The following is a 230,686-nucleotide window of genomic DNA, read 5'->3' as shown; positions in this document are numbered from 1 at the left end:
GGTCTCGGAACAGGCGTACTCGCGATGATCGGCGGAAGTGTCGCGATCATGGGCTTCCTGACTCTGTTCGCAGGCGCCACCGTCGCGGTCCAGGGTTTCACCTCACTCGGCAACATCGGCGTCGAAGCACTCACCGGGTTCATGTCCGCGTACGTCAACGTTCGCGTGGTCGCGCCGGTGGTCGCCGGAGTGGGTTTGGCCGCGACCATCGGCGCCGGCACCACCGCGCAGCTCGGTGCGATGCGGATCAGCGAGGAGATCGACGCCCTGGAGGTCATGGCGATCCGCTCGATTCCGTATCTCGTGGGCACGCGCATTCTCGCGGGCCTCATCGCGGTCGTCCCCCTCTACGCGCTGTCGGTCCTCGCGTCGTTCCTGTCGAGCCGCATCGCGACGGTGGTCGTGCTCGGCCAGTCACCTGGCGTCTACGACCACTATTTCGCCACCTTCTTGCGCCCCGCCGACGTGCTGTGGTCGTTCTTCCAGGCCATCACGATGGCTGTCGTGGTGATGACGGTGCACAGCTACTACGGGTACACCGCCACCGGCGGCCCATCCGGCGTCGGCGTCGCAACGGGACGCGCCGTGCGGATGTCACTGATCGGCGTGGTCACCGTGACCCTGCTGATCTCCCTGGCCCTCTACGGCAGCAGCCGGCAGCTGCACCTGGCGGGGTGATCCGATGCCCGCCGGTCAGGCCCCTACCTGGGTACCGAAAGTCGTCGCGGCCGCACTGGTCGTAATGATCGCCGTGGTCCTGCTTCTCGTCTACCACAGCTTCCGAGGCTCGTTCACACCTGGGATCACCGTCACCGTCGAAACCGACAGAGCCGGTTTGATGCTCGAACGCGGATCGATGGTCAAGGCGCACGGAGTGCAGGTCGGCACCGTCACTTCCGTCGTGCACACCCCCTCCGGAGCAGTCGTCGAACTCAGCCTGGACCCCGACGATGCCGCACGGATCCCGGCCGGGGTCGGAGCCGACATTCGTGCCACCACCGTGTTCGGCGCCAAGTACATCACCCTCACCGACCCACCGGTACCGGGACCGACAGGACTGTCCGACGGCACTGTACTGCTCGCCTCGAGTGTCACAGTGGAGACGAACACCGTGTTCGAGTCGTTGTCGGGTGTGCTGCAGGCCGTCGACCCTGCGAAGCTCAACAGCACTCTCGGTGCGGTGTCCTCCGCGCTTCGCGGACGCGGCGACGCCCTCGGTGCCGCGATCGACGATGCCGACGCCATCCTGTCGCAGATCGAACCGCGGCTCGACGTCATCGACCGCGACCTCGCCGCCGCCGAAGCCTCCGCCGACATATATGCCGGTGCCACAGACGATCTGGTGGATGCCCTCGACAACGTCGCCGTCATCGGCGGCACGATCGTCGACCGCGCCGACGACCTCGACCAGGTTCTCCTCGCCACCACCGGCATGAGCGACGCAGGGCTGCGCGTGGTCGGCCCACACACCGGGGAAATCGTCGAGATCCTCGACCTGCTGCGTCCCACCGCATCGCTCCTCGACGAATACTCCCCGGTGCTGCCCTGCTTCTTCCAGGGTGCCGACCGCGCCCGTCAACTCGCCGAACCGGCATCCGGAGGCAACGGAGCGACCATGATGCTCAATTCCACGTTCCTGCTGGGTGTGGACCCGTACGAGTACCCACGGAACCTGCCGGTCGTCGAGGCCACCGGTGGACCTCGCTGCGGGCTGCTGCCGGTCGTCACACCCGACCGGACACCTGCCCCGTACCTTGTCGCGCGGACCGGTGCGAATCCGTTCGAGCGGGGCAACACGTCGCCGGTGTTCGTGCCGGACTCGCTGTCCGAACTGCTCTCCGGAGCACCGTCATGACACGGACGGCAGTCGCGGCGGGGATCTACGCGACGGTGATGCTACTGATCCTCTGCGGGCTCTTCGTCGTGTTCGGCCAGGTCAGATTCGGCGAATCCACCGAATTTCGAGCGATCTTCGACGACGTGTCGGGACTCGAACACGGCCAGTTCGTGCGGGTATCCGGTGTCGAGGTGGGGAAGGTCTCGTCCGTCGACTACACCGACGGCAACCGCATCGAGGTCACGTTCGACGTCGAATCGTCGTACACACCCACCCGCGCGACAGTCGCCACCGTCCGCTATCTGAACCTGGTGGGCGACCGATACGTGGAACTGTCCGACGGCCCGGGCGACGCCACCCCGATGGAACCGGGCGAGACCATCGGCGCCGACCGCACCGAACCCGCACTCGATCTCGACGTGCTCATCGGAAGTTTCAAGCCGCTGTTCCGGGCGCTCGAACCCGACCAGGTCAACCAGTTGTCCGCCGACCTCATCACCGTACTGCAGGGCCAGGGTGGATCCGTGGAATCGATTCTCGTGCACGCGGCGTCGCTCACATCCAGCATCGCCGATCGAGACGCTCTCGTCGGACAGGTCGTCGCGAACCTCGAATCGGTTCTGGCAAACCTTGCGGCACACCGCGACACATTCGATACTGCTCTCGACCGTGCGCATCTGCTCGCGTCCGAACTCGCCCAGGACAGCACGCTGCTCGCCGACTCCGTCGCCCACATCGATACGGCCGGCGCAGAAGTCGCGGCGCTGCTCGCCGAGGCACGCGCGCCACTGACGGGGACGATCCGTGAAACGGGCCATTTGGCAACACTGCTCGACTCTCGCAGCGACACCATCGAGCAACTGGCCACCGAACTTCCCGAGGCGTATGCCTCACTCACCCGGCTCGGCGCCTACGGCGGCTTCTTCAACTACTACCTGTGCGGGATGCTCATCAAGGTCAGCGATCCGTCCGGCAACACCATGACCTCGCCCCTGTTCGGGCAGACCACGGGCAGGTGCGCACCGCAATGACACAGTTCCGCGAAATGAATCAGGTTCGTGTCGGTGTCGTCGGCACCGCCGCAATCATCGTAGTGGTGTTGTGCACCTTGAATCTCCAGTCACTTCCCTTCGTCGACGCCGGAAACACCTACCGCGCGCGGTTCGTCGACGCCGGCGGACTGAACACCGGCGACGTCGTGCAGGTATCCGGTAAGGGCGCCGGGCGGGTCACCGACATCGAAATCGACCACGACGCCGTCGCCGTCACGTTCACCGTCACCGACGACGTCACTCTCGGCATCGACACCACCGTCGAGATCGCCACGGCCACCGCGCTCGGCGCGCGACACCTGCGTGTGCGCCCCGCTGGTGCGGGCCTCCTCGATCCGGACACAACGATCGACGTCGATCGCACCACCGCTCCGTATCAGCTCACCGATGCCCTAGGCGATCTCACGGAGACCGCAGCGGAACTCGATGCCGAACAGCTGCGGACCTCCCTGAACGTGCTGTCGGATACCCTGCGCGACACCCCCGATGACGTTTCTGCCGCGCTCGACGGAGTCATGCGGCTGTCCGACACCGTCGCCTCCCGCGACGAATCCCTGCGCGACCTGCTCCGGCATGCAGAGGAAGTCACGACAGTGCTTGCCGAGCGCAGCACCGCAATCGATTCGCTGATCCTCGACGCGGACCGCATTCTCGCCGAGCTCGACCGTCGTCGCAGTTCCCTCGACACACTCTTCGCGAACGTGCAGGCGCTGTCGGTCGAGGTCGGGAATCTCATTGTCGACAACGCAGCACAGCTGGAACCGACACTCCAGAAGGTCAACTCGGTGCTCGAGATCCTCACCCGCAACCGCGACGACATCGCCTTGGCGATCCAGCGGCTCGGCCCGTACGCGACCGAACTCGGTGAAGCGGTGGCGTCAGGCCCGTTCTTCAACTCGTACATCCAGAATCTGCTGCCGGCGCAGGTCATCGAACCCGCGCTCACTGCGGCACTCGAAGGAGCGGGCATCGCCCCGGCAGGGGGTGGTCGATGACCCGCCTCCGTCCCGTTCTCACCTGGCTGATCCCCCTGGTCGTGCTGGCAATCGTCGCGGTGCTGTCGTTCACGGTCTCACCGTGGCGTTCGTCGGTCGAGTACGCCGCCGAGTTCGATACGAGCCGCGGCCTGTACGTCGGCGACGATGTGCGGGTGATGGGCGTCGAGGTCGGGCGGGTCACCGATATCGAACCGCGCGGCGACCACGTTCTCGTGACCTTCACCTCCGAGCGGCCCGTACCAGCAGACGCGCAGGCCGCGATCATCGCCCCGACACTGGTCTCGGCACGGTTCGTACAGCTCACCCCCGCGTACACAGGCGGGCCGGAACTCTCCCCCGGGGCCGCTGTTCCTCTCGACCGGACGGCCGTGCCCGTCGAATGGGACGAGATCACCGAACAACTCACCCGACTGACGGCCGAACTCGGACCCACCATCGACGACCCGCAGGGCCCACTCGGAGAAGTCCTCGACACCGCCGCCGCCAACGTCGAGGGGAACGGCCCGGCAATGCGCGAGTCCCTCGAGCAACTGTCCGCTGCCCTGCGCACCATCTCGGACGGACGTAAGGACCTGTTCGGCACCATCGGGAATCTCCAGGTCTTCGTGGAGGCACTGTCGCTCAGCAGCGACCGGATCGTCTCTCTTCACAACCATCTCGCGTCCGTGACGCAGACACTCGACGACAACCGCGACGACATGGGTGCCGCACTCGCCACCCTCGACACCGTGCTCGTCGACGTCGAACGTTTCGTGCGCGACAACCGCGAGAACATCGACACCACCGTCGACCGCGCAGCCGAGCTCACCGACACCCTTGCAACGCAACGGGACGGCATCGCTCAGGTCCTGCACGTCGCACCGACCGCATTGTCGAATCTGCAGAGCATCTACCAGCCCGCCCACAACACCGTGGTGTCTGCGCTGGCACTGTCGAACTTCGCGAATCCTGCCCAGTTCGTCTGCTCGGCGTTGGCCGCAGCGGAGCAGGTGGATGCGCACACAGGATCCGAATTGTGCGTGCAGTACCTCGGGCCGATCCTGCCGCTGCTCACGATGGAGTATCCGCCCGTGCGCATCAATCCCACTCGCGGTGTCGGGGCGCTGCCCGATCAGCTGGTGTACACCGAACCGGACCTCGTGCCCCAGCGGATGTCTTCCCCACCGGCGCCGGTGGTCCCTCCGCTCGACCTCACCGAACTCCTGCTCCCGGGGGCACCGTGACCTCACGACTGCCGAAGATCGCTCTTGCACTGATGTGCACCGTGCTGGTGGCGGGGTGCGAATGGCGCGGACTGAATTCCCTCGAGTTGCCAGGCACCCACGGCCGGGGAGACGACGCGTACGAGATCGGTATCGAGATGCCCGATGTCACGACACTCGAACGTAATTCGCGCGTACGCACCGGCGACGTCACGATCGGGCGGGTCGCCGACCTCCAACTCGGCGACGGGCACGCGGTGGTGACGGTGATGCTCGACGCCGGTACCGCACTACCCGCCAACGCAACCGCGAAGATCGGACAGACCAGCCTGCTCGGCTCCGCCCACGTCGAGCTCGACGCACCGACCACCGAAGCGCCACAGGGTCGTCTGGAGGACGGCGACGTCATTCCACTCGACCGGGCGGGATTGTTCCCCACGACCGAGCAGACTCTGTCGTCGCTGTCGCTGGTGCTCAGCGGCGGGGGTCTCGCGCAGGCGCAGGAGATCAGCCGTGAACTGAACACCGCACTCGACGGACGTCAGGAGTCGGCGCGCGCATTGATCACCCGGCTCGACACCGTGCTCGCCGGGCTCGACGACCAGAAGGAGCGGATAATCGGGGCGATCGAATCCGTCGATGCGCTCGCCGCGGAAGTCGCCGAACACAACCAGCGGCTCGCGGCCGCCACCGATCAACTCGCTCCCACCCTCGAGGTGCTGAACGAGCAGCGAGAGGATCTGACGCGGGCCGTCGACTCGCTGGGGCAGTTCGGTCGCGTCGCCACAGAGGTGGTCGAGGCCGGCGGCGACAATGCCGTCGCGAATCTGCGCGACCTCGAGCCCGTCCTGGCGGCACTCGCCGGCACGGGTGATTCGCTGACCGAGTCGCTGCGTTACCTGCTGACCTTCCCGTTCCCGATCGACACCTACAAGAACGCGGTCCGCGGTGACTATGCGAACGGCACCGTCATCCTCGATCTCACGCTCCCGACACTCGAGAACGCACTGCTGCTCGGGACGCCGTTCGAGGGCGCTCTGACCGGGGCGGGCCGGCCGATTCCCGACCTCGTGTCGCTGCTGGTTCCACCCACCGAGGAGGCGACCCGATGAGTCCCACCGCAGCTCTGCGCACCCGGCTGATCGTGTTCTTCACGATCGGAATCGCTGCGGTACTGGCGGTGGCGGTGTGGGTCGTGAACCTGCCGCAGCTGCTCGGGGTCGGACGGTACGAGGTGCGCGTCGAACTCGTCGATGCCGCGGGTCTGTATCCCTCGGCCAATGTCACCTACCGGGGAATCGAGATAGGTCGAGTGACCGATGTCGAGATGACCACCTCCGGGGCCGAGGCGGTACTCTCGCTCGATAGCGAGGTTGCTGTACCGATGGACGCACCGGCGCAGATTCGCAGCATGTCGGCGGTGGGAGAGCAGTACCTCGAGTTCCTGCCCGGGAACGAGGAGGGGCCGTATTTGAGCGACGGTGCCGTCGTTGCGGCTGAGCAGGTCACGCTTCCCGAACCGATCGCCGAGGCGCTGGACCAACTCGACGAGACCCTCCAGTCCGTCGGCAACGACCGGCTCGCGACCCTGCTGAACGAGACCTACACGGCGGTAGGTGAATCGGATGAGGCTCTGCGGACCCTGATCGACGCGGCTGCGGCCGTCAGCGCCGACGGTGCCGACAGCGCCTCCGCCATCGCGGCGCTGCTCGATCAGGCGGGTCCCCTGCTCGAAACGAACATCACGGCATCGGAGTCGATCACGCAATGGGCGAGCGCGCTCGCGGGGACCACCGGACGACTCCGTGAGTCCGATGCCGATATTCGCGCTCTGCTCGACGTCGCCGCACCCGCCGCTGCGCAGGTGCAGGCGATGTTCGAGGAAATGGAGCCGACGATGCCGCTCTTGCTCGCGAACCTGATCACCGTCGAACAGGTTGCGGCCGTGTACCGCCCCTCACTCGAGCAGATGCTGGTGTTGTTCCCGTCGATCATGGCGTCGACGCAATCCGCGGGGTTGCCGAACGTCGACAATCCTTCGCAGAACACGTTCTTCGTCAACTCGTACAACGATCCGCCGCCGTACATCGACGGCTTCCTTCCTCCCGAGCAACGGCGCTCCCCTACCGAGCTCGATGTGCCCGAGACGCCGCCCGATCTGTATTGCACGCTGCCCGCGGATTCGCCGATTGCGGTGCGAGGGGCCAGGAACATGCCGTGCATCGAGTACCCGGGCCGACGAGCCGCGACCGTCCAGTTATGTCGTGATGGCGGAGGTTCGGCGACGAATCTCGAAGAACTGATGACGCCGACGGGCTGACCGCCGGTGCGTAGTTTCGGTAGTTCCCGCTACCAGACCCACGCACCGGCGGAGCTCTATGCGTTTGCGGCCTCGTTCAACCGCTCGAGGGTGCCTGTCGCGTCGAGGTACTCCTGGACCCAACGTTCGATGACCGCGGAGGTCTTCTCCACCTTCGTGAACTGACCGACGACCTGACCCACCGGATTGAACGCGACGTCGACGGATTCGTCCGGATACTTGTGCGTAGCGGCAACGGCCATGCCGGAAACCATGTACTGCAAGGGCATCCCGAGCGGCTTCGGGTTCTCTTCCTGCTCCCATGCCTCGGTCCAGTCGTTGCGCAACATGCGGCAGGGTTTGCCGGTGAACGAGCGGCTGCGTACGGTGTCGCGGCTGCCGGCGTTGATGTAGGCATCCTGCTGGACCGCCGTGTTCTCGGCTTCCTCGACCATGAGCCACTGTGAACCCGACCAGACGCCCTGCGTTCCCAGCGCCAGCGCGGCAGCGATCTGCTCACCGCTGCCGATTCCGCCGGCAGCCAGCACCGGAACGGGAGCAACTTCCTTGACGACCTGCGGCCACAACACGATCGAGCCGACCTCGCCGCAGTGGCCACCACCCTCGCCGCCCTGGGCGATGATGATGTCGACTCCGGCATCGGCATGCTTACGGGCCTGGTACGGGGAACCGCACAGTGCCGCCACCTTACGGCCGGAGTCGTGGATGTGCGCGATCATGTCGGCCGGCGGGGTGCCGAGCGCGTTGGCGATGAGCGTGACCTTCGGATGCTGCAGCGCGACCTCGACCTGTGGAGTGGCGGTGGCCTCGGTCCAGCCCAGGAGTTGCAACGCGTTATCGTCCCCGTCCTTGGGCACGGGGACGCCGTGGTCGCTGAGGATTCCACGGGCGAACTCGAGGGTTTCCTGCGGCACCATCGACTGCAGCATCTTCGTCAGCTCGTCGGCGGACAGGTTGGCATCCATGCCCTCGTACTTGCCCGGGATCACGATGTCGACGCCGTAGGGCCGGTCGCCGATGTGCTCATCGATCCAGTTCAGCTCGATTTCGAGCTCCTCGGGCGTGAAGCCCACGGCGCCGAGGACGCCGAAGCCACCCGCCTTGGCAACAGCGACGACGACGTCACGGCAATGGGTGAATGCGAAAATCGGGAACTCGATGCCGAGTTGGTCGCATAGGGGTGTGTGCATCGGCACTCCTCGAGAAGAGACGGCGGACAACTGAAACAAGTTCCACCATAGGGCCAGCGTGCCCGAATGAACATGTCGAGTGTGCAGTTTTTCTGAAACCGCCCGGCGTGTCGCGACAACAACTGCACACTCGAACTGGCCGACCCGCAACGAACGGAGCGAAATGACGTCAGTACAGGACGACACCGGAATATTGGCCGGCGACGATCGCATGCTGATCGACGGCGAACTACAACACACCAGCAGCGGCGCAACATTCGACGTGATCCATCCCGGCAGTGAAGAAGTCGTCGGCCTCGCCACCGACGGCACCGTATCCGACATGGAACGCGCCATCGGCGCCGCCCGCCGGGCATTCGACACGACCGAATGGTCACGCGACGTCGAATTCCGCTACCACTGCCTGGGCCAGCTCCACGAAGCGCTGACCCGGAACATGGAGCGCCTACGCCGCATCGTGGTCACCGAGGTCGGGTGCCCGATCGGCGTGACCAGAAGTCAGATCGAAGAGCCGATCGACGAGGTGAGGCACTGGGCCGAATACGGCCGCGGCTTCGACTACTTGCAGGACACAGGAATGCATCCCACCGTGATGGGCCCGGCGCGCAGGCTCCTGCACTTCGACCCCGTCGGGGTCGTCGGCGCGCTCACACCCTGGAACGTGCCGTTCTACCTCAACGTCGCCGAGACGATGCCGGCGCTGATGGCCGGCAACACCGTCGTACTCAAGCCTGCACAGCTCACCCCGTGGTCCGGCAGCGAACTGGGACGGATCGTCGCCGAGGAGACCGATATCCCGCCCGGCGTCTTCAACGTCGTGCTGTCGAACGCCAACGAGGTGGGCGCGGCACTGTCGTCGGATCCACGGGTCGACATGATCACGTTCACCGGGTCTACCGCGACCGGACGAGCCATCCTGGCCGCTGCCGCACCCACGGTCAAGAAGACGATGCTCGAACTCGGCGGAAAATCCGCCCACATCGTGCTCGACGACGCCGACGTCAGCGCCTCCCTCCCGATGGCAGCCGTGATGGCATGCGTCATGTCGGGCCAGAGCTGCATCCTGCCCAGCCGGATCCTGTTACCACGCAGCCGCTACGACGAAGGCATCGCGGTCCTGAAGGCCACCATGGAATCGTTCCCCGTGGGCGACCCGTGGGTGGCCGGCAACATGCAGGGTCCGCAGATCAGCGAAACCCAGCGTCAGAAGGTACTCGGCCTGATCACCGACGGTGTCGAATCCGGCGCGACCCTCATCACCGGCGGTGGCATTCCAGAGAACCTGCCCACGGGCTACTACACTCAGCCGACGCTGCTGGGAAACGTCGATCCCGACTCCCGCGTCGCGCAGGAGGAAATCTTCGGCCCGGTCCTGACCGTGACCGCCTACGACACCGACGACGAAGCCATTGCCATCGCCAACAACTCGATCTACGGACTGTCCGGGGAGGTGAGTAGCGCCGACAATGATCGAGCACTGGCCGTCGCCAGGCGCATGCGCACCGGCAGTGTCACCGTCAACGGAAAATCCTTCTTCGGAATCACCAGCCCGTTCGGTGGGACCAAACAGAGTGGCCTCGGCCGACGCAACGGCACGCAGGGTTTCGAAGAGTACCTCGAAATCAAGACGATCGGCCTGCCGGGCTGAACGAGGAGCCCAATCTACTCGGACGACACCGCTGCTAGATGACACCTCGCTCACGCAGATCGGCCCGCTCGCCGTCGGTCACGCCCAGCAGGTCGCCGTAGACGGCAGCGTTGTCGTAGCCGGCGATCGGCGGACCGGCGCGACGCACCGATCCCGGAGTGCCCGTCAGGCGCGGCACCACACCGGGCCCGAGAACATCGTCGCCGGTGCGTTCGTCGCGGTGAGGCACCAGCATGTCGCGCGCCTGGAACTGCTCGTCGGCGACCACCTCGGCGACGGTGTTGACGGGCCCCGCAACGACACCGGCAGCCGAAAGATGTTCGAGCAGTTCCGCGAGGGGCCACTTCGCCGCCCATGCGCCGATGATCTCGTCGAGTTCGTCCTGATTGACGCCGCGCGCCAGGTGGTCGGCGAACTGTGCGTCGTCGGCCAGTTCGGGACGGTCCATCGCCGCGCACAGACGCCGGAAGACGGTGTCTTGGTTGGCGGCGATGACGATCCACATGTCGTCGGAGGTGCGATACAGATTCGACGGCGCGATGCCCTCGAGCCGCGTACCGGACGGACCGCGCACCACGCCGGCAGCGTCGTAATCGGGAATGACCGACTCCTGGACTGCCAGGCACGCTTCGGTCAGCGCCACATCGACGATCTGACCGCGGCCCGTCCGTTCGCGACTCAGCAGCGCTGCGAGCACACCCTGGACGGCGAACATGCCGCCGAGGGTGTCGCCGAGAGACAACGCGAGTCGCGGCGGAGCCTGCCCCGGATAGCCGTTCAGATGCCGCAGACCGCTTTCCGCCTCCGCGACCGAGGCGTATCCGGCCTGCGTTGCCTTGGGGCCGGTCTGCCCGTACCCCGAGACACGTGCGAGGACGATCCCCGGATTGACTTCGGAGAGCACGTCGTAGCCGAGGCCCCACTTCTCGAGGGTGCCGGGACGGAAGTTCTCGACGATGACGTCGGATTCGGCGACCAGCCGACGGAAGAGGTCCTGCCCGTCGGGCGACCGCAGGTCGAGGGTGATACACCGCTTGTTGCGGGCATGCACGGTCCAGAAGAACCGATGACCGTCCCGCTCCCCCTGCCCCCACGTGCGCAGCGGGTCGGGGCGCTTCGGGTCCTCGACCTTGATGACGTCGGCTCCCATGTCGCCGAGCAGTCGACCGGCGAAAGGCCCGGCGATCAGAGTGCCCAGTTCGAGCACCCTGATCTCCCCGAGCGCTCCCCTGCCGGTGGTCTGCTCTGCGGTGGTCTGGTCTGCAAACTCACTCCGTGTATCCGCGTCCGTCACTCGGTGTTGTCCATTTCTGTCCGGTCAGTAACCGAGGTGAACCGTCTTCTCCTCGGTGAATGCCTCGAGGCCGCGGCGTCCGAGCTCACGCCCGATACCGCTCGCGTCGCGACCACCCCAGGGTAGTGCCGGATCCGGCACACCCCAACCATTGACCCACACCGTGCCGACACGCAGCCGAGGAATCACGCTGTGCACGGTCGAGAGGTTCTGACTGAAGATGAAGGCATTGAGACCGTATTGCGTCGCGTTCGCGAGCCGGACCGCTTCCTCCGTGGCCTTGAACGTGATGACGGTGGCGACGGGTCCGAAGATCTCCTCGCGTGCGATCGTCAGGTCGTTGGTGCCGCGGAAGACAGTGGGCTGGACGAAGAAGCCCTTCTCCCCTACGCGTGCGCCGCCGGTGAGCAGTTCGGCGCCCTCGTTGCGGCCCTTCTCGATGTACCCGAGGATGCGGTCGAGCTGCTTGCGGTTGACGATCGTGCCCTGGGTAGTGCCGGCGTCGAACGGGTCGCCGATCACGGCGGCGCGGGCGAATTCGACGAGTCCCTCGATGACCCGGTCGGCGATGGATTCGTGCACGATCACGCGCGTGCCCGCGGCGCACACCTGTCCCTGGTGGTAGAAGTTGCCCATCGCGATCCACGGCAGCGAGGCTTCGAGGTCTGCGTCGGGGAAGATCAGCTGCGGGGCTTTGCCGCCCAGCTCCAGCGTGACCTTGCGGAACTTCTCACCTGCAAGCGACGTGATGGTCTTGCCGACGGCGGGGCTGCCGGTGAAGGTGATCTTGTCGATGCCCCGGTGTGAGGCAAGCGCGGCTCCGGCCTCCGGTCCCAGACCGGGGACGACGTTGAACGCGCCACCGGGCACGCCGGCCTCCGCAAGCAGATCGGCGAGTTTCAGCACCGCGAGCGACGCATCCTCGGCGGGCTTGACGACGACGGAACACCCCGCTGCGAGCGCCGGCGCGATCTTCCACGCCGCAACCACGGTCGGGTTGTTCCACGGCGTGATTGCACCGACCACACCGAGCGGCTGACGGAGAGTGAAGCCGAAGCGATGCTGCGGCCCGACATCCGGAAGGATCATCGCCTCGCCGGCGATCTTGTCGGCCCAGCCCGCGTAGTGCCGGAACGATGCGGCCGCGGCAGGAATGTCGCCCGCGACGGTATCGGCGTACAGCTTGCCCATCTCCGCGGTCTCGAGTGCCGACAGTTCGGGAGCGTGCTGTTCGATCAGATCGGCAGCGTGCGAGAGGATCCGGCCTCGTTCTGCACCGGCAATCCGCGACCACGCACCCGAGTCGAACGTGTCGCGGGCGGCGTCGACAGCGGCGTCGATGTCGGCGGCTCCGCCGCGCGCGATCTCGGCGACGATTTCTTCGGTTGCCGGGTTGATCGACGAGAACTTCTCGCCGGACCGCGCGGGAACCGCCCGGCCACCGATGCGCAGAAGTGTGTCCGGCACAACGACCGTCGCGGGAGTAACGGGAGCTGCGGTGTCGGTCATGAAGGGCTCCTACTTCGAGGGTGGGGTGAAGCGGCGTTCCAGTCCGGACCATGACGAGTCGTAGTCGCGCTGGCGATGGGATGCGTTGAAGGCGGTCTCGGTGACGGCGAGGGCGAGGCGGGTTTCGAACATGAACGACATCGTGTTCTCGAGCTTCACCGGCGAAAGTTCGGCGGCGGACGCGAGATCGAAGATCTCCCGATCGGGTCCGTGTGCACCCCACTGGTTGTGCAGCGACGCCCCACCGGGCACGAACCCTTCGGCTTTCGAATCGTGTCGCCCACGGATCAGGCCCATGAACTCGGTCATCACATTGCGGTGGAAATGTGGTGGCCGGAAGGTGTGTTCACCGACCACCCACCGATCGGGAAAAACACAGAAGTCGACGTTGGCCTGCCCCGCGACAGGAGTCGGCGAGGTGAGGACGGTGAAGATCGACGGGTCCGGATGATCCCAACCCGCTGTCGTCATCGCGTTGAATCGGGCGAGATCGTACTTGTAGGCGCCGTGCGTTCCGTGCCATGCGACGACGTCGAGGGGCGAGTGGTCGAGGTCGGTCGTCCACAGGTGGCCGCCGAACTTCTGCACCAACTCGACCGGCCCGACGCGTTCCTCGTACCACGCTGTGGGATAGAGGAAGTCGCGCGCGTGCGCGAGTCCGTTGGCGCCGATCGGTCCGAGTTCCGGGAGCCGGTAGGCCGCCCCGTAGTTCTCGCACACGTACCCGACTGCCGTGTCGTCGAGGAGCTCGATCCGGAACCGCACGCCCCGTCCGACGACCGCGATCTCCCCCTGCGAGACCGCGATCCTGCCGAATTCGGTGCACAGCAGCAGCCCACCGTGCTGCGGGACGAACAGCAACTCGCCGTCGGCGTCGACGAAGTACCGGTCGGTCATCGACGCCGACAACGAATACAGGTGTATGGCTATACCCGTCCGGGCATGCACGTCGCCGTTGACGGCGTAGGTCGTGATGCCGTCGACGAAGTCCACCCCGGCCGCCGGCGCGGGTTGCGGGTCCCACCGCAACCTGTTCGGTGTCAGCACCGTCGCGGCCGATGGCGCAGACACCCATCCGCGATCGTCGGCCCGCTCGAACGGCCGGTGTGCGGCCGACGGCATGATCCGGTAGGTCCAACTCCTCGTGTTGATCTCGCGCGGCTCGGTGAACGCGGTCGCGGAATGCTGCTCGGCGTACAATCCGTGCGGGGCCCGCTGCGGCGAGTTCTGCCCCCACGGCAATGCACCGTCGACCGCCTCGCTGTGGTGTTCGTTGCCGAACCCGTGCAGGTACTCGAGGTCGACCGTCATGTCAGGGCGACCATCTCGTGCAACGTCGAGCCCGAACGGTCGTATTGTTCTCCGTCGATGGTCACGGTCATGGTGAAGTCGGAGCGGAACCGGAAGTAGCCCGGTCGGCCGACGAGCCAGTTCACGATCGGCTTGACGAGCTTGCTCGATGCGACGGGGATATCCTCGAGGAGATTGTGGGCATGGACGATTTCGCGGACCGTCAGAGTCAGATCGAATGCGTCGGCGACCTTGATCCGCAGCCATGACGGGTACGTGCGGTCGGCGACCGGGTCGTAGACCGCGGGGCCCTCCGTCATTTCGACCTCGCCGTTGCTGAGCACCACCTCACGTCCCTGCGCGATCATCACCGGCTGCGACCAGTGCTCCCCGTACTTCTTCTGCGTCTGCACCATCGCATAGACAAGTGAGAAATCGTCGGTGTAGAGGCGGCCCCAGTACCACTTGGAGATGATCCGCTTCATGTCGCCCACGCCCCAGTTGTGGTCGTGGTAACCGCGGCCGGTCACCTCCGTGGTGGCCCCGTCGACCGTCACCGTTCCCGCGACACGTGCGCGCGGTGCGCCGACGACCCACGCGAAGAACTCGCGATCGTTGTAGCTGGTCTGTCCGCGGCCCGGCATCCACGGCGGCACCTCGGCGGTGAAGGTGAGGTCGAAGGCGAGGTCGTCCTCGGCCACCGCCACGTGGTAGACGGGCAGTCCGTCTTCCTCACCGGTCAGCTTCGCGAAGCTGCGGCCGACCTCGACGTCGCACCGCTCCGCCGACACGGTGAGGTCTGCGTCGGAATACTGCTTGATGGCTTCGCGGCGCTGACCGTCGGCGCTGTAGACGTGGATCTCGACGCCGGGCTTGCGGTGCACCAACTCCCTGGTCTGCAGCATCGCGACGACGATGCGGCCGTCGTCGAGATGCGCATCGAAGTACCAGTGTTCGAATGCGTGTTTGTCGGTCGATGGGTGAGCACCGTTGTCGCTCGGTACGACCTCGGTGATCTCGCCGTCGCGTCGACCGGGACCGTTCCAGGCCTCGACGATCTGTAGTGCCGCCATGGTTCCTCCGATATGTGGGTGTTCAGCGCCGCAGTGCGCCACATGCGTCGAATTGCGCTTCTCGCCCGCTCATTTGGGCTCGGTACCAGTTCTCGCGATGAGCGACCATGATCTTCTCGTGCACTCCGGCGATCCCCGGAAGGCGCCGCATGAGTTCCATCGCGGTGATGAGCGGGAATCGCACGATCGGGATGACTAGCCACGGAATGACCTTCGGCATCGAGTATTTGCGACGTGTACCCGGACCCATGAAGATCGCCGAGTAGACGGAGTTGATCCGGAAGTTGTATGCCGCGCGGAGCCGCTCGAATCCTCGTTGGCCGTCGCGGGGTGCGAACGCATTCGGGTACGACTCGATCAGTTCCTTGCCGTGTTCGCCCGAGTCGTAGGACCGGGACACGACGGTGGTGAGCAGCGTACGGATGCTGTCGCCGATCGTCTCCGGATACCAGTCGATACGCACACCGAGCAGGTATCCCATGTACTTCTGGAAGTGGATGAGCGCGAGTATTTCTCGCGGTGTGGTCTGGTAGCCCAGGGTCCACAAAGCGAGCCCCGGGGTGAGGCTGCCTGCGATGAGGGTGAGCAACATGTAGGTCTGGCTGATCGGCAGCCCCCACTTCTCCTCGTCCCACTCGGCGTGTTTCGCGACCCGCTCGCGTACCGACACGTGCATCACACGAACCTTGAGCGCGGTCGCGCGCCCCACCGACCCCGGGGTGAGCAGCGCGCCGGGCTCGGAGACGTCGCACCAGAATCGGCAGGTTTCGAGATAGCGACGCAGCGCGTTGTCGCCCGCGTACCCACCGGCAAGCGACAACGGTGTCGCGACAGCGGATTCCGTGTAGATCTCGAGGGTCTCGGCGCCTGCGAAGCTGAACAGCATGGTGCCCCAGCGTCGCCAGATCTTCGCGCCTTCTTCGACGAGTTCGGGCCGCACCCAGCCGGGGACGGTCTCGAACTCGTCGAACAGTGCCTTCATCGCCTCCGGTGCATCCGGCACGGCGTCGATTCCGTCGGTCAACGCGGTGTCGAGCAGCTCCCGGGCCTTCTTCGGACCGAGGTCACCGTGATAGACCTCGCTGACGAACCGTTCCGCAGTGGGATCGCCGCTGAAGAGATCGTTGCACAGGGCGCGCGCTGTAGCGTCGTCGTGCAGCATGTCGAAACCCGTGATCGCGCGGATGAGGTTCCGGACGCGGACCACCCCCGGCCTTTCGACTGCCTGCCAGTAGGGGAATCGACTCGGGCATCGGTCCCGTGCCGGAGCAGTCTTCGTGTCGGGTGCCTCGGTCATGCCTGTGCCTCCTCGAGGACGGTGCAGCGGATCCAACCGGCGATGCGGCCGACGACGTCGTCGAGACCACCCGGCTGGTCCACCAGGTAATGATTGAGTCCGCGCATTTCGATCAACTCGGTGTCGCCGCCCAGCGCCCGGTGCATCAGCCTCGAATCCTCCGCGAACGCGGCCTGATCGCCGAGCAAACTCATCACCATCGCGGGCGCGTCGACGTGCTCGAGATCTGCGAGGGCGTCGGCGTGGGTGCGATCGGAACTCCACGTGCTGAGCCAACTGCGTACCGTCACGAACCGGGCGAGCCCACCTGCCGCGGTGTTCGCGGCAGCGGGGTCGCCGTACATGCTGCCCAGCTCGCGGTCGCTGGGGTCGAGGGTGGGGTCCACGAAGCGCGGATCGGCCACCGTGCGGTGCACGACGAAACCCCGGTCGGATGCGCCGGTGCGATTCATCTCGTCGAGCTGGTCGAGCGCCCACGCATCGATGCGGCGCATCCGCGCGAGCTGAGCCTCGCGGTAGCGGGCAACCCAGTCGCGGTCGAGCGGCGCGGTGCGACCTGGTGCATACAGATCGAGTTCGGGATCGACACTGTACGGGTCGGTTTCGTCGTGGACTGCGCCGTCGATCCAGTGCCGCAGCACTCTCGCGCGTCCGGGGTGTGCGCCGACGAGCATCACCGCATCGGCGGGCCGGAGCTTCGCGTCGAGGAACGAGGCCGGGTCGCCGGCGGGCGTCTCGGTGACGGTGGGGTTCTCGGCCTGCGACTGATAGAAGGACGCGAGCGAGCCGCCGCCGCTGAAACCCAGCAGCACCACCTTCTCGAAGCCGAGCTCCTCGGCCATCCACCGGACACCGGTGCCGAGGTCGAACGCCGCGCGTTCCATGATCAGAGCCGGCTCGTTCGACGCATACCGAGTGTTGAGCCCCATTGCCGGGATGCCCGCCTTCGCGATCGCGCGGAGCAGGAAATGACTCAGGAAGTTCGATGCGGGGTGACACATGATCACCCCTACCTTCCGTGAGTATCCTGGCGCGGCGACGAGATTTCCGTGAAGCGTCGGATAGTGCCGGCTCAGGCCGGAGTGCATCTCGACGCGGCCGTCGGATGCAGGTTCGTAGGGAATGCGCTGGAAGTGGTCGATCGGCCCATCTACTACCGATTCGTAAGTCATTGCACCGTCCGATATTCGAGCATCATGTCGTGATCTTCGTGGTCGAGGATGTGGCAGTGCCACACGTAGCCTTGGAGTTCGCTGCCCTGCGTGTCGTGGTCAGTGTGGTGCGACCTCGCGTGCGCATGATCGCCGGATGCGTGTTCGTCGAACGTGTCCACGGTGGCCGGGAATGTCGCGTCGGGGTCGAAGCCGAGCTCGTCGGCAGTCGGAAAGTACACCACGATGCGCGTGACCGAGTTCGGGTCGCAGATCACCGTGTCCTTGAAGCCGGTCTCCCACGGCTCGGGACCCCGAAGCGATTCGACGACGAACGGGTCGGCGTCGGGGGTCCATTTGATGCCGAGGGGCCCCTGCGGCTGCCGCGCACACATCGCGAGAGTGTCGATCGCCTGACGCCCGATAACTCGGAAGTGCACGAGGTGCAGGTGGACCGGGTGCGGATCAGGGGTCGCGTTGACGATGTTCCACTGCTCGATCGTGCCCTGCCTGGGCATCTCGATGTCGTCGCTGTCGAACGTGAGGTTGTTGAGCGACATGATCGACGGGGGCAGCCGTACTTCCGATGGCTGGCTCAGCGACACATTGCGCACCGTCTGCGGCACCGGAATCGGGCCCACCACCGGGGGTTGTCCGGTTCCGCCTCGCAACGTCTCCGGGACGGGGCCGGTGAAGCCGAGTTCGTTCCCGACGCGGAAGCGCATGAACACCGGCATCAGGACGGCGCCGATCTGCGCGGCCTGCGGCGCGGCGGGCTCGGTGTTGCGCAGTTCGACAGTCGAATCGGGTTCGAGGGCGCTGAAGTCGACAAGGATGTCGACGCGCTCACCCGGCGAAAGCCGCACATGGTCGGTACGGAAGGGGGCATCCATCAGGCCGCCTTCCATCCCGATCACCCAGAACTGCATGCCGTCGGAGAAGTGCAGGTCCCAGATACTGAACGAGGCCGCGTTGAGCAGTCTCATCCGGTAGAGGCCACGGTCGACTCGGGCTTCGGGCCAGATCTTGCCGTTGACGACGCCCACGTCGCCGACGGCTCCTCCTTCCCATCGCCCCTGCGGAACGATGGGAGTTGAGCGGATACTCTGCGCCCCATCGCTGTTCACGATCTTCTCCTGCAGGACGAGGTCGAGTTCGTGTGCGCCCGTGGGCAGGCCGAGTGGGTTGCCGGACTCGCCGGTGTCGTATTCGTCGCGCAGCAGATACAGCCCCGCGAGACCCGCGTAGACGTTGAGCCGAGTGACGGCCATCGCGTGGTCGTGGTACCACATCGTCGTGGCGTCCTGCTGGTTCGGAAACCGGTAGGTGTAGCCCTGGCCGGGACGTGAGATCTGTTGCGGGTGGCCGTCGAACGCCGGCGGTGTGACACCGCCGTGCAGGTGCATCGATGTGGGGACCGCGGTGCGGTCGTGTTCACCGAGTCCGTGCAGCGAGGTGTCGAAGTCGGCCGCAAACGGATGGGACGTGACCCGGTTGCGGTATTCGATCGTAGTTTCACGTCCGCGCCTCGCGACGACGACAGGCCCGAGGTAGCCGAGGCCGCCGTAGGCGAGGGCGGGCCCCGGGGCGAGGTCGCGGTGAAAGCTGTGCGTCGTGGTCGTTGCGTCGATCGACACCGTTGCGCTGTCTATGCGCGGCAGAATGGGCAGTTCGTCGACGAACGGCTCGAGTCGCGGAGAGTGGAACAGCGGCGGAGCCGAGATGTCCGGCCCGTCGGCGAGAGCACGCGCCCCACCGAGCAATGAGACCCCCGCACCGGCCCCCAAGGCCATACCCGCGAGAAGTGCTCTGCGACTGATTCTTTGCATCATGCGTTTCCGTGTCGACTTTCGCCCGATTGACAAGCACACGACGTATCGTGACGAGCCTCACAGTACCATACGGTATGGTTTGGACAAGACCTCGTCGCGTCGGCCACCTCGGCTCCCGACGTGTAATCTCGCAGCAGCGCACAACAAGGAGAAGTGGTCGTGACTCGGCAATCGGAGAAGAAGAAACCCGCCTCCACCCGCCGGCCGCGGCTCTCGCTCGACGACTGGACCGACGCAGGTCTGCAACTGCTTGTCACCGAGGGTCGGGGCGCGGTGAAGATCGCGCGGTTGTGCAACGAACTCGGCGTCACCAAGGGCAGCTTCTACTGGCACTTCGCCGACATCGAAGAGTTGATGCATGCCATCGCCGCCCGCTACTGCTCGCACGACAACGACACGTTGCGCGGACTGACGAGCATCGAAGAGATGCCCGTCCGCGACCGGCTCGCACACATGGGCGCGACGCTCGTCGAGGACCGGGCCTGGGCCACCGAGGTGGCGATACGCGATTGGGCGCGCACCGACCCGCAGGTCGCGGAATCCGTGCGCGCCCTCGACCAACGCATCATGTCGGTGGTCGAGAACGCATTCCGAGAACTGGGATTCGACGACCGCGAAGCGCGCATCCGCGCGGGCACTCTGGTGTATGCGGGCATCGGCTTCGTCTACGGGCGCGACAACATCGCGACACCGACGGTGGACGAGATCCAGGACCTCGTCGCGATCCTCACGCGGATGTAGCCACCGGAAGTCGCGTCAGGCGCACTCGCCACGCATCAGACCCTCGCACTTCGTAGTCGACGCCGAGCGGCGCTACCCGACCGTCGTCTGCCAGGCCCACCTCGGCATCGTCGAAGGCACGCTCGACGAGGTCGGTGCACCGACCGGCCCGGGACTCGATCTCCTGCCCTTCGCCGAACCCGGTGCGTGCAGGCTCTTCCTCCCTGATCCCACAATCCCCGCGGTGTGCTGCGGTCCGCGGAGCGAAACGTGAACGAGCGTGGCAGCCGGCATCTTCGCGCCGGCGTGTGGAGTTCCGCGAGCCGCGGACGCTATCCGCTCGTGTCGCACTCGATGGTCGACGCCGAGCGCGGTGCACACGGTGTCGTCGAGGTACAGGGATGACGGGTCGTTCGTCCTATCTCGCCTGGTTCAGCTTCTCGACCGCCTTGTCGTAGCCGTCGACGAGTTCGGCCATGACCTCCGCGACGGGCCGGATCTCGTTCATCCGCCCGACGATCTGTCCGACCGGCATCGCCACGACCTCGGGATCGTTCCCCGCCGAGATACGCTGGTGCGCTTCACTGACGAGGATGTTCTGCAACGGCATGGGCAATGGCGACGGCGCGTCGGGCTTCGACCACGCCTCGGTCCACTTCGTCTTGAGCAGCCGGGCCGGTTTGCCGGAGTAGATGCGCGAGCGGACGGTGTCGGACGAACTAGCACCGAGCAGCGCCCGCTGGATCGACGACGGCCCGTTGGCCGCCGAGCCGAGCTTGTACTCGGAGGTCGTCAGCCAGTACGAACCCATCCACACGCCGGAGGCACCGAGTGCGAGTGCTGCGGCGACCTGCCGACCCGACCCGACACCGCCCGCAGCGAGAACCGCGGCGGAATCACCTATGGCATCGACGATCTCCGGCCACAGCACCATCGACGCGACCTCACCGGTGTGGCCACCCGCCTCGTAGCCTTGCGCGATGACGATGTCGACGCCGTTCTCCACGTGTCGTTTCGCATGTTCGACGGCGCCGGCCAGAGCGGCGACCGGCACACCCTTCTCGTGCGCCAGATCGATGACGTCCTTCGGTGGCGATCCGAGGGCGTTGGCGATGAGCGCGGGGCGATGCGCGAGCGCCACATCGACGTGGGAACGCGCGACCGAATGCAGCCAGCCCAGCACTCCGGTGGCGTGTTCCGCGTCGTCACCGAGCGGCGGAACTCCCAGCTCCGTGAGGGTGCGGTCGACGAACGCGGGGTGCTCCGCCGGGATGAGGCTGTCGAGGTCGACGGCGGTGCCCTCGGTGGGCACCTTGGCGGGCATCACGATGTCGACGCCGTACGGCTTCCCGTCGGTGTTCTCGTCCATCCATGTGAGGACCGCGTCGAGTTCTTCCGGATCGTTGAACCGGACACAGCCCAGCACTCCGAGGCCACCGGCCCTGCTGATCGCCGCCGCGACGTGCTCGGACGGTGTGAACCCGAAGATCGGGTACTCGATGCCGAACTTCTTGCTGAGATCGGTCTGCATGTGGGTTCCTACTATCCTGTCGCGGCGGTGGCGGCAGTGCCGTTGCTGTAGATATCGTCGGCCGGCCGGGTTTCGGTTTGCTCCTTGGCCCAGCGGTAGTCGGGCTTACCCGCCGGTGAACGCTTGACCTCGTCGACGAACCAGATGCTCCGCGGCACCTTGTATCCGGCAATCGAGGCGCGGGCGTTCTCGACGAGTTCGGCCAGGGTGGGACGACTGCCCGGTCGCGCGGCGACTACCGCAGCGACCCGCTGACCGAATCGCTCGTCGGGGACGCCGACGACGAGAACGTCGAACACGTCGGGGTGCCCCTTGAGTGCGGCCTCGACTTCCTCGGGGTAGATCTTCTCGCCACCGCTGTTGATCGACGCCGAACCGCGGCCGAGCATGGTCACAGTGCCATCGGCTTCGATCTGCGCATAGTCACCGGGAATGGAGTACCGCACGCCGTTGAATTCGCGGAACGTCGCCTTCGTCTTGGCTTCGTCGTTGTAGTACCCGATCGGGATATGCCCCTTGCGGGCGAGCAACCCCACTTTGCCGTCACCCGGCTGCAGTGGGGTGCCGTCCTCGTCGATCACGTCGGTCGACGCGTCGATCTTCACGGTGGGGGCACCGACGTGCGCCTGCCCCTTCTCGACGACTCCGATTCCGGAGAACCCGGTCTCCGATGAGCCGATGGAGTCGGTGATCATGCAATTCGGGAGCAGCTCGAGGAACCGTTCCTTGAGCGCCGGGGAGAAGAGCGCTGCGCTGGATCCCATGAAATACATCGACGAGAGGTCATAGGGCTTGCCGGTTTTCGGGTTTCCCTGTTCTAGGGCATCGATCATGGGACGGCCCATCGCATCGCCGGTGATGAAGATGACGTTGACTTTGTGTTCCTCGATTACACGCAGTGTGTCGTGGCCGTCGAACTCGGGGTGCATGATCAGTTTGCCGCCGCCGAACAGCGCCTGCAACAGCGCCCACTGCGCACCACCGTGGATCATCGGCGGGATCGGGAAACGCACCATCACCGGATTCGCGGCGCCGGTCCGGGCGAGTTCCCATTCGTCGGCCACGTACTCGCCGGTGAGGAAGTTGATGCCGCCGCCGAGGACGCGCCACACGTCTTCCTGCCGCCACATCACGCCCTTCGGCTTTCCGGTGGTGCCGCCCGTGTAGAGCATGTACAGGTCGTCGGGGCTGCGTTCCTCGAAGTCACGCTCCGGTGAGCTCTGTGCGAGCGCCTGCTCGTAGTCGACTCCGCGGTAGCCGGAGTAGTCGAGCCCACTCTCGTCGTCGACGACGAGCGAAGTCTTCACCAACGGTGTCGTCGGCAGCACGTTCGCGACCTTGTCGGCGTACCTGCGCTCGTGAACGAGCGCCACCATGTCCGAGTCCTCGAAGATGTGCTGCAACTCGTTCTCGACGTACCGGAAGTTGATGTTGACCACTACCGCACGGATCTTGAACACCGCGATCATCGCCTCGACGGCCTCGATCGTGTTACGCGAGTAGATGCCCACCTTGTCGCCGGGTTCCACACCCTGTTTCTGCAGGTAGTGACCGAGACGGTTGGTCCGGTCCTCCAGCTGCGCATAGGTGAGTTCGCGACCGTCCGACGCGAGTGCGACGCGGTCGGGTACGAGGTCGATGGCGTGCTCTACGAGGTCTGCGATATTTAGGGCCACGCCATCAAAATAGAACGTGTTATCGTTTCTGACAAGACCCGGATTGAGATCCAGTTCACAACACTTCAGGAGTTCTCAGTGTCCACTACCGCCTCCACCGGCGCTGCCGAAACTTCGGACATTTCGGAGCGCGCTCCGCACTGCCTCGTCGAGCAACGCGGTCACACCCTGATCGTCACGATGAATCGTCCGGAAGCACGAAACGCTTTGTCGGGCGAGATGATGGCGATCATGACCGAGGCGTGGGACCGCGTCGACAACGATCCCGAGATCCGCGTCGCGATCCTCACCGGCGCGGGCGGGGCATTCTGCGCGGGCGCCGACCTCAAGGACATGAACAAGTCTGCACCCGGCGACAAGTTCGAGCAGGGCGAGCGAAGCGACGGGAAGGGTGGCGGCGAGCGAAGCGACGGGAAGGGTGGCGGCGAGCGAAGCGACGGGAAGGGTGGCGGCGAGCGAAGCGACGGGGAGGGTGGCGGCGAGCGAAGCGACGGGGAGGGTGGCGGCGGAGGCTGGGACCTGTCGAAGCTGCCGGCACTACTCAAGGGCCGCCGGCTGAAGAAGCCCCTCATCGCAGCAGTCGAGGGCCCCGCCATCGCGGGCGGCACCGAGATCCTCCAGGCCACCGACATCCGCGTCGCCGGAGAGAACGCGAAATTTGGTGTGTCCGAAGCGAAGTGGGGACTGTTCCCACTCGGCGGCTCGGCGGTGCGGCTCGTGCGTCAGATCCCGTACACGATCGCCGCCGACATCCTGCTCACCGGTCGCCACCTGAAGGCGCCCGAGGCCAAGGAGATCGGGCTCATCGGACACGTCGTCGAAGACGGCCGAGCCCTCGACAAGGCCCTCGAGATCGCCGAGACGATTTCCGCCAATGGACCGGTCGCGGTGCAGGCGGTCCTCGAGACCATCCGCCGGTCCGAGGGGCTCCACGAAGAAGAAGCCTTCCGCATCGACGCGGAACTCGGTGCTGCGGTATTCAAGAGCGCCGACGCGAAAGAGGGCCCCCGCGCCTTCGTCGAGAAGAGGGCGCCGAAGTTCACCGGCCAGTAATCACAGACCCGCGCATCACCTACGCGCGGTGCGCGGGCAGAAACATCCGGCCGACGGAGTGTGTCTGCCCGCGCACCGCGCGTATGCATCGTTGACCGACTATCCCAGCACGACGTCGGCCAGCAACTCCACATGCTCGGCGTCGCGGCACGACACCAGGAGCATTGTCACTCCCGCGTCTTCCCACCGCTTCACTCCCTCGCGCACCTCGTCGTGGTCGCCGACGATCATCGTCTCGGTGACCATCTCGTCCGGGATCGCTGCAGCCGCCTCGTCCTTGCGTCCTGCGCGGAACAGTTCGGTCACCTCGTCGACCACATCTCCGTAGCCCATTCGGCGGTAGACCTGCGCGTGGAAGTTCAACTCGGGCGCACCCATTCCGCCGACGTAGAGCGCAGTGACAGGCTTCATTCCAGCGATCGTTGCGGCACGGTCGTCGGTCACCACCACCTGGCAGGTCGCCGCAACCTCGAAATCTTCACGAGTGCGACGCGCCCCCGGACGGGCGAATCCCTCGTCGAGCCATTCGTTGTACATCGGGGCAAGGCGTGGTGAGTAATAGATCGCGAGCCAGCCGTCCGCGATCTCCGCGGTGAGCGCGACGTTCTTCGGACCCTCGGCGCCGAGCCAGATCGGGATGTCGGGCCGGAGCGGATGTGTGATGGACTTGAGCGGCTTACCGAGTCCGGTCGAACCCTCCCCGGAGTACGGCAGCGGATAGTGCGGGCCCGCGCTGGTGACGGGTTCTTTGCGCGAAAGGACGTTGCGGATGATCGACACGTATTCGCGGGTCCGGGCCAGAGGTTTCGCGAACGGCTGGCCGTACCAGCCTTCGACGACCTGCGGTCCGGACACACCCAGGCCGAGAATGTGCCTGCCACCGGAGAGATGGTCGAGAGTGAGCGCGTGCATAGCACAACTCGTCGGGGTTCGTCCGGAGATCTGCACGACGGAGGTGCCGAGCCGCACTCGCTCGGTTGCCGAGCCCCACCATGACAGTGGCGTGAAGGCATCCGATCCCCACGATTCGGCGGCGAAGACCGCATCGAAGCCCGCAGCTTCGGCTGCAGTAACAAGTTCTGGCCCGTTGACGGGCGGCTGCGCACCCCAATACCCCAGTTGCAGTCCCAGTTTCATTGCGCACCTTTCAGGTCGGTCAACGGGCCATGCCGCGCTGTTCACACGCTACTCTTGCCAGCGACATTAGAACCTGTTCTACTCGAAGATGTGAGCCTGGGAAAGAGCGCGGTCGTCGAGCCGCCACTGAGAGCCCCGTTGAATCTCCAGTTCGACTACACCCGATCCACCGGGCCGACCGTCGGCGCATTCGTCACCGGTTTGCGCGACGGGCGGATCGTCGGCGCACGTAGTTCGGACGGCCGAGTCCTCGTCCCTCCCCCGGAATACGACGCGATCACGCATGATTCGCTCGTCGACTTCGTCGAGGTCGGACAGACCGGCACCGTGGTGAGCTGGACGTGGAATCCCGAGCCGTTGCCCGGACAACCGTTCGACCGCCCCTTTGCGTGGGCCCTGATCCGGCTCGACGGCGCAGACTCGTCGCTGCTGCACGCCGTCGACGTTTCCTCCCCCGACGCCATCACTACCGGCATGCGGGTGCGGGTCCGGTGGGCCGACGAGCGAGTCGGCGACATCCACGACATCGTCGCTTTCGAGCCCGGCGAGGCCGCGGAATCACTCGCTTCGAGCACCGACACCGACCCGGTCTCCATGATCACCACCCCCCTCGATCTGCAGTACACGCACACGGCGTCCCCCGAGGAGTCGTGGTACCTGCGCGGATTGAAGGAAGGCAAGCTTGTCGGCGGGCGGACCGGGCCCGACGGCAAGGTGTACGTCCCGCCACGTGGCGCGAGCCCCACCGACGGCGTTCCGACGAAGGAACACGTCGAGTTGTCCGACAAGGGCGTCGTCACCACATTCTGCATCGTCAACGTGCCTTTCATGGGCCAACAGATCAAGCCCCCATACGTTGCGGCATACGTGTTGCTCGACGGCGCCGACATCCCGTTCCTGCACCTGATTCTCGAGTGCGATGCCGCGGACGTCCGCATGGGCATGCGCGTCGAAGCGAAGTGGCGACCGCAGGAGGACTGGGACTACACCCTCAAGAACATCGAGTACTTCCGTCCCACAGGCGAACCCGACGCCGACTTCGACACCTTCAAACACCATCTCTAGGAGCCGCGGAATCATGACAGACATTGCAGTCGTCGGCTTCGCGCACGCTCCACACGTCCGCGAAACGCACGGCACCACGAACGGTGTCGAAATGCTCGTACCCTGCTTCCAGGCGCTCTACGAGAAGCTCGGAATCACCAAGTCCGACATCGGTTTCTGGTGCTCCGGATCGTCCGATTACCTCGCCGGCCGCGCGTTCTCGTTCATCTCGGCCATCGACGCGATCGGTGCAGTTCCTCCGATCAACGAGTCGCACGTCGAGATGGACGCAGCGTGGGCCCTCTACGAAGCGTGGGTCAAGCTCATCACCGGCGAGGTCGACACCGCACTCGTGTACGGGTTCGGAAAATCGTCGGCAGGCACGCTGCGGCGCACCCTGTCGCTGCAGCTCGATCCGTATCTCGTCGCACCGCTCGGTCTCGACTCCGTGTCGCTCGCCGGCCTTCAGGCGCGGATCGGGCTCGACTCCGGCAAGTGGACCGCGGAGCAGATGGCCGAGGTCGCCGTGCAGGCCCGCGCCGCCGCGAAGAACCGCCCCGACGCCCAGATCAGTGGCGATGTCACCATCGAAGAACTGCTCGCGCAGCCGTACATCGCCGACCCGCTACGCACCCACGACTGCGCGCCGGTCACCGACGGCGCAGCTGCGATCGTCCTCGCGTCCGGCGACCGCGCACGAGAGCTGTGCGAGAACCCCGCGTGGCTCACCGGGATCGAGCATCGCATCGACTCCCCGAACTTCGGCGCCGCCGACCTGACGTCCGCACCGTCCGCGCGTGCCGCCGCTCATGCTGTCACCGGTGGCGACACCTCCTTCGACATCGCCGAGCTGCACGCGCCTTTCACCCACCAGGAGTTGATCCTGCGTGAGGAGATCGGATTGAACGGCAACACTTCGATCAATCCGTCGGGTGGCCCGCTGACCGGCAATCCGATGTTCTCCGGTGGGCTGGAACGAATCGGCTTCGCCGCCCAGGCAATCATGGACGGGAAGGCCGGCCGGGCACTCGCCCACGCGACGGGTGGCGCTGTGCTGCAACAGAATCTGGTAGCCGTTCTGGAGGGACGAAACTGATGGCGAAGCAACCTGCGGCGGTCCTCGGAACGGGACAGACCCACTACGTCGCGAAGCGGCACGACGTCTCGATGTCGGGACTCGTCCGTGAAGCAATCGACCGGGCCATGGCCGACGCGCATGTCGGCTGGAACGACATCGACGCCGTCGTGATCGGCAAGGCCCCCGACCTGTTCGAAGGCGCGATGATGCCGGAATTGGCGATGGCCGATGCTATCGGCGCCACCGGCAGACCCCTGCTTCGCGTGCACACCGCCGGATCCGTCGGCGGTTCGACCGCCAACGTTGCCACGAGCCTCGTCCAGGCCGGTGTCCACCGTCGTGTGCTCGCAGTCGCGTGGGAGAAACAATCCGAATCCAACGCGATGTGGGCGCTGTCCACACCGGTGCCGTTCACGATGCCGGTCGGTGCGGGAGCGGGTGGCTACTTCGCGCCGCACGTCCGCTCGTACATCCGCCGCTCCGGAGCACCGGAGCACATCGGTTCGATGGTCGCCGTCAAAGACCGCCTCAACGGCGCGAAGAACCCGTACGCCCACCTCAAGCAGCCCGACATCACGTTCGAGAAGGTGCAGGCCTCGCAGATGCTGTGGGATCCCATCCGCTACGACGAAACGTGCCCGTCCTCCGACGGGGCGTGCGCCGTGGTGCTCGGCGACGCCGACAGCGCTGCCGCGGCCGAGGCGGACGGGCGCACCGTCGCGTGGATCCACGCGACCGCGATGCGCACCGAACCGACCACCTATGCCGGCCGCGACCAGGTGAACCCCGAAGCAGGTAGGATCGCTGCCGCAGCGCTGTGGAAGCAGGCCGGGATCACCGATCCACTCACCGAAATAGACTGCGCAGAGATCTACGTCCCGTTCTCCTGGTTCGAGCCGATGTGGCTCGAGAACCTCGGATTCGCCCCGGAGGGCGGTGGGTGGAAGCTCACGGAGGCAGGGGAAACCGCGATCGGCGGGCAACTCCCCGTCAACATGTCCGGCGGCGTGCTGTCGTCGAACCCGATCGGCGCGTCGGGCATGATCCGCTTCGCGGAAGCCGCAATCCAGGTCATGGGCAAGGCCGGCGACCACCAGGTCGAGGGCGCACGCAAGGCATTCGGTCACGCGTACGGCGGTGGCTCGCAGTATTTCTCGATGTGGGTAGTCGGATCGGACAAGCCTTCCAACTAGGAGAATCGTCGTGGTGAAATTCACCGTCGGTGTCGCGATGACGCCACTCGATCAGCTCGCAGGGATCGCGAAGGCCGCCGAGGAGTGCGGATTCTCGTCGATCGCGCTGCCCGATTCGCTGTTCTACATGGAGGAGCAGACCGTCGACTACCCGTACACCCCTGACGGGTCACGGATGTGGACGCCTGACACGCCCTGGGTGGACCCGCTCATCGCCGCAGCTGCGATGGGGGCAGCTACGTCGACGATCGAGTTCTACACCCAGGTGCTCAAACTCGGTTCCCGTAACCCGGTGTTGCTCGCGCGCCAGGTGGGTTCGGTCGCGAACCTCACGAACAACCGGTTCGGGCTCGGCGTCGGGATCGGCTGGGCACCAGAAGAATTCGAGTGGTGCGGCGTTCCCTACGCACGGCGCGGCAAGCGGGTCGACGAGATGATCGACGTGCTGAAACTCATCCTCGGGGGCGGGATGGTCGAGCACCACGGTGAGTTCTACGATTTCGACCGTCTGCAGATGAGCCCCGCGCCCAGCAAACCGGTGCCGTTCTACGTCGGTGGCCACACCGACGTGGCGTTGCGCCGGGCCGCGCGGGTCGGTGACGGCTGGACCTCGGCAATGATCAAGTTCGACGATCTCGTCCCGGTGATCGACCGCCTGCGCTCTCTGCGCGACGAGTACGGTCGCAGCGACACTGCCTTCGAGATCCAGACGGTGTGCATAGACAAGTTCGGCTCGTCCGGTTACAGCGAACTCGCGGATGCGGGGGTCACCGACATCATCGTCGTGCCCTGGATATTCGACGGTCACGGATTCGATTCCCCCCTCGAAGCCAAGCAGGAATCGTTACGAAAGTTCGCCGACAAGTTCATCCACGGGAAGGACACAGCATGAGCGAGGAACACCCCGCACGTATCGCAGCACGCGCGTCACAGACCGCTGCGAGCGCAAAGCGCAAGGACGACTGGCTCGCATTGTTCGCCGAGGACGGATGTGTGGAGGACCCGGTGGGCCCGTCGGGGTTCGACCCTGAAGGCAAGGGACATCACGGGCGCGAGGCGATCGCGGCGTTCTACGACATGACGATAGCGAACACCGAGAAGCTCGAGTTCCTCGTCGACGATGTCCTGGTGTGCGGCGACGAGTGCGTCAACATCGGCACCATTCGCACCACGCTGGCAGGCAACATCATCGACGCCGAGGGCGTGTTCGTCTACCGGGTGAACGAGGAAGGCAAGATCGCGTCGCTGCGCGCCTTCTGGGAAGTCGATCGAGCAATGAAGACGGTGCGCCCGGCCCAGTAGAGTCGGCGCATGACTGTCACCGGGATCGTCCTTGCTGCAGGGGACGGCTCACGGTTGGGTGGACGGGCGAAAGCCCTGCTCCCCCACCGGGGCCGTCCCCTGCTGCATTCCGTCGTCGATGCTCTCGAACAAGGTGGATGCGACAGGACGATCGTGGTGGTCGGCGCGTACGCCGACGAGGTGGCCGCGGTGTGCCCGCCCGGCACAACCCTCGTGCACAATCCCCGGTGGGAGGATGGCATGTCGACGTCGCTGCAGCGCGGGGTCGATGCCGCGGCCGGCTCGGACGTGATCGCACTGACGGTCGTGGACTTCCCCGGCATCAACGCCGACCTCGTGCGCGCAGTCCTGACAGCACACGAGTCCGGAACCGTGACGCTGCCGAGTTTCGGCGACCGCCCCGGCCATCCCGTCGTCTTCGACCTCGTCGACGCCGTTGCGGCGGCGCAGCAGGCCACGGGAGACGAGGGCGCCCGGTCATTCGTCTCCCGCAATCGCGACCGAGTCCGGCGGCTGGACTGCGCGGGTCTCGCAGACCCCGGCGACATCGACACCGTCGACGACCTGCACCGGCTGAACTGAGTTCGCCCACTCCTGCGGCACACAGAAATAATTGATTGACTTACTAGTCAATCAATTATTATTCTGTCCTCATGGCCCGCACCGTAGACCCCGAACTCCAAGCACAACGCCGCAACGCCATCACCGACGCTGCCGCCACGCTCTTCGCCGAACACGGCTACGACGCAACACCGGTGACCGCGATCGCGAAGGCCGCGGGGGTCAGCTCGGGTACGGTGTTCCACTACTTCGGCGACAAACGCGGGGTCTTCCGGGCCATCTTCGAGCGCGATCTCCCGGAATCCCAGGCGATGATCGAGCGCTATCGCGACGCCGTGGACCCCCTTGCGGCGATACTCGACATCGTCGCCGAGCTGGTCGAACCCGCTTCCGACCCGCTCGCCTCGGGCCTCGTGGTCGAGGTGATTCGACAGGTCACTCACGACCCACAACTCGCCGTGATCCTCGAAGAAACGGACGCCGTTGTGAACCGAGGGCTCAGCGACCTCCTCCGCCGCGCGCACGGCCGGATCGACCCCTCGCTCGACCCGGACGCGACCGCCACCTGGATCCGCGCGATCACGGATTCCGCATTTCTCTACGCAGACAACCCGACCGCCGTGGCACCCGTAGACACCATGCGCACGGTCATCCACCGCTATCTCACCGGACACCCAGGAGAAAGATCATGACGAAAATGCGTGACGATGCAACGAAGATCTCGATCTCCTGGACGATCCCTGCCGTCGTGGCGGTGGCCTGCATCCTCGCGGGCATCGGGCTCGGCTTCGCAGCTCCCCCGGTCTGCCGCTGGGCCGTCGACACACTGCCCACGGTCCCCGGACCGGTCGAAATCCTCTCCGAATCGACCACCGCATGGTCGCTGCCGATCCTGACCATCATCGGGATCATCGGAGGCGTCATTCTCGCCATGATGTCCATCGGCGAATCACTCACCGTCACCGTCGATTCCGACGGCATACTTCTCGAGCAGGACGACGACGCACTCTACGTTCCGCGAAACAAGATCGTCGGCGCCCACCTCGACGAGAAAGACCTGGTCCTGACTGACGTCACGCGGCGCGAACTCGCCCGTCGCAGTATCGGCGACCTCGACAAGGTCGCCGTCGCCCACGCATTCACCGAGCACGGATACCCCTGGACCGACACGTCACATCACGATGGCGAATTCACCCGGTGGATCGACGGTGACCCGACCCTCGACGGCAAGATCCACGCGCTGCTCCGCGAACGACGCACCGCACTCTCCCGCAAGGATTTCCATGTAGCCGGGCAGCTCCACGAAACACTGCAGGAGCGCGGCATCGTCGTCCGCGATCGCAAGGAACGCCAGGAGTACCGCCGGGTCAGTGCTTGACCGGGCACCCGCCCTGCGTCTTGTAGTCGACCTGGAATTCCTTGATCCCGTTGAGCCATCCCGAGCGCAGCCGATGCGGATCGGAGATCTTGGTGATATCCGGAATGTGGTCTGCGATCGCGTTGAAGATCAGGTCGATCTCCATGCGAGCGAGGTTCGCGCCGAGGCAGTAGTGCGCGCCGGTTCCACCGAATGCGAGATGCGGGTTGGGATCCCGGAGAATGTCGAACTCGCGCGGATTGTCGAAGACCTCTTCGTCGTTGTTGGCCGACGCGTACAGCATCACGACGCGGTCGCCCTTCTTGATCGACTGTCCACCGAGTTCGGTGTCCTCGAGCGCGGTGCGCTGGAACGAGATGACCGGGGTGGCCCAGCGGATGATCTCGTCGGCAGCGGTCTTCGGGCGATCGCGTTTGAAGATCTCCCACTGCTCGGGATTGTCGAGGAACGCCGCCATGCCGTGCGAAATGGCGTTGCGGGTGGTCTCGTTACCTGCGACCGCGAGCACGATGAAGAAGAAACCGAATTCCTCGGGCGCGAGTTCGTCGCCGTCGATGTCGGCCTCGATGAGGGTGGTGACGATGTCGTCTGCCGGGTTCGCCTTGCGCTCGGCGGCCATCTGGTACGCGTACCCGAGGACCTCCATCGACGCTGCTGCCGGATCGGCGGTGTTGTCAGGATCGTCGTACCCGGTCATCTGGTTGGACCACTCGAAGATCTTCGCGCGATCGTCCTGCGGGACGCCGATGAGATCGGCGATGGCCTGCAGCGGCAGCTCGGCGGCGATCTGGGTGACGAAATCACCCTCGCCTTCCTTGCATGCCTCGGCGACGATCTTCTCTGCACGCGAATTCAATTCGTCGCGCAGACCGTTGATCGCGCGGGGTGTGAAACCACGCGCGACCAGCTTGCGCAGCTTGGTGTGCTCGGGCGCGTCCTTGTTGAGCAGGACGTGGCGCTGAAGCTCGATGGCTTCGCGCGGCATGTCGTCGTTGAACCGCGGGATGGCGGTGTTCTCCCAGTTGGAGAACACATCGCTCCGGCGGGAGACTTCGCGGACCTCCTCGTGGCGGGACACGACCCAGAAGCCCTCGTCGTGGAAGCCGCTGACATCCGGCGACTTCTTGTTCCACCAGACCGGTGCCGTCTTACGCAGTTCGGCGAATTCTTCGAACGGCATACGCTCCGCAAAAAGATCGGGATCTGTGAAGTCGATGCCTTCGGGGATGCTGGGCTGTGCCACCACTGAACCTCTCCTGCCCTTGCGCGGGACCCGCGCTGTAATGTGGAACACGTTCTAGAATCATTGAAGCACAGCACACGCGACTCGCCAAGGAAACCGTGCTTCCAAACATCGAGACCACCTCTTGCACCACTCGATAACCTGTTCTATTTTCCGAGGTAGGAACGTTGCCCCGAGAGGGCACACAGAAAGGAGCCCGCAGTGGGCACACCCGTCATCGTCGAGGCCGCACGCACCCCGATCGGTAAGCGAGGTGGATGGCTCTCCGGTCTCCACGCCGCCGAGATCCTCGGTGCGGCGCAGAGCGGACTGATCGAACGGGCCGGGATCGACCCGGCACTCGTCGAACAGGTCATCGGTGGCTGCGTCACTCAGGCCGGCGCCCAGTCCAACAACATCACCCGCACGGCCTGGCTGCACGCCGGGCTCCCGTGGCAGGTCGGCGCCACCACGATCGACTGCCAGTGCGGCTCCGCGCAGCAGGCAAATCATCTGATCGCGGGCCTCATCGCGACCGGCACCATCGACGCCGGGATCGCATGCGGTGTCGAAGCGATGACGCAGGTTCCGCTCGGCGCCAACGTCGGCGACCAGGCCGGACCCCGCCGGCCCGAATCGTGGAACATCGACATGCCGAACCAGTTCGAGGCCGCCGAACGCATCGCCCGCCGCCGCGGCATCACCCGCGACGACGTCGATGCCCTCGGCGTTCGCTCCCAGCAGCTCGCGAAGCAGGCGTGGGACGAAGCCCGCTTCGAACGTGAGGTCCTGCAGGTCGTCGCCCCCGTGGTCGACAAGGAAGGTAATCACACCGGCGAGAAGCAGACCGTCACCCGCGACCAGGGTCTGCGCGACACCTCGCCCGAATCCCTCCGCAAGCTGAAGCCCGTGCTCGACGGCGGCATCCACACCGCGGGCACCTCGTCGCAGATCTCCGACGGCGCAGCCGCCGTGCTCCTGATGGACGAGGACAAGGCGAAGGCACTGGGCCTGAAGCCGCGCGCTCGCATCGTCTCGCAGGCACTCGTCGGCGCCGAGCCCGAGTTCCATCTCGACGGCCCCGTGCAGGCGACGGCGAAGGTGCTCGAGAAATCCGGTATGAGCATCGGCGACCTCGATCTGTTCGAGGTCAACGAGGCCTTCGCGTCGGTGCTGCTGTCGTGGGCTCAGGTCCACGGACCCGACATGGACAAGGTCAACGTCAACGGCGGTGCGATCGCGCTGGGGCACCCGGTCGGGTCGACCGGGTCGCGGCTGATCACGACGGCGCTGCACGAACTCGAGCGGCGCGACGCATCGACGGCACTGATCACCATGTGTGCAGGTGGCGCGCTCGCCACGGGCACCATCATCGAACGCGTCTGATCATGGGCGCTGAAACCGGAAACACTGGGGCGGCCCCCAAGGGTCTCGATTCGAAGGCGACGAGCTCGATCATCAAGTGGATGTCGCGTGTGAACGTGGTCCTGTATCGGGCCACCGGTGGCCGCCTCGGTGGAAAGTGGCGGGTGGGCAGCGCATTTCCGTGGGGAATCCCGGTGTGCCTGCTCACCACCACCGGCCGGAAGACCGGGCAACCACGCACCGCTCCCCTGTTGTTCCTCGAGGCCGACGGCAAGGTGCTCCTCGTCGCGTCCCAGGGCGGGCTGCCGAAGCACCCGCTGTGGTTCCGCAACATCCAGGCGAATCCCGAGGTGACCGTCCAGATCCGGTCGGATATCCGTAAGCTGACGGCGCGCGTCGCCACGGATACGGAACGCGCACGGTACTGGCCGGAACTCACCGCGATGTATCCGGATTTCGACAACTACCAGTCGTGGACCGATCGTGTCATTCCCGTCGTCGTCTGCGAGTGATGTCGGCTGACGCACCGCGCCTCGAAGCGCAATACTGGTAAGCGCATTGTTCATGCTCTCGAGAGGGGATGTCACGCGATGGCAACCACGAATCACGACCAGGTCCTCGATCGCCGCGAAGTCGCGGCCGCGCTGTTGCGCGCGCTCGAACGCCGGCACGAGGTACTCGACGCGATCGTCGAGAGCAACGATCGAGCCGCCGCCATCGCCGCTATCGGGTCGCTGCTCGACACCACCGATTTCTGTGCGGAGGCCGTCCTCGCCCTTCCGCTGGGCCGTCTGACGAAGGCAGAACGCAAGAAGATCCGCGCCGAGCTGGACGATCTCGACGCGGTTGTGAAGTGGACTACGGATTCGCGCCCGTACGCGACCGGCGAGCACTTCCGGTTGCGCCCGATCAGCGAGGATCCCGCCGACATCGAGCTGCTGAAGGCGCGCTGCGCCGAACAGCTCGGCGACGGGAGCGACGAGGCGGTCGCGGCGGAGCGCCGCAAAGGCGCTGTACTGATGGACGACGAATCGGGCATGTGGCTCGTCGCGGAGGATCTGTCCGGTGACGAGCCGAAGAAGATCGGTTTCGCGTTCGGTGAGCTGAGCGGCAACGAGGTCGAAGTGCGGATCTGGGTTCGCCCCGAGGCACGCAAGCAGGGCTACGGCACCGCCACGCTCAAGCAGGCCCGTACCGAGCTCGCGGCCTACTTCCCGGGCTCGACGCTGATCATCCGCACACCCGCATAGCTGCAGCCACTCGGCCCGTACACGGGTGACGGCCACAGCCGATCAGAGGTGGTGAACCCGCTCCCGGCCCGGTGTTCTCCGGCACGGACCGGGAGCGGGAGCTTTTCAGGCGCCGTAGACGGGGGTCGGCGGCTCGGTCGAGGCGATGAGCTTCTCGACCACCGGTCCGAGCTCCTTCGGATCCCAGCGGTCGCCCTTGTCGACGGCCTCGCCGTGTCGCCAGCCGTCGGCCAGCGACACCTTGCCGCCTTCGGCCTCGAACACGCGGCCGGTGACATCCTTCGATTCGCTGCTGCCCAGCCACACGACGAGCGGCGAGACGTTCTCGGGTGCCATCGCGTCGAATCCTTCTTCGGGCGCAGCCATCATCTCGGCCATAGCGCCGCCCGCACCGACGGTCATCCGGGTGCGTGCGGAGGGTGCGATCGCGTTGACGGTGACGCCGTAGCGACCGAACTCGGCGGCGGCCTGGATCGTCAGCGTCGCGATGCCCGCCTTGGCGGCGGCGTAGTTGCCCTGGCCGATGCTGCCCATCAAGCCGGCACCGGAACTCGTGTTGATGATGCGGGCGTCGACCGGGTTGCCGGCCTTCGACTCCGCGCGCCAGTACGTCATCGCGTGCCGCATCGGCGCAAAATGGCCCTTGAGGTGCACGCGGGTCACCGCGTCCCACTCTTGTTCGCTCATGTTCGCGAGCATGCGGTCGCGCAGGAAGCCGGCGTTGTTGACGAGCACGTCGAGGCGACCGAAGTTGTCGAGCGCTGTCTTGATGAGGTTCTCGGCGCCGGCCCAGTCCGCGACGTCGTCGCCGTTGACGACAGCCTCGCCCCCGGCCGCCCGGATCTCCTCGACGACCTGTCCCGCCGGGCTCTCTCCCGTTTCGGAACCATCGGCGCCTGCGCCGATGTCGTTGACAACGACCTTGGCGCCCTCTGCGGCGAAGGCCAGCGCGTGGGCACGTCCGAGCCCACGCCCGGCACCCGTCACGATGACGACGCGTCCGTCCAGCAGTCCACTCACTTTGTCTCCTTCGTTTGTGCCGCTGCCATGTAGGCAGGGCGTTCGCCGCCGCCATGGACGGTCAATGTCGATCCGCTGACGTATCCCGACAGCGGCGAGGCCAGAAATGCCGCGCAGTTCCCGATGTCGTCGGGGTTGGCCAGACGTCCCAGGGGCACGGTCGCGCCGACCGCGGCGATACCGGCGTCGTCGCCGTAGAACAGGTGCGACTGCTCGGTGTTCACCATGCCCACCACCACGGAGTTGACGCGCACCTTCGGCGCCCACTCGACCGCGAGAGAAGCTCCGAGACTGTCGATTCCGGCCTTCGCCGCGCCGTACGCGGCGGTGCCGGGCGACGGGCGCGACCCGCTGACGCTCGAGATGTTGACGATCGAGCCTCCGCCGTCCTGGGTCTGCATGACCGCGTTCGCGGCCTGCGCGACGAGCAGCGGCGCGAGCAGGTTGAGCTCGACGATCTTCGCGTGGAACTTCGGGCTCGCATCGGCCGCGAGTGCGTACGGGGAGCCGCCGGCATTGTTGACGAGCGCATCGAGGTGTCCGTGCCGCTCGACGATGGTCGCCACCATGGCGTGGACCTGGTCGGCGTCGCGGACATCGCACGCGAGGAACTCCGCGGTGCGGCCGTCGACCTCGTTCGGGTTCTCCGGCTCGTTACGCGCGCACGTCACCACGGTCGCGCCCGCGCGGAGGAACACCCTGGTGATGCCCGCGCCGACTCCTCGCACACCGCCTGTGACGAGCACTACTGCGCCGTCGAGTCCGAGATCCATCCTGCCTCCGCATCAATTCCCACGGCTCCGGACGTGAGCCGTACCCAGAACTTACCAAGCAATCGCTTGGTTTGGTACTGCGGGCCGGTCTTGCCCGTATCGGCCCTACTCGGCGTGGCAGAGAGGCCATGGCGCAACCGTGAGCGACACTGATCCCCGTGGATCGGATTCGAGAGGCCCTGCTCCCTTTTCGCCTGTCGCTCGTGGCCGGCACCCTCACTGCCGCCGTCGTCGGTGCGGTGGCCATGCCCGCGCATGCCGGAGCAGAGGCAGTTCCCGCCGGTTGCGTGCCATTCGGCACCGCGCAGATCCCTCCCGGAGTTCCCTCCGGCGGAGGCCACCTGGGATTGAACCTGCTACCCACCTTCCAAGGGGCCAACGCCCCGACCTCGGTCGAACTGCGGACGCCGACAACCCAGTTCAACCGATTCTGGGATTATTCGCTCGTCGGCCACGACCTGCTGACACGTCCACGCGGCTCCACAGACCCCTGGCGGTTCGTACCGATGCCGGAGTGCCTGCGAGGGCAACTCGTCGGGATCTCCGTCGACGACGACGAACTGATCGCGATCGACGGCTCCGGCTGGATCTACACGATGGACAATGCGTCCCAGGATCCGTTGACCTGGAACTGGACGTCCGCATGGGGCGCGCCGCTGTGGAGCGGGCCGGGCCGCACCATGCCCGACACCCGGCCGAACGGATGGGCGCTGAGCGTGTCGTCCCCGTGGGACAACCAGACCTACGCCGACGCGGCCGGACGCATCCACCGGGTCGGACTCGCAAAGATGACGATGGCACCTGCCCTGACCGGCGACGGAAGCCGCATCACGTACGCCGACCCGTGGCTCCCGAATGACGACAGCTATGAGATCGGTAGCCCTCTCGGTGGCCGGTTCCAATCGGTGTCGCTGTCGTCGGCGGGTTCGACGACGTTCGTGATCAACAAGTTCGGTGACATGTACACGCGCAACTTCGACTTCGACTCATCCGGGTCGGATTCGATCTTCTTCAGCTACTCCTGGGATCACGACCCGAATCGTCCGGTCGGGCCGGACGGCACCACCACCGTGATCCAGTTACCGGCCCCCGACTGGGTTCGGCAGCCGAAGATCCCCGGCGAGATCACGTCGGCTATCAGTGTGCATTCCACCGGCCCGGGCCCCGGTCGCCGGGAGCTGCGTGTCGAGGGCCATCGAGACGGCGCCACCGGTTTCTGGCACAAGCCCGTCGAAGGTGGCGCGTGGGCGTTCACTCCGGCAGAGGGGCCGAAACTCGGGTCGCCGGTGGCGAACTCGTCGCAGGATCGGTCGTCGGAGACCCTCGCCCCGCCGGCGCCGTGGAACTTGAGCGCCGACCTACCTTCTCGTGAGGCGCTGATCGACGGTCAGCTCCTCATCGACGTCGGCCTTCCGTACTCGGTGGTCGACCCGCGGATGCTGGACTCCATCAGTGCCCATGCCGGGCCGTCGGGGTACCGACTCGAGGTCGGCGCATTCGATCCGGCGGTCAGCACCCGGGACGCGTCGGTGGTCGCACCCGACGGCACCCGGATCCCGGTGTTGCTCCACACCGCCGACGGCCTGCGGTTCGCGCCGCGGGCTCCGGGACTCGACGGCGAGCCGAGGCACCTTGTCGGCGCAATCGAGCTGTCCGCCGGCTCGGCCGGTCCCGCGGTGGACGCGTTCGTGCGTGACTGGATGCGGGACAGCGCGATCGCACCGATCACACTCAGCGCCACCGAACACGACTTGGTGGTGCGCTGACGACTCCGGCGTGGGAAGCCGTGAAATGCAGATCCGACGCTGATCTACGGAGCGGCCGAGAAGCTCTTCTGCCTGACGGATGCGGTACCGCACCGTGTTGGGGTGGACGTTGAGCAGCTCGCCTGTGACATGAGCGTTCTTTGCGTGGGAAAGGTAGAGGCGCTGCGCGCCGAACTGGACGGGCAACGACCCGCAGACGTCGGTCGCCGATCCGTCCGGAGAACTCCACGACACTCCCGCACCGCGACGAACATCCTCGCGGCAGATCGCTCCTGAGACCGTTGCCTTCACCGCAGCGGCGGGCATCCGGAATGCACCCCGAATGAGCGCTCAGCTCGAGCGAGGGCTCAGTTCGACGAGCAGCAGATCGCAGCTGCGCCGGATGTCCGCCTCCGCCTCGGCGGTGGTCGACCTGTCGTTGAGGAACGCGGTGATCACCCCGAACCAGAGCATCGACAGCAACCGCAGCAGGTCCTTGTCCCCCTCGGTCGGATCGGCGATACCGGCGGTCGCCAGCAGAATCTCCTGGAACTTCACCTCGATCCTGACAGTGTCGGGCACAACCGAGGGCACCGCCGTGCTGTTGGACTGCAGCATCGCCAACGCGAGCGACGGGTACGCGACCATCTCCCGGGTCATGCCGATCAACGCGTCACAGATCGCGTCCTGCACCGGCACATCGGGGTCGCTGACAGGTGTGTATCCGCTGAACCGCTCGAGCCGATCGAGCATCACCCCCACGAACAGGTGGGTCTTCGACGGGAAATAACGGTACAGCGTGCCGATCGCGACACCGGCCCGTTTCGCGACCTCGGTCATCTGTACCCGAGGCAGGTCGAACTCTGTCGCGAGGTGAGCCGCCGCGTCGAGAATGCGTTCGTGCCGGTCGCGTTGTTCGGCCGATGTGGGTTCGGCACCATCTCGCGCCACCCCGATTCTGGGCATCGACAACTCTCCTTTCCTGACGATCGGCCCTTTCGTGATCATCGACAACGGACGATCGACAACGATTGTCCCATCGAGCGGTCCCTCACTTCATCGTGCCCACTACTCCCGCCCATCGAGACGAAGCATCGGATGCGCCGTCGACGCGACGAAAACCGCCGAGAAGTCCGCTCAGCGAGAATCCACGATGGTCGGTTGCCGGGTCGTCCATACATTCATGGCACGCGAACGTCGCCGCATCGAGGCGACCCGAGATGAATCGGAGTTGAGGCGCATGTACACCCAGACGCGGACGCAGGTCCTCGCAGCAGAACCCGAACTCCCCGGTCCGCTCGACATGCGCAATGCGATGGGCCGCTTCGCCACCGGCGTCACCGTCGTCACGGGCCTCGACGAGGACGGGCCGATCGGCTTTGCCTGCCAGTCGTTCGCGTCGGTATCGCTCGAGCCGCCGTTGATCCTGTTCTGCGCCGACCACCGGGGTCGCGCCTGGCCGCGGATCCGCCCGACGGGACGCTTCGCCATCAACGTCTTGGGCGAGGAACAATCCGACCTGTGCGGGCGCTTCGGATCGTCACGCGGCACGAAGTTCGACGGCCTCGACTGGGAGCTGTCGCGGTGGGACACCCCGTCGCTTCCGGGTGTACTCATGCGCGCGCACTGCGAGATCCACGACGTGCACACCGCCGGCGACCACGATGTCGTCATCGGCCGGGTCCTGGAACTCGAATGCTTCGAGGACGAACGCCCCATGGTCTTCTACCGGGGTGCGTTCGGCCTCGGCCACTGACCGGCCTCGGCCACTGACTACGGTGCGGGCCGCCCCTCCGGCGGCCCGCACCTACGGCGACGAGGACTACGAGGTGGCGGCGTGGATGCCGGCGCGACGCCCGAAGAAACTGCCGTCCCCGAGCGAGATCCCGCTGCAGTACCCGAAGGCGGAGAGCCCCGAGGTGCACCGCCCGGCCGCGTACAGCCCCGGGATCGGAGTGCCGTCGACGTGGAGGACTTCGGAGTCGATCGACGTCCGCAGCCCGCCGAGCGTGAAGCCTCCCGTGTTTCCGCGGAGGTCGATCGCCGCGACCGGTGAGCCGATCGGCGCGACCCACTCGGGCTTCTTGCCCAGTACCGGATCCGAACCCTCGGCGGCGTGCCGGTTGTACATCTCCACCGTCGACGTGAGAGAACCGGCAGGAAGGCCCATTTCGGCTTCGAGTTCGTCGACCGTCTCGCACACCCACGTCGGCTGACGCCTGAGCTGAGGACTCGAGCTGGGCGCCTCCATCCCTTCCTCGTACGACTTCTGGTCGATGACGAGGAACGCCTGATTGTCGTTCTCGAACAGCGTGAGCTGCCCGATCCGGCCCGGATAGGTGTCCTCCTGGACGTACCGCTGGCCGCGACCGTTGACGAGGATTCCGCGGGCCATCAACTGCGGGTCGCAGAAGAACGCGACCTCGCACGCATCCATGTGGGCGAGACCGGCGCCGAGTGCCTGTGCAACGAGGATTCCGCGTCCGTCGTGCTCCTCGACCGTCGCGGCAGGGCGCTTGTACAGCCGCGGAGCGTACGCCTGCATCATCTCGTCGTTGTACGCGAACGATCCGGTCGCGAGGACCACGCCGTTGCGGGCACGGACGGCGATCTGCTTGCCGAACCGGGTTGTCACAAGCCCGACGACCCTGCCGTCGGCGTCGGTGACGAGGCGTTGCATCCGCACATCGGTTTCGACGCGGACGCCGAGCGCCCCGGCCTTCGCGATGAGCGTCGTCATCAGGACGTGGCCCGCGCCCTGCTCACCTGTGCGGGGCATCGGCACCTGCGCGAGGTGCCCGCGCGGTGCCGGCGGGGCGAGCGTCGAGAACGGAGCCGCGTTCTCCCCACCGCTGTACATCAGCGAATCGTCGTTCGGGATCTCCCAGCCCGGCTGGTTCCAGAACCCGTCCTTGTACGGCACGCCACATGCTTCGAGCCACTCGAAATGCGCGACACTTCCGTCGCAGTAGACGTCGAGTTTCTTCTCGTCGACCCCCGGTCCGAGGGCCGCGGCGAGGAACGTCTTCATGTTCTCGGGGGTGTCGTCGATGCCGCACGCCTGCTGCAGACGGGTGCCGCCGCCGAGGTAGACGATGCCGCCGGACAGTGCCGCCGCGCCTCCCCCGCCGCCGGTGCGTTCGAGGACGAGGACGTCGGCCCCGCTCTCGGCCGCCCCGATCGCCGCGGCGACACCGGCGATGCCGAATCCGGCGATGACGACGTCGGCTTCGTGATCCCAGGATTCGATACTGTCGGCCGAGACCGGCCGGACATCCGGATTACTCAAGGGGACACTCTCTTTCGTTCGACTGTGGTTCGGTGAGGTCAGAGCAGGTTGTCTTCGACCGGAAGTCCGAACGCGGCCCGACCGTACTGCGCCAGTGCGCGTTCCGGTTCGTTGGCGACGTGCACGCTTCCGGCATGTGCGTCCCGCCAGGCACGTTCGACGATGTTTCCCAGAAACAGCGACGAGCCGCCGGCCGTCTTGAACAACAGGTCGATCGCCTCGACGGCGCGCTCGGTCGCCCGTACCTGGTCGCGGCGGGCACGCGCACGCAACATCATCGGGATCTCCCGGCCGTCGACCGCATGCTCCCACAGTTCGCGCAGGTTGCGGGTGGTCTGCAGGATCGCGGCATCGATCTCCGACGCGGCGCGTCCCACCGAGGTCTGCGCGAACGGGTCGTCGACGAATCGTCCACCGCCCAAGCTCAATCGGACGCGTTCGCGCATCGAAGCGAGATAGTGCTCGTAACAGCCCTCGACCACTCCGACGACGGGCATACTCACCGTTGTACCGAACAATGCGCCGAACGGAAGCCGGTACAGCGGGCCGGTGTTGACCTTCTGACCGGGACCGCGCAGGTTCGCGGTCTCGAAGTTGCTCTTGACTCGGTGATCGGGCACGAATGCCCGGTCGACGGTGATCTCGTTGCTGCAGGTACCGCGCATCCCGACCACGTTCCACACGTCGCGGATTCCGTAATCGCTGCGCGGCACGAGCACCGTCATGAAGTCGACGGGCCGCCCCTCCGGTCCGGTGACGACGGCACCGAGCAGTACCCACGAGGCGTATTCGCAGCCTGAGGAGAACATCCAGGTGCCGGAGAGTTCGTACCCACCGTCCACCCGGGTCAGCTGCCCGACCGGTGCGTACGCCGAACTCACGAGCGTCGACGGGTCGTCACCCCAAACGTCGTGCTGGGCACGGTCGTCGAACAACGCGAGGTGCCACGGGTGGACGCCGAGCACCGAGGTGATCCACCCCGTCGAACCGCACGCCGCGGATACTTCCCGCACCACGTCGTAGAACCGGACCGGTTCGGTCTCGGCGCCGCCGTAGCGGCGCGGCTGCAGCATCCGGAACACTCCGGTCGACGCAAGTGCGTCGACCACGGTGTCCGGGACCCGCCTGGTCTCGTCGATCGTGGCGGCCCGCTCGGCGATGTCCGGGAGCAACGCGCGCACGGCCGTCGCTACGTCGTTGCTCATCTCGAACTCCTGTCGGTGAAAGTGGACGATGCCACGCCGCGCAGCGGTCGTGGCATCGTCGGGTGCAGCGTCGGTGCTTGCTGGATCAGTCCTTCTTCGGTGGCGCGAACGCCGCGAGCGGCTCCGACTCGGACCAGTCGTGGCCCCAGTAGCTGTCGGCCGTGATCTCCTCTGCGGTGTAGAAGGTCTCGTCGACGAGCATGCCCTCGGTGCCGAACTCGAGGTCCCAGCCTCCCGGAGCACGCACGTAGAACGAGACCATCTTGTCGTTCGTGTGCCGGCCCAGGGTCGACGAGATCGAGAAACCCAGCTTCCGAACGCGATCGAGGGCCTGCCCGACGGCATCGAGGGTGTCGACCTCGAGCATCAGGTGCACGAGCCCCGGTTCGCCGCCGGGAGGTGCCGGGCACAGCGCCAGGCTGTGGTGGCGTCGGTTGACGCCGAGGAAACGCACCCGTCGCACCGGAGGCGGCGCCGACAGCCCACCGAGCCGGACGGCGCCACGGGGAAGGAATCCGAGCACCTCGGTGTAGAACGCGTACTCCGCGTCGAAGTTCGCGATGGGCAGCACGACGTGCCCGAGGCCTTCCTCACCGGTGTGGAAGCGACCCCCGAACGGGGTCACGATCGGACTGTGGTCGAGGACCGGACCGAAGAACACCTCGACGCGGGTTCCACCCGGGTCGTCGAACGCGATGACCTGTTCCGCGTCCCGGTAGGTCGCCTCCTCCTCCGAGAGCAGTTGCACCTCGATGCCGGCCTTCTCGACGACCTCGCGCACGCGCTGCAACGCGAACTGGTCCCGCACCTCCCAGCCGACGGCGAGTGCTTTGTCTGTGTCGCCGGGCAGAACGATCAAGCGTGCTCGGCGCTCGTCGATCCGCAGGTAGAGTCCGTCGTCCTCCGGTCCGTTACCGACCGCCATGCCGAGCCCGTCGACGACGAGCTCGCGCCACCGGGCGATGTCTGTGGTCTGGATCCTGAGATAGCCCAGGCCCCGGATATCCGTCATGTCCGCAATTCCTTCGCAGTTGTGGGTTCGGGAGGCTCTAGATCATTCCGCGCATAGCACCCTCGGGCTCGCCGCCGAGCTGAGTGAGGGTTGCCGCGTGGAAGATCGACCCGGGCACGTGGATGGCGTGGCTGAGACCTGCGTGCGCGTCGCGCCAGAAACGCTGCAACGGGTTCGACAGCTGGAGGGCTCCGCCACCTGCGCGGGAGAAGATCTCGTCGACTGCCCGCACCGCGCGCCAGGCGGCGGCCGTCTGGGTCCGGCGGCCGATCGCCCGCTGCTCGAACGTGACTTCCTGACCCTTCTCGGTCATGTCCCAGAAACGATCCACGGTCTCGAGCAGTGCCGCGCGCGATGCCGCGATCTCTGCCGCCGCGTCACCGAGCGCGGAAAGCACGTAGGGGTCCTGCTTGATCGCTGTGCCGGAGACGGTGACACGTTCACGCTGGGTCTCGATGTAGCAATCGAGCGCACCCTGGGCGATACCCACCAGCGACGATGTGATGCCGAGAGGGAAGATGCACGAGAACGGGAACTTGTAGAGCGTCTCGTCGCGCCCGGCGTCCTTCCATGCGACACCACCCATGACGCGCGCAGCCGACAGGGTGCGGTACTCGGGCAGGAAGGCGTCCTTGACGATCAGGTCCTTCGAACCCGTACCGCGCAGACCGACGACGTTCCAGCTGTCCTGGTCGATCTCGTAGTCCGACCGCGGAAGCAGGACGTGCAGGGCCTGCGGCGGGTTCAGGCGGTTGCCGTCCTTGTCGCCGATTGCCGCGCCGATCATGACCCACTGGCAGTGGTCGGTACCCGACGAGAACGACCAGCGGCCGTTGAGGATGTATCCGCCGTCGACGGGTGTGGCAACACCCATCGGGGCGTAGGGAGATGCGATCCAGGTGTCGGGATCCTCGCCCCAGACCTCCTGCTGCGCCTTGGGGTCGAAGAACGCCATCTCCCACGGGTGCACGCCGACGATGCCGCTGACCCAGCCGGTCGCACCGTCCATCGCGCCGAGCGCCATGGCGGTTTCGGCGAATTCACGCGGGTGCGCTTCGAGGCCGCCGAACTCCTCGGGTTGCAGCATCCGGATGACACCGGCGTCCTTCAGACGCTTGGCACTGCGATCGGTCAGGCGCATGAGCTGGTCGCCTTCTGCACCGTCGGCACGGATCTCGTCGGCGAACGGCGAGATGGAGTCGAGAACCTGTCCCATTTTCTCTCCAGCTTTCTGATGTGACGCCCGGAGGCTGACCGGGCGAGGTGGCGTCAGGCCGCTTGCCGTCTCGACCTGGTGACGGGCGAGCGGAGCGACGGAAATGATGATCCCTACGGTGGAGGATCAGCGACGACTGTGTGCGAATTTTCCGCTCAGCGGGAATTCGGTGAGCCGCTGAGAGTTCGGCGGATCAGGCGTCGTCCCGCTTCAGGAACGCGAGGACGGTTGCCAGCCACGCCTCGCGGGCTTCGATCATGGTCCAGTGCCCGCAGTTCGGGAACACATGCAGTTCACCGCGCGGCAGTTCCCGCATCGGCAGCATTGCCATGTCGACGGGGCTGACGCGGTCGTCGCGACCCCAGGTGAGCAGTGTGGGGATCTTGATCTTTCCGAGCTGCGCCCAGTACGGCGTGTCGTTCGACGCTGCGGCGGCACGCGCGCCCGCCGCGAACGCCTCGGTGCTGTACATGCGACGGGCGATCTCGAGCGTCTTCGGCTCGGTGGCCAGCGCCCAGCGCTCCTCGATGAGTTCCTCGGTGACGATCGCCGGGTCGAAGACCATCGAGCGCAGCCAGCGAACCAGCTTCTCGCGTGTGGGGTCGTCGGTGAATTCCATGAGCAACCGGATGCCCTCGCCCGGCGAGGGCGCGAACACCGAACGACCTGCACCGCCGATCGTGACGAGCTTGTTCACCCGCTCGGGTTCGGCGATGGCGAATTGGGTTGCGACGATGCCGCCCATCGAGTTGCCCACGATCGCGACGTCGGACAGACCGAGTCCGTCGAGGAAATCCTTGACCGCGAACTTGGCCATCGCCATGGGGTGGCCGTCGCACGGGTCGCTGACGCCGAAGCCGGGGAACTCGAGGACGAGGCAGCGGTAGTGTTCCGCGAAGTCCGCGAGGACGCCGCGGTAGTTCCGCCATCCCGTCACACCCGGGCCCGAGCCGTGCAGCAACAGGAGCGGCGGGCCGTCGCCGGCCTCGTGGTAGCGGAGAACTCCACGATCGGTCGCGAGTTCGCGTGCGGTGCCTTCTTGCGTCAGTTCCGTCGTCATACCCTCGACATTCCCAGTGATGCCGTTCACAATGTGCCGAGGCTCCCGTTCATTGAGACGATTTCATTTACATCCACTGCCCGGGCCGGGCCTACATCCACTGCCCGGATTGGGTTGCGACCAAGCGTTCCATCGCCTGCGGCGACCACGACTGTGTGGGCTCGGCCGTGGCACGGCGGGCGCGTCGCGGGGTACCGAGTTCGGGATGCAGGATTCGGGAGATGTCGCGGGCGGCGTCGGCGACCAGCGGCGCGACACGCTCGAGGTGGCCGGGGCGTGCAGGCCCGCACAGGGAGATTCCCGCGACCGGGCCGACCGGGCTACGCACCGCTGCACCGACGCATGCCATGCCGTTCTGAGCCTCGCCGGTTTCGAAGGCCAGGCCGTGGCGCTGCCGGATACGGCCGAGTTCCTGGTGGAGGGTGGCGAGGTCGGGGATGGTTCGTTCGGTGCGTCGCACGAGGTGGGTGCCGTAGAACGCGTCGACGTGCTCGGGCTCGAGGCCGGCGAGGATCGCCTTGCCGCACGCGGTGATGTACGCGGGGACGCGGCCGCCGACACGGGAGGTGAGGGTGGCGGCGAGCTGGCCACCGATCTTGTCGAGGTAGATGCAATCGCCGCGATCGAGGATGGCGAGGTGCGCGACCATGCCGGTCTGCAGGTGGAGTTCGTGGAGGAGCGGGGCCGCGGCCTCACGGATGCGGCTGTGACCGTTGTCGCTTGCGCCGAGCGACTTCGCGCGGCGTCCGAGGCAGTAGCCGAAGGAGGCGTGGTCGACCCATTCGAGACGAACCATCTGGTCGAGGATGCGATGGACGGTCGAGCGGGGCAGACCTGTGCGGCACGCCACCTCTTCGAGTGTCAGACGCGAACCGGCACCGTCGAATGCGTCGAGGATCAGCGTCATGCGCTCGACCATCGACGCCGGAAGCTCACGCTTGGACTCCGAGGTGTTCTGCACGGTCGCGCTCTGCACTGCAACGGCCTGCATCTCTGCGGACTGCACCATCGTTTCTTCCTCTCCGAAACTTGCCTCTACCTGGGCGAACAAGAGAAACTGAAATTCATTCTTGTGCCGACGTGACTAGTATCACCCAGCGGGCACCGATAACACAAGTACCGCCACCGTGCACTGCGTCGCCCACTCACCGAATCCACCACCACACGACGACGCTGCCACGACGACCCGACGCGTCCCACTGAGCAGGAGATCGCGTGGCCCGCCCCGGCTCGCCGGGTAGAAAAGTCGAATAGGACGAGCACGCGTCCACCCCGCGCTGCCGCGCCCAAGTCGGTTCGAGGTGATCGATCGGATGTACATAGGGATCACGTCACCTGTGGTGACAGGCCACCCGGCCACACTCGCCGAGTGGGAACGCGATGCCGGCATCGTCGAACTCGCACGTGTTGCGGAGACAGCCGACAGCCTCGGATTCCACCACCTCACCTGCAGCGAACACGTCGCCGTACCGACAGACGTCGCGGCCGAACGCGGCGGCGTCTACTGGGATCCCCTGGCGACGTTCGGCTACCTCGCCGCGCGCACCTCACGGATCCGGTTCAACACCCGCGTTCTCGTCCTCGGCTATCACCACCCACTCGAGATCGCGAAGCGGTACGGCACCCTCGACACCGTCAGCGGCGGCCGGCTCGTCCTCGGGTTGGGAGTCGGAAGCCTCGAGGAAGAATTCGACCTCCTCGGCGCGCCCTTCGCCGACCGCGGCGCACGCGCCGACGAAGCCCTCACCGCTCTGCGCGCCTGCATGTCGACACCGACACCCGAGTTTCACGGCGTCTACTACGATTTCGACGACGTCTACGTCAGGCCGCATGCGATCCAGCCGCGTGTTCCGTTCTGGATCGGCGGGCGCACAGCAAGGTCCTTGCGACGCGCGACAACGCTCGGCGACGGCTGGTTGCCGTTCGGCCTCACGTTGGAACAGACCGAGACGATGCTGCAGAGAGCAGAGCTCCCCCAAGGGTTCGAGGTCGTGCTCTCCCCCAGCAGATCCCTCGACCCGCTCGGCTCACGCGACCTGACCCTGCGCGCGCTCGACCGCCGCAGGCAGGCCGGAGCGACGATCGTGAGCACGGCCGTCTCCGCCACCGGCGTCGAGCACTACTGCGATCAGTTGCATGCGCTGCGCGATCTCGCACCCGAGATCGGCGCCGCGTTCGACGCCCAGCCCCTGTCCGATATCGACGAAAGCGCCACTCGCACATGACTCGAACGCTGTCCCCTCTCTTCCGTCCCCTGTCGGTCCGATCGCTGGAACTGCCCAACCGCATCGTGATGTCGCCGATGACGCGTTCGCACTCCCCCGGCGGCGTACCCGGAGCCGACGTCGCCGAGTACTACCGGCGACGCGCCGCCGGCGGCACCGGACTGATCATCACCGAGGGCACCGCGATCGAGCACCCGACGGCCATGGACAACTCGCGCGTCCCCCGCATGTACGGCGACGATGCACTCGAGGGCTGGCAGCGCGTGGTGGACGCAGTCCACTCCGAGGGCGGCCGGATCGTCCCGCAGTTGTGGCACGTCGGACCGCTCTGGGGTGCAATGGCCGGCAACGTCGATCCCGCTCTCACCCCGATGCGCCCCTCCGGTCTGTGGGGTGAGCCGGGTGTGACCTCCTATTCCGACGAGTACGTCACGCGGGCTTCCGAGCCGTGTCGCGCCATGACCGAGGACCACATCGCCGACGTCATTGCCGCCTACACCCAGGCGGCGAGCAATGCCCGGGAGGTCGGGTTCGACGGCATCGCCCTGCACGGCGGTCACGGCTACCTGCTCGATTCGTTCCTGTGGGCTTCCACCAACCAGCGCGACGACCAGTGGGGCGGCGATCTCGAACGACGTGCCCGTTTCCCCGCCGCTGTGGTGTCGTCCATCCGGTCCGCGATCGGCGACGACGCTCCCATCTTCTTCCGCTTCTCCCAGCACAAGCAGCAGGATTACCACGCGCGGATCGCCCAGTCCCCCGACGAGCTGAGGACGCTCCTCACCGCACTGGTCGACGCCGGCGTCGACGTGTTCGACGCGAGCATCCGTCGCTTCGACGCAGCGGTCTTCGAGGGCAGCGACCTGTCGCTGGCCGGGTGGGCCAAGAAGCTGACCGGCGTGACGGCCATGGCGGTCGGCAGCGTGGGCATCGGCGCCAGCCTTCGGGAGAGCCGTCTCGCCGGCGTCGCTCCCACCGACGACAACATTCCCGAGCTCGAACGCCGGCTTGCCGACGACGAGTTCGACCTCATCGCCATCGGCCGCCTCCACCTCGCCGATCCCGCGCTGGCGACCAAACTCCGCGACGGAGCTGCACTCCCGGAGTTCGACCGATCGGCGCACGAGGGCACCCTCACCTGAGCGCACCGGATCGCGTTCACTCGACTTCGGCTCTCCTGCTTGGTGTCCCAGCCATCGGGAGAGCCGTTCGTCGTTGTCGGTGTTCCCATTACCGTGATCCGTACACCTTTTCCCGCATTGAAGGAAGCCACGATGACATCCGTTCAGACGGCAGTGAGCACGCGCGCGGTGGCGGTTACCGTGGCCGCTGTCGTACAGGAAACCGCCGACGCGTGTTCGCTGGTATTCGACATCCCCGCGGACGCGAAGGACAGGTTCTCGTACAAGCCGGGCCAGTTCCTGACGCTCCGCATCCCGAGCGATCGGACGGGCTCGGTGGCACGGTGCTACTCACTTGCGAGCTCACCGCACAGCGACGAGCAGCTCAAGGTCACGGTCAAGCGCACCGCCGACGGGTACGGATCGAACTGGCTGTGCGACAACGTCTCTGCAGGCGACGAGCTCGTGGTACTGCCACCGGCCGGCGTATTCACGCCGCGCAGCCTGGATGACAAGCTGCTGCTGTGCGCGGCGGGCAGCGGAATCACGCCGGTGATGTCGATCCTCAAGTCGGCGCTCGCCGCGGGCAACCGCAACATCGTCGTGTTCTACGCCAACCGCGACGAGAAATCCGTCATCTTCGCGCAGGAACTGCGCGAACTGGCGATCCGGTACCCAGGCGCCTTCACCGTGCTGCACTGGCTCGAGACCGTGCAGGGTCTGCCCGTCACGGGTCAGCTCACGGCGCTGCTCTCGCCGTACACCGAGCATCACGCGTACATGTGCGGTCCGCAGCCGTTCATGGATGCGGTGCGAGAGGGGCTCGGTGCGGCCGGGATGCCGTCGGACCGGATCCAGGCCGAGGTGTTCACCTCGCTGTCGGGCGATCCGTTCGCCGAGATCACCCCGGTGGAGGTGTCCGACGACGAGGACACCTCGTCCGTGCAGGTGAGTCTCGACGGCGACGACCACGAACTGACCTGGCCGCGGTCCGCGACCCTCGTCGACGTCATGCTGTCCAAGGGCCTCGACGTGCCGTACTCGTGCCGAGAAGGCGAATGCGGTTCGTGTGCGTGCACTGTCGTGTCCGGCAAGGTCGACATGCCCGACTCCGCGATCCTGGACGACGAGGACATCGCGAGCGGATACGTGCTCGCGTGCCAGGCGCGTCCGATCAGCGAGCGCATCGAGATCGAGTTCTGATCGGGATCGTCCACCGGCCCTGTCCGGATCTCGTACCCTGGGGCGTCAGCGGCCGAACCGGTCGAGTTCGGCCACAGCGTCTTCGGGGAGAGCAAGGGCTGCGCCGTCGATGTTCTCGTGTAGGTGTGCCCTCGCTGATGTGCCGGGGATGAGCAGGATGTTCGGGGAGCGCTGCAGTAACCACGCGAGTGCCACCGACTTCGGTGTCGACCCGAGCCGCTCGGCGACCCCGGACAGCGTCTCGGACTGCAGCGGTGTGAATCCGCCCAGCGGGAAGAACGGGACGTAGGCGATGCCGTGCGCAGCGAGTCGGTCGATGAGGTTGTCGTCGTAGCGGTGCGCGAGGTTGTACATGTTCTGCACGCACACGATCGGGGCGATGCCCTGCGCTTCGTCGACCTGCTCGGGACTGACGTTGCTGACCCCCAAGTGCCGGATCAGGCCCTCCTGCTGAAGTTCGACGAGAGTTCCGAACGCTTCGGCGAGAGAACCGGGGCGGAGACCGTTGGCATCGCCCATGCGCAAGTTGACGAGATCGAGGACCTCGACGCCGAGTGATCGGAGGTTTCCCCGGACCTGATTGCGGAGGTCCTCGGGCCGCCGGGCGGTGGGCCAGCCGCCCTGTGCGTCGCGGTTCGCCCCGACCTTGGTGGCGATGACCAACGAATCGGGATACGGGTGCAGGGCTTCGCGGATCAGCTCGTTGGTGAATCGGGGGCCGTACGCATCGCTGGTGTCGATATGGGTGATGCCGGCGTCGACGGCCTCGCGGAGCACGGCCGACGCAGCGTCGCGGTCGGCGGGTGGCCCCATTGCCCATGGGCCTGCGAGCTGCATCGCACCGTAGCCGAACCTGGTGACGGGAGAGTCGACGAAAGTCCAAGTGCCACCGGGAAGTGCAGTGCTGAGTGGTTCCATCGCGTTCGCCTTGTCCTTGGTCGCGGGTGGCGCTTGTCGCTACCCACGATCATCATCGGGGAGTAACTCCCCCTCGGGAAGTAGGCACCTGAAAGTGCGTAGCCAACCCGAGGGAGAGAGGCCGAGGACGAGGAGTGCACTGGAGCGCGACGGCATGTTCACCCGCACCGCAGTGTCCAGCGGTTCAGCAGTGTCTAGCGGTTCAGCAGTGCCCGCATCGCCTTCGCGGCACCCTGCACCATCTTGTCTCGCGGGAAGCCGCTGCGCTTGATCGCCGCATCGTAATTGCCGCCGGCAACCCACACCGGGCCGTCCGCCAGATGCTCGAGGCCCTCGCGGGCCACGTCCTCCGGCTCCGACACCAACATGCCCGGCACATCGAAGTTCAGGCCTGCACGCTCCATCGCGGGTGTGCGGGTGACGCCGAGGATCAGCTCGACCACGTGCACGTTGTACGGCTCGAGTTCGATCCACAGGCTTTCCGCGAATACCCGGCTGAATGCCTTCGACGCGGCGTAGATGCTCTGGTGTTCCGAACCCATGTAGCCGGCAAGCGACCCGAGCAGCATGATGCCGCCGCGACCCATCTCCTTCATCCGCGACCCGAACAGGTGCGACAGTTCGATCTGACGGTGCACGTTCAGTTCGATCACGCCGCGGAAGCCGTCGAGGTCGCCGGTGACGAATTCGTGGCCGTAGCTGTTGGCTCCGGCGTTGAAGATGAACAGGCCCACCTCGAGGTCGGCGGTCGCCGACCGGATCGTCTCGACGGCGTCGGCCGTGAGCAGATCCAGGGAGAGCGTGCGCACTTCACCGCCGTGCACACGCACTCTTGCCGCGGTCGCTTCGAGGGGTTCCGGCTTTCGGGCGATGAGTAGCAGGTCGAATCCGGCGCGGGCGAGTTCGTCGGCGAAGGCGGCGCCGACGCCCTCGGAACCACCGGCGATCACCGCCCACTGTCCGTACTGAGCGCGGTCGATCGAAAGGGTGTCGGTCATCAATATCCTTCGAAAGGTTTGTGGCGCCGGCTATCCGGCCACAGAGACTATTGGACGATCGGGGCCGGAACCGGTGCATCGTCGACGACATCGATCAGCCCCTCGGCTGCGGCGCGAGTGATGGTGGCGACCATCGACGGGCACGTCGGCCGCGGCGCGCCCGGGCGCCGGGACGTATCCGCCCCGGCCCCGAAGTCTCCCCGAGGCCGGTGACACTGCTGACGCGACTGCTGGTCCCACTGAATCTCGGTGTGTTCCCAGCTGTTCTTCTTCACTCGCACCTGCGCCATGCAGTCGCTACACCTGAGGGGCTGCATTTTCCTGCTCCGCGCCCGCGGCTGTCCTTGCAGCGAGGTTGGCCTCGACTTCCTTCATCCAGGCTGCGACCGGCCGGGTGGTGTCCATCTCGAACTCGAAGCGGTCGGTCATCTCCGGCTTGACGTCCTCGACGTCGACGTAGAACTGCTCGTACCAGCGACGCAGTTGGTAGACCGGGCCGTCCTCCTCGCACAGCAACGGGTTCTCGATCCGGGTCTTGTTCTTCCAGATCTCGACGTCCTGCTCGAAGCCACGTGCGATGAAGGTGCCGAACTGCTGCGCCGTCTTCAAGGCCGCATCGCCTTCGAGGCGGTCGGACTTCTTGACGATCATCCCGTACATCAGCACGAACTTGTCGGCCGAGACCGGGTAGTGGCAGTTGAGAAGCACCGATTCGATGTCGTAGTCCTCGTACTCGTACTTCAGGTCATCGATCATGAACGACGGACCGAAGTACGACGCCTCCGAGTGACTGCCGAGCATCTTCGGCTGCCCCTCGGTGTTCGGGCGCATGTCCGGGCGCGCCTGACCTTTCATGATCTGCGTCGCCACGTGGCCCTCGAAGATGTTCTCGAAGTACACCGGGAACGAGTAGTGCACGTAGAAGAAGTGCGCCATGTCGACGATGTTGTCGATGATCTCGCGGCAGTTGGTGTCGACCTCGGTGGTGTACCAGATCCAGTCGGTCCACTCGTCGCTGGTCGCGCCCTCGATCCGGGGGATCGTGACGTCTGCAGGCGGCTTGTTGCCCTCGGGGTCGTGCCAGACGAAGAACAGGCCGTCCTGCTCGAGCGTGTGCCACGAGCGGGTCTTGGCGATCGGGGGTACGCGACGGGCGTACGGAATGTCCTTGCAACGACCGTTGCCGCCCCACCGCCAGTCGTGGAAGGGGCACGCGATGTTGTCACCCTTGACGGTGCCCTGGGTCAGATCGCCACCCATGTGGCGGCAGTACCCGTCGAGGACCTTCAACTCTCCGTTGCTGTCCGCCCAGGCGACGAGCTTCGTGCCGAACGCTTCGATGGAATGCGGCTTGCCGTCCTTGAAGGACTCCGCCAGACCGAGGCAATGCCACCCGCGGGCAAAGCGGGTAGGAGCGGAACCGACGACGATTTCGCGGATTTCGGTGTCACCAGAAGTATCCAGGCTCACGGTCGTCCGTCCTTTCGGAAGTAGTGATCGAGTGAGCGGAACGGCGTGTTCCGTTCGCGGCGCGGACTCGTCGCGGGCTGCGAGACAAGTCCCGGTAGGGCTGTATGAACGTCACGGTAGGTGAGCGATGTCACGGCCGAGCTGCAGGTCCCGCTCGGTGAGACCACCCCGCCGCGACTAGGCAGAGGTGAGCGGAGCCGGCAGCAACGCGGCCCGACCCTGCTCGGTGAAGTCGCGTTCGATCTGCGCACGCGCCTCGTCGTCGAGCCGAACGTATTCGGGGGTACGGCCCACCCGGACGTATACCGGATCGGCGGTGCTCCACGCGGCAGCGCGCAGCGGCGCCTTGTCGATCTTGTTGCTGCCTGTGAGCGGGATGTGATCGGTCACGCGCACGAAACGCGGCCACCACTTATCGCCCATATCCGGCTGCTCGGCGAGCGTCCGCCCGAATACCTGCGGATCGAAGGCCGCGCCGGCGTCGAGCTCGACTGCGCACATCACCTGGTCGCCCGTCGCCGGGTCCGGGACCGCGAACACCGGTGCCGACAAGATCCCGGGGATCCGCACCAGGATGCGCTCGACGGGTGCGGCCGAGAAGTTCTCGCTGTCCACGCGCAGCCAATCCGATGCGCGGCCGGCGAAGTAGAAGAAACCGTCGGCATCGCGGTAGGCGAGGTCGCCGGACCAGAAGTCGCCGTGCCTGACGCGTTCGGCGGCCGCTCCCGGGTTCTTGTAGTAGCCCTCGAACGACGCGGCGCCGCCGATCGCGACGATCTGTCCGACCGCCTCGGAGTTGAGCAGGCGCCCGGTGTCGTCGAACTGCGCGCGGGGGCATTCCTCGCCGGTGTTCTCGTCGAGGACCCGCACGTCGGCGCCCCCCGGCGCCACACCCAGCGACCCGACCGGGGTGTCCGGAGTGCGGTTGATCCGGAAGACGCCCTCGCTCGAGCCGTAGCCCTCGATGACCGCGCACCCGAATCGCTCCGAGAATCGGGCGACATCGACCTCGGATGCTTCGGTGCCGAAAGCTATTTCGAGCGTGCCGGTGCGGTCACGCGGATCTTCGGGCTTGTTGAGCACGTACGACAGCGCACGCCCGACGTAGTTGACGAAAGTTGCGCCGTAACGGTGGATATCGTCGGCGAATCGGCTGGCCGAGAACTTCCGGATCAGGCCGACGGTCGCGCCGACACGCATGGCGGTGCCGAGGTTGAGCATGACGGCGTTGCCGTGGAAGAGCGGCATGCACAGGTACGCCACCGAGTCGCGTCGCATCTGCGTGCGCTCGACGAGGACGTCGAGGAGTTTCCCGAGCCTGCCCTGCGTGACGATGACCGCCTTCGGCCGGCCTGTCGACCCGGAGCTGAACAGCAGCAGGGCGATGTCGTCGGGCGAGGGGACGGTGTCGGGCAGGTCTGCGCCGCGATGCGGTTCGAGGAAGCGCAGGTACTCGGGCGAGTCGATGTCGAGGATCCGGTCGGCGGGCAGGCCGTGGTCTGTGCCGTCGACGAGGGGCGCGAGGCGCGATTCGGTGACGACGAAGTCCACGTCGGCCTGACGGATGTCGTCGGCGATCTCCGGTCCGCTGCGGCTCGCGTTGATGCCCACCACCACCGCACCGGCGAGCGCGCCGGCTCCGATCCAGAACACGAAGTCCGGGACGTTCTCGAGCAGCACGCCGATGTGTCGACGACGATCGGCGGGTTCCCCGACGGCGACGGTGAGCGCGGCCGCGCGGTCGGCACTCTCCTGGATCACCTGGTCCCAGGTCCATTGCCGGTCCTCGAACCGCAGTCCGATCTTGTCGTCGCCCTTGCGAGAACGCACTACTTCGGCGAACGTGTCCAACTTTTTCCTCCAGAAAGTTCCGGCCCTGTGCAAGGGCGGTCAGGCGAACGTCGCACGCGCACCCGACACCACAGCGTTGTCGCCGGTGCGGACGTCGAATTGCAGGTCGGTGCCCTCACCCCAGATGCGGAGCTCGTGGTCGTCGCCGGGGAACGCGGGGGCAGCGAAGCGTCCGGACAGCGACGTCAGGTCTGCCGGATGCGCACCGACAACGCGGGCCAGCGGGATCGTCGCAGCGGCGAGCGTGCACAGTCCGTGCATGATCGGGCGGGGCTGCCCGATGTGTGCCGCCGCCTCGGGGTCGATGTGGATGTGGTGCCGGTCGCCGGTCAATCGGTACAACGCAGCCTGGTCTTCACGGGTGCTCAGGGTGGTCGTCCGGTCCGGTTCGCCTTCGGGCGCCGCCGCTGCCGATGGTCCGCGTTCCCCACCGAAGCCGCCCGCACCCGGCGCGAACAGCGACCACGTGGCGACGAAGAACTCCGATTCGACCAGCACTTCGAACACCGCGGCGCGGCCCTTGTCCCACACCTCGCCGACCTTCGCCGACAACGTGAGCTCACCCGCGCGCGGCAGCGGTGCGAGAACCTCGAGGCTTTGCGACCCGTGCACGGCGGTGCGGGTGTCGAACCCGCCGCGGGCACCGAGCTCATCGGGTGCCCACTGCGCGAGCGTCAGCGCGAAGGTCGGGAGCACTCTGAGCCGCTCTTCGAACACGAGATCGAGGTCGGTGGCGGGCGCACCGACGGCGAGGGCATACAGAATCGCGTCGCTCTCGTCGTAACAGACGGTGCGCGTACCCAGTTCGACGCCGCGCCAGCGAGCGGCCGACGATTCTTCGGTGGTGGTCATCGTGTGGGTCCTTTCTCCACTGTGAGCAGGCTAAGTGGACGGGCGACCGGTCCCCTCGGGGATCTCACTCACCGGTACATTCGAAGGTCGTGGTCCGGGGCATGAGAGCCTTTCGCGACACACAAGCGCCGACGGAGGAGGGGAGAGCACTTTTGACTACTCCCCGCCTCGAAAGACGGGGATTCTCGGACTCACGTCCGGGAATTCCTGTTTCACCGGCGAATGCGGACGGGAAAACCCGTGCCGTCTGACATCGCCTCCACAGGCGTTTCGTGTCTCCGCCAGCCCGGCGGCGACAAGGATGTTCTGCGCGGCATTGACGTCCCGATCATGCCGGGTACCACACTCGGAACACGACCAGTGCCGCGTCCCGAGGGACAGCACGGCGAGCAGATACCCGCACACGCTGCACATCTTGGAACTGGGACACCAGCGGTCGATCACCACCAACCGGCGACCGGCCCGCTCCGCCTTGTACTCGAGCATCGACCGGAACTCACCCCACCCGCATTCACTGATCGACTTCGCCAACCGGCGGTTGCGGACCATATTGCGCGGGGCCAGGTCTTCGACGGCAATCGCGCCGAACCGCGCCACGAGACCCGTGCTGGTCTTGTGGAGGAAGTCACGTCGGGCATCGCGGACACGGGAGTGCGTGCGTGCCACCCTCGAACGTTGCTTGGCGCGGTTGTTCGAGCCCTTCTGCATCCGCGCCAGGCGCCTCTGGTGCCGTCGCAGGCCACGTTCGCGCCGGGCCATGCGCCTCGGATTCCCGATCTTCTCCCCGGTCGAGAGGACCGCGAAGTCCTTGATCCCGAGGTCCACACCGACCGACTCGCCAGTAACCGGCAACAAAGCGGGATCGGTCGTGTCGACGGCGAACGTCACGAACCACCGCCCGTCCGCCTCGCGGGAGACAACCACCATCGTCGGGTCGAGCCTGGCAAGGTCGATGCCGGGCCAGGACCACGCCACCTTCATCGACGCGGTCGTCTTCGCCAGCCACAGCCCGTCCGTTTTGATGCGGAACGCCGAGCGAGTGTAATGCGCGGACTGGCGAGAATGCCGGTTCTTGAACCGTGGGTACTCGGCGGTGCCCTTGAAGAACGACTGGAACGCGGTGTGCTGGTGGCGCAGCGTCTGCTGCAGCGGCACCGAGGACACCTCGCCGAGGAACGCAAGCTCCTCGGTTTTCTTCCACTCGGACAGTGCGGCGTCGGTGTCCTTGTACGAGGTCGATTTCTGTTCGGTGGTGTACCGGCGTTGCCGGTCGGCGAGGGTCTCGTTCCACACCACGCGCACGCAGCCGAACGTGCGGCGCAGCAGCGTCGACTGTTCGGGGTCCGGGTAGGCCCGGACCTTGTACGCGGTCCTCATCTGCCCATGGCAACAGAAGGGTCCGACATGTCGAACACCATTCCTGCCCGCCGTGAACGACGGGGCATCCAGGCGAGGTCCCGGTGACCGTCCCGTCGGATCCGCGGCCGTTCCTGGACCAGCTGATTTCTCGTCTCACCGGCCGAGGCGGGGCCTTCGAGATCGTCATGGACGAGGTGCTGGGCACCGAGATGCCGGTGATGAAGAACCGTGGCCGGGCCGTCGCCGACCTGCTGTCTCAGTCGCTCGTGTGGGGGGACCGCGAATATCTCGTCACGTCGGAGCGCAGGATCACGTTCGCCCAGCACGCGCGCGACGCCTACGCGCTCGCCGCGGCGCTACGCGAACGCTATGGGGTTTCGGTCGGTGACCGGGTCGCGATCCTGTCGGCGAATCGGCCCGAATGGGTCACCGCGTTCTGGGCGACGCAGGCGCTGGGTGCGATCACCGTAGGGATCAACGCGTGGTGGGTGCGGCCGGAGATCGAGTTCGGGATCCGGTATTCGCGTCCGCGGGTGGTGTTCGTGGACGAACAACGTGCCGAAACCGTTGCCGCGATGGGCGCGAGCGACGCGATCGTCCTCACCATCGATGATGATATGCCGCGGTTGATCGGGGAGTTCGCCGGCGCGCAGCCTCCCCCACCGAGCGTCGAAGAGGACGATCCGGCGGTGCTTCTGTTCACCTCCGGCACGAGCGGTGAGCCCAAAGGTGCGTTGCATTCGCAGCGGAATCTGCTGGCGGTCGCCGACTATCACCGCTACTCCGACGCCATCACCGCCGCCTGGACCGGAGAGCAGTACGCACACGGTGTCCCGTCGGACACCCGCCACCTGCTCACCTCCTCCCTGTGCCACATCACAAGCCTGCACAACACCGTGGTGCCCCGGCTCGCGACCGGCAGCACCGTCGTCATGAACCAGGGCTGGCTCGGAATCCGTCCCGTGCTGGAACTGATCGAAAGCGAAGAGATCACCCACTGGAACGCGGTGCCGTCGATGGCGGCGCGGATGCTCGAGATCGACGATCTCGACCAGTACGACCTCACCTCACTGATCGGTTTCACGTTGTCCTCCGAACCGTCGACCCCCGAGTTCAAAAAGCGGATCCGCGAGAAACTGCCCTTCGGCAGTCATGCCGTGGTCGACAGTTACACGATCACCGAATGCAGCACGTCGATCACCGCCGCAACTGCTGCGTCACTCGACCGGTATCCGGGCACCGTCGGCGAGCCGGTGATCACGGTGAGCCTCGAGATCCGCGACCAACATGGAGGATGGCTCCCCGACGGCCAACCCGGCGAGGTCTGTGTGCGAAGCCCGTTCGTGATGCTCGGGTACTGGGACGACGACGAGGCCACCGCGGAGACGATCACCGCCGACCGATGGCTGCGAACAGGCGACTACGGCGTCGTCGAGGGCGGTCGGCTACGACTCCTGGGGCGGCGGGCCGACCTCATCGAACAGAACGGGGAGTCGATCTACCCCTCCGAGGTCGAACGAGTCCTCGGAGGCCACCCTGCGGTACGTGAGTGCCTGGTCAGCGGCGTGTCGCACCCCGAATGGGGGCAGGAGGTGTGCGCGGTCGTCGTCCTGAATCCCGGGACGTGTGCCACCCGGGAAGAACTGACCGCCTACGTTGCCGATCATCTCGCCTACTTCAAGATACCCACCCGCTGGCGGCTCACGCGGGATCTGCTGCCTCGCAATACCACCGGAAAGATCGTCCGACGCCGCTTTCCCGGCGACGACCTGCCCGGGTACTGACGCGCAATCAGATGTCACTGTGCCCCTGAACAGGCATGTGCTAACTTACCAAGCAATCGCTTGGTTCGGTACCGACGTTAGGAAAATGCCATGGGCATCACCTCCACCTCCGACGGCGCAGGGATCACCACGGTCACCGTCGACTTCCCGCCCGTGAACGCACTCCCCTCCGCCGCCTGGTTCGAGCTGGCCGACGCCATCGTGGCCGCCGGCAAGGACATGAGCACGCACGTCGTCGTCCTGCGCGCCGAGGGCCGCGGCTTCAACGCCGGCGTCGACATCAAGGAGATGCAGGCCACCGAAGGCTTCGACGCGCTCATCGCCGCCAATCACGGCTGCGCCGCCGCATTCGCCGCGGTGTACGACTGCGAGGTCCCCGTCGTCGTCGCGGTCAACGGCTTCTGCGTCGGAGGCGGCATCGGTCTCGTGGGCAACGCCGATGTGATCGTCGCATCCGACGACGCGGTATTCGGGCTCCCCGAGGTCGACCGCGGCGCGCTCGGCGCCGCGACCCACCTCTCGCGCCTCGTCCCGCAGCACCTGATGCGCACCCTGTACTACACGGCGCAGAACGTCACGGCCCAGCAGCTCGAGCATTTCGGATCCGTCTACAAGGTCGTGCCGCGCGAGGAACTCGACGCCACCGCACTCGAGGTCGCCGGGATGATCGCCGCGAAGGACACACGCGTCATCCGTCGCGCCAAGGAAGCGATCAATCGGATCGATCCGGTCGACGTGAAAACCGCCTACCGCATCGAGCAGGGCTTCACCTTCGAATTGAACCTCGCCGGTGTCGCCGACGAGCACCGCGACGAGTTCGTGGCCACCGGCAAGCCCCGAAGCAACCACTGAGCAGTACGAGAAGGAGCTTGAACACTCATGCGTGACAAGAGGATGTCGCTCGACGAGGTTGTCGGCGAATTGCGCAGCGGAATGACCATCGGCCTCGGCGGCTGGGGGTCGCGCCGCAAGCCCATGGCGTTCGTCCGCGCGATTCTGCGTTCGGACATCAAGGACCTGACTGTCGTCACCTACGGCGGACCGGACCTGGGCCTGCTGTGCTCCGCCGGCAAGGTCAAGAAGGCGTACTACGGCTTCGTGTCGCTCGACTCGGCACCGTTCTACGACCCGTGGTTCGCCAAGGCCCGCACCTCCGGCGAACTCGTCGCCCGCGAGATGGACGAGGGCATGGTCAAGTGCGGTCTTGAGGCCGCGGCAGCGCGTCTGCCGTTCCTGCCCATCCGCGCCGGACTCGGCTCCGATGTGCAGACCTTCTGGGGCGACGAACTGCAGACTGTCACCTCGCCCTACGCCGACGAATCCGGCAAGCACGAAACTCTGATTGCGATGCCCGCGCTGAACCTGGACGCCTCGTTCGTGCACCTGAACATCGGCGACAAGCACGGCAACGCCGGCTACCAGGGCGTCGACCCCTACTTCGACGATCTCTACTGCATGGCCGCCGAGAAGCGGTACGTCTCCGTGGAGAAGGTCGTCGAGACCGAGCAGCTGGTCAAGGAAGTTCCGCTGCAGCAGCTGCTGCTCAACCGTCTGATGGTCGACGGTGTCGTCGAGGCACCGAACGGCGCCCACTTCACCCTCGCCGGCGATTCGTACGGCCGCGACGAGAAGTTCCAACGCCATTACGCCGAGGCGGCGAAGACCCCCGAGTCGTGGCAGGCCTTCGTCGACCGCTTCCTCTCCGGATCCGAAGAGGATTACCAGGCCGCCGTCAAGAAGTTCACAGCCGAATCGAACACCGGGGAGCAGCAGGCATGACCACCACTGAAACCGTGACCCGCGCCGAGTACTGCGCGATCTCCTGTGCCGAGATCTTTTCCGGTGCAGGGGAAATCGTCGCCAGCCCGATGGCGACGCTCCCGCAGATCGGAGCGCGCCTGGCCAAGCTCACCACCGAACCCGACCTCGTGATCACCGACGGCGAGGCCCTCATCCTCGCCGAGGTGCCCGCACTCGGCGCGAAGGCCCCGGTCGAGGGCTGGATGCCGTTCCGCAAGGTGTTCGACGTCGTTGCATCCGGTCGCCGCCACGTGGTGATGGGCGCCAACCAGATCGACCGCTACGGCAACCAGAACCTCTCGGCATTCGGTCCACTGGAGAAGCCGACACGCCAGATGTTCGGTGTCCGCGGGGCGCCCGGCAACACCATCAACCACGCCACCAGTTACTGGGTGGGCAAGCACTCGACCCGCGTCTTCACCGACACCGTCGACGTCGTGTGCGGTGTCGGCTACGACAAGATCGACCCTGAGAACCCCGCGTTCCGATTCCTCGACATCCCCCGCGTGGTCACAAACCTCGGCGTGTTCGACTTCGGCGGGCCGAACCACGCGTTCCGCGCCGTGTCGCTGCATCCGGGTGTCGACGCCGACACCGTCGCCGCGAACACATCGTTCGAGGTCGCCGGTCTCGCCGAGGCGGGCGTGACCCGCGAGCCCACCGCGGAGGAGCTGCGGCTGATCCGCGAGGTCATCGACCCGAAGAGCCTGCGTGACCGCGAGGTCTCGCTGTGAGCAGCGGGGGCGAGCGAAGCGACGGGAAATCTGCGCAGGGCGAGCGAAGCGACGGGAAATCTACACAGGTCCTGCGTACTCCGCTGACCGAACTCGTCGGCATCGAGCACCCCATTGTCCAGACGGGCATGGGGTGGGTGTCGGGTCCGCGCTTGACGGCCGCGACGTCGAATGCGGGCGGTCTGGGCATCCTCGCATCCGCGACGATGACGTACCCGGAACTCGAAGCGGCAGTCGCGAAGACGAAGTCGCTGACCGACAAACCGTTCGGCGTGAACATGCGTGCCGATGCGTCGGATGCGGCCCAGCGCATCGATCTGCTGATCCGCGAGAAGGTCAAGGTCGCGTCGTTCGCGCTGGCTCCCAAGAAGGAACTCATCGCGAAGCTCAAGGATCACGGCATCGTCGTGGTCCCGTCGATCGGCGCCGCCAAGCATGCGGTCAAGGTCGCATCGTGGGGTGCGGACGCAGTGATCGTGCAGGGCGGTGAGGGCGGTGGTCACACCGGCCCCGTCGCCACCACGTTGCTGCTGCCCAGCGTGCTCGACGCCGTCGACATCCCCGTCATCGCCGCAGGTGGATTCTTCGACGGTCGTGGCCTGGCCGCGGCACTGTCGTACGGTGCCGCCGGTGTCGCGATGGGCACCCGTTTCCTGCTCACCAGCGACAGCGCGGTCCCCGACTCGGTCAAGCAGCAGTACCTCGCTCGCGGACTGCAGGACACCACCGTGTCCCTCAAGGTCGACGGGATGCCCCACCGTGTCCTCAACACCGATCTGGTGAACAGCCTCGAGAAGTCCAGCTACGCCAAGGGACTCGTCGCGGCCGCGCGGAACGCGACGAAGTTCAAGTCGATGACCGGCATGAAGTGGTCGACGCTCGTCAAGGACGGACTCGCTATGAAGAAGGCGAGCGACCGCACCTGGCAGCAGATCATCATGGCGGCCAACACACCCATGTTGCTCAAAGCCGGTCTCGTAGAAGGCAACACCGAGGCCGGCGTGCTCGCCTCGGGTCAGGCCGTGGGCATGGTCGACGATCTGCCGACCTGTGCTGAGCTGATCGACCGGATCATGACCGACGCCGTCGCTCGCATCGACGCACTCGGTGCGCTCCGAGACTCCAAGCACGTCGCCTGACGAAGCTCGCAGGCCTGGTGTGAAGCTCGCAGCCCTGGTGGTCACCCACCAGGGCTGCGAGCTTTACAGTTCCCCTGCTTACTTCCCGCGATTCGCGCCCTCGCCTTCAGGGCCGCAGCATGCGCACGATCATCTCCACCGTCCGCTCGACCGGGTCGGGTCGGGAGTCCGTGATCGGCACGACGATGCGCGTCCAGACCGCACCGAGGAGCATGTCGAACACGTCGTGAGGATCGACCGTCGGATCGACGGTGCCGGGTGGCGCAGCTTCCAGGATCGCGAAGAACTGGGGGCGCACCGACACCCGCTGATAGGCCGCGTCGCGACCGGCATCGGACCGGCGATACGCCAGTAGAGGACCCGCCGCCGCACGTGTCGCCGGATCACTGAACGTGGCGGTGTACGCGAGGATGAAGCGGCGCAGATCCTCGCGAAGATCCCCCGTCGGGTCCACCTGTAACGGACTCTCCATGGGGAAGGCGGCATCCTCGATCAACTCGATCCGCGACGACCACCTGCGATAGATCGCCGATGCGTGCACACCCGACCGCACCGCGACGGCCTGGATCGTCGTCGCCTCGAATCCCTGTTCGGCGAGCAGTTCGCGCGCGGCTGTCAGGGCCCGTTCGTCGATGCTGGTGTCGCGCGGTCTGCCCGGACGACGGGACGTGTCCGCCATGTGGGCGATCGTACCCAGATCGACCATTTCAGGAGAGGGTCTTCTATATCTCGTCCGATCTTGCTAACTTCTCTCCGCAGGGCTTGTGACACACCCCACAATGAGGGAGATCGATGATCCGGCGCACTCTGACCACCGCCGCCGCGGCATGTTCGGTACTACTGCTCGTAGGGGCATGCGGCGCCCCTGCCTCCGGCGGCGCCTCGGACGAACCGGTCGGCGATCCCGTCTCCGGGGGCTCGGCCACCATGATCCAGGTTCGCGAACCGGTGTCGCTCGACCCTGCCACGTTGAGCAACAACTGGGTCGGCCAGAGCCTCCTCGGAAACGCGCTCTTCGGAACGCTGATGATCGACAATCCCGAAACCCTCGAGATCGAATACCAGATGGCGACCGACTTCTCGACCGCCGACGGAGGCAACACGTTCACCCTCGAGCTACAGCCAGGCCTGACCTTCACCGACGGGACTCCCCTCGATGCCGAAGCAGTGCACCTGAACTGGTTGCGTATCGCCGACCCCGACATGGGCTCGAGTTCTCTTCCGCAGGCCTCCCAGATCTCCACAACGGAGGTGGTCGACGACACCACGCTGAAGGTCGTCATGGCCAACCCGAACCCGATGTTCGCCTACTCGATCACGAACAGCACGCTGAACTGGATCGCCTCGCCCGCTGCCCTGGAGAAGGGCCGGGACGCCTTCAACAACGCCCCGGTCGGTGCAGGCCCGTTCACTCTCACGGAGTGGCGCCGCCAGGACCGCATGGAGTTCACGCGCAACCCCGACTACTGGGATGCACCCCGGCCGTACCTCGACAGCATCACCCTCCTCAATGTCCCCGACGGAAGCCAGCGGGTGAACATGCTCGCGTCGGGCGGCGCCGATCTCGCGTCGGAAACCAGCTGGACGGCCCTGGCCCGCGCTGAAGATGCCGGGCTCGGCACCGAACTCGCACCGGTCGGCGGTGGGCAGTACTTCGCGATGAACACCCGCCGTGCCCCATTCGACGACCCCCGTGCACGTCGCGCCGTTTCGATGGCACTGGACCTCGACGACATCAACGTCGCCGCGTTCGAAGGCACCGGCGACGTCCCGGAAACCCTGTTCCCCGAGTCATCGCCGTTCTACAAGGACATTCCGTTGGCCGAGAACAACCCCGAAGAAGCCCAGCGTCTGTTCGACGAGCTCGCCGCAGAAGGAAAACCCGTCAACTTCACGTTCCTTGCAACGACATTGCCGGAGACCAAGGCGACCGCGGAAGTCACCCAGGCACAACTGGCCGCATACGACAACGTGAACATGAACGTCGAGGCCGTCGATTTCGCCGCGTTCATTCCGCGCAACATCGCCCGCGACTACGACATGATGATCTCGTCGGCGAATGTCCAAGAGCCGGACTCCACCTTGTGGAATGCCTTCCACTCACGGTCGATGGGCAACGTCACCGGCATCTCCGATCCCGAACTCGACGCGGCTCTCGATGCCGGCCGAGTGGGCACGACACCCGAGGAACGCGACGCCGCCTACGAGATCGTGCAGAAACGACTCAACGAGGTCGCCCCGGCCGTCTGGTACACACGGGCGGCTCCGGCGGTCATGACCACCGACAACATTCACGGCATCCGCATGTACTCGCTCGGCTCCCCGATCCCCGCGGAAATGTGGGTCACGGGTTAGCGACACACCAGGCTCCGCTACCTGAGAGATAGGTACATCCATGTTCGGATGGGTTGTCCGGCACAGAAACCCGGTTACTGCGCTGGTCGTTGTCTGCGCGGCGGCACTGCTCCTGACGGCGTGCGGGTCGGGCACCGACTCCGCCACGTCCGCAGGATCCGACGGCGAGCCGGTGTCCGGCGGTGTCGCACGTGTCATCCAGGTGCGCGAACCGCTGTCGCTCGACCCCGCGATCCTCGCCAACAACTGGGTCGGGCAGGGCCTGCTGGGCAATGCCCTGTACGGGACGCTCATGATCGACGACCCCCACACGCTCGAACTCGAGTATCGGATGGCCGAGGATTTCGCCACATCCGACGGCGGTGCCACATTCCTGCTCACCCTGCGACCCGATCTCGTGTTCACCGACGGAACACCGCTCGACGCCGAAGCCGTGAAGATCAACTGGGATCGCATTCTCGATCCGTCGCTCGGATCCGGTTCGCTGACATTGGCGTCGCAGATCGCGTCGACCGAGGTCGTGGACGACGCAACATTGAAGGTCATCCTGGTCGCACCCAACCCGAAGTTCGGGAATTCGATCACCTCGAGCGCGCTCAACTGGATAGCGTCTCCCACCGCGCTGGACAAGGGGTCCGACGCCTTCAACGCAGATCCCGTGGGCGCAGGCCCGTTCACACTGACCGAGTGGACGCGCCAGGATCGCATGAACCTCGAACGCAATCCCGACTACTGGGATGCGCCACGTCCCTATCTCGACTCCGTCGAACTCCGTGCCGTCAGCGACGCGAACCAGCGCGTCAACATGATGGTCAGCGGTGGCGCCGATCTGGCGTCCGAATCCAGCTGGGCGGCACTGGCAAAGGCCGATCAGGCGGGCTTGGTCACCGACGCCGTACCCGTCGGCGGCGGACAGTACCTGGTGATGAACACCCGACGTGCCCCGTTCGACGACCCGCGAGCCCGGGAGGCGGTGAGCGCGGCGGTGAATCTCGACGACATCAACACCGCCGTATTCGAGGGACACGGCGAAGTTCCCGACACACTGTTCCCGGAGTCCTCACCTTTCCATGCGGACATCCCCCTCCGGCAGGATGACCCCGAGCGGGCACAGCAACTCTTCGACGAACTGGCCGCGGAGGGAAAGCCAGTCGAATTCACCTTCACCGCAACCTCGCTCGTCGAGATCAGATCCGTCGCCGAAAGCCTTCAGGCGCAGCTCGCCGCCTACGACAACGTCGACGTCCAGGTGGAGGTGCTCGACATCGCGGGGTACATGCCTCGTACCGCAGCCCGCGACTTCGACATGATCATCTGGGCCGCGGACAGTCCCGAACCCGACACCACGTTGTGGAACGCCTTCCATTCCACGTCGTCGGGAAATCACACCGGCATCTCCGACCCCGAATTGGACGCTGCGCTCGACGCCGGCCGTACAGGCACCTCGGGCGAGGAACGCGTGGCCGCCTACCGCACGGTGCAGGAACGGCTCGCCGAGCTCGAACCGGGAATCTGGTACATCCGATCCGCACCTTCGGTGATCAGTAGTCAGAATCTCCATGGCGTGCAGATGTACGCGCTCGGATCTGCACTGCCCGAGGGAATGTGGCTCACGCCGTAGTTCTCCAGCGTCGAACTGGCACGATGGGAGGGTGACCGCCTCCTATCGCGTCCTCGTTCTCGGCTCGGGTTTCGCCGGTCTATGGTCCGCGCTGGGGGCGGCGCGGCGGCTCGACGAACTCGACGCGGCCGGCACCGTCGACGTCACAGTCATCAGTGCGCAGCCGTTCCACGACATCCGGGTCCGTAACTACGAGGCAGACCTGAGCGCCTGCCGCATCCCGCTGCGCGACCTGCTCGACCCGGTCGACGTCGGGCACATCGCCGCCGAAGTGACAGCGATCGACACCGAGACGCGCACCGTCACCGTCTCGGACCACGGCACACCGGGCACACAGAGTTACGACCGCTTGGTCATGGCGCTCGGCAGTCGGGTGGCCACACCCGATATCCCCGGCCTGCGGGAATTCGGCTTCGATGTCGACACCTACGACGGTGCCATGAAACTACAGCGCCACCTGGCCGCACTGTCCGACGGCACAGTGGACACGGCCGCGGCCGCGGCGACCGCAGTCGTGGTCGGTGCCGGCCTCACGGGCATCGAGACGGCATCCGAATTACCCGGAAGACTGGCAAAGGTGTGCGCAGGACGCAACGTCGAACCGCGGGTGGTGCTCATCGACCACAACCCGTACATCGGTTCCGACATGGGGGCATCGGCGCGCCCTGTGATCCAAGCGGCTCTGTCCGACAACGGCGTCGAAACGATGACCGGCGTCGGCGTCGCAGCGGTCGACGAGCACGGTGTGACGCTCTCCTTCGGAGACGTCGTGGCCGCGGGCACTGTCATCTGGTGCGCGGGCATGCGGGCGAACCCGCTGACAGCACAGCTCAGTGCCGAACGCGACCGGCTCGGTCGCCTGCCGGTCGACGACTATCTGCAGGTGATCGGCTCGCCCGGCGTGTTCGCTGCCGGTGACGTCGCCGCGGCGCGGGTGGACGACGACCACCTGTCGGTGATGTCGTGCCAGCACGGGCGCCCGATGGGCCGCTACGCGGGCTACAACGTCATCGGCGATCTTCTCGAGGAGCCGATGATGCCACTCCGAATACCCTGGTATACAACGATTCTCGACCTCGGAGCGGCAGGCGCGGTATACACCGAGGGGTGGGGTCGTCAGGTGATCGCGCGTGGCGCGCGAGCCAAAGCCACCAAGGTCACCATCAACACACGACGCATCTATCCCCCATTGAATCGAGACCGCAACGCATTGTTGGCCGCCGCCGCGCCGGTGCTGCAGGAACGGCCCGATCCCGGGAGGTAGAGGTCACGGTCAGCGCCCGGCAGCCGAGCGTTCCCGGACACCACCCAACCACGCCTCACAATCCAGACCGGTCACCCGCGCCCACTCTGCGCGTCCTGTGGGGTAGCGCTCCCCCCTGAACCGACAGGCACCCCGTGGCAAAAAGGGTACTTGCCGATGTAGGCACACTTCCGACGCACTGACCCCCGGTACGAGTTCGATCAGACGATCCCGAGTCGCATGTTGATCGGCCACACAACCTCTCGCGTTGCCGCAGGATCGCCCCACAATTCCGTCAGGTCAGCGGCAAAGGATTCCAAGACCTCGGACTTGCCCGCCTCCGCGGCCTTGCGGACCGCCGACCACGTCGAGATATAGCCCAGTATGCCGTTCATATCCCACTCCTTCCGGATCTGCATCGGTGGAGCCGACAGCTCGTCGAACGGAAAGTCGATGTCGGCGTACCCGCTGTCGACGAGTGCGCGTTCCTCCGGCCAGTACGGGCCGATCTCGGTCCGGTAGAAGTGCTGGAACCGCTCGTCGAGATCTGCGGCGAGGTGCATCACCCCGTAGCTGACCAACGCCAGAACAGCATCGTCGACCGCGATCCGCCGTACCTCGTTGTAGAACGCGCGCCGGTCGAACCAGTGTGCGGCCTGCGCAGCGGTGATCAGGCAGGCGCTCCGCTCCGGCACGGGAAGGTTCTCGGCGGGCGCCCGAACGTAGCGGACCCGGTCATGGAGCCTGGCATTCCCGATCTGATCGGCACTGGGATCGACTCCGATCACGGCATCGAAATGGGCTGCGAGCTGCACCGTCAGCTGGCCGTTTCCACATCCGACATCGACCGCGAGATCGGTCGTCGGAGCAAGGGACGCGAGGACCTCCGCGAGCTCCGCTGGATACTCGGGACGAAACTGCGCGTAAGCCTGACCACCACGATCGAACCAGTTCTTTCCCGCCATCACGCTGCGAAAGATACCTCATTGACTACTCCCCGCCCTGAAGGACGGGGATTCTCGGACTCACATCCGGGAATTCCTGTTTCACCGGCGAGTGCGGACGGGAAAACCCGTGCCGTCTGACATCGCCTCCGCAGGCGTTTGGTGTCTCCGCCAGCCCGGCGGCGACGAGGATGTTCTTCGCGGCATTGACGTCCCGGTCGTGCCGGGTGCCGCAGTCGGGGCACGACCAGTGCCGTGTCCCGAGGGACAGCACGGCGAGCAGATGCCCGCACGCGCTGCACGTCTTCGAGCTGGGATACCAGCGGTCGATCACCACGAACCGGCGTCCGGACTGCTCGGCCTTGTACTCGAGCATGGATCGGAACTCACCCCACCCGCATTCGCTGATCGACTTCGCCAACCGGCGGTTGCGGACCATATTGCGCGGGGCCAGGTCTTCGACGGCAATCGTGTCGAACCGCGCCACGAGATCCGTGCTGGTCTTGTGGAGGAAGTCACGGCGGGCGTCGCGGACACGGGAGTGTTTGCGTGCCAACCTCCGGCGTTGCTTGGCGCGGTTGTTCGAGCCCTTCTGCATCCGCGCCAGGCGCCTCTGGTGGCGGCGCAGGCCACGTTCGTGCCGGGCCATGTGCCTCGGATTCCCGATCTTCTCCCCGGTCGAGAGGACCGCGAAGTCCTTGATCCCGAGGTCCACACCGACCGACTCGCCAGTAACCGGCAACAAAGCGGGATCGGTCGTGTCGACGGCGAACGTCACGAACCACCGCCCGTCCGCCTCGCGGGAGACAACCACCATCGTCGGGTCGAGCCTGGCAAGGTCGATGCCGGGCCAGGACCACGCCACCTTCATCGACGCGGTCGTCTTCGCCAGCCACAGCCCGTCCGTTTTGATGCGGAACGCCGAGCGAGTGTAATGCGCGGACTGGCGAGAATGCCGGTTCTTGAACCGTGGGTACTCGGCGGTGCCCTTGAAGAACGACTGGAACGCGGTGTGCTGGTGGCGCAGCGTCTGCTGCAGCGGCACCGAGGACACCTCGCCGAGGAACGCAAGCTCCTCGGTTTTCTTCCACTCGGACAGTGCGGCGTCGGTGTCCTTGTACGAGGTCGATTTCTGTTCGGTGGTGTACCGGCGTTGCCGGTCGGCGAGGGTCTCGTTCCACACCACGCGCACGCAGCCGAACGTGCGGCGCAGCAGCGTCGACTGTTCGGGGTCCGGGTAGGCCCGGACCTTGTACGCGGTCCTCATCTGCCCATGGCAACAGAAGGGTCCGACATGTCGAACACCATTCCTGCCCGCCGTGAACGACGGGGCATCCAGGCGAGGTCCCGGTGAAAATCCACAAATCGGTACACCGACGTGTGCACATCGTTGACCTGGGAATTACCGACGGTTAACGTTGCCGAAAGCTGTTACTGCCGGTACGGGGGGAATACAAGGTGAGAAGACGCTTCATGAGTGCTGTCGTCCTGGCAGCGGCGACCGCGACCGCGGTCACGCTCGCACCGCCGGCCGCTGCCGATCCATCGGGTGGAGCCGACGCAGCCGGGTGGCAGGAAGTAGTCGATGCGCCCGACGCCTATCCGAACACCGCAGTCGAGTGGGACGTTCCGATCACCCTCAGCGACGGAACGATCCTCCGCGCGAACGTGTTCCGCCCAGCCAAGGCAGACGGGACACCGGTCGACGAGCAGACCCCAGTGGTCCTCAACCTCACGCCGTACACCAAACTCCTGTCGACGCTCGCGTCCGTCGCGATGGAGGACCCCACGCTCCAACCGCTCGTAGAAGACCTCGGGACCATCCTGAATCTCGACGTCCCGTTCGACGGAATCACAGAACTTGCCGCACCCGCGGCACAGCTCGGACGCGTCTTCGGCCTCAACCGCGACCTCGTGCAGAACGGCTACACCCAGGTGATCGTCGACGTCCGCGGTACGGGCTTCTCCCAGGGTCAGTGGGACGTGCTCGGTCCTCGCGAACAACAGGACACCGTCGAGGTCATCGACTGGGTCGCGGCGCAGCCGTGGTCCAACGGCCGCATCGGCACTACCGGCGTGTCGTATTCGGCGATCAATCAGATCCAGGCCGCAGGACACCGGCCCGCCGAACTCGACGCGGTATTCGCGGTCGAACCCGGCAACGACCTCCTCCGCGACATCGTCGGCACCGGCGGTGCGATCGGCGTCGGATTCATGCCGGCGTGGCTCGGCCTCGTCAACGGACTCAAATGGGTACCTGACGTCGAAGCGCTGTTGCAAGGCAGATTCGATGCGCAATGGCTCCGCGACCGCATGGCCGATCCGTTCACCAAGATCCCCGAACTCGTCGAAGCGCTCACCGCACCGACGATCGAGGGCGTCTCCCCCGATGCCCTCGAAGTCGCGCAGGACGGCTCGTTCTACCAGGAACGACAAGCCGATCTCGACGCCGTCGAGGTACCCACCTTCGTGTTCGGCAACTGGCACGACATCTTCGCCAACAGCGAGCCCGAGATCTACAACTCGATTCCGGTGTCCCCCGGCAACAAGCAGCTCGTGATGGGCGACGGGTACCACGCCGTGCTCGGCGAAGGCTTCGGCACAACCGGTCACCCGCCGACGATGGTGGCGTTGCAGCGCGCCTGGTTCGACCACTGGCTCAAGGACATCGACAACGGCATCACCGAGTACGGGCCGGTGACGCTTCTGCAGCAGGGGGGCGGCTGGACCACCACCGACCAATTCCCGCGTGCGGGTGTCGAATACGAACGGATGTACCTGTCGACTGCCCCGAGCGGCACCGCCGCGCACGCGGTCCACGACGGAAGCCTGCGGCCAACCCCGCCGGACTCACCTGCACGGCTCACCGTTGCACCCGGCCTTCGCGGGGTGTGTTCGAGGGAGGCCGCGCAAGGCACCGCGGGCATCGCGGTCGTCCTCGGATCGAATTGCACGAAGGACGCACGATTCAACGAGGCGGAGGGCCTGGTGTTCACATCCGGGCCGGTGGCCGACCCGACACCGCTCTCCGGCCCGATCAACCTGCACCTGAACACCGTGCTCGACAACCCGGACGGGTTCTGGTCGGTGTCGATCAACGACGTTGCGCCCGACGGCCGCTCCACGGTTCTGTCCACCGGATCCTTGGTTGCTTCACTCCGTGCGATCGACGATTCCAAGAGCACGTTCACCGAGTCGGGCGACTACGCGCAGGCCCACCCGTACCTCACGCTCGACACGCGACAGCCGGTCGTGCCCGGTCAGCCCACCCAACTCGACATCAGCATGCTGCCCACCGACGCAATCCTGCAGCCGGGCCACCGCATCCGGATCGACGTGTACGCGTCGAGCATTCCGCGGTCGCTGCCGCTCGGCCCGATGCTCCACGACAGCAAGCTTGCTCCCCAACATGTCGAACTCGATCCGTCTACGCCCAGCTACGTGACGCTCCCCGTCGTGCGATGAGGCCCCGGATCGCATCGAAGGCCGGTTTGGGTGTGTAGTCGTCGCGGAGGAGTCCGAATCGGCCGGTCCATCCGGCGTCAGTGCGCCCATCGCGCAGGCCGAAGAACTCGTATGCGGTAACGCCCACGTCTGCATCGAGGACAGCGGCGGCCACAGTCTCGAGGACTTCGCGCTGGGTCGCCTCGTCCCGATCGGTTCCCGTCGGCCACCCCGTCTCCGTGATGTGAATCGGCGTGGACGCGGGAACCCTGACTTCCGATGTGACAGAACGGAACCGGTCCAGCAGAAAGGTGACGGCCCCAGCGAGCCGATCGTGCGGAACGGGATGGAACACGTCGGGAAAGGCATCGAGGCCGATGTAGTCGAGGGACCCGAGGAGATCCGGGCCGATCGAGCGTGCCATCTGCCCCCAGAATGCCGGGGCGGCCATACCCGCCGAGTTCACCCCGATCTCGACCCCGACACCGAGTCGCTCACGCTCGTCGAGCGCCGCAGCGATGCCGACCGCGACGGCGTCGAACCATCCCGGGCTGCCACCGTCCTGCGGTGACGGCATGTTGAGCTCCTCACCGATCTGCACCTTGCCGCCGCCCCATGCGGCGACATCCCGCACGGCTTCGCGAACGAATTCGCCGAAGCCGTCCGGGTCCGGTACCGCGCTCTGGTAGCAGGCCACCAGGTCGATCAACCGCCCGTCTCCCGCGTAAACCTCGGGCTGTTCGGGCGTGCGGGTCGCCCCGGGCGACCGCTGCGCCCCCGCTCCGAAATGTCGGTAGCAGCGCACATAGAAGGCCGGCGCATCACCCTGCAGTTCGCGAATGGCGGTCAGGGATGCAACGGAGTCTTCCGGTGGGCATTCGGGTGGGTGGAAGTCGACAAGGTCGGCCGCGACGACGCCGGGCCAGATCCCGAAGATCATGATTCCTCCTATAGACGTATACGGCTAACCGTACACAGCTAGACGTATACAGCTACTCGACTACACTTCGGGCGTGCCCACGAATGCGCTCGACAATCCTCTGGTACTGCCCATACTCGGCCTCCTCGTCGAGCGATCCCGCCACCCGTACGCGGTATTCAGCGAGGTCAGGCGCCGGTACGACTATCTCCAGGTGCGTAATGGGACCGTCTACACACTCCTGCAGCGTCTGACCGATGAAGGATGGGTCAGCGCGAGCGGCGACGAGCGCATCGCGACGGAATCAGGCGTTGCCGCACTCGCCGAACGTGTCGCACAGCAGCTTCGCAGCTCCGATCTCACCGGAGGACCGGCATTCGTCACCGCGCTCGCATACATCGGAATCCTGCCGCCCTCCGATGCCGTTGCGGCACTCGACGAGCGGGTCGCGCTCATCCACGAAGAGATCGACCGGCTCGATCAGGCCGTGCACAATTCGGGAGAGCCCGAAATCCACATGATCGAAGCCCACTTCTTGCGCTCACGCCTGAAGCACGACGTCGACTGGCTCGACGACACCGCGCGACGGATCAAGACGAAAGAGCTCGAGTGGGTCCGTTGACCCTGGCAGTCGGGGTGCTACCCGCGGAGGGGTGAGCAGGAACCGAAATCAGGGATTCGGCGATCGAGGAACCTCAACCGCGCGCCGCAATCCTGGCCCGGACTTCGGGACGGCGCAGGGGTGGCACCGTCGGTGGGGGTTGTCGTCGCTCGGGCAGGAGGTCGAGCAGTCTGGTGGTCGTCGCGGTGACCTCCGCGACGGCCTGCTCGAACGGCTCGCGGGTGGCATCGGACAGTTTATGAATTCCGCTGACCTTACGGACGTACTGCCGAGCGGCCGCCTCGATCTCTTCGGCAGTCGCTACCGGCTCGAGCCCGCGCAGCTCCGTGATGTTCCGGCACATACATTCGAGGGTAGACCTCGTCGTCGAACCGGCCCAGAGAAAACGCGTCAGTTCCCGCGGCTGCGATTGCAGCCGCGGGAACTGACGGGCACGCGAGAAGTGTCGAGCAGCCGAACTCAGAGGCGCTCGATGATGGTCACGTTGGCGGTGCCGCCACCCTCGCAGATGGTGAGCAGGCCGTAACGGCCGCCGGTGCGCTCGAGCTCGTTGAGCAGGGTTGCCATGAGCTTGGTGCCGGTCGCGCCGAGCGGGTGGCCCAGCGCGATCGCGCCACCGTTGACGTTGACCTTGGCCGGGTCGGCGCCGATCTCCTTGATCCACGCGAGCACGACGGGCGCGAACGCCTCGTTGATCTCGATCAGGTCGATGTCGTCGATGGTCAGGCCGGTCTTGGCGAGCGCGTGCTGGGTGGCCGGGATCGGCGCGCTCAACATGAAGATCGGGTCGTCACCGCGGGCACTCATGTGGTGGATCCGCGCGCGAGGCTTCAGACCGTGCTTCCGAACGGCCTCCTCCGAAGCGAGCAGCAGTGCGCTGGCGCCGTCGGAGATCTGGCTGGCGACGGCCGCGGTGAGGCGTCCGCCGTCGACGAGGACGTTGAGAGAGGCCATCTTCTCGAGGCTGGTCTCACGCGGCCCCTCGTCGGTGGTGAACTCCCCGACCGGGACGATCTCGTTCTCGAAGCGCCCGTCGGCGATGGCAGCCTTGGCCCGCTCGTGGCTCTGCAATGCCCACTTCTCGAGGTCCTCGCGGCTGATATCCCACTTGTCGGCGATCATCTCGGCGCCGCGGAACTGCGACACCTCCTCGTTGCCGTAGCGCTCGGTCCAGCCCGTCGACTCGGCGGTCGGGGTGGTGAAGCCGTACTGCTGGCCGACGATCATCGCGGCTGAGATCGGGATCTGGCTCATGTTCTGCACCCCACCGGCGATGATGAGGTCGGCCGTGCCGGACAGGATCGCCTGCGCGCCGAACTGGATGGCCTGCTGGCTCGAGCCGCACTGGCGGTCGACGGTCACACCGGGCACGTGCTGCGGCAGGCCCGCGGCCAGCCACGACATACGCGCAATGTTGCCGGCCTGGCCACCGATCGCGTCGACGCAGCCGAAGATGACGTCGTCGACGTCCGACGGGTCGATGCCGGTGCGCTCGACGACGGCCTTGATGACGTGCGAGCCGAGGTCGATCGGGTGCACGGGAGCCAGGCTGCCGTTCTTCTTACCGATCGGAGTGCGGATCGCATCGACGATGTACGCCTCGGTCATTGTTGCTCCTTATGCGGGGTTCGGGTTCGACAGTCCATCGAGAACGATGGAAAGGTACTGCTGCGCAACTTGTTCGACGCTGAGCGCTCCGCCAGGCCGATACCAGCGCACCGCGACCCACACCGTGTCGCGGAGAAAACGGAAGACGACGTCGACGTCGACGTCGGGCCGGAATGAGCCTTCGGAGATTCCACGCTCGAGCACCCCCACCCACAGTGTGCGGAACTCGGTGTTGAGCTCGGCGATGTAGGAGAACCTGTCGCCGTCGAGGTGCTTGGCCTCGTCCTGGTAGATCGCGACCGCGGCATGCGACCGGTCGATCGATTCGTAGGACGTGGTGACGAGCGCTTCGAGCGTCGCGCGGGGGTCGAGGCCGGCAGCCACGATCTTGCGGTACCGATCGAACAGGTCGTCGAGGAAACCTCGCAGGATCTCGTCGACCATCGACTCCTTCGAGTCGAAGTGGTGGTAGAGGCTGCCCGAGAGGATCCCCGCGGCGTCGGCGATGTCCCGGACCGTGGTGGCGCGGACACCGCGTGACGCGAAGAGGTCGGCCGCGATGTGGAGCAGTTCGGCGCGGCGGCCGGTCTTCGCTGAGTCGTCGCGAGGTGGGGTCATGGAAGGAAAGCCTTTCGAACTTCTGGCCCTGTCGAACTACTAGGCCCGCTGCGAGGAGATCGACACGATCTCACCGGTCAGATAGGTGGTGTAGTCGCTCGCCAGCATCGCAATCGTCGCCGCGATCTCCCACACCTCCGCCGCACGACCGTACGCTTCGTCGGAGGCCAGCTTGTCGAGCAGTTCCTCGCTGGTGACCTTCGCGAGGAAGGCGTGGCGCGCGATGGACGGGGCGACGGCGTTGATCCGCACTCCGTACTCCGCGGCCTCGATCGCCGAGCAGCGGGTGAGCGCCATGACACCGGCCTTCGCGGCAGCGTAGTGCGCCTGCGAATGCTGGGCACGCCACCCGAGGACGGAGGCGTTGTTGACGAGGACGCCGCCGTGGCCGGCCGACCTGAAGTAGCGCAGCGCGGCGCGCGTCGCACGGAAGGTGCTGGTGAGGGTGACGTCGAGGACACGATCCCACTGTTCGTCCGTCATGTCGACGACGGGGGTCTCACCTCCGAGACCGGCATTGTTGATCAGCGTGTCGATGCGGCCGAGTTTCTCGGCAGCACCGGCGATGAGCGCGTCGACCTGCTCGGTGGACGACACGTCGCACACGATGGAGTGCACCTGCTGCTCGGGGAACTCCGCGGCGAGCTTGTCTGCAGCTTCACCGAGGCGGCGCTCGTGGAAGTCGGAGACGAGCACGTCGGCGCCCTCGAGCAGAGCACGTCGGGCGGACGAGAAGCCGATACCCGTTCCGGCGGCCGCGGTGACGACGACCTTCTTGCCAGTGAGCAATCCGTGGCCCGGGGTTTCCACCGGGGGAACCGACAGGGGTGAGGTGGTCATGCGCGTGCCTCTCGGGGTAGGCCGAGCACCCGCTCGGCGATGACGTTGCGTTGGACCTCGTTGGACCCGCCGTAGATGGTGTCGGCGCGGGTGAACAGGAACAACCGCTGCCATTCGGCGAGCTCGAGGTGTTCCGGGTCGGTGATGTTCGACGGTGCGCCCGCGTGATCGTGGTCGGGTCCGATGAGCGACGCGGCACCCTGCGCCTCCATCGCGAGGACTCCGAGGTCGCGGTGCCAGTTGGCCCACAGCAGCTTGGCCACCGAGGCCTGGCCGGGATCGGCGTCACCGAGCGTGCGGAGCGCGTGGGCGCGCATCACGCGCAGCCCGACGCGGGCGCGGGCGATCTTCTCGCGAATGTTGGGGTCGTCGAGGGATCCGCTGGCCCGCGCGAGGTCGACGACACCGTCGAGTTCCCTGGCGAACCCGATCTGCTGGCCGAGTGTGGAGACGCCGCGTTCGAAGGTCAGCAGACCCATCGCGACCTTCCACCCGTCGCCCGGTTCACCGACGACAAGGTTCGCGTCGGTCACCGCATCGTCGAAGAAGACCTCGTTGAACTCGGAGGTGCCGGTGAGTTGCTGGATCGGCCGGACGGTGACGCCGGGCTGGTCGAGTGGCACGAGCAGGAAACTCAGGCCCTTGTGCCGGGTCGAGCCCGGTTCGGTGCGCGCGATCACGAACGCCCACTGCGCGACGTGCGCTAGGGATGTCCACACCTTCTGACCGTTGATGATCCACTTGCCGTCCTCGAGCCGCGCCGTGGTCGAGACGTTGGCGAGGTCGGACCCGGCGCCCGGCTCGGAGTAACCCTGGGCCCACAGTTCGGTGACGTTGCGGATGCCGGGGAGGAAGCGCTTCTTCTGCTCCTCGGTCCCGAACGCGATGAGGGTGGGGCCGAGCAGTTCTTCACCGAGGTGGTTCACGCGGGCGGGCGCGTCGGCCTTCGCGTACTCGGTATGGAAGGTGACTCGCTCTTCCATGGTGGCACCACGTCCGCCGTATTCGCTGGGCCAGCCGATACAGGTCCATCCGGCCTCGGCGAGGTGGCGATCCCACGCGAGTCGTTGTTCGAAGAACTCGTGCTCGCTGCCGGGCCCGCCCTTGCCCCTGAGCGCGGCGAATTCGCCGGTCAGGTTCTCGTCGAGCCACGCCCGCACGGTGGCCGCGTACTCGGTATTTTCCAGGCTCTCGCTCTCTTGCACGTCTGTACGATAACCTACCAAGCAATTGCTAGGTAGGGAGCTCAGTGAACACACATCCGAGAACCACGCCGGCCGCCCTCGCCGACGCCGCCGACAACCGGCCGGACCGGCTCGCGATCGCCGACGGCGATACTCGACTGACCTTTGCACAAGTGCACGCGTATGTACGGGACTTCGCTGCAGCGCTCGTCGCCCGCGGCCTCGAACCCGGTGCGCGCGTCGCGATCTGGTCGCCGAACACGTACCACTGGGAAATCGCCGCTCTCGGTGTGCACTGGGCGGGTGGCGTCGTCGTTCCCATCAACACCCGCTACACCGGCAACGAAGCGGCCGACATCGTCGAACGCGTGAATGCCGCTGCGCTCGTCGTCGTGGGCGACTTCCTCGGCGCCGATCGCTACGCGCAGTTCCGCGAGGCCGCGCCGGATCTCACCGTGTCCACAGTCGTGCGGGTCCCGGTGAGCGGGAACGACACTCCGGCTCAGGGAGTCCTCGACTGGGACGACTTCCTCGCGGCCGCCACCGACACCTCCCGCACCGAGGCCGACGCCCGCGCCGCAGCCGTCGGGCCGGACGACATCGCCGATATCCTGTTCACCTCCGGCACCACGGGTAAGAGCAAAGGCGTACTCAGCGCGCAGCGGCAGACGATCGGAGTCGCGCAGGCATGGACCGAGTGCGCGGAACTGACCGCCGACGACAATTATCTGATCATCAACCCGTTCTTCCACACGTTCGGATACAAGGCCGGAATCGTGGCGGCCCTGCTGGCCGGCGCCACCGTGATTCCGATGGCGGTGTTCGACGTGGAGAAGGTCATGGCGATGGTCTCGGCCGAACGCATCAGCGTGCTTCCCGGCGCACCCACGATCTATCAGAACATCCTCGATCACCCCCGGCGCAGCGACTACGACCTGAGCAATCTGCGGCTCGCCGTCACCGGGGCGGCACCCGTCCCTGTCTCGCTCGTCGAACGCATGCAGAACGAGCTCAACTTCGACGCGGTGATCACCGCCTACGGTCAGACCGAAGCCGTGGTTGCGACGATGTGCCGCACCGACGACGACCCCGTCACCGTGTCGAACTCGTCCGGGCGCGCGACCGCCGACTTCGAGGTACGCATCGGAGACAACGACGAGATCCTGCTGCGCGGCCCGAACGTGATGCTCGGCTACCTCGACGACCCCGAAGCGACGGCGAAGACGATCGACGCCGACGGCTGGCTCCACACCGGCGATGTCGGCACCCTCGACGAACGCGGATACCTCGACATCACCGACCGGCTCAAGGACATGTACATCAGCAACGGATTCAACGTCTATCCCGCCGAGGTCGAGGCGGCGCTGCTGTCGATGCCCGGCGTGCACGAAGTCGCGGTGATCGGTGTCCCCGACGAACGCGCCGGAGAGGTCGGCCGGGCGTTCGTGGTCCCGCTGGACGGAAGCTCACCGACCGAAGACGACGTGATCGCGTATTCCAAAGAAAAGCTGGCCAACTTCAAACGGCCGAGGTCGGTGCGATTCGTCGATCACCTACCCCGCAACCCATCCGGCAAGGTCCTGAAGAACGTTCTGCGTGAGGAGAAGTCATGACCGTCCCATTCGAGCCCGATGTCGTCACCTACGAGGTGCGTGACGGCGTCGCCATCGTGACCCTGAACCGGCCGGACTACCGGAACGCGCAGAACTCGGTGATGACCTACGCCCTCGACGCCGCCTTCGAGAAGGCCACCTCGGACGACGAGGTGAAGGTGATCGTGCTCGCCGGCAACGGCAAGCACTTCTCCGCCGGCCACGACCTCGGCACTCCCGGTCGCGATCACCACGTGCACTACGACAACAAGGCCGTCATGTGGTGGGACCACGTCGACAAGCCGGGCGGCGACCAGCGGTATGCCCGCGAGATGGAGGTCTACCTCGGGATGTGCCGCCGCTGGCGGGAGATCCCCAAGCCGACCATCGCGATGGTTCAGGGCGCCTGCATCGCCGGTGGCCTCATGCTCGCGTGGGTGTGCGATCTCATCGTCGCCTCCGACGACGCGTTCTTCTCCGATCCCGTGGTGCGCATGGGCATCCCGGGTGTCGAGTACTTCGCGCACCCCTGGATCCTGGGCACCCGCTTCGCGAAGGAGATCCTCTACACCGGCGACCGCTTCACCGCGCAGCGTGCGTACGAGGTGGGGATGGTCAGCCGCGTCGTGTCGCGTGACGATCTCGAATCCGAGACCCTCGCTCTCGCCGGTCGCATCGCCGAGATGCCGCGCTTCGGCCTGGCCCTGACCAAGCGCGCCGTCAACCAGTGCGAAGACCAGATGGGTATGCGAAACGGCATGGACTCGGTCTTCGGTCTGCATCACTTCGCGCACTCGTACAACGCCGAGGTCGGCACCGACTCCCTCGGCGGCATGGACGCCAAGTCGATGGCTGCCAGCGCCCGCCCGGCCGAGGGGAGCAAGTAGTGGATCTCGCACTCGACGACGCCACCCTCGCATTCCGCGACGAGGTGCGCGCATTCCTCTCGGAGAACGTTCCGAAGACCCCGCTGAAGTCGATGGACACCGCCGAGGGCTTCGAAGAGCACCGGCAGTGGGAGGCCCTTCTCGCCGACGCGCGCCTGTCCGTCGTCTCGTGGCCCGAAGCGCTCGGCGGCCGCGACGCGACGCTCGAGCAGTGGGTCGTGTTCGAGGAGGAGTACTACCGATCGGGTGCGCCCGGTCGAGTGAGCCAGAACGGCATCTTCCTCCTCGCCCCCACCCTGTTCGAGCACGCGAAGCCCGAGCAGCTCGAACGCATCATGCCGCGCATGGCCCGTGCCGACGACATCTGGGCTCAGGCCTGGTCGGAACCGGAATCCGGCAGCGATCTCGCGTCGCTGCGCTCGACCGCCACCAAGGTCGACGGCGGCTGGCTGCTCAACGGGCAGAAGACGTGGAGCTCGCGAGCCTCGTTCGCCGACATGGGCTTCGGGCTGTTCCGCTCAGACCCGGAGGCACAGCGCCACAAGGGCATCACGTACTTCATGTTCGATCTGCGCGCCGACGGTGTCACCGTCCGCCCGATCGATCAGCTCGACGGCGAACCCGGCTTCGCAGAGATCTTCCTCGAGAACGTCTTCGTCCCCGACGACCCGTCGAATCCCGCCGAATCCGGCGTGATCGGTGAGGTCAACGCAGGATGGCGTGTCGCGATGAGCACCGCGTCGAACGAGCGTGGCCTGTCGCTGCGTGCGCCTGGCCGGTTTCTCGCCACCACCGACCGTCTGCTGCAGCAATACTCTCGGTCGCCGCTCCACGGTGACACAGCACTTCGGAACAAGGTCGCCGACGCGTGGATCGGTGCACGCGCCTACGAACTGTCGACGTGGGGCACGGTCACCCGGCTCACGAACGGCGGCCAACTCGGTGCCGAATCGTCGATCAACAAGGTCTTCTGGTCGGAATGGGACATCGCCGCGCACGAGACCGCCCTCGATCTCCAGGGCGCACATGCGGAGGTCGTGGACAACTGGACCGACGGCTACCTGTTCTCGCTGTCGGGACCGATCTACGCCGGTACCAACGAAATTCAGAAGAACGTCATCGCCGAGCGGTTGCTCGGCCTCCCGAAGGGCGACCGATGAGATTCGCACTCGATGAGTCCCACGAGGACTTCGCGTCGAGCATCGACGCGCTCCTCACCAAGTCCGACATGCCCACCGTCATCCGCGCATGGAACACCGGCGACACCGAACCCGGCCTGACGGTGTGGCAGCGCCTCGCCGAGACAGGCGTCAACGGACTGCTCGTCTCCGAGGAACACGACGGCCTCGGTGCCGATGCCGTCGATCTCGTCGTCGCGCTCGAGCAGCTAGGCCGTCACGCGGTGCCGGGTCCGGTCGTCGAAACCGTCGCGGTTGCGCCGGCCCTGCTTTCGGCCGTCGCGCCCGAGCGTCTCGCGGCGCTGGCTTCCGGGTCGCTCGCCACAGTCGCCGCGGCTCCGCACACGCCGTTCGCGGTCGACGCCGATTCCGTCGACCTCGTCCTGAACGTCGACGGAGACACCGTCTCCGCGGCCACCGCGGGCGAGCAACACTCATCGGTGGATCTCGCGCGTCGTCTGTTCGAGGTGTCGTCCGCCGAGACCCTGGGGTCCACCTCGTTCGAAGCCGCCTTCGACCTGGGCGCCCTCGCGACCGCCGCACAGTTGCAGGGACTCGGCCGGACACTGCTCGACACGTCCGTCGAATACGTGCAGCAGCGTAAGCAGTTCGGCCGCGTCATCGGTTCGTTCCAGGCGATCAAGCACCACCTCGCCGACGTCGCCGTGGCACTGGAGATGGCACGTCCTCTGCTCCACGGCGCAGCGCTCGCAGTGCGGGACGGTCTGCCTACCGCGTCGCGCGATGTGTCGGCCGCCAAGGTCGCATGCGGCGACGCCGCCTACCTCGCGGCACGTACCGCACTGCAGGTGCACGGCGCGATCGGGTACACGCAGGAATACGATCTGTCGCTGTGGATCACGAAGACACGCGCACTCGTCACCGCATGGGGTACACCCGATTTCCACCGCTCACGCGTGGTCGCGGCTCTGGAGAGCGGAGTGGCGTCGTGACGTTCGAAACCGAGGACCGCACGGCACTGCGAGAGTCGGTGCGCAGCCTGCTGGCGAAGCACTCCGACTCCGCCGCAGTCCGAAAGGCGATCACCACCCCCGACGGCTACGACCCGGATCTGTGGTCGCGGCTCGTCGAGCAGGTGGGGGTCGCGGCGCTCGCGATTCCCGAGGAGTACGACGGGGTCGGTGCGTCGTGGGCCGAAACTCATGTCGTGCTCGAAGAACTCGGTCGCACGCTGACTCCGTCGCCCTTCCTCGGCTCAGCGGTCCTCGCCGCGCAGACGGTGTTGCTGTCCGGCGACACCGACGCCGCGGCGCGGCTGCTGCCGAGCATCGCGGCCGGCGAGGTCGTCGCGGTGTGCTGGGCGTCGGAAGCGGGTTGGCATCGCCCCGGTGTGGTCGCCGACGGCGACGTGCTCACCGGCGCAGCGCACTACGTCCTCGGCGGCGACGTCGCATCCACGCTACTCGTGATCGCTGCCGACGGTGACGCGACAACGCTGTTCGAGGTGGATCCGACGGCCGACGGGGTAGTCCGTCGCAGGGTCCCGACGATGGACCCCACCCGCACGCTGGCGGAGGTGTCGTTCGCTGCGGTGTCCGCGCGCCGGTTGTCGTCGACCGACGATCTGGTGGAGCGACTGCGGACTGCCGCGGTGATCGCGGTCTCGGCCGAGCAGGTGGGCGCTGCGCAGGCAACACTGGATCTGACGGTCGAATACACGAAGAACCGCAAGCAGTTCGGGCGCGTCATCGGCTCGTTCCAGGCGCTCAAGCACCGCATGGCCGACATGTATGCGTTGGTCGAGACCGCCCGGTCGATGTCGTACGCGGCGGCGCTGTCGCAGGATCCGCAGGATGCCTACGCGTCGAAGATCTACTGCTCCGAGGCGTTCGAGCAGGTCGCGGCCGAAGCGGTGCAGCTCCACGGCGGCATTGCGATCACGTGGGAACACGACACACAGTTGTTCTTCAAGCGTGCGCACGGCACCGCGCAGCTGTTCGGGCAGCCGCGCGAATATCTGCTCGCAGTCTCTGCCTGAGCTGCGATAACCTCCGGCGGTGCCTCTCCTCGACTCGACGACACCGCCACCCGACCGTCCCTGCCGCATCGTTGTGGCGGGGACGTCGGGCTCCGGGAAGACCACGCTCTCCGCCCGCCTCGGCGACGCACTCGGTATCGAGCACATCGAGATCGACGGGTTGTATCACGGACCGAACTGGACGCCGCTGCCGTCGTTCGTCGCCGACGTCGAGGACTTCACCGCGAAGCCGCATTGGGTGACCGAGTGGCAATACACGGTGGTGCGACCGCTGCTCGCCGACCGCGCCGATCTGATGGTGTGGCTCGATCTCCCTCGCTCCGTCGTGATGCGACAGGTGATCCGCCGGACACTGCGACGCCGGATCCGCCACGAGGTGTTGTGGAACGGCAACGTCGAACCGCCGCTGCACACCATCTTCACCGACCGCACGCACATCATCCGCTGGTCGTGGTCGACGTACGGGCTCTTCCCGAAGCGCATCCGCGAAGTGCTCGAGCGGCGTCCCGAACTGCCGGTCGTACGGCTGACGAGCAGGTCCGACGTCGATCGGTGGGCCGGGCAGCTCCGCTTGTTGTGAGCGAACGGTACATTCGTCTCGATCACGCGATCGGCTGTGCCATTCGCTCACAACGGGGAGGCGTTAACCTCGAACGTATGACGACTCCCGATATCACGCTGAACTCTGGAACCACCATCCCGCAGCTCGGCCTGGGCGTCTGGCAGGCCACGAACGATGAGACCGAGCACGCCGTCCGATTCGCAATCGACGAAGCCGGCTACCGACACATCGACACCGCCGCCGCGTACGGAAACGAGGAGGGCGTGGGCCGCGCGCTCGCGGGCACCTCGGTTCCGCGCGAGGACATCTTCGTCACCACCAAGCTCTGGAACTCCGACCAGGGATACGAATCTGCGCTGAAGGCCTTCGACACGAGCCTCGCGAAATTGGGCACCGATTACATCGACCTGTATCTGATCCACTGGCCGCTCCAGGACAACGATCGTCTGCTGCGCACGTGGGATGCCCTGGAGAAGATCGCCGAATCCGGCCGGGCGAAGGCCGTGGGTGTGTGCAACTTCGAGCCGCACCACCTGCAGTTGCTCGTCGACCGTGGTGGGCTTCTGCCGGCCGTCGACCAGGTGGAGCTGCACCCGAACCTTCCTCAGCATGCGATCCGCTCGGCTGCCGCTGAACACGGCATCGCGGTCGAGTCGTGGAGTCCGCTCGGCGGCACCAGCAACGCCGGTTGGGGACCGAATTCGAAGCCCAACACCCTGCTCACCGACCCCGTCATCGACCGGATCGCCGATCGTCACAGCAAAAGCGCGGCGCAGGTGCTGATTCGGTGGCATCTGCAGAACGGTCTGATCGTGATCCCGAAGTCGGTGCACGACGCGCGCATCGCCCAGAACATCGACGTGTTCGATTTCGAACTGTCCGACCTCGATCTCAGCGAGATCGACACCCTCGACAACGGCAATCGCGTGGGCGCGCATCCGGACGAAATGAACATCGGCGCGCCCAGCTGACCGCTCTACCCACGCTCCCTTCCACTGGCGACTAGAACGTGTTCTCATTGCTGGTATGAGTGATGTTCACATGGTGCTGGGCACTCCCATCGGCATGCCCGTGCAGGTGCGCACGGCGACGGCGTTCATGGCCGTCTTCTCCGTCCCCGTCTCCCCCACTCAGGCGCTGATCGCCCACACCGGACTCGAACTCCTGCAGTACCGCCCCGGCCGTGGATTGTGCACACTCGTGTTCGTCGACTACGTGGACGGTGACCTCGGGCCCTACAACGAGTTCGGGGTCTGCTTCCTCGTCCGCGACCACGCCCGGCGCGGTGGCGGCGTGCCGCAGGATCTGCGCGACCTCGCGACCGGAGGCGCGGGCGCGCTGATCCATCAGTTGCCGGTCGACGGAGAATTCACGCGCGCGGCGGGTCGGGGCATCTGGGGGTTCCCGAAGGTCCTGGCCGATTTCGACACCGACCACAGCAGCGCCACCAAGCGAGGAACTGTGAGCTGCGACGGCGCGCTGATCGCAGAGCTGTCGGTGGCTCCCGGCCTGCCCGTGCCCGGCAAGGGCATCGCCGCGTCGCTGGCCGCATACTCGCACCTCGACGACGTCACGCGTCGCACCACATGGGACATGAACCCCAGCGGAGTCCGCACCCGGACGGGTGGGGCAACTCTGCGGCTCGGTACCCATCCGATCGCCGAGGAACTACACCGCCTGGGTCTGCCGCGACGCGCGCTGGTCACGTCGTCGATCCCCGATCTGAGAATGACCTTCGGCAGCGCCGAGGCCGTTACTCCTGGCCCCCGAGACCCTGATCTCTGAGCCGATCGACGGTGTCGTGCAGGTGCTCGCCGAGAAGCTTGCGCACCACGTCGGGTTCGGCGGTGCGGATCGCCTCGCGCAGTGCGACGTGCTCGTCGACCTGCACGTGCAGATCCGGATAGGTCGTGTGCAGCGCCCCGAGGCACATACGGGTTTCGACGAGTAGCGTGCGCGCCGACCGGATCAGCCGCGGGCTGGATGCACCGGCGACGAGGATCTCGTGGAACATCTGGTCGCCGTCGGAGACACCGCCGGCGTCGCCCCTGTCCGCAGCCACGCGCATCGCATCGATCGCAGTCCCGAGATCCTGCCACGTCTGCTCACGGCGCCCGTCGAGCACGAGGTCGAGTGCACCGCCCTCGATGACACGGCGATTGTTGTAGATGTCGACGACGTCGTCGAAGGTCAGTTCGGTGACGAAGATCCCGCGGTTGCGGATGCTGTAGAGCAGACCTTCGGAGACGAGGCGTTGCATGGCCTCGCGCAGCGGTCCTCGCGACACGGCGAAACGTGTCGCGAGGTCGGCTTCTCCGAGCTGCGCGCCCGGTTCGATGGCGCCGCGGACGATGGCCGACCGCAGTTGATCAGCGATCAGTTCCGCCGTCGACGGTTGAGCCACGGGTTGGAGATCCCCGAGATCACCGAGTGTCATGATCGACACCTTCCTCGAACAGTGTGCCCAGTTCCGGGCGTCCTAGGTTATATCCCGCGAGCCGGAGGCCTTCCCACACCGTCACCTGATTGGCGGTGAGAACCGGCTTGCCGACGTGCGTTTCGATGTCCCGCAGGAAGCGCAGCGTATGCATGGCGGTGTCGGGCACGAGGAGCACCTGCGCATCGGGGTGATCGTTGGCAGCGGCGAGGTCGAGCACCTCACCGGAGGTGAGGGTGCCTACCTGGGCTGCAGTCTCGATGCCGGCACCGGTGAACGAGACGACGTCGATGCCGGCGACGCGCAGGAACTCGACGAAGAGCTCGCTCACGTCGCGCGGGTAGCTTGCGGCGACCGCGACGCGGGTTGCGCCGAGCGCACGCAACGCTTCGACGAATGCGAAGCTCGTGCTCGACGCAGGGATGCCACCTGCCGACGCCGACAGCTGCTCGACCTGGTTGCGCGCACCGTCCGGCCCGTACACGAAGCTCCCGGACGTGCACGCCCACACGACGACGTCCGGCGACTCCGCCTCGAGCTTCGCCGCCCCGGCGGCGAGCTTCTCGGGGCTGCCCAGGTCGAGCAGCTCGGGGACCGCATGCAAGTCGGTTCCGTAGATGTGGGCGACGGGAATCCGGACGCCGAGAAGCTCCGCGGCGAACGGGTAGTCGTCCTCAGCGGCGTGGTCGGGATAGATGATGCCGACCGTCGGGCAGCTGACCATCAGAAGACACCTCTCAACCACTGGCCGGGTCCCGTCATCGGCAGCCTCATCCGGCCGAGACACGCCCAGATCGTGAGCTGATTGGCCGTGAGCACCGGTTTGCCCAGTTCACGTTCCAGCGGTGCGATCAGGTCGTAGGTCGGAAGGTTGGTGCAGCTGACGAAAACGGCTTCGGATTCGGGGGTATCGGCGCCGATGATGCGCTCGGCGATGGTGCGGTAGTTGACCTTCCAGATGCCGCCACCGAGCCCGAGGTGTTCGGAACGCAGAACCTCGGTTCCCGCTTCGGCGAGAAAATCTCGCAGGAGCAGCGTCAGCTCCTCGTCGTACGGGGTGAGCACCGAGATCCTGGTCAGGCCCAGTTCGCGGAGCGCTTCGAGCAGCGCCCCCGAAGTCGTCACCGCCTCGGGTGCCCCGGCCTCACAGATCGCGTCGCACAGGGTCTTCTCGTACGCCACGCCTTTGACGAAGGACCCGGAACTGCAGAGATAGGCGACCACCTCGGGCTCGACCTGCAGGATGTCGCGGGTTGCGGCCATGAGGTGACGACGATCGGAGACGAGTTCGGCCATCGCCCTGCTCACCGCGACGGGCTCGAAGGGTGTGCGCGCGAGGTGCAGGCTCACTTCGAGTGGAGCCCAGCGCCACAACTCGCGTTCGAGCGCGAGGTCGAACGGTGCGATGATGCCGATGCCTCGCTGTGCGAGGGGTCCCTCGAATTCGGGGATGTTCAATTCCATAGGGCCCTCTGCTTCTACCCGAAGACACCACCATACGAGGATTGTTGACAATAATACGATGCCCTCATACGGTGTCAAACGTGACAGCGAACCCGGTAGTAGCGGTACTGCATGCCGAGACCGTGCCCGACACGACACTCCTGGCCCCGGTGGCCGAACACGCCGAGATCCGCTACACCGACAGCGACGGCCTCGCCACCGCCCTCGAGGGCGCCGACGTGCTGTTCGTCTACGACTTCCTCACCGATGCACTCCCCCACGCGTGGCACGCTGCCGAGTCGCTGCGGTGGGTCCACGCGGCAGCCGCGGGCGTGGACCCCATCATGTTCCCGGCCCTACGCGACAGTGACGTCATCGTCACGAATTCCCGTGGGGTTTTCGATCAACCCATCGCCGAATACGTCCTGGCACAGATTCTCTCGTTCGCGAAAGATCTCCCCGAGTCGTTGCGACTCCAGCGCGAGCACACGTGGCGACACCGCGAATCCGAGCGCATCGCCGGACGAACCGCCCTCGTCGTCGGGACCGGCCCCATCGGCCGCGCGATCGCACGCCTGCTCACCGCAGTCGGCATGAAGGTCCGAGGGTCGGGACGACGCGCACGCGACGACGACCCCGATTTCGGCATCGTGACCGCCACCGAAGACCTGCCCGAAGAACTCTCCGGCGCCGACTTCGTGGTCGTCGCCGCTCCACTCACCGAGCAGACGCGCGGCATGTTCGACACGGCATTGTTCCGCGCGATGAAACCGAGTGCGCGGTTCGTCAACATCGGACGCGGCGACCTCGTCCGCACCGACAACCTGGTCGAGGCCCTGCGTTCCGGCGAGATTGCCGGCGCCGCACTCGACGTCGTCGACACCGAACCGCTCCCGCAGGAACACCCGCTGTGGGATATTCCGAATGTCATGATCACACCGCACAATTCCGGCGACTTCCGCGGATGGAGAGATGCGCTGGTCGATGTGTTCGTCGACAACTTCCAGCGGTGGCGTTCCGGCGGCGAGCTCGAGAATGTCGTGGACAAGCGCCTCGGCTACGTGCCGAGTACCTGAGCCTGACGCCCGGGAGCGGGCCCGAACACCAGGGAGGCAACACATGAAGCCCACCGACATGACCGCCGTCGAAATGGTGACTGCCTTCTCCGCGGGTGAGCTGTCCCCGGTCGAGGCCACCCGGGCAGTACTCGACGACATCGCCGAGCGCGACCGCACCATCAACGCGTTCTGCCTCGTCGACGAGGAACGGGCGCTGGAACAGGCTCGCCGATCCGAGGAACGTTGGCGCACCGGATACGCAAAGGGACTGCTCGACGGGGTACCCATCTCGATCAAGGACATCTTCCTGACGAAGGACTGGCCGACACTGCGCGGTTCGCAGGCCGTCGACCCCGATCAAGCATGGGACGTCGACAGTCCCGCCGTCGCACGCCTGCGCGAGGACGGAATGGTGTTCGTCGGCAAGACCACCACGCCGGAGATCGCATGGAAGGCCGTGACCGACTCGGCACTGTACGGAATCACCCGCAACCCTCTCGACACCACGAAGACGGCGGGCGGATCGTCCGGCGGGAGCGCCGCCGCTGTCGCCGCCGGCTTCGGCCCCTGCTCGATAGGCACCGACGGGGGCGGAAGCATCCGCATCCCCGCGGCGTTCTGCGGTGTCGTCGGATTCAAACCGACGCACGGACGGATTCCGCTGTTCCCCGCGAGCCCGTTCGGTCCGCTCGCACACGCCGGGCCGATCACCCGAACCGTCGAGGACGCCGCCCTGCTCCTCGACATCCTGGCGCTGCCCGACCCCCGCGACCCTACTGCGCTCGCACCTCCCGTCATGACGTTCCGCGGAGCATTGGATCGTGAGGTCGTCGGTCTCGGTGTCGCGTACTCGAAAACACTCGGCTACGTCTCGGTCGACCCCGAGGTCGGCGACATCGTCGACCGCGCGGTGCGCAGGCTCGCCGATGCCGGACTGGCCGTCACCGACGCCGATCCCGGATTCGACGACCCGCTCGAGGCATTCGACGTGCTGTGGGCATCCGGCGCCGCCGCGATGCTGAAGAACTTCCCCGACGGCACCCGAGACAAGGTCGACCCCGGTCTCGGTCGAGTGTGGGAGCGCGGCGAAAAACTCAGCGCCGTCGAATATCTCGATGCGCGTGCCGTCGCCGCTGCCGTGGGTATCACCATGGGCACGTTCCACATGACCCACAACGTGCTGCTGACTCCCGCGGTGCCGATCACCGCGTTCGAGGCAGGCCACGACGTGCCGCCCGGGTCGTCGGCAACCACCTGGCCGCAGTGGACGCCGTTCAGCTACCCGTTCAACCTCTCTCAACAGCCGGCGATCAGTATTCCTGCGGGGACGACGGCGGCGGGGCTTCCCGTCGGACTCCAGATCGTGGGGCCGCGGCACTCGGACGACCTGGTCCTCGCAGTCGCACGGTTCGCGGAGTATGTGCTGGCCGATCAGAAGGGTTGAAACGGCGGCATTCGAGCTGCCCGAATACTTGCGCACCGTCGGCCAACGCTGCGATACACAGTCGAATATTCCACCCGCGCCCGCCTCCCCCTCAGAAGCGGGCACCTCGAAACTGGTCTCGAGGGAAGAATCGAGTTCGACGGCACTGCGGCCGGCCAAGCCTGGAGCCCGCCTTCGCGGGTGCGCCAGGTCAGTGCCACACGATCGCGCCGAAGCGCTGCCCGTTACCTACCCGCTTGGCGCGTAGTCGCAGGCTACGGGGTCTGAATTGCGACAGCTGTTGTGGACATCGTTTGGCGCGGACGGGCCGTCCGACGACGCACGACCACGTTCGTGGGCAGGACGATGCAGGTGAGACAAGTGACGTCTTCGACATGGACTCGAGCATCGGTCGCTGACACCAATCCGCTGCACCTGGTCAGCCCTGATGGCGGACGGTCCAGTGGCCCGAACTCACAGGGTCCTCACAGGGTTCCTGTGGACAATTGCAGGCAAGGGGCGACGGAGGAGGAGTGACGATGATCAGCGCACACCACGAACAGTCCGCCTGGATCGGAGGGAACGGTGCTATGCGAGCCGTCGATTTCCGTCCCCCGTTCGGCTATCTGGTCCCGACGGGGCAGCTCGTCCATGACGCCGCACTCGACGAAGATGTCGAGGTACTCACGAAAGCATTCCTGAACATCGCGACCGAGCGCCGATTGCTCCGACCCTGCCAGTATGTGCTTGTCCGTCAGGTCGGCCCGCGGCGGTGGTTCGACATCGTAGATTGGTTCGGGGACCTCAACGAGGCGCTCGATCATGCCGACCGGCGCGGGCAACCGACCGTGTTCGACTGCGAGGCCGGAGCGGAAGTTCCCAGCGCCTGGAGTCGGGTGGCGGGCTGAACGTTCGACGTGTCCCGCCCCGAGCTTGTTGAGGCTGAGCGGGTATTCAATTTCCAGGCCGCAGAGGTGGCCGGCGGTTGGGCGTAGGACACGTAGAGAGAAACCGTCGTCGACGGAGTACATCCCGTCCGAAGCGACCCCTTTGTCGGGAGCACGATAGTGCGTCCATCATCGGCGCTCGGCAAGACGAGTGGATGCAGATTCGAGAACCGTTGGCAGAGAACGCCAATAGCTAGATTGTGTCAATTGAACTACCGCGCTGGGCGGGTCGGTGGAGAACCCGAATCGTGTCGCCATCAGCGCACCGGCCGCGAGGAAGGTCTCCAACGGCACCCCGATGATCTGACCGCCGGCGTAAGCGGCGGTGCCGCGCGCGATTGCCCGTCCGCGTTCGCATGGCGTTGCCGTTTCGGCAAGGTACGCCCACATGGCGGGCCCGACGAGAGCGCCACCGAACCCGCCGCCACGGCGTGCGGGCATCGGTCGAGACTTCTCCTCGCACCGGAGGGTGCGTCGTCGAGGCATCCACCCGGCCCGGTCAACCGAGCGCCACGTCGGCCAGCACAGACCTGTCTGCCGTCGGTGTCGTACGTCGTTCACGGAGGAGCACTTCCTGGGTGACCGTGGCCACCAAAGCGCCTTCGCGTGTCCAGAATTCGCCAGTTGTCAGACCTCGGCCATCCCCGGAGGTGCGGCTGTGGTGGACGTACAGCAGCCAGTCGTCCGCGCGGCACTGTCGGTGGAACCACATGGCGTGGTCGATCGAGGCGAGAAACAACCTCTGCGCAGGGTTTCCACCGCCGAGCGCATCGAGATGACCGAGGGCAGCGGTGCGTCCGAGAGTCAGATCGGAACAGAACGACAGGGCCGCGGAATGCAGTGCAGGATCGTCGGACAAGCGGCCGGAGAACCGGATCCACATCCGCCGGGCACGGCTGCCGTACTGGTCCGCGTCGTCATCGGCCGCATCACCATCCACCGGACGCACCTGAACGACCTGCCGAATTGCCGACGACGGGGTGATGCCGGACCAGAGCCGGTCGACGGCCTCCCCTCGATCCGGGAGTGACTCCGGTGCCGGGGTGGGAGGCATGGCGACGTGACGGTCGGGCCCGGGCTCGGGCCGTTTGAACGAGGCGGTCAGCGTGAGCAGTTCCTCGGTGCCCTGGAGCGCGGTGACCTCCCGCAGCGTGTAGGTGCCGCCGTCCCGCACCGTGCGCACTCGATAGCGCACTTTCTCATCGGGACGGCCCATGGCCAGGAAGTAGGCATGGAGCGAGTGCACGTGCCAGGCCGGTGCGACGGTGCGGTGCGCCGCCAGCAGGGCATGGGCAACGGTGAGCCCTCCGAACGCGCGGTCGGGCTTACCCGCACAGCAGATTCCGCTGAACTCGTGCGTCGCACCGGAAGCGCACGCGTCGAGGCGCAACAAATCGTGCATTTGCATTCTCCTACCGGCTCAGAGACTTCGCAATGATCGTCTTCATGACCTCGTTGGTGCCGCCGTAGATTCGCGAGACCCTCGTGTCCGCGTACAGCCGCGCGATCGGGTACTCGAGGATGTAGCCGTACCCGCCGTGTAGTTGCAGGCACTTGTCGATCACCCGGCCGGCCATCTCGGTGCAGTGCAGCTTGCAGATCGCGGCGTCGACCGCAGACAGCTCGCTCGTCTCCTCGAGGAGCACGGCGTGGTCGACGAGGGCCTGGGCTGCTGCGAGCTCCGCTACGCACTCGGCGAGCACGAACTTGGTGTTCTGGAAACTTGCCACCGGCTTGCCGAAGACCTGGCGCTCGTGGGTGTAGGAGTTCGCGTGTGCGATGGCCGCAGCGGCGGTGGCGCACCCCCCTGCCGCCATCGCGAGACGTTCTCGCGGCAGGTTCCGTCCGAGATAGTCGAAGGCTGCGCCCTCGGTGCCAAGGAGGTCTCCGACCGGCACTCGGACATCGGTGAACGAGACTTCGCAGGTGTCGCTGAACTTCAGGCCGATCTTGTCGAGCCGGCGGCCCACCTCGAAACCTGGTGTGGTGGTGTCCAGGACAAACAGCGACAGCCCACCCCGGCGGTCCGCTCCCGGCTCACCTGTGCGTGCCGCCACGATCATATGGGTGGCCTGGGATGCGTTGGTGATGAACGTTTTCGCGCCGTTGAGGACGTAATGGTCACCGTCCGGCGAGAACGTCGCGGTGGTACGGATGGCGGCGAGGTCCGATCCGGTTCCCGGTTCGGTCATGGCCACCGACAGCACCGCCTCACCTCGCGCACACAGCGGCAGCCAGCGTGCGCGCTGTTCCTCGTTTGCGAGCATCAGTAGGTAGGGCAGTACGATCCCGGAACTTGCCTGGTAGTTGCCCAGGGAGACGCCGGCCAGGGCGGCTTCCTCTCCGATGACCATCAGATAGCGATAGCTTGTCGGCCCCGCCCCGCCGTACTGCTCGGGAATGTCGAACCCTGTGACCCCGATGTCGCCGAGCTTCCGGAAGAACTCGCGCGGCGCGTATCCCTGCTCCTCCCACTTCGGGAACTCCGACACCACCTCTTTGCGGAGGAAGCTACGGAACATTTCACGGAAGGCGTCGTGCTGATCGTCGAAAATGGTGCGTTTCATGGGGTTCTCCTCGTCCTGCCGACGGCGCAGTGAATGGTCTAGGTGTAGAGCCGGCGCATGAACCGCTTGTCGGTCTTGCCGGTGGCGGTGGTGGCCAGCGCGTCGACGAAGTCGACGGTGCGCGGTGCCTTGTATCCCGCGATCTGCGCCTTGACATGGCCGCGGATTTCCTCGGCCGTCGCGACCCCGCCCGGCGCGAGCACGACGACGGCGTGCACCCGTTCGCCCCAACGAGTGTCGGGCAGCCCGATGACGGCGCAGCGCAGCACCGCCGGGTGGTTGGCGATCACGTCCTCGACCTCGGCCGAGTACACGTTCTCACCACCGGTGATGATCATGTCCTTGGCGCGGTCGACGATGTAGATGTAGCCGTCGTCGTCCATGTAACCGAGGTCCCCGGTGTGCAGCCAACCGCCACGCAGGGCGGCGGCTGTCTCCTCGGGGTTGTTCCAGTACCCGAGCATGACGTGCTCGCCGCGAGTGACGATCTCGCCGACCGTGCCACGTGGAGCTTCCTCGCCGTCGTCACCCATGACGAGGACTTCGGCGTGCAGGGACGCGCGCCCTGCCGAGCGCAGACGGGCCCCACCGGCTCGGTGGTCCGCGCCGAGCAATGACACGATCACAGCGGTCTCCGTCATGCCGTAGCCCTGAACGAAGTTCGCATTGGGGAAGGCCGCCATGGCGTGGTCCAGGATCGCCGCGGGCATCGGCGCCGCCCCGTACACGATCGACCTGACGCTGGTGACGTCCGTGTCCGGGAACGCCTGATGGTTGTAGAGCAGCTGCAGCATGCTGGGGATCGAGGTCATCGTGTTGATCGCGCGGTCGGCGATCAGACCGAGTACCTCGTCCGGATCGAAGCGGTTCGCGAACACGAGCGTGCCGCCCACCACGGTCTGCGCCAGCATCCCGAGCAGCGCCGCGATGTGGAACAGCGGGGCCATCACCAGCGCGGAACCGCCCGGCTCGCAGGAACGGGCGTAGCCCGTGCTGGACAGGATCGAGATCGTCAGGCTGCGGTGTGAGTGCATGACCGCCTTGGGCCTGCCGGTGGTGCCGCCCGAGTAGATCAATGCTGCCAGCGTGTCACCGCCGGCCCGCACGTCCGCGACGACCGGCCCCGCCGCGATCAGATCTTCGTAACTCGCCATTTCCGCAGGCGCCGGACCGTCCCCCAGGTAGACCGTCGAAGTCTCGGCGTCGAGGCCACCGACCAGCGGCAAGCACTCCTCGTCCACGAGGATGCACCTGGCGCCCACACCTGACACGGCGTCAGCGACCTCTACCGCGGACCAGTTCCGGTTGATCAGGGTGGCGACCGCTCCGAGCCACCACGTCGTCATCAGTGCTTCGAAGTAGCGGTCCGAGTTGAAGGCCACGATGACCACTCGGTCACCGGGTCCGACGCCGAGTTCCCGCAACGCCCCCGCGAGCCGGGCCACATTGTGCGCGATCTGCGGTGCGGTGCGCTCACGAGTGCCAGACACGGTCAGCGGTTGGTGTGGTTGCTGCTGGACTGCCCTGTGCAGGGGTTGCGTCAAGTGCATTGGCTCGCGTGCTCCTCAGGTCGGATGGTTGGTGGAGTTCCGGGGTGCGCCGGATCGGTCGGCGCCCCCGGATACCACGTCAGTTGAGCAAGAATTCCGCGTCGCCCACCAAGGCGACCACGCCGTTCTGGCGGGTGCAGGTGACCTCGAGGACAGCCCGTCGGCCGTCGGCCGCGTCGAGGATGTCGGTGACGGTCGCCGAGCACGTCAGCTCGTCGCCGGGCCAGACCTTGTCGGCGAAACGGATCTTGAAGCGACGGAGATTCTCCACGCCCATCCAGTCGGTCACGTAGCTGGCCAGCATGCCCGCCTGCAGCATGCCGACGGAGAATACGGACGGGAATCCTGTTTCGCGGGCGAAGACGTCGTCGTGGTGCAGCGGGTGGAAGTCGCCCGAGGCGCCCTGGTACTTGACGAAGTCGGTCCGGGTCAGCGGACCGTAGGTCTTGGGCTCCGCCTGCTGTCCGACGGTAACTGCGGCGGTCGTGGTCGTCATTTGCCCTCCTCGCTTCCGCCGGTGGTGGCGGTCTGGATGATGGTGCTGTTCTGGGTGGCGACCAGCTGCCCCGTTTCGTCGCGGAACTCGGTGATCATCTTCGCGAAGGTCATGACACCGCCACGCTTGCCTGGCTTGTCGAACGTGTCACCGATGCGGGTTTCGGCGGTCAGTGTCTGGCCCGCTCGCGGGAGCGGTCCGTGGAAGATGTATTCCTCCTCGCCGTGCAGGATGCGGCGACGGTCGAATCCGAGCTTGCGGAAACCCGACTGCTCCTGGGGCTCCCAGATCATCCGGCCACTCGTCAGCATCGTGGGCGGGATGACGGCGTCGCGGCCGGCGTGTGCCTGCGGATCGGCGTGCACGGCCCGCGCAAACTCCTGGACCTTGCTGTAGTCGATGGGGAATTCGTAGCTCACTTGGTCTCTCCTCGAACGGCCGGGATGCCCGCGCGCTTGGTTTCGACGGACTTGGGGAACGACTCGGCACCGAGCACGTCGACCAGCTCGGAGACGCTCCACTGCCGATCGTCGCGGACCTCGGCGGCGATCGAGTAACCGCTGTACAGGCCGACATAGCCGCCGTACACGCCGAAGACCTGACCGTTGAACGCGCACTGCTCACTCGACAGGTAGGCGACCAACGGTGAGCAGTTCGCCGGGTTGTAGCGGTCGAACACGGCCGCGTCCACCGGCTCGCCGACGAGATCCTTGATGCCGGGGGTGGCCTTGACCGGCTCGGTACGGGCGACCGGCGCGATCGCGTTCGCCTTGACGCCGAAGCGCTCGAGTTCACGCGAGGCGTTGACGGCCTGGATCGCCAGGCCCGCTTTGGACGCCGAGTAGTTCCACTGACCGAAGTTGCCGTGCAGGCCGGACCCTGAGCTGGTGTTGACGATCGTGCGGACCGCCTGATTACCGGCCTTCGCCTGTGCGCGCCAGTGGATCGCGGCGGCGCGGGTGACCGAGAAGGCACCTTTGAGGTGCACCGCCACCACGGAGTCGAACTCGTCCTCTGTCATGTTCCACAGCATCGCGTCGCGGATGATGCCGGCGTTGTTGATGACCGAGTGGAGATCGCCGAAGGTGGACACTGCTACCTCGGTGAGCTTTTCACCGACCGCGAGGTCGGCGACGGAGCCTTCGACCGCAACGGCTGCGCCGCCGGCAGCGATGATTTCGTCCACCGTATCCTGTGCACCCCGCATGTCGTTGACGACGATCTCGGCACCCTCGGCAGCCATCAGCAATGCGTGTTCGCGTCCGATTCCGGCGCCGGCGCCGGTGACGATCGCAACGCGTCCGTCCAGTTGACCCATCATGTGTGTCCTCACTTGATCATCGGCAATGTGTGTTGCCTGAAAGCCGGTGTTGTTGAACGTGTTGAAGAATCAGTGCGAGCGATACAGGTCAGGAGACCTTCTCGTACAGCGTGACGACGCCGGCCCCGCCGAGGCCGAGGTTGTGCTGGAGGGCGAGGGTGGCGCCGTCCACCTGACGGTTGCCCGCAGTGCCGCGCAGCTGCCAGACGAGCTCGGTGCACTGAGCCAGTCCGGTGGCTCCGAGTGGGTGGCCCTTCGACATCAGGCCGCCGCTGGGGTTGATGACGACCCGACCCTCGTAGGTGTTGTCACCGGCGAGCACGAATTTTTCCGAGCCGCCCTCCTCGACCAGGCCGAGTGCCTCGTAGCAGAGCACCTCGTTGACGGTGAAGCAGTCGTGCAGTTCGACGACCTTGATGTCGGAGGGGTCGACACCGGCCTTCTCGTAGACGGCTTTCGAAGCCCGCGCAGTCATGTCGGAGCCGACGATCTTGAACATGTCGTCGTCCTCGAACACACTCGGCCGGTCCGTCGTCAGCTCCTGTGCGGCGATCGCCACGGTCGGGGTGAGTCCGTGCTTGCGGGCGAACTCGTCGCTGCACACGATGGCAGCACCGGCGCCACAGGTGGGCGGGCACGCCTGCAGGCGAGTGACCGGGCCGTAGAGGGGCTTGGAATTCATGACCTCGTCGAGGGTGATCGGATCACGGAAGACGGCATACGGGTTGTTCGCGGCGTGCATGCGGGATTTGACCGCCACCCGGGCGAAGATCTCCGGGTCCATGCCGTATCGGTCGAGGTACGCCTGTCCAGCGGCGCCGAAGTACTGCATGGCCATCGACGGGTTGTCTCTGTCCACACCGAAGGTGCGGTCGAGTACCTCGATGTGGCGGCCCATCGGGGCGGGACGATCGTCCCACTGGTTGAGGAGTGCGCCGGGGCGCATCTGCTCGAACCCGACGGCCAATGCGCATTCCACCGCGCCCGACTCGACGGCCTGGCGTGCCAACCACAGCGCCGACGAACCGGTCGCGCAGTTGTTGTTGACGTTGACGATCGGGATTCCGGTCATGCCGACCATGTAGATCGCCCGCTGTCCACTGGTCGAATCACCGTAGACGTATCCGGCGTACGCCTGCTCGATTGTCTCGAATGCCAGATCGGCATCCGCGAGCGCTGCCCGGATGGCTCCCGCACCCATCTCGAAGTAGGGGTCACTGCGGCCGGGCTTGGTGAAGGGGACCATTCCCACGCCGGCGACAAGTACTCTGCGACTCATTTCGACTCCATCAGTTGTGTTGACTGTTCTACGCTTTGCGATTCCGTGGTCAGCTGCCGGTCAGAGCAGTTCGAGCACCGTCCCGTTGGCCATCCCGCCGCCCTCGCACATCGACTGCAGGCCGTACCGGATTCCGTTGTCGCGCATGTGATGGACCATGGTGGTCATCAGCCGGGCCCCGGAACCGCCGACGGGGTGACCGATCGCCATCGCGCCACCGTTGGGATTCATCCGCTCGTAGTCGGCGCCGGTCGCCTTCAGCCAGCCCAGAGTGACCGCCGCGAATGCCTCGTTGATCTCGAACGTGCCGATATCGCCGAGCGTCAGGCCCGAACGTCTCAGTGCCAGTGCGGTTGCCGGGATCGGCCCCTTGAGGATGCTCACCGGATCCGTGCCGGTGACCACCGCGGTGTGGATGCGCGCCATCGGCGTCCACCCGTTGACACTGGCGATCTCACTGGTAGTGACCAGCAGTGCGGCAGCGCCGTCGGAGACCTGAGAGGCGTTGCCGGCCGTGATCTCGGTGCTCTCGAACGCCACCGGCAGGCCTGCGAGCCGGTCGAGTGTGCCACTGCGGCGGATACCCTCGTCGGTGTCGAACAGGCGCTCGGCGCCGTCGGCGTCCCGCACTTTCAGTGGGGTGATCTGTCCGGCGAACCGGCCCGCGTCGACGGCCGCGGCCGCACGGGCGTGCGAGTCGAGACCATGCTGGTCCATCTCGGTCCGGCTGATCCCGAACTCGTCGGCGATCATCTGGGCACCCTTGCCCTGGTCGAACCGGGTGATGCCGTAGCGGTCGAAGACGAGGGGGCCGTGCATCGGGCCGTAGTCGCCGGCGCGGGCGGCGGCTCCGAGTGGGACGACACTCATCATCTCCACGCCCCCGGCGATCGCGACGTCGTACTGACCGGACATGACCCCGGCGGCGGCCTGGTGGACGGCCTGCTGGGACGAACCGCACTGCCGATCGACCGTGACGCCGGGTACGTGCTCCGGCCACCCGGCAGCGAGCACCGCGGAGCGCCCTATACACCCGGCCTGCATCCCGAGTGTGCCGACACAACCCCAGATGACATCGTCCACCAGCGCGGGATCCAGCGCCGTGCGTTCGGCGAGTGAGTTCAGGACGTGAGCGGAAAGGGTGACCGCGTGCATCCCGGACAGGGCGCCGTTGCGTTTGCCGACCGGGGTTCGCACGGCATCGACGATGACGGCATCGCGCATGAGAAACTCCTGGGAGAGAAGGGATTCGGTTACAGGCCCATGTCCTTGGCGACGATGGTTTTCATGACCTCGCTGGTGCCGCCGTAGATGCGCGAGACCCGGGTGTCGGCGTAGAGTCGCGCGATCGGGTACTCGAGGATGTAGCCGTAGCCGCCGTGTAGCTGCAGGCACTTGTCGATGACGCGGCCGGCCGTCTCGGTGCAGAACAGCTTGATCCGGGCAGCGTCGGCGGCGGTGAGCTCGCCGGTGTCGTCGAGTTCGAGTCCCTTGTCCACCAGGGCCTGCGCGGCCGAGACCTCGGTCTCACACTCGGCGAGCACGAACTTGGTGTTCTGGAAGGACGCGACCGGCTTGCCGAACACGTGCCGCCCCTGGACGTAATCCTTCGCGAACTCGATCGCCGCGACGGCCATCGAGGTCTGGCCGACACCGATCGACAGCCGCTCGCGCGGCAGGTTCTGACCGAGGTAGGAGAATCCCTGATCCTGCTTGCCGAGCAGGTTCTCGACGGGCACCTTGATGTCGGTGAAGGAGATCTCGTTGGTGTCGGATGCCTTCATACCGATCTTGTCGAGCTTGCGCCCGAACTCGAACCCGGGGCTGTCTGTCGGGACGACCAACAGGCTCAGGCCGAAGCGACGGTCCTCGTTGGGAGCGGACGTGCGCGCGACGACGACGCACAGTTCCGAGTTGCGTGCGCCGGTGATGAAGGTCTTGGCGCCGTTGAGGATGTAGTGGGTGCCGTCCTCGGAGAGTGTCGCGGTGGTCTTGATGCCGGCGAGATCGGAGCCGGTGCCGGGCTCGGTCATGGCAATGCACAGCATCGTCTCGCCCGAGGCCACACCGGGCAACCAACGCTGTCTCTGTTCCGCATCGGCCAGGCGCAGCAGATAGGGCAGAACGATGCCGATACTTACGGTGTAGTGGCCGAAGGCGACTGCCGCGCGGTTGACTTCTTCCTGCATGACGGCCTGGAACTTGAAGCTGGTGGGTCCGGCGCCGCCGTACTCCTCGGGGATGTCGAAGCTGGTGGCGCCGAGCTCGGCGAGCTTGTTGAAGAGTTCGCGGGGAACCTGGTTCGCCTTCTCCCATTCCGGGTAGTGGGGAGTGACCTCTTTGGCGATGAACGTCCGGATGGTCTCTCGAAACGCCTCGTGGTCGGCGTTGTAGACGGTGCGCTTCATGTCTGTGCTCCTGGGTATGTGGTGATGCGGGGGGCGGCGGAGATGAGGACGGTCGCGGTCAGACGCGGCCGGCGTCGACGACAAGGCATTGGCTGTTGACGTAGTCCGATTCGGGAGTACACAGCAGGTACACCGCGCCGGCGGCCTCCGCCGGCGTGCCGCCACGACCGAACGGGATCATCGTCGACGCGGCGGCCATCCGTTGCGGGTTGACGCCGACGCGGATCTCGCGGCCGTCGATCTTCAGGGTCGTGTTGGCGTCGGCCGTCACCTCGGTCATTCTCGTGACGATCAGCCCGAACGCCACGGCGTTGACGTTGACCTTGTACCGCCCCCACTCCTTGGCGAGGGTCTTGGTCAGTCCGAGCAGTCCGGCCTTGGCCGCGCCGTAGTTGGCCTGTCCGGCGTTGCCGTAGTAGCCCGACACGGAGGAAATGTTGACCACCTTGCGGTGGTACTCGGTGGGATTGGCCTTGATGAATGGCTGTGCGGCACGCAGGATACGGAAGGGCGCCTTGAGATTGACGTCCAAGATGGTGTCCCACTGCTCGTCGGTCATCTTCTGGATCACCGAGTCCCAGGTGTAGCCGGCGTTGTTGACAATGATGTCCAGGCTGCCGAACGTCTCGGTGGCGGTAGCGACAAACCGTTCGGCGAATCCCTCTTCTGAGACCGAACCCAGGCAGGTCACCGCCTGCCCGCCGGCCTCCTTGATGTCCCGTTCGGTCTGCGCGGCCGGCTCGGGATCGAGGTCGTTGATCACCACGGCCGCACCCTCATGGGCGAGCTTGAGCGCGATTTCTCGGCCGATCCCTCGCCCCGACCCGGAAACCACGGCGACCTTACCCTCCAGATTTCCCATGCCATTGCCCTTTCTGGTGGATTGCCATGAGGTGGAAAATGATTCACGACTTCAGTCGTCTCGGAAGCGGAGCCTTCCGCAGCCTTCGAGCTGGGACTCCGCTCACTCTGCAGACATTCTGTGATTACTCTCAATTCACTTCTAATCCCTGAATGCCTGGCTGTCAAGCACTGTGGACATCTAGGTATTGGGAATCTCGGTGCCGAAATCTTCACACTTCCGGTGGCGTGGGGCGTCGCCGCACACCCGGCCACGCAGGCGCGACCGCCACGCGGCGCACCGAAGGAAAGTGACCCTTGACACATCAGGAGATATAGTCAAAAGTGAATACGCAGTAATCGACAGACACCGACGTTCCCCACAACCGGAGCCATCGCCCAGGCGATCGACCGGATGATCACCTCTCCCGAGGCGGGAGTCATCGACTTGGATAGTGCTGGCGTTGCTACAACACCTTTCGTGCGCTCGACCTCGTCCGACCCGGACACATCACGATCACGGCCGAATACCCATCAGGTGTTCCTCGCGCGCTGATGACGCGAATCAGCCGTCAGTCAGGCCACTCACCGCCGCACCGAGGCGTCCCCTCAGGCTCCCACCGACACCAGTCCGTCCTGCCCGCCGCTCAACATGGTTGTTCATCATGCCCTCCCTCGAAGGATCCGCCAGTGACAACACACGAAGACACACAAGACCCCACCGTCGGAGCCGGGCAGCCGAGCTCCGCTTCGCCCTCACCACTCGTATCGGGCAGGCGCGCCTGGGGACTGACCTCACTTCTGGTACTCCTGACCGTCATCAACTGGGGCGACAAGGCCGTGCTGGGCATCATCGCGCAGCCACTGTCCAACGAACTCGGCCTGACCGCGTCGCAGATCGGATTGGTCGGCAGCCTGTTCTTCCTCACCTTCACCATCGGCGGCTTCTTCTCCGGTGCCATCGCCAGAGTGACAACGCTACGGTGGGCACTCGCGGTGCTGGTACTCCTCTGGTCCGCAGCAATGCTGCCGATGGTGATCACCGCAAGCTTCGCAGTGCTCATCGCGAGCCGGATGCTCCTCGGACTCGCAGAGGGGCCCAGCGGACCGCTCTCGCACACCGCAGCCTTCTCCTGGCATCCGCCGGCCAAACGAGGACTCCCGGGCGCGCTGCTTGCGGGATCGGCGTCGTTGGCAAAGATCGCGGTCGCACCCGCGCTCGCCCTGGTCACGGTCACCTGGGGTTGGCGGGCGGCGTTGGTGTGCATGGCGGTGGTAGGAATCCTGTGGTGCCTGGTGTGGTTGCCGTCCTGGTCGGTCGGGCCCTATATCCGCAGTGAAAAGGACTCCAACTCGGCGGGCGCCGCGGCAGGAGCCGACGCCCCTGCCGTGCCGTGGATTCACATCTTCCGGACCCGAACATTCATCAGCTGCATGATGCTGGTGATGTCGATCTACGCACTCGTCGCGATCGTGCTGACCTGGCTGCCCTCGTACTTCGAAGTGGGACTGGGCTACAGCAGGTTGCAAGCCGGCTCCATGTTCGCCTTCCCCAGTATTGCGGGCCTGATCCTGATGCTGCTCCTGTCCTCGACCGGTGATCGGCTCACCTCGCGGGGAGCCACCTCACGACTGATTCGCATCATCGTTCCCTCGATCGGCGTACTCATCAGCGGCGCAATTCTGGTGTTCCTGCCGTCTGTGTCGACGCCCGCCCTCGCCGTAGCAATCATCTCGATCGGCTACGGGTTCCTCGCATCGGGCTATCCGCTGGTGATTGCGTCCATCTCCGAGATCTGCCCGCCTCGGCAAACAGCCGGAACGCTGGGAGTGTTCATGGCGATGATGGGCATCGGCGGCCTCATCGGCCCATACATCACCGGACGGATCGTCGACGCCGCAGCAACCCCGGCCGCCGGCTACGCCACCGCCTTCCAAGCGTTCGGAGTGGTCGCCGTGGTCTTCGCAGTCGGTACCCTGATCTTCGCCGACCCCGAACGAGACCGAGCCGTCATCCGAAATGCGGTGGGCAGCAATGGTTGAGCGAATGAATCCCCACCGCATATCCGACTGCGGCGAACTTCCCATGTCGTACCCCGAGGTCGGGTTGGACGCCGTCCTGGCCGGTGCGGCCGCCTCGTACGGTGACCGCGTCGGGCTCGCAGACGGCACGAGGGAACTGACCTTCACGGATATTCACGACAGAGCGATCCGAGTTGCCTCAGGACTCCGTGCGCGCGGCATCGGCAACGGCGACCACGTCGCGATCGCGATGCCGAACAACTTGTGGTTCCCCGTCGTCTACCTCGGGACGGTCCTGGCCGGGGCCACCGCGTGCACGGTCAACCCTGTGGCACCCACGCAAGCGATCGAGGAACAATTCGAGGAGGTCGACCCGGCGGGGTTGTTCGTCCACCCACTGTCGGGCCCGGAACCGTTGGCTGCCAGGACACCCAGCATCGGTTTGACCGTCCGAGTGCCCGGCGAGCCGTCGGTCGACGACAAAGAAGTCGAGGTAGCGCACTCGAACGAGATGATCTCTCTGGCCGAGCTGATGAGCGACGATCCGGTACCTCTGCCGAGATGTCGCCCGGAGTGGATCGCACATCTTCAGTTCACCGGCGGCACCACCGGAAAATCGAAGGCGGTGCGCATCACACACCGAAATATCCTCGCCAACATGATTCAGCTGGCCGCCTGCCGGAGCGGTACGGTCGCCGGACTGGACGAGCACGGACGAGTGCGCCTACGACTCCACACGGGGGCACAGCACCGATACAGCGATCTACCGGGAACGGGCGTGGCCCTGCACATCGCACCCAACTTTCACGGGGCCGGGCTCAACGGACTGCTCGGCAACATTTTCACCGGCACCACGACGGTGTTGATGGGCCGGTTCGAACCCGAAGCGTACGCGGAGGCCATCACCCGGCATCAGGTGACGAAGGTCGGTGGTGTGCCGTCGATGTTCCACAGCATCGTCAACCTCCCACGGCTGCACGAACACGACTTCAGATCGGTGCTGACCATCTCTTTCGGCGCCGCCCCGACCGACACCACGACGCTGCAAAGGATCCATGACGTGTTCTCGAACGCGCGGGTATGTGAGGGGTACGGGCTCAGCGAAGCAACGTGCTACCTCACAATGCAGCCCATGCACCCCGATTGCCCGTCGCCAATGGGAAGCGTCGGGGTTCCCTTGCCCGACACCGGGATCGATATCCGGGACCCCCACACGGCAGAACCGCTGCCCGAGGGCAGGATCGGCGAGATCTGGGCCCAGGGGCCGCAGGTGACGGACGGGTACCACCGTGCAGCGGAACAGACGGAAGAGCAGTTCGTCGACGGATGGCTCCGCACCGGCGATCTCGGGCACATCGACGCCGACGGCAACCTGTTCATCGACGGCCGTGCAAAGGACATGCTGATCTACAAGGGCTACAACATCTATCCCGTCCATCTCGAGGAAATCTTGTCGGCCCATCCCGCGGTGGACGAATGCGCCGTGGTCGGGGTCGAGAGCCCCGGTGTTGGGCAGTTGCCCGTCGCCTTCGTCATCCGGGCGGCCGGATACGCGCAGGACACGGGGCTGGCCGACGAACTCGCCGGGTTCGTCGCGGCCCGGGTGGCACCCCACCAGCGGATCCGGGAAGTCAGGTTCGTGACCGCGTTCCCGATGAGCCCGGTGGGGAAGATCCTCAAGCGCACACTGGCATCGTCCGCCGGGCCTCCTGCATAGAACTGTTGATAACTATCAAACCGTGAGGAGAGGACGATGGTGATGCCTATACATATAGGTTTGTGAATGAGTTGTAACGTGTATTGGTATACACGTCGGAAGGGGTGGGTAATGGTCGAGCGTAGACCACGTGACCGCAAGCAGCAGATCCTGGCGGCTGCGAGCGAACTGTTTCGTGAGCGGGGATACCACAACGTCGCAGTATCTGACGTCACCACCAAGGTGAGCATCACCGCCTCCGCGCTCTACCGTCACTACCGGAACAAGAACGACCTGCTCTACCACACAGTCCTGGCCGGCATCGACGACCTACAGGACACCATCGACGGCTCGCCTGATCTGATGTCATTACTGGCCGCGCTGTCCGCGACATCGGTCAGGCGGCGCGGGCTTCCGCTACTGTGGCAGCGCGAGGCGCGTTACCTACAGGACGAACAGCGAGCCTTCTTGCGTAAGCGATTGAGCATCATCGTCTCGCAGGTCTTCGACACGGTCTATGCCCAACGGCCGGCACTCCCCGAGGCTGACTGCCGACTGGTGGCGTTCTCGATCCTCGCGGTGTTCAGTAGCTCGTCCAGTCACCGAATCGTCATGTCCCAAAAGCGAATGGAACCGCTCATGCTCGATCTCGCGACCCGAGTGGCGCTGTGCCCCCTCGGCTCCGAGGTGGCCGACGAATCCGAGACACCGGTCGATGCCATCGAGATACCGGTGTCACGACGGGAACAGCTGCTGGCCGCAGCGATCCGGTTGTTCGACGACCGCGGGTACCGGACGGTCAACAACGAGGACATCGGCGAGGCCTGCGGCACGACAGGCCCGAACGTGTACAACCACTTCGACACGAAGCTGGATCTGCTGGTCACTGCCCTCACCCGCGGCTTCGACCGACGCGATCTCGCGGTACGACAGGCGCTATCGGGCGTCGTGAATCCGCAGGACACACTCGCCGAGCTCCTACGCGTGCACATTGCGTTCGCGCTCGAAGACGGGCACCTCGTCGGGCTGATGGCCACCGAACTGGGCGAACTCCCGGACAACGCTCGGAAAGCTTGCCTACAGGCGCAGCGGGACTACCTCCAGCTGTGGGTTCGGGCCCTGCTCGAGATCCTTCCGGATCTGGACACCGACGAGGCGCAATTCACCATCAGCGCCGCGTTGACGTTGATAGGCAATGCTGCCCGTGTCACCCAATTACACCGACGCCCCGATCTCGCCGACCGACTCACCGAGCTGTGTACGGCGTTACTGACGGGTGAGGAGAATTCTGCGGCGACACAGGCGGACCGGATGTCCGGGAGCACTCAATGTGCCGAATTGACCTGACAGCTGCGCGGCACCCCCGGTGTGCGGCAAGTCGCGTCTGCGGCTGAAGCGGGCGGAGTGGCCCTGCAACACAACATCGGACCCGGCGGCGCGGTGGTGGTCACCCGTATATCGGCATACCCGCCGACCCGAGCCCCTCGAGTCGTTCACACGACTCTGCAGGCGGTGTTCGATTCGGCGCGAGCATATTTCGATGGGCCGAAACGGAGGTGGGCCCAGCTCCGATCTGCTACGTCGGTCCGTCTCGGCCGAGGATCTCGGTTCCACGCAACCCGCCGGCAGCAACCGTCGCCGAGGTGCCGTCAGCTCTCGGGAGCCTTGACTGTGAGTACTGGTACAGGGCAGTCGAGCACAACCCTCTGCACAGTGCTACCGAGCAGGAACTTGCCCGTCGCTGAACGACGTCGCGATCCGAGAACCAGCATGTCGGAACCAGTTTCGGCGACGAGATCGACGAGCGCCCCCGCGACGTTGTGGCCGCGCCCCGCCGTGCGCAGAGTCCACGACACGTGTGTCCCGCCTTCGTTCAGGGCCGAGTCGACCCGACCGCGGATCTCGTCGACAAGATCAGGTGCAGGGGTGGTCTCGTCACCGTCTCCGACGTGGAGGACGAACAGTTCGGTGGTACGCAGGCTCGCCTCGGCGGCGGCCGCAAGCAACGCGGCCCTGCCTTCGGCACTGTCACTGTAGGCAACGGCGATGGTCATGTCGGCCTCCCGGATCGAATTGCTGGGCCAACTCTAACCGCAGAAGTTTCCCGATCATGACTACATCACCATGAGCGAAATGCGCATAATGACCATTACGAGCTTTCACGTGACACCGATCACTTCCGAGCTGCAGAATTGCGGGACTCACAGCGCCAGGGAAGGATGTACATGAAGCTCTCGCCTCCGGTCCGGTGGATCGTCGGAGTCGCGTGCGTGATCGCCCTGGTGGTAGCGGCGGGGATCAACGCGAGCCGGACCGGCTCGGGCGCCGATGCCCGCGCGAAACTGACATTGATCGCGCCCGCCGCCGCGGGCGGTGGATGGGATCTCGTCGCCCGCGAGGCCCAGCAGGCATTACGCACCGACCGCATCTCCAACAACGTGCAGGTCGTCAACATCCCCGGCGCCGCCGGCACCATCGGACTGTCGCAATTGACAGAACTCGGCGGAGAGAGCACCACGATGATGGTCACCGGCACCGTGATGCTCGGTGGCATCGCCCGCAACGACTCCCCCGTCGACCTGTCCGATACGACACCGATCGCCCGACTCGCCGAGGATTTCGAAGTCATTGTCGTACCAGAGAATTCACCGTTCCAGACGTTGGACGACATGATCGAGGCGTGGCGGGAGAACCCGGCAGCCATGCCGATCGGCGGCGGCTCGGCAGGCGGAATCGACCACATGGTCGCCGCGCTCCTCGCCCGCGAGGCCGGTATCGATCCCGCCGCAATCCGATACGCAGCCTATGCCGGAGGCGGAGAGCTCACCATCAACCTGCTCTCCACGGCCCCGGGCACCCCGGGCGTCGGGATCAGCGGCTACAACGACTTCCGCGACCTGCTGATCGACGGAAGGCTCCGCCCCCTCGTCGTGATCGCACCGGAGCGGTTGGAGGGCCTCGAGGCGCCGACGGCCGAGGAAGCGGGTTATCCGGCGGTGGACCTGGTGAACTGGCGCGGCCTCGTCGCACCCGCCGGGATCGAGGACAGCGAACAGCAGGAGCTGATCGACATCGTCGAAGAAATGATCGCGACCGAACACTGGCAGGCCGCAGTCGAACGGAACCGTTGGGAGGAATCCTTCTTGCCCGGAGACGAATTCGGCAGGTTCCTCGTCGAGGAACAACTGCGGGTGGATGCCATTCTCGAAGACTTGGAACTGTCATGACGACCGACGAGCACGACACCACACTCGAACCCGCACCTCGTCCAACGGGGAGATGGGTGGGCAAGAGCGCACTGATCATGCCGGCGTTGCTGGTGGTCGTCGGTCTGTTCCTGGTCTACGGCATAGTCGACATGGAGATCGCCGACGACTCGGAGATCTTCGGCCCCAGATCGTTTCCCGCGATCGCCGCGGCATTCTGTTTCGTGATCGCAGCGCTGCTGACAGTAAGCATCCTGCGGCACCCCGAGATCCCCGATGCACCCGTCGACGACAACGGACAACCGATCAGCGGTCCGGCAAGCAACTGGCGCGCCACAGGGATCACGATCGGTTCGTTCGTAGTGTTCACGGTGCTGCTCGTTCCGGCCGGATGGATCATCGCGGGTGCCGTCGTGTTCTGGGGCGTCACCGTGGGCCTGGGTAGCACCAAGTACGTGGCGAACCTGCTGATCGGACTGGCGTTGTCGTCGATCGTCCAATTGGTCTTCGGCGGACTACTCGGACTCACTCTTCCACCCGGTGTGATGGGACTGTTCTGATGGATTCGATACTCGGTCTGCTCGGGGGATTCGGCGACGTCCTCACCCCTGTGAGCCTGCTCTACGTTCTGGTCGGTGCACTGATCGGCACGGCCGTGGGCGTGCTGCCCGGTCTGGGATCGGCGATGGCGGTGGCACTGCTGCTGCCCGTGACCTTCACGCTCGACCCGCTGGCTGCCCTCGTGATGTTCGCCGGAATCTACTTCGGTGGCCTGTTCGGCGACGCGATCGCGGGCATCCTCATGAACACCCCAGGGAACTCGACGGCAATCGCCGGATCGATCGAGGGCCACCGCATGGCCAGACGAGGTCGCGCACCGCAGGCACTGGCGACCTCCGCGATCGGCGCGTTCATCGGCGGCATGATCGCCACCGTCCTCGTGGTGTTCTTCGCCCCCGCCCTTGCAGATCTCGCCACCAGCTTCGGTCCCGGCGAGTACTTCGCACTCGCGTTGTTCGCATTCATCGCGACATCGGTGGTGGTCTCCGACTCGGTGCTCAAGGGCATGGCAGCACTCCTGATCGGCCTGGTTCTCGCGATGATCGGAACCGACCAGGTCAGCGGTTCCCAACGATTCACGTTCGGCAATGTCGCGCTCTTCGACGGCGTGAGCATCGTCGTGATCACCGTGGCCATGCTCGCGGTAGGCGAGGTCATCCACGTCGCGTCGCGTATCGGTCGGCCCGACGACCGCAGTCTCATCTCCTCGAAGGGTCGGCCCTTCCTGACGCGCTCCGAGTTCCGCGAGGCACTTCCCGCGTGGTTGCGCGGCACGGCGTTCGGCGTTCCGTTCGGTGTCATACCGGCCGGAGGCGCCGAAGTCCCGACGTTCCTCGCATACGGAGCCGAACAGCGACTCGACCGTCGACGCAAGACCCCGATGTTCGGCAAGGGCGCGATTCGCGGTGTCGCCGGTCCAGAGGCGGCGGGCAACGCGACGGCAGGCACCGCGATGGGTGCACTGCTCGCTCTCGGCCTCCCCACGTCCGCGACGGCAGCGATGCTGCTCGCTGCATTCCAGCAGTACGGAATCCAACCGGGACCCTTGTTGTTCACGCGCAACGCCGACCTCGTGTGGGCCCTGATGGCCAGCCTGTTCATCGGCATGGTCGTGCTACTGATCCTGAATCTGCCGTTCGCACCGCTGTGGGCGAAGCTGCTCAATATCCCCCGCGAGTATCTCTATGCCGGCATCTCGATGTTCGCGTGTTTCGGTGTCTACGCGGCGAGTGCGTCCATCATCGACGTCGCCTTCATGGTGGTGCTCGGCATCGTAGGTTTCGGCATGCGCCGCTACGGCGTCCCGCTGGCACCTGTGCTCATCGCGGTCATTCTCGGCCCGCTCGCCGAGTCATCGCTGCGCGCTGCCATGAACAATTCGCAGAACAACCCGCTCACGCTGATCAGCACCCCGATCACGATCACCCTCTACACGCTGCTCGCGCTGGTCATCGGGATCAGCGCCTACAACAAGCTGCGCGTGCGCCAGAGTATGGACCTGTAACCGGTGGGAACACGCAGTATCGAACTGTTCGGAGACGTCGGCGAACAAGCCCCGATCATCCCGGCAACAGGGCATTGATACGCGGCAATCGGGGGCTGGACACCCTACGCGGCCCGCACTGGACCCGGTGAGGGTAGCCGGGCCACATGGTTCGTAAGCAAGATTCGGTTGCCTGCCTCGGAAATGCCTCCTGCTGTACGTATTCTGCTATTGGCTACACGGATCGTCTGTCAGCATCAGGTCCGTGAAGAAGATTCTGACGTACATCCACACGATGCCTCCGTCGGTGTTCGCCTTCGTCATGGCCACGGGTGTCGTGTCCGTCGGCATGCACGCGGTCGACCGGAATCTTGTCTCCCTCGTTCTTTGGGTGTGCGCCGGCGCCGGCTGGTTGACGCTTCTGCTGCTGCTCTGTGTGCGAACGGTGACGGCCCCGGACCGCTTACGCACCGATCTCGGTGATCCGCACCGTGCCTTCGGCTTCTTCACACTGGTGGCGGGCACCTGCGTGGTCGGCATCCGGTTCGCGGTCGCGGATCTACTGGGGTGGGCCGTGGCGCTGTGGCTCTTCGGTCTCGCGCTGTGGCTCGTCCTCGGGTACGCGGTGCCGTGGCTCGTCGTGCTGCGCGACCACCACCTGGGAAGAACTGCGGCCGCGGAAGATACCCCCGGCGCAGACCCGGACCTCATCCGTGACATCGACGGCACATGGTTCGTCTGGGTGGTTGCGATGCAATCGGTTGCCGTCCTGGCTGCGATGCTGCAGCCGCACCTGAACGGCACACGCGACCTGGTTGCCGTCGTTGCCGTCATCGGCTGGGGTGCAGGACTCGGTCTCTATGCGGTGGTGGGCGCGGCCCTCGTCGTGCGGGTTCTGCGGTACGGGGTCCCTGTGAACGAGCTCGGGCCCTCTTTCTGGGTGGTGATGGGCGCGTTGGCGATCTCGACGCTGGCCTCCGGGCATCTGCATGCGATGGCACCGACGAGTCCTGCAGCAAGTGCCGTGCACGGGGCGGCAGGTGGCGCCGCCCTCGCGCTGTGGGGCTTCGCGACGTGGCTCGTTCCCGGCTTGCTGCTGATGGGTACCTGGCGTCACCTGCGGCGCCACGTCACGATCCGCTATACGACCGAGCTGTGGGCCATGGTCTTCCCCATGGGGGTCTACTCGGTGGCGAGCACGACCGTCGGCGGCACGCTACGCATCCCACTCATCGACGATGTCGGGCGTGTATTCATCTGGGTTGCACTCACCGCGTGGGTGTGTGTCGCGGTGGATTTCCTGGTGCGGCAAACTATCTCACGGACCAACGTCGAATAGGGTCGCCGCCGGGAGCTCGCGGATGCACGCCTTCTCGTTCGAAGCACGCGAGAGCCGGATCACGCGACCGACGCGGAGCGTCAGCCCTCGAGGATCCGCTTGATCGCGGCGAGCGTCGTGGGGATCCCCTCGCGAGCAGCCTGCTCCCGCTCCGCGATCTCCCGCTGAGCCTCGGAGCCGAAGCGCTTGTCGAAGAATTCCCTCCCGCCCTCGCCGAACTCCCACGTCTCCGTCAACTCCGTGCCGTCGTCCGTGGACGTGATGAGATAGGCCCAGCGCACCACGCCGGGACCGACCGACCACGCGAACTCCCGGCCCGGATCAGCGACGACGACCTCCGAACGCGTCTCCCAGGTGCGGTCCGGGGTCACGTTCCGCCCGGTGAAGTAGGCACCCGCCTCCGGTCCTTGTCCCTCGTCCCACCAGCACTGGGCGCACACCGGCGACCACTCCCCGGTCCGGGTCACATCCGACACCAACGCGTACACCTCCTCCGGAGTTGCGCGCACGACGACAGAGGACTGGAGGGTCAGAGGCACGGTCTGCATGGGCCCCATCTTGCCTGCTCCCACACGGGGCTGGCAGGGTGACCCGGCCTACGTCGCTCGGGCGAAGGTCAGCGTCTCCCCCACTACCCCCTGGATCCACAGGTCGTTACATGCCACCGCGAGCTCGGGTAGCCCGTCATCGATGGTCGCGAACACGTTTCCCGGCACCCATCCGACGTCACCGTTGATCAGCAGGTTGTTGCGGCCGTAGAACAGCGCCAGGTCGGTGGCGCCCTGCTCGTGGTGGGCCTCCGATCCCGGTTCGTACCCGTACGCCGGGTTACCGATCTCCCACGGTTCGAAATCGAACAGGCACACGTCACCGGGAATGGGTGTCACCGTGGGATTTTCACGGTGTGGCGCCATCTCGATCCGCGGGACGAGCGTATAGAGCTCGTTGCGTGCGTATTTCGCGTGGAACGCAGCGCCGCTCTGCGGTAGGGCGTTCCATACCGCCTCACAGGTGAGCGGCGCCTCCGCGTCGAGGAGTCTTGCGCGGCAGGAGATGCCACGCTTGTCGAGCGTGATCGTGATGAAGCGGGTCACAGAACCTCCTGGACGCGATCAGACTTCGTCGAGCACCTCGGACCAGATTCCGAGGCCGTCCTCGATCTGGTCGGACGTGACGATGAGCGGCGGAATCATTCGTACGACATTCATGTACGCGCCGCACATCAGGAGCAACAGCCCCTTGCTTGCCGCGAGTTTCTGCGCAGCTGCTGCGCGTTCGCGATCGGGTTCGCCGTCTGCTGTGACGAACTCACTGCCCACCAACAGCCCCAGGCCTCGCACATCACCCACGGCATCGGTCGCCCGGGAGCGCGCACCCGCGAGCAGTTCGGCCCCGCGCGCCGCGGCGTTCTCGACGAGGCCTTCCTTCTCGATGACGTCGAGGGTCGCGACGGCCGCCGCACACGACACGGCATTGGCGCCGTAGGTCCCGCCCTGGGATCCGGGCCATGCCTTGGCCATGAGCTCTTCGGATGCCGCGATACCGGACAGGGGGAACCCGCTGGCGAGGCCCTTCGCGATGGTGATCACGTCGGGCCGGGTGTCGAAGTGCTGGTGTCCGAAGAACTTTCCGGTGCGCCCGAATCCGGTCTGGATCTCATCGAAGACGAGAAGGATTCCGTGCCGGTCTGCACGCTCACGCAGGCCTTGGAAGAAGCGGGTGTTACCCGGGACGTAACCACCTTCACCGAGAACGGGTTCGACGATGAACGCCGCGGTTTCGGCCGGTGAGGTGACCGTCGCGAAGAGGTAGTCGAGTTCTTTGAGGGCGAAATCGGTGGCCTGCTCCTCGGTCCATCCGTAGCGGTAGGCGTTGGGGAACGGCGCGATGTGCACGCCACCCATCAGGGGGCTGAACCCCGCGGAGAATCGTGTGCCGGAGGTGGTCATCGACGCGGCGGCGACGGTGCGGCCGTGGAATCCTCCGTGGAACACGATCACGTTGGGGCGTCCGGTGGCCTGGCGGGCGAGGCGCAGCGCGGCCTCGACCGCCTCACTCCCCGAGTTCGCGAAGAACAGTGAGTCGAGGCCCTCGGGCAGGACGGCGCCGAGCCTTTCGGTGAGTTCGAGCAGGGGTTTGTGCATGACGGTCGTGTACTGGCCGTGTATCAGCGAGCCGATCTGACGCTGTGCCGCTTCTACGACGTGCGGATGGCAGTGACCGGTGCTGGTGACACCGATTCCCGCCGTGAAGTCGAGATATCTGCGTCCGTCGGTGCCGTAGATGTAGCTGCCGGCGGCGTGGTCGACGGTGACGGGCGTGGCTTGCTGAAGCAATGGAGACAGTCGAGTCATGACAACCCTCCCGGGTTAGGCGACCGAGTTCGAATCCCAATCCTATTGTTGGATTGTTGACAATATGCATAACATGGACGGAGGCCGAAGGCAACGGACGAAAGGCATGCCATGCCCGATCAGGCGGTCACTCAGAACGACAAGCTCAGCCCGAACGAAGACGCAGCCATCCGCACGGTCCCGACGGGCCTCTTCATAGACGGGCGATGGCAGGACGCCGACCGCACGATGCCCGTCGTCGATCCGTCCACCGAACGGGAGTTGTGCTCGGTCGCCGACGCGAGTCCCGCCGACGGGATGCGCGCTCTCGACGCCGCGGCGGCGGCCCAGGATTCGTGGGCGCAGACGTCACCGCGTGAACGCTCGACGATCCTCGCGGACGCGTATCGGCTCATGATCGAGAACGTCGATCGGCTCGCGCTGATCATGACGCTCGAGATGGGTAAGCCGCTTGCCGAGGCACGCGGCGAGGTCAGCTACGCGGCCGAGTTCTTCCGCTGGTTCGCCGAGGAAGCCGTCCGCATCGACGGCGGCTACATGCAGGCCCCCGCGGGCGGATCGAGGTTTCTCGTGACCCGGCAGCCGGTGGGCCCGACCCTGCTCATCACCCCGTGGAATTTCCCGATGGCGATGGGCACCCGCAAGATCGGCCCGGCCATCGCCGCCGGCTGCGCGAGCGTGATCAAGCCGGCGTCGCAGACCCCGCTGTCGATACTCGCCCTCGCCGACCTGCTCAGCGAGGCGGGACTTCCGCCCGGGGTCGTCAACGTCGTCACCACGTCGCAGTCCGACGATGTGATGGCCCCACTGATCCTCGATCCGCGCTCGCGCAAGTTGTCGTTCACGGGATCGACGGGAGTCGGCAAACACCTGCTCGAACTGTGTGCGCGCACCGTCATGCGCACCTCGATGGAGCTCGGCGGCAACGCCCCGTTCCTCGTGTTCGACGATGCGGATCTCGACGCCGCCGTCGACGGCGCGATGGCCGCGAAGATGCGCAACATCGGGCAGGCCTGCACCGCCGCGAACCGTATTCTCGTCCAGCGCGGTGTTGCTGAGGAATTCACGAAGCGTCTCACCGAACGCATGTCCGAGCTGCCGATGGGTCGCGGTGTCGAGGACGGGGTGGTCGTCGGGCCGCTCATCAACCGCGCCGCCGTCGACAAGGTCGGCGAGCTCATCGCCGACGCCGTCGCCCGCGGCGCGACCGTCGCCCTCGGCGGCACCCCGGTCGACCGACCCGGATACTTCTATCCGGCATCGGTGCTCACCGACGTCGCCGACGACGCGCAGATGTGCCACACCGAGATCTTCGGCCCGGTCGCGGCGATCAGTACTTTCGAGACCGAAGACGAAGCGATCCGACGTGCCAACGACACCCCCTTCGGGCTCGTGTCCTACGTCTACACCGAGAATCTGCGACGAGGGCTGCGCGTGTGCGAAGCGCTCGAAGCCGGGATGGTGGGGCTGAATCAGGGAGTGGTCTCCAACCCTGCCGCACCCTTCGGCGGGATCAAGGAGTCCGGTCTCGGGCGCGAAGGCGGCTTCACAGGAATCGACGAGTTCCTCGAAACCAAGTACATCGGCGTGGCGCTGTAGCCGTACGGAACTGCAGTCGTTCGGCGCGCACGAGGAGCGGCTCCCTGGCAGGATCGCTCCATGCTGGCCACGACGGTGGCGCGGTTCCGCGCCGAGTTGAACACCCACCCGGTGGGCCGCGCCCTCGAGCGCATTCTGGTGGGGCTCGGGCGCATCGAACTCGTCGACCGCTCGATGACGCTCGCTGCGCAGCTGTTCACCTCGGTGCTTCCCGTCATCATGGCCGCGTCGGTCCTCGTCGACACGTCCGCGATCCGGGAGACGCTCCTCGACCCGTTCGGAGTCGATCCCGATGTACTCGTCCAGGACGGGTTCGAGGTGACGTCGGAAGCAGCGGCGTTCGGCGCTGTGGGCTTGCTGATGGTCCTCATCAGCGGCACATCGTTCGCACGTGCACTCGGCAGGGTGTACGGGAAGATCTGGGACACGCCCGTGCTGCGCCTGTCCCACGCGTGGCGGTGGTGCGCGGTTCTGCTTCTGGTAGCGGCATCCGCACTGCTCACCGGGCTGATTCACCAGCTCGGTTCACCGGTTTTCGCAGTGATCGCCCAGTGGTGCATGTGGGTCTGCGTGTGGACGGCGTGCCCCACGCTACTGACGTCGGGCCTCGTTCCCACTCGTGTCCTGGTCGCGACAGGCGTTCTCACCGCCACTCTCCTGACCGCGGTCAGCATCGGAGGACGGGTCGCGCTGCCCCACGTCACTGCCAGTTCCGAAGCACACTTCGGGACGCTCGGGATCGTGTTCACGATGGTCGGATACTTGTTCGTCGTCGCGATTGTGCTCGTGGCGTCGCCGGTGATCGTCCAGGCGCTCATTGGTGACAACGACTCCGGAGACGTCGAGACCCATCCATACTGAGTCGGTGTCCTGGTCCGGGATCGCCGACCCAGTGCTGGATCTGCCGCTGACCACGAGTGCAGCGGCGATCACTTTCACCGTTGCTGCTGTCGCCGGGCTCGGCGTGCTCGCCATCCGGCGAAGCCGGCGGTGGCTGCTCCTCTTGCCGGTACTGGGACTGTGTGCGCTGGCGGTGACCGTGATCGCCGCGGTTGTCGTCGAGAAGCTGTGGCGGCCGTTCCCCGACCGCCTCCCGACGACGGTCTACGTGTGGGCCGGGCTCGCGCTCCTCGCCCTCGCGCTGCTCGCCGGCCGGTGGTTCTGCCGCGATCGCAAGGACCGCCATGTCCTCGCGGGATGCGGGCTGATCGCCGCGTGGCTCGTGGTGACGGTGGCGGCCGCCGCGCAGATCAATGCCGTGTACGACGAATACCCGACCGTCCGCGCCGCACTGGGAGTGAGCGACTATCGGACCGTGCCCTTCGACGAGCTTGCTCGAGTGGAAACGGTCCCGAGCGACACATGGTCGCCACCGCCCGATATGCCATCCACCGGCGCCGTGACCACCACGCCGATACCCGGCGCGACCTCGGAGTTCGAGGCCCGCGCCGCGAACATCTACCTTCCGCCCGCCTACTTCGCCGATCCCCGCCCGGAACTGCCCGTCCTGGTGTTGTTGGCGGGACAGCCCGGCAGTACCGAGGACTGGCTCGTCGGAGGTCGGCTCACGCAGACCATGGATGCCTTCGCAGCCGAGCACAGCGGACTCACACCGATCGTGGTGCTCGCCGACGGAACCGGCAGCGAGTTCGCAAACCCGATGTGCGTCGATTCGCGTCTCGGCAACGTCGCAACATACCTGTCGGTCGACGTCCCGGAGTGGGTGCGCAGCAACCTCCAGGTCGACGCCGACCCGCGGGCGTGGGCGATCGGAGGCCTGTCGTACGGCGGCACATGCGCACTCCAACTCGCGACACTTCGACCGGACGTTTATCCGACCTTCCTCGACATATCCGGGCAGGCCGAACCGACCCTCGGCGACCGCGACCAGACGATCGACGAGCTATTCGGTGGCGACGAAGCGGCTTATGCGCGGATCGATCCCGCCGACCTGCTCGCTCACGAACGCTTCCCCGATTCCGCAGGGGCGTTCGTGGTCGGGCTCGACGACACCGAGTATCGGTCCGGAGTCGAACAACTCGCCGCCGCCGCGAAGGCAGCCGGAATGGATGTCCACCTCACCGAAGTACCCGGCGGCCACAGCTTCGAAGTATGGTCCGCCGGGTTGGAGAAGGAGCTACCGTGGCTGAGCCAGCGACTCGGACTCGTCGGCCCGTGAGACAGCGCCGTCGGACTGTGCTCACGCGCGGCACATCGATGCTGCGCCGCGCCCCCGTGACGCTCGGGTTGCTGGCAGGCCTCTGGATTCTGGCGGCGGCGACGGGAAGCGTCCTGCACGGGCCGTCACGAGACGTCGCGCACAACGTCTCACTCGGGATCGCGAGCTTCTCGGACGGACATGCCTGGGTGCTGTGGACATCCGGGTTGTTCGCGTCGCGGCTCTCGGAGTATCTCCTCGCGACGGTCGTGATCGTGGCAGTCGCGGCTCCGGTCGAGAACATCAGTGGGAGTGGACGGTTCGCGGTGAGCGCGGTCGCGACCCAGGGGGCGGGCGCAGCAGCGGCCCTGGCCCTGGCGCAGATCGCCTCGATGGTTCCGAACGCGTGGGGCCTCGAGCTGCACGGCCACCTGATCGAAGATCCCCTTCCCTGGGTGATCGGCACGTTGCTGGCCGCCACCGCCGCGATGCCGACACTGTGGCGACGACGAATCCGCATGGTCACAGTGGTCTTCCTGGTCACCACCGCGCTGTTCGCCGGACACCTGCAGGACCTGACGCGTCTGTGCGCGGCCCTCGCCGGGCTGGCGCTGGGACCGATCCTCTTCCGCGACCGCACGCACACGACAACACTCGGCGGCACCATCAGGGAACAACGCACACTTGTCGCACTCGTCGTCGCGGCCAGTGTGCTCGGACCGATGCTGGCGGCGTTCTCCCCGCACGCCATCGGACCGCTGTCGGCGCTGCGTGAACTGTTCGGCCAGGTTCCCTACACTGCCCGGGAACTCGTGGACGTGTGCGCCGATCCCACTCTGCAGGGTGAGTGTCGCAAGGGACAGCAGGCCCTTCGACTGTCAGGATTCGGTCCGGTGGTCGCGAATCTGATGCCGGCCGTGGTGCTGCTCGTGGGGGCAGAGGGGCTCCGGCGGGGGCGGCGGGCGGCATGGCTGCTCGTGACGTGGGGTCATGCGGCCCTGATCGCGGCGGCCGCAGCGAGCATCATCGTGCGGATCACAGAACGCGACGAGGCGCGGTCGCTGGTGTACGGAGTGCACCGACACGGTTCGCTGTACCAGGAACTGGCGCCGCTGTCGGCACTCCTCGCTGTGCTCATCGTGCTTCTGGCAACACATCGGTTGTTCGACGTACGCGCACCTCGCGGCACGTACCGGCACGTGTTTCTCACTACCGTCGCGGCAGCTGCAGTCGCCCTGGTCGTCTATGTCGCAGTGGGAAGCCTCCTCGCCGACGGCTTCGACCGCGACTCCGGACCGGTGACGCTACTACGCGATTTCCCTCACCGGCTGGTGCCACCGGTGTACCTGCAGTTGTTCGATCCGCCGGTGCTCCCGTCGACCACGCCCGCGACCGTGCTGTTCGAATGGGTGGGTGTCGCCGTGTGGATCGTGTTTGCCGTGTTGATGCTCCGAAGTTTCATGGTGCCCGTGCTGGGCCACTCCCCTGCCGACGAACAACGAGTGCGTGCATTGCTGCGGTCGCCGGGCGGAGATTCGCTGTCGTGGATGATCACGTGGCCGGGCAACAGCTACTGGTTCAGCGACAACGGCGCGCATACGATCGCGTATCGCGTGCATTCGGGCGTCGCCCTGACCACCGGCGGCCCTGTCGGTGATCCGGCCACGCGGGCCGGCGCGGTCGACGCCTTCGCCGCCTATTGCCAGCGCAACGGGTGGACACCGTGTTTCTACTCGGTGGGCGAGGATCTCGCGGTGATCGCGCGCGAGCACGGTTGGGGTTGTGTACAGATCGCGGAGGAAACGATGATCGACCTGCCCGATCTTGCATTCAAGGGCAAGAAATTCCAGGACGTGCGCACCTCGCTCAACCGCGCAGCCAAGCAGGGAATCGAGGCACGCTGGACCACCTTCGCGGAGGCACCCCTGTCCGTCACCTCTCGGATCGTGGAGATCTCGGAGGAATGGGTCGCCGACAAGGGCCTCCCCGAAATGGGGTTCACTCTCGGGGGTCTCGACGAGCTGAAGGACCCCGAGGTACGTCTGCTGGTGGCGCTCGACGCCGACGAGCACGTCCACGGAGTCACTTCGTGGATGCCCGTGTTCCGCGACGGCGAGCTCGTAGGTCTCACGCTCGATTTCATGCGGCGGCATTCCGACGGGTTTCCGCCGGCGATGGAGTTCCTCATCGCATCGGCCGCGCTCTCCGCCCAGGAGGACGGCCTCGAGTTCCTGAGCCTGTCCGGTGCCCCGCTCGCCAGTGCCGCGGACGCATCCGACGGCGACGATCGCGGGGCACTCGACGACCTGCTCGACCTGCTCGGGCACACCCTCGAGCCGGTGTACGGGTTCCGATCGCTGCTGGCGTTCAAAGCCAAGTTCCAGCCCCGCTATCGCCCCATGTACATGGTGTTCCCCGACTCCACTGCACTGCCGGGAATCGGGATGGCGGTCAGCCACGCGTACCTGCCGAACATGTCGTTCGAGCAGGGACGGCAGCTCATGTCCCGGATACTGCAGCGCTGACGACTACAGCACCGGAACCTGAACTCTCAGGCGCAGTCCATGCAGATGTTCTCTGCCGGATCAGCCATGCGATTGCGGTGCTGAACGAGAAAGCAACGCGTGCAGGTGAATTCGTCTGCCTGACGAGGAACGACGCGAACCGTCAGCTCTTCACCCGACAGGTCTGCGCCGGGCAGCTCGAACGATTCGGCCGTATCGGATTCCTCGACGTCCGCGACCGCGGCCTGCGCGGTATTGCGGCCGGGGCCCAGGATGTCGAGCGATTCCTCGTTCTGTTCGACCCGGGGGCGGTCGTAGTCGGTTGCCATGGGCTCCTCCCATTCGTGGACTTCTGGCGGCTATACCAGGGCTTGGTTGACCGATGGTAGAGCACAACGCACGTCCGGGAGTATTTATGCCCGATCACAGCATGATTTCACAATCGCCCGCCCACGCCGACGAAGATCACAGACCTATCACGCTCCACTCACTACCCCATTACGTCGCGCCTGACCGGGTCCGAGACACAACGGCGAATGAAACGGACAAGAACCCCTCGTCGACGGCGAGTTGTTGTCTTCCTACCGCGCGGTTGCGCTGTTGAATTCGCTCGCTGGGTGCCGATGGGTGCGCGCAGCCGCGATCAGAGCCAGGTGTCCTCCGACACCGTTGTGAGGAAGGCTTCGAGGTCATCGCGCCACGGCGCGGGTGTCGTCTTCTCCGGTTCGATGCCCGTGTACTGACCGCGATAGAACAGCAGCGGCCGTTCCAACTCGTCGTGCACCTCGCTCAACGAGGCGACACGACCGAAGACCACCCAGTGGTCGCCGCCGTCGTGCACGGTCTCGACGGTGCAGTCGATGTGCGCGAGCGATCCGGCGAGGATCGGCGATCCGAGCGGAGACGACGTCCACTCGACACCGGCGAACTTGTCCGGCTCCCGCGACCCGAAGCGGGCACATACATCCTGCTGATCCTCTGCGAGCACGTTCACACAGAATCGCCCGCTTCGTTCGATCGCCGACCACGAGCGGGACTGCTTCGTGGGACAGAACAGGACGAGAGGCGGGTCGAGCGACAGCGCCGCGAACGACTGGCACGCGAATCCGACCGGAGCGCCGTCGTCGACGGTGGTGATGATGGTGACGCCGGTGCAGAACTGTCCGAGGACGGTACGGAACGCCCTCGGGTCGAGGGGCGCGACCCCCTGCGACTGTTCGAACGCACCGGCGCCGCCGTCCGTGGGGACACCCATCACTGGAACCCCACCGAGAAGTCGTGTCCCCACAGACTCACGGCGGTCGATTCCCGGGCGATCCAGCCCTCGTCCTCGACCTGCAGTCCTTCACAACCGAATTCGACGTCGAATCCGCCCGGTGTCTTCATGTAGAACGAGAGCATCTTGTCGTTGACGTGACGGCCGAGTGTCGCCGACATCTTGACCTTCTTGCGCAGCGCCCGGTCGAGTCCGAGCCCGACATCGTCGGAGTTCTCGACCTCGATCATCAGGTGCACGATGCCGCTGGGCGTGGGCATCGGCATGAACGCGAGGCTGTGGTGGCGCGGGTTGCATCCGAAGAACCGCAGCCATGCCGGCTTACCGTCGGCGGGCCGGCCCACCATCTGCGGGGGCAGTCGCATCGAGTCGCGAAGGCGGAAGCCGAGGACATCGCGGTAGAAGCGCAGCGACTCCTCGTCGTCGCGGGTCGAGAGCACGACGTGCCCGAGACCCTGCTCGCCGGTGACGAACCGGTGCCCGTAGGGGCTGACGACGCGGCGGTGTTCGAGCGCGGCACCGTGGAACGCCTCGAGCGTGTTGCCGGACGGGTCCTGGAACACGATCATCTCGTCGACGCGGCGGTCGGCGATCTGCTCGGCGGTGCCCTCCTTGAACGGGACACCGGCGGCCGACAGGTTGTCGCGCACCGACTGCAGGTCGCCGGCGTTCGCGGTCTCCCAACCCGACACCAGCAGGTGATCGGTGTCGTGCGGCTCGATGACGAGACGAGCCGGGAAATCGTCCATGCGCAGGTACAGGGCGTCGGGATTCGTGCCCTTGCCCTCGACCATGCCCAGCACTTTGAGGCCGTAGTCGCGCCACGCGGCCACGTCGGTCGCGCCGATACGCAGATACGCGAGGGAGCGGATCGTCATCACTTGCCTCCGTCCGTGAGGAAGTCCGCGGTGATCCGGTTGAATTCCTCGAACTTCTCGAGCTGTGCCCAGTGTCCGCAGCCGCCGAACACGTGCAATTGCGCGCGCGGGATCATCTTGAGTGCCACGAGCGCACCGTCGAGCGGATTGACGCGGTCTTCACGTCCCCAGATGAGCAGGACGCGCTGCCGGAGCTTGTAGGCGTCGCGCCAGAGCATGCCGAGTTCGAAATCGGTGCTGGAGAACGACTTTCCCATTGCCTTGGCAGCAGCGAGAGATTCGGGGGCGCTGGCGGCTTCGAATCGTTCGTCGATGAGTTCCTCGGTGATGAGCGACTGGTCGAAGACCATGATTCGCAGGAAGGCTTCGAGATTCTCGCGCGTCGGCTGATAGCTGAACTTGCCGAGATTGCGCACGCCCTCGGTCGGGTCGGGGGCGAACAGGTTGACGCTGAGCCCGCCCGGGCCCATGAGGACGAGCCGGCCGGCTCGGTCGGGGAAGTCGAGGGCGAAACGCACTGCGGCACCGCCACCGAGAGAATTTCCGAGCAAGTGTGCCCGCTCGATGCCGAGGTGGTCGAGCAGGTCCTTCAGCGCGGTCGAACTGTGCACGAAGTATTGCGGGTGCTCGGTGGGCTTGTCGGACTTGCCGTATCCGGGCTGATCGACACAGATGACGTGGAACTTCTCGGCGAGTACCGGGATGTTACGCGAGAAGTTGGACCAGCCCGAAGCACCGGGGCCGCCTCCGTGCAGCAGCACGATCGTCGTATCGTGCCCGACGCCCGCCTCGTGGTAGTGCAGGCGCAGATCGTCACGGACCTGCGCGAAGCGGGACGTCGATTCGTAGGTGATCTCTTGCGTTGCAGTCATGGGCGGTCCTCAAACCATCGTGTCGGTGAGCGGAAGACCGAACTCGGCGCCACCGAACATCACGTATGCGCGTTCGGCATCGTTCGCAGCGTGCACACGACCGGCGTGTGCGTCGCGCCAGAAGCGTTGGATGGGCGTGCCGTTGGCGAGGGCAGTGGCACCCGAATTCTCGAAGAGCCGGTCGATAGAGGCGATGGCGCGACCGGTCGCGCGGACCTGGTCGCGGCGTGCGCGCAAGCGGAGCTCGATCGGAACGTCCTTGCCTTCGAGGAGGTAAGCGTACTCGTCGGCGACGTTGCCCGACAGTTGACGCCACGCAGCGTCGATATCACTCGAGGCCTCGGCGATGCGGATCTTCGCGAACGGGTCGTCCTTGGCCCTCTCCCCCGCGTAGGCGGCGCGCACACGCTTGCCCTGATGTTCGACGTGGGCGTCGTAGGCCCCGTACGCCATGCCGACGATCGGTGTGGAGATGGTCGTGGGATGGATGGTTCCCCAGGGCATCTTGTAGACGGGCGCGGTGTTGCGCTCGAGTCCGGGCGAAGCCAGATCGTTCATCGTCTTGAAGCTCAGGAAACGGTGACGCGGAACGAACACGTCCTTGACGACGATGGTGTTGGAGCCCGTTCCACGCAGCCCGACCACGTTCCACACGTCGTCGATCTCGTATTCCGAGCGCGGTATCAGGAAGCTACCGAAGTCGACGGGACGCCCGTCCTTGATGACCGGGCCTCCGACGACGACCCAGGTCGCGTGATCGCTGCCCGACGACCATGCCCAGGCACCGTTGACCTTGTAGCCGCCGTCGACGACCTCGCCGGCACCCATCGGCGCATACGACGAGGAGATACGCACATCGGCGTCCTCACTCCACACGTCTTCCTGTGCCCGCTGGTCGAACAGAGCGAGGTGCCAATTGTGGACACCGATGATTCCGGACACCCAGCCGGTGGATCCGCAGGCACTCGCGATGGTGCGCACCGCGGTGTAGAAGGTGACGGGGTCGGCTTCGTATCCACCCCACTGCGCCGGTTGCAGAAGTTTGAAGAAGCCGGACTCCTGGAGCGCCTTGATCGAACTATCGGGGATGCGGCGAAGATCCTCGGCTTCCTGCGCGCGTTCCCGCAGGCTGGGCAGCAGAGCGTCGATCCGCTGCAGTACCTCGTGGCTGTCGTGGTCACCCACTGGACGCTCCCGTCTGTTCAGGAATTGATCGCTTGGTTCGAGACTAGAACATGTTCTTATTTGTGTCGAGACCGGACGAGTTCCGTGGCATCACAGGTTCCACGGGGACCAAAGTCCCCGTTCCCTTTCGGTCGCGGGCGAAATTCTATAACGTGTTCTACTAAGAGATCCGGAAGGAAGTGAGCGGACATGGCACAGATTCGCGAGATCGACGTCGGAGAGGCGCGGACCCGGTTCGCGCGGGGTTGGCACTGCCTCGGACTGAGTCGCAGTTTCAAGGACGGCAAGCCACACTCCGTCGAGGCCTTCGGCACCAAACTCGTGGTCTGGGCCGACAGCAACGGCGAGATCAAGGTGCTCGACGGCTACTGCCGGCACATGGGTGGCGACCTGTCGCAGGGCGAGATCAAGGGCGATTCGATCGCGTGCCCGTTCCACGACTGGCGCTGGGGCGGCAACGGCAAATGCACCGACATCCCCTACGCGCGTCGCGTCCCCCCGCTCGCCCGCACTCGCGCGTGGACCACGATGGAGAAGCACGGTCAGCTGTTCGTGTGGAACGACCCGGAGGGAAACACGCCGCCGGAGAACGTCACGATTCCCGAACTCGAGCAGTACGGGACCGACGAGTGGACCGACTGGACCTGGCATCAGATCCTCATCGAGGGATCCAATTGCCGCGAGATCATCGACAACGTCGTCGACATGGCGCACTTCTTCTACATCCACTACGCCTTCCCCACGTTCTTCAAGAACGTCTTCGAAGGACACGTCGCGGAGCAGTACCTCAACACCCGCGGACGCCCGGACAAGGGCATGGCCACCCAGTACGGCATGGAGTCGAAACTCGAGTCGTACGCGGCGTATTACGGCCCGTCGTACATGATCAACCCGCTGAAGAACAACTACGGCGGATACGAGACCGAATCGGTGCTCATCAACTGCCATTACCCGATCACGCACGATTCGTTCATGTTGCAGTACGGCATCATCGTCAAGAAGCCGACGGGCATGAACGCGGAGCAGACCGACATGCTGGCCGGCAAACTCACCGAGGGCGTCGGCGAAGGGTTCCTGCAGGACGTCGAGATCTGGAAGAACAAGACCAAGATCGAGAATCCGCTCCTGTGCGAAGAAGACGGTCCGGTCTACCAGCTGCGTCGCTGGTACGAGCAGTTCTACGTCGACGTCGCCGACGTGACCGACAAGATGACCGGACGCTTCGAGTTCGAGGTCGACACCGTCAAGGCAAACGAGGCCTGGGAGAAGGAAGTCGCCGAGAACCTCGAGCGCAAGGCGGCCGAAGAGGAAAAGCGTAAGCAGGAAGCGGAGGTCTGACATGAGCGCCTCGACCCGAGAAGCCAAATGGGCGAAGTCCCCGGATTTCGCCGATCGCCCCGACCGGGTCGAGGCCATCGCAGCCCAGACCGCGATAGACAAGATCAACTATCTCGACTCCGGCCTCAACGAGGTCGCGTGTCGCGAGTGCGGCACGTGCGTCCTCGTACGCAAGAACAGCTACCGGCACACGAGTGTGCAGTGGCAGGACGACCCGGACGCCGTGTGCCCGGCCCTCCGCGCCGACGCCGCAGACACGGGCACATCGATCACACCGCGCGAAGGATGCCCGAATCTGCGGGCCAGCATCGAGCAAGCCGTGATCGACGGAACGATTCCCGTCCCGAAGTAGCACTCGTCTCGCCGGTCCCGTTCGCAGGTTGTTCCGCTTCTCGATACTGCGTATGGACGGCATTCCGCATGGACGGGATCCATAGTGGCTGTCATCGGATCAGCCGGCAGCGGTCAGCGGCCACCCGTCCGGTTGCCATGCCGCCCACACCCACATTGGAACGAGTTCCGATTCGGAACACCCGACGGATAAACGCGATTTACCCGGAAGGGATGGACTCCGGGCACCGTAGTTCTATAACGTGTTCTACATGAGTGAGCAGGAGTACGACATCGTCGTCGTCGGCAGCGGCGCCGGCGGCATGACCGCCGCGATCACCGCCGCCCACAAGGGCGCAAGCGTCGTCCTGATCGAGAAGGCACCCCACTACGGCGGCTCGAGCGCGCGCTCCGGTGGCGGCGTATGGATCCCCAACAACGACGCCCTGAAGGCCGCGGGTGTCGAGGACACCCCGGATGCCGCACGCACTTACCTCCACAGCATCATCGGCGACGTCGTTCCGGCCGAGCGGATCGACACCTACATCGACCGCGGACCCGAGATGCTGTCGTTCATCCAGAAGAACAGCGCACTCGAACTCGCTTGGGTGCCGGGATATTCCGACTACTACCCCGAAGCTCCAGGAGGGCGAGCCGGCGGCCGCTCGGTAGAACCGAAGCCGTTCGACGGCAACCGTCTCGGTGACGACCTGAAACTCCTCGAACCCGACTACGTCAAGGCACCGTCGAACTTCGTCATCACCCAGGCCGACTACAAGTGGCTCAACCTGCTGATGCGCAACCCGCGCGGCCCGCTGCGCGCAGCGAAGGTCGGCGCACGATTCGTGTGGGCCAAGATCACCAAGAAGAACCTGCTGGTCCGCGGCCAGGCATTGATGGCAGGACTGCGCATCGGCCTGCGTGACGCCGGCGTTCCACTGCTGCTCGACACCGCCCTGACCGATCTCGTCGTCGAGGACGGCGTCGTGCGCGGAGTGCGCGTCGAATCCGGTGGTGAGGAACGCACCATCCGCGCACGCAAGGGCGTCATCCTCGCCACGGGCGGGTTCGAACACAACGCGGAGATGCGCGAGCAGTACCAGCGTCAGCCGATCGGGACCGAATGGTCGGTGGGAGCGAAGGCCAACACCGGCGACGGTATCCGCGCCGGCCAGGCCGTCGGGGGCGCAGTCGATTTCATGGACGACGCCTGGTGGGGTCCGTCGTTCCCGCTCACCGGCGGCCCGTGGTTCGCGTTGTCCGAGCGCAGCCTGCCGGGCTGCATGATGGTCAACAGCGCCGGCAAGCGGTTCGTCAACGAATCCGCTCCGTACGTCGAGGCAACCCACGCCATGTACGGCGGGAAGCACGGCCGCGGCGACGGGCCGGGCGAGAACATCCCGGCCTGGCTGGTCCTCGATCAGCGCTACCGCAATCGGTACACCTTTGCCGGCATCACGCCCGGGCAGCCGTTCCCGAAGCGGTGGTTCAAGGCAGGGGTGATCGTCAAGGCCGACACCGTCAGCGAGCTCGCCGAGAAGATCGGCGTTCCGGCGTCAGCACTCACCGACACCGTCGAGCGTTTCAACGGATTCGCCCGGTCCGGCAAGGACGAGGACTTCGGTCGCGGCGAGTCGCGATACGACCACTACTACGGCGATCCTCGCAACAAGCCCAACCCGAGCCTCGCGACGATCGGCAAGGCGCCGTACTACGCGATCAAGGTGGTTCCCGGCGACCTCGGCACCAAGGGCGGTCTCGTCACCGACGTCGATGCCCGCGTCCTGAAAGAGGACGGCACGGTCATCGACGGCCTGTACGCGACCGGCAACGTCAGCTCCCCCGTGATGGGCCACACGTACGCCGGCCCGGGGGCCACCATCGGACCGGCGATGGCCTTCGGCTACCTGGCCGTACTCGACATTCTCCGCAGGAACGGGTCCCGCTGCGCGGAAGGCGCCGTCGCGGACACCGCCGATCGCACCTAATCTGCGCCCGTCCGGCGCCGAAGTGCGGCCCGGTCGTCAAGAAAGGACCCCCGTGCCCATCGACCCCTCAGTCGCCCTCGGCGCATCGCTCCCCATCCAGGAATTCTCGTGGAGCAGCAGCGACGTCCAGCTGTACAATCTCGGACTCGGTGCCGGCGCCCGCCCCACCGATGCCGGCGAGCTGCGCTACCTCCGCGACGGTGACCCCCAGGTACTTCCCACATTCGCGACGGTGGCCGCGACATTCCACGACACGGAACCGCCGAAGGTGTCCTTCCCCGGTGTCGAGATCGATCTGGCGAAGGTGGTGCACGGCAGCCAGGAGGTGAAGGTCCACGCGCCCATCCCGGCATCCGGCAAGGGCCGCACCACCACTCGTATCGCCGAGGTGTGGGACAAGGGCAAGGCCGCGGTCATCGTGCAGGAATCCGTCACCGAGGATCTCGACGGAAACCCGCTGTGGACCGCCCGGTCATCGATCTTTGCACGCGGAGAAGGCGGCTTCGGCGGTGAACGCGGACCGTCGGAGGCCGTCGCACTGCCCGACCGCGAACCGGATGCCGAGTTCGACGTCCCGACCCTGCCTCAGCAAGCGCTCCTGTACCGCCTCTGCGGTGATCGCAACCCTCTCCACTCGGATCCGGAATTCGCGAAGGCCGCGGGGTTCCCGGCGCCGATTCTCCACGGCCTGTGCACCTACGGCACGGTGTGCAAGTCCATCACGGACCATCTCCTCGATTCCGACGCGACGCGTGTCGCCGGGTTCCGCGCCAAGTTCGCCGGCGTCGTGTTCCCAGGTGAGACACTGCGCGTACGCGTATGGAAGAGCGGGAACCAGCTCCTCGCCACTGTCACTGTCACAGACCGAGACCTTGCACCAGCCCTGGCCGATGTGGTGCTCACCATCGCGTGAGTTCCACCCTCCCGGAAAGATGCTCTATACATGACAATTCGAGATTCCGCTCCGCGTCTGTCCCGACGGGGTTTCCTCGCCGTCGGTGCCGGCGCTCTGGCCGCGACCGCTGTCGGCGGCTGGACACCCGCGCACGCGATTCCGTTCGGATCTTCCGACGCGACGCTTCCGGCGCCGCCGTCATTCCCCGAGGGCATCGATCTGTACCAGCAGGCGTACCAGAACTGGTCCAAAGAGATCATGCTGGACTCGATCTGGACATGCGCACCGAACAACGCCGATGACGTGGTGCGGCTGACGAATTGGGCCCACGAGAACGGATACACCATCCGGCCACGGGGCGCGATGCACGGCTGGACGCCACTCACGATCGTCAACGGTGCTCCGGTCGACCGGGTGATCCTCGCCGACACCATGCTTCATCTGAACTCCGTGAGCGTGAATCCGGGTGGCGACCCGGCGACCGTGACGGCCGGGCCGGGCGCCACACTCGATGCGATCACCTCGGCATTGCAGGATCACGGACTCGGGTTCGCGAACCTGCCCGCACCGGGTGTCCTGACGATCGCAGGATCGCTTGCGGTCAATGCTCACGGAGCAGCTCTTCCGGCCGACGGTGAAAGCAATGTGCCCGGACATACATTCGGGTCGCTCAGTAACCTCGTCACCGAACTCACCGCAGTCGTCTGGGACGGCAGCAAGTATGCACTGCGCACCTTCACCCGCGCAGATCCCGACATCACGGCACTCCTCACGCACCTGGGCAGGACGTTCCTGACGTCGGTCACGCTCCAGGCCGGACCCAACTACCGGATGCGATGCCAGAGCTACACCGACATCGACTGGCGCGAACTGTTCGCTCCTGCGGGCGCTTCGGGCCGGACATTCGAATCGTTCGTGAGTAGTACGGGCCGAGCCGAGGCCATCTGGTATCCGTTCACCGAGAAGCCGTGGATGAAGGTGTGGTCGCTCGCGCCGGAGAAACCGGCCGAGTCCCGCGAGGTCACCGGACCCTACAACTACCCGTTCTCCGACAACGTTCCCGAGCCGATCACCGATCTGCTCGGGCAACTGACGGGTGGAAACCCCCAGATTGCCCCGCTTTTCGGCCAGACCTACTACGGCGTGACCGTTGCAGGCCTCGCCGCGACGGCGTCGTCGGACATCTGGGGCTGGTCGAAGGACCTGCAGTTCTACATCAAGGCGACCACGCTGCGACTGACCGAGGGCGGCGGCGCAGTACTGACCAACCGCGCCAACATCGCCAACGTCATCCACGATTTCACCCAGTGGTTCGACGAACGGATCGAGCACTACCGCGGGCTCGGCCAGTATCCGCTCAACGGCCCCGTCGAGATTCGTTGCTGCGGTCTCGATCAGTCATCCGATGTGCGCGTGCCGTCGGCGGGCCCGCCGACGATCGCGGCGACGCGTCCGCGCCCGGACAAGCCCGAGTGGGACACTGCGATCTGGCTGAATGTGCTGGGTGTTCCGGGCACACCTGGCATGTTCGCTTTCTACCGCGAGATGGAACAGTGGATGCGTCAGCGCTACAACGGCGGTGACTCCACGTTCCGTCCCGAGTGGTCGAAGGGATGGGCATTCGGCCCCGAACTACCGTATACAGACGAGCAGATCGTCACCCAGGGCCTGCCCGACACCTACCGCGAAGGTGTTCCCGCGGACGAGAACTGGGACAGTGCTCGGGCGGTGTACAACCGGCTCGATCCGCACCGCGTGTACAGCAACACTTTCATCGACCGGCTGCTCCCCTGAGCCGACCTATCCGACCCAACCATTTCCGAGCGAATGTATCCCTGGTTCTGTCTGACGAGACGAGTGCTACATTCGCTCGGAAATGGTGAAGGTTTACGAGGTTTGTTAGGGTTCGCCACTATGCGAAGCCTTCGAAGTGTGATCGGTGCAGCAACGATTCCTCTGCTCGTCGTGGCGGGCGGTGCGACATTCACCGGAACCGCGTCGGCACTGCCCGACACCGGATCCGTCATCGCACCATCCGGCTCCGACACCGAAGTCACGTTCGACGCTTCGGGAACCACCTTCCACGGCAGCCTGCGCAACCCCGACGGTGAGGTCAAGGGCGCCGCGTTGCTGTTACCGGGCAGTGGAGTCACCGATCGAAACGGCAACCAGGCACCGATGATGGTCGCCGACACCCTGCTTCGCGTCTCCGAGTCGCTCGCTGCCCAGGGCATCGCCAGCCTGCGGTTCGACAAGATCGGCGCGGGCGCCACCGGACTCGGCTCGTACGCGCCCGAGACCGGCAACGTCTACGGATTCACCGATCAGGTAGACCATGCTCAGGCCGCTGCCGAGCTCCTTTCGGAGCGAACCGGGTTCGGAGTCGACGACATCCTCGTCCTCGGCCACAGCGAAGGCGGCCTGACCACACTGGCGCTCGCAGAGCGCGGCATCGGCGACGGCTACGGGCTGCTCGCACCGCTGTCGATGCGCTACCTCGACCTGCTGAGCGGCCAGCTCGAGGCGCTCGCGAACTCAGGGCAGCTCTCCGAAGCCGACGCCGACGCACTGCGCAACGACATTCCCCGCGCCGTCGATTCACTTCGCAGCACCGGCACCGTCCCGGAGGGCATGAGCCCGATGATGCAACAGTTCGGTTTCAACGAGTTCACAGCGACGTTCCTGGCCGAGGCCGACGCGCTCAATCCTCCGGACCTCGCCGCATCTCTCCCGGACGGCACCCCGGTGCTACTGACGTGCTCCGACAAGGACCTCAACATCACCTGCGATCAGATCGAGCCGCTGCGGATCTCGCTCGAACACACCGATCTGCAGTTCGGGCACTTCACCACGGCCAACCACACCCTCGAAGAACTCGGCCCGCTGCCCGCAGGCATCGCCGACGGCCCGGCACTGCTGCCCGCGTCGACCGAGTTCGCGACCGCGATCAACGGATGGGCCGCACAGCGCGGGCAATGAGCTGTTACACGGCGCCCCCGCTCCGTGGAAGCATCAGCGGCTCACTTCCTTCTATCGGCTCACTGCCTTCTTGTAGCGACGGATCGCGAACGGCACGAACACGACCAGCATCAGAGCAGTCCACAACAATGACGCAATGATGGGATTCTGCAACGGCCACACCTCGGGCACCGGCATCATCGGATTGGTGTTGCCGAACAACTCGCGGACGGCCTGGGTCACCGCCGACACCGGGTTCCATTCGGCGAACGTGCGCAGCACGGGCGGCATCTGCGACGTATCGACGAATGTGTTGGCGATGAACGACAGCGGGAAGATCACCATGAAGCTGGCGTTGTTGAACACTTCCGGCGTGCGGATCCACATGCCCACCACCGCCATGAGCCACGACAAGGCATAGGCGAACAACAACAGCAGGACGTAGCCGGCGAGCGCCTCGAGGGGCGACGAATTGATACGCCAACCGACCACCAGGCCGGTCAGCGACATGACCACCAAGCTCACGATGTTGATGAGCACGTCGGTGGAGGTGCGGCCGATCAACACGGCGGACGGCGCCATCGGCAGCGTCCGGAATCGGTCGATGATGCCCTTCTGCAGATCTTCGACCATGCCGAGGCCCGTCCACGTGGCACCGAAGATCACGGTCTGAGTGAACACGCCGGCGATGAGGAACTCCCGGTACGACGTGCCGGGGATCTGGATCGCGCTCCCGAACACGTACGCGAAGAGCAGCACGAACATGATCGGCGACAGCGTCGTGAAGACGATCAGGTCCGGAACGCGCTTGATCTTGATGATGTTGCGTTTTGCGATGGTCAGACCGTCGGAGGCGGTCATCTGCAAGGTGTTCACGACGCCGACTCCTCGATCTTCTCCTCCGCCTCGTGGCCCGTCAGGGTGAGGAACACATCGTCGAGGGTGGGCCGGCGCAGCGTGACGTCGGTGACCCGGACGCCGACCTCCGCGACCCGCCCGAGTGCCGCAACGAGCAGTTCGGTTCCGCCGGTGGCAGGCACGATCACCCGACCGGATTCGATTCGGATGTCGCCGGCCGCGAGTTCGGCGAGCGCGGAGCGCGCCGTCTCGACCTGCCCGGCGTCGGGAACGAGGAGCTCGATGCGTTCACCGCCGACGAGCGCCTTGAGTTCGTCGGCGGTACCGCGGGCGATGATGGTGCCCCGATCGATCACGACGATCCGGTCGGCGAGCCGTTCCGCCTCGTCCATGTACTGCGTGGTGAGCAGCAGGGTGGTGCCGCGTTCGACAAGCTTCTCGATGATGTCCCACAGGCCGAGTCGGGCGCGGGGATCGAGGCCTGTGGTGGGCTCGTCGAGGAACAGCACGGGCGGCTCGGCGACCAGAGCACCGGCGAGATCGAGCCGGCGCCGCATACCACCCGAGTAGGTCTTCACGGGACGGTCGCCGGCATCGACAAGGTCGAATTGGTCGAGCAGCTCGCGTGCCCGCTCGCGGCTCCGTTTGGCCCCGAGGTGGTAAAGGCGCCCGACCATTTCGAGGTTCTCGTACCCGGTGAGATACTCGTCGACCGCGGCGTACTGGCCCGAGGCACCGATCTGCGTGCGCAGCGCTGCGGAGTCGGCGACGACATCGAAACCGGCGACCTCGGCGCGCCCACCGTCAGGTACGAGCAGCGTCGTCAGCACACGAACCGCCGTGGTCTTCCCGGCACCGTTGGGGCCGAGCAGCGCCGTGACCGTGCCCTCGGGAACACGGAGATCGATACCGTCGAGCGCGGTGAGACCCCCGAACCGTTTGATCAATCCTTCGACAACAATGGCATCAGCCATGAGTTCTCTCCTGGATGTGGGTTGCTCGCCCAGTGTGCACCGAGGCACCGACACCCTGCGACCGATTCAGCGGGTCTCGCCATCGAGGCCCGGTTCTGCTGTATTTTTATCTTCTACTGCGCGGGTCACTTCTGGAATCGGAAGCCGGTTCGACAATGGGCAAGAGTCGTAGATCAGGTCCGGAAGTGCGATCGGGCTCCGCACTCGTCCTGGCAGTGCTGGCATCGGGCCAATTCCTGATGACGCTCGACAGCTCGGTGATGAACGTGTCGATGGCGACCGTCGCGCAGGATCTCGGCACGACGATCACCGGAATTCAGACTGCCATCACCCTGTACACGCTGGTGATGGCCTCTCTGATGATCACGGGCGGCAAGATCGGCGCCGCGCTCGGACGACGCAGGGCCTTCGCCATCGGCCTCGTGATCTACGCGGTCGGATCGCTTGTCACCGGCCTCGCCCCGAACCTGGTGGTCCTGCTGGTGGGATGGTCGCTGCTCGAAGGGATCGGCGCGGCGCTGATCATGCCGGCGATCGTGTCACTCGTCGCAGCCAACTTCCCGCCCGAACGGCGCGCAGCGGCGTACGGCCTCGTTGCAGCAGCCGGTGCGATGGCCGTCGCAGTCGGCCCCCTACTCGGTGGAGCGGTGACGACATTCGCGTCGTGGCGGTATGTGTTCTTCGGTGAGGTCGTCGTGGTGGCGCTGATCCTGCTCGTGTTGCGGCAGGTGAAGGATGTTCCGGCGTCGCCGGTGTCGATCGACGTGCCCAGCGCGGTCACGTCGGTGGTAGGGCTGGCGATGGTCGTGTACGGCGTGCTGCGGTCGAGCGAATGGGGCTGGGTGATCGCCGCACCTGCCGGCCCGGAGATCATCGGTGCGTCCCCCGTGATCTGGCTGATCCTCGGCGGGTTGCTGGTCCTCTACGTGTTCATGCGACGGCAGCACGCGCTGGTCGCGCAGAAGCGCGATCCACTCATCGATCCGGCATTGTTCGAGAACCGTCAGCTCACCGGAGGGTTGACGATGTTCTTCGCCCAGTTCGCAGTTCAGGCCGGGGTGTTCTTCTCGGTGCCGCTGTTCCTGTCCGTGGTGCTGGAGTTGAGTGCACTCGAGACGGGTGTGCGAATCCTCCCGCTTTCGCTCGCACTCGTGCTCGCCGCGGCAGGTATCCCCAAGCTCTGGCCGCACGCGAATCCCCGGCGAGTGGTGCGTTTCGGACTCGCGTCGATGATCATCGGGATCGTCGTACTCACCGCGGGCATGGATCCCGGCGCGACGGCAGCCGTCGTCGCGATCCCGATGCTGTTCATGGGTCTCGGGCTCGGGGCGTTGTCCTCACAGCTCGGAGCGATCACGGTGTCGGCGGTGCCGGAGTCGCAGAGCGCCGAGGTCGGTGGCGTGCAGAACACCGCCACCAACCTCGGTGCGTCGCTCGGTACGGCATTGATCGGGTCGATCCTCATCGCCACGCTCTCCACCTCGGTGGCCGCGGGGATCGAGGACAACCCCGAGATCCCGGCGACCGTCCAGCAGCAGGCCGGCACTCGGATCGCACAGGGCGTGCCATTCCTGTCGAATACCGAACTCGACGGCGCCCTGGCCGCGGCGGGTCTGGACGAGCAGACACGCGACGCCGTCGTCGCCGTCAACAGCGATGCACGGCTCGAATCCCTGCAGGTGGCGTTCGGTGTGACTGCTCTGCTCGCGGTGGCCGCGCTGTTCGGAACGGGTCGGTTGCCGACGCATGCCGTCGGGACCGACCCCGCAGAGCGGAGCCGGTCCCGAAGACGCTAGCCGGTGACCCGCGCGGCGTTCCCCGCATCGATCGGCAGGACGGTGCCGCTGATGTGCGCGGCGGCCTCATCGCAGAAGAACAGCACCGCGCGAGTGATCTCGGCGGGCTCGAGCCACGGCACGGGCTGCGCATGCAACGACGCGAAGACCGGGGCGACGTCGTCGGCGGTGGGGTTCTCCAGATCGGGTCGGAGCATGCCGTAGAGCGCGTCGTTGTGGATCATCGGGGTGGAGATGTTGCCGGGTGCGATGGCGTTGACGGTGATCCCGTTCTGCGCGAGATCCAATGCGGCACTCTTGGTCAGGCCGATGACACCCCACTTCGACGCACCATAGGCGACCATGTTGGTGTTGCCGGCGCGCCCGAGCATCGACGAGATCGTCACGATCCGTCCGTAGCCGCGGTCGATCATTCCGGGCGACACGGCGGCGATCGTGTTGAACACACCCGTCAGGTTCGACGAGATCGTCTCGTCCCACATCGCCTGCGGCATCGACTGGACCGGCGCGGCCGTCGACACACCGGCGTTGGCGACCGCGATGTCGATGCGGCCGAACTCGTCGTGAGCACGTGCGACGAGCCGGTCCATCGCTGCGCGATCTGCGGTGTCGAGCTTCTCGGAGACGACCTTCGCGCCGGCGGCCTCGGCCAGACGTACCGTTTCCGCGAGATCGTCCTCGGTGGCGAGGGGATACCGCACCACGGGCGAATCCTCACAGCGGTCGCACAGGACGAGATCCGCTCCCGCCTCAGCGAATGCGAGCGCGTGCGAGCGTCCCTGGCCGCGGGCGGCTCCGGTGACGAACGCGACCTTGCCTTCGAAGTTGCTCATGAAAGTGTCCCTCTCGGTTGGGTGATGGCAGGGCTCGACCGGTCAGGACCGCGCCAGCATCAGGCCGGACGTGGGGACACCGGTGCCCGCGGTGACGAGCACATTCTCGACGGCATCCACCTGATTGACAGAGGTACCACGAATCTGACGAACACCCTCGGCGATTCCGTTCATTCCGTGGATGTAGGCCTCGCCGAGCTGGCCGCCGTGCGTGTTGAGCGGCAGGTGCCCGCCGAGCTCGATTCCTCCGTCGGCGATGAAGTCCTTCGCTTCGCCGGGCTTACAGAAGCCCAGCTCTTCGAGCTGCATCAGCACGTACGGGGTGAAGTGGTCGTAGAGCACCGCGGTCTGCACGTCCTGCGGGGTCAGGCCCGACTGGTCCCACAACTGGTCGCCGACGATGCCCATCTCGGGCAAACCCGTCAGTCCGTCCCGGTAGTAGCTCGTCATGATGTACTGATCCGGGCCGCTACCCTGCGCCGCCGCCGTGATGATCGCCGGCGCCTGCTTCAGGTCCTTGGCGCGCTCGGGTGTCGTGATCACCAGTGCCACACCACCATCCGATTCCTGGCAGCAGTCGAGGAGATGCAGCGGCTCCGCAATCCAGCGTGAGTTCTGGTGGTCCTCGAGGGAGATCGGCTTACCGTGGAAGAACGCCTTCGGGTTCGTCGCCGCGTGCTTGCGGTCTGCCACCGCGACAGCACCGAAGTCGGCGCTGGTGGCCCCCGTGACGTGCATGTAGCGCTGCGCGGTCATCGCAACGAACGAGGCCGGGGTGCTCAGTCCGTGCGGGTAGGAGAACGCGTTGTCGGTGCCCGACGAATTCACCTGGGTCGCAAGAGCACTGTTGACCTGCCCGTAGCGGGCGCCGGAACGCTCGTTGAATGCGCGGTAGGCGACGACGACGTCGGCGACACCGGTCGCGACCGCCATCGCGGCCTGTTGCACCGTCGCGGCCGCAGCCCCGCCGCCGTAGTGGATGCGGGAGAAGAACTTCAGGCTCGGTACACCCACCGCACGCGCGACTGCGACCTCGGTGTTGGTGTCCATCGTGAAGGAGACCAGACCGTCGACATCTGACGGCGACAGTCCTGCATCCTCGAGGGCATCGGTCACTGCTTCTGCAGCGAGGCGCAGTTCGCTGCGACCGGAGTCCTTGGAGAAATCGGTCGCGCCGATTCCGGCGATCGCAGCCTTACGCGACAGCCCGCTCATGCGGCCCCTCCTTCGGATGCGCCCTCGCCTGCGAGGAACGTGGCTTTCGCGACGATGTGGTTACCGAGTGAGTTGCTGCCCACGATGTCGAGGGTGATGACACCGTCGTCGTCGATGTCGGCGACGGTGCCGTTCAACGTGAGCGTGTCGTACGCGTACCACGGGACACCGAGGCGCAGTGAGATGGATTTGACGACGGCACGCGGTCCGGCCCAGTCGGTCAGGTACCGCTGGACGAGTCCGGTGTCGGTGAGGATGTTGACGAAGATGTCCTTCGAGCCGCGCTGCTGTGCGAGGTCGCGGTCGTGATGGACGTCCTGGAAGTCTCTGGTGGCCAACGCCGTCGAGATCACGAACGTCGGGTCGCCGTGGATGGACAGGGGTGGGAGTTTTTCCCCCACCGTCGTCGCGGATGTGCTCACGCGTCCTCCTCACAGGGCTGCCAGGCGTAGAGGGTCCACGGGCTTCCGCCGGTCTCGTCGTCGCCGGGGAAATCGAGATAGGTTGCCTGGACGGGCATTCCGATCTTCACGTCGGCCGGATCGACACCGCGCAGCTCGCCGAGCATGCGGATTCCTCCTCTGTCGCCCCTGCCACCCTCATCGAGTTCCACCAGCGCAACGACGAACGGCAACTGCCGCCCGGGCGCCTTCGGTGCGTGGTGCACCACGAAGCTGAATACGGTGCCGCGACCGCTCGCGACGACGTAGTCGGTCGTCTCGTTCTTGTCGAGCCACAGCGCGGGGACCGGGGGGTGCTGCAGTGAGCCGTCGGGGCGGCGCTGGATCCGCAGTTCGTGCTCGGCGACTCCGTCCCAGAAGAACTTCGTATCGTGCGACGCGGACGGGCGGAGCATGCGGGTCGGGTCGAGATCCTCGGGTACCTGCTGCGCTGCAACCGTCTTCGACGCTCCACCATCCGAGGCAGGGGGTGCGAACTTCAGGATGCGGAAGATCATCTCGGCGACCGCTTCGTCGCCGACCTTCCAGATGTTGCGGGTGGTGAAGAACCAGCCCTCACCGAGTCCGGTCTTCTTGGGCCCGACGACGTCCTCGAGTGTGGACTCGATCGTCACCTCTTCGCCGGGACGAAGGTAGCGGTGGTAGATCTGGTCACAATTGGTCGCGACCACCGATGTGTAGCCTGCCTCGTCGAGGATGTCGGTCATCCGGCCGAGCGGATCGTCCTTCTCGCGTTCGGCACCGAGTCCGCGCATCGTCCACACCTGCGCCATCGCGGGAGGCGCGACGAGACCGCCGTGGCCGGCGGCGATGGCCGAGGCTTCGTCGGTGTAGATGGGGTTGTCGTCGCCGAGCGCCTCGACCCAGTTGCGGATCATCGGCAGGTTCACCGGGTCACGGCCCGAGCGCGGCGCGGACGGGCCGTCGGCGCGGACGCCGTCGGCGGCGGCGAAGATCTCGTCGGGCGTGCTCATGGTGCCTGTGTCAGTCATCGCAGCCTCCGTCATCGCGGCACCCGGGGCATCCCGAGACCGGCCGTTGCGATCAGTTCCCGCATCACCTCGTTGACGCCGCCTCCGAAGGTGATGACGACGTTCCGCTTGGCCTGCATGTCGAGCCAGCTGAGCAGCGCGCCGGTGTCGGGGTCGGCGGGATCTCCATGGCGTCCGACGATCTCTTCGGCGAGCATGCCGACCCGCTGGATGCGTTCGGTGGCGAAGACCTTGGTGGCCGACGCGTCGGCGATGTCGACGGCGTCGCCGTCAGTCGAGGCGACCTGCCAGTTGAGCAGTTCGTTGAGCCGGTACGTCGCGTGGATCTCGCCGAGTGCGCGGCGTACATCGGGTTCGTCGGTGAGCTTGTGTTCGCGCACCCAGTCGAGGAGGTGTTCGTAGATGCCCGCGACCTTGCCGGCCGGTCCGAGCATGACGCGTTCGTGGTTGAGCTGGGTGGTGATCAGGCGCCAGCCCTTGTTCTCTTCACCGACGAGCATGCTCGCGGGCACACGCACGTCGCTGTAGTACGTGGCGTTGATGTGGTGGGCGCCGTCGGCGGTGATGATCGGGGTCCAGCTGAAGCCGGGGTCGCTGGTGTCGACGATGAACACGGAGATGCCCCGATGGCGGGAATCCGCGGATCCGGTGCGGGCAGCGAGCCAGATGTAGTCGGCGTCGTGGCCGCCTGTGGTGAAGATCTTCTGGCCGTTGATCACGTACTCGTCGCCGTCGCGAACCGCAGTGGTGCGCAGCGCCGCGAGGTCTGTGCCGGCTTCGGGCTCGGAGTAGCCGATGGCGAAGTGCACCTCACCGGCGAGGATCGCGGGCAGGAACTTCTGCTTCTGCTCGTCGGTGCCGTACACCTGCAGGGTCGGGCCGACGGTCTGAAGCGTGACGCTGGGCAGCGGCACGTCGGCGCGGACGGCCTCGTTGGCGAAGATCTGCTGTTCGACGTCGCCGAAGCCGTGACCGCCGAATTCGGTGGGCCAGCCGACGCCGAGCCAGCGGTCCTTGCCCATGCGACGGATCACGTCACGGTAGGTGGGTCCGTGCCGCTCGGTCCGCATGATCTCGGCCTCTTCGGGCGAGATCAGGTTGGAGAAGTAGCTGCGCAGTTCGTTCTGCAGTGCGCGCTGGTCTTCGGTCAGTTCGATGAACACCGGGCCCCCACGAGGTCGAGTCGGTACGAAGCGCCGCCGAGCAGCCGCGCAAGATCCTTGGCCGTCGACGAATATCTGTGCATCGGATAGGTTTCGTCGACGCCGATGCCGCCGTGCAGGTGGTGCAGCACGCGCATCGCCGGGAGCAGCTCCGCGGCGATCCAGTAGGCGGCGACGTCGAGATCGTCTGCGGCGTCGAGTCCCTCGGAGACCCGCCAGATGGTCGACAGGGCCGCCACGTGCAGGGTCCGGGCGGTGACGTATACGTCGGCGATCTGCTGCGCGACGGCCTGGAAGGTGGCGAGCGGCTTGTCGAACTGGTGGCGTTCGCTCACATGCTTCGCGGTGAGTTCGGTGGCGCCGGTGAGCAGTCCGTCGGAGTATGCGGCAATCGCGGTGGTCGCGAGGCGGTACAGGGTCTCGACGTCGGATGCCGGCTCGGCCCCTGCACCGAGCCGGATTCCGACCGTGGAGTCGAGCCGGACGGAGAATTCGGGGGTGTGCGCCGACGTGGGGCTCTCCCGCAGGGTCACCCCGTCGGCGTCCGGAGCCACGGCGACAACACCGGCTGTGGTGGGCACAAGAATGCTGTGTGCCCGATCCGCGTAGGGAACCGCGACGAACGACCCGGTGACCGCGACACCGTCGTCGACCGCGACGGCCGTCGCGGCGGGTGTCTGTGGGAAAGGACGGCCCGGCTCTGCGAGCGCCGCGGTGAGGACACCTCCGGCGGCGACCCCGCTCAGCAATTTGTCCTGCTGCTCGTCGGTGGCGAGCGCGAGTACGGGCAGCACACCGAATCCGATGGTGGACAGCGCCGGGATCAGAGCCGCGGTGCGGCCGACCTCGGTGAGGACGGTGAGCGCCTCGGCAACTCCGAGCCCGGAACCACCGAGCCGTTCAGGCAATGCCAGGGAGAGCAGATCCGCACCGGCGAGCGCGGTCCAGAGTTCGTCGGAGCCCAGACCCCGACCGAGCAGGTCGGCAGCGACTCCGGCCACTTCCTCCTGCGTCTCGTCACGTGCGAAATCCACCGTAACCACCTTCTATTTAGAACGTGTTCTAGTTGTAGCACCATTCCGGTGTCGGCGAAACCGCCGTCGGCTCGTATCGTGCCTGCCTCGCGAAACCGACGACGGACCCGTCCCGGCCTTCGGGACTCGCCATACCCCGGACCCGTCAGCTCCTCGGCAGTCCCAGAAGACGCTCGGCCGCCACGGTGAGCAGGATCTGCTCCGTACCGCCCGCGATCGTCAGGCACCGCAGATTGAGGAACTCACGCGTGAGTGGACCTTCCACCCATCCCGCCTCCCCCGCGAGATCCATCGCGAGCTCCGCGGTGTCCTGACGCTGACGCACCCCGATCAGCTTCCGCACGCTCGACGCCGGGCCGGGATCCTGGCCCTCGAGCTGTGCGAGGGTGGTGCGCAGATCCAGCAGGGACCCCACCAGCGCCTCGCCGATCTGGGTGCCGATCCGGTCGTCGGCCACCGCGTCGCCGGGTGCAGCCGAGGCGAGGAGCTCTTCGACTGCGGGGCCGAGCGACGATTTCCCGCCCATCGCGACCCGCTCGTTCGCGAGCGTGGTCCGTGCGAGTTTCCAGCCGCCGCCGAGCGAACCGACGACGCACTCGTCGGGCACGAACACCGAGTCGAGGAACACCTCGTTGAACAGCGCGTCGCCGGTGATCTCGCGAAGCGGTGCCACGGTGATACCCGCGGACCTCATGTCGACCAGAAAGTACGTGATGCCCTTGTGTTTCGGGGCATCACGGTCCGTGCGGGCCAGGCAGATCGCCCAGTCGGCCTCGTGCGCGAGTGAGGTCCACACCTTCTGTCCCTGCAGTGTCCAGCCGCCGTCGACCTTCTCCGCGGTGGTGCGCAGGGCCGCGAGATCGGATCCGGCGCCCGGCTCGGAGAAGAGCTGGCACCACACGATGTCGCCGCGCAGGGTGGGCATCGCGAAACGTTCGATCTGCTCGTTGGTCCCGTGCTCGAGGATGGTCGGCACCGCCCACCATCCGATCACCAGGTCGGGCCGTGTGATTCCTGCGGCCGCAAGTTCTTCCTGGATCAGGAGCTGTTCGGCGGGGCCGGCCCCGCGCCCGTATGGGGCGGGCCAGTGCGGTGCGAGACAACCGGATTCGGCAAGCGCCACTCGGCGCTCGGACTCGGGTAGCGCCGCGATCGCCGCAACCTCGCCGCGGATGCGTTCGCGGTCGGCGGCGTGCTCGGACAGGTCGATTCCGAGGTGACGGCGTGCGCCCGCGCGGGTCAGACCGGTCAGGCGGGCGCGCCACTCGGTGGAACCACCGAGCAGTTGCCTCGTGGCCACCGCGCGCCGCAGGTAGAAGTGCGCGTCGTGTTCCCAGGTGAAGCCGATTCCGCCGAGCACCTGAATCGCGTCCTCGGCGGTCTTCACAGCAGCGTCCAGCGACACCGCCGCAGCGACGGCGGCCGCGACGGGCAGTTCGGCCGGATCGGCGTCCACGGCGACGGCTGCGTCCCAGGCGAGGGCTCGGATCTTCTCCGTGCGGCACAGCATGTCCGCGCACAGGTGCTTGATGGCCTGGAACGAACCGATGGGCTTGCCGAACTGCTCGCGGATCTTGGCGTATTCGACTGCGGTGGTCAGTGCCCAGCCTGCGACACCGGCAAGTTCGGCCACCGAGAGTGCCACGGTGAGATCGCGGACGAACCCTGCGGGAGCCTGCACCACCCGGTCTGCAGGAACGACCGTTCCGTCGAACCGCACCCGTGCGAGCGGGCGCGACTTGTCGATCGTGTCGAGCACGTCCAGATGCATGCCCGGGGCGTCGGGATCCACCAGCCCCCAGAGTTCGGGGCCGTCGGCGTCGAGCCGGACGAGGACTGCAACACCGGACTCCGCCGCGATCACCGCGCCTGCCTCACCGGTCAGCACGACACCGTCGGCAGTGGACTCGGCGGCGACCGGGTCGAGCGCGACGGCAGCGGGCAGGGCACCTTCCGCGAGCAGGGTGGCCGTCTTCACCGCCGAATCTCCGCCGCGACCGAACACGAGCGCAGCGACGGCAGTCGTCACGACGGGCCCGGGAGCGAGTTCGTGTGCGGCCTGTTCGAGCATGACGGCCAGGTCGACCACGGTGGCACCGAGCCCTCCGGCCTCTTCCGGAACTGCAACACCGAACAGTCCGAGTTCGGCGAGCGACGTCCAGCCCTCGCGCCACGCGTCGTCGGGGTTCCGACGTATCCTGGACACCGGCTCCACGGCTCGTGACCAGGCCTGAACAGAAGCCTGAACGGCCCGCTGTTCCTCTGTCATGGCAATACTCACAGCGGGTCTCCGACCTTTCGAAATGACATTCTTACCTAGAACGTGTTCTAATATGACACCGGTTCAGAGTCAAGGTGTGAGGAAAACGATCTATGGCCACCCCGTCTCGCTCGCGTTCCAATGGCAACGGAACCCTGACCGCCCTCACCGAGGACGATCTCAGTTCCAACGCCCAGAAGGAACGGCGCAAGCGGATTCTCGATGCCACCCTGACGCTCGCGTCCAAGGGCGGCTACGAGGCCGTGCAGATGCGCGCGGTGGCAGAGCGTGCCGACGTCGCGGTGGGCACGCTGTACCGGTATTTCCCGTCGAAGGTGCACCTGCTGGTCTCGGCACTCGGGCGCGAATTCGCCCGCATCGAAGGCCGGGGGAAGATCCCGCCCGGCCACAGTCCGCTCGAACGCATGCATCTGATCCTGAGCTTGATCACCAAGGCCATGCAGCGCGACCCACTGCTCACCGAGGCGATGACCCGGGCCTTCATGTTCGCCGATGCGTCGGCCGCCGCCGAGGTCGACCAGGTGGGCAAGCTCATGGACCGGCTCTTCGCCAAGGCGATGAACGAGGGCGAACCCACCGAGGAAGAACTCGCGATCGCGCGCGTCATCAGCGATGTGTGGTTGTCGAACCTCGTGGCGTGGTTGACCCGCCGCTCCTCGGCCACCGACGTCGCACGCCGGCTGGAACTGACCGTCGACCTGCTGCTCGGCGATTCCCCACGCGAGGTGTACTCCACGCCCGGTGGCGCCGAATCGCGCGGCGATTCCTGAGCCGAACGACCCTTTCGTCCGGCACTCCGACGGTGTAACACGAAACACCCCCACTATTGCCTCCACACGGGTGGATGCACGGGTTTTTTCGCCTACCTTGGGACAGGTGAGCGCACTAGATCTCCCCATCGAGCTGCGCCGGGCGCTGGCCGCCGTCGCACGCGCGCCCCGGCTGTTGGTCGCGAGCGACTACGACGGCACGTTGTCCCCCATCGTGTCCGATCCGGACAAAGCTCATCCGCACGCCGAAGCGGTCCGAGCCCTGCGGGGCCTCGCGGTACTGCCCGCGACCTCCGCCGCGGTCATCTCGGGACGCGCGCTCAAGGATCTGGCAGTGCTTTCGCGTCTGCCTGTGGAAGTCAAGCTGGTGGGAAGCCACGGCTCCGAGTTCGATGTCGGATTCGTGCATGCGATCGACGACGAGTCCCGGAGCCGACTCCACGACATCGTCGCGGGGCTCGAGGCCATCGCGAGGCGATTCCCCGGTGTCGGGGTGGAGGCGAAGCCCGCCAGCGCCGCCCTGCACGTACGCAACGCCGCACCCGAGGATGCCGAATCCGCCCTGACGGCGGTACGCGGCGATCTCGCGCTGCTCCCCGGCATCCAGGTCACCGAAGGCAAGGCCGTCATCGAACTGTCCGTCGTCCCGACCGACAAGGGCAGCGCACTCGACATCATCCGACACCAGGAAGCCTCGAGCGCCGCGGTGTTCTTCGGGGACGACGTCACCGACGAGAAGGCATTCGCCTCCCTGCACGGACCCGATGTGGGTATCAAGGTCGGCGAAGGCGAGACAGTCGCCGAGTACCGGGTGGATCGCTCCGAGGACGTGGTCGCCGCCCTGGCATTCCTCCTCGAGGAACGCCGCACGTGGCTCTCGGGCGCGCACGCCGCACCGATCGAACGACTCACGATGCTCGCAAGCCCGCGCTCCAAGGCGCTGGTCACCCCCGATGGCACCATCACCTGGTTGTGCCATCCGGAACCTGATTCGGCCGCGATCTTCGCTCATCTCCTCGGCGGCGACGCCGCCGGTCATTTCACGATCGGCCCGACGCGCGAAGCACTTCCGCTGAGCCAGCGGTACGTCGACTCTACGATGACGGTCGTGACCCGCTGGGCGAGCCTCGCGGTGATCGACTACCTGCCGCACGACGTCGACGCCGGCCGCACCGACCTGACGCGCGTGATCTCCGGCCGCGCATCGGCAGCCGTGACGTTCGCACCGCGTCCCGAGTTCGGCCAGGGCCAGGTGATCCTCGAGGCCATCGACGACGGTCTGCGCGTGCACGGCTTCAACGAACCGTTCGTCCTGCGGTCACCGGGAGTCCGCTGGGACATCACCAGCGAGGGCGTCCACCACACCGCGCACGCCGTCGTCGACCCGACCGACGGCGACATCACCTTGGAATTACGCTGCGGAACAGACGATCTCGGACCACATCCGGCGTCCGAGGTGGAGCGGCGCGCACACGCGGAAGCGTACTGGTGGCAGTGGGCCGCCGAGCTCGACCTCCCTACTCTCAAGCCCGATCTCGCCAAGCGGTCGGCGCTCACCTTGCGCGGCCTCGTCCACGAACCGACCGGCTCGATCCTCGCGGCAGCGACCACATCGCTGCCGGAAGAGATCGGCGGCGTGCGCAACTGGGACTACCGGTACTGCTGGCTGCGCGATGCGGCACTGACGTCCCACGCGCTCGTGGACGTGGGTTCCCTCACCGAGGCCGAGAACTACCTCGACTGGGTACACGATGTCCTCGAGACACTCCCAGGACCGGAGCGTCTGCATCCGCTCTACACCCTCACCGGTGGCCCGCTACCTCCGGAGGCCGTGCTCGATTCCCTTCCCGGATATGCAGGTTCACGACCGGTGCGCGTCGGGAACGCGGCCAATCAGCAGGTCCAACTCGATGTGTTCGGACCCATCGTGAATCTGATCTCCGCGATCGCGCATCGCCGTGATTCACGCGGCGCCGACCACGTGTCCGCGCTCACCGATCGCGACTGGGAGCTGGTGTGCTCGATGGTCACGGCCGTCGAACGTCGCTGGTTCGAGCCTGATCACGGCATCTGGGAGATCCGCGACAACCCGCGACACCACGTCTATTCGAAGGTGATGGGCTGGCTCACCGTCGATCGCGCCCTCGCACTAGCCGAGAGGTTCTCACGTCCCGCCGGTGAAGGTTGGGAATCACTCCGCGACGAGATCGCGGAGGAGGTCCTCGAGAAGGGCTGGAACGACGATGTCCGCTCTTACACCGCCGCATACGACGGCACCGATCTCGACGCCGCAACCCTGTTCATCGGACTGACCGGACTGATCGACCCCACCGACGAGCGGTTCCGCGAGACCGTTCGGGCCACCGAATCGGAATTGCGGAGTGGTTCGACGGTGTATCGGTACCGCCACGAGGACGGACTGCCGGGCGTCGAAGGTGGCTTCCACCTGTGCGCGGCATGGCTCGTCGAGGCGTATCTGCTCATCGGGCAGCGCAACGACGCAGAGGCGCTCTTCACTCAGCTCGTCGCCGCCGCGGGGCCGACCGGTCTGCTCAGTGAGGAGTACGACCCGGTGGCCGAGCGGTCGCTGGGCAATCATCCGCAGGCGTACAGCCACATCGGGCTCCTGCGTTGCGCGCAACTGCTCGCAGCCAACCCCGCCTGAGCAGCCCTACTCTGCGTACCAGCCGGTGCTCTCGACCGGCCCCGAGGTCTTGCCGAACACCAGCTGGGTGTCGAGGGTCTCGATCTCGGGGATGCCCGAGTGCGCGGGTGAGGCCAGCAGCAGCTCACCCGCGCGACGTCCTTTGTCCTTCTGGGGCTGACTCACCGTCGTCAGACCTTCGCGAAGTGCCTCGTCGACGCCGTCGAACCCGGTGATCGACAGGTGGCCGGGGACATCGAGTCCGGCTCGGTCGGCCCATGCGAGTGCACCGAGCGCCAGCACATCGGTGGTACACATCAGCGCGGTGATGCGCGGGTTGACGCTCATGATCTGTGCCGCGGCGGACTGCCCGTCTCCGGAGGTGTGGGTGAACCGTTCGACCACGGTGAGCGCGGAGTCGTCCAGCCCGGCATCGCGCATGGCGTCGCGCACCCCGCGGATACGCTCGTGCTGGACGTGGAAGCCCGCGTCCTCGAGGACGGAGAGGTCGACGACGCCGTCGTGCCGTTCGCGGCCGAGCCGCATGCAGACGATCCCGAACTCGCAGTGCCCGAGCTCGATCAGGTGGGTGGCGAGATCACGCATCGGGCGGCGGTCGTCGATTCCGACGACGGGCGCCGCACCGATACCGCGCGGCTGGTCGCACGCGACGATCGGCAGGTGCCGCTCGAGCACCGCGGCCAGATAGGGGTCCTCCGGCGGTACGGAATAGACGACGAACCCGTCGACGGACGAGCGATGCACGACCTGCGCGGCCTCGGCGTCGGTGAGGCCCGGTCCTGCAGGAATGAGGAGCAAACCCTGTCCGGCGGCCTCGCATGCTTCGGATAGGCCGGAGAGAAAACTCATCGCGGCGGGGTCGCGGAACGAGTAGCTGAGCGCCTCGGTGAGGAGCACCCCGACCGCACCGGCCTTGCGGGTACGCAGCGAGCGGGCCATCGGATCGGGACCTGCGTAGCCGCGGCGTTTGGCGACTTCGAAGACCCGTTCGCGCAGCTCGGTGGATAGTTGATCTGGTCGGTTGTACGCGTTCGAGACCGTGGTGCGAGAGATTCTCAGCTCGGCGGCGATCGACGCCAGAGTCGCCTGTCGGCGCGGCTGACGGGACCTGGACATGATCGGACCGTAGTCCTGTGGCGATGCTCACGACCAGGCGGGTTGGGAAGAATGCGCGAAATCGTCCGTTAAAGTGGAACGGTAACGGTTTCCAATAGCGTTAGGGTGGCCTCACCACCTTCCTGCGCTCCCCGACTCAGGAGAGAACACCAGTGCGTATGTCCTCCCGCGCCGCGCTCGCCGCAGCCACACTGTCGTGCGCCACCGTCCTCGCAGCGTGTGGCTCCGGCACGACCGGCGACTCCGGCTCGGACGGCGACCTGAGCGTGGTCGCGTCGACGAACGTGTGGGGCTCGGTCGCCCAGGCCGTCGCGGGAGACCGTATCGAGGTCGAATCGCTGATCTCCGAGCCGAACGCCGACCCACACTCCTACGAAGCCAGCCCGCTCGATGCCGCTGCGATCAGCGACGCGTCGCTGGTGGTCTACAACGGCGGCGGATACGACCACTTCGTCGACGACATCCTCGAGTCCATCGGTGACGATGTCCCTACCGTCGAAGCGTTCGCCTTGTTCGAGTCGGGTGAATACAGCGACCTGCACTCAGGCCACGACCACGGCACGAGCACGGACGCCCCCGCATCCGAAACACCGACAGAAGACGAGGCCGCACACGATCACGCCGGTGACGATCACGCGGGCCATGATCACAACGGCGTCAACGAGCACGTCTGGTACGACCTCGCGACCGCCGATGCCGTTGCCCACGCCATCGCCGAGCAGCTCTCCGAACTCGACCCGGACGGCGCCGAGGTGTACCGCGCCAATGCCGCCGATTTCCACGAGAGCCTGCACAGCATCTCCGACGTGACAACCCGGATCGCGGACACCCACGCCGACGCACCCATCGCGCAGACCGAGACCATCGGCCACTATCTCGTACTGTCGGCCGGCCTCGACGACGTGACCCCCACCGACTTCACCAACGCGATCGAGAACGGCACCGACCCGTCGCCCGCGAGCATCGCCGAAACCCGGCAACTGCTGCTGGACAAGAGGGTCGGCGTCCTTCTCTACAATCCGCAGACCGAGGACAAAGTGAGCCGGGAGATGCGCTCCGCCGCCGAGACCTCAGGCATTCCCGTCGTCGAGGTTTTCGAGACCCTCCCCGAGGGAGTCGATTACATTCAGTGGCAGACCCGGACCGCCGAGTCGCTCGCCGCCGGACTCGATTCTGCGTCGTAATCCCTGACAGCCCCTGACCACAGCTCGAGAACGCGGACCCGGTGACATCATCCCTACCCGACCATCCCCACGCGGTCGAACTGAGCGGCGCCCGATTGGCGTTCGGCGAACGCACCCTCTGGGACCACCTCGACCTCGCGGTGCACCCCGGAGAGTTCGTCGCGGTCCTCGGGCCGAACGGCGCCGGAAAGACCTCCCTGCTCAAGGTCCTGCTCGGTCAGCTACCGCTCAGCTCCGGCACCGCCACCATCGCGGGCACACCTGTCCACACCGGCAGCCCCCACGTCGGATACGTGCCGCAACAGAAGACCCTCGAGGTGGGTGTCCCGCTGCGCGGCCGCGACCTCGTCGGACTCGGCGTGGACGGGCACCTGTGGGGCACCGGCATTCGACATTTCAAGCGCCGCAAGGCCGCTGTGGACGCCGCAATCGCCCAGGTCGGCGCGCAGTCGTACGCGAACGCGCTGGTGGGCGACCTGTCCGGCGGAGAACAGCAACGACTCCGCGTGGCGCAGGCGCTCGTGGGTGATCCGCAGGTACTGCTGTGCGACGAACCGCTGCTCAGCCTCGACCTCGCCAACCAGCATCTCGTGTCGACGCTCATCGACCAGCGACGCAAGGACCACGACACCGCCGTCCTGTTCGTCACCCACGAGATCAATCCGATCCTCCCCCTCGTCGATCGAGTGCTGTATCTCGTCGACGGCCAGTTCCGCATCGGCACACCCTCGGAAGTCATGACCTCCGAGGTGCTCTCCGAGCTGTACCGCACCGAAGTCGAAGTGCTCGAGATGCGAGGGCGGCTCGTCGTCGTCGGCACGGGCGACGCCATCGATGCACTCGGCAGCGCGGGCGGGCTCCGTCCCGGCGAAGGCGTCCACCATCACCACCCGGAAGACAACGAATGAGCAGCAAGTTCACGGACGCAATGGGACGTCTGTTCGATTTCCGGGCCACAGCCGATCTGCTGCAGTACGACTTCGTGCAGCAGGCGCTGATCTCCGGCGCGATCCTCGGTCTCCTCGCCGGCGTCATCGGGCCCCTGATCATCAGCCGTCAGATGGCGTTCTCGGTGCACGGCACCTCCGAACTGTCGCTCACCGGCGCCGCCGCAGCACTGCTGGTCGGGGTGTCCGTCGGGCTCGGTGCGGTCGTCGGCGCGGTGGTCGCCGCGATCCTGTTCGGGTTGCTCGGTACCCGTGCCCGCGAACGGGACTCGGTGATCGGCGTCGTCATGGCCTTCGGACTCGGCCTCGCAGTGCTGCTGCTGTGGGCGTACGACGGGCGCACCGGCGCAGCGTTCTCGCTGTTGACCGGACAGATCGTGGCGCCCGGTGGAACCGGCATCTCGCTGCTCGCGGGCTGCGCAGTGGTGGTGATCGGCGCCCTGCTCCTGATGTACCGCCCGCTGCTGTTCGCGAGCACCGACCCGGAGGTCGCCGCCGCACGCGGCGTGCCGGTGCGGGCACTCTCGATGGTCTTCGCCGTGCTCGTCGGCATCACCGCTGCACTCGGTGTGCAGATCGTCGGTGCGCTGCTCGTCATGGCGTTGCTCATCACACCGGCCGCCGCAGCGGCGCGGGTGACTCGAGGACCACTCGCGGCAACGGTCCTGTCGGTGATCTTCGCCGAGGTCGCGGCCGTCGGTGGCATCCTGCTCGCGCTCGCACCCGGTGTCCCGGTGTCGAGTTTCATCACCACGATCGCCTTCGTCATCTACCTCGTGTGCCGGACCATCGGATCGGTGCAACGTCGCCGGGGCGCTGGGCGGGTTCTCACACCGGCGTCATGACGCCCGCTCGGTACGGGACAATCAGCAGATGCGCTCCCGTACGAAGGTTCTCGACGCGACGCTCACGCTCATCACGCGCGACGGGTTCGATGCCGTCAGCATCGCAGGGGTAGCGAAGGCGTCCGGTGTCTCCCGACAGACCGTGTACTCGATATTCGGGAGTCGGGAAGATCTGGTGTCGCAAGCGGTCGCGAGCGCTGCGCTGGCAGAGCTCGACGATATCCTCACGCGGTTGAACGGAACCGAGTCGCCGTGCGAGTACGTCGTCGAACTGCTCGTCGCGGGACGAGCTGCGGTGCGCGGCAACCCGGTGCTCTCCGCGTTGCACCGTTCGGGCCGTGAGCATCCCTTCTTCGACACGGGCATGGTGAGCCGGGCCGAGCCGGTCGTGCGACAACTGCTCGAGCCCATGAGCGAGAAGTACCCGGAGACAGTTCCCGAGATCGACGACATCACCGATGTCACGCTCTTCCTCGGATTGTCGGTGGTTCTGTTCGACGACCCCGAGATGCACTCGGACGACGAGTTGCGGCAATTTCTCACCAGGTGGCTGGGCCCCGCGATGCCAAAACCTTGACACTTTGGACCACTCTGTCTAGTTTTGCACGCGGCCAGGGGGACATCCACCCGGCCCGAGCACATTCTGGGGGGACGGAAACTTGTCGATCATCACGAGGCGCACATTTCTCGCTGGCGCAGCCACCATCGGCGCCACGTTGGCGGGATCATCGGCTGCATACGCTTCGACCGGCACCGCTGCCCGGGCGAACAGAGTTCCGCTGACACGCGAAGAACACCGCGTCGTCGTCATCGGCTCCGGATTCGGCGGCGGTGTGAGCGCACTGCGCCTGGCCGAAGCCGGAGTGCCCGTCACCATTCTCGAACGGGGAAAGCGCTGGCCCACCGGCCCCGACGCGACGACCTTCCCGCGAGTCGACGCACCCGACGGGCGCATGCTGTGGTTCCGCTCCGCACCCGAACTCTTCGGCAGGCCCGTCATGGTCGAGCCGCACACCGGCCTGGTCGAGGCTGTCGTCGGACAGAACATGACCGCCGTGTGCGCCGCAGGCGTCGGCGGTGGCTCGCTGGTCTACCAGGGAATGTCGTTGCAGCCCAGCGAGGAAGTGTTCAACACTCACTTCCCGAACGAGCTCGACTGGACCACCATGAATCGCGTCCACTACCCGCGCGTGTCGAGGATGCTGGGGCTCGCGACCGCCCCCGACGAACTCGTCTCCCACCCCAACTACGCCGCCGCGCGGATCTTCGCCGAGCGCGTGAAACAGGCCGGGCTTCCGCTCGACAAGATTCCCATGCCTATCGACTGGGACTACGCCCTCGCCGAACTGCGCGGCGAGATGGCTCCGTCGTACACGGACGGCTCCGGCGCTCTCGGTGTCAACAACGGCGGCAAGCATTCCGTCGACGTCACCTACATCGCCGCCGCCGAGGCGACGGGTCTGGTGACCGTCCAGGCCCAACATGAGGTCAAGGACATCGAGCGAGCATCCGACGGCCGGTGGACGGTGTACGTCGACCGGATCGACACCTCCGGGAAGCTCCTCGAGAACAAGATCCTCACCACCGACACGCTCATCCTTGCCGCCGGTAGCCTCAACACGACCCGGCTGCTGGTCCGGGCGTCGCAGAAGGGGCAGATCCCGGATCTCCCCGACGATCTCGGACGCAATTGGGGCAGCAACGCCGACCGCATCTACCTCTGGTCCGACATGCGTGAGGACTTCGGCGCACTGCAGGGTGGCCCGGTCGTCTACGGCAGCAAGAACTGGGACGACCCGAACACCGCGTTCACGGTGATCCAGGCATCGATTCCGGCGATCGGCCTCAACACCCGCAGCACCGTGCTCGTGGGCTACGGCATCAGCGACAGCCGCGGGTCGTTCGTCTACGACTCCGCGGCCGACGATGCGATCCTGCACTGGCCGAGGGATGGCGACGCAGCAATCCAGAACGGCCACATCGATCCCATGGTGCGCAGGATCGTCGGCAATACGGGCGTTGCCACCGACACCAACGCCATCGTGCCGTCCACGTGGCACCCGCTCGGCGGTGCAAGCATGGGCCGCGTCTGCGACCTCGACGGACGAGTACACGGCCAGCGCGGCCTGTACGTGCTCGACGGTGCGCTGCTTCCGGGTCAGTCCGGTGCGTGCAACCCGTCGATGACCATCGCCGCCGTCGCCGAACGTGCGCTCGACAACATCGTCGCGAAGGACGTCGGGGCGAGTATCTGACACACGCCTAGAATCGGACACGTGACCCGTATCGACCTCAACAGCGACCTGGGCGAAAGCTACGGGCAGTGGCGACTCGGCGACGACGAGACCATGCTCTCGCTCGTCACGAGCGCAAACATCGCCTGCGGATTCCACGCGGGCGATCCATCGACTCTACTCGAAACCTGTAGGGGTGCAGCCGTTCACACCGTGCGCATCGGAGCACAGGTGGGGTACCACGATCTGACGGGATTCGGTCGACGGTTCATCGACGTCGAGCCGGCCGAACTCACCGCCGAGGTCATCTATCAGATCGGCGCGCTCGACGGTCTCGCCCGAGCAGCGGGATCGGCGGTGAGTTACGTCAAACCGCACGGCGCTCTGTACAACGCGATCGTGCACCACCGCGAGCAGGCCCGCGCGGTGGTGGAGGCGATCCGCTCGTACAACACCACACTGCCTGTTCTCGGGCTTCCCGGATCGGCGTTCCTCAAGGAAGCCGAACGCGCAGGGTTGATCGTGGTGACCGAGGCGTTCGCCGACCGCGCGTATACACCCGAGGGCACCCTGGTGTCGCGGCGCGAACCCGGCGCCGTGCTGCACGACCCGGATGTGGTGGCCCAGCGTGTGTTGCGCATGGTCACCGAGGGTGTGGTCACGGCGATCGACGGCACCGATGTGCACGTGGACGCGCAGTCCGTGTGCATCCACGGCGACTCACCCGACGCCACCGCCATGGCCGTGGCCGTAAGGGCCCTGCTGGATGCCGAGAACGTCGACATCCGGGCATTCGTCTAGGCGGCGGAGCGTGAGAATCCTGCGCAACGGCGACTCCGCGATACTCGCGGAGTTCGATTCGCTCGACGACGTACTCGCGCATTTCCGCGCACTCGACGCGGAGCGTATGCACGGTGTCCTCGATCTGATTCCCGCCGCCCGCACACTGCTGGTCCGGTACGACACCGAGACGACCCGCGCCGACGCGATACGCCGCTGGCTCGTCGAGACGCCGCCGATGCGTGCGGACACCACCCCAGGTACGGAAGTGGTGATCGAAGTCCGGTACGACGGCCCCGATCTCGAGGAGGTCGGTCAACGAACCGGGCTGACTGCGAGTGGGGTGATCGCCGCGCACACCGGCCGCCTCTGGACTGTGGCATTCGGCGGTTTCGCCCCCGGATTCGCATATCTCACGGGCGGCGACAGCCGCTTGCATGTACCGCGGCGCGATTCCCCGCGCACCTCGGTGCCGGCGGGCGCGGTCGGGTTGGCCGGCGAGTTCTCCGGCGTCTACCCGCGAAGTTCCCCCGGCGGCTGGCAATTGATCGGAACCACCGAACAGGTGCTGTGGCAACCGGATCGGACCCCGCCCGCACTGCTTCGTCCCGGGACCGCGGTGCGGTTCGAGTCGATCTGAGCGCCGAGCGGGCGTCAGATTCCCAGCACCGCCTTCGCGATGAGGAAGTACACCACCAATCCGGTGGCGTCGACGAATGTCGTGATGAACGGATTCGAGAAGACCGCAGGATCTGCCCGGATCGCCTTGGCCGCCAACGGCATGACCCCACCGACGGTGGCCGCGAGCGTGCACACGGTCAGCAGCGTCAATCCGATCACTGCTCCGACCGACGCGTCGTAGACGAGACTCGCGAGCACGAACGCCACTGTTCCGAGCAGCACCCCGAGTGAGAGCCCCACCCGGCTCTCACGGACGACGACACGACCGATGTCGCGGGGACTCACGTCGTCGAGGGCCAACGCGCGCGTGACGGTGGTCGCCGCCTGATTTCCGGTGTTGCCGCCGGTGCCGATGAGCAACGGCACGAACAACGCCAACGTCACAGCCTGCTCCAAGGTCGATTCGAACACCTCGAGCACCTGCACGGTCAGCGTCGCCCCGACCGCCAGCACCAACAGCCACACAACCCGTGAGCGCACCAGTTGCCCCACGGGAGTAGCAAGATACGGCTGCCGCAGGGGCTCGGTGCCACCGATGCGGGCCTGGTCCTCGCTCTCGGCCGACTCCAGGATGCCCAGCGCGTCGTCGACGGTGAGGATACCCACCAGCCGTGTCTCGCTGTCCACGACGATCAGCGCCAGCAGTTTGAGCTCGGCGCAGCGGCGGGCCGCTTCCTCTGCGTCGTCGGTGGCCCGCGCGAAATACGGTTCGTTCATGATGTCGCCGACCACGCTGTCGGTCGGCGCGCCCATCAGCTCTCGCAGCCCCACCACGCCCACGAGGATCCGGTTCCGGTCGACGACCGGCAGCGTGTAGACCGTCTCGGCATCGTGGAGGCGGCTCCGGACGATCGCGAGCGCTCGGTCGACGGGCATGTCGAGGCGCAACGAGACGAACTCCGGGCTCATGCGCCGACCCAGCGCGCCCTGCCGGTAGCCGAGGATGGCTGCCGTCAACTCACGTTCGTCGTAGGGAAGTCCGCGCATGAGCTTCGCGGCAACGGTGGCCGGCAACTCGTCGAGCAGTTCGACTCGATCGTCGGGCTCGAGATCGGCGAAGATCGATGCAACCTGATCATCCTGCAGACCCCCGACGAGGGCGCTCTGCAGGCTCGGATCCAGCTGCTCGAACACCTCCATCGCCTGGTCCTTGGGAAGCAACCGATAGAGCACCGCGCGGTCGGTCTTGTTCAACCGCTCGAGCACGTCGACGAGCAGTTCCACGCTCAGGTCGGCAACCGCAGCGTGCGCTGCGGTCAGATCGCCGTCGGCCAATGCACGCTCGACCATCCGGGTCGCCTCGACCCGGGTGGCCTCGGTGCGGGTGGCCTCGATACGGTTGCTCGGATCGTCCCGGCTCATCACGTCTCCCTCGAACTGCGGCACTCAAACCTAACGTGATCCGGGTGAGCCCACCGAACTGCTCTCGCGGCCGACCCCGGATTGCGGGACCATGGACCCATGGCATGGCTCGAGGTCGTCACCGGTGGAATGTTCACGACCGTGCAGGATCACGGACGCACCGGACACGGGGCCGACGGCGTGACCGAATCCGGTGCGGCCGATCGCACGGCACACGACGCCGCGAATCGGCTCGTGGGCAACCACCCGGACGCCGCCGCCCTCGAAATGACGGGCGGCGGTCTCTCCGTCCGGAGTATCGGCGACACGATCGTCGCGATCACCGGAGCACGTGTCGACGTGACGGTCAACGGCCGGCTGGTCGGCGATTACGCGAGAGTGCTGCTCCGTGACCAGGACATCGTCTCGGTCGGTGCGCCGTCCGAGGGCCTGCGGTCGTACCTGGCGGTCCGCGGCGGTATCGATGTCCCGGAGGTACTGGGAAGCAGATCGACCGACACGTTGTCGGACACCGGCCCCGAGCCGGTAGACACCGGTGATCGGCTGTTGGTGGGCGCGCTCGCCGACGAACTCCCGGGCGAGGAACAGATTCCTCCACCTGCCCCGACCGGCGATCCCGTCGAACTCCGTGTGCGGATCGGCCCCCGCGACGACTGGTTCACCCCGGCCTCGGTCCGCGCACTTCTGCACGAATCGTGGACGGTGACGCCGAAACTCGACCGGGTGGGGATCCGGTTCCAGGGCCCCGGCCCGTTGCACCGCTCACGCCACGACGAGCTTCCCAGCGAGGGCCTGGTTGCGGGCTCCATTCAGGTACCGCCGGAGGGACACCCCGTGTTGTTCCTCGCGGATCATCCCGTCACCGGCGGATATCCGGTGATCGCCGTGGTGACGACAGCGGACCTTCCCACTGCCGCGCAGTTACGGCCGGGTCGGTGCGTGCGGTTCGTCCGACTGATCTGAGTCACAACCTTGTTGTCCCGCACGGTAATCCAGCCTCGATCACCAGCACTCGTGCGCACCTCCACCGTTCCGGACACTCCATGACCCCGGGGCGTCAGGAACGCTGCCATCAAGTACTCCAGCCAGTCGGCGTAGCGGTAGAAGACCGGGTCGCCGTCCCACTCGAGGGCACTTCCGTCACTGCTCGGGACCCACTGGCACCACGACAGCGGCCGCCCATCTGTCGGCAGACCGTCGCGGCCCGCGTTGTGCGGACCACTCGCGGGACCCGCGAACCCGGTGAGGAAGTCGATCTCGTGCCGGTCCAACGGCGGTCTGATCTCGAAACGCCCGTCGAACACCGTCGTATACGCCACCCGTTGCCCCGCTTCCGTCCGGTCCTACCGATACAGACGCACCGGGCGCCGGATCGGTTCCCGTGTGTCCGCAGTAGACGTCAGGAACGACTGCCCAGGAGAAGTCTCAGGAGCGACGACGGCGCGAGATGTCGGCGAGCACCACGCCTGCCGCGACCGACGCGTTGAGCGACTCCACCTCGCCGGCCATCGGGATGGACAGGATCGAATCGCACGTCTCACGGACGAGCCGCGAGAGCCCCTTGCCTTCGGACCCCACCACCACGACCACGGGATCGGTGCCGTCGAAATCGTCGAGATCGGTGTCGCCACCGGCATCGAGACCGACGACACGGATGCCCTGGGACTGCCAGTCCTTGAGCGTGCGCGTCAGGTTGGTTGCCCGGGCGACAGGAAGCCGCGCCGCGGCACCCGCGCTGGTACGCCATGCGACAGCGGTCACCGACGCGCTCCGACGCTGAGGAATCACCACGCCGTGGCCACCGAACGCCGCAACGGACCGGATGATCGCACCGAGGTTGCGCGGGTCGGAAATGTTGTCGAGCGCCACCAGCAGAGGCCGCTCGTGCCGTTCCTTGGCGCGCACGATCAGATCATCGGGATGCACGTAGCGGTACGGCGGCACCTGAAGGCCGATGCCCTGGTGCATTCCGTTGGCGGTGAGCCGGTCGAGTTCGCCGCGCTGCACTTCGAGGATCGAAATGCCGGCATCGGCCGCGCGCTGCACTGCTTCCTTGAGCCGGTCGTCGGCTTCCGCGCCGATCGCGACGTAGAGCGCGGTCGCGGGCACCTCGGCACGCAGGCACTCTACGACGGGGTTGCGCCCGAGAACCATCTCCGGCCCATCCTCCGGCTTACGTCCACCCGGACGACGACCACGGTTGTCGGCGGCCTTCGCCGATGCGCGAGCGCGCCGTGCCGCAGGATGGTACGAACGGTCCTCGGCCTTCGGGGTCGCTCCGCGGGCTTCGAGACCGCGTCGCCGCTGACCGCCCGAGCCGACGACCTGCCCTTTCTTCGTTCCGCCCTTGCGGATTGCTCCGCGACGCTGGGAATTGCCTGCCATCACTGCCCTGCTTTCAGGGACCACTCGGGTCCGTTCGGCGTATCCGTTACTTCGATCCCCGCCGCTGTCAGCCGGTCACGTACTTCGTCGGCGACCGCCCAGTTCTTCTCGGCGCGGGCGCTCTGTCGACGGTCGAGTTCTGCTCCCACCAGCACATCGAGGGCGGCGAGCGCACCCGACTCGTCGCCGGAGCTCTCCTGCCAGTGTGCATCGAGTGGATCGACGCCGAGGACCGAAAGCATCGCACGGATCTGAGAAGCGATACGCACCGCTTCGGTCAGGTCTCCGCTGTCGAGCGCTTTGTTGCCCTCGCTGCGACGGCCGTGGATCTCGGCGAGCGCCTTGGGTACACCGAGGTCGTCGTCGAGCGCTTCGGCGAAGGCGCCGGTCCACGTTCCGACGGGAACGTCGCCGGCCCGGTCGCGCGTCTTGAGCACGAACGACTCGAGTCCGCGGTAGGCCGCGGCCGCCTCGGCCAGCGCCGTGTCGGAGTACTCGAGCATCGACCGGTAGTGAGCGCTGCCGAGGTAGTAGCGCAGCTCCTGAGCTCGCACCCGGGTGAGGACGTTGGGGATGGACAGCACGTTGCCGAGTGACTTGGACATCTTCTCGCCGCCCATGGTCACCCAGCCGTTGTGCAGCCAGTAGCGGGCGAAGCCGTCGCCTGCGGCGCGGGCCTGCGCGATCTCGTTCTCATGGTGCGGGAACACCAGATCCATACCGCCGCAATGGATATCGAAAGTGCTACCGAGGTAGAACTCGGCCATGGCCGAGCATTCGAGGTGCCAACCCGGGCGGCCACGACCCCACGGGGTCGGCCACGACGGTTCGCCGGGCTTCTCCGCCTTCCACAACGTGAAGTCGCGGGAGTCGCGCTTGCCCTGCCCGACGCTCTCACCTTGATGGACGTCGTCGAGTTTGTGTCCCGACAGCGCGCCGTACTCGGGGAAGCTCATGACATCGAAGTAGACGTTGCCGTCGGATGCGTATGCGTGACCCGCGCCGATGAGGCGCTGCATCAACTCGACCATCTGGGTGATGTGCCCGGTCGCGCGCGGCTCCACGGAGGGCGGCAGCACGCCGAGTGCGTCGTAGGCGCGGGTGAAGGCGCGCTCGTACGTCGTCTTCCATTCCCACCAGGGACGGCCTGCTTCGCCGGCCTTGCGAAGGATCTTGTCGTCGATATCAGTGACGTTTCTCACAAACGCGACGTCGAGGCCTTTCGCTGCGAGCCACCGTCGCAGCACGTCGAATGCGACGCCGCTGCGCACGTGGCCGATATGCGGCTCACCCTGAACAGTGGCGCCACACAGGTACACCGAGGCGTGTCCGGGCACCAGCGGTTCGAAATCCCGCACGGCTCGTGTTTCGGTGTCGAAAAGGCGCAAAGTCACGACAGGCCATCCTACCGTTGATCGACGTCAGAGAATACGAGTGCGGTGGCGATAGCCGCCACACCTTCTCCACGGCCTGTCAGCCCGAGGCCGTCGGTTGTCGTTGCGGACACCGACACGGGCGCGCCGAGCAGATCGGACAGCACGCGCACGGCCTCGTCGCGGCGGGGGCCGATCTTCGGACGATTCCCGATCACCTGCACCGCAGCATTACCGATGACCCAGCCCGCTTCGGCCAGCAGCCGCCGCACCTCGGTGAGCATCGAGGCTCCCGACGCTCCCGCCGTCTCGGGTCGATCGGTCCCGAACACAGACCCCAGGTCGCCGAGGCCGGACGCCGACAGCAGCGCATCACACAACGCGTGCGCGGCGACGTCGCCGTCGGAGTGCCCCGAGCAACCGTCCGCATCGTCGAACAGCAGACCGGCAATCCAGCACGGGCGTCCAGGCTCCACCGGGTGTACGTCTGTTCCGATTCCGACACGCACGTGTGTTCAGTTCCCCTCTTCGGTCCGGTCGGCGGCCGCGAACAGAGCTCGGGCCAGCACCAGATCCAACGGTGTAGTGATCTTGAAGGCGAGTGGGTCGCCCGCCACGGTCTGTACGGATTCGCCGAGCCGTTCCACCAGCCCGGCATCGTCGGTCGCGTCGCCCGTATCGCGATTGGCGCGGTCGAGCAGGTCTGCGTCGAACCCCTGCGGTGTCTGCACCGCGCGCAAGGTCGCTCTGTCCGGGGTCCCGGTGACGACACCGCCGGAGTCGACGCTCTTGATGGTGTCGGTGACCGGCAGGACGGGAATCACCGCGCGTCGCCCGGCCCGCAATTCGTCGGCCACCCGAGTGAACAACTCCGGCGGAGTCAGCGCCCTCGCCGCGTCGTGCACGAGGACGAACTGTGCACCCGATGCCGCCCGCAGACCCGCTCGCACGGAATCCGCACGCTCCGCGCCACCCGCAGTGACCACGACCCGATCGGCGTACTTCTCCGATACGAGCTCCGCCGGGGGTGTCGCGGCAAGTTCGGGCGGTGCCACCACCACGACACGGTCGACCGCGCCCGAGCCGAGCATCGATTCGACCGCCAGGTCGAGCATGGTGCGCCCGCCCAGCTCGACGAATGCCTTGGGGAGTGATTCCCCCAGACGGACGCCGCGGCCGGCCGCCGGAATTATTCCGACGACCGGCCCGCTGCGATCGTGTACTTGCTGTATTCGATTCACTTGATGTTGATTCGAGCGTCGCGTCGCCTGTCAGGATGCGGCGGCGAGAACCTCGTCGAGCATGCTCTCGGCCTTGACGTTGTCAGTTCCCTCGGCGAGCGCGAGCTCGCCCACGAGAATCTGCCGGGCCTTGGCCAGCATTCTCTTCTCACCTGCAGAAAGGCCGCGGTCCTGTTCCCGGCGCCACAGGTCGCGAACTACTTCTGCAACCTTGTTGACATCGCCGGAGGCCAACTTCTCGATGTTGGCCTTGTACCGCCGTGACCAGTTGGTCGGTTCTTCTGTATGCGGTGCGCGCAGCACCTGGAAAACCTTGTCGAGGCCTTCTTGCCCCACTACGTCGCGAACTCCGACGTATTCGGCATTCTCAGCAGGTACCCGCACCGTGAGGTCGCCCTGCGCGACTTTCAGAACCAGATATTCCTTCTGCTCCCCCTTGATGGTGCGTGTTTCGATTGCTTCGATCAGCGCCGCACCGTGATGGGGGTATACGACGGTGTCTCCGACCTTGAAAATCATGTGTCCCGTGCCCCTTTCGATTCTTCGAGTTTAACACGTGACCACATCGGACTCTCATCAACAGCGCAGGTCAGGGGCATCGACACGTGAGCGTAGGGCTTGACAGGCAACCGGTTACGTGCATCCGGTGACGTGCGCCACACCCACCCGGACGAGGCGTTATGCCCCGTTGTGGTGCACAAAATGGCAATATCGATGACCCGACGCGCACTCCCGGTGCGACAACTACTACTCTGCCTAGTGGATTGCGAGCCTTACCCCGAGTGGAGGAAAAGTGACTGCTCTCAACACGTCGACTCGTCGAGTCGCGACCGCTGTCGCCCTGGCCGCGGGTGCGACGCTGACGTTGTCCGCGTGCAGCGCCGGTCAGATCACCCAGACCTCCGACCAGGTGGCTGCGATCAACGGCACCAACACGGACGTCGGCACCATTGCGCTGCGCAACGTGCACATCATCTACCCGGATTCCGAGGAGTACAGCATCGAGCCGGGCGGCACCGCTCTGCTGGGCTTCACCATCGCGAATCTCGACGGCTACCGCGGCGACGTCCTCACCGGCATCGAGACCGAGTTCGCGGGTTCGGTGACCGGCGCCGACGACATCGAGATCCCGGCACTGGGCTCGGTCATCGCGGGTGTCTCCGAAGAGACCACGGATCTCCTCGAGTCCGTCGACGAATCGCCGCAGCCCACCTCGCCGGAGGACACCCCCATCGTGCCCGCGGCTGTCGAGACCGTCGAACTCGTCGATCTGAAGGAAGGTGTCCGGCCCGGCCTGACCATCCCCTTCACCTTCTCCTTCCAGGAGGCCGGCGACGTGACTCTGGCCGTCCCGGTCGATGCGGGCCCGGTGCTCGAACGCCACGAGTCGGACCTGTCGCCGATCGTCGGCGAAGCGCACTGACCCAGCGCGACCACGCAGAACACTTCAGGAAGGCCTGGACGAGAACATTCTCGTCCAGGCCTTCCCGCGTTCTGTCACCACGTTCGCATATCCTCCGGCCGTGGCCAGAACCAAGACGATCTATCGCTGCTCCGATTGCTCGCACACCGTAGCCAAGTGGGTCGGACGTTGCCCGGAGTGCGGAACGTGGGGATCGCTGGACGAGGCGCCACTACAGCCCGCAGCCGTTGCGTCGCGCGCGGGCACCTCGCTCGCGCGGGCGGGCGCCGCGGCCATCCTCCCGACCACCCCGGCTACTCCCCTGACCCGGATCGACGGGAAGGAAACTGCCGCCAAGTCCACCGGCATCTCCGAACTCGATCGCGTCCTCGGCGGCGGGATCGTGCCCGGATCCGTCGTCCTGCTCGCGGGCGAACCGGGCGTCGGCAAGTCGACGCTGCTTCTCGAGGTCGTACACCGCTGGGCCCAGCGCGGCGCCGACGACAGATCGCTGTACGTGACAGGCGAGGAATCCGCCGGTCAGGTCCGGCTCCGCGCCGATCGCACCGGATCCGTCCACGAGCGGGTCTATCTGGCGGCCGAATCCGATCTGGCGACGATCTTCGGCCACGTCGAGCAGGTCAAGCCGACGCTGCTCGTCGTCGACTCGGTGCAGACGATGCTCGCCGCCGATGTCGATGGTGTGTCCGGCGGTGTCACCCAGGTCAAGGCCGTCACGAGCGCACTGACCTCGCTCGCGAAGGCGAGCGGGATCCCCGTGTTGCTGATCGGTCACGTCACCAAGGACGGCGCGGTCGCGGGCCCGCGCTCGCTCGAGCACCTCGTCGACGTCGTCCTGCACTTCGAAGGCGACAAGCATTCGACGCTACGCATGGTGCGCGGGGTCAAGAACCGGTTCGGCGCGGCCGAGGAGGTGGGCTGCTTCGAGCTCACCGAAGGCGGCATCGTCGAGGTGAGCGACCCGTCGGGATTGTTCCTCCAGCACCGGAACGAGGAGGTCTCGGGCACGGCAGTGACCGTCACGATGGACGGCAAACGCCCGCTGCTCGGCGAAGTACAGGCACTCGTCGTGCACACCCAGAATCCGTCACCGCGGCGCGCGGTGAGCGGCCTGGATTCTGCGCGCGTCGCGATGGTCCTCGCCGTGCTCGAACGGCGCTGCAACATCCGCGACCTCGGGAAATGCGACGTGTACGCGTCGACGGTCGGAGGCATGCGGATCACCGACCCGTCCGCCGACCTCGCGTTGGCGCTCGCGATCGTGTCCGCGGTGCGGGATCAGCCGGTCCCGCCCGGCACCGTGCTGCTCGGCGAGGTCGGGCTGGCAGGTGAGGTCCGGCGCGTGGCCGGCGCCGGTCGGCGGCTCACAGAAGCACACCGGCTGGGGTTCTCCCGTGGAGTGGTCCCCCGCAACACCGAGGGCGCACCCTCCGGTATGAAGGTCCGCGAGGTGACGAACCTCGGGCAGGCGCTCATGAACATCGGTTAGCGGAAGGCACCGTGCCGGCCCTCGCCCGACGCGAACCGCGCGGCACCGGCGACACCTTCCCGCTCGACGATCGGCACACCGTGGGCGCCCTCGGCACGCAGTGCGGTGTCGAGCGGCAGATCGAACGACCGGTAGGCCGATGCACGGTCGACGGACATGCATTCCTGCGGGAATGCCGCCAGTTGTTGCGCGATCTGCTGCGCCGCAGCACGCGATGATCCCGCGTCGACGACCCGATTGACGAGCCCGAACGACAGAGCCTCGGTTGCGTCCACCGCGCGGCCGGTGAGGATCATGTCGAGTGCCCGGCCCTGCCCGATGATCCGAGGCAGCCGCACGGTGCCGCCGTCGATGAGCGGTACGCCCCAGCGGCGGCAGAACACCCCGAAGACCGCGTCGGATTCGCACACGCGCAGGTCTGCAAGCAGTGCGAGTTCGAGTCCACCTGCGACCGCGTACCCGCTCACCGCCGCGACGAGCGGTTTGGACAGCGCTATCCGGGACGGCCCCATCGGGCCTGTTCCGCCGCCCTCCGGGTCGAGTTCGTGGCGCCGCTGCGGATCGCCCACGGCGGTGAGGTCGGCGCCGGCACAGAAATGACCGCCGGCACCCCAGAGCACCGCGACACGTTGCTCGTCGTCGGCGTCGAACTGTTCGAAGGCCTCGCGGAGCTGCGCAGCCATCGGTCCGTCCACGGCATTCCTGCGATCGGGACGGTTGAGCACGATGGTGGTGACGGCACCGTCGCGTTCGACAACGACGTCGGGGGCAGGCATGAATTGTTTCTAGCACCGCGGAGTCGGTAGTTATGTCGTATCGGGCTTTCTGTCGGACCCCCATGCGAACATATGTTCGTGTCCGCCCGCGCAACGATCCTCCACGCCGACCTCGACGCGTTCTACGCGTCGGTCGAGCAACGCGACGATCCGTGGCTTCGAGGCAAGCCCGTGGTGGTCGGCGGTGGCGTCGTCCTGGCCGCAAGCTACGAGGCGAAGGCCTACGGAATCAAGACACCCATGCCGGGCCGTGCTGCCCGTGCTCTGTGCCCCCACGTGATCTCGATGCCGCCGCGCATGAACGCCTATTCGCGGGCGTCGAAGGAGGTGTTCGCGATCTTCGATCGGGTCTCGCCCGTCGTCGAAGGTGTCTCCATCGACGAGGCGTTCCTCGACGTGTCGGGGCTGCGACGCATCTCGGGCGAGCCGGCGGACATCGCAGCGCGTCTGCGCGCCACGGTCATGGCCGAGGTCGGCCTGCCGATCACCGTGGGTGTGGCCCGAACGAAGTTCCTCGCGAAGGTCGCGAGCGGCGTCGCGAAACCGGACGGACTGCTCGTCGTCCCACCCGACCGCGAACTCGAGTTCCTCCACCCACTGCCCGTCGAACGCCTGTGGGGCGTCGGCAAGGTCACCGCCGCGACGCTGCACGCGCACGGCCTGCGTTCGGTCGCCGATATCGCGAAGGAATCCGAATCCGATCTCGTCTCGCTGCTCGGCCGGGCAACGGGCCGACACCTGCACGCGCTCGCGACCGGACACGACCCGCGGCCCGTTCACCGGCAACGCCGACGTTCGATGGGTGCCCAGCACGCACTCGGCCGGGGAGCCCACAGCATCGAGTCCGTCGACGCGACGCTGCAATTGCTCGTCGACAAGGTCGCCGGCCGGATGCGCCGCGCCCACCGGATAGGCCGCACGGTAGTGCTGAGGCTGCGCTTCGCCGACTACACGCGTGTCACGCGGTCGCACACGCTCGGTGTCCCTACCACACGCACAGACATCCTCAGCGGCACCGCACGTGCACTGCTCGAATCGACAAGACCACTGGTCGCCGACCGCGGGCTCACCCTGATCGGCGTCGCGGTGACGAACCTGGACGGCGAGGGCATCGAGCAGCTCGAGCTTCCCTTCGACCAGCCGGTGCCTGCACACGATCCGGCAGCAAGCGAGATCCCCACAACCCATCGCCCGATCGACCGGCACGCCCTCGACACGGTCCTCGACGACGTCCACGACCGGTTCGGAGCCGGAGCTCTGACCTCCGCGACGCTACTGGGCCGCGACCACAGGCAGGGCGTTCCGATGCTCCCCGATTGAGAAGCACCCTCAGATCGACGAAATGTCTTCGGATCCGGGCAGTCCGTCGGCGAAATCCTTGCCCTTCTCGAAATGCTCGTGCCCGACCAGCACGAACAATCCGTGCGAGCTCCCCACGATCACGTCGGGGTCGGCGAACGGTCCGTCGACGATGCGCACATCGGCACTCGTGTACACCTTTCGGCGCACCGTCCCGTCGACCCGGGCGGTGAATTCGAGGACCGCACCCAGCGGGATGGGGCGCTTGAAATCGGTGCCCATGTGCCCGGTGACCACGGGCTTACGGAACACGGCGTTACAGGCGAAACCCTGGATCTCGTCGAACGCCGTCATGAGAATGCCGCCGTGGATGAACCCCGGCCCGCCCTGGAAGCGCGTGGCGACCTCGAACCGGCCCCGGACCGAGAGTCCCTCACCGACCGTGCACTCCATCGCGAGGCCGGTCGGCTGATCGTCGCCGCAACCGAGACACTTGGACCAGTGCTGGGGTATCGGCGCACCCGGACCGGGATGATCCTCGCGAAGATCAGGAACGACGAGGTCGTCGGGCAAGGTCCAGAGACTACTCATGAGCAAGTAATGTAGTTGCGCGCTCGCTTGCGACTTTTCCGTGGCCTGCGCGAATGTGACGAGAAACGCACGCGCCGCCAGGAGGACTTCGCACATGACCGAGTCGGCCGACGCTGCGACGTTGAACGAGACGATCGCGCGTCTGGCACCCGGCACAGCTCTGCGCGACGGCCTCGAACGCATTCTGAGGGGCCGCACAGGCGGTCTGATCGTGCTCGGCTTCGACGAGCACGTCGCCTCGATCTGCGACGGCGGCTTCGAACTCGATGTCGAGTTCGCCCCGACCCGGTTGCGCGAGCTGTCGAAGATGGACGGCGCAGTGGTGGTGTCCTCCGACGGCACCCGGATCGTGCGCGCGAACGTGCAACTCGTGCCCGATCACCGCATTCCCACCGTCGAGTCCGGCACCCGACACCGCGCAGCCGAACGCACCGCCATCGAGACCGGGTATCCCGTGGTCTCGGTGAGCCAATCGATGAGCATCGTCAGTGTGTATGTCGAAGGGCGTCGGCACGTCATCGACGATTCGGCAATGATCCTCTCCAGAGCCAACCAGGCCGTGGCGACACTCGAGCGCTACAAGGCCCGGCTCGACGAGGTCACCCGGCAGCTCTCGGTCGTGGAGATCGAAGACATCGTGACGTTGCGTGATGCGCTCACGGTCGCGCAGCGCCTCGAGATGATGCATCGTCTGTCGGTGGAGATCGAGCAGGATGTGCTCGAGCTCGGAACCGACGGGCGACAGCTCGCATTGCAGCTCGAAGAGCTCGTCGGCGACAATCAACTCGCCCGGCAGCTGCTGGTGCTCGACTATCTTGCCGGTACCGATTCACCGTCGGTCCTCGACGTGGAGCAGGCACTCGATGCACTGGGGGCCCTGACCGACGTCGACCTCCTCGACCTCACGACACTCGCGCGGGCGTTCGGATATCCGAGCACCATCGAAGCGCTGGACACCCCGATGAGCCCGCGCGGATACCGCGTCCTCAATCGTGTTCCGCGGCTTCGCGCACGTCAGATCGACCGGCTGGTGACCGCTTTCGGGACACTGCAGGGTCTACTTGCCGCGACGGCCGCGGATCTTCAGGCCGTCGAAGGCATCGGAGCGCTGTGGGCGCGGTACATCCGCGAGGGCCTCTCACGCCTGGCCGAGGCGTCGATCAACCACTACGACTAGCACTCCTGCTCAGGGCGCGATACGGCTCACGCGGTCACGTTGAACGGCTCCGGCGTGCTGCGCAGGCCACCGAGTTGCCCGACTACCGTGTACGCCCCCGGCTGGACCGGTTCCCGCGGCGCCTCGCACCCGGGCTCGGAGGTCGTACCCGACCACTGCACCGAGAATGCCGCCTGATCGCCTGGTTGGAGTGAGCGCACATCGGCGGTCGAGTCCGGGAAACAGTCGGTGTTCGCCCACACTCGCTGGTTGCCGTCGAGGGTGTACACGAGGACCTGCTGAAGCCCCGCACCGAGATCGCGCTCGCACTGGGAGGTACCGATGTTGGTGATGACGATCGTGAATTCCGGTTCGGTTCCGACCTGGTAATTGGGTTCACCGGCCGTCACACGCACTGCGAGCGATTGATCGGAACACTGCCCGGGCGGCGTCGATGCGGCCGCCGGTGTGGTGCCGTCCTCCGAGCCCGGCTCGGCAGAACCTGACGTGGTGGACGACGCGGAGGACCCCGAATCGGACGCGTTCGAGGAATCCGAGCCTTCGGAGCCACCGGTGGCCGAGCCGCCACCGTCCGAACCGGTCTCTGCGCCGGCTTCTACACCGGAGCCGTCCGGTGTGGTTGTGGCGGTCTCGGACATCGTGGTCTCGGAGGCCGCGGGTTCTGTTTCCGGATCATCGCCGCTGGTGAAGGCGAGAACCGCCCAGATGACCAACGCCAACACGACCACCGCGACGACGATCGCGAGAACACGGCGTCGCCAGTAGATCTCAGGAGGAAGTGGGCCGTTGGGTTCAAACACCCTTCACACGGTATGTGTCAGCTCGGGCGATAGCCACATGATCGGCGGCGTGTCGCGTCAGTCCGAGGTCACACCGATGTCGCCGATGTGGCCCTGCAGCTGTACGTGACCGTCGTCGAGCTTGTACGTCACACCCGCAACAGCGCACCGACCATCGGCGATGCGCTCCGCGATGATCTGCGATCGTTCGGTGAGCACCTTGCCTGTTTCCACGACGTGGCGCGCCTCGAGTTCGTCGACGGTGCTGAGCCCTTCCCGACGTCCGAGGAGGATCGACGGAGCGACCCGCTCGACGATGCTGCGGATGAAGCCCGACGGAACCTCGCCGCCGTCGAGTGCGTCGAGCGTCGCGCCGACAGCACCACAGCTGTCGTGTCCCAGCACGACGATCAGGGGCACATTGAGGATCTCGACTGCGTACTCGATCGAGCCCAGCACGGAGCTGTCGATGACATGCCCTGCGGTTCGGACGACGAACATGTCGCCCAGGCCCTGGTCGAAGATGATCTCGGCGGCGACGCGGGAGTCGCCGCATCCGAAGAGCACGGCGGTGGGATGCTGGCCGTTGACGAGCTCCGCGCGGCGGTCGATGCCCTGGCTGGGATGCAGCGGGGTGTCGCTGACGAAGCGCTGATTACCCTCGGTCAGGGCCTTCCACGCTGAGATGGGATTCGAGTTCGGCATACGCACATTATTCACCTGCGCTTGTGAACGGACTCACGCGGCTATGTTCCCGCCCGGTGAACAACACCGCATATCGCTACAGAAGGAGACGAGAGATGCCGGTCGATTCGGCCGTGATGCTGCGCTGGTACGCCGCCGAGGCGCGGGATCTTCCGTGGCGCCGCGAAGGGGTGACGGGGTGGCAGATCCTCATGTCGGAAGTCATGTTGCAGCAGACTCCCGTCGTGCGGGTCGCGCCGATCTGGGAAGAGTGGGTCCGGCGCTGGCCGGTCCCGTCGGCGATGGCCGCGTCGAGTCAGGCCGAGGTGCTGCGGGCCTGGGGCAAGCTCGGGTATCCGCGTCGGGCACTGCGCTTGCACGAGTGCGCCGGGGTCCTCGCCGCCGAGCACGACGACCGGGTCCCCGACGATGTCGACGTCCTGCTGTCGCTGCCGGGGATCGGGGCGTACACGGCCCGAGCAGTTGCATGTTTTGCGTATGGTCAGCGTGTTCCCGTGGTCGACACCAATGTGCGGCGCGTCGTCGCGCGCGCTGTCCACGGCAACGCGGAACCCGGGAACCCTTCCACCCGAAGGGACCTCGCAGACGTCGAGGTTCTGCTGCCTCGTACCCGCACGCGAGCCGCGACGTTCTCGGCCGCGTTGATGGAACTCGGCGCGACGGTGTGCACCGCACGCAACCCGGATTGCGATCGGTGTCCACTCCCTGAATGCGCCTGGGTGCAGGCCGGTCGTCCCGCCCACGACGGCCCCGCCAGGCGCGCGCAGAAGTTCGCCGGAACCGACCGTCAGGTGCGCGGAAAACTGATGGCCGTCCTCCGAGAGAGCGACACACCCGTCGCGCGTCCGGCGCTCGATCAGGTGTGGCTCACAGACCCGGGACAGCGCGACCGGGCACTGCATTCGTTGCTCGTCGACGGACTGGTCGAGCAGACCGACGACGGCCGCTTCGCCCTCGCCGGGGAGGGCGCCCGCTAACCGCGAGACCCAGGTCGGTCGAGAGCTGTCAGGAACCGCTCCACTTCCGTGCGGTACTCGTCGGGCCTGTCGTCGTGAACGAGATGTCCGGCGCCGGCGATACGCACATACTCGGTACCGGGCCGGTCACTCATCCGACGCATCTGTCCTTCCGGTGTGATGGTGAACTCGCCCTCGATGAGCAGCGCGGGCACCCGGATCGAGTACCACTCGTCCCAGAAAGCGCGAGTGCCCCATTCCTCCGAGATATCGCGAAATGTCGTGACCTCGCCGTGCAGGTGCCAGCCGTCGTCACGGCGTTCGAACGAGTCCAGGAAGTACTGTCCGGCCACCGGCCCGAAGAAGTCGATCATCGCCTGCTCGGTAGGGAACGGCTGCGGCCACTGTTCGATCATCGCGGCCCAGTTCGCTGCCGTACGCCCGCGGAAGTCCGGGGCCATGTCCTCGAGCACCAGCGCCGCCACACGGCCGGGATACGCCGCGGCGAGGCACCACGCGTGCAGTGCGCCCATCGAGTGCCCGATGACCACGAGCGGCTCGTCGAACCCGTCGAGATGGGATGCCAGGTCCGCGACGAACGCGTCGGTGGTCAACTCCGGGGGCGCGGGGCGTCCGTGGCCCGCCGCATCGAACGTGTGGACGTGGCCGTGCTCGCGTAGCCACGGCACGTGGCTACGCCATGTGCGCGCGCTTCCCATCAATCCGTGCAACAGCAGGATCGGACGTCCGCTACCACCCTCGTCGTGCAACACAATCGCCCAAGGTAACGGAGTACGCTCGCGCGCATGGCAGTCGTGAAGATCAACGCAATCGAAATCCCCGAGGGTGCAGGCCCCGAACTGGAGAAGCGGTTCGCCAATCGCGCGCACACCGTCGACAATTCCAAGGGCTTCCTCGGATTCCAGCTCCTCCGCCCGACTGCGGGCGAGACCCGCTACTTCGTCGTCACCCAGTGGGAGACCGAAGAGGACTTCGCCGCATGGCGCGACGGTGATGCCCGCGCAGCCCACGCCGGCGAGGCCAAGAAGCCTGTTGCGTCGGGCGCGTCGCTGCTCGAGTTCGAGGTCGTCCTCGACGTCAAGAAGTCCTGATGCCCGTGCCCGGTGGATCCGGGCGCGAGTTCAACTATCCCGATGTGGGCGCCGGCCGGGACGATGTCTCCCCGGCCGGCTACCGGTCGTTGGAGATGGTGCGTGAACTGGGCACCGGCGACCAGATTTTCGATGCTGCATCCCGCCGGTTGTTCGGCTGGCAGATGCATCGCGCCGCCGGTATCCGGCTGGCGCGCAGTACCCCGCCACCCGCCCCCGGAGTCGATGTACGTCTCGAATGGGGCGTCGGGCCGATCCGTGCGTCGGCGTGGTGCCGGGTGGTCGACGTCGTCGACGAGCCCGACCGCCGAGGTTTCGCGTACGGCACGCTGGCCGGGCACCCCGAGAGCGGCGAGGAGACCTTTCTCGTCGAACGCGACACCGACGCCCGCGTCACCGCGCGGATCACTGCGTTCTCCCGCCCGGCACGCTGGTACACCCGGCTCGCGGGCCCGCTCGGTCGCCTGGTGCAACGCCGGATCACGCAGCGCTACCTCGACGGGATCGCCGACGATCAGTGGTGAGCGTGCGAATCGAAACCGGCCGGAGCACGGTCCAGAAAGGTCGTCACACCGCGTACCCGGCCCCGATCGTCCACGACGAGAATGTCGGTTCCCGTCGCGAACGGATCCGCATCGGGGGTGATCAGCTCCCAGACCACCCGCGCCCGATCGTGATGGACATCGGGCTCACCGCGAAGTCCGAATTCGTAGCCCCTCATGTGTTCACTGAACTGCTTCCGGAAGTCGACGAGCGCGGCCGGACCGCCGAGTACCCCCACGGGTGCGCAGTATTCGACGTCGTCGGACCACGTGGCGCGGGTGAGCGACTCGTCGTCGCCGGAATTCCAGAACCGCACGTACCGCTCGATCGCGGCTGCAACGTCGGTTCCTTCGAGGTTCGTCGTATCGGTCATGTCGTCCTCCTGTCGGAATCGTGGTCGCGAAGTACTGCGACCGACTCGAGCCTGATCCATCCGGAGGCCGCGAGTCGATGACGTCGGAGGTCATTGCTGCACCGCACGCGGTCGCGGATCGTGGAGATATGGCCGATCACCCCGCAACACGTACAGGCCCCACCACACGCACAGGCCCCACCACACGCACAGACGAGGTCGGACTGCTTCTGAAGTCGTGGCGTGAGCAACGCGGACGCTCCCAACTCGAACTGTCGATCGCTGCAGACCTGTCGACCCGGCACCTCAGCTACGTCGAGACCGGTCGATCTGTTCCCGGCCGCGGTGTGATCGAACGATTGTCGGAAGAGCTCGGGATCCCGCTCCGAGAACGCAATCGGCTGTACCTCGCGGCGGGTTACGCGCCTGCCCATCCCGAGCATCCGCTCGAGGATCTGGGGGCCGCGCGGGATGCGGTGGAGGCGGTCCTCGGGGGACACGAGCCGAATCCGGCGATGGCGGTGAACGCACGCTGGGAACTACTCGCGGCGAACGGGCCTGCGAACGGCTTGCTCGCGGGCATCGCGCCCCATCTACTCGAACCGCCCGTCAACATCCTTCGGGCGACGCTCCACCCAGAGGGCCTGGCGCCGGCGATCCGCAACTTCGTGCCGTGGCGAGCCCACGTCCTCCGGAGGGTCGAGCGCCAACTGTCGCACACCGCGATGCCGGAGCTCACGCAGTTGCGCGATGAACTCGCGGAGTATCCGGTGCCGGAGCGACAGCGCGACGCCCACACGGTGCCGAACGATCTCGCGATGCCTCTCGTGTTCGCAACGGCTCACGGCGATCTCGCCCTGCTCTATACGACGACGGTGTTCGGGTCCCCGCACGATGTGACACTCGACGAGATCGCGGTCGAGACGTTCTTCCCCGCCGACGCCTCGACCGCGAGGATCCTCCGGTCGATGTGACGTGCGCTCACACGACGCAGCTGTCTCCCGCGCATCCGTCAGCGTCATCGGCAACCGGATCTACGACGGGCTCAGCGCTGTCTGCGTCTGAAATCGCGCGTTCCAGCAATGCGAGAAACACGTCCTCCGGCTGGGCACCCGACACCGCGACCGCGCGGTTGGCAACGAAGAACGGCACTCCCGTGACACCCAGCTGCCGGGCTTCGAGGAGGTCGGCACGCACAGCATCCGCAGCGGCGTCGGAGTCGAGATCCGCGCGGATCCGATCTGCATCCAGCCCCACCGAGACGGCGATGCGCACGAGCGCGTCACGATCGTCCACGATCTCACCGCCGACGAAATGCGCACGGAACAATGCGTCGAGCAGCTCGTCGCGCTTGTCGCCGGCGAGGTGCAGGAGCCGGTGCGCGTCGAAGGTGTTCGCCGCGATGACCGTGTCGAAGTCGATGTCCAACCCGACCTGCGCGGCGGTGGCAGATACCTGGGAGAACATCTTCCGCACCTGCTCGGCGGGCATGCCCTTCATCTCGACCAACGCGTCGATCTCGGGCTTCTTCAGGCCCGCTGGGGTGTCGGGCGCGAGCTGATACGACCGCCATGTCACCGTGATCCGATCACGCTGCGGGAATCCGGCGAGGGCGTCGGTGAATCGGCGCTTGCCGATGTAACACCACGGGCACGCGATGTCCGACCAGATCTCGATATGGGCGGTGGGAAGGGCGACGTCGGCAGGTGTGCTCACGAGTCGAACAACAGCATCACGGTCGCGAATTGTTCCCCCATCGGTGGAGCCGTATCTCCGTAACCCCTGCAGTTAGGTTAACCTTCCCTCTTGATAGTTGCAGGCCAGCGCGCCCGTCGGCGTCGAGGCTCTCGCCGATTCGGCTCGTGCATGCCAACAGAGAAAAGGGAGTTCGATGAGAATGTCCGGAAGGTACTGGCGTCGAGCCGGAATCGTGATGATTGCGGCAACAGCGCTGTTCGCGGGTGCGTGCGGCAGCGAGTCGAGTTCCGACTCGACCGGCGCAGCGGAATCCACCACCGGGCAGGCCGACGCATCCGCCTTCCCCGTGTCGATTCCGTCGGCGCTCGGTACAGCCGAGATCCCGGAGGCTCCGGAGCGGATCGTCACGCTCGGCTGGGGCAGTGAGGACGCAGCCCTGGCGCTCGGGGTCGTACCCGTCGGTGTGCAGAACATGCAGTCGGACTCGGGAACCGACGACGGCCTGCTGCCGTGGTCGCGAGCGAAGCTCGAAGAGCTCGACCCCGACGCGGAACCCGCGCTACTGACGGCGTCCAGTCAGGAGATGCCGTACGAGCAGATCGCGGCGCTCACCCCCGACGTGATCCTGGCCGTGCATTCCGGTCTGAGCCAGGAACAGTTCGACCAGCTCTCCGAGATCGCCCCCACCGTGGCGTACCCGGAACGTCGCTGGGCAACCAGCTGGGAAGACCAGATCACCACCGTCGGCAAGGCTCTCGGTCGGTCGGCAGAGGCCGAAGCACTCGTAACGCGGACCGAGGACACCATCGCGGAGGCGAAGTCGCAGCACCCCGAGTTCACCGGGAAGACGGTGGCATTCGGTAGTTCCACCGAGGCGGCGTCGTACAACTTCTACTTCGACACCGATCCTCGCCTGAAGCTGCTGGCAAGCCTCGGTTTCACGGTCGACCCACTCGCTCAGCAGCTACGCGAGAGCAGTGACCGGACGAAGTTCGCGGCTCCGGTGAGCCTGGAACTGCTGCCGACGTACAACCCCGACGTGCTTCTCGCCTGGTACCTGACGCCCGATCTGCAGAGCGAGGTGGAGTCGAACCCGCTGTTCACCGGCATCAAGGCGGTGCGCGACGACGCCTACACGGCTCTGACCGCCCCGCCGCTGGTGTATGCGTCGAGCACACCGAACGTGCTCAGCATGCCGTGGCTGCTGAACGAGTTGCTCCCACAGCTGTCGCAGGCCGCCGTCAACGCTCAGGTCGGGTAGTCCGACCCGATCAGAGTCCCAGTTCGACCTGACGGAGTCACCGTGCCGCTGCCGAGCGCTGATCCATGCTCGGCAGCGGCATCCGGGTCAGGATTCGAGCGCGGCGTCGAGCGTGATGTCGACTCCGGTCAGCGCGCGGCTCACCGGGCAGGTCTCTTTGGCAGTCTGTGCCGCCGTCGCGAAACCGTCGGCGTCGAGGCCTGTGACTTCACCGCGGACCGTCAGCGTGATACCGGTGAGCCGGAACCCGGACTCCGGGTGCGGCCCGAGTGATACGTCGGCCTTGACCTCGAGAGCCTGCGGAGTACCACCGGCTTCGGCGATGACCGCCGACAACTGCATTGCGAAACACGCCGAGTGGGCTGCAGCGATCAGCTCTTCGGGGCTCGTGGTGCCGTCGGCATCGTCGGCCGCCCGCTTCGGGAACGACACATCGAATGTGCCGCGCCCCGAGCTGGTCAGTTCGACCTGGCCCGACCCGTCTTCGAGTCCACCGTTCCATGCGGTCCGCGCACTCCGTGTCGGCATGGTTTCTCCCTCCATCTGGCCCGGAAAATACAGTCTGGCCCGAACCTACGCCGCCGAACGCGCCACGGTCTCCGGTTCGCAGACAATCGACGAAAGCTTCACCGCCCGGTCATCCGTGGCGAGCCGCAAGAGTCAGCGCTTGCGCGCGGATCTCGTCGCGCAGGGCCGAGGGTGCCAGAAGTTCGGCGTCGCCGCCGAGTTGCCACATCACCGCCCCGGCGTGGCTCGAACCTCCGAATTCCACCTCGGCGCGACACCATCCGTCCCCGTCCGAATGACAGCCAGCATGACACTCGGCTAGGGAGATCACGAGCGCAGCGAGTTCGTCCCGGCGGCTTTCGCGTACCGTCACGGTCGCGGAGACGGTGGACATGCCCGCTCGGAATCGTGTCTTCCTGCGATGCCAGATCTCGGCGAGATCGACATCGGCGGGTCGTTCGGCCGGGACATCCAGCACCTTCACCTCGTCGATACGCGAGAGCCGGTACGTGCGTTCGTCGCCGCGGTGCAGAGCCACCAGATACCACCGTCCGGCAGCACTGACGACACCGATCGGGTCGACGGTCCGCCACGCGGCGGCACGGTCGCGCGGGCGGTACCGGATTCGTAGGCGTACACCGTCGAACACCGCCTGCTGCACCGCGCCGAGGTGCGGATCGACCGATGCCTCCGTGATCCATCCGGATCCGGTGACCAGGATCCGCTCCGATGCCCGGATCGCCGCCGTGCGACCCGCCTCGGGCAATGCATCGGTGACCTTCCGCATCGCGGCTGCGAATGCAGGGGCCATGCCGAGAGCGGCGGTGTCGGCGGAGGCGCTCGCGGCGAGCAGCGCGGTGGCCTCGTCGATCGTCAGCCCGGTGAGGTCGGTGGTGAATCCGGGCAACAACGCGAACCCTCCGTCACGCCCGCGTTCCGCGTACACAGGGATACCGACAGACGACAGTGCTTCGACATCGCGCAGGACCGTCCGCACCGACACCTCGAGCTCGCGAGCGATCGCCGGGGCGGTCATCCGGCCCCGGTTCCTGAGCATCAGCACCAGCGACAGCAACCGTTCAGCGCGCATCGACGAATCATCGCACCGATACCTGACAGGGAGTGTCGTGTTCGATGCCCGGATCAGGACCGTTCGCTCGCACTGCGGTGCCGGTACGACGACGGGGACTGACCGCAGAAGTCGCTGAACGCCCGGGCGAACGAACTGCCGTTGTCGAATCCGACGGCGCGGGCGGTTTCCTGAACAGATTGCTCGGGGGACGCAAGGAGCGCCATCGCGCGCAGCATCCGAGCCTGGAGCAGGTAGGTACGCCATGACATCCCCACGTGCTCGTCGAACAGGCGGCGCAGGGTGCGTTCGGATACCGACGCGGCCCTGCCGACCTCACCGATGGTGACGTCGTGGAGATTCTCCTTCGTGAATGCCATCGCGTTGTGCACCACGGGATGGTCCGACATCGGAAGGCTGAGCATCGCTTCGTCGGAGTCGATGGCTTCGATGACGAGCCCGCCGAGGGTCGCGAAGAAGCGCTCTGCCGTGGCGTCGTCGGAGAGTCTGCCGACCGGCCACCGCTGCGCGTAGATGATCATTTCCCGAATCAGCGGAGAGACATCGAGGACAGCGGCGCGTTCGCCGTGGAACCGCACCAGTTCCGGATCGAACATCACGGCGATCGAGCGCACCCGGGGACTCATGGTCGCTTGATGCCGCAGTCCCGCCGGTATCCACACCGCTTGCTGAGGTGGCAGCAGATAGTGGGTGGTCGCGGTCTCCACTTCGACCACGCCGCCCACGGCGTACTCGATCTGATGCATGTCGTGACTGTGCCAGTCCGTCACGAGGCTCCCGCCCTCGTAGAGGTAACTCCCGGCGGTCACTGCCGCACTGCGACGGAGACTCTTGAGGTTGTCCGATTTTGCACGATGCATGGCCGATTGCGTGGAGACGGTCATGACTATGAACGGTACAACAGGAGTAAGCACTATGTGATGAGCAGCACTCAGGAGTGAATATGCAACTCGACGACATGATTCTCGTGAGCATCGATGACCACGTAGTCGAACCACCCGACATGTTCGCCCGCCACGTTCCGGCGAAGTACAGGGACGAGGCACCCAAGGTCATCGTCACCGAGCAGGGTATCGACCAGTGGGTCTACCAGGGGAAGCCCACCGGAGTCAGCGGGCTCAACGCGGTGGTCTCGTGGCCCGCAGAAGAATGGGGCCGCGACCCCGCCCGCTTCGCCGAGATGCGCCCCGGCGTCTACGACATCCACGAACGCGTCCGCGACATGGACCGCAACGGCATCGTCGGTTCCATGTGCTTCCCCACCTTCACCGGATTCTCGGCCCGCCACCTGAACCAGCACCAGGCCGAGGTGACCGTCGTGATGGTGCAGGCCTACAACGACTGGCACATCGACGAATGGTGCGGCGCCTACCCCGACCGGTTCCTGCCGCTCGCCCTCCTGCCCACGTGGAACGTGCCGGCGATGTGCGAGGAGATCCGACGCGTCGCGGCGAAGGGTTGCCGCGCCGTCACCATGCCGGAACTCCCCCACCTCGAGGGACTACCCAGCTACCACGACATCGAGTACTGGGGCCCCGTGTTCCAGACCCTGTCCGACGAGGGCGTCGTGATGTGCCTGCACATCGGTTCGGGGTTCGGCGCGATCTCCATGGCGAAGGACGCGCCGATCGACAACCTGATCGTCCTCGCCACCCAGATCTCTGCCATCGCAGCACAGGATCTCCTGTGGGGCCCGGCCATGCGTTCCTATCCCGATCTGAAGTTCGCGTTCTCCGAAGGTGGAATCGGCTGGATCCCGTTCTTCCTGGACCGCTGCGACCGGCACTACACGAATCAGCGCTGGCTCCGCCGCGACTTCGGCGGCAAACTGCCCAGCGAGGTCTTCAAGGAGCATTCGCTCGCCTGCTACGTCACCGATCCCACTGCGCTGAAGTTGCGTCACGAGATCGGCATCGACATCATCGCGTGGGAGTGCGACTACCCCCACTCCGACTGCTTCTGGCCCGATGCGCCGGAGAAGGTGCTCGGCGAGCTCGACGCCGCCGGTGCGACCGATGCCGAAATCGACAAGATCACCTGGCAGAACTCCTGCCGCTTCTTCAACTGGGACCCGTTCTCGAAGATCGAGCGCGAGGACGCGACCGTCGGAGCGTTGCGAGCCAAGGCGACCGACGTGGACGTGTCGATCCGATCCCGCGCCGAGTGGGCGAAACTCTACGAGGCAAAGCACAAAGATTCTGTGACGGCGGGCTGATCCGCACTTTCCGAATCGCACTGCCACGCACGTGGCATCGACGACGCCGAAATACCTGACAGAGGTTGTCGTGTTTCGGGCCCATGCTGTGTGTCATGACGACGATGCAGACAGACCCACGCCCCCTCTTCCGTGACGCCCTCGACTGGGTGGCCGGACTCATCGACGGAGTCCGGCCGGACCAGTTCACCGATCCGACACCGTGCCCCGAGTTCGACGTGAGCTCCCTCATCGGACACCTCGTGTCCACCATCGACCGGGGCCGCGTCATCGGCGCAGGCGGCGACCCTCTGACCGTCCCCGAAACAGTCAACGAACCGGAGGGCGGATGGGTCGCCACACTGCGCACGAGCGCCGACCGCTACTGGGAGGTGTGGAACGACGACGCGATGCTCGACACCGTGGTCACCGCACCCTGGGGCACCTTCCCGGGACGCGCCTCGGTCCTCATCGCACTCAATGAGGCGCTGGTGCACGGTTGGGACCTGGCGGCTGCAACGGGGCAGCCGGCGGAGGCCGACCCGGCTCTGGCGAACGCAGCGCTCGGCATCATGCAGCATGCGCTCCCCGAGACCCCGCGGGGCGGACCCGTCCCGTTCGGTCCGGTGGTGGAATCCGCTCCGACCGCGGGAGCGACCGAGCGCCTCGCCAACTGGTCCGGACGGCCGACCGCCCCCTGGAAGCACTGACACCTGGACCAACAACGCAGGGATCCACAACGCCGAGGGGCGGCGCTCCGGTTGGAGTGCCGCCCCTGAAGCGTATGCGCGTTGTTACTGGGCTTCTGCTTCGCCCTCGCCGCTCTTGGCGAGCGCGACCGCCGGGGTGTCGGGCACCTCGGCCGGCTTCTCGCTCGGCGTGAACGTGAACTTCGCGTTCTCTCCGGCGCCTTCGCCGTCCCAGCCCTCGACGTCGACCAGGACGATGTGACCGGCACCGATCTCGCCGAAGAGGATCTTCTCGGAGAGCTGATCCTCGATCTCGCGCTGGATGGTACGACGCAGCGGACGTGCCCCGAGAACCGGATCGAATCCTCGCTTGGCCAGCAGCGACTTCGCCTTCTCGGTGAGCTCGATCCCCATGTCCTTGTTCTTGAGCTGGGTCTCGACGCGACCGATCATCAAGTCGACCATCTCGATGATCTGGTCCTGAGTGAGCTGGTGGAACACGATGATGTCGTCGATACGGTTGAGGAACTCAGGCCGGAAGTGCTTCTTGAGCTCGTCGTTGACCTTGTTCTTCATCCGCTCGTAGTTGGACTCGGCGCCGGTGCCCTTGGTGAACCCAAGGCCGACAGCCTTCGAGATGTCCGACGTACCGAGGTTCGACGTGAAGATCAGCACCGTGTTCTTGAAGTCCACCGTGCGGCCCTGACCGTCGGTCAGGCGACCGTCTTCGAGGACCTGCAGGAGCGTGTTGTAGATCTCCTGGTGGGCCTTCTCGATCTCGTCGAACAGCACCACGGAGAACGGCTTGCGGCGGACCTTCTCGGTGAGCTGGCCCCCCTCTTCGTATCCGACGTATCCGGGAGGCGCACCGAACAGACGCGACGCGGTGAACCGGTCGTGGAACTCGCCCATGTCGATCTGGATGAGCGCGTCGTCCTCGCCGAACAGGAAGTTCGCGAGCGCCTTGGACAGCTCGGTCTTACCGACACCGGACGGGCCGGCGAAGATGAACGAGCCCGAGGGACGCTTCGGATCCTTGAGGCCGGCACGGGTACGACGGATCGCCTTCGCGACCGCCTTGACGGCGTCCTCCTGACCGATGATCCGCTTGTGCAGCTCGTCTTCCATGCGGAGCAGACGGGTGGTCTCCTCCTCGGTGAGCTTGAACACCGGAATCCCGGTCCAGTTCGCGAGAACCTCCGCGATCTGCTCTTCGTCGACCTCGGCAACCACATCGAGATCGCCTGCCCGCCACTGCTTCTCCCGCTCGGAGCGCTGAGCGACGAGCTGCTTCTCCTTGTCGCGCAGGCTCGCGGCCTTCTCGAAGTCCTGCGCGTCGATCGCGGATTCCTTCTCGCGGCGTGCATCGGCGATCTTGTCGTCGAACTCGCGCAGATCCGGCGGTGCGGTCATCCGGCGGATGCGCATGCGGGCACCCGCCTCGTCGATGAGGTCGATCGCCTTGTCCGGCAGGAAGCGGTCGTTGATGTAGCGGTCGGCGAGAGTTGCCGCAGCCACGAGCGCCTTGTCCGAAATCGACACGCGGTGGTGCGCCTCGTAGCGGTCACGCAGACCCTTGAGGATCTCGATGGTGTGCTCGACCGTCGGCTCACCGACCTGGACGGGCTGGAAGCGGCGTTCGAGCGCGGCGTCCTTCTCGATGTACTTGCGGTACTCGTCGAGGGTGGTCGCGCCGATCGTCTGAAGCTCACCGCGAGCGAGCTTCGGCTTGAGGATCGACGCGGCGTCGATCGCGCCTTCGGCCGCACCCGCGCCGACGAGCGTGTGCAGCTCGTCGATGAACAGGATGATGTCGCCGCGGCTGTTGATCTCCTTGAGGACCTTCTTCAGGCGTTCCTCGAAGTCGCCGCGGTACCGGCTGCCGGCCACGAGGGAACCCAGGTCGAGCGTGTAGAGCTGCTTGTCCTTGAGGGTTTCAGGAACCTCGCCGTTGACGATCGCCTGAGCCAGGCCCTCGACCACAGCGGTCTTACCGACGCCGGGCTCACCGATGAGCACCGGGTTGTTCTTGGTACGACGGGACAGCACCTGCATGACCCGCTCGATTTCCTTCGCACGGCCGATGACCGGATCGAGCTTGCCTTCGAGAGCGGCCTGCGTGAGGTTCCGGCCGAACTGATCGAGCACGAGCGACGTCGACGGGGTGCCGGCCTCGCCGCGGCTGGTGCCGGCTTCCTGCGGTTCCTTGCCCTGGTAACCCGAGAGCAGCTGGATGACCTGCTGACGGACCCGATTCAGGTCGGCGCCGAGCTTGACGAGCACCTGAGCGGCCACGCCTTCGCCCTCGCGAATGAGGCCGAGGAGAATGTGCTCGGTGCCGATGTAGTTGTGTCCGAGCTGCAGCGCCTCACGGAGGCTGAGCTCGAGCACCTTCTTGGCACGTGGAGTGAACGGGATGTGCCCGGACGGGGCCTGCTGTCCTTGGCCGATGATCTCCTCGACCTGACTGCGGACACCTTCCAGAGAGATCCCCAACGACTCGAGCGACTTCGCCGCCACGCCCTCACCCTCGTGGATGAGGCCAAGGAGGATGTGCTCCGTGCCGATGTAGTTGTGGTTGAGCATCCTGGCTTCTTCTTGAGCCAGGACAACGACGCGCCGCGCGCGATCGGTGAACCTTTCGAACATCGCACTCCCTCACACTCTCGGCCGACGGATCCGGTACGAGGTTGTCCCGGACCCCGGCAGCCGCTCTTCGCTCCGGCACTCGAGTCGTTCACATCGAACCAGCGAAGGTTCCACGATCCCACTCGACACTCTAGTTGGCGTGCATTCCACCCGCTTCCCCTCCACCCCGGAAGGTGCTAGCGGAAAACACGACTACAAGAGGTAACGCTGCACGTGACGCATACGTTTCCGCAACCTGTACGCCAGAAGCGAACAGGCGGTCAGCGAGTGAGAACCTGTCGGATCCGCCGAGCGGCACTCATCGGCGCCCGCTCCGGATCCATGAGCGCGTTCTCCGCGAGGGGACTGTCCTCCTTCCCAACCGTACCCGGTTCGAACGGGCGCAGGGAGCGACCCGAACCCCGCAGGCGTTCGATCGCCGCGAGGAACGAGCCCTCGTCGTCGACCGCCCGGTCGAACGCCTCCACATCGACGTCCAGGTGCTCGGCGAGAAGCCTGCTGCGCAATTCCGCCGCTGCACGGGAGACGGGGTCGCCCACGCGGGTGGACTCGAGCGCGAGGTCGCACTCGGTGTCGAAACCCATGGACCGGTTGTTGAGGTTCGACGATCCGATCCGCACCACGGTGTCGTCCATGACGACGACCTTCGCGTGGACGTAGATCGGCTCCCCCGCCTGGGTCACCGGATAATAGGCCTCGAACCTGCTGTGGACGTCGGCGTGCCACAGCATGTGCAGTAGAGAGCGGCGGGCACCGTCCATCGCCTTCTGTTCGAGCCAGCCGTCCGCGTTGCGAGGTATCACGAGCACGATCTCCGGACCGCCGTCCTCTCGTAGACGCGCGGCGAGCGCCTCCGCGAGGGCGCGGGACGCCAGGTACTGGCTCTCGAGGTACAGGCTGTGCCGGGCGTTCTCGATCACCGCGAGATAGAGCGCCTCGATCTCGTGGACGCCCTCGCGCCCGTCGTACTCCGGCAGAGTTCTGGCGATCGACACGTCGATGTCGGTGACCGTGGGGGCGAGCCCGTCGGGCCAGATCGCCTCCCGGGGCCCGACGGGGTCGAGGTCCGCGCCCGTGGCCGACTTCCACCGAGCACGCGCCTGCTCGCCGAGTGCTCGCGCGGCCTCACCGTCCACCGCGGTGGTGACGTCGTGCCACGGGCCGTAGCGTCTACCGCTCGGTTCTCGTCGGTATCGGCTGCGGTCGGGATGATCGGAGGTGTCCCAGCGGTCGACCGTCATGTCGATTCCGCCGCAGAATGCGATGGCGTCGTCGATGACGATGATCTTCTGATGGTGGGCTGCGCCGATCGGGTGTGCGCCGTCGATCTCGAAATGCACACGTGGGTCGCTGAGCCAGTCGAGGACGAACACCGGAGTCATACCTCTGCCGATCGCCGTGAGTGCGCCGATGTTCCATTTGAGAAGGTGGATGTCGAGGTCCGGGTTCTGCTCTGGGAGCCATTTCAGAAACGCACCGAGCCGGTTGGGTCCGTCCAGGGTGCGGCCTTCGGGTTCGAACTTGATCCGGGTATCGAAATCCCACCCGATCAACATGATGCGTTCACGCGCCTGCAACATCGCCGATTTCGCGTGACGAAAATAATCTGCCGCGTCGACGATGAAGCTGAGGCGGTCGGCGTGATCCGTCCGCCAGCATGTTTTTCCCGGCACCAGTACACGTTCGACCATGAGCACAGATGTTACGCCGGACGATACCCCGAAACAGTGCACGCCAACGGAATACGACAGCACCGTCGGCGTCCGCAGTTGCGGACGGCGACGGTGCTGTTCGGCTGAGGTGGGAAGAAACTCAGTGCGCGTTGTTGTACTGCTCGATAATGTCGGCCGAGATACGTCCACGTGCCGAGACCTGGAGATCGTTGTTCCGCGCCCATTCACGGATAGCCGCGGTTTGCTCGCGATCCGTAGTCCCCCGCGACGACTTGCTTGCCGCCGGTGCACTTTGAACGGCTTTGCTGCGCTTACGGCCGCCGACCTTGCGCGCGTGCTGGATCCAGTAATCCAACTGTTCCCGCAACGCTGTCGCATTGTCTTCCGACAGATCGATCTCGTAGGTCACGCCGTCGAGTCCGAACTCCACCGACTCGTCTGCCGCCGATTCCTGGTCGACATCGTCGATAAGTGTGACGGTGACCTTCTTTGCCATGTGCTGGAAACCCTCTCGATCAAGAAATGCGCTTTCCCCCCACGGGACGAGACCACAATACCTCGCAATTAACGCATGTCTATACCGAAAGCTTTCCTGCCTATTCAGCGAGTGGTCGGGCGAACAATGGGGAAGAGGATAGTTTCCCTGATTCCCAGGCCGGTCAGCGCCATCAACAACCGGTCGATTCCCATCCCGGTTCCGGTGGTAGGCGGCATTCCCTGTTCCATAGCGGCAAGGAAATCTTCGTCGAGGGCCATTGCCTCGTCATCACCTTCGGCCGCGAGACGCGCCTGATCCATGAACCGCTCACGCTGGATGACAGGATCGACGAGTTCCGAATAGCCGGTAGCAAGCTCGAACCCTCGCACGTAGAGATCCCACTTCTCGGTGACTCCGCGCACAGTGCGGTGATCGCGGGTCAGCGGCGACGTCTCGACCGGGAAATCACGGACGAAAGTCGGCTCGTTCAACTGGTCGCTGCACATGTGCTCCCACAGTTCCTCGACGAGCTTGCCGTGGCCCCACCCCTTACCTTCGGGAATTTCGAGCCCGACCTTGCCGGCCAGGGCGGTCAATTCCTCGATCGTGGAATCGGGTGTGACTTCGGCTCCGATCGCCTGCGACAACGACGGATACATTTCGAGGACTTTCCATTCCCCGCCGAAGTCGTATTCGGTGCCGTCCGCGAGAGTGACGACATGGCTCCCGAACACCGCGAACGCGATCTCCTGGATCATCTCGCGAGTCATCCTCGCGGAATCGTCGTACGTGCCGTAGGCCTCGTAGGTCTCGAGCATCGCGAATTCCGGCGAATGGGTCGAGTCGGCACCCTCGTTACGGAAATTTCGGTTGATTTCGAAGACCTTGTCGATGCCTCCGACGACACAACGCTTGAGGAACAGTTCGGGCGCGATACGCAGATACAGATCGATGTCGAGCGCATTCGAATGCGTCACGAAGGGGCGCGCCGCAGCACCACCGTGCAGCGTCTGCAACATCGGCGTCTCGACCTCGAGAAAACCGCGGCGCTCGAGCGCGTTACGCAACTCACGCACGACCTCGACGCGCATACGGGCGTTCTTGCGGGCCTCCGGGCGGACGATCAGGTCGACGTAACGTTGCCGGACCCGGGATTCCTCGTTCATCTCCTTGTGCGCGACAGGGAGCGGGCGCAGAGCCTTCGACGCCATCGTCCAGGAATCGGCCATGACGCTGAGCTCGCCGCGTCGTGAGCTGATCACCTCGCCGTGCACGAACACGAAATCACCCAGGTCGACGAGCGCCTTCCACTCGGCGAGTGACTCCTCCCCCACGGCGGCGAGACTGACCATCACCTGCAGCTGGGTTCCGTCGCCTTCCTGCAGCGTGGCGAAGCACAGCTTGCCGGTGTTGCGCATGAAGATCACACGTCCGACCACACCGACCCGCACACCGGTCGCGGTGTCGGGTTCGAGGCCGGGGTACTCCGCACGGATCTCCGCGAGCGTATGCGTCCGCGGCACGACGACGGGGTACGCATCCTTGCCTTCGGCGAGGAGTCGTTCGCGCTTGTCGCGGCGGACCCGGATCTGCTCGGGGGTATCGTCGGGCTGCTGAACGCTGGCATCACTCACGGGTAACCAGACTATCCGAGAGCGCCACGTCACAACGTCGCAGCCGTGCAGTTGCTTCTGTGACCATGCGCTCGCGTAAGGACGATGCGCTCCGCGTAAGTCAGTGCGCGGTGACGCGCTCCACGTCGGCGAGGATGTGCTGAGCCTGCGTGACGGCCCGAACCATGTGCGCCGCCTTGATCGCGTCGTACCCGCCCACCATGTGGGTCACTCGACGCAGCCCCTGCTGCTGCAGGCCCGTAACGAGGCGGTGTGAGTCGTCGCCCTCGGCGGACACCAGGATCCATTCGACATCCTGGTCGACGGCCACGGCCAGGCGACCGGGATTCGAGGGGTCGAGCCGGTCTGCGACCAACTCCGCGGAAATCGCGAGGGCGCCCGGCAGGGTGCCCTGAACATCGCGCTGAGCGTTGGTGCGGACATCGACGACGACCGCACCGCGAGCGACGGCGGCAGCCAGCTCGGTGGGATAGGTGCGCTCGACGGCAAGCGGCAGCAGCGAAACCGGAGCGGAGGTAGATGCAGAGACGGACGAAACAAGCGCAGCGCGCATGAGAGAACTCCCAGGAATGTGTTATCGGTCGAGGCGGACGTCAGCCTCGACAACACTCCTGGGCACACATGCGGCGGATCACGGAAAATATTCTTACACAGAATCGCGCCGTGCGGAAGCCTCGGGCGTTCCCCGCCGCGACGCACGCCGTTCCTGATTCCGCTCGTAGACCAATCTCAGGCCTTCGAGGGTCAGGTCCGGTTCATGATGCTCGAGCAGACGCGATTCCTCCATGATCAACGGCGCGCTGTCGCCGGTGGCGATCACCACGACGTCGTCACCGCCGAATCCGGGGACCTCCGCGCACACGCGGCCGACGAGTCCGTCGACCATGCCGGCAAAGCCGAAAACCGCTCCGGATTGCATGCATTCGACGGTGTTCTTGCCGAGCACCGCACGCGGCCGGACGAGTTCGACCATGCGTAACGCTGCCGATTGCGACGCCAATGCATCCATCGAGATCTCCACGCCCGGGGCGATGCATCCGCCGAGGAACTCCCCCTTGGCCGACACCACATCGACACAGGTCGACGTACCGAAGTCCACGACAACGCAGGGCCCACCGTAAAAGTGATGGGCAGCAAGGCTGTTGACGATCCGGTCGGCGCCGACCTCCTTCGGATTGTCGACGAGCAGCGGAACACCTGTACGCACACCGGGTTCGACCACCACATGGGGTACCCGATCCCAGTACCGGGCGAGCATCACCCTCAACTCTCGCAGCACCGACGGGACCGTCGACAGCGCAGCGACACCGGTGATCTGCTCCACGTGATCGCCCAGCAACCCCCGGAAGGCGAATGCGAGTTCGTCCGCGGTCATCCGCGAGTCGGTACGAATACGCCAATCCCGCAGCAGTTTTGCGTGCGAGCCACTGCCGGTGAACAGGCCCAGAACGATGTTGGAGTTCCGGACATCGACAGCCAGGAGCACCGCTACACCATCGAAGCGTCGAGAGTCGACAGCATCCGCGGGGTGATCAGGCCGGACCCCTCGGGTGCGTGCGCCGGGTCGCTGCCGAGTTCGACCTGACGGTTCTCCGCATCGACGAACACGACGCGCGGCGCGTAGTCCTTGCATTCCTGCTCGTTCATCACGCCGTAGGCGATGAGAATGACCAGGTCGCCGGGATTCACGAGATGCGCTGCAGCACCGTTGATCCCGATAACTCCCGAACCACGCTCACCGGCGATGACGTACGTTTCGAGACGGTTGCCGTTGTCGATGTCGACGATGCACACCTGCTCACCTTCGAGCAGATCCGCCGCATCCATCAGGTCCTGGTCGACCGTCACCGAACCGACGTAATGCAGGTCGGCGTGCGTCACCGTTGCGCGGTGGATCTTCGACTTCATCATGGTGCGAAACATGTCGGTCCTCGGTTTCTTTCTTCTCGTCGTGAACTCGCGTCAGCGAGCGAGCAGGTCGTCTTCGACATCGGAATCGACCGGGCCGGTCGCGCGCTCCAGGAAACCGGTTCCCACTGCGACACCGACGTTGTCGATCAAACGGGTGGAGCCCAAGCGTGCAGCCACCAGCAGCCGGCCGTCGCCGCGCTCGGGTGCTTCCCCGAGGTCGGCTCCACGCAACTCCAGGTAGTCCACGTCGATTGCGGGTGCCGCGGCCAGCACAGCGCGCGCCGCCGACAGGATCGCGTCGGCCCCGCCGGCGGCGGCATGCGCGCCCGCGACGAGCGCCGCAGACAGGACCGTGGCGATCTCGCGTTGCTCGGCGTCCAGGTAGCGGTTGCGCGACGACAACGCCAGACCGTCGGACTCACGAACGGTGGGCACACCGATGATCCGAACGTCGAAGTTCAGGTCGGTCACCATCTGGCGGATCAGCGTGAGCTGCTGGTAGTCCTTCTCACCGAAGAAGGCACTGTTCGGACCGACGATCTGCAGCAGCTTCGCGACGACCGTGAGCATGCCTGCGAAATGCGTCGGGCGGGATCCGCCTTCGAGCTCGGCGCCGAGCGGGCCGGGATGGATCATGGTGCGGCGCCCGGCCGGGTACATCGCGGCGGCAGAGGGGACGAACACGAGTTCCACGCCGGCCTCGCGCAGCAACTCGAGGTCGGAATCGACAGTGCGTGGGTAGGCGTCGAGGTCTTCGTTCGCACCGAACTGCAGGGGATTGACGAAGATCGACACCACGACGACCGCGCCGGTCAGCTTCGCCTGCCGCACGAGTTCGAGGTGCCCGGTGTGGAGCGCACCCATCGTCGGGACCAGCGCGACGGTACGACCGACACCGCGCAGCGCCCTGGTCACCTTCGTCAAGGCAGCGGGGTCGTCGTGCACGGTCAGTTCGCCGCGCACGTATCCGCGCTGTTCCGTGTCACTCACCATGATCAGCCCCTTCGAGGATTTCCATCAGTTCCGGCTTCGAACCGGTGCGCTGCGCCGATCGCAGCGACAGTGCGCGGTATCCGGCGGCGATCTTCGGATCGACCTCCTCCAGCACACGCAGGTGCGTGGCCACCGCGTGGGCATCACCGCGCGCGACCGGACCGGTCAGGGCCGACGGTCCGCGCCGCAGCACGTTGTCGAGAGCTGCGGTGAGCAGCGGTGCGATGACGCGCTCGGCGACTCCACCGGGATCTGCGTCCACGAGTTGCTGGCCGAGGAGTTCGTCGCCCGTGAGTGCGACACGGAGGGCTTCGACGGCGTCGGATACCAGCGTGACCAGATGGTTGCTGCCGTGGGCGAGAGCCGCGTGGTAGAGCGGTCGCATCTCCTCGGAGACGCGAACCGGTTCACCACCGATCTCGATGACGAGTGCCTGCGCGATCGCGTAACCGACCTCGTCGGCGGCAGTGATCCCGAAACACGTCGACGACAGGCGCGCCGTGTCCTCGTCGTGGCCGGTGAAGGTCATCGCGGGATGGATCGCGAGCGGAGTTGCGCCGACCGCGGTGAGCGGCGCGAGGATCTCGATGCCGTGGGCGCCGGAGCAATGCACGACCAGCGTTCCGCGACGCACGACTCCGGTGGCTGCGAGACCCGCGACCAGGCCGGCAAGCTCCGAATCCGGCACCGCGAGCAGGAGCAGATCGCACTTGCCTGCGACTTCGTCGACAGGCAGGATCTGCGAATCCGGCAGACGCGTGTGGGCGCGATGCTTGGATGCTTCGGACACTGCCGAGCACGCGACGACGACGTGGCCGACACGTTCGAGCGCCGCTCCGAGCGCGGTTCCGACACGTCCTGCGGAGACGATGCCCACGGACAACCGGGCAGGTGCAGGCGCGTTTGTGATCCCGAAGGAAGTCACGGGGGTCCTCTCGTTCGTTCCAGTCCCGCTCGGCGGGTACCAGACGTTCTGCACGAGAATAGCGCGGCGCCTTTGTGACAGGCCATGTCGAACGAGAGTGATCTACACCTCACCGGCCCGGCTCGGCAGGGTCGGGTCTCAGCGATCCGACGAGAGGTTCGCCAAGATTTCGGCGACGGAACGGCCCTGCGTGTGGCTGCCCGACGCCTCCGCATCGAGTCGACGGCGGGCCCGGCGACCTGCAGGGACACCCGGAGCGTCCGACTTCCCGTCCGCTGTTTCGGTGTCGTGGGCTTCGGTGTCGTCGACGTCGGCATCGGCCGCTGTGTCCGCATCCGACTGCTCGGCACCGGAAGTCACGATTTCCGTCTCCGCGGTCAGCGGCTCGTCGTCGGGCGATGCGAACGCCGGACCCGAAGGACTGGGCGCATTCACCCGGGGCGTGCTGTCGAGTTCGCGGACGGAGGCACCCTTCAACGCGGGGGCGTCGTCGGGGAGCTTCCCGTCGAACAATGCTTCGAGACTACGGCGAAGCGCTGCAAGTTCGGTGCGCAGGGCCGTCATCTCGTCGGCGTCGATCCGGAGTTCGGAGCGGACCTTCTCCTCGACCCCCAGCTCGTACTCGCGGCGCGCCGAGATCTCTCGCTCGAGCTGCAACTCGTACACGGTCTTGAGGTCTTCCGCCTTGGCTTTGTCGAGTGCCGACTCGCGGCGGTACTTCGTCATCGCGATGGCTCCGACCACCGCGCACCACAGGGCCACGACGACGGCGATCCGGAGCAATTGGACGCTGTCGCTGAACACGAGAAGCAACGAGGCGACCATGGCCAGCGCAAGCAGCCCGGCGACGATGACCGAGCCGGAACTGCGCCACGGCCGGCGATCCTTACTCTCACGCCCCCGAAACACCATGGCTACCAGCGTACTGGTCGCCGGCCGACGCGGGCAGACCTCGCAGAGACATGGTCGCGATTGCGCAGGCGATCAGCGACGATGCCCGAACACGCCGTCAGGTGGCGGGCTCGGACGGGTCGTCCGGATCCTCCGGTGTCCGGCAACAGTGTTCGAGCCACAGCGCCGCAGCGACGAGCGCGACGCCCGCGATCGCCCCGACTATCACGCCCGTGGAGTCCTGCGATGCCGCTTGCACCGTGGCCCACTGCGGCAGGAGGTACAGGAGAAAGCCCACCCACACTCCGGTGCTCGCCGCGCCGACGAGCGCAGACGCCTTTGCGAGCGCCACCGAACGGGCCGCAGTGATCGGATGCAACTGGCGGGGGCCGTCGCCGAGCTGATGATTCTGCACACGTGAGCGGATCATGAATGCGAGCACCACTTCGAGCGCAGCCACCGGATACAACGACGCGCCGGCATAGACCGGGATCGGCGGCAGCGAACCGTACATGGTGCGGATCAGCAACCACGCGATGACCGCCGCGAGCAGGGCAAGAGCGAGCAGGTCGCGGATCCGGGTCGCGTTCATCACGGGCGGTCCCCGGCATCGGCCTCCGCGCCCGGCATGTGATCGACGAGCGCGAGGTCGGTGCGGTGCACCCCGCCGCGTTCGGCCTCGTCGAGGTCCGCGAGCCAGTCCGAGATCGGTCGGGTGTGCTCGTTCGCGGTGAGACGTGCATCCGGTTCGACGTCGAGCCAGGGCACCAGCACGAAGGCACGCTCGTGTGCGCGAGGATGCGGCAGGAGCAACTCGGGGTCATCACTGCGTACCTCCCCCGCATCCGTCCGGCAGACGACGACGTCGACGTCCAGGCTGCGCGGCCCCCAATGCTGGACTCGCACGCGTGCGGCAGCAGATTCGAGTTCACGGCCAAGGGCCAGCCAGTCGTACTCGCCGAAACTGTCATCCTCGGCCACTACGACGGCGTTGAGGAAATCCTGTTGCTCGACGCCGCCCCACGGCGCAGTGGAGTACACGCTCGACACCGCGCGCACGCGCCACCCGAGCGCGTCGACGACGGATCTCAGATGCGCGAGCCGGTCTCCGAGATTGGAGCCGATCGACAGCACCGCACGACTCATTCGGCGCTCCGGGCCCGGTCGACCACCACCGCCACGTCGGCGAACGTCAGGGGAATCGGCGCCGACGGCTTGTGCACGGTCACCTCCACCCGCGAAACCCGGTCATCGACCAGGACGCTGTCCGCGATCCGGTCGGCGACGGTCTCGATGAGGTCGTGTACCGGACCGGCGACGATCGCGGCGGCCCGCTCGGCGAGCCCCCCGTAGTCGAGCGTGTCGACCAGGTCGTCACTGGCTCCGGCGGGTGCCAGATCGAGCCACGCGACGATGTCGATGAGGAAGTCCTGTCCGTCACGCTTCTCGTGGTCGAACACCCCGTGGTTGCCCCGGACCTTCAACCCACGCAGCTCGATGCGATCACCCATCGTGCACACCTTCCGCACTGCCTCGTTGCCATGCTCGGACGACGGCGAGTGCATCGCGACTCGCCTGCACATCGTGCACTCGCACACCCCACGCGCCATGTGTCGCGGCGAGGGCCGAGACCACTGCGGTGGCGACCTCCCGACCGTCCGGCGAGCGCACGGTTCCGTCCGGTGCGGCGAGCAGCGACCCCAGGAATCGTTTACGCGACGCACCGATCAGCACCGGGAATCCGAGTTCGGTGAGTTCAGGTAGCCGCTGCAGGAGTTCCCAGTTGTGATCGGGGTCCTTCACGAATCCCAGTCCGGGATCGAGGATGAGGTTCTCGCGGGCGACTCCCGCTGCGAGAGCAGCATCGACCTGGGTGAGGAGTTCGTCGCGAACCTCGCGCACCACATCGTCGTAGTGGGTGCTCCCACCGGCGTGCACGAACTCACCGGTAGGTCGCCAATGCATCAGGATCCAGGGGACCTGCGCCGACGCCACCACCGACGCCATGTTCGAGTCCGCCCTGCCACCCGATACGTCGTTGACGATCGTCACCCCCGCCTCGATGGCAGCTTCGGCGACGGATGCACGCATCGTGTCGACGCTGGTGGCGATTCCGGCCGCGGCGAGCGTCTCGATGACCGGCGCGACGCGCGCGGCCTCGATCTCGGGATCGACCCGTGCCGCACCCGGCCGAGTCGATTCGCCGCCGACGTCGACGATGTCGACTCCGAGCTCGCGGAGTTCGAGTCCGCGGGCGATCGCGGTGTCACGATCGAGGTAGCGCCCTCCGTCGGAGAAGGAGTCGCTGGTGACGTTGAGTACACCCATCACGATGGGCCACTGTGCGTCCCGCACGATGGGCCACTGTGTGTCCGGGAGGATGCTCACCGGCGCAGGATGAGATCCAGGGCTTCTGCGCGAGATGCCGAGCTCGTCTGGAACAACCCGCGCACCGCGGACGTCGTGGTGCTCGCTCCGGGCTTCCGGATACCGCGCATCGCCATGCAGAGATGTTCGGCCTCGACGACGACGATGGCGCCGCGCGGCTCGAGCTTGCGCATGAGCGCGTCGGCGATCTGGCTCGTCAGGCGTTCCTGCACCTGCGGCCGCTTCGCGTAGAGATCGACGAGCCTTGCGAGCTTGGACAGCCCTGTCACGCGCCCGGTGGGCCCGGGGATGTAACCGACGTGGGCAACGCCGTGGAACGAGACCAGGTGGTGCTCACACGTCGAGTACATCGGGATATCGCGCATCAGGACGAGTTCCTGATGGCCTTCATCGAAGGTGGTGTTGAGCACCTCGTCGGGATCGGTGAACAGTCCGCTGAACACCTCGCGGTAAGCCCGTGCGACACGAGACGGGGTGTCGCGCAGACCTTCCCGCTCGGGGTCCTCGCCGACAGCGATGAGCAGTTCCCGCACGGCTGCTTCGGCGCGGGCCTGATCGAAGGGCCGACCCGTCGACAGGCTCAACGACTCAGCGCCGTCATGGCTGTCCGAGGCAGAACTCGCCTCCGTATTGAGGTGATTCACCGACACCCGACGTCCTCCACTTTCTGATGTGAACTGGGAACTACGCTGCTACCGACGAGTTCAGCGGTGGCCTGCCGGGCCGTCCCACGGTTGAGTGGGGGGCGGCTCAGGTGGAGTCCGGCCTTCGTCGTCACGTTGTGAGCCGGTGTCACCACCTGCACCGTTCACGCCTTCCGTGTTGCCCTGCTGCGTCCAGTCGGGGTATCCCCGCTGGTAGACGCCGCCGGATTGGTCCTGCGGCGGCCATCCGGGAGCCGACCACCCCGCGGGGGCGCCGTAATCGGGCCGGGTCGCGTGTCGTGGTCCGCCCGTGTACTGGTCGGGGGCCGCCGGGAAGCCCGGCATGGGCTCCGATGCGGGTACCGGCTGCGGAGCCTGGTAGCCACCGCCCGGGCCGGACGGCTGATGCTGCTGCTGTTGCTGCGGTGGGGGACCGGACGGCTGCGGCGCCTGACCCGCAGGCGGCTGCCCGAACATCTGCTGTGTCGGAGCCGGACCCGCAGGCTGCGGCGCCTGACCTGCAGGCTGCTGAGGCGGCTGGTACGGCTGCTGTTGCTGCGGCGGGAACTGCTGCTGTGGCTGCGGCTGCTCCTGCGGCGCGGGCTTGGTCAGCGACGGCGGCTCCGGCGGCCACGGCTCGCCGCGTTCCTTGGCGAGTTCGCCGGGAGTCTTGATCGGCGGCTTGTCCGACGGGACACGGTCGCCGAAATCGTTGAACGCCGTGATCCGGGGACGTTTCTCCACCGAAGCGAGGATCCGCTCGAGGTCCTTGCGGGTGAGCGTCTCGTGCTCGAGCAGTTCACCTGCGATCAGGTCGAGCGCATCACGATGCTGGTTGAGAATCGACCAGGCCTCCGTGTGCGCCGCCTCGATCAGGTTGCGCACCTCCTCGTCTATCTCACGCGCAACCTCGTGCGAGTAGTCGGACTGCACGCCCATCGACCGGCCCAGGAAAGGATCGCCCTGCTCCTGGCCGTAGCGGACGGCGCCGAGCTTCGCACTCATGCCGTACTCGGTGACCATCGCACGCGCGATCTTGGTCGCCTGATCGATATCGGACGACGCACCGGTGGTGGGCTCGCGGAACACCAGCTCTTCCGCCGCGCGACCGCCCATGGCCATGACGAGCCGGGCGATCATCTCGGAGCGGGTCATCAGCCCCTTGTCGTCCTCGGGCACCGTCATCGCATGTCCGCCGGTGCGACCGCGCGCGAGGATGGTGACCTTGTAGACGGGTTCGATATCGGGCATCGCCCAGGCCGCGAGGGTGTGTCCGCCCTCGTGGTAGGCCGTGATCTTCTTCTCGTGCTCGCTGATGATCCGGCTCTTGCGACGCGGGCCGCCGATGACACGGTCGACGGATTCCTCGAGGATCGCCTCGGTGATCACGGTGCCGTTCTCACGGGCGGTCAACAGCGCTGCTTCGTTGACGACGTTCGCGAGGTCCGCGCCGGACATGCCGACGGTGCGCTTCGCCAGGCCTTCGAGATCGGCGTGCTGATCGATCGGCTTGCCCTTGGAATGCACCTGGAGAATTGCACGCCGCCCGGCGAGGTCGGGATTGCTGACGGGGATCTGCCGGTCGAAGCGACCTGGGCGCAGCAGCGCCGGATCGAGGATGTCTGGGCGGTTCGTGGCTGCGATGAGGATGACGCTCTGGCGGTCGCCGAAGCCGTCCATCTCCACGAGCAGCTGATTGAGGGTCTGCTCACGTTCGTCGTGTCCGCCGCCGAGTCCGGCACCGCGCTGGCGGCCGACCGCGTCGATCTCGTCCACGAAGATGATGCACGGCGCGTTCTGCTTGGCCTGCTCGAACAGGTCGCGCACACGCGAGGCTCCGACACCGACGAACATTTCGACGAAATCGGAACCGGAGATCGTGAAGAACGGCACTCCGGCCTCACCCGCGACAGCACGCGCGAGCAGGGTCTTGCCGGTCCCGGGCGGACCGTACAGGAGCACGCCCCGGGGGATCTTCGCACCCAGCGCCTGGTAACGGGCGGGGTTCTGCAGGAAGTCCTTGATCTCGTAGAGTTCCTCGACGGCTTCGTTCGCACCTGCGACGTCGGCGAAGGTCGTCTTGGGCATGTCCTTGGAAAGCTGCTTGGCCTTCGACTTGCCGAAGCCCATCATGCCGCCGCGTCCGCCGCCCTGCATCCTGCTCATCACGAAGATGAAGACGCCGAGAAGGATGATCATCGGCAGCACGAACAACAGGATCGACGACAGCCAGCTCTCCTGCGTGACCTGCGTGTCGAACGACTCGGCATCGGACGCAGCGACCTTGTCGAAGACCTGTTCGGACGCCGAGGCCGGGTACTTCGCGAGGATCTCGGTGGAGCCCTCTGTCGCGTCGCTACCGTTGTCGAGCCACAATCGAACCTGCTGCTCACGGTCGTCGATCTGCGCTTCGTTGACGTTGCCCGCGTCGAGTTGCGCGATCGCGACGGACGTATCGACCTTCGTGAACCCGCGCGTGTCGTCGCCGAAGTAACTGAAGGCATAGATGACCAACAGGATGCCGAGGACTATCCCCAGATTACGAAACACTGTCTTGCGGTTCATACAGGTTCGGCCGGGCCGGCCGGTCCTTTCGATAGTGACGTCAGCAACGTGGTCGTAGTGGCTCTTCCCGTACCCGTGACCAATCGGGCACCGCAAGGTTACCGCGTGGCGCTGCCACGATGCCCCTGCGTGGGTGGCCTGCTATGACAACGCGCAGAATCGTGCCAGGGTTCCCTCACCGTCCGGCAGTACGTTGTGCCGCATCCGATGCAGCGGCATGTGGGAAAATCGAGCATGGCCACGCGGGATCCGGAACCGACCCGGACGGCCGGGACCACCCCGGTTTCCGACACCACAGTTCCCGGCACCACAGCTCGCGATATCACGCAGGTTTCCGACAGGACACAACCCGCGGAGACCACTCGTGCGGCCGGAACCCGCCCCGTCGACCTCACCGTCACAGCACAGACGCGCCCCGACATCCTGGACTCCGGCGACCCCATCACCCTCGATGACGTCGAGGCCGGGCAACGCATCGACGACTTCGATCTACTCACGACCCTGGGAACCGGGGCATTCGGCCGCGTGTTCCTCGCACGGCAGCAGTCGATGCAGCGCCTCGTCGCGGTGAAGGTCTCGCGGAACAGCGGAAACGAAGCGCAGACCCTCGCCCAACTCGACCACGACTACATCGTGCGGGTCTTCGACCAGCGAATCCTTCCCGATCACGGTCTGCGACTGCTCTACATGCAGTACATGCCCGGCGGAACACTGCTGCGTGTACTGCACAAGGTGCGGGAGACACCGTCCGAGCAGCGGTCCGGACGGCTGCTGCTCGACTCCGTCGACGAAGCCCTCCAGGCCAAGGGCGAGATCAGACCGTCCGAATCCCCCGTTCGGGCGCGTCTCGCGAGCCTGACGTGGCCCGAGACCGTGGCATGGCTGGGTCGACGACTTGCCGAGGCACTCCATTACGCCGAGAGCCGCGGCGTGCTGCACCGCGACATCAAACCGGCGAACGTTCTGCTCACCGCCGAAGGTGTGCCCAAGCTGGCCGATTTCAACATCAGCTTCGCCGAATCGGTGGACGACAGCTCACCGGTCGCCTATCTCGGCGGTTCGCTCGCGTACATGTCCCCCGAACAGCTCGAGGCGTGCCACCCCCATCGGCCCCGCAGTGCCGCCGACCTCGACACCCGCAGCGACATCTACGCACTCGGCGTGATGCTGTGGGAGTTGCTCACCGGAAGCCGGCCCGGCGCCGACCGCGCCGACCACGTCGCGGAAGCGCCCACGATGGACGCGCTCGACGCGATGCTGCGCACCCGGCGCGCACCTCCGGACGGCGACGCTCTCACCCAGTTGCCGAGCGATTGCCCGCAAACCCTGCGTCGTGTGCTCACACGGTGCCTCGCACCCGAGCCCGCCGACCGATGGGCATCCGGCGCCGAACTCGCGCAGCAGTTCGACCTGTGCCTCGACGCACGCGCCCGCGAACTCGTGGACCCGCCACCCGAGAGCTGGCGGGCGCGGTTGCGCCGGCCCGTCGTCCCGTTGATGATCGCGGCGGTCGGCCTCCCCAATGTGCTGGGGGCGCTCTACAACTACCAGCACAATCGGAATCTGATCGTCGGACAACTGTCGCCGGACGCGCAGCTCCAATTCCAGACCATCGCGCTGATCATCAACGCCACCGTGTTTCCTCTCGGCGCGCTGGTGATCGTCTACCTCGCGCGGAGACTGATCACCGTGCCCCGCGGACTGCGCCGCGGACGGCAGTACGACGCCGCCGAACTCGCGCGGGCCCGGCACGACGCCCTGCTCATCGCCGATCGCATCACCGCGGTGGTGATGATGCTCTGGGTGCTGTCGGGAATTCTGTTCCCGGTGATCATGGAGTCCGTATCGGGGGCGCTCGACAGCAGGGCGATCACGCATTTCGTCACGTCGATCGTCGTGTGCGGAACGATCGCCGTGGCGTACCCGTTCTTCTTCGTCTCGTTCTACATGGTGCGATCGATCTACCCGGCGTTTCTGCCCCACGGAGCCACCGACACCACCGATGCCCGTGAACTCGAGGGTCTGCACCGCCGCAGCGTCCGCTATCTCGCCGTCGCGGCGGCAGTGCCCCTCGTCGCAGTCGCGGGGTCGACTTTCCTCACGGTCGACGAGATCACCCAAGTTCAGCCCGCGGTACGTGTGCTCTCGGTGGGCAGTATCGGCGCGTTCGTGTTCGTCTACTGGCTGTTCCGGCTCATGGAGCAGGATCTCGAGGCACTGCAGCGATCAGTGGCGGTCCGTCCGGACCATCCACTGCAGTGACCCGATTGCAGTGACCCCGCTCAGCTTCCGCTGCTGTAGACCTTCGGATCCAGCGTTCCGATGTACGGCAGGTCGCGGTACCGCTCGTCGTAGTCCAGGCCGTAGCCGACGACGAACTCGTTGGGGATGTCGAAGCCGACGTCCGCGACCTCGACGTCGATCTTGATGGCGTCAGGCTTACGCAGGAGGGTGACGACCTCGAGTGAGGCGGGGTTGCGGGTCTTGAGGTTGCGGAGCAGCCACGACAGGGTCAGGCCCGAGTCGATGATGTCCTCGACGATCAGCACGTGACGGCCCGCGATGTCCTTGTCGAGGTCCTTGAGGATGCGCACCACACCGGAGGACGACGTCGACGAACCGTACGAGCTGACGGCCATGAACTCCATCTGCGTCGGGATCGACAACGCGCGAGCGAAGTCGGTCATGAAGAAGATCGCGCCCTTGAGCACGCCGATGAGGAGCAGATCGCCTTCGGGAGCACCCGGCGGATACCGCTTGGCGACCGACTCTGCCAGTTCTGCGGTGCGCGTCTCGATCTCTTCCTGCGAGATCAGCACTGACGCAATATCGCCTTCGTACACCGGGTCCTACCTACCTTCCGTCAGTCGTCCGCACACCGTTGCTGGTCGACGAACTCCACGCTCAGCCTGCCACGCCGTCGTGCCACCACCAACCTGGTCCCTCGTTCCGGGCCCCGGCCGACGGCCACCGGCCCCTGCCCGTGCCACTCACCCACCAGGGCATCCACTGCCCGCAGGGTTCGGTCGGGAGGTGACGAGGCTCCCATTCCGATCAACCAGGCCCGCACCGCACGACGCCGGACAGCCGGTGGTGCCGACGCGAGTGTCGCAGTATCGAGTTGCTGCGGTCCGGTCGGAGTGTCCGGCGTCGCGAGTGCGTCCGCAAGCATGCGCGCTGCGGCCTCGTCGAGGACCTCGCCGTCTTCGCGCAACTGCGCCGCGGTTCGCGCGAGTGCCACAGCCGCGCCGCCCCCGAGAACGTCCTCGAGGAGCGGTAGAACCTCGCTCCGCAGCCGCACCCGGGTGAATCGCGGGTCCGAGTTGTGCGGATCCTCGTAGGGTCGGTAGCCGAGTTCCTCGCACGCCAGCCGGGTGGTGTCGCGGCGGACACCCAGGAGGGGACGTCCCCACGGGCCGTCGAACGGCGCCATGCCACGAATCGACCGCAGACCCGATCCACGGCCGAGGCCCAGCAGGACGGTCTCGGCCTGATCGTCGAGAGTGTGGCCGAGCAGCACCGGATTGCCGCACCTCGCGGCGTCGAGAGCCCGATAACGCGCGTGACGCGCAGCGGCTTCGAGGCCGCCCGGGCCGCTCACATCGACCACCTGTACCCGCGCCGAAGCGCATCCGACCGACTCCGCGAACTCGACAGCCCGCGCGGCAACCATGTCGGATCCGGCCTGCAGACGGTGGTCCACCACCACCGCGTGCACCGCAGCGGCCTCCGCGACGGCGGCAGCGGTCAGAGCTGCCGAGTCGGCACCACCGGAGAGGCCGACGACGACGGTGGTCGCGTCGTATTCGGTGAGCCATGCGCGCACTGCCCGGCGGATCTCGTGGATCGCGGGGGCCTCGGGAAGCAGAGGTCGTGACGCCGCAGCCACCGTCAGCCCAGCACTCGCGCGATCCAGGCTTCGGGCTTGTCGATCTCGCCGAGCGTCGGCAGCGCGTCCGGCCCGGACCAGACCGTGTTGAACTGCTCCATCCCCACCTTCGCCACGACAGCGTCGACGAACTTCTTGCCGTGGATGTACTGCGCGATCTTCGCGTCCATCCCGAGGAGTATGCGGATGACGCGGTGGACAGGGTTGCTGCTGCGTCGTCGGCGGCTGTCGAATGCGCGCCGGATGCGTACGACCGAGGGAACCACCGACGGCCCGACCGCGTCCATGACGTGATCGGCGTGCCCCTCGAGGAGCGTGCCGAGAGCGAGCATGCGGTCGAGACTGTCGCGTTGGGGTTCGGCCTGCAGCGCACGCATCAATCCGAGCATGCCGCGCTGCGACATCGGTTTTCCCTCGGGTTCGCGCAGGTCGCGGACTGCCGAGACGAGGCGACCGGCGATGTCACCGATCGGTTCGTCGACGGCGGCCGACAATTGCCCGGCGGCGTCGCGCATGAGGTCGGCCATCCAGGGCGCTTCCGCGAACTGCACCCGATGCGTGACCTCATGCAGGCACACCCACAGCCGGAAGTCGGAGGTGGGTACCTTCAGCGCACGTTCGACGGCCACAACATTCGGGGTGACCAGCAGCAGCGTCCGGGAGAACGGGTCGTACTGCCCGAGCACCGCCGAGGACAGGTAGGCGAGCATCGCACCGGCCTGCGCGCCTGCGGGCTTCGCGGCCCACGATCGGTGCTCTCCGGCTCCGACCAGTTCGGACATCGAAGCGGCTGCCGCGTGTACCCACCCCGGGCGATCCACGACGAGCGCCGGCGGTGGCTCGGCGCCGTCGCCGAGGCCGGTCAGATCCCGCACCGGTGCTTCTGCCCGGTCCGAGGCCGACGCGAGTTCGGCGGTCGCGGTGTCGTAGGTGTAGCGCGACATCGCCGGCGCCGGACGCGCCAGGCGCGCACCGACGCCCGCAGCGAACGACCAGTCGATCGCGTCGCCGAGTGCACGTTCGGTGCCACTCATCGGCATCCACATTCGCGGAGGACCGCGGCCACCGCATCGAGCGCGGGCCTGGCCTCGCCGGGAGAACGATCGTTGGACAACAACGCGAACGAGAGCACACGACCGTCCGTGTCGACGACATAACCCGAAAGTCCGCTCACCAGATCCAGTGTGCCCGTCTTGGCGCGAACCCACCCTGCTCCGGCGCGATTCACCGTGCCGTAGCGATCCGCGAGTGTGCCGGTGCCACCGGCGACAGGCAGGTGGTCGAGTATGGGGCGCAGGTCCTCACGGTCCGGTGACGCTGCGGCCGCCATGATGGAGTCGAGCAGGCCGGCGGGGATCCTGTCGTCGACCGACAGACCGCTGAGGTCTGCCAGCGTCACACCGGACGTGTCGAAGCCCGCCCCCTGCAGCACGCGCAGGACGGCACCGACGGCGTCGGAGAAGGATGCCCCGGCTCCGGCATCGATGGCGACCTCGCGGCCGATGGCCTCGGCGAGCACATTGTCGGATCGGCTCACCATCTGTCCGAGCCGGTCGCGCAGCGGTGCCGATTGCACCGACGCCATGGGGGTCGCGTCGGGTGCGGCAGACCCGAGGGCGACGCCCGCGGGATCGGCGCCGAGCGCGACGGCCAGTGCCCGGCCCGCATCCAGGGCCGGGGTCTCGCTGCGCGGCGATTCGTCTTCGAGCGGATCGGATCGCCCACCGTCGAGCATCACCGGTTCCATGGGGGCAACGAACCCGGCGGGGACGTCTTCGGGGAACCACCCGGGTGCGAGAGGGTCGCCGCTGTAGACGCCGATGTCGACGAGCACGGTATCGACGGCAGTTCCGGAATGTGAGACCTGATCGGCGAGGTCGGCGATGCGCGGCGCTCCGGGATAGAAGCCGTCCTGACCGACGGGCTGCGCCGTCAGTGTCGGGTCTCCCCCTGCGACCAGCACAACCTCGCCGGGCCGGGATCCGGACACCACCTCTGTCGTGATCCGATGGTCGCTCGGCAGTGCGACCAGGGCAGCCGCCGCCGTGAGCAGTTTCGTGGTGGACGCCGGAGTCATCGGGCGTTCGGGCTCGTGTGACCAGAGCACCGTGCCGGTCGCGGTGTCGGTGACCGATCCGGTGAACGCACCGAGCCCGGGGTTCGTCACGGCAGCTCCGAGTGCAGCGGCGAGCCCTGCGGGGCTGGGAGCGGGTGCCGAGTCGGTGACGGCCGCGACCTGCGGGGCAGCAATGACGGGAGCCGGGGCGGGGATCACCGCGGCAGAAGCAGTGCTGCGCACGTCGTAGACCGCGAATGCGCCACCGACCACGAGCGCGAGGAATCCCACGATCCAGATACCGAGCAGAATCCGGAAGCTCCGACGCTTGCGAGTCTCGAGCCCGCCCTGCTTCTTGCTCTTACCTTGCCCCGCCAACACGCCTCCGCTGTGTCCAACACATTCGGTCCTACACACTCGCGCCCCTGGTGGTCGCGTGGTGGTCCGGTACCTGCACCTACAGCGTAGCGCCGGGACGGTTATCCTCACTTCGGACCATCGCCGCAGATACGGACGTCGTATCGACTGGCAAACATCGACGAAGTGAGGCAAGGCGTGGAGTTCGAGGTCACCATCGAGATCCCCAAGGGGCAGCGCAACAAGTACGAGGTCGATCACGAGACCGGCCGCGTCAAGCTCGACCGCTACCTCTACACCTCTTTCGGTTACCCCGCCGATTACGGCTACATCGAGAACACGCTCGGTGAGGACGGCGATCCGCTCGACTGCCTGGTACTGCTGCCCGAGTCCGTGTTCCCCGGGGTGATCGTCGATGCACGCCCGGTCGGCATGTTCAAGATGGTCGACGAGGCCGGCGGCGACGACAAGGTCCTGGCAGTTCCGGCCGGCGACCCGCGTTGGGACCACATCCAGGACATCAGCGATGTGCCGCAGTTCGAACTCGGCGCGATCAAGCACTTCTTCGTGCACTACAAGGACCTCGAGCCGGGCAAGCATGTCGAGGCTGCCGATTGGACCGGCCGGGCCGACGCCGAGGCCGAGGTCACCGCATCGATCGCGCGGCTGAAGGACAACGGCGGGCACTGAGCTCCGCAGGACACCGAGATCCCGAAGACGAGACCTCCCGGCCGATCATGGAATCGGCCGGGAGGTTTCTCTCGCTCGAGGTCGCGTTCCGGCAGCCCTGAACGCGCTGGCAGCCCTGACGTCCTAGCGACCCCCTGACGTCCTAACGACCCCTGAACACGGGGGTGCGCTTCTGCATCACCGCGGTGATCGCCTCGGTGAGGTCTTCGGACGGCAGGAACGCCGAGTTCCACGCGGCGACGTAGCGGAGGCTGTCGTCGACCTGCGCGGAGCGCGTGTGGTCGAGGACGTCCTTGATGCCGTGTACGACGAGCGGCGGGTTGGCTGCGATCTCCGCGGCGGTCGCATGCGCCGCGGCGAGTGCAGCAGCGGCGTCGTCGAAGACGTCGCTCACGAGGCCGATCTTCTCGGCACGTGCGGCGTCGATGTCCTTGCCGGTCAGCGCGAGTTCACGCAGGTGTCCGTCGCCGATGATCAGGGGAAGGCGCGCGAGGCTACCGACGTCGGCGACCATTCCGACCTTGACCTCGCGGACGCTGAACTGGGCGTCGGCACTCGCATAGCGGATGTCGGCCGCCGAGATGAGGTCGACACCCCCGCCGATGCACCAGCCCGAGATCGCGGCGACAACGGGTTTGCGGCAGTCGGCGACCGCCGTGATGGCACCCTGCATGCGCTTGACCATCGCGTGGAAGTCGGTGCGGGGCTTAGCCTGTGCCTTGTCGGCCAGCACCTGCCCGAGATCACCGGCCATGGCCGGGAGGTCGAGGCCGTACGAGAAGTGCTTGCCCGAGCCGGTGAGGACGACAGCGCGGACCTCGGGATCTGCGTCGAGTTGTGCGAAGACCTGTGGAAGTTCCGACCAGAAGTCCGGTCCCATCGCGTTACCCTTGCCCGGGCCGATGAGCGTGACCTGGGCTACGTGTTCGGCGCGCTCGACGGTGAACGCCTTCCAGCTGGATGAATCAGTCATTACCCGAGAGTAATATCTCGACGGGCAAACCGCACCGAGCTTCCGATCACGTCGATCCTTGCGGATCCGGTCCCCGCGTTCCCGTCACAGCAGGCACCGGTTTTCATAGGGTGGCATCATGCCCAGGCCATTGCACCCGAATGCTGCCCGAGTCGCCGACACACTCATTGCCCGAGGACATCACGGCCTGATCACCACCCAGTCGGCTCCGGTACACACCGCGGAGCAGGCAGCAGCGGCCGTGCGGGTCGACATCGGAGCCATCGTCAAGTCTCTCGTGTTTCTCCTCGACGACGAGCCGGTCCTTGTTCTCGTCTCGGGCGCGCACCGGGTGTCTCTCGAACGCACCGGCACCCGGTTGGGTGGCACCCTCGTTCCCGCACCCGAAGACTTGGTCGCCGAGGTCACCGGGCAGCAGCTCGGTGGCGTGGCTCCACTCGGGCACCCCACCAACCTGCCGACCTACGTCGACAGTGCGCTGGCGGGATACCCCGAGCTGTGGGCATCGGGCGGGAGCCTGGGCACCCTTTTTCGCACCTCGTACACCGAACTCCTGCGGGTGACCGCGGGGGTCGACGTCGTGGTCGACTGAGGGGAGGTACCGAGCTCCCGGCAGGTCAGGATGCCAGGGCGACGCCGGGGCCGTCGGCGAGCCTGCGAGCGAACTCCACCGACGACGACGAAACCTCGATGAGGCCGCGGGATCCGAGCCACGGCAATGTTCCGTCGATGACATTGTCGACGGTGACACCGCCGCCAACCGGGATCAACGTGACACCATCGGCAACCTTCACAGCGTGAATGTCGGCGATCAGGCCGGCCAGTCCACTCGGAGTGCCGACGTAGGACAGGCCTGTGGCTCCCCCACCGTCCTTACGCCACGCATCCTGGGCACGGCGACGAGCAAGACGCGCCTCGACGTCGACGATCACTTCGAGGTCGACCAGCACGGTGAGGGTATCGGGATCGCGGCCCTCCGCGGAGGCATCGGCGCGCACCCGATCGCGGATCTTGCGTGCTTCCCGAAGATCGGCGGCGCGCACCCTCACCACGGTGGCCGGAGCAGCACTGAGGTCCAGCGGGCCTCCGCCGTCACGATCGACGGTGAGGTCGGCCCACACATCGGGGCCGGGACCCTCTACGAACTCGACCGCGACACGCAGGGATTCGACCGAGGAGATGTTGCTGTAGGACATGGAGAATTCCTCTCGATTTGCCGAGTACGGCATCGAAAAAAGGGGAACGGGAACCTCGTCAGTCCGAACAGATGCAGGAGGCCGTGCGGCACAGATCGACGTGACGACGGCACCACTGCACCGCTGCCTCTGCCGAACTCCACACTGCCATGACGTAAATCCTACTGATCTTGTGGGGAATTGTCGATCGCAACGGCGATCGTCAGACGCACTCCGCAGCACCGTCGCCCGACTGCGTGAGACCGGGACGGGTCTCCGGCGACGGGCTCCAGGCTCCGTCTGCCTTGGCGTACGACCACGACGGCCCATCCGCCACCAGCTGCCGAAGCGCCGCGAGCAGACGGTCGACGTCTGCCGAGGAGCTTCCCAGCCCCAGGGATGCGCGCACCGCACCACCGGGAAGGCCCACGCGGGCGAGCAACGGGTGGGCGCAGAAGCGGCCGTCGCGAACCCCGATGCCGTGTTCGGCCGAGAGATAGGCGGCGATCTCACCGGGCTCGAAACCCTCGATACCGAAGGTGACGATTCCGACGCAGTCCGTCGAATCATCCCACAGGCGAAGGATTTCCACGCCGTAGATGTCGCGCAGGCCCTCGACGAGCTGCGCGCACAACAGCTCCTCATGACGCGCGGCTGCCTCAGCGTCGTGTGATGCGAGGGTGTCGCACGCGGCGGCGATCGCCGCGACCCCCAGCACATTCGGGGATCCGGCCTCATGGCGCGCGGGTGCGCACGCCCACTCGGTGTGATCGAGGGCGACCTCGCGCACCGCGCCGCCCCCGGCGAGGTACGGCTCCGCCTCATCGAGCCAGTCACGACGCCCGACAAGCACCCCGGCACCGAACGGTGCATACAGCTTGTGGCCCGAGAACGCGAGGTAGTCGACGCCCAGCTCAGCAAGATCGACGCGACGATGCGGAACCAGCTGGGCACCGTCGACGAAGATCCGCGCACCGCACGCGTGGGCGAGATCGGCGAGTTCGGCGATCGGAAGCACCTCGCCGGTCACATTGGAGGCTCCCGTGATGGCGAGCAGTGCCGCCGGCGCACGCTCGAGCTCGACGGCGATCCGCCAGACGGTCTCCGAGACCGAATCCGCAGCTTCGACCACACGAGTGTTCTTCCACGGCAACAGGTTCGCATGATGCTCGATGTCGAGCACCACGACGTCGCCGGGGACTGCACCGGCCAGCAGGTTGATCGAATCCGTGGTGTTGCGGGTGAAGACCACGACCTGGTCCTCGTCGGCGCCGACGAACCGGGAAACCGACTCGCGTGAATCCTCGTAGCTCGTGGTGCTGATACGCGATGCGTATCCCGCGCCGCGGTGCACGCTCGCGTAGAACGGCAACAGTTCGGAGATACGGTCCGTGACGCTCGCGAGAGCCGGTGCGCTGGCCGCATAATCGAAGTTCGCGTAGGTGCAGGTCCCGCCCTGCACGAGAGGAACCTGCACGTCACAGCCCGACACGCGAGCAAAGGGAGAGATACAGGTGGCGGTAGCAACAGTCATGACGAATTTCCCTTGTGTATCAGGGACCCGTCGGTGATCGCCACGACGATGGTGAATCGTTCGCCGGCGGAGTCCGCGCTTGCTGCGCCCAGGTTCGGTACGTCAGCCAGGTCGTCACCCGGAGCACCCCACCGCGGCGGAGGGTTGCCGACCAGCGAGCCGGGGCTTGACGCTGGTACTCATGACCTGCCGAAGACAATGACACCGGGCACACTTCGTGTCAAGTCGATACCCGATCGAGGCCCGTCCCCCGATCTCGCGCGGAAGTGAGTTCCTCCTTCTGACCTGCGCAGAAGTCGCCACCATGCTTTGCTCTGATGCGTGATGCAACACCGTACGACCTCCGATTCGAACGCACCGGAAATTCATCTGCCGTCCACCTTCACGTGAGATAAACCGGATCGCCCAACCGAGTAGAAGGACAGCGGATTGTCTGCTCAACCCCCGCCCGCAGCCGACGACACGTCGCTCGTACCGGAAATCTTCCTGCGCGGATCGCATGCACCCGCGCCACGCACACTCGTCGACGTACTGCACGCCACCGCCGAATCGCACCCACACGCACCCGCGATCGACGACGGCACCACGATGCTCGAGTACTCCGAACTGCTCGACCTCATGGTCGCGGGAGCCCGCGGACTCGCGGAGGCCGGTGTGGGCGCCGGCGATCGCGTCGGGGTGCGAATGTCGTCCGGGTCCAAGGACCTCTACGTCACGATCCTCTCCATTCTCGAGGCGGGTGCCGCCTACGTCCCGGTGGACGCCGACGATCCCGACGAACGCGCCGAGCTGGTCTTCTCCGAGGCGAAGGTCACAGCCATCGTCACGGACGCGGGGATCGGTCCCGGAACTGCACCACCGGCCGACGAACCGGACGTGCGCAAGCCGACCCTCGACGACGACGCGTGGATCATCTTCACCTCCGGTTCCACCGGCACCCCCAAGGGCGTCGCCGTCACACACCGCAACGCCGCAGCCTTCGTCGATGCCGAAGCGAACCTGTTCTGCCAGGACGAACCGCTCGGCTCCCGCGACCGGGTACTCGCCGGTCTTTCCGTCGCCTTCGACGCGTCGTGTGAGGAGATGTGGCTGGCCTGGCGGCACGGCGCGTGCCTCGTGCCTGCGCCGCGTTCACTGGTGCGCTCCGGTATGGACCTCGGCCCATGGCTGGTCTCGCGCAACATCAACGTCGTCTCCACGGTCCCGACCCTCGCAGCGATGTGGCCCGGCGAGGCGCTCGAAGCGGTGCGTCTGCTCATTTTCGGCGGAGAGGCATGCCCGCCCGACCTCGCCGAGCGGCTCGCGGTACCGGGGCGCGAGGTATGGAACACGTACGGCCCCACCGAAGCCACCGTGGTCGCCTGCGCGGCCATCATGGACGGCACCGGTCCGATCCGTATCGGTCTGCCACTCGACGGCTGGGATCTGGCGGTCGTCGATGCCGAGGGCAATCCCGTTGCCGAAGGGCAGGCAGGCGAACTCGTGATCGGCGGTGTCGGGCTTGCCCGCTACCTGGACCCGGCGAAGGACGCCGAGAAATACGCCCCCATGCCGACCCTCGGCTGGGACCGCGCATACCGCAGCGGCGACCTCGTCGTACTCGACATTGCCGGACTCCTCTTCCAGGGCCGCGCCGACGACCAGGTCAAGATCGGTGGGCGCCGCATCGAGCTCGGCGAGGTCGACAATGCCCTGCAGAATCTGCCCGGTGTCGCCGGTGGTGCGTGTGCGGTCCGCAAGACCTCGGCCGGAAGCTCGATCCTCGTCGGCTACATCGCCTCGACCGACCCCGACTTCGACGTGGCATCGGCACACGACCTGCTGTCCGAACAGCTTCCCGCCGCACTCGTGCCGCGTCTCGCGCTCGTCGACGAACTGCCCACTCGCACGTCCGGGAAGGTAGATCGGAGCGCCCTGCCGTGGCCGCTGCCCGGCGCCGACGCCGATTCGGTGGAGGCCCTCGGTCTCCCTCCGACCGCCGAATGGGTCGCGGCACTGTGGTCTTCCCTGCTCGGCGCCCGAATCGAGGGGCTCGACGACGACTTCTTCGAACTCGGCGGAGGTTCCCTGTCCGCCGCGCAGCTCGTCACCGCACTGCGTGAGCGCTATCCCGAGATGACGGTCGCCGAGCTCTACGACCGACCTCGGCTCGGGTCCCTCGCCGCCTATCTCGACGAACTCGCCCCGACGGAGACCGCGGCACCGCGCGAGGTCGCCCCTGTGTCGCGATGGGCGCAGTGCCTCCAGCTCGCCGCGACAGTGCCCCTCACGACGCTGACCGGCCTCCAATGGATCACGTGGCTCGCGATCCTGAACAACATCATCGCGATGGCCACCGATGTTCCGTGGACGGTGACGTTGTCGTGGTGGTGGGTCTCGGCAGGCATCGTCGTGTTCCTTTCGCCGCTCGGCCGGATGAGCACCGCAGTCCTGGGCGCCCGGCTGCTCCTGCGCGGGCTGAAGCCGGGGAGTTATCCCCGCGGCGGCGCCGCCCACCTGCGTTTGTGGACCGCGCAGCGGCTGTCGGAGGCGTCCGGCGCAACCAACCTTTCGGGTGCACCGTGGATGCGTCAGTACGCGCGGGCGCTGGGCGCGAAGATCGGCCAGGGCGTCGACCTGCACACCCTTCCCCCGGTTACCGGGATGCTCGAACTCGGCGACGGCTGCTCGATCGAGCCCGAGGTGGATCTCTCGGGGTACTGGGTGGATGGCGACGTCGTCCACATCGGGAGCATCCGCATCGGAGCCGGTGCCTCGATCGGTGCGCGTTCGTTCCTCGCCCCGGGTTCACGCGTGGGCAAGAACGCCGAGGTCGCTGCCGGCTCGGCCGTGTTCGGCCGCGTCAAGGCAGCGCAGCATTGGGCCGGTTCGCCCGCACAGAAGACCGGAAAGGCCGAGCCGCAATGGCCGTCCGAGGATCCGCCGCGCGGGGCCCGCTGGGTTCCCATCTTCGGCGTGACGTCGATCCTCCTCGCAGGACTTCCGATCCTGTCGATCGCCGCGGGTGTGGCGTTGCTCGTCTGGTGGGTGAAGGACACCGCAAGCGTTTCCGACGCCGTGGTCCGCTCCCTTGCGATGCTCCCGGCCGGCGGGATCGTCACCATGGCAGTCTTCGCGGTGCTGACCTTGATCACCGTGCGACTGCTGTCGATCGGCATGACCGAAGGCTGGCACCCGGTCCGAAGCCGTGTCGGATGGCAGGTGTGGGCCACCGAACGCCTGATGGATTCCTCGCGCACCTTCCTGTTCCCGCTCTACGCGTCGATGCTCACCCCGATCTGGCTGCGGCTGCTCGGCGCCGACATCGGCAAGGACGTAGAAGCCTCCACGGTCCTCATGGTTCCCAAGTTCACCAAGGTCGCGGACGGGGCGTTCCTCGCCGATGACACCATGGTCGCCTCATACGAACTCGGCGGCGGCTGGCTGTACATTTCTCGCGCCAAGGTCGGCAAGCGGGCCTTCCTCGGAAACTCGGGCATGGCCGCACCCGGTCGGCGCGTGCCGAAGCACGGTCTGGTCGCGGTCCTCTCGGCGGCACCGGAGAAGGCGAAGTCGGGTTCGTCGTGGCTCGGCAGTCCCCCGGTGCGATTACGCCGGGCCTCCGGCGAGTCCGATTCGAGTCGCACGTTCGAGCCGCCGCTGAAGCTGAAGGTCGCGCGCGGGGTCGTCGAGACCTTCCGTCTCGTTCCGATGATGGTCACGTTCGGGATCGGGCTGTTGGTCCTGTTCTCACTGAATTCCATTGCCGTCCACATCGGCTACTGGGCCGCGGCGCTGGTCAGTGGACTCGTGCTGATGGCCGCCGGTGCGGTCGCGTGCATCATCACCATCGCAGCGAAGTGGGTCATCGTCGGGCGAATCGGGAACGAGGAACACCCGCTGTGGAGTTCATTCGTGTGGCGCAACGAGGTGTCCGATACCTTCGTCGAGATGGTCGCCGCGCCGTGGTTCGGCCAGGCGACTCCCGGTACCGCCGTGATGAACCTGTGGTTGCGTGGCCTCGGCGCGAAGATCGGCCGTGGTGTGTGGTGCGAAAGTTACTGGTTGCCGGAGGCCGACCTCGTCACTTTGGGACCCGGCGCGACCGTGGAGAGGGGGTGCGTGGTTCAAACCCACCTGTTCCATGATCGGATCATGTCCATGGACACCGTGACCCTCGAAGCCGGCGCCACGCTCGGCCCGCAATGTGTCGCGTTGCCCGCATCGGGGATCGGCGCCGGCGCCACAGTCGGACCTGCGTCCCTCGTGATGCGCGGCGACGTGGTTCCGCCCTCCACCCGCTGGCAGGGTAATCCCATCGCGCCGTGGTCCCGACCTGGTGATTGGTCACCGCGATGAAGCCGCTCAAGCCGGCGAAACCCGTAGCGCCCACCGGGCCCGACCGCCCCCTCGACCCGTATCTCCCCCAAAGCGGGAACCGTGGGTATCTCGTGTCGCGGTACGAACTGGACCTGACGTACAAGGTGATCGCCAACCGGCTCGACGGTCGCGCCACCATCATCGCCACCACCACCGATGTGCGCGCGAAGTACACACTCGACCTCGCGCAGGCGATGCGCGTGACCAAGGTGGCGCTGAACGGACGTCGCCCTTCGAAGTTCACCCACCGCAACGACAAGCTGACGGTCACGTCGTCGCAGACCGTCCCGGTCGGAGCGGTTCTCACGTTCACGATCCAGTACTCCGGAACCCCTACCCCGCGGCACACCATGTGGGGTGAGGTCGGCTGGGAAGAACTCGACGAGGGTTCGCTGGTCGCAAGCCAGCCGAACGGCGCACCTACGTGGTTTCCGTGCGACGACCATCCCGGTTCGAAGGCCACCTACCGCGTCTCGATCACTACGGATGCACCGTTCCACGCCATCTCCAACGGGACGTTGCTCCGCAAGACGACGAAGGCCAGTCGCACCACCTGGGTGTACGAGCAGCCCGAACCGATGTCGACCTATCTCGCGAGTGTCCAGATCGGGAACTACGAGGTCCGCAAGGTCGCGTCGTCGCCGGTACCGCAGTTCGCAGTGCATCCGCCCCGGCTGCGCGCCAAGTTCGACAAGGACTTCGGACGTCAGCCGCAGATGATCGAAGTGTTCACGCGACTGTTCGGACCGTATCCGTTCTCGCACTACACCGCGCTCGTCACCGACGACGACCTCGAGATTCCGATCGAATCCCAGGGAATGTCGGTCTTCGGCGCGAACTTCTGCAGTGGCAATCGCGACGAGGAACGGCTGGTCGCGCACGAGCTGGCGCACCAGTGGTTCGGCAACAGCCTGACCTTGAAGCGATGGAAGGACATCTGGCTGCACGAAGGCTTTGCGTGTTACGCGGAGTGGTTGTGGGCGGAGAACTCCGGAGGACCATCGGCGCACGAACACGCACGGCATGCGCACACCAGACTTGCCCGCCTCCCGCAGGACATCCTCCTCGGCGACCCCGGCCCGAAGGACATGTTCGACGACCGGATCTACAAGCGCGGCGCCCTCACCTTGCACGCGCTGCGGTTACGACTCGGCGACGAGCGGTTCTTCACGCTTCTGCGTACGTGGACCGCCGAGCACAGGCACTCCAACGTCACCACCGAGCAATTGACCGATCTGGCAACGAGATTCACTGATCAGTCTCTACGACCGCTCTGGGATGCATGGCTCGGCGCCACTGCACTGCCCCCGCTTCCGAACGGCCGCTTGTCCTAGGTCTAAGGAAGGTCCACCTGCGAAGCCAGCCAGCGACCGTCGACGAGTTCAAGAGTCATGGTCACGCGACTGCGATCGAGGCGCGGTTCCGGGACAACGGAATTCGTCACCGTCTGATCGATGAACAGCAACACCTCGACACGATCGGTCGTCGCCGACTTGACGCCGGCTTCGACCACCGTGCCTTCTGCCTGCGCGTTGTTGTCGACGAGGAGTTGGCGCAGTTCCCCGCTCGACTGCGCGTACATCTCCTTGAACTCGCCGGTGGCGCCGTCCAGCACTGCATCGAAGTTGCTGTCGAGTTCGCCCGGGCTGACCGAGGTCAGCGTCACGGCGTACTCCTGCGCGGTCACAAGCGCCTCTGCCGCCGCTGCGTTGACGGACCTGACCTCGTGCGCCTTCCACGCGAAGAACGCCGCGCAGGCCACTGACGCCACGGTGATCACCACGAGCACGGCGGTACGGATCCGGCGCACGCGTCGACCCGAATCGGCTTGGGGCACGGTGCTGTCGTGATCGACCTTCTCGGCACCGGTTTCCTCGGTGACGTCCTGATTCGCCGGATCGACGGTGTCCGTTGCGAGCTCGTCGGCCGCCAGGGTGGAACTGGTCTTGCTCATGTGCGTTCTCCTTCCAGAGTGTGGGCGTGCACGAAATCTTCGGTCATCTCGGATGGATGTACTCGGCGGGTGGCCCCCCGTAGGTCAATGGAATCGACAGCGGTCCTATCGGCGTGGGGTCGGCAGTGCGTGCCGGGTCGACACCCGGCGGAATCACGGCCTCGTCTTCCTCGCCCGGCGGGCGCGGGGCGTTCTGTGCGCCGCGGATCAGAACTGATGGGTCCTGATTGTCGCAGTAGGTGTATAGGTAGGGTTCGGGAAAATCGGGCACCGAGGGCGGCCTCCGCGGAAGGTTGTAGTCGCAGGTGTAGCGCGGATACAGGTTGACGTACGCCCAGATGCCGCCGTCCCGGAACGCCGACCCGATGGCTTCGAGTGTCGAGCCGTCCCGCTCGGTCGGGAAGAAGAACTCCTGCAGTGCCGGCACCCGTACGTATGCCATCTGAGAGACCGTCGCAAGGTTGCCGAGCAGTTGCACCATCGTGGGGGAATTGTCCGCGATGATCGAGTCGACTGCGCCGAGGGTCCCGGGAACGTTGTCGACGAACGTCCGAAAGCCCTGATCCATCGATTCGACACCCTGCAGCAGGCCGGACAGGTTGGCCGACGTGGTCTGCATCCCCGGGCTTCCCTCCGCCAACGTGTTCAGCACCACCTTGCTCGTATTGAGAACCGAAACAGTCTGCGGTAACACGGAATCGAGTGTCGAGATGAGGAAGGTTCCTCCATCGATGATGTCGGACAGCTTCTCAGGAGCCTCGGGGCTCACCCCCAGTTCTTCGACGATCACCTGAACCTCAGCTGGATCGATCTGTGCGAGCATGCCATCGAGATTGTGCATGAGGTCGGACAGCGGGACCGGTGTCGAGGTATCCGACGTCGAGATCACAGCTCCATCTGCCAGATACGGACCGTCATCGGTGCTCGGACGGAAGTCGAGATACTGTTCCCCGGCAAGCGACAGGCCCGCGACACGAACCTCTGCTCCTTGCGGAATCTTGGTCTGCGCATCGATCGAAGCGACCGCGACGACACCGTCGCCAGTGAGATCCACCGACGTCACACGACCCACCGGGACTCCGCGTAACGTGACGTCGCGATCGGGGAGAATTCCGCCGGACTGATCGAAATGCACCTGCACCTGGATCTTCCGGTCTGCAGGATTGAGTTCGAAGACACCGAACACCAGATAGGCGATTCCGAGCACGAGAGTCATTGCGAGCGCCGTCAAGGACAGTCCGAGACGATGCCGATATCCTGTCCGGACCGCACCGACTACCGGTGCTGCCATCCGGTCTGTCATTCTCATTCCCTCATTCACCGCCCACTCCCGTCAACCTTCCCTGCAGACGCAGCAAGGAATGGGTGAAGGCGCCCACCATCGTGTCGATGTCCGACGTCTCGGGCAACCGGCTTCCGGGATCCCCGGAATGTCCGGGTGACGGAATCGCACCGAGGATGAGTTGCTGCCAGTCTGCGTCAGCGCTCGCCGACGTCGAGTTCGTCGTCTTCATGATCGGAGCAAAGAGGCTGTTGACCGCTTCGAGTGAGGCATCGGGCGACGTCGCCGCGTTGTTGAGCTCGGCCGCGATCCGGTTGATATCGGCGACCATCGACCGAGTATCGGTACCGTTGACCGACGGGAACTTCGCCATCTGCGCACTGATCCGATCCACCTGGGTCACGAGGTCGAGTATCTCCGCCGTGTCCCCGGCGACGACCTCGAGCGCCGGACCGGCCGCGGCAACCACCTCGCGGATCGTCGATTTCCGTTCCGCCAATGTGGCGATAAGCATGTCGGTCTGGACCAGTGAGTGTTCGATCTCGGCGGAACGCGCTCCGAGTTGGGCAACCAGGCGAGCAGACTCGTCGAGAAGGCTCTCGATGTTCGCACCCCGTCCGTCGACGGCTTGACCGAGGCCGTTCACGATCTTGGTGAGGTTACGCACTGCACCTCCATTGACGAGGACCGATGCGGTCGAGAGCAACTCCTCGATTGTTGCGGCAGCCGAAGTGTCTGCGATCGGAATTGCGTCGCCGTCGCCGAGTGGAGGTGCGGCCACAGCCGCTCCTTCGGGTGCCTGTAGCGCAATGAAGACATCACCCAGCGGGGTCGCCGAGCGCAATTCGGCACCGCTGCCGGCGGGCACCACGACCCCCTCCGCGATGCGCATGGTCACGATTGCCTGGTATCCCTCCACCGCCATCGATTCGACCTCGCCGACATCGACGCCATCGAGCTTGACCTTGGCCTTCGTCGGGAGGTTCAACGCGTTCTCGAATGTTGCCATGAGCATGTACGAGTCACCACTCAAACCCGGAGCCGGCAGCGGAAGCTGTTCCAGCCCCACCGAGCAGGCCACGGTCGACGACACCGCAACCATCACGCAGGCAGCGCCTACACCTCGTCTGATCCTGAGATTCACTGGTGCATCCCCGCAAGTCCTTCGAGCATCCCCGACATCCCGAAATCCGGGCCGAGGTCGCTGACTGTGCCGGTGTCACAACCCAGATCCCGCATTCCCATGAGATTGCAGACCTCCTTGACCAATTGCCCATCGAGAGCGACCCGCTCGAGCAGTCCGTGTACGCGGGCTCCACCGTTCTCCCGATCCATGACGTGGTATGCGTTGTTCAGCAGGAGCGGAGTCAAGTCCAAGAACTCTCCGATCTCCCGCTGATAGTCGGCAAGCGCGCGGGTGAGCGTCTCGGCGTTCGTCGCCGTCGCCTGCACCGCACCGCGGTTGGCTGTCAGCAGATCATTCGTCTGCAGCAGAATGTCGTTGATCATGGATCCGGTGTCGCCGAGGCCTATTCCGGATTCGGCCAGCACGGCACTGAGTTGGTTGGTCACTGCACCGAACTCACGGATATCCTGATCGTTGACTGCCGCAGCCTCGGACAGCACTGCGAGATTGTCGACGATCGCGGTCAGTTCGTTGCGGGTCTGCGTCCCCCCGTCGGGCCCGATCTTCAAAGCCTCCGACAATGTTCCGAGCGCAGATCGGATACTGCTACCTTGCCCGTCGGTCATTGAGGCGCCCGCGCTGAGGAGTTCAGCGACGGCTCCATTGCCCTCGCCGTCGCCTTGGAGTTCGAGCGCCATGGTGTCGGCCATGGCGATAAGCCGGTCGAACTCGATGGGGGTGCGGGTCCGCTCGAGTCCGATCACGGCCTCATCCTCGAGGGTGTCGCCGCCGCGATACACCGGAGTCAGCTCCACGTGCCTGTCGGTGAGTACCGATGTCGAGACCGCGACTGCTTGCGCATCGGACGGAATCTCCATGTCACCGTCGATATTCATCGTCACCGCCACGTGGGTCCCCTGTGGTTCGATCGCGGTCACACGGCCGACCTCGAGACCCAGCACCGCCACGGTGTTCCCGACGTAGAGCCCCGCGCCGTTGTCGAACTTCGCAGTGACGGTAATCTCATCGTTGCCGGCGAACCACGATCGAGCCCCGAGAAACACGATCCCTGCGACAACGGCGATCACCGCCGCGATCGACAGCCATCTACGCATCCTCATTGGCAGTCCTCGAAATAGGGCGGGAGCGAATGCAGTTCCGCGTTGCCGCTGATCGCGCACATCCAGGAGTCGATGAACGGGCCGGCAACGGAAGTGAAATCCAATTCGGGTCCGGTGCCGGTCGCGTTCGTGAAGTTGCGGATGGGTACCGGGAGAATCTGAAGAATGTTACGGAGCAATGCATCCTGGTTGCCCAGGCTCTGCAGCATCGAGTCGAGATCGGAAATCAATGCGTCGAGCGACGCGCGATCGTCGACTACGATCGTATGCAGCTGTTGCACAAGGCCGGTGGTGGACGACAACAACCGTTCGACCAGATTCTGCCGAAGAGCCAGCTCGTTCACCATGTCACTACTGTCTCGTACCAGCGAACCGAGGTCGCCCTGCTGGGCACGGATGATCTCCGTGAGTTCGTAGGTTGCGGTGACGAGAGATCCGACCTGATCGCGTCGGTCTGCTACGACCTTCGAAAGGCTCTCGACGTTCTCCAGGGCCTGCGGCATCAGCGCTGGAAGATCGTCCAGCTCCCCGGCGAGTTCGGTCAGCGTTGCACCCAGTCGTTCCGCGTCGACCCGCTCGAAGGTCGTTGTCGCGTCGGCGAGAACAGTTTGGAGGTCATAGGGGACCACGGTATTGGACAGCCTGATCCTCTTGTCCGGGATGCTGCCCTCGCCTGCCGGGCGTAACTCCACATAGCGCGACCCGAGCAGCGTGGTGAGTTTGATCGACGCGACCGTGTCGGTACCCAAGTTCACACCGTTGTCGATCTTCATCTCGACAACCACGTGATCACCCTCGAGTCGCGCGCCTTCGACCGTACCCACCTGGATCCCCGCCACCGTCACCCCATCCCCCGGCGCGATCTGAGCCGCCTGCACGAATTCCGCTTCATAGGTCGACTTTCCGATCCCCAGGTCTGCTATCCCTACCATCGCGACCAGTACTGCGACAATCATCGCGACCGTCACGATGCCCAGGGAGACAGAATGGTACGACTCAACCGGTCGCAGCCGGAACTTCCGAGCGTATGTGGTTCGTGTCCGTGTCATGGCCGTCACCTACAAATCGGGGATTGCTTGATTTCGCCGCCGGGCGTGGCACCTGCCACGATCGCCGGGATGACATGGCTCAACTCGGGAACGAGCGTTGCGTTGATGTTGCACAGGTAGGCGTTCAGGTAAGAACCGTCCTCGCTCACACGGGCCAACCCCTTGAGTAGGCCGGGGAGATTGAATCCGAAGTACTCCCACGATGGTTTGGTGTCGACGAAGTGTCCGGTGAAACCGGGTTGCCTGCGCAGGAGTTCTTGCAAGTCCGGCTGCACTTCGCCGGTGAGTGCTGCAAGACTGTCTGTCGTGGTCGCAATCCTGTCGAGAGAACCGACCAGTTCCGGACGCCTGGCGTTCAACTCCGCGAAGATCGAATGGGCACCGGTGATCACCGAGTCGATCTCACCACTCTGCGACGCGAGATCGGAGATGATGCCGTCCAGGTTGACGATGATGTCGCCGAGGATGCGGTCCGGTTCGGCCATCGACTCTGCAAGCCTCGACGTCTCGGCCACAAGGGTGGTCACGGATCCACTGTCGCCCTGGAGCGCGGCGATCACCGAGGCCGTAATGTTGTCTACCTGTTCCGGGTCGAGCACACTGAACAGCGGCTCGAAACCATTGAGTAACACTGAGATATCGAATGACGGCTCCGTTTGCTCGAGCGGGATCTCGGCGCCGGCTTCGAGGATTGCGGTATCCGGGTTCTGCCCCAGAGAAAGCCCCAGATAGCGCTGGCCGATGATGCTCTGATAGGTGATCGCAGCCTCCGTGTTCGCGAACACCTGCTGGGACGAGTCGATGCTGAACCCGACCCGCGCAACCGTCTCGTCGAGTGAGATCGAGTCGACCCTGCCCACTCGCACGCCGGCCATCCGGACGTCGTCGCCCACACGCAAACCGGATACATCGCTGAACATTGCAGAATAGGAACTCGTAGAGCCCTGCACTCCTCGCTGCAGGGTTACCACGACCGGCCAGGTCAACCCCGCCGAGATCAGCAGGAACACGATAAGCCCGATCAACGGTTTCCGTATCGTCATCGTGAACCTCCGTCCGTCTCGGGGGTCACTCGGATGTCGACGCCGCGTGTGATGGGCCCCAGTAGGAGGTCGGCCGCCCCGCCGAAGTCACCGCCGAGTATCTGATCGACGATGTCCTTCTCCGCGGGTGCACCGACCTGACCCACGTTGCCTCCTATAGGAGTTCGCTCGACCGTGCGTGTCGAACCGAGTTGTTCGGCCACAGGTGGAGCGCCCGTGTCCGGAGCCGTGGCGCAGCTGGGCCCGGCCAGATCTCCGTACCGGGGACAATCGGTGCGCGTGTACGAGATGTGCGGTGTCGCCTGGAAGACGAACTTGCCCGTTCCGTTCTGCTGGCCGACCGGCCAGAACTCCGTCCACCACTTCCCCGAGATCCAGTTCATCCTGGTGACGATCGGTGTGAACTCGTGGGCACCGTCGGCGACCACTCCGAGCACGGGTTCGAGTTGGGTGGTGATGCCGACGATTCGGTCGGAGTTGTTCTCCAGCGACGTCGCCATGGTCGAGAGCGTGTTGGCACTTCCGAAGAACAGTGTCGAGAGCTGCTCCCGCTTCTCAGCAATCGTCCGCATGGGCACGACAGCATGGTTGACGGCATCGAGCAGTTCCGGTGCCGAATGCTGCAGGCCCTCCACTGCATCCGCCAGCGCGGACAATGTCGACGGGCTGCCGTCCGGGGTCACGACGGCACCGACCGCGTGCACGATACGCTGCAATTGCGCTCCCGCACTGACGATATCGTCTCCCCTCCGGTCGGTGGCCTGCGCAACGGTGGCAAGGACGCCGAGGGTTTCCTGAGAGCTGAGACGCGCTGTCGCGGCTGTGAGGTCGCGAAGCTTGGTCAGTGCCGTTTGTAGCTGCACCGTGGACAAGCTTTCGTCCTGAGGGATCGTTGCCCCCTCGGCGAGATGGGGGGCGGGGCCGTTGTCGACCAACTGGACCGACGAGACAGCGAAGACGTTGCTCGGCACCACGCGCGCGGTCACTGTCGCAGGGATTCCATCGAGATATTCGGGACGAATCGCGATGTTCACCAGATTGCGTCCGCCGCCCTCGGCCATGACGACATCGTCGACCTGCCCGACCAGGACACCCCGGAACTTGACGTCGGATCTCGCAGGCAGGCCGTCGCCGACGTCCGTGAGCGCTGCGGCAACGTGGTAGCTCTTGTCGAACGCACCGTTCATCTTGGCGAGGATCCCGGCGACCAGCAGCACCGCCACTGCGAGTGCGATCACCCCTCGCAGCACAAGCGCGCGCACCGTCACCCGGTTCGGCTCGCTCTCCAGCAGAAACGACATCGGCTATCCCCCGAGCCTCGCCCCGGAGCCCAGGCCCCAGAATAGAAGCGTCAAAAGCAAATTCATCACGATCATCGACGAGATGCTTGCACGCATCGCCCGCCCGGCCGCAGTACCGACGCCCTGGGGGCCTCCGGCGGCGTAGTAACCGTAGTAGCACTGGATGGTCGTCGTGATGATGACGAAGAGGATGGTCTTGAGCAGTGAGTAGAGGACGTCGGACCCGCTGAGCACCAATGAGAAATAGTGGTCGTAGGTTCCGGACGACACGCCGCCCGCCATGCCGATCACGACCTGCACCGCAACGTAGTTGACCGCCAGGCAGACGAGATAGAGAGGTATCACCGCCACCACCGACGCCAAGAGTCGCGTGGTGACGAGGAACGGTATGGAGCGGATCGCGAGCGTCTCCATCGCGTCGATCTCCTCGGAGATCCGCATCGCACCGAGTTGGGCGGTGAAACGGCACCCGGCCTGCGCCGCAAAGGCCAGCGACGCCATGATGGGCGCGAGTTCACGGGTCGTGGCCGTGGACGAGATCATCCCGGTCGCGGGCTCGAGACCGAGCAGGTGCAGCGCGTTGTATCCCTCGATCGCCACGATCGCACCGGCAGCTGCGCCGAGCACGATGATCACGCCGGCCGTGCCGCCACCGACGACGAGCGAGCCGTTCCCCCACGTCACATCGGAGAGAATCCGAAGGAACTCTTTCCTGTAGTGCCTCAGCGTGGTGGGGATCGCAGCGAGTGCTCGCATCAGGAAGGTCACCATGTGCCCGAGTCGGGCGATCACTGTCGCCTGACTTCTGACCGCGGTGACGATCGGCCTTATGCCCGGCGGGAAATAGCGGGAAGCCACTCAGAACCCCGTCCGCGGGAACAGCAGTACGTACAGCTGTGTGAAGGCGACATTGACGACCATCAGGAGAAGGATCGACGCGACCACTGTGGCATTCACCGAGTTCGCCACGCCGGCCGGGCCGCCACTGGTCGACAGTCCCTTCTGACACTCGACCACCGCGACGATCGCTCCGAACACCATCGCCTTGATCATCGTGAGAACGAAGTCGCCGACGGTTGCGAAGGAAGCAAAGGTGGCGACGAAGCTACCCGGCGTCCCGTTCATCACGAACGTGTTGAAAAGGTATCCGGACAGAAATCCGACGAAGCACACGAGTCCGGTCAATGCGAGACCGACCAGGATCGCGGCGGCGAACCGCGGAACCACCAGCCTCCTGATCACCGAGATCCCCATCACTTCGAGAGCATCGATCTCGTCCCTGATCTTGCGCGAACCGAGATCCGCACACACAGCCGAGCCGGCCGCCGACGCCATCAACAGTGCCGCGACCATCGGTGCGCCCTGCTTGATCACGGCAAGACCACTCGCCGCCCCCGCCAGTGATGTCGCTCCGACCTGTCCGGCGAGCAACCCGAACTGGATGGAGAGGGTCACTCCGATCGGAATCGCAACGAACATCGTGGGCAGCGCAGACGCCGACGCCATGAATGCCGCCTGGCGGATGAACTCCGCGAAAGGGAACCGAAGGGTCGCGATGTCCACCATGAGGTATTGGACGGTTCGGACTCCGAGCTTGCATTGTTCCCCCACTGTTGCGAGGGCGGCCACGGGGTGTCGTCGAACATACCCCCGTGCCCAGTCGTCGATCTCATCAGTGGCGGACTGCTCATGCGTGGAAGTGGAACCCTCTTCTGCCACAGTCGATCCCCTTCGCGAGCGGAAGAATTAGAAGTGCGCAGCCGATATCAGGTCGGCCGTCGCTCATACTCTGTACGAAAGATGCTGTGCGCGTGCGCAAATAGATCTCAATTTTCACACCAGGCGCGATTCCGACCCATCACGAAGAACCAGCAGACAGGATGCGGCCGAAACCGGACGCCCCGGCCGAACACCCCCGACACCCTCGGCCGAACCGGTCACTCTACGAACGAGCATCTGACATGCATCAAAGTAGAAGAGAGTTCTCGTAATTGCAATGATGCTTTACGAATCGGTGCCGAAGACAACTGGATAAGCGCTGTTATATATGCGCCTACCTGCAGAGATGGAGATCAGTCGAATTTACTCAGTACCCACTCGACGAGTTCGACCGTCTCAGCATGTCCGCCTGTCACACCCAGGGAATCTTCCATGACCAGTACTCGCGACAAGCTGGTCATGAGCACCGAGACCACGACCGGATGGACCTTCTCGGAGAGATTCACGCGGTCGAGGATCTTGTCGAGCGCCTCTCGCTGGCCTGCGCGGAACTGTTCGGAATAGTTCGCAATCTCCGCCCGCAAGGCCTCACGGTGGCGCGACATGGCGATGAACTCCATGGTCACGGCGACTCCGGCGGGGTTCGTGCTGAAGTCCCACAGCGCCCGCAGCGGGTTGGGTGCGTTCATCAGCTCGGCCTGAACGACCAAGCCCTCCTCGGCGCGGCGGCGGAAGATCTCCAGGAACAGGTCGTCCATCGTCCTGAAGTAGTAGTGCACCAATTGCGGCTTCAAACCGGCCCGATCAGCGACTTTTCTGGATGTCACTGCAGCGTATCCCTTTTCGATCATCAACGCCTCGGCTGCATCGAGCAGGACCGTTCGATTCTTCGCATCCGGTGCACCGAGCCTGCGCGACGACGCCATCCATCAACCTCCGATTCACCAGCTGCACGGCTGCAACTTTGCGACATCCTAACGCGGATAACTTATGTGATGTTGACCATATCCAGCGCCATGTGTTATCCATGACACGAACAATGCTAGGCAGGTGCACAGCGCTCGGAGGTCACACCCCTCAGCCCAGGCCCTCGCGCGCCAACTGCACCGAATCTAGTTGCACTGCAATGTTTTATGCAATGCATAGGCCCTCCAGGAGGCTCGACTTGAACGACTTCGATACGAAGGACTACTTCACAGATCCGTCCTTCGTCGCCGACCCGCACCCGTTCTTCGACCATCACCGCTCGAAGTGCCCGGTGCGACGACTGGAAGCCTCACAGAACGTCATCGCAGTCACCGGATACGACGAAGTCCTGGCGGTACTTCGCGATACAGCGAACTTCTCCAATATCGTCGCGCCGATCGGCCCCTTCCCGCCGCTACCGTTCACGGTGGACGGCGACGACATCAACGGGCAGATCGACGCACACCGCGAACAGTTTCCGATGTACGAGCATCTGGTCACCATGGATCCGCCGCAGCATTCGCGGACTCGACGGCTGGTGAGCGGCCTGTTCACACCGCGCAGGCTCGACGAGAACGAACACTTCATGTGGGCACTCTCCGATCGGCTGATCGATCAGTTCCATGCGTCCGGCAAGTTCGAGGCACTCTTCGGCTACGGGGTGCCGTTCGCCCTGTTGACGATCGCCGATCTCCTCGGTGTGCCCGCCGAGCACCATGAGTCGTTCGCGCGACACCTCAACGCGCAGAAGGTCGGTTCGACCGAAGGCGAATCACTGGGCACCAACCCTCTCGAGTTCCTGGACGAGAAGTTCACGGAGTTCCTCGAAGATCGCCGACGCGAACCGCGTGCCGACGCCCTCACGATTCTGGCCGACGCGAAGTACCCCGATGGGAAAGTCCCCGACGTGGTCGAACTCGTCCGGATCGCCACCTTCCTTTTCGGAGCCGGCCAGGACACCACAGCGCGGCTCATCACCTCGATGCTGCTCCAGATCGCCGAGAACCACGATCTCCAGAAGCAGCTTCGCGAGGACCGCAGCCTGATCCCTCCGTTCATCGAGGAAATGCTTCGTATGGAGGGCCCCGTCAAGAGCGACTTCCGCCTGGCACGTAAGACGACGACGGTTGGCGACGTGGAGATCCCGGCCGGCACGGTGGTCATGGTGTCGCTGCCCGCAGCCAATCGAGACCCCGCCCGATTCGAGAAGCCCCATGAGCTCCGAATCGATCGAGAGAACGCACGCGAACACATCGCCTTCGGCCGAGGTGTCCATTCATGCCCCGGCGGACCATTGGCACGCGTCGAGGCACGCGTCACTATCGAGCGGATTCTCGACCGCATGCATGACCTCCGGGTCTCGGAGGCCGAGCACGGTCCGGCACACGAGCGGGAGTTCAGGTACGAACCGACGTACATTCTCCGCGGCCTCGCTGAACTCCACCTCGAATTCACTCCCGTCGGCTGAAAGGACGAACTTCCACATGGTCGACAACACCAACAGCGTCGAGGCGACGAACAGGGTCGCAGTCGTCACCGGCGCAGGCTCCGGCATCGGACTCTCCGTCGCCCGTCAGCTCGCCGCACTGCACCACCCTGTCGCTTTGCTCGACCGGAGCGGCGCTGCGGCCCAGAAGGCCGCCGAGGAGCTGAACGAACAGGGCGCGACCGCCCGAGCATTCGAGGTCGACGTCGTCGATCGGCCCGGAGTGGACGCCGCATTGGAGAAGGTCCGCGCTGAACTCGGCGCCGTGAAGATCATGGTCACGAGCGCCGGAATCGAGGCCACTGCTTCGTTCACCGACATCGATCTCGCCGACTGGAAACGCATCATCGACGTCAACCTCACCGGCACATTCAACAGCGTGCAGTCGGCGGTACCCGACATGATCGAGGCAGGGTGGGGTCGAATCATCACGATCTCGTCGTCCAGCGCGCAGTCCGGCGCTCCCGACCGTGCGCACTACGTCGCATCGAAGGGCGGAGTCATCGCGCTCACGAAGGCCCTGGCATATGAGTTGTCACCGAAAGGCATCACTGCCAACACGATTCCGCCGTCCATCATCGATACTCCGATGGCGCGGGCAGCCGAGGAATCCGGCGAGATGCTGATCAACTTCGAAGCACTCGCCAGCATGACGCCTGTGCGCCGGACGGGAACACCGCACGACGTCGCAGCAGCAACCGCGTTCCTCTGCTCTGACGATGCCGGCTTCATCACCGGTCAGATCATCGGCGTCAACGGCGGTTGGTACCTCTGAGGCGGTTGGTACCTCTGACCCGAAAGCGGGGAGGCACGTGGCGACCGTGATGGGAGTCGTCACTCGGGGGATGGGAAAAGTGTGTGGGGGATCCGCATCAGCAGGTCCCCCACACACTTTCAGCGACCAACACTTGCAGGGTGGGCCCTACTCGATGTGGTCGAGGAAGAAGGTCCGGATGCCCCCGGCAAGGAGCACCTGCTGGGGCATCACGGTGCAGCCGTGCCGATGAGGCCGCGGTCGCAGTGAACCAGCTCCGAATGACCGGCGGCCGATATAGTCGGCGCGCGCTAATCCGAAAATGAGGTGACCGACGCACGGGTCCGGACACCAGCCCGTTGCCGGCGGAGCGCAGCGGAGCCGGCTGTGTCGTTGTGCGGCTCAAGCGGCCGGGGTCAGGGTGACGCAGTACCCGAGAGCTTCGAGTTGACGAACATGGTTGCGTTTCTTCGTGTCCGGATTGAGATGACGAACGAAATGATCGACACCGAGATCGACGAAGACCGCATCCTCGTCGGCGAGCAGATGCCAGACAATCACCAGAATGGACCGGCCGACGGCGACGATGGCCCGTTTCTTGCCGCGTCGTTTGGCGATCCGCCGATACCGGGCACCGAGAAACGTATCGGTCCTGCCGGCGATGACAGCGGCCTCCCCGAGGACCCGGGCGAGATACCGGTTGCCGTGCCCGGTCGAACCGTTGCCCGTGTTCTTGCCCGCGGAGGAGTTGATGCCCGGGGAGAACTTCGCCCACGAGCACAAGTGCCCGGCGGTGGGGAACCGGGACATGTCCACCCCGATCTCGGCGAGGATGATCGCGGCGGCCACCGCCCCGACACCCGGGATGTCATCGAGACGGGCCGCCGCCTGCTCGAAAGGGGCCAGATTCGCCTCGATCTGGGCGTCGACCGCGGCGATGTCGGCATCGATCGCGTCGATCCGGCCCAGCATCCGCGTGAGCAGGAACCGGTGGTGGTCGTCGAAGTGGCCGTTGAATGCTTCCTCGAGCAGGCCGATCTTCGCTCGCATTCGTGAACGCGCGAGCTGCGCGAGGACTTTCGGGTCCCGCTCGCCGGCGATCAACGCGGCCATCATCTCCCGGCCGGAGACACCGAAGATGTCCGAGGCGACGACGGAGAGTTTGATGCAGGCGTCCTCGAGTAGTTTCTCGACCCGGTTCTTCTCCGCTGTGCGGGCACCGACGAGATCGATGCGGTAGCGGGTCAGGTCCCGCAACTGACGGATCGGGCGGGGCGGCACGAAACTCGGTCGCAGCATCTGCCGTTCGGCGACCTTGCACAACCACACCGAATCGAGCACATCGGTCTTCGGCCGGCCGGGCAGGTGCTTGACGTCGCGGGCGTTGACCAGCCACGGCTCGAGTCCGTGCGCCTCCAAAAGGTAGAAGACCGGTTTCCAATAATCTGAGGTTGCTTCCATCACCACCCGCTCGACACCCAGATCGACGAGATGATTCGCCAGCTCGGTCAGCGCCCGGGTCATTGTCGTATGCGTCGATACTTCCTGTAACCGCTTCTTGCGGTCACCGTCTGCCGGGACGCGGATACAGCACACCACCTCGGCCTTGCCGATATCGAGGGCGGCGACGCGGGCGATGATCTGTTCCTCGTCATGGGACTCGATCAGCATCGTGTTCTCCTCACCGACTCACACCGATTGATCAGGGTGGTCGCCCGTGGGGGTCGCCAGGGCAGAACAGAATCTAATCCTCGTGCTCGACAACAGCGGCAACAGTGAAGGGCCCACGGGGTGACTCCCAACGCCCGGCTAGACGACGGCCTCGAAGGACCATAGGGAAAACGGCGTCGACGGGTGACCACCACACCATTTTCAGTCCGGAACGGGCGTCCCACCAGGGACACATTGGCTAGACGGAAACTCATCCGGAAGACTCCGGAAAACAACGAAGGGGGACCCACTAATGGGTCCCCCTTCGCAAACGGGTGTTCGGCGGCGTCCTACTCTCCCACACCCTGACGAGTGCAGTACCATCGGCGCAGACAGGCTTAGCTTCCGGGTTCGGAATGGGACCGGGCGTTTCCCCATCGCTATAACCGCCGTAACTCTATGAAACCACCACGCACACACCCCCAACCCACCTGAGTTGGCTCATTTCGTTAGTGCGTGAGTCACCGGACTGAAATTCGATTCAGAATCTCGCGGATCTCGGGTTCGACCTGCGGCGGGAACGTATGCCGGGTGCCGTTGATCGCGATCGTCGCCG

Annotated in this window: 216 protein-coding genes, 1 rRNA gene, 3 pseudogenes and 1 riboswitch (1 of these 221 cut by a window edge); of the genes and pseudogenes, 96 read left to right on the top strand and 124 right to left on the bottom strand. The window is 65.9% G+C overall.

Annotated features, from left to right (window positions below; genetic code table 11):
- The 7 genes in view from Q7514_RS15415 to Q7514_RS15385 are tightly spaced (at most 14 nt apart) and all read left to right on the top strand, a layout consistent with a single transcriptional unit that may run on beyond the window.
- On the top strand, window positions 1-678 hold the 3' portion of the coding sequence (locus tag Q7514_RS15415) for an MlaE family ABC transporter permease (RefSeq protein WP_408016100.1). The gene continues 183 nt to the left of window position 1, outside the view; 678 of the gene's 861 nt are visible here — the last part of the coding sequence; its start codon lies beyond the left edge, outside the window; its stop codon occupies window positions 676-678.
- Between the two features lie 4 nt (window positions 679-682).
- Window positions 683-1,855: an MCE family protein gene (locus Q7514_RS15410; RefSeq protein WP_330134138.1), complete on the top strand. Its 1,173-nt coding sequence runs from the start codon at window positions 683-685 to the stop codon at window positions 1,853-1,855.
- Window positions 1,852-2,868 (top strand): MlaD family protein, encoded by a 1,017-nt coding sequence (locus tag Q7514_RS15405; RefSeq protein ID WP_330134137.1) that lies wholly within the window; start codon window positions 1,852-1,854, stop codon window positions 2,866-2,868. The genes Q7514_RS15410 and Q7514_RS15405 overlap by 4 nt, the downstream gene beginning before the upstream one ends.
- A 14-nt stretch (window positions 2,869-2,882) precedes the next feature.
- The gene (locus Q7514_RS15400) at window positions 2,883-3,884 is read left to right on the top strand and encodes an MCE family protein (RefSeq protein ID WP_330134136.1); all 1,002 of its coding nucleotides are present in this window, start codon (window positions 2,883-2,885) and stop codon (window positions 3,882-3,884) included.
- A complete protein-coding gene (locus Q7514_RS15395; RefSeq protein WP_330134135.1) occupies window positions 3,881-5,110 on the top strand; it encodes an MCE family protein in 1,230 nt (409 codons plus the stop codon). The genes Q7514_RS15400 and Q7514_RS15395 overlap by 4 nt, the downstream gene beginning before the upstream one ends.
- Window positions 5,107-6,201 (top strand): MCE family protein, encoded by a 1,095-nt coding sequence (locus tag Q7514_RS15390; protein WP_330134134.1) that lies wholly within the window; start codon window positions 5,107-5,109, stop codon window positions 6,199-6,201. Before Q7514_RS15395 ends, Q7514_RS15390 begins: the two co-directional genes overlap by 4 nt.
- Window positions 6,198-7,409 carry an MlaD family protein gene (locus Q7514_RS15385; protein ID WP_330134133.1) on the top strand — a complete coding sequence of 404 codons (1,212 nt, stop codon included), beginning with the start codon at window positions 6,198-6,200 and terminating at the stop codon, window positions 7,407-7,409. Before Q7514_RS15390 ends, Q7514_RS15385 begins: the two co-directional genes overlap by 4 nt.
- 56 nt (window positions 7,410-7,465) lie before the next feature.
- On the opposite strand, the gene Q7514_RS15380 is transcribed toward Q7514_RS15385, so the two are convergent.
- The gene (locus Q7514_RS15380) at window positions 7,466-8,599 is read right to left on the bottom strand and encodes a nitronate monooxygenase (RefSeq protein ID WP_330134132.1); all 1,134 of its coding nucleotides are present in this window, start codon (window positions 8,597-8,599) and stop codon (window positions 7,466-7,468) included.
- 163 nt (window positions 8,600-8,762) lie between these two features.
- Between Q7514_RS15380 and Q7514_RS15375 the strand changes: the two genes are divergently transcribed.
- Window positions 8,763-10,247, top strand: a complete 1,485-nt coding sequence (locus tag Q7514_RS15375) for an aldehyde dehydrogenase family protein (protein WP_330134131.1) — start codon at window positions 8,763-8,765, stop codon at window positions 10,245-10,247.
- 34 nt (window positions 10,248-10,281) lie between these two features.
- Here the strand turns inward: Q7514_RS15375 and Q7514_RS15370 are convergent, their stop codons facing one another.
- The 7 genes from Q7514_RS15370 to Q7514_RS15340 all read right to left on the bottom strand — a co-directional run bounded on the left by Q7514_RS15370 (window position 10,282) and on the right by Q7514_RS15340 (window position 19,690).
- Window positions 10,282-11,460, bottom strand: coding sequence for a CaiB/BaiF CoA transferase family protein (locus Q7514_RS15370; RefSeq protein WP_330134265.1), 1,179 nt, complete (start codon window positions 11,458-11,460; stop codon window positions 10,282-10,284).
- Between the two features lie 105 nt (window positions 11,461-11,565).
- The gene (locus Q7514_RS15365; RefSeq protein ID WP_330134130.1) at window positions 11,566-13,050 is read right to left on the bottom strand and encodes an aldehyde dehydrogenase family protein; all 1,485 of its coding nucleotides are present in this window, start codon (window positions 13,048-13,050) and stop codon (window positions 11,566-11,568) included.
- Between the two features lie 9 nt (window positions 13,051-13,059).
- Complete coding sequence (gene hmgA, locus Q7514_RS15360) at window positions 13,060-14,361, bottom strand: homogentisate 1,2-dioxygenase (protein WP_330134129.1); 1,302 nt, start codon at window positions 14,359-14,361, stop codon at window positions 13,060-13,062.
- Window positions 14,358-15,413, bottom strand: coding sequence for a lipocalin-like domain-containing protein (locus tag Q7514_RS15355; RefSeq protein ID WP_330134128.1), 1,056 nt, complete (start codon window positions 15,411-15,413; stop codon window positions 14,358-14,360). The genes hmgA and Q7514_RS15355 overlap by 4 nt, the downstream gene beginning before the upstream one ends.
- Window positions 15,414-15,435: 22 nt before the next feature.
- Window positions 15,436-16,710, bottom strand: coding sequence for an oxygenase MpaB family protein (locus tag Q7514_RS15350; RefSeq protein WP_330134127.1), 1,275 nt, complete (start codon window positions 16,708-16,710; stop codon window positions 15,436-15,438).
- Window positions 16,707-17,882: an alpha/beta hydrolase gene (locus Q7514_RS15345; protein ID WP_330134126.1), complete on the bottom strand. Its 1,176-nt coding sequence runs from the start codon at window positions 17,880-17,882 to the stop codon at window positions 16,707-16,709. The genes Q7514_RS15350 and Q7514_RS15345 overlap by 4 nt, the downstream gene beginning before the upstream one ends.
- Entirely contained in the window at window positions 17,879-19,690 is a 1,812-nt protein-coding gene (locus tag Q7514_RS15340) for a multicopper oxidase family protein (RefSeq protein WP_330134264.1), read from the bottom strand. Before Q7514_RS15340 ends, Q7514_RS15345 begins: the two co-directional genes overlap by 4 nt.
- A 162-nt stretch (window positions 19,691-19,852) precedes the next feature.
- Between Q7514_RS15340 and Q7514_RS15335 the strand changes: the two genes are divergently transcribed.
- The 3 genes and pseudogenes from Q7514_RS15335 to Q7514_RS15325 all read left to right on the top strand — a co-directional run bounded on the left by Q7514_RS15335 (window position 19,853) and on the right by Q7514_RS15325 (window position 20,818).
- Window positions 19,853-20,434: a TetR/AcrR family transcriptional regulator gene (locus Q7514_RS15335; protein WP_330134125.1), complete on the top strand. Its 582-nt coding sequence runs from the start codon at window positions 19,853-19,855 to the stop codon at window positions 20,432-20,434.
- Window positions 20,435-20,486: 52 nt separating this feature from the next.
- Window positions 20,487-20,687 (top strand): annotated as a pseudogene (locus Q7514_RS15330) (transcriptional regulator); the annotation flags it as partial.
- The gene (locus tag Q7514_RS15325) at window positions 20,684-20,818 is read left to right on the top strand and encodes a hypothetical protein (RefSeq protein ID WP_330134124.1); all 135 of its coding nucleotides are present in this window, start codon (window positions 20,684-20,686) and stop codon (window positions 20,816-20,818) included. The pseudogene Q7514_RS15330 and the gene Q7514_RS15325, both read left to right, overlap by 4 nt.
- A gap of 13 nt (window positions 20,819-20,831) precedes the next feature.
- Here Q7514_RS15325 and Q7514_RS15320 read toward each other — a convergent pair whose 3' ends face one another.
- Together Q7514_RS15320 and Q7514_RS15315 are read right to left on the bottom strand one after the other, a co-directional pair.
- Window positions 20,832-21,944 (bottom strand): NAD(P)H-dependent flavin oxidoreductase, encoded by a 1,113-nt coding sequence (locus Q7514_RS15320; protein WP_330134123.1) that lies wholly within the window; start codon window positions 21,942-21,944, stop codon window positions 20,832-20,834.
- Window positions 21,945-21,955: 11 nt separating this feature from the next.
- Window positions 21,956-23,620, bottom strand: coding sequence for an acyl-CoA synthetase (locus tag Q7514_RS15315; protein WP_330134122.1), 1,665 nt, complete (start codon window positions 23,618-23,620; stop codon window positions 21,956-21,958).
- Window positions 23,621-23,698: 78 nt separating this feature from the next.
- Here Q7514_RS15315 and Q7514_RS15310 point away from each other — a divergent pair, with 78 nt between their 5' ends.
- Window positions 23,699-24,673, top strand: coding sequence for a crotonase/enoyl-CoA hydratase family protein (locus Q7514_RS15310; protein ID WP_330134121.1), 975 nt, complete (start codon window positions 23,699-23,701; stop codon window positions 24,671-24,673).
- Window positions 24,674-24,772: 99 nt separating this feature from the next.
- Here the strand turns inward: Q7514_RS15310 and Q7514_RS15305 are convergent, their stop codons facing one another.
- On the bottom strand, window positions 24,773-25,810 hold the full coding sequence (locus Q7514_RS15305) for an LLM class F420-dependent oxidoreductase (protein WP_330134120.1): 1,038 nt from the start codon (window positions 25,808-25,810) through the stop codon (window positions 24,773-24,775).
- A 90-nt stretch (window positions 25,811-25,900) separates the two neighbouring features.
- Between Q7514_RS15305 and Q7514_RS15300 the strand changes: the two genes are divergently transcribed.
- From Q7514_RS15300 to Q7514_RS15265, 8 genes are all read left to right on the top strand, one after another.
- Window positions 25,901-26,875 (top strand): Zn-ribbon domain-containing OB-fold protein, encoded by a 975-nt coding sequence (locus Q7514_RS15300; protein WP_330134119.1) that lies wholly within the window; start codon window positions 25,901-25,903, stop codon window positions 26,873-26,875.
- Between the two features lie 13 nt (window positions 26,876-26,888).
- Window positions 26,889-27,950 (top strand): thiolase domain-containing protein, encoded by a 1,062-nt coding sequence (locus Q7514_RS15295; protein ID WP_330134118.1) that lies wholly within the window; start codon window positions 26,889-26,891, stop codon window positions 27,948-27,950.
- Window positions 27,950-29,125, top strand: coding sequence for a thiolase domain-containing protein (locus Q7514_RS15290; RefSeq protein ID WP_330134117.1), 1,176 nt, complete (start codon window positions 27,950-27,952; stop codon window positions 29,123-29,125). The genes Q7514_RS15295 and Q7514_RS15290 overlap by 1 nt, the downstream gene beginning before the upstream one ends.
- A gap of 13 nt (window positions 29,126-29,138) precedes the next feature.
- Window positions 29,139-30,017 carry a TIGR03619 family F420-dependent LLM class oxidoreductase gene (locus Q7514_RS15285; RefSeq protein WP_330134263.1) on the top strand — a complete coding sequence of 293 codons (879 nt, stop codon included), beginning with the start codon at window positions 29,139-29,141 and terminating at the stop codon, window positions 30,015-30,017.
- Window positions 30,014-30,427, top strand: a complete 414-nt coding sequence (locus Q7514_RS15280) for a nuclear transport factor 2 family protein (protein WP_330134116.1) — start codon at window positions 30,014-30,016, stop codon at window positions 30,425-30,427. The genes Q7514_RS15285 and Q7514_RS15280 overlap by 4 nt, the downstream gene beginning before the upstream one ends.
- Window positions 30,428-30,436: 9 nt before the next feature.
- Window positions 30,437-31,009 (top strand): nucleotidyltransferase family protein, encoded by a 573-nt coding sequence (locus tag Q7514_RS15275; protein WP_330134115.1) that lies wholly within the window; start codon window positions 30,437-30,439, stop codon window positions 31,007-31,009.
- Between the two features lie 71 nt (window positions 31,010-31,080).
- Window positions 31,081-31,680 (top strand): TetR/AcrR family transcriptional regulator, encoded by a 600-nt coding sequence (locus tag Q7514_RS15270; RefSeq protein ID WP_330134114.1) that lies wholly within the window; start codon window positions 31,081-31,083, stop codon window positions 31,678-31,680.
- Window positions 31,677-32,366: a YqeB family protein gene (locus Q7514_RS15265; protein ID WP_330134113.1), complete on the top strand. Its 690-nt coding sequence runs from the start codon at window positions 31,677-31,679 to the stop codon at window positions 32,364-32,366. Before Q7514_RS15270 ends, Q7514_RS15265 begins: the two co-directional genes overlap by 4 nt.
- Here the strand turns inward: Q7514_RS15265 and Q7514_RS15260 are convergent.
- Window positions 32,356-33,609 (bottom strand): cytochrome P450, encoded by a 1,254-nt coding sequence (locus Q7514_RS15260; RefSeq protein WP_330134112.1) that lies wholly within the window; start codon window positions 33,607-33,609, stop codon window positions 32,356-32,358. The two genes, Q7514_RS15265 and Q7514_RS15260, sit on opposite strands and share 11 nt — an antisense overlap.
- A 201-nt stretch (window positions 33,610-33,810) precedes the next feature.
- Here Q7514_RS15260 and Q7514_RS15255 point away from each other — a divergent pair, with 201 nt between their 5' ends.
- The 3 genes from Q7514_RS15255 (at window position 33,811) to Q7514_RS15245 (ending at window position 36,203) form a co-directional block, all read left to right on the top strand.
- Complete coding sequence (locus Q7514_RS15255; protein ID WP_330134111.1) at window positions 33,811-34,974, top strand: steroid 3-ketoacyl-CoA thiolase; 1,164 nt, start codon at window positions 33,811-33,813, stop codon at window positions 34,972-34,974.
- Window positions 34,975-34,976: 2 nt separating this feature from the next.
- Window positions 34,977-35,465, top strand: a complete 489-nt coding sequence (locus Q7514_RS15250) for a nitroreductase family deazaflavin-dependent oxidoreductase (RefSeq protein WP_330134110.1) — start codon at window positions 34,977-34,979, stop codon at window positions 35,463-35,465.
- Between the two features lie 78 nt (window positions 35,466-35,543).
- Window positions 35,544-36,203 (top strand): GNAT family N-acetyltransferase, encoded by a 660-nt coding sequence (locus tag Q7514_RS15245; RefSeq protein ID WP_330134109.1) that lies wholly within the window; start codon window positions 35,544-35,546, stop codon window positions 36,201-36,203.
- 105 nt (window positions 36,204-36,308) lie between these two features.
- Here the strand turns inward: Q7514_RS15245 and Q7514_RS15240 are convergent, their stop codons facing one another.
- Together Q7514_RS15240 and Q7514_RS15235 are read right to left on the bottom strand one after the other, a co-directional pair.
- Entirely contained in the window at window positions 36,309-37,223 is a 915-nt protein-coding gene (locus tag Q7514_RS15240; protein ID WP_330134108.1) for an SDR family oxidoreductase, read from the bottom strand.
- On the bottom strand, window positions 37,220-37,996 hold the full coding sequence (locus tag Q7514_RS15235) for an SDR family oxidoreductase (RefSeq protein ID WP_330134107.1): 777 nt from the start codon (window positions 37,994-37,996) through the stop codon (window positions 37,220-37,222). Before Q7514_RS15235 ends, Q7514_RS15240 begins: the two co-directional genes overlap by 4 nt.
- Before the next feature lie 245 nt (window positions 37,997-38,241).
- Here Q7514_RS15235 and Q7514_RS15230 point away from each other — a divergent pair, with 245 nt between their 5' ends.
- On the top strand, window positions 38,242-39,762 hold the full coding sequence (locus Q7514_RS15230) for a hypothetical protein (RefSeq protein ID WP_330134262.1): 1,521 nt from the start codon (window positions 38,242-38,244) through the stop codon (window positions 39,760-39,762).
- Between the two features lie 96 nt (window positions 39,763-39,858).
- Here the strand turns inward: Q7514_RS15230 and Q7514_RS15225 are convergent.
- A pseudogene (locus Q7514_RS15225) lies at window positions 39,859-39,948 on the bottom strand (hypothetical protein); the annotation flags it as partial.
- On the opposite strand from Q7514_RS15225, the gene Q7514_RS15220 reads away from it, so the two are divergent.
- A complete protein-coding gene (locus tag Q7514_RS15220; protein ID WP_330134106.1) occupies window positions 39,907-40,038 on the top strand; it encodes a hypothetical protein in 132 nt (43 codons plus the stop codon). The pseudogene Q7514_RS15225 and the gene Q7514_RS15220 overlap by 42 nt on opposite strands.
- A gap of 54 nt (window positions 40,039-40,092) precedes the next feature.
- Here the strand turns inward: Q7514_RS15220 and Q7514_RS15215 are convergent, their stop codons facing one another.
- Complete coding sequence (locus Q7514_RS15215; protein WP_330134105.1) at window positions 40,093-40,707, bottom strand: TetR family transcriptional regulator; 615 nt, start codon at window positions 40,705-40,707, stop codon at window positions 40,093-40,095.
- An 85-nt stretch (window positions 40,708-40,792) separates the two neighbouring features.
- Window positions 40,793-40,918 carry a hypothetical protein gene (locus tag Q7514_RS15210; protein ID WP_330134104.1) on the bottom strand — a complete coding sequence of 42 codons (126 nt, stop codon included), beginning with the start codon at window positions 40,916-40,918 and terminating at the stop codon, window positions 40,793-40,795.
- 63 nt (window positions 40,919-40,981) lie between these two features.
- Here Q7514_RS15210 and Q7514_RS15205 point away from each other — a divergent pair, with 63 nt between their 5' ends.
- Window positions 40,982-41,497, top strand: coding sequence for a flavin reductase family protein (locus tag Q7514_RS15205; protein WP_330134261.1), 516 nt, complete (start codon window positions 40,982-40,984; stop codon window positions 41,495-41,497).
- A 66-nt stretch (window positions 41,498-41,563) separates the two neighbouring features.
- Here Q7514_RS15205 and Q7514_RS15200 read toward each other — a convergent pair whose 3' ends face one another.
- From Q7514_RS15200 to Q7514_RS15175, 6 genes are all read right to left on the bottom strand, one after another.
- Window positions 41,564-43,030: an FAD-dependent oxidoreductase gene (locus tag Q7514_RS15200; RefSeq protein ID WP_330134103.1), complete on the bottom strand. Its 1,467-nt coding sequence runs from the start codon at window positions 43,028-43,030 to the stop codon at window positions 41,564-41,566.
- 38 nt (window positions 43,031-43,068) lie between these two features.
- Entirely contained in the window at window positions 43,069-44,235 is a 1,167-nt protein-coding gene (gene hsaA, locus Q7514_RS15195; protein WP_330134102.1) for a 3-hydroxy-9,10-secoandrosta-1,3,5(10)-triene-9,17-dione monooxygenase oxygenase subunit, read from the bottom strand.
- A gap of 85 nt (window positions 44,236-44,320) precedes the next feature.
- Window positions 44,321-45,247: a biphenyl-2,3-diol 1,2-dioxygenase gene (gene bphC, locus Q7514_RS15190; protein ID WP_330134101.1), complete on the bottom strand. Its 927-nt coding sequence runs from the start codon at window positions 45,245-45,247 to the stop codon at window positions 44,321-44,323.
- 37 nt (window positions 45,248-45,284) lie between these two features.
- Window positions 45,285-46,463 (bottom strand): acyl-CoA dehydrogenase family protein, encoded by a 1,179-nt coding sequence (locus Q7514_RS15185; protein WP_330134100.1) that lies wholly within the window; start codon window positions 46,461-46,463, stop codon window positions 45,285-45,287.
- 193 nt (window positions 46,464-46,656) lie between these two features.
- Window positions 46,657-47,523: an alpha/beta fold hydrolase gene (locus tag Q7514_RS15180; RefSeq protein ID WP_330134099.1), complete on the bottom strand. Its 867-nt coding sequence runs from the start codon at window positions 47,521-47,523 to the stop codon at window positions 46,657-46,659.
- 91 nt (window positions 47,524-47,614) lie between these two features.
- Window positions 47,615-48,514 (bottom strand): IclR family transcriptional regulator, encoded by a 900-nt coding sequence (locus Q7514_RS15175; protein WP_330134260.1) that lies wholly within the window; start codon window positions 48,512-48,514, stop codon window positions 47,615-47,617.
- 322 nt (window positions 48,515-48,836) lie between these two features.
- On the opposite strand from Q7514_RS15175, the gene Q7514_RS15170 reads away from it, so the two are divergent.
- From Q7514_RS15170 to Q7514_RS15160, 3 genes are all read left to right on the top strand, one after another.
- A complete protein-coding gene (locus Q7514_RS15170) occupies window positions 48,837-49,748 on the top strand; it encodes an LLM class F420-dependent oxidoreductase (RefSeq protein WP_330134098.1) in 912 nt (303 codons plus the stop codon).
- Window positions 49,745-50,890, top strand: coding sequence for an NADH:flavin oxidoreductase (locus tag Q7514_RS15165; protein ID WP_330134097.1), 1,146 nt, complete (start codon window positions 49,745-49,747; stop codon window positions 50,888-50,890). Before Q7514_RS15170 ends, Q7514_RS15165 begins: the two co-directional genes overlap by 4 nt.
- Window positions 50,891-51,022: 132 nt before the next feature.
- A complete protein-coding gene (locus tag Q7514_RS15160; protein ID WP_330134096.1) occupies window positions 51,023-52,072 on the top strand; it encodes a ferredoxin--NADP reductase in 1,050 nt (349 codons plus the stop codon).
- A 45-nt stretch (window positions 52,073-52,117) separates the two neighbouring features.
- On the opposite strand, the gene Q7514_RS15155 is transcribed toward Q7514_RS15160, so the two are convergent.
- The 7 genes from Q7514_RS15155 to Q7514_RS15125 all read right to left on the bottom strand — a co-directional run bounded on the left by Q7514_RS15155 (window position 52,118) and on the right by Q7514_RS15125 (window position 59,538).
- Entirely contained in the window at window positions 52,118-52,990 is an 873-nt protein-coding gene (locus Q7514_RS15155; protein ID WP_330134095.1) for an aldo/keto reductase family oxidoreductase, read from the bottom strand.
- A gap of 194 nt (window positions 52,991-53,184) precedes the next feature.
- Entirely contained in the window at window positions 53,185-53,988 is an 804-nt protein-coding gene (locus Q7514_RS15150; RefSeq protein WP_330134094.1) for an SDR family NAD(P)-dependent oxidoreductase, read from the bottom strand.
- A 47-nt stretch (window positions 53,989-54,035) separates the two neighbouring features.
- The gene (locus Q7514_RS15145) at window positions 54,036-54,278 is read right to left on the bottom strand and encodes a hypothetical protein (protein ID WP_408016099.1); all 243 of its coding nucleotides are present in this window, start codon (window positions 54,276-54,278) and stop codon (window positions 54,036-54,038) included.
- Window positions 54,279-54,285: 7 nt separating this feature from the next.
- A complete protein-coding gene (locus tag Q7514_RS15140; protein ID WP_330134092.1) occupies window positions 54,286-55,458 on the bottom strand; it encodes a Rieske 2Fe-2S domain-containing protein in 1,173 nt (390 codons plus the stop codon).
- 177 nt (window positions 55,459-55,635) lie between these two features.
- Complete coding sequence (locus Q7514_RS15135) at window positions 55,636-57,309, bottom strand: AMP-binding protein (RefSeq protein ID WP_330134091.1); 1,674 nt, start codon at window positions 57,307-57,309, stop codon at window positions 55,636-55,638.
- Window positions 57,310-57,348: 39 nt separating this feature from the next.
- Window positions 57,349-58,161, bottom strand: a complete 813-nt coding sequence (locus Q7514_RS15130; protein ID WP_330134090.1) for a MaoC/PaaZ C-terminal domain-containing protein — start codon at window positions 58,159-58,161, stop codon at window positions 57,349-57,351.
- A gap of 156 nt (window positions 58,162-58,317) precedes the next feature.
- Entirely contained in the window at window positions 58,318-59,538 is a 1,221-nt protein-coding gene (locus tag Q7514_RS15125; RefSeq protein WP_330134089.1) for an RNA-guided endonuclease InsQ/TnpB family protein, read from the bottom strand.
- Window positions 59,539-59,621: 83 nt separating this feature from the next.
- Between Q7514_RS15125 and Q7514_RS15120 the strand changes: the two genes are divergently transcribed.
- The 5 genes from Q7514_RS15120 (at window position 59,622) to Q7514_RS15100 (ending at window position 64,977) form a co-directional block, all read left to right on the top strand.
- Window positions 59,622-61,304 carry a class I adenylate-forming enzyme family protein gene (locus Q7514_RS15120; protein ID WP_330134088.1) on the top strand — a complete coding sequence of 561 codons (1,683 nt, stop codon included), beginning with the start codon at window positions 59,622-59,624 and terminating at the stop codon, window positions 61,302-61,304.
- A gap of 90 nt (window positions 61,305-61,394) precedes the next feature.
- The gene (gene echA20, locus Q7514_RS15115) at window positions 61,395-62,156 is read left to right on the top strand and encodes a (7aS)-7a-methyl-1,5-dioxo-2,3,5,6,7,7a-hexahydro-1H-indene-carboxyl-CoA hydrolase (RefSeq protein WP_330134087.1); all 762 of its coding nucleotides are present in this window, start codon (window positions 61,395-61,397) and stop codon (window positions 62,154-62,156) included.
- A 27-nt stretch (window positions 62,157-62,183) separates the two neighbouring features.
- Entirely contained in the window at window positions 62,184-63,083 is a 900-nt protein-coding gene (gene ipdA, locus Q7514_RS15110) for a cholesterol ring-cleaving hydrolase subunit IpdA (RefSeq protein ID WP_330134086.1), read from the top strand.
- On the top strand, window positions 63,080-63,838 hold the full coding sequence (locus Q7514_RS15105) for a CoA-transferase subunit beta (RefSeq protein WP_330134085.1): 759 nt from the start codon (window positions 63,080-63,082) through the stop codon (window positions 63,836-63,838). Before ipdA ends, Q7514_RS15105 begins: the two co-directional genes overlap by 4 nt.
- Window positions 63,839-63,909: 71 nt before the next feature.
- Window positions 63,910-64,977: an NAD(P)H-dependent flavin oxidoreductase gene (locus tag Q7514_RS15100; RefSeq protein WP_330134258.1), complete on the top strand. Its 1,068-nt coding sequence runs from the start codon at window positions 63,910-63,912 to the stop codon at window positions 64,975-64,977.
- Between the two features lie 106 nt (window positions 64,978-65,083).
- Here the strand turns inward: Q7514_RS15100 and Q7514_RS15095 are convergent, their stop codons facing one another.
- Complete coding sequence (locus Q7514_RS15095; RefSeq protein ID WP_330134084.1) at window positions 65,084-65,656, bottom strand: TetR/AcrR family transcriptional regulator; 573 nt, start codon at window positions 65,654-65,656, stop codon at window positions 65,084-65,086.
- A gap of 113 nt (window positions 65,657-65,769) precedes the next feature.
- Here Q7514_RS15095 and Q7514_RS15090 point away from each other — a divergent pair, with 113 nt between their 5' ends.
- The 3 genes from Q7514_RS15090 to Q7514_RS15080 are packed head-to-tail and all read left to right on the top strand — an operon-like array spanning window position 65,770 to window position 70,217.
- Window positions 65,770-67,332, top strand: coding sequence for an ABC transporter substrate-binding protein (locus Q7514_RS15090; RefSeq protein ID WP_330134083.1), 1,563 nt, complete (start codon window positions 65,770-65,772; stop codon window positions 67,330-67,332).
- Window positions 67,333-67,372: 40 nt separating this feature from the next.
- Window positions 67,373-68,953 (top strand): ABC transporter substrate-binding protein, encoded by a 1,581-nt coding sequence (locus tag Q7514_RS15085; protein ID WP_330134082.1) that lies wholly within the window; start codon window positions 67,373-67,375, stop codon window positions 68,951-68,953.
- A gap of 31 nt (window positions 68,954-68,984) precedes the next feature.
- Window positions 68,985-70,217 (top strand): NAD(P)/FAD-dependent oxidoreductase, encoded by a 1,233-nt coding sequence (locus tag Q7514_RS15080; protein ID WP_330134081.1) that lies wholly within the window; start codon window positions 68,985-68,987, stop codon window positions 70,215-70,217.
- A gap of 200 nt (window positions 70,218-70,417) precedes the next feature.
- Here Q7514_RS15080 and Q7514_RS15075 read toward each other — a convergent pair whose 3' ends face one another.
- Both Q7514_RS15075 and Q7514_RS15070 read right to left on the bottom strand, forming a co-directional pair.
- Window positions 70,418-71,161: a class I SAM-dependent methyltransferase gene (locus tag Q7514_RS15075; RefSeq protein ID WP_330134257.1), complete on the bottom strand. Its 744-nt coding sequence runs from the start codon at window positions 71,159-71,161 to the stop codon at window positions 70,418-70,420.
- Window positions 71,162-71,186: 25 nt separating this feature from the next.
- A complete protein-coding gene (locus Q7514_RS15070) occupies window positions 71,187-72,407 on the bottom strand; it encodes an RNA-guided endonuclease InsQ/TnpB family protein (protein WP_330134080.1) in 1,221 nt (406 codons plus the stop codon).
- A 206-nt stretch (window positions 72,408-72,613) separates the two neighbouring features.
- Between Q7514_RS15070 and Q7514_RS15065 the strand changes: the two genes are divergently transcribed.
- Window positions 72,614-74,605, top strand: a complete 1,992-nt coding sequence (locus Q7514_RS15065) for a CocE/NonD family hydrolase (RefSeq protein WP_330134079.1) — start codon at window positions 72,614-72,616, stop codon at window positions 74,603-74,605.
- On the opposite strand, the gene Q7514_RS15060 is transcribed toward Q7514_RS15065, so the two are convergent.
- Entirely contained in the window at window positions 74,568-75,524 is a 957-nt protein-coding gene (locus tag Q7514_RS15060; protein WP_330134078.1) for a hypothetical protein, read from the bottom strand. The two genes, Q7514_RS15065 and Q7514_RS15060, sit on opposite strands and share 38 nt — an antisense overlap.
- A gap of 73 nt (window positions 75,525-75,597) precedes the next feature.
- Here Q7514_RS15060 and Q7514_RS15055 point away from each other — a divergent pair, with 73 nt between their 5' ends.
- On the top strand, window positions 75,598-76,125 hold the full coding sequence (locus Q7514_RS15055) for a PadR family transcriptional regulator (RefSeq protein ID WP_330134077.1): 528 nt from the start codon (window positions 75,598-75,600) through the stop codon (window positions 76,123-76,125).
- Window positions 76,126-76,198: 73 nt separating this feature from the next.
- On the opposite strand, the gene Q7514_RS15050 is transcribed toward Q7514_RS15055, so the two are convergent.
- The 5 genes from Q7514_RS15050 to Q7514_RS15030 all read right to left on the bottom strand — a co-directional run bounded on the left by Q7514_RS15050 (window position 76,199) and on the right by Q7514_RS15030 (window position 80,396).
- Window positions 76,199-76,468, bottom strand: a complete 270-nt coding sequence (locus Q7514_RS15050) for a DUF2277 domain-containing protein (protein ID WP_330134076.1) — start codon at window positions 76,466-76,468, stop codon at window positions 76,199-76,201.
- Between the two features lie 116 nt (window positions 76,469-76,584).
- Entirely contained in the window at window positions 76,585-77,733 is a 1,149-nt protein-coding gene (locus Q7514_RS15045; protein ID WP_330134075.1) for an acetyl-CoA C-acetyltransferase, read from the bottom strand.
- Window positions 77,734-77,742: 9 nt separating this feature from the next.
- On the bottom strand, window positions 77,743-78,351 hold the full coding sequence (locus tag Q7514_RS15040) for a TetR/AcrR family transcriptional regulator (RefSeq protein ID WP_330134074.1): 609 nt from the start codon (window positions 78,349-78,351) through the stop codon (window positions 77,743-77,745).
- A 39-nt stretch (window positions 78,352-78,390) separates the two neighbouring features.
- Window positions 78,391-79,191 carry an SDR family oxidoreductase gene (locus Q7514_RS15035; RefSeq protein ID WP_132473319.1) on the bottom strand — a complete coding sequence of 267 codons (801 nt, stop codon included), beginning with the start codon at window positions 79,189-79,191 and terminating at the stop codon, window positions 78,391-78,393.
- Window positions 79,188-80,396, bottom strand: a complete 1,209-nt coding sequence (locus Q7514_RS15030; RefSeq protein WP_330134073.1) for an acyl-CoA dehydrogenase family protein — start codon at window positions 80,394-80,396, stop codon at window positions 79,188-79,190. Before Q7514_RS15030 ends, Q7514_RS15035 begins: the two co-directional genes overlap by 4 nt.
- A 44-nt stretch (window positions 80,397-80,440) precedes the next feature.
- Between Q7514_RS15030 and Q7514_RS15025 the strand changes: the two genes are divergently transcribed.
- The 8 genes from Q7514_RS15025 (at window position 80,441) to Q7514_RS14990 (ending at window position 88,378) form a co-directional block, all read left to right on the top strand.
- Window positions 80,441-81,988, top strand: coding sequence for a FadD3 family acyl-CoA ligase (locus Q7514_RS15025; protein ID WP_330134072.1), 1,548 nt, complete (start codon window positions 80,441-80,443; stop codon window positions 81,986-81,988).
- Window positions 81,985-82,854, top strand: a complete 870-nt coding sequence (locus tag Q7514_RS15020) for an enoyl-CoA hydratase (protein WP_330134071.1) — start codon at window positions 81,985-81,987, stop codon at window positions 82,852-82,854. The genes Q7514_RS15025 and Q7514_RS15020 overlap by 4 nt, the downstream gene beginning before the upstream one ends.
- Complete coding sequence (locus tag Q7514_RS15015; protein WP_330134070.1) at window positions 82,854-84,014, top strand: acyl-CoA dehydrogenase family protein; 1,161 nt, start codon at window positions 82,854-82,856, stop codon at window positions 84,012-84,014. Before Q7514_RS15020 ends, Q7514_RS15015 begins: the two co-directional genes overlap by 1 nt.
- Complete coding sequence (locus Q7514_RS15010) at window positions 84,011-84,985, top strand: acyl-CoA dehydrogenase family protein (RefSeq protein WP_330134069.1); 975 nt, start codon at window positions 84,011-84,013, stop codon at window positions 84,983-84,985. The genes Q7514_RS15015 and Q7514_RS15010 overlap by 4 nt, the downstream gene beginning before the upstream one ends.
- The gene (locus Q7514_RS15005; protein ID WP_330134068.1) at window positions 84,982-86,031 is read left to right on the top strand and encodes an acyl-CoA dehydrogenase family protein; all 1,050 of its coding nucleotides are present in this window, start codon (window positions 84,982-84,984) and stop codon (window positions 86,029-86,031) included. The genes Q7514_RS15010 and Q7514_RS15005 overlap by 4 nt, the downstream gene beginning before the upstream one ends.
- A 19-nt stretch (window positions 86,032-86,050) precedes the next feature.
- A complete protein-coding gene (locus Q7514_RS15000) occupies window positions 86,051-86,611 on the top strand; it encodes a P-loop NTPase family protein (protein WP_330134067.1) in 561 nt (186 codons plus the stop codon).
- 77 nt (window positions 86,612-86,688) lie between these two features.
- The gene (locus Q7514_RS14995) at window positions 86,689-87,564 is read left to right on the top strand and encodes an aldo/keto reductase (RefSeq protein ID WP_330134066.1); all 876 of its coding nucleotides are present in this window, start codon (window positions 86,689-86,691) and stop codon (window positions 87,562-87,564) included.
- Window positions 87,565-87,634: 70 nt separating this feature from the next.
- A complete protein-coding gene (locus Q7514_RS14990) occupies window positions 87,635-88,378 on the top strand; it encodes an acetoacetate decarboxylase family protein (RefSeq protein WP_408016106.1) in 744 nt (247 codons plus the stop codon).
- Here the strand turns inward: Q7514_RS14990 and Q7514_RS14985 are convergent.
- The 3 genes from Q7514_RS14985 to Q7514_RS14975 are packed head-to-tail and all read right to left on the bottom strand — an operon-like array spanning window position 88,347 to window position 90,494.
- Window positions 88,347-89,030, bottom strand: a complete 684-nt coding sequence (locus Q7514_RS14985; RefSeq protein ID WP_330134064.1) for a GntR family transcriptional regulator — start codon at window positions 89,028-89,030, stop codon at window positions 88,347-88,349. The two genes, Q7514_RS14990 and Q7514_RS14985, sit on opposite strands and share 32 nt — an antisense overlap.
- Window positions 89,017-89,754: a maleate cis-trans isomerase family protein gene (locus Q7514_RS14980; RefSeq protein ID WP_330134063.1), complete on the bottom strand. Its 738-nt coding sequence runs from the start codon at window positions 89,752-89,754 to the stop codon at window positions 89,017-89,019. The genes Q7514_RS14985 and Q7514_RS14980 overlap by 14 nt, the downstream gene beginning before the upstream one ends.
- Window positions 89,754-90,494, bottom strand: coding sequence for a maleate cis-trans isomerase family protein (locus tag Q7514_RS14975; RefSeq protein WP_054715366.1), 741 nt, complete (start codon window positions 90,492-90,494; stop codon window positions 89,754-89,756). Before Q7514_RS14975 ends, Q7514_RS14980 begins: the two co-directional genes overlap by 1 nt.
- An 80-nt stretch (window positions 90,495-90,574) precedes the next feature.
- On the opposite strand from Q7514_RS14975, the gene Q7514_RS14970 reads away from it, so the two are divergent.
- The 3 genes from Q7514_RS14970 (at window position 90,575) to Q7514_RS14960 (ending at window position 93,862) form a co-directional block, all read left to right on the top strand.
- Complete coding sequence (locus Q7514_RS14970; protein ID WP_330134062.1) at window positions 90,575-91,549, top strand: D-2-hydroxyacid dehydrogenase; 975 nt, start codon at window positions 90,575-90,577, stop codon at window positions 91,547-91,549.
- Between the two features lie 43 nt (window positions 91,550-91,592).
- Window positions 91,593-92,975, top strand: a complete 1,383-nt coding sequence (locus tag Q7514_RS14965; protein WP_330134061.1) for an amidase — start codon at window positions 91,593-91,595, stop codon at window positions 92,973-92,975.
- Between the two features lie 518 nt (window positions 92,976-93,493).
- Window positions 93,494-93,862 carry a hypothetical protein gene (locus Q7514_RS14960; protein WP_330134060.1) on the top strand — a complete coding sequence of 123 codons (369 nt, stop codon included), beginning with the start codon at window positions 93,494-93,496 and terminating at the stop codon, window positions 93,860-93,862.
- Between the two features lie 168 nt (window positions 93,863-94,030).
- Here Q7514_RS14960 and Q7514_RS14955 read toward each other — a convergent pair whose 3' ends face one another.
- The 11 genes from Q7514_RS14955 to Q7514_RS14905 form a co-directional block, all read right to left on the bottom strand.
- On the bottom strand, window positions 94,031-94,342 hold the full coding sequence (locus tag Q7514_RS14955) for a hypothetical protein (RefSeq protein ID WP_330134059.1): 312 nt from the start codon (window positions 94,340-94,342) through the stop codon (window positions 94,031-94,033).
- A 58-nt stretch (window positions 94,343-94,400) separates the two neighbouring features.
- Entirely contained in the window at window positions 94,401-95,303 is a 903-nt protein-coding gene (locus Q7514_RS14950; RefSeq protein ID WP_330134058.1) for an acyl-CoA thioesterase, read from the bottom strand.
- A gap of 10 nt (window positions 95,304-95,313) precedes the next feature.
- A complete protein-coding gene (locus Q7514_RS14945) occupies window positions 95,314-96,468 on the bottom strand; it encodes an acyl-CoA dehydrogenase family protein (protein WP_330134057.1) in 1,155 nt (384 codons plus the stop codon).
- Between the two features lie 38 nt (window positions 96,469-96,506).
- Window positions 96,507-98,018 carry an AMP-binding protein gene (locus Q7514_RS14940; RefSeq protein WP_330134056.1) on the bottom strand — a complete coding sequence of 504 codons (1,512 nt, stop codon included), beginning with the start codon at window positions 98,016-98,018 and terminating at the stop codon, window positions 96,507-96,509.
- Window positions 98,019-98,097: 79 nt separating this feature from the next.
- Window positions 98,098-98,514, bottom strand: coding sequence for a MaoC/PaaZ C-terminal domain-containing protein (locus tag Q7514_RS14935; RefSeq protein WP_330134055.1), 417 nt, complete (start codon window positions 98,512-98,514; stop codon window positions 98,098-98,100).
- Entirely contained in the window at window positions 98,511-98,933 is a 423-nt protein-coding gene (locus tag Q7514_RS14930; protein ID WP_330134054.1) for an FAS1-like dehydratase domain-containing protein, read from the bottom strand. Before Q7514_RS14930 ends, Q7514_RS14935 begins: the two co-directional genes overlap by 4 nt.
- A complete protein-coding gene (locus tag Q7514_RS14925) occupies window positions 98,930-99,832 on the bottom strand; it encodes an SDR family NAD(P)-dependent oxidoreductase (protein ID WP_408016105.1) in 903 nt (300 codons plus the stop codon). The genes Q7514_RS14930 and Q7514_RS14925 overlap by 4 nt, the downstream gene beginning before the upstream one ends.
- A 91-nt stretch (window positions 99,833-99,923) precedes the next feature.
- A complete protein-coding gene (locus tag Q7514_RS14920; protein ID WP_330134052.1) occupies window positions 99,924-101,114 on the bottom strand; it encodes a lipid-transfer protein in 1,191 nt (396 codons plus the stop codon).
- Between the two features lie 60 nt (window positions 101,115-101,174).
- The gene (locus tag Q7514_RS14915; RefSeq protein WP_330134051.1) at window positions 101,175-102,338 is read right to left on the bottom strand and encodes a thiolase family protein; all 1,164 of its coding nucleotides are present in this window, start codon (window positions 102,336-102,338) and stop codon (window positions 101,175-101,177) included.
- A gap of 29 nt (window positions 102,339-102,367) precedes the next feature.
- Complete coding sequence (locus Q7514_RS14910) at window positions 102,368-103,522, bottom strand: acyl-CoA dehydrogenase family protein (protein ID WP_330134050.1); 1,155 nt, start codon at window positions 103,520-103,522, stop codon at window positions 102,368-102,370.
- 58 nt (window positions 103,523-103,580) lie between these two features.
- Window positions 103,581-104,384 carry an SDR family NAD(P)-dependent oxidoreductase gene (locus Q7514_RS14905; RefSeq protein WP_330134049.1) on the bottom strand — a complete coding sequence of 268 codons (804 nt, stop codon included), beginning with the start codon at window positions 104,382-104,384 and terminating at the stop codon, window positions 103,581-103,583.
- A 668-nt stretch (window positions 104,385-105,052) separates the two neighbouring features.
- On the opposite strand from Q7514_RS14905, the gene Q7514_RS14900 reads away from it, so the two are divergent.
- The 3 genes and pseudogenes from Q7514_RS14900 to Q7514_RS33200 form a co-directional block, all read left to right on the top strand.
- Window positions 105,053-106,405: an MFS transporter gene (locus Q7514_RS14900; RefSeq protein WP_408016098.1), complete on the top strand. Its 1,353-nt coding sequence runs from the start codon at window positions 105,053-105,055 to the stop codon at window positions 106,403-106,405.
- Complete coding sequence (locus tag Q7514_RS14895) at window positions 106,398-108,101, top strand: class I adenylate-forming enzyme family protein (protein ID WP_330134048.1); 1,704 nt, start codon at window positions 106,398-106,400, stop codon at window positions 108,099-108,101. The genes Q7514_RS14900 and Q7514_RS14895 overlap by 8 nt, the downstream gene beginning before the upstream one ends.
- A gap of 111 nt (window positions 108,102-108,212) precedes the next feature.
- Window positions 108,213-109,553: pseudogene (locus Q7514_RS33200) on the top strand (TetR family transcriptional regulator); the annotation flags it as partial.
- 176 nt (window positions 109,554-109,729) lie between these two features.
- Here Q7514_RS33200 and Q7514_RS14880 read toward each other — a convergent pair.
- A complete protein-coding gene (locus Q7514_RS14880) occupies window positions 109,730-110,134 on the bottom strand; it encodes a universal stress protein (RefSeq protein WP_330134255.1) in 405 nt (134 codons plus the stop codon).
- Between the two features lie 171 nt (window positions 110,135-110,305).
- On the opposite strand from Q7514_RS14880, the gene Q7514_RS14875 reads away from it, so the two are divergent.
- The 4 genes from Q7514_RS14875 to Q7514_RS14860 all read left to right on the top strand — a co-directional run bounded on the left by Q7514_RS14875 (window position 110,306) and on the right by Q7514_RS14860 (window position 114,669).
- Window positions 110,306-111,307, top strand: coding sequence for a Bug family tripartite tricarboxylate transporter substrate binding protein (locus Q7514_RS14875; protein WP_330134047.1), 1,002 nt, complete (start codon window positions 110,306-110,308; stop codon window positions 111,305-111,307).
- Window positions 111,304-111,846 (top strand): tripartite tricarboxylate transporter TctB family protein, encoded by a 543-nt coding sequence (locus Q7514_RS14870; RefSeq protein WP_330134046.1) that lies wholly within the window; start codon window positions 111,304-111,306, stop codon window positions 111,844-111,846. The genes Q7514_RS14875 and Q7514_RS14870 overlap by 4 nt, the downstream gene beginning before the upstream one ends.
- Window positions 111,846-113,351: a tripartite tricarboxylate transporter permease gene (locus Q7514_RS14865; protein WP_330134045.1), complete on the top strand. Its 1,506-nt coding sequence runs from the start codon at window positions 111,846-111,848 to the stop codon at window positions 113,349-113,351. Before Q7514_RS14870 ends, Q7514_RS14865 begins: the two co-directional genes overlap by 1 nt.
- Before the next feature lie 244 nt (window positions 113,352-113,595).
- Window positions 113,596-114,669 (top strand): tellurite resistance/C4-dicarboxylate transporter family protein, encoded by a 1,074-nt coding sequence (locus Q7514_RS14860; protein WP_330134044.1) that lies wholly within the window; start codon window positions 113,596-113,598, stop codon window positions 114,667-114,669.
- An 80-nt stretch (window positions 114,670-114,749) separates the two neighbouring features.
- Here the strand turns inward: Q7514_RS14860 and Q7514_RS14855 are convergent, their stop codons facing one another.
- From Q7514_RS14855 to Q7514_RS14845, 3 genes are read right to left on the bottom strand one after another with little or no spacing between them, the layout of a single operon-like run.
- Window positions 114,750-115,226 carry an SRPBCC family protein gene (locus Q7514_RS14855; protein WP_408016097.1) on the bottom strand — a complete coding sequence of 159 codons (477 nt, stop codon included), beginning with the start codon at window positions 115,224-115,226 and terminating at the stop codon, window positions 114,750-114,752.
- Between the two features lie 39 nt (window positions 115,227-115,265).
- Window positions 115,266-115,763: a DUF3830 family protein gene (locus Q7514_RS14850; protein WP_330134042.1), complete on the bottom strand. Its 498-nt coding sequence runs from the start codon at window positions 115,761-115,763 to the stop codon at window positions 115,266-115,268.
- Window positions 115,764-115,781: 18 nt separating this feature from the next.
- Window positions 115,782-117,023 (bottom strand): aspartate aminotransferase family protein, encoded by a 1,242-nt coding sequence (locus tag Q7514_RS14845; protein ID WP_330134040.1) that lies wholly within the window; start codon window positions 117,021-117,023, stop codon window positions 115,782-115,784.
- A 111-nt stretch (window positions 117,024-117,134) separates the two neighbouring features.
- Between Q7514_RS14845 and Q7514_RS14840 the strand changes: the two genes are divergently transcribed.
- Genes Q7514_RS14840 through Q7514_RS14825 form a run of 4 tightly spaced genes read left to right on the top strand, consistent with a single transcriptional unit; the run spans window position 117,135 to window position 123,305 of the window.
- Window positions 117,135-118,622: an NAD-dependent succinate-semialdehyde dehydrogenase gene (locus Q7514_RS14840; RefSeq protein WP_330134039.1), complete on the top strand. Its 1,488-nt coding sequence runs from the start codon at window positions 117,135-117,137 to the stop codon at window positions 118,620-118,622.
- A 60-nt stretch (window positions 118,623-118,682) separates the two neighbouring features.
- Complete coding sequence (locus Q7514_RS14835) at window positions 118,683-119,483, top strand: hypothetical protein (protein ID WP_330134038.1); 801 nt, start codon at window positions 118,683-118,685, stop codon at window positions 119,481-119,483.
- Between the two features lie 4 nt (window positions 119,484-119,487).
- Window positions 119,488-120,801: an alpha/beta hydrolase gene (locus Q7514_RS14830; protein ID WP_330134037.1), complete on the top strand. Its 1,314-nt coding sequence runs from the start codon at window positions 119,488-119,490 to the stop codon at window positions 120,799-120,801.
- A 38-nt stretch (window positions 120,802-120,839) separates the two neighbouring features.
- Window positions 120,840-123,305, top strand: a complete 2,466-nt coding sequence (locus tag Q7514_RS14825; RefSeq protein ID WP_408016104.1) for a bifunctional lysylphosphatidylglycerol flippase/synthetase MprF — start codon at window positions 120,840-120,842, stop codon at window positions 123,303-123,305.
- A gap of 26 nt (window positions 123,306-123,331) precedes the next feature.
- On the opposite strand, the gene Q7514_RS14820 is transcribed toward Q7514_RS14825, so the two are convergent.
- The 5 genes from Q7514_RS14820 to hsaA (Q7514_RS14800) all read right to left on the bottom strand — a co-directional run bounded on the left by Q7514_RS14820 (window position 123,332) and on the right by hsaA (Q7514_RS14800) (window position 127,495).
- Complete coding sequence (locus Q7514_RS14820; protein ID WP_330134035.1) at window positions 123,332-123,613, bottom strand: DUF4193 domain-containing protein; 282 nt, start codon at window positions 123,611-123,613, stop codon at window positions 123,332-123,334.
- A 314-nt stretch (window positions 123,614-123,927) separates the two neighbouring features.
- Window positions 123,928-124,539 (bottom strand): 3-hydroxy-9,10-secoandrosta-1,3,5(10)-triene-9,17-dione monooxygenase reductase subunit, encoded by a 612-nt coding sequence (gene hsaB, locus Q7514_RS14815; RefSeq protein WP_330134034.1) that lies wholly within the window; start codon window positions 124,537-124,539, stop codon window positions 123,928-123,930.
- Window positions 124,539-125,438, bottom strand: a complete 900-nt coding sequence (hsaC, locus tag Q7514_RS14810) for an iron-dependent extradiol dioxygenase HsaC (protein ID WP_330134033.1) — start codon at window positions 125,436-125,438, stop codon at window positions 124,539-124,541. The genes hsaB and hsaC overlap by 1 nt, the downstream gene beginning before the upstream one ends.
- Complete coding sequence (gene hsaD / locus Q7514_RS14805; RefSeq protein WP_330134032.1) at window positions 125,438-126,310, bottom strand: 4,5:9,10-diseco-3-hydroxy-5,9,17-trioxoandrosta-1(10),2-diene-4-oate hydrolase; 873 nt, start codon at window positions 126,308-126,310, stop codon at window positions 125,438-125,440. Before hsaD ends, hsaC begins: the two co-directional genes overlap by 1 nt.
- Before the next feature lie 9 nt (window positions 126,311-126,319).
- Window positions 126,320-127,495 carry a 3-hydroxy-9,10-secoandrosta-1,3,5(10)-triene-9,17-dione monooxygenase oxygenase subunit gene (gene hsaA, locus Q7514_RS14800; RefSeq protein ID WP_330134031.1) on the bottom strand — a complete coding sequence of 392 codons (1,176 nt, stop codon included), beginning with the start codon at window positions 127,493-127,495 and terminating at the stop codon, window positions 126,320-126,322.
- A gap of 189 nt (window positions 127,496-127,684) precedes the next feature.
- Between hsaA (Q7514_RS14800) and Q7514_RS14795 the strand changes: the two genes are divergently transcribed.
- The 6 genes from Q7514_RS14795 (at window position 127,685) to Q7514_RS14770 (ending at window position 135,025) form a co-directional block, all read left to right on the top strand.
- Window positions 127,685-128,833, top strand: a complete 1,149-nt coding sequence (locus Q7514_RS14795; protein ID WP_330134030.1) for a Rieske 2Fe-2S domain-containing protein — start codon at window positions 127,685-127,687, stop codon at window positions 128,831-128,833.
- A gap of 1 nt (window position 128,834) precedes the next feature.
- A complete protein-coding gene (locus Q7514_RS14790; protein ID WP_330134029.1) occupies window positions 128,835-129,185 on the top strand; it encodes a hypothetical protein in 351 nt (116 codons plus the stop codon).
- Between the two features lie 250 nt (window positions 129,186-129,435).
- On the top strand, window positions 129,436-131,151 hold the full coding sequence (kstD, locus tag Q7514_RS14785; protein ID WP_330134028.1) for a 3-oxosteroid 1-dehydrogenase: 1,716 nt from the start codon (window positions 129,436-129,438) through the stop codon (window positions 131,149-131,151).
- Between the two features lie 52 nt (window positions 131,152-131,203).
- A complete protein-coding gene (locus tag Q7514_RS14780) occupies window positions 131,204-132,064 on the top strand; it encodes a MaoC/PaaZ C-terminal domain-containing protein (protein WP_330134027.1) in 861 nt (286 codons plus the stop codon).
- Between the two features lie 30 nt (window positions 132,065-132,094).
- A complete protein-coding gene (locus Q7514_RS14775; protein WP_330134026.1) occupies window positions 132,095-133,840 on the top strand; it encodes a cholesterol oxidase substrate-binding domain-containing protein in 1,746 nt (581 codons plus the stop codon).
- A 138-nt stretch (window positions 133,841-133,978) separates the two neighbouring features.
- Window positions 133,979-135,025, top strand: coding sequence for an alpha/beta hydrolase (locus Q7514_RS14770; RefSeq protein WP_330134025.1), 1,047 nt, complete (start codon window positions 133,979-133,981; stop codon window positions 135,023-135,025).
- A 51-nt stretch (window positions 135,026-135,076) separates the two neighbouring features.
- Here Q7514_RS14770 and Q7514_RS14765 read toward each other — a convergent pair whose 3' ends face one another.
- Window positions 135,077-135,865, bottom strand: a complete 789-nt coding sequence (locus tag Q7514_RS14765; protein WP_330134254.1) for an ABC transporter permease — start codon at window positions 135,863-135,865, stop codon at window positions 135,077-135,079.
- Between the two features lie 11 nt (window positions 135,866-135,876).
- On the bottom strand, window positions 135,877-136,836 hold the full coding sequence (locus Q7514_RS14760) for an ATP-binding cassette domain-containing protein (protein ID WP_330134024.1): 960 nt from the start codon (window positions 136,834-136,836) through the stop codon (window positions 135,877-135,879).
- Window positions 136,837-136,991: 155 nt separating this feature from the next.
- Here Q7514_RS14760 and Q7514_RS14755 point away from each other — a divergent pair, with 155 nt between their 5' ends.
- Window positions 136,992-138,632 (top strand): MFS transporter, encoded by a 1,641-nt coding sequence (locus tag Q7514_RS14755; RefSeq protein WP_330134023.1) that lies wholly within the window; start codon window positions 136,992-136,994, stop codon window positions 138,630-138,632.
- Here Q7514_RS14755 and Q7514_RS14750 read toward each other — a convergent pair.
- The 7 genes from Q7514_RS14750 to Q7514_RS14720 all read right to left on the bottom strand — a co-directional run bounded on the left by Q7514_RS14750 (window position 138,629) and on the right by Q7514_RS14720 (window position 146,611).
- Window positions 138,629-139,465 carry a mycofactocin-coupled SDR family oxidoreductase gene (locus Q7514_RS14750; RefSeq protein ID WP_330134022.1) on the bottom strand — a complete coding sequence of 279 codons (837 nt, stop codon included), beginning with the start codon at window positions 139,463-139,465 and terminating at the stop codon, window positions 138,629-138,631. The genes Q7514_RS14755 and Q7514_RS14750 overlap by 4 nt on opposite strands.
- A 42-nt stretch (window positions 139,466-139,507) precedes the next feature.
- Entirely contained in the window at window positions 139,508-140,680 is a 1,173-nt protein-coding gene (locus Q7514_RS14745) for a lipid-transfer protein (RefSeq protein ID WP_330134021.1), read from the bottom strand.
- A complete protein-coding gene (locus Q7514_RS14740) occupies window positions 140,677-141,102 on the bottom strand; it encodes a MaoC family dehydratase (RefSeq protein WP_330134020.1) in 426 nt (141 codons plus the stop codon). Before Q7514_RS14740 ends, Q7514_RS14745 begins: the two co-directional genes overlap by 4 nt.
- Complete coding sequence (locus Q7514_RS14735) at window positions 141,099-142,133, bottom strand: bifunctional MaoC family dehydratase N-terminal/OB-fold nucleic acid binding domain-containing protein (RefSeq protein WP_330134019.1); 1,035 nt, start codon at window positions 142,131-142,133, stop codon at window positions 141,099-141,101. Before Q7514_RS14735 ends, Q7514_RS14740 begins: the two co-directional genes overlap by 4 nt.
- A gap of 11 nt (window positions 142,134-142,144) precedes the next feature.
- Window positions 142,145-143,296: an acyl-CoA dehydrogenase family protein gene (locus tag Q7514_RS14730; protein ID WP_330134018.1), complete on the bottom strand. Its 1,152-nt coding sequence runs from the start codon at window positions 143,294-143,296 to the stop codon at window positions 142,145-142,147.
- A complete protein-coding gene (locus Q7514_RS14725; RefSeq protein WP_330134017.1) occupies window positions 143,281-144,330 on the bottom strand; it encodes an acyl-CoA dehydrogenase family protein in 1,050 nt (349 codons plus the stop codon). The genes Q7514_RS14730 and Q7514_RS14725 overlap by 16 nt, the downstream gene beginning before the upstream one ends.
- A 145-nt stretch (window positions 144,331-144,475) precedes the next feature.
- Complete coding sequence (locus Q7514_RS14720; RefSeq protein ID WP_330134016.1) at window positions 144,476-146,611, bottom strand: acyl-CoA dehydrogenase; 2,136 nt, start codon at window positions 146,609-146,611, stop codon at window positions 144,476-144,478.
- 92 nt (window positions 146,612-146,703) lie between these two features.
- On the opposite strand from Q7514_RS14720, the gene kstR reads away from it, so the two are divergent.
- Window positions 146,704-147,381: a cholesterol catabolism transcriptional regulator KstR gene (gene kstR / locus Q7514_RS14715; protein WP_330134015.1), complete on the top strand. Its 678-nt coding sequence runs from the start codon at window positions 146,704-146,706 to the stop codon at window positions 147,379-147,381.
- Between the two features lie 106 nt (window positions 147,382-147,487).
- Window positions 147,488-150,046, top strand: coding sequence for a trehalose-phosphatase (otsB, locus tag Q7514_RS14710; protein ID WP_330134014.1), 2,559 nt, complete (start codon window positions 147,488-147,490; stop codon window positions 150,044-150,046).
- A gap of 6 nt (window positions 150,047-150,052) precedes the next feature.
- On the opposite strand, the gene Q7514_RS14705 is transcribed toward otsB, so the two are convergent.
- Window positions 150,053-151,162 (bottom strand): LacI family DNA-binding transcriptional regulator, encoded by a 1,110-nt coding sequence (locus Q7514_RS14705; protein ID WP_330134013.1) that lies wholly within the window; start codon window positions 151,160-151,162, stop codon window positions 150,053-150,055.
- 152 nt (window positions 151,163-151,314) lie between these two features.
- Between Q7514_RS14705 and Q7514_RS14700 the strand changes: the two genes are divergently transcribed.
- The 7 genes from Q7514_RS14700 to Q7514_RS14670 all read left to right on the top strand — a co-directional run bounded on the left by Q7514_RS14700 (window position 151,315) and on the right by Q7514_RS14670 (window position 157,792).
- Complete coding sequence (locus Q7514_RS14700) at window positions 151,315-152,346, top strand: metal ABC transporter solute-binding protein, Zn/Mn family (protein ID WP_330134012.1); 1,032 nt, start codon at window positions 151,315-151,317, stop codon at window positions 152,344-152,346.
- A 41-nt stretch (window positions 152,347-152,387) separates the two neighbouring features.
- On the top strand, window positions 152,388-153,254 hold the full coding sequence (locus Q7514_RS14695; RefSeq protein ID WP_330134011.1) for a metal ABC transporter ATP-binding protein: 867 nt from the start codon (window positions 152,388-152,390) through the stop codon (window positions 153,252-153,254).
- Complete coding sequence (locus Q7514_RS14690; protein WP_330134010.1) at window positions 153,251-154,138, top strand: metal ABC transporter permease; 888 nt, start codon at window positions 153,251-153,253, stop codon at window positions 154,136-154,138. The genes Q7514_RS14695 and Q7514_RS14690 overlap by 4 nt, the downstream gene beginning before the upstream one ends.
- Window positions 154,139-154,166: 28 nt before the next feature.
- A complete protein-coding gene (locus Q7514_RS14685) occupies window positions 154,167-154,715 on the top strand; it encodes a TetR/AcrR family transcriptional regulator (RefSeq protein WP_330134009.1) in 549 nt (182 codons plus the stop codon).
- 82 nt (window positions 154,716-154,797) lie between these two features.
- Window positions 154,798-156,393: a GMC oxidoreductase gene (locus Q7514_RS14680; protein WP_330134008.1), complete on the top strand. Its 1,596-nt coding sequence runs from the start codon at window positions 154,798-154,800 to the stop codon at window positions 156,391-156,393.
- Between the two features lie 21 nt (window positions 156,394-156,414).
- Window positions 156,415-157,173: a LamB/YcsF family protein gene (locus Q7514_RS14675; protein ID WP_330134007.1), complete on the top strand. Its 759-nt coding sequence runs from the start codon at window positions 156,415-156,417 to the stop codon at window positions 157,171-157,173.
- 10 nt (window positions 157,174-157,183) lie between these two features.
- Entirely contained in the window at window positions 157,184-157,792 is a 609-nt protein-coding gene (locus tag Q7514_RS14670) for a 5-oxoprolinase subunit B family protein (RefSeq protein ID WP_330134006.1), read from the top strand.
- Window positions 157,793-157,806: 14 nt separating this feature from the next.
- Here Q7514_RS14670 and mgtE read toward each other — a convergent pair whose 3' ends face one another.
- Complete coding sequence (gene mgtE / locus Q7514_RS14665; RefSeq protein WP_408016096.1) at window positions 157,807-159,195, bottom strand: magnesium transporter; 1,389 nt, start codon at window positions 159,193-159,195, stop codon at window positions 157,807-157,809.
- 99 nt (window positions 159,196-159,294) lie between these two features.
- On the opposite strand from mgtE, the gene Q7514_RS14660 reads away from it, so the two are divergent.
- Complete coding sequence (locus Q7514_RS14660) at window positions 159,295-160,158, top strand: 5-oxoprolinase subunit C family protein (RefSeq protein WP_330134005.1); 864 nt, start codon at window positions 159,295-159,297, stop codon at window positions 160,156-160,158.
- Window positions 160,159-160,620: 462 nt separating this feature from the next.
- Here Q7514_RS14660 and rlmB read toward each other — a convergent pair whose 3' ends face one another.
- Genes rlmB through carD form a run of 5 tightly spaced genes read right to left on the bottom strand, consistent with a single transcriptional unit; the run spans window position 160,621 to window position 164,713 of the window.
- Window positions 160,621-161,580: a 23S rRNA (guanosine(2251)-2'-O)-methyltransferase RlmB gene (gene rlmB / locus Q7514_RS14655; RefSeq protein ID WP_330134004.1), complete on the bottom strand. Its 960-nt coding sequence runs from the start codon at window positions 161,578-161,580 to the stop codon at window positions 160,621-160,623.
- Window positions 161,580-162,974, bottom strand: coding sequence for a cysteine--tRNA ligase (gene cysS / locus Q7514_RS14650; protein ID WP_330134003.1), 1,395 nt, complete (start codon window positions 162,972-162,974; stop codon window positions 161,580-161,582). Before cysS ends, rlmB begins: the two co-directional genes overlap by 1 nt.
- Before the next feature lie 11 nt (window positions 162,975-162,985).
- Entirely contained in the window at window positions 162,986-163,462 is a 477-nt protein-coding gene (gene ispF / locus Q7514_RS14645; protein ID WP_330134001.1) for a 2-C-methyl-D-erythritol 2,4-cyclodiphosphate synthase, read from the bottom strand.
- Window positions 163,463-163,468: 6 nt separating this feature from the next.
- Window positions 163,469-164,185, bottom strand: a complete 717-nt coding sequence (ispD, locus tag Q7514_RS14640) for a 2-C-methyl-D-erythritol 4-phosphate cytidylyltransferase (protein WP_330134252.1) — start codon at window positions 164,183-164,185, stop codon at window positions 163,469-163,471.
- A gap of 39 nt (window positions 164,186-164,224) precedes the next feature.
- On the bottom strand, window positions 164,225-164,713 hold the full coding sequence (gene carD / locus Q7514_RS14635; protein ID WP_132473223.1) for an RNA polymerase-binding transcription factor CarD: 489 nt from the start codon (window positions 164,711-164,713) through the stop codon (window positions 164,225-164,227).
- A gap of 274 nt (window positions 164,714-164,987) precedes the next feature.
- On the opposite strand from carD, the gene Q7514_RS14630 reads away from it, so the two are divergent.
- Both Q7514_RS14630 and radA read left to right on the top strand, forming a co-directional pair.
- Complete coding sequence (locus Q7514_RS14630; RefSeq protein WP_330134000.1) at window positions 164,988-165,617, top strand: hypothetical protein; 630 nt, start codon at window positions 164,988-164,990, stop codon at window positions 165,615-165,617.
- A gap of 100 nt (window positions 165,618-165,717) precedes the next feature.
- A complete protein-coding gene (radA, locus tag Q7514_RS14625; protein WP_330133999.1) occupies window positions 165,718-167,106 on the top strand; it encodes a DNA repair protein RadA in 1,389 nt (462 codons plus the stop codon).
- On the opposite strand, the gene Q7514_RS14620 is transcribed toward radA, so the two are convergent.
- The gene (locus Q7514_RS14620; RefSeq protein WP_330133998.1) at window positions 167,103-167,882 is read right to left on the bottom strand and encodes a crotonase/enoyl-CoA hydratase family protein; all 780 of its coding nucleotides are present in this window, start codon (window positions 167,880-167,882) and stop codon (window positions 167,103-167,105) included. The two genes, radA and Q7514_RS14620, sit on opposite strands and share 4 nt — an antisense overlap.
- A 72-nt stretch (window positions 167,883-167,954) precedes the next feature.
- On the opposite strand from Q7514_RS14620, the gene dinB reads away from it, so the two are divergent.
- Entirely contained in the window at window positions 167,955-169,202 is a 1,248-nt protein-coding gene (gene dinB / locus Q7514_RS14615; protein ID WP_330133997.1) for a DNA polymerase IV, read from the top strand.
- 9 nt (window positions 169,203-169,211) lie between these two features.
- Here dinB and Q7514_RS14610 read toward each other — a convergent pair whose 3' ends face one another.
- Window positions 169,212-169,772, bottom strand: coding sequence for a PaaI family thioesterase (locus Q7514_RS14610; protein WP_330133996.1), 561 nt, complete (start codon window positions 169,770-169,772; stop codon window positions 169,212-169,214).
- A 94-nt stretch (window positions 169,773-169,866) separates the two neighbouring features.
- Between Q7514_RS14610 and disA the strand changes: the two genes are divergently transcribed.
- Entirely contained in the window at window positions 169,867-170,949 is a 1,083-nt protein-coding gene (gene disA / locus Q7514_RS14605) for a DNA integrity scanning diadenylate cyclase DisA (RefSeq protein ID WP_330133995.1), read from the top strand.
- 26 nt (window positions 170,950-170,975) lie between these two features.
- Here disA and Q7514_RS14600 read toward each other — a convergent pair whose 3' ends face one another.
- Together Q7514_RS14600 and Q7514_RS14595 are read right to left on the bottom strand one after the other, a co-directional pair.
- Window positions 170,976-171,749 (bottom strand): hypothetical protein, encoded by a 774-nt coding sequence (locus Q7514_RS14600; protein WP_330133994.1) that lies wholly within the window; start codon window positions 171,747-171,749, stop codon window positions 170,976-170,978.
- A gap of 57 nt (window positions 171,750-171,806) precedes the next feature.
- Window positions 171,807-172,433, bottom strand: coding sequence for a carbonic anhydrase (locus Q7514_RS14595; RefSeq protein WP_330133993.1), 627 nt, complete (start codon window positions 172,431-172,433; stop codon window positions 171,807-171,809).
- A 95-nt stretch (window positions 172,434-172,528) separates the two neighbouring features.
- Between Q7514_RS14595 and Q7514_RS14590 the strand changes: the two genes are divergently transcribed.
- On the top strand, window positions 172,529-173,410 hold the full coding sequence (locus Q7514_RS14590) for an HhH-GPD family protein (RefSeq protein ID WP_330133992.1): 882 nt from the start codon (window positions 172,529-172,531) through the stop codon (window positions 173,408-173,410).
- Here the strand turns inward: Q7514_RS14590 and Q7514_RS14585 are convergent.
- The gene (locus Q7514_RS14585; protein ID WP_330133991.1) at window positions 173,407-174,162 is read right to left on the bottom strand and encodes an alpha/beta fold hydrolase; all 756 of its coding nucleotides are present in this window, start codon (window positions 174,160-174,162) and stop codon (window positions 173,407-173,409) included. The two genes, Q7514_RS14590 and Q7514_RS14585, sit on opposite strands and share 4 nt — an antisense overlap.
- A gap of 33 nt (window positions 174,163-174,195) precedes the next feature.
- Between Q7514_RS14585 and Q7514_RS14580 the strand changes: the two genes are divergently transcribed.
- Together Q7514_RS14580 and Q7514_RS14575 are read left to right on the top strand one after the other, a co-directional pair.
- Window positions 174,196-174,501 (top strand): antibiotic biosynthesis monooxygenase family protein, encoded by a 306-nt coding sequence (locus Q7514_RS14580; RefSeq protein WP_054713867.1) that lies wholly within the window; start codon window positions 174,196-174,198, stop codon window positions 174,499-174,501.
- A complete protein-coding gene (locus Q7514_RS14575; RefSeq protein WP_330133990.1) occupies window positions 174,501-175,025 on the top strand; it encodes a DUF1990 family protein in 525 nt (174 codons plus the stop codon). The genes Q7514_RS14580 and Q7514_RS14575 overlap by 1 nt, the downstream gene beginning before the upstream one ends.
- Here Q7514_RS14575 and Q7514_RS14570 read toward each other — a convergent pair.
- Window positions 175,016-175,417 carry a nuclear transport factor 2 family protein gene (locus Q7514_RS14570; protein ID WP_330133989.1) on the bottom strand — a complete coding sequence of 134 codons (402 nt, stop codon included), beginning with the start codon at window positions 175,415-175,417 and terminating at the stop codon, window positions 175,016-175,018. The two genes, Q7514_RS14575 and Q7514_RS14570, sit on opposite strands and share 10 nt — an antisense overlap.
- Before the next feature lie 77 nt (window positions 175,418-175,494).
- Between Q7514_RS14570 and Q7514_RS14565 the strand changes: the two genes are divergently transcribed.
- Window positions 175,495-176,370 carry a helix-turn-helix domain-containing protein gene (locus Q7514_RS14565; RefSeq protein ID WP_330133988.1) on the top strand — a complete coding sequence of 292 codons (876 nt, stop codon included), beginning with the start codon at window positions 175,495-175,497 and terminating at the stop codon, window positions 176,368-176,370.
- Window positions 176,371-176,377: 7 nt separating this feature from the next.
- On the opposite strand, the gene Q7514_RS14560 is transcribed toward Q7514_RS14565, so the two are convergent.
- The gene (locus Q7514_RS14560; protein ID WP_330133987.1) at window positions 176,378-177,112 is read right to left on the bottom strand and encodes a DsbA family oxidoreductase; all 735 of its coding nucleotides are present in this window, start codon (window positions 177,110-177,112) and stop codon (window positions 176,378-176,380) included.
- Between the two features lie 175 nt (window positions 177,113-177,287).
- Here Q7514_RS14560 and Q7514_RS14555 point away from each other — a divergent pair, with 175 nt between their 5' ends.
- Entirely contained in the window at window positions 177,288-178,355 is a 1,068-nt protein-coding gene (locus Q7514_RS14555) for an iron-siderophore ABC transporter substrate-binding protein (RefSeq protein ID WP_330133986.1), read from the top strand.
- An 87-nt stretch (window positions 178,356-178,442) separates the two neighbouring features.
- On the opposite strand, the gene Q7514_RS14550 is transcribed toward Q7514_RS14555, so the two are convergent.
- The 3 genes from Q7514_RS14550 to Q7514_RS14540 all read right to left on the bottom strand — a co-directional run bounded on the left by Q7514_RS14550 (window position 178,443) and on the right by Q7514_RS14540 (window position 180,836).
- The gene (locus Q7514_RS14550) at window positions 178,443-178,883 is read right to left on the bottom strand and encodes an OsmC family peroxiredoxin (RefSeq protein ID WP_330133985.1); all 441 of its coding nucleotides are present in this window, start codon (window positions 178,881-178,883) and stop codon (window positions 178,443-178,445) included.
- A 109-nt stretch (window positions 178,884-178,992) separates the two neighbouring features.
- A complete protein-coding gene (locus Q7514_RS14545) occupies window positions 178,993-179,952 on the bottom strand; it encodes a helix-turn-helix transcriptional regulator (protein WP_330133984.1) in 960 nt (319 codons plus the stop codon).
- A 53-nt stretch (window positions 179,953-180,005) separates the two neighbouring features.
- Window positions 180,006-180,836 carry an AraC family transcriptional regulator gene (locus Q7514_RS14540; protein ID WP_330133983.1) on the bottom strand — a complete coding sequence of 277 codons (831 nt, stop codon included), beginning with the start codon at window positions 180,834-180,836 and terminating at the stop codon, window positions 180,006-180,008.
- A 59-nt stretch (window positions 180,837-180,895) separates the two neighbouring features.
- Here Q7514_RS14540 and Q7514_RS14535 point away from each other — a divergent pair, with 59 nt between their 5' ends.
- Together Q7514_RS14535 and Q7514_RS14530 are read left to right on the top strand one after the other, a co-directional pair.
- Window positions 180,896-182,167: an amidohydrolase family protein gene (locus Q7514_RS14535; RefSeq protein WP_330133982.1), complete on the top strand. Its 1,272-nt coding sequence runs from the start codon at window positions 180,896-180,898 to the stop codon at window positions 182,165-182,167.
- Between the two features lie 95 nt (window positions 182,168-182,262).
- A complete protein-coding gene (locus tag Q7514_RS14530; protein WP_330133981.1) occupies window positions 182,263-182,856 on the top strand; it encodes a TIGR03086 family metal-binding protein in 594 nt (197 codons plus the stop codon).
- Window positions 182,857-182,940: 84 nt separating this feature from the next.
- On the opposite strand, the gene Q7514_RS14525 is transcribed toward Q7514_RS14530, so the two are convergent.
- From Q7514_RS14525 to ftsH, 16 genes are all read right to left on the bottom strand, one after another.
- Window positions 182,941-185,484 (bottom strand): ATP-dependent Clp protease ATP-binding subunit, encoded by a 2,544-nt coding sequence (locus Q7514_RS14525; RefSeq protein WP_330133980.1) that lies wholly within the window; start codon window positions 185,482-185,484, stop codon window positions 182,941-182,943.
- Between the two features lie 260 nt (window positions 185,485-185,744).
- A complete protein-coding gene (locus Q7514_RS14520; protein ID WP_330133979.1) occupies window positions 185,745-187,175 on the bottom strand; it encodes a phospholipase D-like domain-containing protein in 1,431 nt (476 codons plus the stop codon).
- 121 nt (window positions 187,176-187,296) lie between these two features.
- Entirely contained in the window at window positions 187,297-187,653 is a 357-nt protein-coding gene (locus Q7514_RS14515; RefSeq protein WP_330133978.1) for a histone-like nucleoid-structuring protein Lsr2, read from the bottom strand.
- 104 nt (window positions 187,654-187,757) lie between these two features.
- Window positions 187,758-189,269 (bottom strand): lysine--tRNA ligase, encoded by a 1,512-nt coding sequence (lysS, locus tag Q7514_RS14510; protein ID WP_330133977.1) that lies wholly within the window; start codon window positions 189,267-189,269, stop codon window positions 187,758-187,760.
- Window positions 189,270-189,369: 100 nt separating this feature from the next.
- Entirely contained in the window at window positions 189,370-189,822 is a 453-nt protein-coding gene (locus tag Q7514_RS14505; RefSeq protein ID WP_330133976.1) for a rhodanese-like domain-containing protein, read from the bottom strand.
- 93 nt (window positions 189,823-189,915) lie between these two features.
- Window positions 189,916-190,755 (bottom strand): type III pantothenate kinase, encoded by an 840-nt coding sequence (locus tag Q7514_RS14500; protein ID WP_330133975.1) that lies wholly within the window; start codon window positions 190,753-190,755, stop codon window positions 189,916-189,918.
- A 2-nt stretch (window positions 190,756-190,757) separates the two neighbouring features.
- Window positions 190,758-191,192: an aspartate 1-decarboxylase gene (gene panD, locus Q7514_RS14495; RefSeq protein WP_054718669.1), complete on the bottom strand. Its 435-nt coding sequence runs from the start codon at window positions 191,190-191,192 to the stop codon at window positions 190,758-190,760.
- Between the two features lie 39 nt (window positions 191,193-191,231).
- Entirely contained in the window at window positions 191,232-192,170 is a 939-nt protein-coding gene (gene panC / locus Q7514_RS14490) for a pantoate--beta-alanine ligase (protein WP_330134251.1), read from the bottom strand.
- The gene (locus Q7514_RS14485) at window positions 192,163-193,098 is read right to left on the bottom strand and encodes a Rossmann-like and DUF2520 domain-containing protein (RefSeq protein WP_330133974.1); all 936 of its coding nucleotides are present in this window, start codon (window positions 193,096-193,098) and stop codon (window positions 192,163-192,165) included. The genes panC and Q7514_RS14485 overlap by 8 nt, the downstream gene beginning before the upstream one ends.
- A gap of 138 nt (window positions 193,099-193,236) precedes the next feature.
- Window positions 193,237-194,010, bottom strand: a complete 774-nt coding sequence (locus tag Q7514_RS14480) for a DUF6779 domain-containing protein (protein WP_330133973.1) — start codon at window positions 194,008-194,010, stop codon at window positions 193,237-193,239.
- 97 nt (window positions 194,011-194,107) lie between these two features.
- Window positions 194,108-194,581, bottom strand: a complete 474-nt coding sequence (locus tag Q7514_RS14475; protein ID WP_330134250.1) for a DUF3180 domain-containing protein — start codon at window positions 194,579-194,581, stop codon at window positions 194,108-194,110.
- Window positions 194,581-195,135 carry a 2-amino-4-hydroxy-6-hydroxymethyldihydropteridine diphosphokinase gene (gene folK, locus Q7514_RS14470; protein WP_330133972.1) on the bottom strand — a complete coding sequence of 185 codons (555 nt, stop codon included), beginning with the start codon at window positions 195,133-195,135 and terminating at the stop codon, window positions 194,581-194,583. The genes Q7514_RS14475 and folK overlap by 1 nt, the downstream gene beginning before the upstream one ends.
- Window positions 195,132-195,500, bottom strand: coding sequence for a dihydroneopterin aldolase (gene folB, locus Q7514_RS14465; RefSeq protein WP_330133971.1), 369 nt, complete (start codon window positions 195,498-195,500; stop codon window positions 195,132-195,134). The genes folK and folB overlap by 4 nt, the downstream gene beginning before the upstream one ends.
- On the bottom strand, window positions 195,493-196,317 hold the full coding sequence (gene folP, locus Q7514_RS14460) for a dihydropteroate synthase (RefSeq protein ID WP_330134249.1): 825 nt from the start codon (window positions 196,315-196,317) through the stop codon (window positions 195,493-195,495). Before folP ends, folB begins: the two co-directional genes overlap by 8 nt.
- Window positions 196,318-196,373: 56 nt before the next feature.
- Entirely contained in the window at window positions 196,374-197,027 is a 654-nt protein-coding gene (gene folE, locus Q7514_RS14455) for a GTP cyclohydrolase I FolE (protein WP_330133970.1), read from the bottom strand.
- A 54-nt stretch (window positions 197,028-197,081) separates the two neighbouring features.
- Window positions 197,082-199,586 (bottom strand): ATP-dependent zinc metalloprotease FtsH, encoded by a 2,505-nt coding sequence (gene ftsH / locus Q7514_RS14450; protein WP_330133969.1) that lies wholly within the window; start codon window positions 199,584-199,586, stop codon window positions 197,082-197,084.
- 234 nt (window positions 199,587-199,820) lie between these two features.
- On the opposite strand from ftsH, the gene Q7514_RS14445 reads away from it, so the two are divergent.
- The gene (locus Q7514_RS14445; protein ID WP_330133968.1) at window positions 199,821-201,848 is read left to right on the top strand and encodes a serine/threonine-protein kinase; all 2,028 of its coding nucleotides are present in this window, start codon (window positions 199,821-199,823) and stop codon (window positions 201,846-201,848) included.
- A gap of 20 nt (window positions 201,849-201,868) precedes the next feature.
- On the opposite strand, the gene hpt is transcribed toward Q7514_RS14445, so the two are convergent.
- From hpt to dacB, 4 genes are read right to left on the bottom strand one after another with little or no spacing between them, the layout of a single operon-like run.
- On the bottom strand, window positions 201,869-202,429 hold the full coding sequence (hpt, locus tag Q7514_RS14440) for a hypoxanthine phosphoribosyltransferase (protein ID WP_330133967.1): 561 nt from the start codon (window positions 202,427-202,429) through the stop codon (window positions 201,869-201,871).
- A gap of 20 nt (window positions 202,430-202,449) precedes the next feature.
- On the bottom strand, window positions 202,450-203,502 hold the full coding sequence (tilS, locus tag Q7514_RS14435) for a tRNA lysidine(34) synthetase TilS (protein ID WP_408016103.1): 1,053 nt from the start codon (window positions 203,500-203,502) through the stop codon (window positions 202,450-202,452).
- Entirely contained in the window at window positions 203,478-204,509 is a 1,032-nt protein-coding gene (locus tag Q7514_RS14430) for a zinc-dependent metalloprotease (RefSeq protein ID WP_408016095.1), read from the bottom strand. Before Q7514_RS14430 ends, tilS begins: the two co-directional genes overlap by 25 nt.
- A complete protein-coding gene (dacB, locus tag Q7514_RS14425; RefSeq protein WP_330133965.1) occupies window positions 204,506-205,912 on the bottom strand; it encodes a D-alanyl-D-alanine carboxypeptidase/D-alanyl-D-alanine endopeptidase in 1,407 nt (468 codons plus the stop codon). Before dacB ends, Q7514_RS14430 begins: the two co-directional genes overlap by 4 nt.
- A 174-nt stretch (window positions 205,913-206,086) precedes the next feature.
- Here dacB and Q7514_RS14420 point away from each other — a divergent pair, with 174 nt between their 5' ends.
- Window positions 206,087-206,578, top strand: a complete 492-nt coding sequence (locus Q7514_RS14420) for an inorganic diphosphatase (protein WP_330134247.1) — start codon at window positions 206,087-206,089, stop codon at window positions 206,576-206,578.
- A 142-nt stretch (window positions 206,579-206,720) separates the two neighbouring features.
- Here the strand turns inward: Q7514_RS14420 and Q7514_RS14415 are convergent, their stop codons facing one another.
- Window positions 206,721-207,551, bottom strand: a complete 831-nt coding sequence (locus tag Q7514_RS14415) for a crotonase/enoyl-CoA hydratase family protein (protein ID WP_330133964.1) — start codon at window positions 207,549-207,551, stop codon at window positions 206,721-206,723.
- A 118-nt stretch (window positions 207,552-207,669) separates the two neighbouring features.
- On the opposite strand from Q7514_RS14415, the gene Q7514_RS14410 reads away from it, so the two are divergent.
- Window positions 207,670-208,143, top strand: a complete 474-nt coding sequence (locus tag Q7514_RS14410) for a YbaK/EbsC family protein (RefSeq protein ID WP_330133963.1) — start codon at window positions 207,670-207,672, stop codon at window positions 208,141-208,143.
- Window positions 208,144-208,168: 25 nt separating this feature from the next.
- On the opposite strand, the gene Q7514_RS14405 is transcribed toward Q7514_RS14410, so the two are convergent.
- Genes Q7514_RS14405 through Q7514_RS14400 form a run of 3 tightly spaced genes read right to left on the bottom strand, consistent with a single transcriptional unit; the run spans window position 208,169 to window position 210,260 of the window.
- A complete protein-coding gene (locus Q7514_RS14405) occupies window positions 208,169-208,747 on the bottom strand; it encodes a hypothetical protein (RefSeq protein ID WP_330133962.1) in 579 nt (192 codons plus the stop codon).
- Window positions 208,748-208,805: 58 nt separating this feature from the next.
- Window positions 208,806-208,898 carry a putative leader peptide gene (locus Q7514_RS33195; protein WP_408016094.1) on the bottom strand — a complete coding sequence of 31 codons (93 nt, stop codon included), beginning with the start codon at window positions 208,896-208,898 and terminating at the stop codon, window positions 208,806-208,808.
- 51 nt (window positions 208,899-208,949) lie between these two features.
- Window positions 208,950-210,260, bottom strand: coding sequence for an aminotransferase class V-fold PLP-dependent enzyme (locus Q7514_RS14400; RefSeq protein WP_330133961.1), 1,311 nt, complete (start codon window positions 210,258-210,260; stop codon window positions 208,950-208,952).
- A gap of 70 nt (window positions 210,261-210,330) precedes the next feature.
- Window positions 210,331-210,447, bottom strand: a riboswitch (SAM riboswitch).
- 242 nt (window positions 210,448-210,689) lie between these two features.
- Between Q7514_RS14400 and Q7514_RS14395 the strand changes: the two genes are divergently transcribed.
- Both Q7514_RS14395 and Q7514_RS14390 read left to right on the top strand, forming a co-directional pair.
- A complete protein-coding gene (locus Q7514_RS14395; RefSeq protein ID WP_330133960.1) occupies window positions 210,690-214,598 on the top strand; it encodes a Pls/PosA family non-ribosomal peptide synthetase in 3,909 nt (1,302 codons plus the stop codon).
- Window positions 214,595-215,953 (top strand): M1 family metallopeptidase, encoded by a 1,359-nt coding sequence (locus tag Q7514_RS14390; protein ID WP_330133959.1) that lies wholly within the window; start codon window positions 214,595-214,597, stop codon window positions 215,951-215,953. The genes Q7514_RS14395 and Q7514_RS14390 overlap by 4 nt, the downstream gene beginning before the upstream one ends.
- Window positions 215,954-215,955: 2 nt before the next feature.
- Here Q7514_RS14390 and Q7514_RS14385 read toward each other — a convergent pair whose 3' ends face one another.
- The 10 genes from Q7514_RS14385 to Q7514_RS14340 form a co-directional block, all read right to left on the bottom strand.
- Window positions 215,956-216,573 (bottom strand): hypothetical protein, encoded by a 618-nt coding sequence (locus Q7514_RS14385; protein ID WP_330133958.1) that lies wholly within the window; start codon window positions 216,571-216,573, stop codon window positions 215,956-215,958.
- A 43-nt stretch (window positions 216,574-216,616) separates the two neighbouring features.
- On the bottom strand, window positions 216,617-217,876 hold the full coding sequence (locus Q7514_RS14380) for an MlaD family protein (RefSeq protein WP_330133957.1): 1,260 nt from the start codon (window positions 217,874-217,876) through the stop codon (window positions 216,617-216,619).
- 10 nt (window positions 217,877-217,886) lie between these two features.
- Window positions 217,887-218,999, bottom strand: coding sequence for an MCE family protein (locus tag Q7514_RS14375; RefSeq protein WP_330133956.1), 1,113 nt, complete (start codon window positions 218,997-218,999; stop codon window positions 217,887-217,889).
- Window positions 218,996-220,102, bottom strand: coding sequence for an MCE family protein (locus tag Q7514_RS14370; protein ID WP_330133955.1), 1,107 nt, complete (start codon window positions 220,100-220,102; stop codon window positions 218,996-218,998). Before Q7514_RS14370 ends, Q7514_RS14375 begins: the two co-directional genes overlap by 4 nt.
- Entirely contained in the window at window positions 220,099-221,151 is a 1,053-nt protein-coding gene (locus tag Q7514_RS14365; protein WP_330133954.1) for an MCE family protein, read from the bottom strand. The genes Q7514_RS14370 and Q7514_RS14365 overlap by 4 nt, the downstream gene beginning before the upstream one ends.
- Window positions 221,152-221,156: 5 nt before the next feature.
- On the bottom strand, window positions 221,157-222,194 hold the full coding sequence (locus tag Q7514_RS14360; RefSeq protein ID WP_330133953.1) for an MlaD family protein: 1,038 nt from the start codon (window positions 222,192-222,194) through the stop codon (window positions 221,157-221,159).
- Window positions 222,191-223,495, bottom strand: a complete 1,305-nt coding sequence (locus tag Q7514_RS14355) for an MlaD family protein (RefSeq protein ID WP_330133952.1) — start codon at window positions 223,493-223,495, stop codon at window positions 222,191-222,193. Before Q7514_RS14355 ends, Q7514_RS14360 begins: the two co-directional genes overlap by 4 nt.
- Before the next feature lie 3 nt (window positions 223,496-223,498).
- Window positions 223,499-224,353 (bottom strand): ABC transporter permease, encoded by an 855-nt coding sequence (locus tag Q7514_RS14350; RefSeq protein ID WP_330133951.1) that lies wholly within the window; start codon window positions 224,351-224,353, stop codon window positions 223,499-223,501.
- Entirely contained in the window at window positions 224,354-225,214 is an 861-nt protein-coding gene (locus Q7514_RS14345) for an MlaE family ABC transporter permease (RefSeq protein WP_330133950.1), read from the bottom strand. It abuts the gene before it with no gap.
- A gap of 353 nt (window positions 225,215-225,567) precedes the next feature.
- Complete coding sequence (locus tag Q7514_RS14340) at window positions 225,568-226,140, bottom strand: TetR/AcrR family transcriptional regulator (RefSeq protein ID WP_330133949.1); 573 nt, start codon at window positions 226,138-226,140, stop codon at window positions 225,568-225,570.
- A gap of 239 nt (window positions 226,141-226,379) precedes the next feature.
- Here Q7514_RS14340 and Q7514_RS14335 point away from each other — a divergent pair, with 239 nt between their 5' ends.
- Window positions 226,380-227,648: a cytochrome P450 gene (locus tag Q7514_RS14335; RefSeq protein WP_330133948.1), complete on the top strand. Its 1,269-nt coding sequence runs from the start codon at window positions 226,380-226,382 to the stop codon at window positions 227,646-227,648.
- A gap of 16 nt (window positions 227,649-227,664) precedes the next feature.
- On the top strand, window positions 227,665-228,441 hold the full coding sequence (locus tag Q7514_RS14330) for an SDR family NAD(P)-dependent oxidoreductase (protein WP_330133947.1): 777 nt from the start codon (window positions 227,665-227,667) through the stop codon (window positions 228,439-228,441).
- A 381-nt stretch (window positions 228,442-228,822) separates the two neighbouring features.
- On the opposite strand, the gene Q7514_RS14325 is transcribed toward Q7514_RS14330, so the two are convergent.
- Both Q7514_RS14325 and rrf read right to left on the bottom strand, forming a co-directional pair.
- Window positions 228,823-230,091 carry an IS110 family RNA-guided transposase gene (locus Q7514_RS14325; protein WP_330133946.1) on the bottom strand — a complete coding sequence of 423 codons (1,269 nt, stop codon included), beginning with the start codon at window positions 230,089-230,091 and terminating at the stop codon, window positions 228,823-228,825.
- Window positions 230,092-230,407: 316 nt separating this feature from the next.
- Window positions 230,408-230,524: ribosomal RNA gene (gene rrf, locus Q7514_RS14320) — 5S ribosomal RNA — on the bottom strand.
- Between the last annotated feature and the right edge of the window lie 162 nt (window positions 230,525-230,686).

The sequence above is a fragment of the Rhodococcus artemisiae genome (assembly GCF_036327795.1).
Lineage (GTDB): Bacteria > Actinomycetota > Actinomycetes > Mycobacteriales > Mycobacteriaceae > Rhodococcus > Rhodococcus artemisiae.
Note: the sequence above shows the minus strand (reverse complement) of the source record. Positions and strands in the feature narration are given on the sequence as shown.

Coding starts and splice junctions, on each gene's coding strand:
- Q7514_RS14520 (WP_330133979.1), bottom strand. CDS start 187,175: ATGGTCGAACGTGTACTGGTGCCGGGAAAAACATGCTGGCGGACGGAT.
- Q7514_RS15145 (WP_408016099.1), bottom strand. CDS start 54,278: ATGGCGCAGGTGCGAGTGAAGAAGAACAGCTGGGAACACACCGAGATT.
- Q7514_RS15060 (WP_330134078.1), bottom strand. CDS start 75,524: ATGATCTTCGGGATCTGGCCCGGCGTCGTCGCGGCCGACCTTGTCGAC.
- Q7514_RS15305 (WP_330134120.1), bottom strand. CDS start 25,810: ATGAAACTGGGACTGCAACTGGGGTATTGGGGTGCGCAGCCGCCCGTC.
- Q7514_RS14870 (WP_330134046.1), top strand. CDS start 111,304: ATGACGACCGACGAGCACGACACCACACTCGAACCCGCACCTCGTCCA.
- Q7514_RS15290 (WP_330134117.1), top strand. CDS start 27,950: ATGGCGAAGCAACCTGCGGCGGTCCTCGGAACGGGACAGACCCACTAC.
- Q7514_RS14845 (WP_330134040.1), bottom strand. CDS start 117,023: ATGACTCGACTGTCTCCATTGCTTCAGCAAGCCACGCCCGTCACCGTC.
- Q7514_RS15400 (WP_330134136.1), top strand. CDS start 2,883: ATGAATCAGGTTCGTGTCGGTGTCGTCGGCACCGCCGCAATCATCGTA.
- Q7514_RS15130 (WP_330134090.1), bottom strand. CDS start 58,161: ATGACCACCACCGAAGAATCGTCGGCCGCTCGCTGGCGCGGCGTCGAA.
- Q7514_RS15320 (WP_330134123.1), bottom strand. CDS start 21,944: ATGCAGACCGATCTCAGCAAGAAGTTCGGCATCGAGTACCCGATCTTC.
- Q7514_RS15385 (WP_330134133.1), top strand. CDS start 6,198: ATGAGTCCCACCGCAGCTCTGCGCACCCGGCTGATCGTGTTCTTCACG.
- Q7514_RS15165 (WP_330134097.1), top strand. CDS start 49,745: ATGACTCGAACGCTGTCCCCTCTCTTCCGTCCCCTGTCGGTCCGATCG.
- Q7514_RS15235 (WP_330134107.1), bottom strand. CDS start 37,996: ATGGATCTCGGACTCGACGGCGCAGTAGTGCTCGTCACAGGCGGTGTG.
- kstD (WP_330134028.1), top strand. CDS start 129,436: ATGAGTGAGCAGGAGTACGACATCGTCGTCGTCGGCAGCGGCGCCGGC.
- Q7514_RS14660 (WP_330134005.1), top strand. CDS start 159,295: ATGGCATGGCTCGAGGTCGTCACCGGTGGAATGTTCACGACCGTGCAG.
- Q7514_RS15380 (WP_330134132.1), bottom strand. CDS start 8,599: ATGCACACACCCCTATGCGACCAACTCGGCATCGAGTTCCCGATTTTC.
- Q7514_RS15280 (WP_330134116.1), top strand. CDS start 30,014: ATGAGCGAGGAACACCCCGCACGTATCGCAGCACGCGCGTCACAGACC.
- Q7514_RS14595 (WP_330133993.1), bottom strand. CDS start 172,433: ATGCCGAACTCGAATCCCATCTCAGCGTGGAAGGCCCTGACCGAGGGT.
- Q7514_RS14445 (WP_330133968.1), top strand. CDS start 199,821: ATGGCCACGCGGGATCCGGAACCGACCCGGACGGCCGGGACCACCCCG.
- Q7514_RS14925 (WP_408016105.1), bottom strand. CDS start 99,832: ATGGGTCAACTGGACGGACGCGTTGCGATCGTCACCGGCGCCGGCGCC.
- Q7514_RS14975 (WP_054715366.1), bottom strand. CDS start 90,494: ATGGAATTGAACATCCCCGAATTCGAGGGACCCCTCGCACAGCGAGGC.
- bphC (WP_330134101.1), bottom strand. CDS start 45,247: ATGACGGATATCCGGGGCCTGGGCTATCTCAGGATCCAGACCACAGAC.
- Q7514_RS14935 (WP_330134055.1), bottom strand. CDS start 98,514: ATGACGACCACGACCGCCGCAGTTACCGTCGGACAGCAGGCGGAGCCC.
- Q7514_RS15125 (WP_330134089.1), bottom strand. CDS start 59,538: ATGAGGACCGCGTACAAGGTCCGGGCCTACCCGGACCCCGAACAGTCG.
- Q7514_RS14875 (WP_330134047.1), top strand. CDS start 110,306: ATGAAGCTCTCGCCTCCGGTCCGGTGGATCGTCGGAGTCGCGTGCGTG.
- Q7514_RS14540 (WP_330133983.1), bottom strand. CDS start 180,836: ATGACCGTCTCCACGCAATCGGCCATGCATCGTGCAAAATCGGACAAC.
- hsaC (WP_330134033.1), bottom strand. CDS start 125,438: ATGACGATCCGCTCCCTCGCGTATCTGCGTATCGGCGCGACCGACGTG.
- Q7514_RS14515 (WP_330133978.1), bottom strand. CDS start 187,653: ATGGCAAAGAAGGTCACCGTCACACTTATCGACGATGTCGACCAGGAA.
- Q7514_RS14840 (WP_330134039.1), top strand. CDS start 117,135: ATGCCCGATCAGGCGGTCACTCAGAACGACAAGCTCAGCCCGAACGAA.
- Q7514_RS14755 (WP_330134023.1), top strand. CDS start 136,992: ATGGGCAAGAGTCGTAGATCAGGTCCGGAAGTGCGATCGGGCTCCGCA.
- mgtE (WP_408016096.1), bottom strand. CDS start 159,195: ATGAGCCGGGACGATCCGAGCAACCGTATCGAGGCCACCCGCACCGAG.
- Q7514_RS14820 (WP_330134035.1), bottom strand. CDS start 123,613: ATGGCAACCGACTACGACCGCCCCCGGGTCGAACAGAACGAGGAATCG.
- Q7514_RS15040 (WP_330134074.1), bottom strand. CDS start 78,351: ATGACCCCACCTCGCGACGACTCAGCGAAGACCGGCCGCCGCGCCGAA.
- Q7514_RS15275 (WP_330134115.1), top strand. CDS start 30,437: ATGACTGTCACCGGGATCGTCCTTGCTGCAGGGGACGGCTCACGGTTG.
- Q7514_RS14855 (WP_408016097.1), bottom strand. CDS start 115,226: ATGGGGCCCATGCAGACCGTGCCTCTGACCCTCCAGTCCTCTGTCGTC.
- Q7514_RS14380 (WP_330133957.1), bottom strand. CDS start 217,876: ATGACAGACCGGATGGCAGCACCGGTAGTCGGTGCGGTCCGGACAGGA.
- Q7514_RS15170 (WP_330134098.1), top strand. CDS start 48,837: ATGTACATAGGGATCACGTCACCTGTGGTGACAGGCCACCCGGCCACA.
- Q7514_RS14685 (WP_330134009.1), top strand. CDS start 154,167: ATGCGCTCCCGTACGAAGGTTCTCGACGCGACGCTCACGCTCATCACG.
- folK (WP_330133972.1), bottom strand. CDS start 195,135: ATGAGTCGTGCGGTGCTGTCGATCGGCTCCAATCTCGGAGACCGGCTC.
- Q7514_RS14370 (WP_330133955.1), bottom strand. CDS start 220,102: ATGAGGATGCGTAGATGGCTGTCGATCGCGGCGGTGATCGCCGTTGTC.
- Q7514_RS14610 (WP_330133996.1), bottom strand. CDS start 169,772: ATGAGTAGTCTCTGGACCTTGCCCGACGACCTCGTCGTTCCTGATCTT.
- Q7514_RS14825 (WP_408016104.1), top strand. CDS start 120,840: ATGCTGCGCCGCGCCCCCGTGACGCTCGGGTTGCTGGCAGGCCTCTGG.
- Q7514_RS14960 (WP_330134060.1), top strand. CDS start 93,494: ATGATCAGCGCACACCACGAACAGTCCGCCTGGATCGGAGGGAACGGT.
- kstR (WP_330134015.1), top strand. CDS start 146,704: ATGGCCACCCCGTCTCGCTCGCGTTCCAATGGCAACGGAACCCTGACC.
- folP (WP_330134249.1), bottom strand. CDS start 196,317: ATGGGTGTACTCAACGTCACCAGCGACTCCTTCTCCGACGGAGGGCGC.
- Q7514_RS15245 (WP_330134109.1), top strand. CDS start 35,544: ATGGCAACCACGAATCACGACCAGGTCCTCGATCGCCGCGAAGTCGCG.
- Q7514_RS14980 (WP_330134063.1), bottom strand. CDS start 89,754: ATGGTCAGCTGCCCGACGGTCGGCATCATCTATCCCGACCACGCCGCT.
- Q7514_RS14750 (WP_330134022.1), bottom strand. CDS start 139,465: ATGAGCAACTTCGAAGGCAAGGTCGCGTTCGTCACCGGAGCCGCCCGC.
- Q7514_RS14580 (WP_054713867.1), top strand. CDS start 174,196: ATGGCAGTCGTGAAGATCAACGCAATCGAAATCCCCGAGGGTGCAGGC.
- Q7514_RS15405 (WP_330134137.1), top strand. CDS start 1,852: ATGACACGGACGGCAGTCGCGGCGGGGATCTACGCGACGGTGATGCTA.
- Q7514_RS14390 (WP_330133959.1), top strand. CDS start 214,595: ATGAAGCCGCTCAAGCCGGCGAAACCCGTAGCGCCCACCGGGCCCGAC.
- Q7514_RS15295 (WP_330134118.1), top strand. CDS start 26,889: ATGACAGACATTGCAGTCGTCGGCTTCGCGCACGCTCCACACGTCCGC.
- dinB (WP_330133997.1), top strand. CDS start 167,955: ATGTTCGTGTCCGCCCGCGCAACGATCCTCCACGCCGACCTCGACGCG.
- Q7514_RS14565 (WP_330133988.1), top strand. CDS start 175,495: ATGACGTCGGAGGTCATTGCTGCACCGCACGCGGTCGCGGATCGTGGA.
- Q7514_RS14365 (WP_330133954.1), bottom strand. CDS start 221,151: ATGACACGGACACGAACCACATACGCTCGGAAGTTCCGGCTGCGACCG.
- Q7514_RS14985 (WP_330134064.1), bottom strand. CDS start 89,030: ATGACACTCGGTGATCTCGGGGATCTCCAACCCGTGGCTCAACCGTCG.
- Q7514_RS15020 (WP_330134071.1), top strand. CDS start 81,985: ATGACCGTCCCATTCGAGCCCGATGTCGTCACCTACGAGGTGCGTGAC.
- Q7514_RS15070 (WP_330134080.1), bottom strand. CDS start 72,407: ATGAGGACCGCGTACAAGGTCCGGGCCTACCCGGACCCCGAACAGTCG.
- rlmB (WP_330134004.1), bottom strand. CDS start 161,580: ATGGCAGGCAATTCCCAGCGTCGCGGAGCAATCCGCAAGGGCGGAACG.
- Q7514_RS14570 (WP_330133989.1), bottom strand. CDS start 175,417: ATGACCGATACGACGAACCTCGAAGGAACCGACGTTGCAGCCGCGATC.
- Q7514_RS15205 (WP_330134261.1), top strand. CDS start 40,982: ATGTACACCCAGACGCGGACGCAGGTCCTCGCAGCAGAACCCGAACTC.
- Q7514_RS14765 (WP_330134254.1), bottom strand. CDS start 135,865: ATGACCGCCTCCGACGGTCTGACCATCGCAAAACGCAACATCATCAAG.
- Q7514_RS15175 (WP_330134260.1), bottom strand. CDS start 48,514: ATGCAGGCCGTTGCAGTGCAGAGCGCGACCGTGCAGAACACCTCGGAG.
- Q7514_RS14475 (WP_330134250.1), bottom strand. CDS start 194,581: ATGAACGCGACCCGGATCCGCGACCTGCTCGCTCTTGCCCTGCTCGCG.
- Q7514_RS15345 (WP_330134126.1), bottom strand. CDS start 17,882: ATGACTTACGAATCGGTAGTAGATGGGCCGATCGACCACTTCCAGCGC.
- hsaD (WP_330134032.1), bottom strand. CDS start 126,310: ATGACTGCAACGCAAGAGATCACCTACGAATCGACGTCCCGCTTCGCG.
- Q7514_RS14760 (WP_330134024.1), bottom strand. CDS start 136,836: ATGGCTGATGCCATTGTTGTCGAAGGATTGATCAAACGGTTCGGGGGT.
- Q7514_RS14360 (WP_330133953.1), bottom strand. CDS start 222,194: ATGACGATACGGAAACCGTTGATCGGGCTTATCGTGTTCCTGCTGATC.
- Q7514_RS14620 (WP_330133998.1), bottom strand. CDS start 167,882: ATGCCTGCCCCCGACGTCGTTGTCGAACGCGACGGTGCCGTCACCACC.
- Q7514_RS15150 (WP_330134094.1), bottom strand. CDS start 53,988: ATGACCGACACCCTTTCGATCGACCGCGCTCAGTACGGACAGTGGGCG.
- Q7514_RS14385 (WP_330133958.1), bottom strand. CDS start 216,573: ATGAGCAAGACCAGTTCCACCCTGGCGGCCGACGAGCTCGCAACGGAC.
- Q7514_RS15095 (WP_330134084.1), bottom strand. CDS start 65,656: ATGGCGGACACGTCCCGTCGTCCGGGCAGACCGCGCGACACCAGCATC.
- Q7514_RS14430 (WP_408016095.1), bottom strand. CDS start 204,509: ATGAGTGGCACCGAACGTGCACTCGGCGACGCGATCGACTGGTCGTTC.
- Q7514_RS15210 (WP_330134104.1), bottom strand. CDS start 40,918: ATGGACGACCCGGCAACCGACCATCGTGGATTCTCGCTGAGCGGACTT.
- Q7514_RS15355 (WP_330134128.1), bottom strand. CDS start 15,413: ATGGCGGCACTACAGATCGTCGAGGCCTGGAACGGTCCCGGTCGACGC.
- Q7514_RS14910 (WP_330134050.1), bottom strand. CDS start 103,522: ATGAAGCGCACCGTCTACAACGCCGACCACGAGGCGTTTCGAGAGACC.
- Q7514_RS14950 (WP_330134058.1), bottom strand. CDS start 95,303: ATGCACGATTTGTTGCGCCTCGACGCGTGCGCTTCCGGTGCGACGCAC.
- Q7514_RS14995 (WP_330134066.1), top strand. CDS start 86,689: ATGACGACTCCCGATATCACGCTGAACTCTGGAACCACCATCCCGCAG.
- Q7514_RS15050 (WP_330134076.1), bottom strand. CDS start 76,468: ATGTGCCGGAACATCACGGAGCTGCGCGGGCTCGAGCCGGTAGCGACT.
- disA (WP_330133995.1), top strand. CDS start 169,867: ATGACCGAGTCGGCCGACGCTGCGACGTTGAACGAGACGATCGCGCGT.
- Q7514_RS14940 (WP_330134056.1), bottom strand. CDS start 98,018: ATGCACTTGACGCAACCCCTGCACAGGGCAGTCCAGCAGCAACCACAC.
- Q7514_RS14480 (WP_330133973.1), bottom strand. CDS start 194,010: ATGGTGTTTCGGGGGCGTGAGAGTAAGGATCGCCGGCCGTGGCGCAGT.
- Q7514_RS15350 (WP_330134127.1), bottom strand. CDS start 16,710: ATGACCGAGGCACCCGACACGAAGACTGCTCCGGCACGGGACCGATGC.
- Q7514_RS15250 (WP_330134110.1), top strand. CDS start 34,977: ATGGGCGCTGAAACCGGAAACACTGGGGCGGCCCCCAAGGGTCTCGAT.
- Q7514_RS15075 (WP_330134257.1), bottom strand. CDS start 71,161: ATGGCGGGAAAGAACTGGTTCGATCGTGGTGGTCAGGCTTACGCGCAG.
- Q7514_RS15365 (WP_330134130.1), bottom strand. CDS start 13,050: ATGACCGACACCGCAGCTCCCGTTACTCCCGCGACGGTCGTTGTGCCG.
- Q7514_RS15180 (WP_330134099.1), bottom strand. CDS start 47,523: ATGACGACGGAACTGACGCAAGAAGGCACCGCACGCGAACTCGCGACC.
- Q7514_RS14340 (WP_330133949.1), bottom strand. CDS start 226,140: ATGGCGTCGTCGCGCAGGCTCGGTGCACCGGATGCGAAGAATCGAACG.
- hsaA (WP_330134102.1), bottom strand. CDS start 44,235: ATGAGCAACGACGTAGCGACGGCCGTGCGCGCGTTGCTCCCGGACATC.
- Q7514_RS15105 (WP_330134085.1), top strand. CDS start 63,080: ATGACCACCACTGAAACCGTGACCCGCGCCGAGTACTGCGCGATCTCC.
- Q7514_RS15410 (WP_330134138.1), top strand. CDS start 683: ATGCCCGCCGGTCAGGCCCCTACCTGGGTACCGAAAGTCGTCGCGGCC.
- Q7514_RS15340 (WP_330134264.1), bottom strand. CDS start 19,690: ATGCAAAGAATCAGTCGCAGAGCACTTCTCGCGGGTATGGCCTTGGGG.
- Q7514_RS14915 (WP_330134051.1), bottom strand. CDS start 102,338: ATGCGCGATGCCGTCATCGTCGATGCCGTGCGAACCCCGGTCGGCAAA.
- Q7514_RS14920 (WP_330134052.1), bottom strand. CDS start 101,114: ATGAGTCGCAGAGTACTTGTCGCCGGCGTGGGAATGGTCCCCTTCACC.
- Q7514_RS14880 (WP_330134255.1), bottom strand. CDS start 110,134: ATGACCATCGCCGTTGCCTACAGTGACAGTGCCGAAGGCAGGGCCGCG.
- Q7514_RS14400 (WP_330133961.1), bottom strand. CDS start 210,260: ATGACTGTTGCTACCGCCACCTGTATCTCTCCCTTTGCTCGCGTGTCG.
- Q7514_RS14325 (WP_330133946.1), bottom strand. CDS start 230,091: ATGCTGATCGAGTCCCATGACGAGGAACAGATCATCGCCCGCGTCGCC.
- Q7514_RS15045 (WP_330134075.1), bottom strand. CDS start 77,733: ATGACCGAGGCGTACATCGTCGATGCGATCCGCACTCCGATCGGTAAG.
- panD (WP_054718669.1), bottom strand. CDS start 191,192: ATGTTTCGCACCATGATGAAGTCGAAGATCCACCGCGCAACGGTGACG.
- Q7514_RS14590 (WP_330133992.1), top strand. CDS start 172,529: ATGCCGGTCGATTCGGCCGTGATGCTGCGCTGGTACGCCGCCGAGGCG.
- Q7514_RS15375 (WP_330134131.1), top strand. CDS start 8,763: ATGACGTCAGTACAGGACGACACCGGAATATTGGCCGGCGACGATCGC.
- Q7514_RS14355 (WP_330133952.1), bottom strand. CDS start 223,495: ATGTCGTTTCTGCTGGAGAGCGAGCCGAACCGGGTGACGGTGCGCGCG.
- Q7514_RS14555 (WP_330133986.1), top strand. CDS start 177,288: ATGAGAATGTCCGGAAGGTACTGGCGTCGAGCCGGAATCGTGATGATT.
- Q7514_RS14330 (WP_330133947.1), top strand. CDS start 227,665: ATGGTCGACAACACCAACAGCGTCGAGGCGACGAACAGGGTCGCAGTC.
- Q7514_RS15155 (WP_330134095.1), bottom strand. CDS start 52,990: ATGGAACCACTCAGCACTGCACTTCCCGGTGGCACTTGGACTTTCGTC.
- Q7514_RS14790 (WP_330134029.1), top strand. CDS start 128,835: ATGAGCGCCTCGACCCGAGAAGCCAAATGGGCGAAGTCCCCGGATTTC.
- Q7514_RS14505 (WP_330133976.1), bottom strand. CDS start 189,822: ATGCGCGCTGCGCTTGTTTCGTCCGTCTCTGCATCTACCTCCGCTCCG.
- Q7514_RS15085 (WP_330134082.1), top strand. CDS start 67,373: ATGTTCGGATGGGTTGTCCGGCACAGAAACCCGGTTACTGCGCTGGTC.
- Q7514_RS15185 (WP_330134100.1), bottom strand. CDS start 46,463: ATGGGACAGGTTCTCGACTCCATCTCGCCGTTCGCCGACGAGATCCGT.
- Q7514_RS15265 (WP_330134113.1), top strand. CDS start 31,677: ATGACGAAAATGCGTGACGATGCAACGAAGATCTCGATCTCCTGGACG.
- Q7514_RS14705 (WP_330134013.1), bottom strand. CDS start 151,162: ATGTCCAGGTCCCGTCAGCCGCGCCGACAGGCGACTCTGGCGTCGATC.
- Q7514_RS15270 (WP_330134114.1), top strand. CDS start 31,081: ATGGCCCGCACCGTAGACCCCGAACTCCAAGCACAACGCCGCAACGCC.
- Q7514_RS14865 (WP_330134045.1), top strand. CDS start 111,846: ATGGATTCGATACTCGGTCTGCTCGGGGGATTCGGCGACGTCCTCACC.
- Q7514_RS15215 (WP_330134105.1), bottom strand. CDS start 40,707: ATGCCCAGAATCGGGGTGGCGCGAGATGGTGCCGAACCCACATCGGCC.
- Q7514_RS15160 (WP_330134096.1), top strand. CDS start 51,023: ATGACATCCGTTCAGACGGCAGTGAGCACGCGCGCGGTGGCGGTTACC.
- Q7514_RS14410 (WP_330133963.1), top strand. CDS start 207,670: ATGCCCAGGCCATTGCACCCGAATGCTGCCCGAGTCGCCGACACACTC.
- Q7514_RS14955 (WP_330134059.1), bottom strand. CDS start 94,342: ATGCCCGCACGCCGTGGCGGCGGGTTCGGTGGCGCTCTCGTCGGGCCC.
- Q7514_RS14905 (WP_330134049.1), bottom strand. CDS start 104,384: ATGGGAAATCTGGAGGGTAAGGTCGCCGTGGTTTCCGGGTCGGGGCGA.
- Q7514_RS15010 (WP_330134069.1), top strand. CDS start 84,011: ATGAGATTCGCACTCGATGAGTCCCACGAGGACTTCGCGTCGAGCATC.
- Q7514_RS15035 (WP_132473319.1), bottom strand. CDS start 79,191: ATGACCACCTCACCCCTGTCGGTTCCCCCGGTGGAAACCCCGGGCCAC.
- Q7514_RS14835 (WP_330134038.1), top strand. CDS start 118,683: ATGCTGGCCACGACGGTGGCGCGGTTCCGCGCCGAGTTGAACACCCAC.
- Q7514_RS15090 (WP_330134083.1), top strand. CDS start 65,770: ATGATCCGGCGCACTCTGACCACCGCCGCCGCGGCATGTTCGGTACTA.
- Q7514_RS14965 (WP_330134061.1), top strand. CDS start 91,593: ATGAAGCCCACCGACATGACCGCCGTCGAAATGGTGACTGCCTTCTCC.
- Q7514_RS14945 (WP_330134057.1), bottom strand. CDS start 96,468: ATGAAACGCACCATTTTCGACGATCAGCACGACGCCTTCCGTGAAATG.
- Q7514_RS14535 (WP_330133982.1), top strand. CDS start 180,896: ATGCAACTCGACGACATGATTCTCGTGAGCATCGATGACCACGTAGTC.
- hmgA (WP_330134129.1), bottom strand. CDS start 14,361: ATGACGGTCGACCTCGAGTACCTGCACGGGTTCGGCAACGAACACCAC.
- Q7514_RS14690 (WP_330134010.1), top strand. CDS start 153,251: ATGAGCAGCAAGTTCACGGACGCAATGGGACGTCTGTTCGATTTCCGG.
- Q7514_RS14735 (WP_330134019.1), bottom strand. CDS start 142,133: ATGACTGACACAGGCACCATGAGCACGCCCGACGAGATCTTCGCCGCC.
- Q7514_RS33195 (WP_408016094.1), bottom strand. CDS start 208,898: ATGGCAGTGTGGAGTTCGGCAGAGGCAGCGGTGCAGTGGTGCCGTCGT.
- Q7514_RS14405 (WP_330133962.1), bottom strand. CDS start 208,747: ATGTCCTACAGCAACATCTCCTCGGTCGAATCCCTGCGTGTCGCGGTC.
- Q7514_RS15230 (WP_330134262.1), top strand. CDS start 38,242: ATGCCCGCGCATGCCGGAGCAGAGGCAGTTCCCGCCGGTTGCGTGCCA.
- Q7514_RS14895 (WP_330134048.1), top strand. CDS start 106,398: ATGGTTGAGCGAATGAATCCCCACCGCATATCCGACTGCGGCGAACTT.
- Q7514_RS14745 (WP_330134021.1), bottom strand. CDS start 140,680: ATGAGCGGGCTGTCGCGTAAGGCTGCGATCGCCGGAATCGGCGCGACC.
- ipdA (WP_330134086.1), top strand. CDS start 62,184: ATGCGTGACAAGAGGATGTCGCTCGACGAGGTTGTCGGCGAATTGCGC.
- Q7514_RS14775 (WP_330134026.1), top strand. CDS start 132,095: ATGACAATTCGAGATTCCGCTCCGCGTCTGTCCCGACGGGGTTTCCTC.
- Q7514_RS14990 (WP_408016106.1), top strand. CDS start 87,635: ATGGTGCTGGGCACTCCCATCGGCATGCCCGTGCAGGTGCGCACGGCG.
- Q7514_RS15065 (WP_330134079.1), top strand. CDS start 72,614: ATGAGTGCTGTCGTCCTGGCAGCGGCGACCGCGACCGCGGTCACGCTC.
- ftsH (WP_330133969.1), bottom strand. CDS start 199,586: ATGAACCGCAAGACAGTGTTTCGTAATCTGGGGATAGTCCTCGGCATC.
- Q7514_RS14525 (WP_330133980.1), bottom strand. CDS start 185,484: ATGTTCGAAAGGTTCACCGATCGCGCGCGGCGCGTCGTTGTCCTGGCT.
- Q7514_RS14545 (WP_330133984.1), bottom strand. CDS start 179,952: ATGCGCGCTGAACGGTTGCTGTCGCTGGTGCTGATGCTCAGGAACCGG.
- hsaB (WP_330134034.1), bottom strand. CDS start 124,539: ATGGGTGTCCCCACGGACGGCGGCGCCGGTGCGTTCGAACAGTCGCAG.
- echA20 (WP_330134087.1), top strand. CDS start 61,395: ATGGGCATCACCTCCACCTCCGACGGCGCAGGGATCACCACGGTCACC.
- Q7514_RS14415 (WP_330133964.1), bottom strand. CDS start 207,551: ATGACTGATTCATCCAGCTGGAAGGCGTTCACCGTCGAGCGCGCCGAA.
- Q7514_RS14530 (WP_330133981.1), top strand. CDS start 182,263: ATGACGACGATGCAGACAGACCCACGCCCCCTCTTCCGTGACGCCCTC.
- Q7514_RS15395 (WP_330134135.1), top strand. CDS start 3,881: ATGACCCGCCTCCGTCCCGTTCTCACCTGGCTGATCCCCCTGGTCGTG.
- Q7514_RS14795 (WP_330134030.1), top strand. CDS start 127,685: ATGGCACAGATTCGCGAGATCGACGTCGGAGAGGCGCGGACCCGGTTC.
- Q7514_RS14550 (WP_330133985.1), bottom strand. CDS start 178,883: ATGCCGACACGGAGTGCGCGGACCGCATGGAACGGTGGACTCGAAGAC.
- Q7514_RS14575 (WP_330133990.1), top strand. CDS start 174,501: ATGCCCGTGCCCGGTGGATCCGGGCGCGAGTTCAACTATCCCGATGTG.
- folB (WP_330133971.1), bottom strand. CDS start 195,500: ATGGGTGATCGCATCGAGCTGCGTGGGTTGAAGGTCCGGGGCAACCAC.
- carD (WP_132473223.1), bottom strand. CDS start 164,713: ATGATTTTCAAGGTCGGAGACACCGTCGTATACCCCCATCACGGTGCG.